Origin of the sequence: Rubrivivax sp. A210, from assembly GCF_904426505.1 — a bacterium.
In the GTDB taxonomy this organism is placed as follows: domain Bacteria; phylum Pseudomonadota; class Gammaproteobacteria; order Burkholderiales; family Burkholderiaceae_C; genus Rubrivivax.
This window is the reverse complement of sequence record NZ_CAJGBN010000023.1, coordinates 1-226,971: the sequence shown is the minus strand read 5'-3', so window position 1 is coordinate 226,971 and position 226,971 is coordinate 1. Positions and strand designations below refer to the sequence as shown.

188 protein-coding genes and 1 pseudogene (1 of these 189 only partly in view) are annotated in these 226,971 nt (G+C 70.8%); 81 read left to right on the top strand and 108 right to left on the bottom strand.

Going from position 1 to position 226,971, the window contains the following annotated elements:
• The 3 genes in view from JMV16_RS14645 to gshA are tightly spaced (at most 37 nt apart) and all read right to left on the bottom strand, a layout consistent with a single transcriptional unit that may run on beyond the window.
• A protein-coding gene (locus JMV16_RS14645) for a GNAT family N-acetyltransferase (RefSeq protein WP_201495023.1) crosses the window boundary here: on the bottom strand, positions 1–182 show its start. Its footprint begins 838 nt before the window's first position; only the first 182 of its 1,020 coding nucleotides appear in the window; it begins with the start codon at positions 180–182; its stop codon lies off the left edge, out of view.
• On the bottom strand, positions 179–991 hold the full coding sequence (locus tag JMV16_RS14640; protein WP_201495022.1) for an N-acetylmuramoyl-L-alanine amidase: 813 nt from the start codon (positions 989–991) through the stop codon (positions 179–181). The genes JMV16_RS14645 and JMV16_RS14640 overlap by 4 nt, the downstream gene beginning before the upstream one ends.
• A gap of 37 nt (positions 992–1,028) precedes the next feature.
• Positions 1,029–2,564, bottom strand: a complete 1,536-nt coding sequence (gene gshA, locus JMV16_RS14635) for a glutamate--cysteine ligase (protein ID WP_201495021.1) — start codon at positions 2,562–2,564, stop codon at positions 1,029–1,031.
• A 157-nt stretch (positions 2,565–2,721) separates the two neighbouring features.
• On the opposite strand from gshA, the gene JMV16_RS14630 reads away from it, so the two are divergent.
• Positions 2,722–5,064 carry a xanthine dehydrogenase family protein molybdopterin-binding subunit gene (locus tag JMV16_RS14630; protein ID WP_201495020.1) on the top strand — a complete coding sequence of 781 codons (2,343 nt, stop codon included), beginning with the start codon at positions 2,722–2,724 and terminating at the stop codon, positions 5,062–5,064.
• 17 nt (positions 5,065–5,081) lie between these two features.
• Entirely contained in the window at positions 5,082–5,729 is a 648-nt protein-coding gene (locus tag JMV16_RS14625; protein WP_201495019.1) for a Crp/Fnr family transcriptional regulator, read from the top strand.
• Positions 5,730–5,734: 5 nt separating this feature from the next.
• On the opposite strand, the gene JMV16_RS14620 is transcribed toward JMV16_RS14625, so the two are convergent.
• The 11 genes from JMV16_RS14620 to JMV16_RS14570 all read right to left on the bottom strand — a co-directional run bounded on the left by JMV16_RS14620 (position 5,735) and on the right by JMV16_RS14570 (position 18,220).
• Entirely contained in the window at positions 5,735–6,406 is a 672-nt protein-coding gene (locus JMV16_RS14620) for a helix-turn-helix transcriptional regulator (protein ID WP_201495018.1), read from the bottom strand.
• Positions 6,407–6,524: 118 nt separating this feature from the next.
• Positions 6,525–8,102: an AmpG family muropeptide MFS transporter gene (locus JMV16_RS14615; RefSeq protein ID WP_201495017.1), complete on the bottom strand. Its 1,578-nt coding sequence runs from the start codon at positions 8,100–8,102 to the stop codon at positions 6,525–6,527.
• Positions 8,103–8,141: 39 nt separating this feature from the next.
• Positions 8,142–8,975, bottom strand: coding sequence for an anti-sigma factor family protein (locus tag JMV16_RS14610; RefSeq protein ID WP_201495016.1), 834 nt, complete (start codon positions 8,973–8,975; stop codon positions 8,142–8,144).
• Position 8,976: 1 nt separating this feature from the next.
• Positions 8,977–9,507 (bottom strand): RNA polymerase sigma factor, encoded by a 531-nt coding sequence (locus JMV16_RS14605; protein ID WP_201495015.1) that lies wholly within the window; start codon positions 9,505–9,507, stop codon positions 8,977–8,979.
• Between the two features lie 81 nt (positions 9,508–9,588).
• The gene (locus JMV16_RS14600) at positions 9,589–11,112 is read right to left on the bottom strand and encodes a caspase domain-containing protein (protein ID WP_201495014.1); all 1,524 of its coding nucleotides are present in this window, start codon (positions 11,110–11,112) and stop codon (positions 9,589–9,591) included.
• A gap of 95 nt (positions 11,113–11,207) precedes the next feature.
• On the bottom strand, positions 11,208–12,734 hold the full coding sequence (locus JMV16_RS14595; RefSeq protein WP_201495013.1) for a caspase family protein: 1,527 nt from the start codon (positions 12,732–12,734) through the stop codon (positions 11,208–11,210).
• Positions 12,731–13,333, bottom strand: a complete 603-nt coding sequence (locus tag JMV16_RS14590; RefSeq protein ID WP_201495012.1) for an OmpA family protein — start codon at positions 13,331–13,333, stop codon at positions 12,731–12,733. The genes JMV16_RS14595 and JMV16_RS14590 overlap by 4 nt, the downstream gene beginning before the upstream one ends.
• A gap of 35 nt (positions 13,334–13,368) precedes the next feature.
• Positions 13,369–14,964, bottom strand: coding sequence for a caspase domain-containing protein (locus JMV16_RS14585; protein WP_201495011.1), 1,596 nt, complete (start codon positions 14,962–14,964; stop codon positions 13,369–13,371).
• 13 nt (positions 14,965–14,977) lie between these two features.
• Complete coding sequence (locus JMV16_RS14580) at positions 14,978–15,481, bottom strand: hypothetical protein (RefSeq protein ID WP_201495010.1); 504 nt, start codon at positions 15,479–15,481, stop codon at positions 14,978–14,980.
• A 133-nt stretch (positions 15,482–15,614) separates the two neighbouring features.
• Positions 15,615–17,480 (bottom strand): ATP-binding protein, encoded by a 1,866-nt coding sequence (locus tag JMV16_RS14575; RefSeq protein WP_201495009.1) that lies wholly within the window; start codon positions 17,478–17,480, stop codon positions 15,615–15,617.
• Positions 17,477–18,220 (bottom strand): response regulator transcription factor, encoded by a 744-nt coding sequence (locus tag JMV16_RS14570; protein ID WP_201495008.1) that lies wholly within the window; start codon positions 18,218–18,220, stop codon positions 17,477–17,479. The genes JMV16_RS14575 and JMV16_RS14570 overlap by 4 nt, the downstream gene beginning before the upstream one ends.
• Before the next feature lie 209 nt (positions 18,221–18,429).
• On the opposite strand from JMV16_RS14570, the gene JMV16_RS14565 reads away from it, so the two are divergent.
• Positions 18,430–19,017: an OmpA family protein gene (locus JMV16_RS14565; RefSeq protein ID WP_201495007.1), complete on the top strand. Its 588-nt coding sequence runs from the start codon at positions 18,430–18,432 to the stop codon at positions 19,015–19,017.
• Between the two features lie 28 nt (positions 19,018–19,045).
• Here JMV16_RS14565 and JMV16_RS14560 read toward each other — a convergent pair whose 3' ends face one another.
• Complete coding sequence (locus JMV16_RS14560) at positions 19,046–20,857, bottom strand: ABC transporter substrate-binding protein (protein WP_201495006.1); 1,812 nt, start codon at positions 20,855–20,857, stop codon at positions 19,046–19,048.
• Entirely contained in the window at positions 20,854–22,692 is a 1,839-nt protein-coding gene (locus JMV16_RS14555; RefSeq protein WP_201495005.1) for an ABC transporter substrate-binding protein, read from the bottom strand. Before JMV16_RS14555 ends, JMV16_RS14560 begins: the two co-directional genes overlap by 4 nt.
• A gap of 190 nt (positions 22,693–22,882) precedes the next feature.
• Here JMV16_RS14555 and JMV16_RS14550 point away from each other — a divergent pair, with 190 nt between their 5' ends.
• From JMV16_RS14550 to JMV16_RS14525, 6 genes are all read left to right on the top strand, one after another.
• Positions 22,883–23,821: an ABC transporter permease gene (locus JMV16_RS14550; protein WP_201495004.1), complete on the top strand. Its 939-nt coding sequence runs from the start codon at positions 22,883–22,885 to the stop codon at positions 23,819–23,821.
• The gene (locus JMV16_RS14545; RefSeq protein WP_236580524.1) at positions 23,818–24,882 is read left to right on the top strand and encodes an ABC transporter permease; all 1,065 of its coding nucleotides are present in this window, start codon (positions 23,818–23,820) and stop codon (positions 24,880–24,882) included. Before JMV16_RS14550 ends, JMV16_RS14545 begins: the two co-directional genes overlap by 4 nt.
• Positions 24,879–26,597 (top strand): ABC transporter ATP-binding protein, encoded by a 1,719-nt coding sequence (locus JMV16_RS14540; protein WP_201495003.1) that lies wholly within the window; start codon positions 24,879–24,881, stop codon positions 26,595–26,597. The genes JMV16_RS14545 and JMV16_RS14540 overlap by 4 nt, the downstream gene beginning before the upstream one ends.
• 143 nt (positions 26,598–26,740) lie before the next feature.
• Positions 26,741–28,042 carry a DNA cytosine methyltransferase gene (locus tag JMV16_RS14535; RefSeq protein ID WP_201495002.1) on the top strand — a complete coding sequence of 434 codons (1,302 nt, stop codon included), beginning with the start codon at positions 26,741–26,743 and terminating at the stop codon, positions 28,040–28,042.
• Positions 28,039–28,851: a hypothetical protein gene (locus JMV16_RS14530; RefSeq protein ID WP_201495001.1), complete on the top strand. Its 813-nt coding sequence runs from the start codon at positions 28,039–28,041 to the stop codon at positions 28,849–28,851. Before JMV16_RS14535 ends, JMV16_RS14530 begins: the two co-directional genes overlap by 4 nt.
• 60 nt (positions 28,852–28,911) lie before the next feature.
• A complete protein-coding gene (locus JMV16_RS14525) occupies positions 28,912–29,220 on the top strand; it encodes a hypothetical protein (protein WP_201495000.1) in 309 nt (102 codons plus the stop codon).
• Between the two features lie 5 nt (positions 29,221–29,225).
• Here JMV16_RS14525 and JMV16_RS14520 read toward each other — a convergent pair whose 3' ends face one another.
• Complete coding sequence (locus tag JMV16_RS14520; protein ID WP_201494999.1) at positions 29,226–32,459, bottom strand: ligand-binding sensor domain-containing diguanylate cyclase; 3,234 nt, start codon at positions 32,457–32,459, stop codon at positions 29,226–29,228.
• A gap of 180 nt (positions 32,460–32,639) precedes the next feature.
• A complete protein-coding gene (locus JMV16_RS14515; RefSeq protein WP_411565033.1) occupies positions 32,640–33,887 on the bottom strand; it encodes an ammonium transporter in 1,248 nt (415 codons plus the stop codon).
• Between the two features lie 228 nt (positions 33,888–34,115).
• Here JMV16_RS14515 and JMV16_RS14510 point away from each other — a divergent pair, with 228 nt between their 5' ends.
• Both JMV16_RS14510 and JMV16_RS14505 read left to right on the top strand, forming a co-directional pair.
• Positions 34,116–34,799: a peptidoglycan-binding protein gene (locus tag JMV16_RS14510; RefSeq protein WP_201494997.1), complete on the top strand. Its 684-nt coding sequence runs from the start codon at positions 34,116–34,118 to the stop codon at positions 34,797–34,799.
• On the top strand, positions 34,796–35,626 hold the full coding sequence (locus tag JMV16_RS14505; protein ID WP_201494996.1) for a hypothetical protein: 831 nt from the start codon (positions 34,796–34,798) through the stop codon (positions 35,624–35,626). Before JMV16_RS14510 ends, JMV16_RS14505 begins: the two co-directional genes overlap by 4 nt.
• Here the strand turns inward: JMV16_RS14505 and JMV16_RS14500 are convergent.
• Positions 35,615–36,697: an RNA methyltransferase gene (locus JMV16_RS14500; protein ID WP_201494995.1), complete on the bottom strand. Its 1,083-nt coding sequence runs from the start codon at positions 36,695–36,697 to the stop codon at positions 35,615–35,617. The genes JMV16_RS14505 and JMV16_RS14500 overlap by 12 nt on opposite strands.
• 85 nt (positions 36,698–36,782) lie before the next feature.
• Between JMV16_RS14500 and JMV16_RS14495 the strand changes: the two genes are divergently transcribed.
• From JMV16_RS14495 to JMV16_RS14485, 3 genes are all read left to right on the top strand, one after another.
• Positions 36,783–39,056 carry a TonB-dependent receptor plug domain-containing protein gene (locus tag JMV16_RS14495; RefSeq protein WP_201494994.1) on the top strand — a complete coding sequence of 758 codons (2,274 nt, stop codon included), beginning with the start codon at positions 36,783–36,785 and terminating at the stop codon, positions 39,054–39,056.
• Positions 39,057–39,163: 107 nt separating this feature from the next.
• Positions 39,164–40,213 carry a hypothetical protein gene (locus tag JMV16_RS14490; RefSeq protein WP_201494993.1) on the top strand — a complete coding sequence of 350 codons (1,050 nt, stop codon included), beginning with the start codon at positions 39,164–39,166 and terminating at the stop codon, positions 40,211–40,213.
• Positions 40,214–40,308: 95 nt separating this feature from the next.
• The gene (locus JMV16_RS14485) at positions 40,309–41,307 is read left to right on the top strand and encodes a tripartite tricarboxylate transporter substrate binding protein (protein ID WP_201494992.1); all 999 of its coding nucleotides are present in this window, start codon (positions 40,309–40,311) and stop codon (positions 41,305–41,307) included.
• Positions 41,308–41,330: 23 nt separating this feature from the next.
• Here the strand turns inward: JMV16_RS14485 and JMV16_RS14480 are convergent, their stop codons facing one another.
• Both JMV16_RS14480 and JMV16_RS14475 read right to left on the bottom strand, forming a co-directional pair.
• Entirely contained in the window at positions 41,331–46,856 is a 5,526-nt protein-coding gene (locus JMV16_RS14480) for a PAS domain S-box protein (RefSeq protein WP_201494991.1), read from the bottom strand.
• Positions 46,857–46,862: 6 nt separating this feature from the next.
• Entirely contained in the window at positions 46,863–47,987 is a 1,125-nt protein-coding gene (locus tag JMV16_RS14475; protein ID WP_236580523.1) for a two-component system response regulator, read from the bottom strand.
• Between the two features lie 240 nt (positions 47,988–48,227).
• On the opposite strand from JMV16_RS14475, the gene JMV16_RS14470 reads away from it, so the two are divergent.
• Genes JMV16_RS14470 through JMV16_RS14460 form a run of 3 tightly spaced genes read left to right on the top strand, consistent with a single transcriptional unit; the run spans position 48,228 to position 52,021 of the window.
• Entirely contained in the window at positions 48,228–48,878 is a 651-nt protein-coding gene (locus tag JMV16_RS14470) for a PEP-CTERM sorting domain-containing protein (protein ID WP_201494989.1), read from the top strand.
• A 50-nt stretch (positions 48,879–48,928) separates the two neighbouring features.
• Positions 48,929–50,434 (top strand): PQQ-dependent sugar dehydrogenase, encoded by a 1,506-nt coding sequence (locus JMV16_RS14465; RefSeq protein WP_201494988.1) that lies wholly within the window; start codon positions 48,929–48,931, stop codon positions 50,432–50,434.
• A gap of 45 nt (positions 50,435–50,479) precedes the next feature.
• A complete protein-coding gene (locus tag JMV16_RS14460) occupies positions 50,480–52,021 on the top strand; it encodes a class I adenylate-forming enzyme family protein (protein ID WP_201494987.1) in 1,542 nt (513 codons plus the stop codon).
• Between the two features lie 10 nt (positions 52,022–52,031).
• Here JMV16_RS14460 and JMV16_RS14455 read toward each other — a convergent pair whose 3' ends face one another.
• Positions 52,032–53,234: a cation:proton antiporter gene (locus JMV16_RS14455; protein WP_201494986.1), complete on the bottom strand. Its 1,203-nt coding sequence runs from the start codon at positions 53,232–53,234 to the stop codon at positions 52,032–52,034.
• Positions 53,235–53,318: 84 nt separating this feature from the next.
• Between JMV16_RS14455 and JMV16_RS14450 the strand changes: the two genes are divergently transcribed.
• Together JMV16_RS14450 and JMV16_RS14445 are read left to right on the top strand one after the other, a co-directional pair.
• Positions 53,319–54,209 carry a DUF3667 domain-containing protein gene (locus JMV16_RS14450; protein ID WP_201494985.1) on the top strand — a complete coding sequence of 297 codons (891 nt, stop codon included), beginning with the start codon at positions 53,319–53,321 and terminating at the stop codon, positions 54,207–54,209.
• Positions 54,206–55,117: a DUF3667 domain-containing protein gene (locus JMV16_RS14445; protein WP_236580522.1), complete on the top strand. Its 912-nt coding sequence runs from the start codon at positions 54,206–54,208 to the stop codon at positions 55,115–55,117. Before JMV16_RS14450 ends, JMV16_RS14445 begins: the two co-directional genes overlap by 4 nt.
• Here the strand turns inward: JMV16_RS14445 and JMV16_RS14440 are convergent.
• Positions 55,114–55,821 carry a haloacid dehalogenase type II gene (locus tag JMV16_RS14440; RefSeq protein ID WP_201494984.1) on the bottom strand — a complete coding sequence of 236 codons (708 nt, stop codon included), beginning with the start codon at positions 55,819–55,821 and terminating at the stop codon, positions 55,114–55,116. The two genes, JMV16_RS14445 and JMV16_RS14440, sit on opposite strands and share 4 nt — an antisense overlap.
• Positions 55,822–56,020: 199 nt before the next feature.
• Here JMV16_RS14440 and purB point away from each other — a divergent pair, with 199 nt between their 5' ends.
• The 3 genes from purB to JMV16_RS14425 are packed head-to-tail and all read left to right on the top strand — an operon-like array spanning position 56,021 to position 61,521.
• Entirely contained in the window at positions 56,021–57,394 is a 1,374-nt protein-coding gene (purB, locus tag JMV16_RS14435; protein WP_201494983.1) for an adenylosuccinate lyase, read from the top strand.
• Positions 57,391–58,266 carry an orotidine-5'-phosphate decarboxylase gene (gene pyrF, locus JMV16_RS14430; protein ID WP_201494982.1) on the top strand — a complete coding sequence of 292 codons (876 nt, stop codon included), beginning with the start codon at positions 57,391–57,393 and terminating at the stop codon, positions 58,264–58,266. Before purB ends, pyrF begins: the two co-directional genes overlap by 4 nt.
• A 6-nt stretch (positions 58,267–58,272) precedes the next feature.
• Positions 58,273–61,521, top strand: coding sequence for a PAS domain S-box protein (locus JMV16_RS14425; protein WP_201494981.1), 3,249 nt, complete (start codon positions 58,273–58,275; stop codon positions 61,519–61,521).
• 9 nt (positions 61,522–61,530) lie between these two features.
• Here JMV16_RS14425 and JMV16_RS14420 read toward each other — a convergent pair whose 3' ends face one another.
• On the bottom strand, positions 61,531–62,634 hold the full coding sequence (locus tag JMV16_RS14420; protein ID WP_236580541.1) for an EAL domain-containing protein: 1,104 nt from the start codon (positions 62,632–62,634) through the stop codon (positions 61,531–61,533).
• 107 nt (positions 62,635–62,741) lie between these two features.
• Between JMV16_RS14420 and JMV16_RS14415 the strand changes: the two genes are divergently transcribed.
• The 3 genes from JMV16_RS14415 (at position 62,742) to JMV16_RS14405 (ending at position 64,297) form a co-directional block, all read left to right on the top strand.
• Positions 62,742–63,023, top strand: coding sequence for a GNAT family N-acetyltransferase (locus JMV16_RS14415; protein WP_201494979.1), 282 nt, complete (start codon positions 62,742–62,744; stop codon positions 63,021–63,023).
• A 145-nt stretch (positions 63,024–63,168) separates the two neighbouring features.
• Entirely contained in the window at positions 63,169–63,717 is a 549-nt protein-coding gene (locus JMV16_RS14410) for a helix-turn-helix transcriptional regulator (protein ID WP_201494978.1), read from the top strand.
• Entirely contained in the window at positions 63,707–64,297 is a 591-nt protein-coding gene (locus JMV16_RS14405; protein ID WP_201494977.1) for a helix-turn-helix transcriptional regulator, read from the top strand. The genes JMV16_RS14410 and JMV16_RS14405 overlap by 11 nt, the downstream gene beginning before the upstream one ends.
• 25 nt (positions 64,298–64,322) lie before the next feature.
• Here the strand turns inward: JMV16_RS14405 and JMV16_RS14400 are convergent, their stop codons facing one another.
• Positions 64,323–65,237, bottom strand: a complete 915-nt coding sequence (locus JMV16_RS14400) for a phosphoribosylaminoimidazolesuccinocarboxamide synthase (protein WP_201494976.1) — start codon at positions 65,235–65,237, stop codon at positions 64,323–64,325.
• A 66-nt stretch (positions 65,238–65,303) separates the two neighbouring features.
• On the opposite strand from JMV16_RS14400, the gene JMV16_RS14395 reads away from it, so the two are divergent.
• Both JMV16_RS14395 and JMV16_RS14390 read left to right on the top strand, forming a co-directional pair.
• Entirely contained in the window at positions 65,304–66,587 is a 1,284-nt protein-coding gene (locus JMV16_RS14395; RefSeq protein WP_201494975.1) for an MFS transporter, read from the top strand.
• A gap of 66 nt (positions 66,588–66,653) precedes the next feature.
• A complete protein-coding gene (locus JMV16_RS14390; protein WP_201494974.1) occupies positions 66,654–67,376 on the top strand; it encodes a hypothetical protein in 723 nt (240 codons plus the stop codon).
• Positions 67,377–67,411: 35 nt separating this feature from the next.
• Here the strand turns inward: JMV16_RS14390 and JMV16_RS14385 are convergent, their stop codons facing one another.
• From JMV16_RS14385 to JMV16_RS14370, 4 genes are all read right to left on the bottom strand, one after another.
• Positions 67,412–67,840, bottom strand: coding sequence for a YidB family protein (locus JMV16_RS14385; RefSeq protein ID WP_201494973.1), 429 nt, complete (start codon positions 67,838–67,840; stop codon positions 67,412–67,414).
• A gap of 69 nt (positions 67,841–67,909) precedes the next feature.
• Entirely contained in the window at positions 67,910–68,653 is a 744-nt protein-coding gene (locus tag JMV16_RS14380; protein ID WP_201494972.1) for a 16S rRNA (uracil(1498)-N(3))-methyltransferase, read from the bottom strand.
• Positions 68,654–68,658: 5 nt separating this feature from the next.
• Complete coding sequence (locus JMV16_RS14375; RefSeq protein ID WP_201494971.1) at positions 68,659–69,999, bottom strand: amidase; 1,341 nt, start codon at positions 69,997–69,999, stop codon at positions 68,659–68,661.
• A 10-nt stretch (positions 70,000–70,009) separates the two neighbouring features.
• Positions 70,010–71,692: an AMP-binding protein gene (locus JMV16_RS14370; protein ID WP_201495217.1), complete on the bottom strand. Its 1,683-nt coding sequence runs from the start codon at positions 71,690–71,692 to the stop codon at positions 70,010–70,012.
• A gap of 233 nt (positions 71,693–71,925) precedes the next feature.
• On the opposite strand from JMV16_RS14370, the gene JMV16_RS14365 reads away from it, so the two are divergent.
• Entirely contained in the window at positions 71,926–72,588 is a 663-nt protein-coding gene (locus JMV16_RS14365) for a PEP-CTERM sorting domain-containing protein (protein ID WP_201494970.1), read from the top strand.
• Between the two features lie 85 nt (positions 72,589–72,673).
• Here the strand turns inward: JMV16_RS14365 and pntB are convergent, their stop codons facing one another.
• Positions 72,674–74,089: a Re/Si-specific NAD(P)(+) transhydrogenase subunit beta gene (gene pntB, locus JMV16_RS14360; RefSeq protein WP_201494969.1), complete on the bottom strand. Its 1,416-nt coding sequence runs from the start codon at positions 74,087–74,089 to the stop codon at positions 72,674–72,676.
• Between the two features lie 10 nt (positions 74,090–74,099).
• Entirely contained in the window at positions 74,100–75,689 is a 1,590-nt protein-coding gene (locus JMV16_RS14355; protein ID WP_201494968.1) for a Re/Si-specific NAD(P)(+) transhydrogenase subunit alpha, read from the bottom strand.
• 126 nt (positions 75,690–75,815) lie between these two features.
• Here JMV16_RS14355 and JMV16_RS14350 point away from each other — a divergent pair, with 126 nt between their 5' ends.
• Positions 75,816–76,325 carry an NUDIX hydrolase gene (locus tag JMV16_RS14350; RefSeq protein ID WP_201494967.1) on the top strand — a complete coding sequence of 170 codons (510 nt, stop codon included), beginning with the start codon at positions 75,816–75,818 and terminating at the stop codon, positions 76,323–76,325.
• Positions 76,325–77,167, top strand: coding sequence for an SDR family oxidoreductase (locus tag JMV16_RS14345; protein WP_201494966.1), 843 nt, complete (start codon positions 76,325–76,327; stop codon positions 77,165–77,167). The genes JMV16_RS14350 and JMV16_RS14345 overlap by 1 nt, the downstream gene beginning before the upstream one ends.
• On the opposite strand, the gene JMV16_RS14340 is transcribed toward JMV16_RS14345, so the two are convergent.
• Positions 77,168–79,042: a DUF4231 domain-containing protein gene (locus JMV16_RS14340; protein WP_201494965.1), complete on the bottom strand. Its 1,875-nt coding sequence runs from the start codon at positions 79,040–79,042 to the stop codon at positions 77,168–77,170.
• Between the two features lie 137 nt (positions 79,043–79,179).
• Entirely contained in the window at positions 79,180–79,680 is a 501-nt protein-coding gene (ssb, locus tag JMV16_RS14335; RefSeq protein ID WP_201494964.1) for a single-stranded DNA-binding protein, read from the bottom strand.
• 149 nt (positions 79,681–79,829) lie between these two features.
• Between ssb and recQ the strand changes: the two genes are divergently transcribed.
• Positions 79,830–81,725 (top strand): DNA helicase RecQ, encoded by a 1,896-nt coding sequence (gene recQ, locus JMV16_RS14330; RefSeq protein ID WP_201494963.1) that lies wholly within the window; start codon positions 79,830–79,832, stop codon positions 81,723–81,725.
• Between the two features lie 60 nt (positions 81,726–81,785).
• On the top strand, positions 81,786–84,713 hold the full coding sequence (uvrA, locus tag JMV16_RS14325; RefSeq protein WP_201494962.1) for an excinuclease ABC subunit UvrA: 2,928 nt from the start codon (positions 81,786–81,788) through the stop codon (positions 84,711–84,713).
• Positions 84,714–84,737: 24 nt separating this feature from the next.
• Here uvrA and JMV16_RS14320 read toward each other — a convergent pair whose 3' ends face one another.
• The 6 genes from JMV16_RS14320 to JMV16_RS14295 form a co-directional block, all read right to left on the bottom strand.
• On the bottom strand, positions 84,738–85,562 hold the full coding sequence (locus JMV16_RS14320; protein WP_201494961.1) for a hypothetical protein: 825 nt from the start codon (positions 85,560–85,562) through the stop codon (positions 84,738–84,740).
• Between the two features lie 225 nt (positions 85,563–85,787).
• A complete protein-coding gene (locus JMV16_RS14315; protein WP_201494960.1) occupies positions 85,788–88,412 on the bottom strand; it encodes a Calx-beta domain-containing protein in 2,625 nt (874 codons plus the stop codon).
• A gap of 882 nt (positions 88,413–89,294) precedes the next feature.
• Positions 89,295–91,466, bottom strand: coding sequence for a type ISP restriction/modification enzyme (locus tag JMV16_RS14310; protein WP_236580521.1), 2,172 nt, complete (start codon positions 91,464–91,466; stop codon positions 89,295–89,297).
• Between the two features lie 59 nt (positions 91,467–91,525).
• On the bottom strand, positions 91,526–92,374 hold the full coding sequence (locus JMV16_RS14305) for a hypothetical protein (RefSeq protein ID WP_201494959.1): 849 nt from the start codon (positions 92,372–92,374) through the stop codon (positions 91,526–91,528).
• Between the two features lie 30 nt (positions 92,375–92,404).
• Entirely contained in the window at positions 92,405–92,797 is a 393-nt protein-coding gene (locus JMV16_RS14300) for a nuclear transport factor 2 family protein (protein ID WP_201494958.1), read from the bottom strand.
• 109 nt (positions 92,798–92,906) lie between these two features.
• On the bottom strand, positions 92,907–93,281 hold the full coding sequence (locus tag JMV16_RS14295) for an SWIB/MDM2 domain-containing protein (RefSeq protein WP_201494957.1): 375 nt from the start codon (positions 93,279–93,281) through the stop codon (positions 92,907–92,909).
• 233 nt (positions 93,282–93,514) lie between these two features.
• On the opposite strand from JMV16_RS14295, the gene JMV16_RS14290 reads away from it, so the two are divergent.
• Complete coding sequence (locus JMV16_RS14290) at positions 93,515–93,874, top strand: phage holin family protein (protein WP_201494956.1); 360 nt, start codon at positions 93,515–93,517, stop codon at positions 93,872–93,874.
• 27 nt (positions 93,875–93,901) lie between these two features.
• Here the strand turns inward: JMV16_RS14290 and JMV16_RS14285 are convergent, their stop codons facing one another.
• A complete protein-coding gene (locus JMV16_RS14285) occupies positions 93,902–95,506 on the bottom strand; it encodes a M48 family metalloprotease (protein ID WP_236580520.1) in 1,605 nt (534 codons plus the stop codon).
• Between the two features lie 124 nt (positions 95,507–95,630).
• Between JMV16_RS14285 and moaC the strand changes: the two genes are divergently transcribed.
• A complete protein-coding gene (gene moaC / locus JMV16_RS14280) occupies positions 95,631–96,110 on the top strand; it encodes a cyclic pyranopterin monophosphate synthase MoaC (RefSeq protein ID WP_201494955.1) in 480 nt (159 codons plus the stop codon).
• Between the two features lie 10 nt (positions 96,111–96,120).
• Here the strand turns inward: moaC and JMV16_RS14275 are convergent, their stop codons facing one another.
• From JMV16_RS14275 to recA, 13 genes and pseudogenes are all read right to left on the bottom strand, one after another.
• Positions 96,121–97,863: a PglL family O-oligosaccharyltransferase gene (locus JMV16_RS14275; protein WP_236580519.1), complete on the bottom strand. Its 1,743-nt coding sequence runs from the start codon at positions 97,861–97,863 to the stop codon at positions 96,121–96,123.
• A 183-nt stretch (positions 97,864–98,046) separates the two neighbouring features.
• The gene (locus tag JMV16_RS14270) at positions 98,047–99,840 is read right to left on the bottom strand and encodes a PglL family O-oligosaccharyltransferase (protein ID WP_201494954.1); all 1,794 of its coding nucleotides are present in this window, start codon (positions 99,838–99,840) and stop codon (positions 98,047–98,049) included.
• Positions 99,841–99,926: 86 nt separating this feature from the next.
• Entirely contained in the window at positions 99,927–100,346 is a 420-nt protein-coding gene (locus JMV16_RS24440; protein WP_201494953.1) for a pilin, read from the bottom strand.
• 192 nt (positions 100,347–100,538) lie between these two features.
• On the bottom strand, positions 100,539–101,318 hold the full coding sequence (locus JMV16_RS14260; protein WP_201494952.1) for an MBL fold metallo-hydrolase: 780 nt from the start codon (positions 101,316–101,318) through the stop codon (positions 100,539–100,541).
• Between the two features lie 169 nt (positions 101,319–101,487).
• A complete protein-coding gene (locus tag JMV16_RS14255) occupies positions 101,488–102,201 on the bottom strand; it encodes an FHA domain-containing protein (RefSeq protein WP_201494951.1) in 714 nt (237 codons plus the stop codon).
• Positions 102,202–102,287: 86 nt separating this feature from the next.
• Positions 102,288–103,073, bottom strand: coding sequence for a Stp1/IreP family PP2C-type Ser/Thr phosphatase (locus JMV16_RS14250; RefSeq protein WP_201495213.1), 786 nt, complete (start codon positions 103,071–103,073; stop codon positions 102,288–102,290).
• Positions 103,074–103,166: 93 nt separating this feature from the next.
• Positions 103,167–104,024: a serine/threonine-protein kinase gene (locus JMV16_RS14245; RefSeq protein ID WP_201494950.1), complete on the bottom strand. Its 858-nt coding sequence runs from the start codon at positions 104,022–104,024 to the stop codon at positions 103,167–103,169.
• A gap of 44 nt (positions 104,025–104,068) precedes the next feature.
• Positions 104,069–104,491 carry a universal stress protein gene (locus JMV16_RS24250; RefSeq protein WP_255511425.1) on the bottom strand — a complete coding sequence of 141 codons (423 nt, stop codon included), beginning with the start codon at positions 104,489–104,491 and terminating at the stop codon, positions 104,069–104,071.
• A gap of 33 nt (positions 104,492–104,524) precedes the next feature.
• Positions 104,525–105,265: pseudogene (locus tag JMV16_RS24245) on the bottom strand (TerC family protein); the annotation flags it as partial.
• A gap of 177 nt (positions 105,266–105,442) precedes the next feature.
• Positions 105,443–106,336, bottom strand: coding sequence for a succinate--CoA ligase subunit alpha (gene sucD / locus JMV16_RS14235; protein ID WP_201494948.1), 894 nt, complete (start codon positions 106,334–106,336; stop codon positions 105,443–105,445).
• A 19-nt stretch (positions 106,337–106,355) separates the two neighbouring features.
• Positions 106,356–107,516, bottom strand: coding sequence for an ADP-forming succinate--CoA ligase subunit beta (gene sucC, locus JMV16_RS14230; RefSeq protein WP_201494947.1), 1,161 nt, complete (start codon positions 107,514–107,516; stop codon positions 106,356–106,358).
• 273 nt (positions 107,517–107,789) lie between these two features.
• Positions 107,790–108,260: a recombination regulator RecX gene (recX, locus tag JMV16_RS14225; RefSeq protein WP_201494946.1), complete on the bottom strand. Its 471-nt coding sequence runs from the start codon at positions 108,258–108,260 to the stop codon at positions 107,790–107,792.
• A gap of 50 nt (positions 108,261–108,310) precedes the next feature.
• Positions 108,311–109,354: a recombinase RecA gene (gene recA, locus JMV16_RS14220; RefSeq protein WP_201494945.1), complete on the bottom strand. Its 1,044-nt coding sequence runs from the start codon at positions 109,352–109,354 to the stop codon at positions 108,311–108,313.
• A 192-nt stretch (positions 109,355–109,546) separates the two neighbouring features.
• On the opposite strand from recA, the gene JMV16_RS14215 reads away from it, so the two are divergent.
• Positions 109,547–110,218, top strand: a complete 672-nt coding sequence (locus tag JMV16_RS14215) for a response regulator transcription factor (RefSeq protein ID WP_201494944.1) — start codon at positions 109,547–109,549, stop codon at positions 110,216–110,218.
• A 33-nt stretch (positions 110,219–110,251) separates the two neighbouring features.
• Positions 110,252–111,760: a sensor histidine kinase N-terminal domain-containing protein gene (locus JMV16_RS14210; protein ID WP_201494943.1), complete on the top strand. Its 1,509-nt coding sequence runs from the start codon at positions 110,252–110,254 to the stop codon at positions 111,758–111,760.
• Here the strand turns inward: JMV16_RS14210 and rodA are convergent, their stop codons facing one another.
• From rodA to JMV16_RS14185, 5 genes are read right to left on the bottom strand one after another with little or no spacing between them, the layout of a single operon-like run.
• Complete coding sequence (gene rodA, locus JMV16_RS14205; RefSeq protein ID WP_201494942.1) at positions 111,761–112,921, bottom strand: rod shape-determining protein RodA; 1,161 nt, start codon at positions 112,919–112,921, stop codon at positions 111,761–111,763. It lies immediately after the preceding gene.
• On the bottom strand, positions 112,918–114,960 hold the full coding sequence (mrdA, locus tag JMV16_RS14200) for a penicillin-binding protein 2 (protein WP_201494941.1): 2,043 nt from the start codon (positions 114,958–114,960) through the stop codon (positions 112,918–112,920). The genes rodA and mrdA overlap by 4 nt, the downstream gene beginning before the upstream one ends.
• Before the next feature lie 16 nt (positions 114,961–114,976).
• Positions 114,977–115,498, bottom strand: coding sequence for a rod shape-determining protein MreD (mreD, locus tag JMV16_RS14195; protein ID WP_201494940.1), 522 nt, complete (start codon positions 115,496–115,498; stop codon positions 114,977–114,979).
• A 25-nt stretch (positions 115,499–115,523) separates the two neighbouring features.
• Positions 115,524–116,459 carry a rod shape-determining protein MreC gene (gene mreC, locus JMV16_RS14190; RefSeq protein ID WP_201494939.1) on the bottom strand — a complete coding sequence of 312 codons (936 nt, stop codon included), beginning with the start codon at positions 116,457–116,459 and terminating at the stop codon, positions 115,524–115,526.
• Positions 116,460–116,475: 16 nt separating this feature from the next.
• Positions 116,476–117,522, bottom strand: a complete 1,047-nt coding sequence (locus tag JMV16_RS14185; RefSeq protein WP_201494938.1) for a rod shape-determining protein — start codon at positions 117,520–117,522, stop codon at positions 116,476–116,478.
• Between the two features lie 329 nt (positions 117,523–117,851).
• Here JMV16_RS14185 and gatC point away from each other — a divergent pair, with 329 nt between their 5' ends.
• The 3 genes from gatC to gatB are packed head-to-tail and all read left to right on the top strand — an operon-like array spanning position 117,852 to position 121,136.
• Complete coding sequence (gene gatC, locus JMV16_RS14180; RefSeq protein WP_201494937.1) at positions 117,852–118,151, top strand: Asp-tRNA(Asn)/Glu-tRNA(Gln) amidotransferase subunit GatC; 300 nt, start codon at positions 117,852–117,854, stop codon at positions 118,149–118,151.
• On the top strand, positions 118,148–119,680 hold the full coding sequence (gatA, locus tag JMV16_RS14175; RefSeq protein ID WP_201494936.1) for an Asp-tRNA(Asn)/Glu-tRNA(Gln) amidotransferase subunit GatA: 1,533 nt from the start codon (positions 118,148–118,150) through the stop codon (positions 119,678–119,680). Before gatC ends, gatA begins: the two co-directional genes overlap by 4 nt.
• Position 119,681: 1 nt before the next feature.
• Positions 119,682–121,136, top strand: coding sequence for an Asp-tRNA(Asn)/Glu-tRNA(Gln) amidotransferase subunit GatB (gatB, locus tag JMV16_RS14170; protein WP_201494935.1), 1,455 nt, complete (start codon positions 119,682–119,684; stop codon positions 121,134–121,136).
• A gap of 4 nt (positions 121,137–121,140) precedes the next feature.
• Here gatB and JMV16_RS14165 read toward each other — a convergent pair whose 3' ends face one another.
• Both JMV16_RS14165 and pyrE read right to left on the bottom strand, forming a co-directional pair.
• Positions 121,141–121,866 carry a hypothetical protein gene (locus tag JMV16_RS14165; protein ID WP_236580518.1) on the bottom strand — a complete coding sequence of 242 codons (726 nt, stop codon included), beginning with the start codon at positions 121,864–121,866 and terminating at the stop codon, positions 121,141–121,143.
• 4 nt (positions 121,867–121,870) lie between these two features.
• Positions 121,871–122,557 carry an orotate phosphoribosyltransferase gene (gene pyrE, locus JMV16_RS14160; RefSeq protein ID WP_201494934.1) on the bottom strand — a complete coding sequence of 229 codons (687 nt, stop codon included), beginning with the start codon at positions 122,555–122,557 and terminating at the stop codon, positions 121,871–121,873.
• Between the two features lie 19 nt (positions 122,558–122,576).
• Here pyrE and JMV16_RS14155 point away from each other — a divergent pair, with 19 nt between their 5' ends.
• From JMV16_RS14155 to JMV16_RS14145, 3 genes are all read left to right on the top strand, one after another.
• Positions 122,577–123,371: an exodeoxyribonuclease III gene (locus JMV16_RS14155; RefSeq protein ID WP_201494933.1), complete on the top strand. Its 795-nt coding sequence runs from the start codon at positions 122,577–122,579 to the stop codon at positions 123,369–123,371.
• Positions 123,372–123,553: 182 nt separating this feature from the next.
• Positions 123,554–124,510, top strand: a complete 957-nt coding sequence (locus tag JMV16_RS14150) for an AHH domain-containing protein (RefSeq protein ID WP_201494932.1) — start codon at positions 123,554–123,556, stop codon at positions 124,508–124,510.
• Between the two features lie 28 nt (positions 124,511–124,538).
• On the top strand, positions 124,539–125,144 hold the full coding sequence (locus tag JMV16_RS14145) for an imm11 family protein (protein WP_201494931.1): 606 nt from the start codon (positions 124,539–124,541) through the stop codon (positions 125,142–125,144).
• A gap of 79 nt (positions 125,145–125,223) precedes the next feature.
• Here the strand turns inward: JMV16_RS14145 and JMV16_RS24535 are convergent, their stop codons facing one another.
• Together JMV16_RS24535 and JMV16_RS14135 are read right to left on the bottom strand one after the other, a co-directional pair.
• On the bottom strand, positions 125,224–126,768 hold the full coding sequence (locus JMV16_RS24535) for a methyl-accepting chemotaxis protein (RefSeq protein ID WP_310737104.1): 1,545 nt from the start codon (positions 126,766–126,768) through the stop codon (positions 125,224–125,226).
• A gap of 56 nt (positions 126,769–126,824) precedes the next feature.
• Positions 126,825–127,229 (bottom strand): hypothetical protein, encoded by a 405-nt coding sequence (locus JMV16_RS14135; protein WP_201494930.1) that lies wholly within the window; start codon positions 127,227–127,229, stop codon positions 126,825–126,827.
• Between the two features lie 112 nt (positions 127,230–127,341).
• Here JMV16_RS14135 and JMV16_RS14130 point away from each other — a divergent pair, with 112 nt between their 5' ends.
• Entirely contained in the window at positions 127,342–127,725 is a 384-nt protein-coding gene (locus JMV16_RS14130; protein ID WP_201494929.1) for a VOC family protein, read from the top strand.
• Between the two features lie 53 nt (positions 127,726–127,778).
• Positions 127,779–129,239: a M20 family metallopeptidase gene (locus JMV16_RS14125; protein ID WP_201494928.1), complete on the top strand. Its 1,461-nt coding sequence runs from the start codon at positions 127,779–127,781 to the stop codon at positions 129,237–129,239.
• On the opposite strand, the gene JMV16_RS14120 is transcribed toward JMV16_RS14125, so the two are convergent.
• On the bottom strand, positions 129,199–129,855 hold the full coding sequence (locus tag JMV16_RS14120) for a DedA family protein (RefSeq protein WP_201494927.1): 657 nt from the start codon (positions 129,853–129,855) through the stop codon (positions 129,199–129,201). The two genes, JMV16_RS14125 and JMV16_RS14120, sit on opposite strands and share 41 nt — an antisense overlap.
• 3 nt (positions 129,856–129,858) lie before the next feature.
• Complete coding sequence (locus JMV16_RS14115) at positions 129,859–130,737, bottom strand: aminoglycoside phosphotransferase family protein (RefSeq protein ID WP_201494926.1); 879 nt, start codon at positions 130,735–130,737, stop codon at positions 129,859–129,861.
• 66 nt (positions 130,738–130,803) lie between these two features.
• Here JMV16_RS14115 and JMV16_RS14110 point away from each other — a divergent pair, with 66 nt between their 5' ends.
• Genes JMV16_RS14110 through rsmA form a run of 3 tightly spaced genes read left to right on the top strand, consistent with a single transcriptional unit; the run spans position 130,804 to position 135,252 of the window.
• Positions 130,804–133,164, top strand: coding sequence for an LPS-assembly protein LptD (locus tag JMV16_RS14110; RefSeq protein ID WP_201494925.1), 2,361 nt, complete (start codon positions 130,804–130,806; stop codon positions 133,162–133,164).
• Positions 133,165–133,193: 29 nt separating this feature from the next.
• Complete coding sequence (locus JMV16_RS14105; protein ID WP_236580517.1) at positions 133,194–134,495, top strand: peptidylprolyl isomerase; 1,302 nt, start codon at positions 133,194–133,196, stop codon at positions 134,493–134,495.
• A 7-nt stretch (positions 134,496–134,502) separates the two neighbouring features.
• Positions 134,503–135,252, top strand: coding sequence for a 16S rRNA (adenine(1518)-N(6)/adenine(1519)-N(6))-dimethyltransferase RsmA (gene rsmA, locus JMV16_RS14100; RefSeq protein ID WP_201494923.1), 750 nt, complete (start codon positions 134,503–134,505; stop codon positions 135,250–135,252).
• Positions 135,253–135,324: 72 nt separating this feature from the next.
• On the opposite strand, the gene JMV16_RS24435 is transcribed toward rsmA, so the two are convergent.
• The 4 genes from JMV16_RS24435 to JMV16_RS14085 all read right to left on the bottom strand — a co-directional run bounded on the left by JMV16_RS24435 (position 135,325) and on the right by JMV16_RS14085 (position 138,951).
• Positions 135,325–135,459 carry a hypothetical protein gene (locus JMV16_RS24435; protein WP_255511422.1) on the bottom strand — a complete coding sequence of 45 codons (135 nt, stop codon included), beginning with the start codon at positions 135,457–135,459 and terminating at the stop codon, positions 135,325–135,327.
• Positions 135,460–135,500: 41 nt separating this feature from the next.
• Complete coding sequence (locus JMV16_RS14095; RefSeq protein ID WP_201494922.1) at positions 135,501–135,896, bottom strand: barstar family protein; 396 nt, start codon at positions 135,894–135,896, stop codon at positions 135,501–135,503.
• A 53-nt stretch (positions 135,897–135,949) separates the two neighbouring features.
• Positions 135,950–136,369, bottom strand: coding sequence for a ribonuclease domain-containing protein (locus JMV16_RS14090; protein ID WP_411565032.1), 420 nt, complete (start codon positions 136,367–136,369; stop codon positions 135,950–135,952).
• 233 nt (positions 136,370–136,602) lie between these two features.
• A complete protein-coding gene (locus tag JMV16_RS14085; protein WP_255511421.1) occupies positions 136,603–138,951 on the bottom strand; it encodes an NADP-dependent malic enzyme in 2,349 nt (782 codons plus the stop codon).
• Between the two features lie 152 nt (positions 138,952–139,103).
• Here JMV16_RS14085 and JMV16_RS14080 point away from each other — a divergent pair, with 152 nt between their 5' ends.
• The 8 genes from JMV16_RS14080 to JMV16_RS14045 all read left to right on the top strand — a co-directional run bounded on the left by JMV16_RS14080 (position 139,104) and on the right by JMV16_RS14045 (position 147,591).
• Positions 139,104–141,179 carry a sensor histidine kinase gene (locus tag JMV16_RS14080; protein ID WP_201494921.1) on the top strand — a complete coding sequence of 692 codons (2,076 nt, stop codon included), beginning with the start codon at positions 139,104–139,106 and terminating at the stop codon, positions 141,177–141,179.
• Between the two features lie 47 nt (positions 141,180–141,226).
• A complete protein-coding gene (locus JMV16_RS14075) occupies positions 141,227–141,889 on the top strand; it encodes a response regulator transcription factor (protein ID WP_201494920.1) in 663 nt (220 codons plus the stop codon).
• The gene (gene thiL / locus JMV16_RS14070) at positions 141,889–142,851 is read left to right on the top strand and encodes a thiamine-phosphate kinase (protein ID WP_201494919.1); all 963 of its coding nucleotides are present in this window, start codon (positions 141,889–141,891) and stop codon (positions 142,849–142,851) included. The genes JMV16_RS14075 and thiL overlap by 1 nt, the downstream gene beginning before the upstream one ends.
• Positions 142,851–143,396, top strand: a complete 546-nt coding sequence (locus tag JMV16_RS14065; protein ID WP_201494918.1) for a phosphatidylglycerophosphatase A — start codon at positions 142,851–142,853, stop codon at positions 143,394–143,396. Before thiL ends, JMV16_RS14065 begins: the two co-directional genes overlap by 1 nt.
• Positions 143,393–143,887, top strand: a complete 495-nt coding sequence (locus JMV16_RS14060) for a CinA family protein (protein WP_201494917.1) — start codon at positions 143,393–143,395, stop codon at positions 143,885–143,887. The genes JMV16_RS14065 and JMV16_RS14060 overlap by 4 nt, the downstream gene beginning before the upstream one ends.
• On the top strand, positions 143,884–144,786 hold the full coding sequence (locus JMV16_RS14055; protein ID WP_201494916.1) for an NAD(P)-dependent oxidoreductase: 903 nt from the start codon (positions 143,884–143,886) through the stop codon (positions 144,784–144,786). Before JMV16_RS14060 ends, JMV16_RS14055 begins: the two co-directional genes overlap by 4 nt.
• Positions 144,787–144,907: 121 nt before the next feature.
• Positions 144,908–145,207, top strand: a complete 300-nt coding sequence (locus JMV16_RS14050; protein ID WP_201494915.1) for a hypothetical protein — start codon at positions 144,908–144,910, stop codon at positions 145,205–145,207.
• Positions 145,208–145,344: 137 nt separating this feature from the next.
• A complete protein-coding gene (locus JMV16_RS14045; RefSeq protein WP_201494914.1) occupies positions 145,345–147,591 on the top strand; it encodes a tetratricopeptide repeat protein in 2,247 nt (748 codons plus the stop codon).
• An 81-nt stretch (positions 147,592–147,672) separates the two neighbouring features.
• Here the strand turns inward: JMV16_RS14045 and holA are convergent, their stop codons facing one another.
• From holA to JMV16_RS14010, 7 genes are all read right to left on the bottom strand, one after another.
• A complete protein-coding gene (gene holA / locus JMV16_RS14040; protein ID WP_201494913.1) occupies positions 147,673–148,761 on the bottom strand; it encodes a DNA polymerase III subunit delta in 1,089 nt (362 codons plus the stop codon).
• Positions 148,762–148,882: 121 nt separating this feature from the next.
• Positions 148,883–149,386 (bottom strand): LPS assembly lipoprotein LptE, encoded by a 504-nt coding sequence (lptE, locus tag JMV16_RS14035; RefSeq protein ID WP_201494912.1) that lies wholly within the window; start codon positions 149,384–149,386, stop codon positions 148,883–148,885.
• Positions 149,373–152,048, bottom strand: coding sequence for a leucine--tRNA ligase (gene leuS, locus JMV16_RS14030; RefSeq protein ID WP_201494911.1), 2,676 nt, complete (start codon positions 152,046–152,048; stop codon positions 149,373–149,375). The genes lptE and leuS overlap by 14 nt, the downstream gene beginning before the upstream one ends.
• Before the next feature lie 28 nt (positions 152,049–152,076).
• Entirely contained in the window at positions 152,077–152,511 is a 435-nt protein-coding gene (locus JMV16_RS14025; RefSeq protein ID WP_201494910.1) for an ExbD/TolR family protein, read from the bottom strand.
• Between the two features lie 8 nt (positions 152,512–152,519).
• A complete protein-coding gene (locus tag JMV16_RS14020) occupies positions 152,520–153,176 on the bottom strand; it encodes a MotA/TolQ/ExbB proton channel family protein (RefSeq protein ID WP_201494909.1) in 657 nt (218 codons plus the stop codon).
• Between the two features lie 18 nt (positions 153,177–153,194).
• The gene (gene dapB, locus JMV16_RS14015; protein ID WP_201494908.1) at positions 153,195–153,995 is read right to left on the bottom strand and encodes a 4-hydroxy-tetrahydrodipicolinate reductase; all 801 of its coding nucleotides are present in this window, start codon (positions 153,993–153,995) and stop codon (positions 153,195–153,197) included.
• Between the two features lie 10 nt (positions 153,996–154,005).
• On the bottom strand, positions 154,006–154,527 hold the full coding sequence (locus JMV16_RS14010) for an outer membrane protein assembly factor BamE (RefSeq protein WP_201494907.1): 522 nt from the start codon (positions 154,525–154,527) through the stop codon (positions 154,006–154,008).
• A gap of 148 nt (positions 154,528–154,675) precedes the next feature.
• Between JMV16_RS14010 and fur the strand changes: the two genes are divergently transcribed.
• Complete coding sequence (fur, locus tag JMV16_RS14005) at positions 154,676–155,107, top strand: ferric iron uptake transcriptional regulator (RefSeq protein ID WP_201494906.1); 432 nt, start codon at positions 154,676–154,678, stop codon at positions 155,105–155,107.
• A 116-nt stretch (positions 155,108–155,223) separates the two neighbouring features.
• On the opposite strand, the gene hprK is transcribed toward fur, so the two are convergent.
• From hprK to hpf, 3 genes are all read right to left on the bottom strand, one after another.
• Positions 155,224–156,183, bottom strand: coding sequence for an HPr(Ser) kinase/phosphatase (gene hprK, locus JMV16_RS14000; protein WP_201494905.1), 960 nt, complete (start codon positions 156,181–156,183; stop codon positions 155,224–155,226).
• A 16-nt stretch (positions 156,184–156,199) separates the two neighbouring features.
• Positions 156,200–156,670 carry a PTS sugar transporter subunit IIA gene (locus JMV16_RS13995; RefSeq protein ID WP_201494904.1) on the bottom strand — a complete coding sequence of 157 codons (471 nt, stop codon included), beginning with the start codon at positions 156,668–156,670 and terminating at the stop codon, positions 156,200–156,202.
• 233 nt (positions 156,671–156,903) lie between these two features.
• A complete protein-coding gene (gene hpf, locus JMV16_RS13990) occupies positions 156,904–157,245 on the bottom strand; it encodes a ribosome hibernation-promoting factor, HPF/YfiA family (RefSeq protein WP_201494903.1) in 342 nt (113 codons plus the stop codon).
• Positions 157,246–157,564: 319 nt separating this feature from the next.
• On the opposite strand from hpf, the gene JMV16_RS13985 reads away from it, so the two are divergent.
• A complete protein-coding gene (locus tag JMV16_RS13985; protein ID WP_201494902.1) occupies positions 157,565–158,182 on the top strand; it encodes a glutathione S-transferase C-terminal domain-containing protein in 618 nt (205 codons plus the stop codon).
• 19 nt (positions 158,183–158,201) lie between these two features.
• On the opposite strand, the gene JMV16_RS13980 is transcribed toward JMV16_RS13985, so the two are convergent.
• Both JMV16_RS13980 and JMV16_RS13975 read right to left on the bottom strand, forming a co-directional pair.
• Positions 158,202–159,269: a calcium:proton antiporter gene (locus JMV16_RS13980; protein ID WP_411565031.1), complete on the bottom strand. Its 1,068-nt coding sequence runs from the start codon at positions 159,267–159,269 to the stop codon at positions 158,202–158,204.
• Positions 159,270–159,304: 35 nt separating this feature from the next.
• On the bottom strand, positions 159,305–160,972 hold the full coding sequence (locus tag JMV16_RS13975; RefSeq protein ID WP_201494901.1) for an FMN-binding glutamate synthase family protein: 1,668 nt from the start codon (positions 160,970–160,972) through the stop codon (positions 159,305–159,307).
• A 285-nt stretch (positions 160,973–161,257) separates the two neighbouring features.
• Here JMV16_RS13975 and metX point away from each other — a divergent pair, with 285 nt between their 5' ends.
• Positions 161,258–162,382, top strand: coding sequence for a homoserine O-succinyltransferase MetX (gene metX / locus JMV16_RS13970; protein WP_201494900.1), 1,125 nt, complete (start codon positions 161,258–161,260; stop codon positions 162,380–162,382).
• A gap of 5 nt (positions 162,383–162,387) precedes the next feature.
• A complete protein-coding gene (metW, locus tag JMV16_RS13965; protein ID WP_201494899.1) occupies positions 162,388–162,984 on the top strand; it encodes a methionine biosynthesis protein MetW in 597 nt (198 codons plus the stop codon).
• Positions 162,985–163,021: 37 nt separating this feature from the next.
• Here the strand turns inward: metW and JMV16_RS13960 are convergent, their stop codons facing one another.
• The 3 genes from JMV16_RS13960 to JMV16_RS13950 all read right to left on the bottom strand — a co-directional run bounded on the left by JMV16_RS13960 (position 163,022) and on the right by JMV16_RS13950 (position 166,846).
• Positions 163,022–164,719: a M14 family metallopeptidase gene (locus JMV16_RS13960; protein ID WP_201494898.1), complete on the bottom strand. Its 1,698-nt coding sequence runs from the start codon at positions 164,717–164,719 to the stop codon at positions 163,022–163,024.
• A 105-nt stretch (positions 164,720–164,824) separates the two neighbouring features.
• Entirely contained in the window at positions 164,825–165,598 is a 774-nt protein-coding gene (locus JMV16_RS13955; protein WP_201494897.1) for a class II glutamine amidotransferase, read from the bottom strand.
• Positions 165,599–165,610: 12 nt separating this feature from the next.
• Complete coding sequence (locus tag JMV16_RS13950) at positions 165,611–166,846, bottom strand: NAD(P)/FAD-dependent oxidoreductase (RefSeq protein ID WP_201494896.1); 1,236 nt, start codon at positions 166,844–166,846, stop codon at positions 165,611–165,613.
• A 100-nt stretch (positions 166,847–166,946) separates the two neighbouring features.
• On the opposite strand from JMV16_RS13950, the gene JMV16_RS13945 reads away from it, so the two are divergent.
• A complete protein-coding gene (locus JMV16_RS13945) occupies positions 166,947–167,321 on the top strand; it encodes a TraR/DksA family transcriptional regulator (protein ID WP_201494895.1) in 375 nt (124 codons plus the stop codon).
• 28 nt (positions 167,322–167,349) lie between these two features.
• Here the strand turns inward: JMV16_RS13945 and JMV16_RS13940 are convergent, their stop codons facing one another.
• Positions 167,350–169,545: a malate synthase G gene (locus tag JMV16_RS13940; protein WP_201494894.1), complete on the bottom strand. Its 2,196-nt coding sequence runs from the start codon at positions 169,543–169,545 to the stop codon at positions 167,350–167,352.
• A 20-nt stretch (positions 169,546–169,565) separates the two neighbouring features.
• Positions 169,566–170,270 (bottom strand): haloacid dehalogenase type II, encoded by a 705-nt coding sequence (locus JMV16_RS13935; protein ID WP_201494893.1) that lies wholly within the window; start codon positions 170,268–170,270, stop codon positions 169,566–169,568.
• Positions 170,271–170,355: 85 nt separating this feature from the next.
• On the opposite strand from JMV16_RS13935, the gene JMV16_RS13930 reads away from it, so the two are divergent.
• Positions 170,356–171,279: a LysR family transcriptional regulator gene (locus JMV16_RS13930; RefSeq protein ID WP_201494892.1), complete on the top strand. Its 924-nt coding sequence runs from the start codon at positions 170,356–170,358 to the stop codon at positions 171,277–171,279.
• Positions 171,280–171,300: 21 nt separating this feature from the next.
• On the opposite strand, the gene JMV16_RS13925 is transcribed toward JMV16_RS13930, so the two are convergent.
• The 4 genes from JMV16_RS13925 to JMV16_RS13910 form a co-directional block, all read right to left on the bottom strand.
• Positions 171,301–171,684, bottom strand: coding sequence for an Hsp20/alpha crystallin family protein (locus JMV16_RS13925; RefSeq protein ID WP_201494891.1), 384 nt, complete (start codon positions 171,682–171,684; stop codon positions 171,301–171,303).
• 40 nt (positions 171,685–171,724) lie between these two features.
• Positions 171,725–172,171 (bottom strand): Hsp20/alpha crystallin family protein, encoded by a 447-nt coding sequence (locus tag JMV16_RS13920; RefSeq protein WP_201494890.1) that lies wholly within the window; start codon positions 172,169–172,171, stop codon positions 171,725–171,727.
• A gap of 164 nt (positions 172,172–172,335) precedes the next feature.
• Positions 172,336–172,626 carry a hypothetical protein gene (locus JMV16_RS13915; RefSeq protein WP_201494889.1) on the bottom strand — a complete coding sequence of 97 codons (291 nt, stop codon included), beginning with the start codon at positions 172,624–172,626 and terminating at the stop codon, positions 172,336–172,338.
• 139 nt (positions 172,627–172,765) lie between these two features.
• A complete protein-coding gene (locus JMV16_RS13910) occupies positions 172,766–174,127 on the bottom strand; it encodes a serine/threonine-protein kinase (RefSeq protein ID WP_201494888.1) in 1,362 nt (453 codons plus the stop codon).
• Positions 174,128–174,228: 101 nt separating this feature from the next.
• Here JMV16_RS13910 and argS point away from each other — a divergent pair, with 101 nt between their 5' ends.
• The 7 genes from argS to JMV16_RS13875 all read left to right on the top strand — a co-directional run bounded on the left by argS (position 174,229) and on the right by JMV16_RS13875 (position 181,604).
• Positions 174,229–175,941, top strand: coding sequence for an arginine--tRNA ligase (gene argS, locus JMV16_RS13905; RefSeq protein WP_201494887.1), 1,713 nt, complete (start codon positions 174,229–174,231; stop codon positions 175,939–175,941).
• On the top strand, positions 175,938–176,621 hold the full coding sequence (locus tag JMV16_RS13900) for an SPOR domain-containing protein (protein ID WP_201494886.1): 684 nt from the start codon (positions 175,938–175,940) through the stop codon (positions 176,619–176,621). The genes argS and JMV16_RS13900 overlap by 4 nt, the downstream gene beginning before the upstream one ends.
• Before the next feature lie 82 nt (positions 176,622–176,703).
• Positions 176,704–177,357, top strand: a complete 654-nt coding sequence (locus tag JMV16_RS13895) for a thiol:disulfide interchange protein DsbA/DsbL (RefSeq protein ID WP_201494885.1) — start codon at positions 176,704–176,706, stop codon at positions 177,355–177,357.
• 78 nt (positions 177,358–177,435) lie between these two features.
• A complete protein-coding gene (lptA, locus tag JMV16_RS13890) occupies positions 177,436–178,053 on the top strand; it encodes a lipopolysaccharide transport periplasmic protein LptA (protein ID WP_201494884.1) in 618 nt (205 codons plus the stop codon).
• The gene (gene lptB, locus JMV16_RS13885) at positions 178,050–178,829 is read left to right on the top strand and encodes an LPS export ABC transporter ATP-binding protein (RefSeq protein ID WP_201494883.1); all 780 of its coding nucleotides are present in this window, start codon (positions 178,050–178,052) and stop codon (positions 178,827–178,829) included. Before lptA ends, lptB begins: the two co-directional genes overlap by 4 nt.
• A 10-nt stretch (positions 178,830–178,839) precedes the next feature.
• Entirely contained in the window at positions 178,840–180,363 is a 1,524-nt protein-coding gene (locus tag JMV16_RS13880; RefSeq protein ID WP_201494882.1) for an RNA polymerase factor sigma-54, read from the top strand.
• Positions 180,363–181,604, top strand: a complete 1,242-nt coding sequence (locus JMV16_RS13875; protein ID WP_201494881.1) for a class I SAM-dependent RNA methyltransferase — start codon at positions 180,363–180,365, stop codon at positions 181,602–181,604. Before JMV16_RS13880 ends, JMV16_RS13875 begins: the two co-directional genes overlap by 1 nt.
• Here JMV16_RS13875 and JMV16_RS13870 read toward each other — a convergent pair.
• On the bottom strand, positions 181,595–182,845 hold the full coding sequence (locus JMV16_RS13870; protein ID WP_201494880.1) for a hypothetical protein: 1,251 nt from the start codon (positions 182,843–182,845) through the stop codon (positions 181,595–181,597). The two genes, JMV16_RS13875 and JMV16_RS13870, sit on opposite strands and share 10 nt — an antisense overlap.
• 238 nt (positions 182,846–183,083) lie before the next feature.
• On the opposite strand from JMV16_RS13870, the gene corA reads away from it, so the two are divergent.
• From corA to JMV16_RS13845, 5 genes are all read left to right on the top strand, one after another.
• Positions 183,084–184,070 (top strand): magnesium/cobalt transporter CorA, encoded by a 987-nt coding sequence (gene corA / locus JMV16_RS13865; RefSeq protein ID WP_201494879.1) that lies wholly within the window; start codon positions 183,084–183,086, stop codon positions 184,068–184,070.
• Positions 184,071–184,215: 145 nt separating this feature from the next.
• The gene (locus JMV16_RS13860) at positions 184,216–184,692 is read left to right on the top strand and encodes a hypothetical protein (RefSeq protein ID WP_201494878.1); all 477 of its coding nucleotides are present in this window, start codon (positions 184,216–184,218) and stop codon (positions 184,690–184,692) included.
• 389 nt (positions 184,693–185,081) lie between these two features.
• Positions 185,082–186,017: a MerR family transcriptional regulator gene (locus JMV16_RS13855; RefSeq protein ID WP_201494877.1), complete on the top strand. Its 936-nt coding sequence runs from the start codon at positions 185,082–185,084 to the stop codon at positions 186,015–186,017.
• Between the two features lie 95 nt (positions 186,018–186,112).
• Positions 186,113–187,786, top strand: coding sequence for a ShlB/FhaC/HecB family hemolysin secretion/activation protein (locus JMV16_RS13850; protein WP_201494876.1), 1,674 nt, complete (start codon positions 186,113–186,115; stop codon positions 187,784–187,786).
• 110 nt (positions 187,787–187,896) lie between these two features.
• The gene (locus JMV16_RS13845) at positions 187,897–195,471 is read left to right on the top strand and encodes a YDG domain-containing protein (protein WP_201494875.1); all 7,575 of its coding nucleotides are present in this window, start codon (positions 187,897–187,899) and stop codon (positions 195,469–195,471) included.
• Here JMV16_RS13845 and rrtA read toward each other — a convergent pair.
• Together rrtA and glnE are read right to left on the bottom strand one after the other, a co-directional pair.
• Complete coding sequence (gene rrtA, locus JMV16_RS13840; RefSeq protein ID WP_201494874.1) at positions 195,423–196,046, bottom strand: rhombosortase; 624 nt, start codon at positions 196,044–196,046, stop codon at positions 195,423–195,425. The genes JMV16_RS13845 and rrtA overlap by 49 nt on opposite strands.
• Entirely contained in the window at positions 196,043–198,787 is a 2,745-nt protein-coding gene (gene glnE, locus JMV16_RS13835; protein ID WP_236580516.1) for a bifunctional [glutamate--ammonia ligase]-adenylyl-L-tyrosine phosphorylase/[glutamate--ammonia-ligase] adenylyltransferase, read from the bottom strand. The genes rrtA and glnE overlap by 4 nt, the downstream gene beginning before the upstream one ends.
• Positions 198,788–198,965: 178 nt before the next feature.
• Here glnE and JMV16_RS13830 point away from each other — a divergent pair, with 178 nt between their 5' ends.
• On the top strand, positions 198,966–199,778 hold the full coding sequence (locus JMV16_RS13830; RefSeq protein ID WP_201494872.1) for a carbon-nitrogen hydrolase family protein: 813 nt from the start codon (positions 198,966–198,968) through the stop codon (positions 199,776–199,778).
• A 4-nt stretch (positions 199,779–199,782) separates the two neighbouring features.
• Here the strand turns inward: JMV16_RS13830 and JMV16_RS13825 are convergent, their stop codons facing one another.
• Genes JMV16_RS13825 through JMV16_RS13815 form a run of 3 tightly spaced genes read right to left on the bottom strand, consistent with a single transcriptional unit; the run spans position 199,783 to position 202,777 of the window.
• Complete coding sequence (locus JMV16_RS13825) at positions 199,783–201,243, bottom strand: LutB/LldF family L-lactate oxidation iron-sulfur protein (RefSeq protein ID WP_201494871.1); 1,461 nt, start codon at positions 201,241–201,243, stop codon at positions 199,783–199,785.
• Positions 201,240–201,953: a lactate utilization protein C gene (locus tag JMV16_RS13820; RefSeq protein WP_201494870.1), complete on the bottom strand. Its 714-nt coding sequence runs from the start codon at positions 201,951–201,953 to the stop codon at positions 201,240–201,242. Before JMV16_RS13820 ends, JMV16_RS13825 begins: the two co-directional genes overlap by 4 nt.
• 11 nt (positions 201,954–201,964) lie before the next feature.
• Positions 201,965–202,777 carry a (Fe-S)-binding protein gene (locus JMV16_RS13815; protein WP_201494869.1) on the bottom strand — a complete coding sequence of 271 codons (813 nt, stop codon included), beginning with the start codon at positions 202,775–202,777 and terminating at the stop codon, positions 201,965–201,967.
• Between the two features lie 104 nt (positions 202,778–202,881).
• Here JMV16_RS13815 and JMV16_RS13810 point away from each other — a divergent pair, with 104 nt between their 5' ends.
• Positions 202,882–203,754, top strand: coding sequence for a LysR substrate-binding domain-containing protein (locus tag JMV16_RS13810; protein ID WP_201494868.1), 873 nt, complete (start codon positions 202,882–202,884; stop codon positions 203,752–203,754).
• 367 nt (positions 203,755–204,121) lie between these two features.
• Here JMV16_RS13810 and JMV16_RS13805 read toward each other — a convergent pair whose 3' ends face one another.
• The 9 genes from JMV16_RS13805 to JMV16_RS13765 all read right to left on the bottom strand — a co-directional run bounded on the left by JMV16_RS13805 (position 204,122) and on the right by JMV16_RS13765 (position 215,930).
• On the bottom strand, positions 204,122–207,943 hold the full coding sequence (locus JMV16_RS13805; RefSeq protein ID WP_201494867.1) for a response regulator: 3,822 nt from the start codon (positions 207,941–207,943) through the stop codon (positions 204,122–204,124).
• Between the two features lie 37 nt (positions 207,944–207,980).
• Positions 207,981–208,862, bottom strand: coding sequence for a phosphate/phosphite/phosphonate ABC transporter substrate-binding protein (locus JMV16_RS13800; protein WP_201494866.1), 882 nt, complete (start codon positions 208,860–208,862; stop codon positions 207,981–207,983).
• 52 nt (positions 208,863–208,914) lie between these two features.
• Positions 208,915–209,997, bottom strand: a complete 1,083-nt coding sequence (locus tag JMV16_RS13795; RefSeq protein ID WP_201494865.1) for an HD domain-containing phosphohydrolase — start codon at positions 209,995–209,997, stop codon at positions 208,915–208,917.
• A gap of 167 nt (positions 209,998–210,164) precedes the next feature.
• A complete protein-coding gene (locus tag JMV16_RS13790) occupies positions 210,165–210,848 on the bottom strand; it encodes an anaerobic ribonucleoside-triphosphate reductase activating protein (protein ID WP_236580515.1) in 684 nt (227 codons plus the stop codon).
• A complete protein-coding gene (gene nrdD, locus JMV16_RS24430) occupies positions 210,826–211,032 on the bottom strand; it encodes an anaerobic ribonucleoside-triphosphate reductase (RefSeq protein WP_201494863.1) in 207 nt (68 codons plus the stop codon). The genes JMV16_RS13790 and nrdD overlap by 23 nt, the downstream gene beginning before the upstream one ends.
• 34 nt (positions 211,033–211,066) lie before the next feature.
• A complete protein-coding gene (locus JMV16_RS13780; protein WP_201494862.1) occupies positions 211,067–213,118 on the bottom strand; it encodes a ribonucleoside triphosphate reductase in 2,052 nt (683 codons plus the stop codon).
• 315 nt (positions 213,119–213,433) lie between these two features.
• Positions 213,434–213,979: an SCP2 domain-containing protein gene (locus JMV16_RS13775; protein ID WP_201494861.1), complete on the bottom strand. Its 546-nt coding sequence runs from the start codon at positions 213,977–213,979 to the stop codon at positions 213,434–213,436.
• Positions 213,976–214,902 (bottom strand): U32 family peptidase, encoded by a 927-nt coding sequence (locus JMV16_RS13770; protein WP_201494860.1) that lies wholly within the window; start codon positions 214,900–214,902, stop codon positions 213,976–213,978. The genes JMV16_RS13775 and JMV16_RS13770 overlap by 4 nt, the downstream gene beginning before the upstream one ends.
• Positions 214,899–215,930 (bottom strand): peptidase U32 family protein, encoded by a 1,032-nt coding sequence (locus JMV16_RS13765; RefSeq protein ID WP_201494859.1) that lies wholly within the window; start codon positions 215,928–215,930, stop codon positions 214,899–214,901. Before JMV16_RS13765 ends, JMV16_RS13770 begins: the two co-directional genes overlap by 4 nt.
• A gap of 142 nt (positions 215,931–216,072) precedes the next feature.
• Between JMV16_RS13765 and JMV16_RS13760 the strand changes: the two genes are divergently transcribed.
• Positions 216,073–216,279, top strand: a complete 207-nt coding sequence (locus tag JMV16_RS13760) for a DUF3079 domain-containing protein (RefSeq protein WP_201494858.1) — start codon at positions 216,073–216,075, stop codon at positions 216,277–216,279.
• Positions 216,280–216,685: 406 nt separating this feature from the next.
• A complete protein-coding gene (locus JMV16_RS13755; protein ID WP_201494857.1) occupies positions 216,686–219,049 on the top strand; it encodes a hypothetical protein in 2,364 nt (787 codons plus the stop codon).
• 271 nt (positions 219,050–219,320) lie between these two features.
• Here JMV16_RS13755 and JMV16_RS13750 read toward each other — a convergent pair whose 3' ends face one another.
• Both JMV16_RS13750 and JMV16_RS13745 read right to left on the bottom strand, forming a co-directional pair.
• Positions 219,321–220,511, bottom strand: coding sequence for an FAD-dependent monooxygenase (locus JMV16_RS13750; protein WP_236580514.1), 1,191 nt, complete (start codon positions 220,509–220,511; stop codon positions 219,321–219,323).
• A gap of 47 nt (positions 220,512–220,558) precedes the next feature.
• A complete protein-coding gene (locus JMV16_RS13745) occupies positions 220,559–221,227 on the bottom strand; it encodes a histidine phosphatase family protein (RefSeq protein WP_201494856.1) in 669 nt (222 codons plus the stop codon).
• Between the two features lie 85 nt (positions 221,228–221,312).
• Between JMV16_RS13745 and JMV16_RS13740 the strand changes: the two genes are divergently transcribed.
• Positions 221,313–222,293, top strand: a complete 981-nt coding sequence (locus JMV16_RS13740) for a potassium channel beta subunit family protein (protein ID WP_201494855.1) — start codon at positions 221,313–221,315, stop codon at positions 222,291–222,293.
• 18 nt (positions 222,294–222,311) lie between these two features.
• Here JMV16_RS13740 and JMV16_RS13735 read toward each other — a convergent pair whose 3' ends face one another.
• Complete coding sequence (locus JMV16_RS13735) at positions 222,312–223,436, bottom strand: NAD(P)/FAD-dependent oxidoreductase (protein ID WP_201494854.1); 1,125 nt, start codon at positions 223,434–223,436, stop codon at positions 222,312–222,314.
• 76 nt (positions 223,437–223,512) lie between these two features.
• Between JMV16_RS13735 and JMV16_RS13730 the strand changes: the two genes are divergently transcribed.
• The 3 genes from JMV16_RS13730 to JMV16_RS13720 all read left to right on the top strand — a co-directional run bounded on the left by JMV16_RS13730 (position 223,513) and on the right by JMV16_RS13720 (position 226,455).
• Entirely contained in the window at positions 223,513–223,956 is a 444-nt protein-coding gene (locus tag JMV16_RS13730) for a disulfide bond formation protein B (protein WP_201494853.1), read from the top strand.
• 4 nt (positions 223,957–223,960) lie between these two features.
• On the top strand, positions 223,961–224,611 hold the full coding sequence (locus tag JMV16_RS13725) for a DsbA family protein (RefSeq protein WP_201494852.1): 651 nt from the start codon (positions 223,961–223,963) through the stop codon (positions 224,609–224,611).
• Between the two features lie 137 nt (positions 224,612–224,748).
• A complete protein-coding gene (locus tag JMV16_RS13720) occupies positions 224,749–226,455 on the top strand; it encodes a PAS domain S-box protein (RefSeq protein ID WP_201494851.1) in 1,707 nt (568 codons plus the stop codon).
• Positions 226,456–226,523: 68 nt separating this feature from the next.
• Here the strand turns inward: JMV16_RS13720 and JMV16_RS13715 are convergent, their stop codons facing one another.
• On the bottom strand, positions 226,524–226,676 hold the full coding sequence (locus JMV16_RS13715; RefSeq protein ID WP_201494850.1) for a hypothetical protein: 153 nt from the start codon (positions 226,674–226,676) through the stop codon (positions 226,524–226,526).
• Between the last annotated feature and the right edge of the window lie 295 nt (positions 226,677–226,971).

Genomic DNA, 226,971 nt, shown 5'->3' with positions numbered 1-226,971 from the left:
GCCATCTCCACCAGGAAGGCCTGCGCCTGGGAGCGCGACAACTCGCGCCAGCCCTGCCAGCCCGAGACATGCGGGTCGCCGCGGTAGGCCTGGTAGCGGTCGAGATCGCCCTCGCGCAACGCACGCAGGCGCAGGCGGGCCAGTTCCAGCGGGATCGGCGATGACGATGGCGGGGTGTTCATGGGCGGGTCAGCACCTGCAGCAAGGCGGCGGTTTCGGCGTCGGGGCGGCCATCGAAGCGGACCGGACGGTAGCGCATCTGGAAATTCATCAGCACGCGGGCGGTCTGGGCGTCGAAGCTGCCGCTTGGCTCGACCGCATAGCCGTGGCGGGCCAGCGCCTGCTGATACCAGGCGGCCTCGGGCGGCGCGGCCTCGAACAGCGCCTGCTGCGCCGTCACTGCGGCGGCGTCGGGCCAGGGCGGGGTGAGGCCGGCCTCGGCCAGGCGGCGCCAGGGGAAGGTGGGCCCCGGGTCTTCCTTGTACGAGGGGCTGACTTCGCCATGGCCCAGGATGCGCTCGGGGCGGATGGCGTGGCGCGCGGCGATGTCGCGCAGCAGCGGAATCAGGGCCTCGATCTGCGCCTCGGGAAACGGGATGTCGACGCGCCGCCCCTCGCCGTCGGTGCGCGGCCCCGGGTGCACGATCTCGATGCCGATGCTGCTGGCGTTGAGCAGCCGGTGGCCCTGCCAGGCGCTGTTGCCGGAGTGCCAGGCGCGCCGCGTCTCGTCGACCAGGCGGTAGATGCGCGGCGGCACCTCGTCGCTCAGCAGGTAGTGGGCCGAGACCTCGCCCTCGGTCAGCACCTGCATGGCGCGGCGGAAGTCACCCACCGTGTAGTGCAGCACGACGAAGAGCACGCGGCTGTCCTGGCCGCGTGCGCGGCGGCTGTCGTCGATGGCCGGGCCGTTGGGCGCCAGGGCGCAGCCGGCCAGCGCCAGGGTCGTCAGCGCAAGCAGGGTGGCTGTCAGCGCATGCAGGGGCGCGTGCATGGCCGCGATTGTGCGGCCGTGCCGCGCCGGCGGGGTCTCAGACGGCGAGCTGGTCGGCGTCGAGATAGGCCAGGCGGAAGGTCTCGAAGTCCACCGTGTCGGCGGCCTCGAGCGCGGCGTGGCGTTGCAGCGATTCGCGCGCCATCACCTCGAAGCCGGCCTGCTGGGCCAGGCTCCAGGGCAGGCCCATCAGGTGGTTGCGCGTCTGCTCGGCCTGGGCGCGGATGAAGCCGGTGTAGGACTTGTCGAAGTCGCGTTCAATGGTGGCCAGCGCGCGTGCCGAGGGCAGGGTGGCAGGCTGGTCCAGCGCGGCGCGGGCGGCGGCCAGCGCCGCGGTGTGCTCGTTGCCGCGGCCGGCGGCGTCCAGCGCGGCGGCGATGGGCACGCATTGCTCCAGCAGTTCGGCCGCCCAATCGAGCAGCGGCACCATGGCGCCGTCGCGTTCGAGCTCCAACCCCGGCTCGCGCCCGAAGGCGGCCGTGCGGTGCTGGTTGCGGCCGAGGGCGGCGATCTCTTCCGGCGTGTCGGGCGGGCTCTCGTGCAGCAGGCAGTGCAACAGGAAGACGTCGATGAAGCGCATGGTCGGCGCCGCGATGCCCACCGGCACGAAGGGATCGAGGTCCATGCAGCGCACCTCGACATACTCGACGCCGCGCTCGCGCAGCGCGTGCAGCGGGCGCTCGCCGCTCTTGATGACGCGCTTGGGGCGGATGGTGCCGTAGAACTCGTTCTCGATCTGCAGCAGCGCTGTCGAGAGCTGGTTGTACTCGCCGCCCAGGTTGCGCACGCCGATCTTCTCGTAGGCAGGGTAGGGCTGCGTCATCGCGTCGTGCAGCGAATCGGCGTAGCCGTCCAGGCTGTTGTAGCTGACGGCCAGCTGCGACTGCGCCTCGCTCTGGTAGCCCAGCCGGCCCATGCGCAGGCTGGTGGCGTGGGGCAGGTAGAGCGTGCTGTCGGACAGGCGCTGCAGGCCGTGGTCGCGCCCGGCGACGAAGCTCGGACACAGCGCGGGGCTGGCGCCAAAGAGCGTGAGCAGCACGAAGGCGTGGCGGCGGAAGTTGCGGATGAGGGCGAAGTACTCGTCGTTGGACAGGCCCGGCAGCGACCAGTTGTAGTGGATGCCGCTGATGGTCTGCATGCGGCGGCCGTAGCGGTGGCCCAGGCCCATGCGGTAGACACTCTTGGCGCGGCCGATGTTGCTGCGGCCGTAGCTGCCGATGGGGATGGTCTCGTCGGGCGGCAGGCCGCAGGGCATGCTGCCCACCCACAGGCGTTCGTCGCCGGCTCCGCAGCAGGGGTCGGCGAGCTCGCGCACGACGAACTGGTGGATCTCGGTCAGCTCGTCCAGGCAGGCCTGCACGCTGCCGTGCACGCCGGTGATCAGCTCGAGCTGGCTCTCGCAGTAGTCGGTGGTGATGCGCGGGTGGGTCAGCGGCGAACCCAGCGCCGCCGGGTGGGGCGTGAGCGCCAGCGCGCCGCTGGGCTTGGCGCGCAGGCTTTCCTTCTCGATGCCGCGGCGCATGCCTTGCAGGCGCTCGGGGCTCAGGCGGCGCAGTCGGTCGGCCAGGCTCATACAGGTTCTCTAGGTTCGAAAAGGATGCGAAGGGTAAGCGTTCGGCCGCCATCCTGCCGGCGCGGCTGCAATAGCTTGACACAAGCCGGTGACGGCCGCGTGCCGGCGTTATGCTGCCGCGGTCGCCGCCGCACCGCCCGCGCCGCCGCGCACCCCCATGAAAAGACGTCATTTCGTGCTGGGCCCGCTGGCCGCCGCCTGCGCCCTGGGCCTGGGCTGGACCCTGCTGCCGCCGCGCCGCCGCCTCGTCGGCAGCCGGCCGCTGCCCGCCGTGGCCGGCCAGCGCGCCTTCAACGGCTGGCTGCGCATCGGCAGCGACGACCGCATCACGGTGGTGGTGGCGCGCAGCGAGATGGGCCAGGGCGTACACACCGGCCTGGCCATGGTGCTGGCCGACGAGCTGGACGCCGACTGGTCCCGCGTGCAGGTGGAGCCGGCGCCGGTGGACGCGATCTACAACAACATCGCCACCGTCGTCGATGCCCTGCCCTTCCACCCCGACGACGCCGGCACGCTGAGGCGCGGCCTGGAATGGGTCACGGCCAAGGCGGCGCGTGAGTTCGGGCTGATGATGACCGGCGGCTCGTCCAGCCTGAAGGACTTGTGGCTGCCCATGCGCGAGGCCGGCGCCTCGGCGCGCGCCATGCTGGTGGCCGCGGCGGCGGCACGCTGGGGCGTGGCCCCGGCCGAGATTGGCGTCAAGGCGGGTGTGCTGAGCCATGCCTCGGGCAAGTCGGCGCGCATGGGCGAGCTGGCCGAAGCGGCGGCGCGGTTGCCCATCCCGCCGCGTCCGCGGCTCAAGACGCCGGCCGAGTTCAGCCTGATCGGCCGCGCCGTGCCGCGCATCGAAGCTGCCTCCAAGACCGACGGCAGCGCGCGCTTCGGCATCGACGTGCGCGAACCCGGCATGGTCTACGCGAGCGTGCAGATGTGTCCCACGCTGGGTGGCCGTGTCGCCCGCTTCGACGCCGCGGCGGCGTCGGGCCGCCCCGGCGTGCTGAAGCTGCTGGCGCTGCCGCCGCAGCAGGCCGGCGCCAGCGGCGGCGTGGCGGTCATCGCAGAGCGGCCCTGGCAGGCGCTGGCCGCGGCCAGGGATGTGGCGGTGCAGTGGGAGCATGGTGCCGTGGCCACGCTGTCCAGCGCGGCGCTGATGGACAGCTTTGCCACCGCGCTGGACCGCGACGAGAGCTTCACCTACTTCAGCCGCGGCGATGTGGATGCCGCGCTGGCCGGCGCCGCGCACACGCTCAAGGCCGAGTACCGCGCGCCCTACCTGGCCCACCTGGCGCTGGAGCCCATCAACTGCACCGTGCTCGTGAAGGACGGCGCGGCCACAGTCTGGGCCTCGACCCAGGTGCCCGACATCGCACGCGCCGTCGCCGCACGCGCGCTCGGGCTGGACGAGAGCAAGGTCGAGATGCGCGTGCAGCTGATTGGCGGCGGCTTCGGGCGCCGGCTCGACACCGACTTCGTCGCCCAGGCCGCCCTCATCGCCCAGGCCCTGCCGGGGCGGCCGGTGCAGCTGATCTGGTCGCGCGAGCAGGACACGACGCACGACTTCTACCGCCCGGGCGCGGTGGCGCGCCTGGCCGCCGGGCTCGATGCGCAAGGCCGGCTCGTCGCCTGGAGCCACCAGTCGGCCAGCCAGGCCATCGTGCCGCAGGCGATGGCGCGCTATGCCGCCGGTGTGGCCGGCCTGCCGCAGCTGGCGCAAGGACAGCTGGCGCTCGGGCGGGCCACGCGCGGCCTGGGCTACCTGCCCGGCATGGGCATGGACAAGACCGCGGCCGAGGGCTCGTTCGACCAGCCCTACGAGTTTGCCGCCGCACGGGTGGGCCACACGCTGGTGGAGGCGGCACTGCCGGTGGGCTTCTGGCGCTCGGTCGGCCATTCGCACCAGGCCTTCTTCAAGGAGAGCTTCCTCGACGAGGTGGCGCACGCGGCCGGCCAGGACCCGGTGGCCTTGCGCGCCGGCCTGCTGGGCAAGCACCCGCGACACCTGCGCGTGCTGCAGCGTGCCGCCGAGTTGGCCGGCTGGGGCAAGCCGTTGCAGCCCGCCGCCGATGGCGCGCCCGTGGCGCGCGGTGTGGCGCTGCACCAGAGCTTCGGCTCGGTGGTGGCCGAGGTGGTGGAGGCCTCGCTGGCCGGCGACAGGTCGATCCGCGTGCACCGCGTCGTCGCCGTCATCGATTGCGGCACGCCGGTCAACCCCGGCCTGATCCGCCAGCAGCTCGAAAGCGCGGTGGTCTTCGGGCTCTCGGCCGCGCTCTTTGGCGAGACCACCATCGTGGCGGGCCGCGTGCAGGAGAGCAATTTCCACGACCAGCCGGTGCTGCGCCTGGCGGCCTGCCCCGAGATCGTCACCGACATCATCGCCAGCGACGCCCACCCCGAGGGCGTGGGCGAGCCCGGCGTGCCGCCGCTGGCGCCGGCGCTGGCCAATGCGCTGTTCGCATTGACCGGCCAGAGGTTGCGCAGCCTGCCGCTGCGCCTGTTTTGAAGTTGCAGTCCAAGCCCATGACCCACCCTGCCGACGAAGATGGCCTTGCCCTGCTCTCACCGGCCATGCGCGGCGTCGCCGAGCGCGGCGCCGAGCGCCGCTACCGCCGCGGCGCGCTGCTGATCCAGGAGGGCGACCCCGGCGGCACGCTCTACTTCATCGTGCGCGGTCGCCTGCGTGCCTATGCCGCCAGCGCCGATGGCCAGGAGTTCACCTACGGCATCTACGGCGCCGGCGAGTACATGGGCGAGCTGAGCCTGGACGGCGGCCCGCGCTCGGCCAATGTCATCGTCGAGCAGGCGGCGGTGTGCCGCATCGTGACGAGGCAGACGCTGGAGCAGTGCATCGCCGAGCGCCCCGAGCTGGCCTTCGAGCTGTTGGCCAAGGTGATCCACCGCGCCCGCAACCTCTCGACGCGGGCGCGCGACCTGGCGCTGGGCGATGCCTACAGCCGCCTGGTGCCGCTGCTGCGCGACGCCGCCCTGCCCCAGCCCGACGGCACGCGCTGGATGCCGGTGGCGCTGACCCAGGAGCAGCTGGCGCAGCAGGTGGGCTGCTCGCGCACCATGGTCACCAAGCTGCTGGGCGACCTGGTGCGCGGCGGCTATCTGCGCCAGGACCAGCGCCGCTGGCGCCTGCTGCGGCCGCTGCCGCCGCGCTGGTAAGACGCTTACTGCACCAGCGCCAGCATCGGCGGCAGCGCGGCGACGCGGGCCAGCAGCTCGCGGATGCTGTGGGCGCCGCACTTCTGGCGCAGCTGGCCGATCTGCGTGCGGATGGTCGAGAGCTGCACGCCCTTGGCCAGCGCGATGTCGGTCGGGCGCTGGCCTTCGAGCAGGCCTTCGAGCACTGCGGTCTCGGCGGCCGTGAAGCCGTGCATGCGGGCGAAGTTGTGTACCGCCAGGTCATGGGTGCGGCGCGACTGCGGCAGCGACACCAGGGCCGCGCCGCTGCTGCCGTCTTCACCTGCGCTGGCCAGCGGCAGCACCGCCAGCGTCGCCGCCTGGCTGCCGCTGCCCAGGCTGATCATGCGGCGCAGGCCGCGCTGGATGGCGGCCTGCAGCGCATCCTGCAGCGCGGCGGTGTCAACGGCGGTGCGCGCCACCAGGCGGCCGCATTCGATGCGCAGCGGCGCCAGCTCGTCCAGCGCGGCGTGGGCCTGGCGGTTGGCGTGCAGCACGCGGGCGCCGGCGCTCACCAGCAGCATGCCGTGGCCGACGTGGTCCAGCGACTGTGCCAGCCAGCGCGTCAGCGTCGATTCCTCGACCGCGTGGGGCCGCAGCGTCTCGGTGCGCGCGACCGGGGTGTGGACGGTGGGCAAGGGGAAGTGGGCGGTGATCATGGCGGGGCTCCTGCGGTGGCGGGCCTTCGTCCGGGCCCAGGCTTGCCACGTTAGGGACCGCACCCCGTCCAAGAAAGTCAGAGCCGCGCAGTCGCGCTGTCAATATTGACCAGGGCCTTCAGTCTTCGGCCGCCGTGCCGGGGGGCGGCAGTTCCAAGGCTTGCACGCTGGCGCGCAGTTGCAGCAGCAGCAGCAACGCCGGCACCGCCAGCACGGTGCTGACGACGAAGAAGGTGGGCCAGCCTATGCTTTCGGCCAGCACACCGGCCAGCGGCCCGACCCAGACCCGGCCCACCGCGGCAAAGGCGCTCAGCAGCGCGTACTGCGTGGCCGTGAAGCGGCGGTCGCACAGGCTCATCAAGAAGGCCACGAAGGCGGCCGTGCCCATGCCGCCGCTGAGGTTCTCGAAGGCCACCACCATCAGCAGGCCGCCGTCCACCGGGGTGGCCGCGGCCAGCTTGACGAAGCCCCAGTCGAAGGGCGGCAGCGTGGCGCCGGGCAGCACGCCCTTGCCGGCCACGGCCAGCCACCAGAAGCCCAGATTGCTGGCCATCTGCAGCAGGCCGAAGAGCATCAGCGAGCGCCACAGGCCCAGGCGCAGCATCAGCGTGCCGCCGAGCAGGGCGCCGCCCAGCGTCATCCACAGCCCCAGCACCTTGTTGACGACGCCGACCTCGGCCGAGGTGTAGGCCATGCTCTTGAGCAGAAAGGGCGTCATCAGCGAGCCGGCGAAGGCATCGCCCAGCTTGTAGAGCACGATGAAGAGCAAAAAGGCGCCGGCGCCGCGCTGGCTGAAATAGCCACGCAGGCCGCCCAGCAGGGTCTCGAAGCCGGCGCGGCGCGCCACCCAGGCCGCCAGCGGCAGCGTGAAGGCAATGCCCAGCAGCAGCGCCGCGAGGTCGATCCAGCGCTGCTGCAGCGCCGCCGGCAGCGAGCCGCCGGCCAGCAGCGGCGCCAGCAGGGCCGAGGCCAGCCCGGGGGCCCAGCGGTCGCTGGCCCAGACCCCGGCCGCCACCGCGGCCAGCATGGCGGCAAAGCCGCGCAGGTCGCCGGCGGCGCTGGCCGGCTTCTCGCGAGAGGGCGGCAACGGTGGCAGGGGCGGCAGGATCAGGGCCGAGAGCACGGCCGCGCAGGCCATCAGCACCCCCATCAAGCGGTAGACCTCGGGCCAGGTCCAGCCGCCGCCCTGGGCCGCGTCGGTCCAGATCAGGGCGATGCCGCCCGAGAGGATCATCGCCAGCCGGTAGCCCATCACGCCCAGCGAGGCGCCCAGGCCGCGCTCGGGCGGCGGCAGCAGGTCGGTGCGGTAGGCGTCGATGACCACGTCCTGCGAGGCCGAGAGAAAGGCCACCGCCAGCGCCAGCAGCGCGAAGGCGCGGATGGCGTCGCGCGGCGCGGTGGCAGCCAGGGCCCACAGCGCGGCGGCCAGGGCCAGCTGGCTCAGCACCAGCCAGCCGCGGCGGCGGCCCAGCCAGGGCAGGTCGAAGCGGTCGAGCAGCGGCGCCCACAAAAACTTGAAGGTGTAGGGCAGGCCGACCAGGCTGAGAAAGCCGATGGTGGCCAGGCTCAGGCCCTCGACCGTGAGCCAGGCCTGCAGGGCCTGGCCGGTGAGGGCCAGCGGCAGGCCCGAGGCAAAGCCGAGCAGGGCGACGACGGCGAAGCGGTGCAGCGCCGCCAGGCGCCGGTTCAGCGGCATGCGGCGGATTCTAGGTAGGCCGCTGCGCCAGGCCCGCCCTTAACTTGTCGGCGCCGAGACGGCGGGCGCCGGCGGCGCCGGGGCCGGCGTCGTCTGCTGCTGGTAGATGGCCTCGGCCAGGGCCAGCAGGGTGGCGCGCGGCAGCTTGCCCACCAGGGCGTAGCCGGCGCCTTCCTCGACCCAGTAGAACAGGCCCAGCTCGCCCTGCTGCTCGTAACGGAAGGCGGTTTCGGCGCCCACCTCGGGCTTGCGCAGATAGACCGTGACGCGCTGGCCCTTGCCGTCCTGGTACATGAGCTGGGCGCTCTTGCCGGGGCCGTCGGGCAGCAGGCGCCCACCCACGAGATCCCAGCCCTGGGCGTGCAGGTCAAACAGCTTCACCGGCACCTCGATGCGCCGCGTGAGCCAGCGCGCCAGATGCTCTTCCTGGGCCTTGACCTCGACCGCGTGGCGCGGCTCGATGGTGTAGACGCTGTGCGCCAGCGCCGCGCGCCGCACCCAGCCCTGTGCGGTGCCGGCGGCCAGCCTTACCTGCAGCGAAGCCATTTCCTGCTGCTGCCAGCGCCAGATGCCGGCGCCACCGGCCAGCGCGCCGGCGACCAGCAGGCCGGCCGCGGCGGCGGCCAGGGCCCAGCGCGGCGTGCGCGCAGGGCGCCAGACGGCGTTGTGCAGGCGCGGCGGCACGGGGTCGACGACCGGCGCCGCGAACAGCTCGCGCAGGGCGTCGCGGTCGGCCTCCCAGCGCCGCACGCGGGCGGCGTCGTCGGGATGGGTTTGCAGCCAGGCGTCGACGCGCTGGCGCGCGCCAGCATCGAGCTCGCCGTCGACCCAGGCGCTCAATTCTTCGTCATTGATACGTTCGGTACTGCTCATTTCAAACCACCCGTCGCAGCGCAGGCGCACCGGGGCGCACCTCGCCTTCCAGAAAACGCCGCAGCGTCGCCCGCGCCCGGCACACCCTGGACATCACCGTGCCCACCGGAATGTTCATCACCTCGGCCACCTCGGCGTAGCTCAGCTGCTCCACGCACACCAGCAGCAGCGGCTGGCGCTGCTCGGGCGAGAGCAGGGCGAGCGCGGCCCGCAGGTCCATGCGCAGGCCGACGTCATGGCCGAGGTCGCCGCCGGCCTCGTCCTGCACGCGCTGCAGGTCTTCGGGGTCGGTCACGGTCATGCGCGATTCGCGCCGCAGCGTGTCCATGTGCGCGTTGTGGGCGATGGACAACAGCCACACGCCCATGTCGCGGCGGGGGTCGAACTGGCGCCAGTGCGACAGCGCGCGCTCCAGCGTCTGCTGGGTCAGGTCGTCGGCGACCGCGCTGTCATAGGCCAGCGAACGCGCATAGCGCCGCAGGCGCGGCAGGGCGTCGAGCAGCTGGCTGCGGAAGGCCGGGGGGGCGTCCATAGTGGGGATACGAGTGGGGGTTCTGGCTTATTCCGCCGCGGGACGGGCGGGCCAGGCCATCGTGACACAGTCACGATGCGATCAGTCGCGCTGGGCGAGCTTGCGTGAGACGAGCTGATCGATCGTGTCTTCCAGCACCGTGGCGCCGTCCAGCGAGGTCTGGCGCACCTCGTGGCGCACCAGGGTCATGGTGGCGGGGTCGAACCAGGTCTTGATCTGCAGGCGGCGGCCACCGCCGCGCGGTCCGATGGCCTCGCCGCTGCATTCGACGCGAAAGGCGCGGAAACGGCCGGCCGGCACCGTGACCGCTTCCAGCGCGGTGACGCGGCACTCGTAATAGCTGCGCCCCGGCGGCCGGCCCGGCTGCTTGTTGGTGAAGGCGGTGCGCCAGCGCTTGCCCACCTGCATGTCGGCCGGCGCCACCAGCAGCGCCGGGTCCTTGGCGCCGAAGCGGTTGAGCAGGATGCCGCCCATCTGGTCGAGCACGATCTCGCCGCCGTTCACGAGCACGCGCCCGCCCTCGATGGCCGTGACCTCGGCATGCGGCCTCGTGGTGCCGCCGCCCTGGCGATCCTGGCGCTCCAGCGTCCAGGCGTCGCCGACGCGGTAACGCGCGACGCCGCTGGCCAAGGCCTTGACCGCCAGCACCGGCTGCACCACGGGCCGCGCCAGCTGGTCGAGCCGGAACTGCGCCTGCTCGGCCAGGCGGCCCCCGGGGTGGCGCTGCAGGAAGTCGTACAGATCGGCGGCGCGGCTGCTGTCCTTGACGCGGTCCCACTCGGCCTTCTCGGCGTCGAAATCGGCATCGCGGCGGGCTTCCGGCGCGGCGTCGGCGCGGCGCCCGGTGGCGAAGACGAAATCGTCCTCCAGGCTGGTGCTCTCCCACGGCACCTGGCGGCCCTGGCTGAACTGGCGCACCTGCAGGCGCACGCGCTTGAAGACGTCCTCGATGCGGGCGTCGGCGCGCTGCATCTCGCGCGCCAGGTGGCGGGTGTAGAGGCCGTTGCCGTCGGTGACGCTGCCGTCCTCGGCCAGGTGGCCGGGCGCCGTGGCGTAGGCCAGAAAGCTGCCCGGCGGCGCGTCCACCGGCGCGAGGCCCCGGCCCGAGGCGCTGGCGCCGAAGGGGTTGTCGCGGCAGGCGTCGAGCACGACGATGTTCATGCGGCAGCCGGCGGCGCGGAAGACATCGAGCCCGGCCTGCACGTCCAGCGCCTGGGCCGCGACCTCGGCCGCGCTGCGCGGGCTGGCGTCCACCGGCAGCATGTAGTTGCGCCAGTCGACCTGCAGGCCGTGGCCGGCGTAGTAGAGCAGGCCTGTGCCCTGGCGGCCGGCGAGGCGGCGCCCGGCCTCGGCCAGCGCCTCGAGCATGCGGGTGCGGCTGGCGTCGCGCGCCTCGACGACCTCGAAACCCATGCCGGCGAGCGTGGCCGTCATCAGGCGGGCGTCGTTCACCGGGTTGGCCAGCGGCGCCCCCGCGTAGGCGGCATTGCCGATGACGACGGCCACGCGTGGCGCCTCGGCCTGGGCCCGTGCCGGGCAGACAAAGCTGCCGGCCGCGGCGGCGAGCAGGTGGCGGCGGGAAAGGGACGATGGCAAGGGATTCAAGTCGGGGCGGCCTGGATGCGGCGGAGCCCTGATGCTAGGCCGGCCGGCATCGGCCCTGACCGCCCGCGCCGGCTACCGGGGCGCAGAGGCGCGCATCAGCGCACGGATTCCACCGTCAGCAGCGCGGCGCCGAAGGCGTCGGAACAGCTGGCCGCGCCGGCCTTGCCGCAGCCGGCGCGCGGCGTGCCGTTGGCCAGCACGCCCTGCAGCCGCGCCCGGCCCTGGTCGTCGAGCAGGGTCTTGACGAAGGGCCCGGCCTTCTCGCGCGCAAGACCGCTGAGGTCGCGCGGCGCGTCGCTCACCAGCACCAGCAGGGTCTCGGTGCCGGGCGGGCCGGCGGCCTGGATCTCCCAGCCCTTGCCCGGCAGGGCCAGGCGCTGGCCAGCACGCACGCGGTTGTCGCTCGCCAAATCGTTGGGGTAAAGCAGGTACAGGCTCTGGCCGTCGCTGGCGGCCAGCGCGACGTAGAGAAATCCGTCGCGCGCCGGCGTCACGTCGAGCTGCAGCGCATCGACGCCGATCTTCAGGCGCGGCTGGCGCAGCGTGGCGACGACGCGGCGCTCGCCGTCGCGCTGGCCGTGCAGCTCGGCCAGGATTTGCGCCGGCGTGGCGCGCCGGGCCGGGGCTGTACTGGGAGCGGCGGCGGGCGCGAAGTCGGCACCCATCCAGGCCGGCACGAAGCCGGCATTGCCGGCGATGGCCAGGTGCTGGCCGCTGATGCCGGGCTGACCGGCCAGCGCCCGCGTCACCCGGGCCTGGGCGCACTGCGTGACCTCGTCGACCGTGATGGCGCCGCTGCCGTCCAGGTCTTGCGCCTGGCCGAGCAGGCAGTCGCGCCACTGGCTGGTGGCAAAGCCGCCGCGCGTGCTGCTGTCGAAGCTCAGCTCGTCGGGCCGGCTGGCGGCGATGTGAACCACGTTCTCGGGCAGGGCCTGCTGCTGGCGCAGCACGGCGGCCAGGCTGCGCGAGCGGTAGTTGCTGGGCTGGGCGCAGGCGTCGGCCGCACCCGCACGCGTGAACTTGGGCGTGAACTTGGGTGTGATGGTGTCGTCGCCGCCGAGCAGGCTGCGCGTGCGCGGCGGCACGCCGGCCAGGCCGCCCGAGAAGCAGGCGTCGTAGAAGACCAGCATCTTGTCGGCGCGGCGCGCCAACGGGGCCAGGCGCTGGCCGATCTCGACATTCGTCAGCGCCTGACCGTCGGCGGCCAGCAAGCCTTCAATGCAGCCCTGGTCGCCGGCCTTGCCGTCGACCTGGGCCTCGGCCCAGCGCGTGCCGTGGCCCGAGTAGTAGACGAAGACGCGGTCGCCGTCGGCGACGCGGGCGTCCAGCGCGGCGATCTCGGCGCGGATGCGCTCGGCGGTGGCGGCGCCGTCGCGCAGCACGGTGGTGTTGGCCTCGGGCACGGCCATCGCCGCGGCCATGCGGCGGGCGCTGGCGATGTCGTGGCGCATGCCGCGCAGCTCAGGCACGTTGGGGTCGGCGTATTCGCCGATGCCGATGATCAGTGCGTGGCGGGTCTGGCGCTCGGCCGGCGGCGTGGTCTGCGCCAGCGCCAGCGCCGGCGCGGCCAGCAGCGCGGCGCAGAGCGCTGCAATCGTCACGAGTCCAGGCTGCGGTTTCATTCCAGCGTCACCACGCGCACGCGGCGGTTCTCGGACGCGGCCGGATCGAAGGGATTGGCCGGCTCGCTGGCGCCCTTGCCGACGGCTCTCAGCCGCGCCGGGTGTACGCCCAGCGCGATGAGGTACAGGCGCACCTCGTCGGCGCGCTGCTGCGACAGTGCCTGGTTGGCCTGGGCACCACCGCGTGCATCGGTGTGGCCCTCGATGGCGAAGCGCACGCCCTTCAACTCGGGCGACTGCATCGCGGCCACCAGGTTGCCGAGCACGCGGCCGCTTTCGGGGCGCACCTGGGCCGAGTTGTTCTCGAACTGGATGGCCAGCGAAAGGCTGGGCGGCGGGCCGGCCGGTGCGGTCAGGGCAGCTGGCGGTGGCGCCGCGTTGGCCGCGGCCTGCATCGGCGCCGCGGCAGGTGCCGAGGCGGCCGAGGCCGACGCCGGCTCGGCCTCGGCCTTCTGTCTTACCACCAGGTTGCGCAGCCCCCGCGTGGCCGCAGGCTTGAGCGCCTCGATCATCGTGGGCGTGTCGGGCGCGGCCGTCTGCGCCGGGGCCGCCAGCGGCGCCAGCGCCAGCATCAGCATGAGGGTTCTGCGGGTCTGCACGTTGTCTCCCTGTGTGCTCTTGTGGCGGCTTGCGGTCAGTAGCGCCGGTAGGCCGGTGCCGCCGGGCGCGACGGCATCGGCTGGCGGGTGAAGCTCAGCAGCCGGCGCGAGGTGTCGGCGCGCAGGGCGCCGTCCTCGTGCCAGCGCAGCTCCTGGCGCAGCACATGCAGCGTCGCGGGGTCCAGCCAGTGCGTCTCTTCGAGCACCAGCTTGCTCGCCGCGCGCACCAGCTCGCCGCGAAACTCGACGCGGAAGGCGCGGTAGCTGCCGGCCGGCACGGCGATGTCTTCCAGCGCCACCGCACGCGCCTCGATGGCGCCCTGCCAGGGCGCGCCACCGTCCAGCGGCAGCCGGGTGGCGCTGCGCCAGCGCTTGCCGACGGCGATGTCGGCCGGGGCCAGCAGCAGCGGCGGGTCGATGCGGCCGTGGGCGTTCTGCAACTGGGCGCCCATGGGGTCACGCACGATGGTGCCGCCATTGATGAGCACGCGCTCGCCGTCGCGGCCGGTGACGCGCTCCTCGATGCGCTCGATGCGCCCGCTGCGGCGGTCCAGCTGTTCCCAGACCAGGGTGTCGCCCAGCGCCCAGCGGTCGGCGCCCGGGCGCGGCGGGGCGGCCAGGCGCGGATCGGCCTGGGCCAGGACCTGGGGCGCCTGCAGGCGGTCGAGCCGGTACTGCGCCGGCTCGGCAAACCAGCCGTCGGGGTAGCGCTGGAGGTAATCAAAAAGCGCGTCGGCCTTCTGGGTCGTGCGCACGGCCTCCCAGTCGGCCAGCTCGCGCCGCATCTGCGCCTCGCGCTCGGCCGGCGGCGGCACGGGCGGCTTGGCGCCACTGGCAAAGACGAAATCATCTTCCAGGCTGGTGCTTTCCCAGGGCACCTGGCGGCCCTGGCTGGCCCGGCGCACCTGCAGGCGCACGCGCTTGAAGACGTCTTCGATGTGCGCCTCGGGCCGGCGCAGCTCTTGCAGCAGGAAGCGGGTGTAGAGGCCGTTGCCATCGGCCGCCGTGCCGTCTTCGGCGACATTGCCGGGTGCCGTGGCATAGGCCAGGAAGCTGCCCGGCGGTGCGTCCAGCGGCGCCAGGCCACGGCCCGTGGCGCTGCGGCCGAAGGGGTTGTCGCGGCAGGCGTCGAGCACGACGATGTTCATGCGGTTGCCGGCCTCGCGGAAGGCGTCGAGCGCCACCTGGATGTCGAAGGCCAGGCGCGGCACCTCGGCGGCGCTGGCCGGCGCGGCATCCACCGGCAGCAGGTAGTTGCGCCAGTCGAGCTGCAGGCCGTGTCCGGCGTAATAGAGCAGGCCCGTGCCGCCGCGGCCGGCCAGCAGCTCGCGCGCCTGCGCCAGCGCCTGCTCCATGCGCGCACGGCCGGCGTCGCGCACCGTGACGACGCGAAAGCCCATCTCGGCCAAGAGCGCGGCCATCGCGCGTGCGTCGTTGGCGGCATTGGGCAGTGGTGCCGCGTCATAGGCGGCGTTGCCGATGACGAGGGCGACACGAGGCCCCTCCGGGGCCGGGCCCGTGCGCTGCCCCTCCGGGGCTTGGGCCACCGCCGGCCAAGCGCGTGCGAACGAGGCCGCCAGGCCCAGGCGCAGCGTGCCGCGGCGCGTCAGGATGGGCAGGTGCGGCGTCATCGGAGGCTGAAGCTCAGGACGCCGCGCCGACGCGCAGCCGCAGTTCCTGCTCGGCCGTGTTGCCCTGGTCGTCGGCCACCTGCAGGATCAGCCGGTGCTGGCCGTCGGGCACCTGGGCCTGCTCGACCACGACGCCGCTTTCGCTGACCGTGGCGTGCTTGCGCAGGCGGTCGGTGAGGTCGATCTTGAGCAAGCCGTAGAGCACGCGAAAGCTGCTGGGCACGATGCGCGCACCCGGCGCCGGCTTGAAGGCGACCTCGATGCGCACCGGCGCGGCCACGCCGCCACCTCCAGCCACCGTGGTGGGCGAGACGACGCGGATCGCGGTGGCGTCGCCGCGCGGCGACGCGGCGGCACGCGGCGCGATCTGCTCGGGCGCGTCGGCCTGGGCGCGCGCCTCGCTCTGCGCCTCGGCCGGCGAGATCAGCTCGAAGCCACGCTGGGCGCGGGCGTCGTTCAGCACCACCATCAGCAGGGCCACGCCCGACAGGGCCAGGCCGCGCATCAACTTGGACATTTCACTTCCTCTTTCGGGTCAACGTGGCGGGAAGAGACTTCTCCGGCAACTTGAAGGCCATTGCAACACCGGATGGACAGACGGCGAATGATCCTGAGGGATACCGCACGGCGTGCCGGCAGTGCGCCGCCGCTCAGGCCGCGGCGCGCGCCGGCGGCGCAATGCGGCGCAGCGTACCCACCAGCACCGCCAGCGGCACCGGCTTGCCCAGCAGGGTGCAGCGCTTGGGCATGGGCACCGTGCCCATCACCGCGATGCGGCCGGTGACGATGACGGCCGGCACCAGCAGCTCCCACTCGTCGCGCAGCTCGGCCACCGCGGCCAGGCCGTCGGGGCGGCCGGGGCCGAGGTCGAGGTCGAAGACGAGGGCGTCGGGGAAGCGCGGCTCCGCGTCGAGCTGGCTCTTGAGCTGATCCAGCGTGGCCGCGGCGACGATGGTGGCGCCCACGCCTTCGAGTGCGGCGCGCAGCGCCACGCGCGGCGCGTCCTCGTCCTCCAGCAGGGCCAGCAGCCAGCCGTCCAGGCGGTCGGCCTGCACGACGGGCGCCACCGGCGCGACGGCGGCTTCCTGCGGCGCGCGGCGCAGCGCTGCCGGCACGACGACGCGAAAACGCGTGCCGCGGCCCAGGCGCGAGACCACCGGCGCCAGCTGCAGCCCGAGCTGGGCCGCCAGGCCACGTACGATGGCCAGGCCCAGGCCGCGACCGCCGCGCGAGGCGCCGCTGCCGGCGCCGCTCAGCTGCACATAGGGCTCGAACACCGCCTCGAGCTTGTCGTGCGGGATGCCGCGGCCGTTGTCGTGTACGTCGATCAGCAACTCCTCGGCGCCGTCGGCGGCCCGCCGCGGGCGCACGGCCAGCACCACGCGCGCCGGCCGTCCCGGCTGCGCGCCCAGGCTGTAGCGCACCGCGTTGCCGGCCAGGTTCTGCACCAGGCGGGCGAGCTGGGTGCGGTCGGTGTAGAGACCGTGGTGGCGGCCGTGTACGCGCAGGCGCAGCAGTTCCGGCGGGTGGGTGGCCTGGAGACTGGCGGCAACGCCGTCGAGCAGATCGCGCAGGTCCACCACCTCGGGGTGGGATTGCAGCGCGCCCTGCTCGATGGCGCTGAACTCGCTGAACTGGTCGAGCATGGCCACGGCGTCGTCGGCGGCGCGCATCTGCTGGCGCAGCAGGTCCTGGCGGCGTGCATCTGCGCCGCCCGGCGCCTGCAGTGCGTTCCCGTCGCCCGGCGCCTGCAGCGCCTCGGCAAACAGGCGCACCGCCTGCAGCGGCTGGCGCAGGTCGTGGCTGATGCTGGCCAGCAGGCGCGTGCGCGCGCCCTGCAGCGCCGTCAACTCCTCGGTGCGCTGGTCGAGCCGGGTGATCAATCGGTCGCGCTCGGCCAGCGCGCTGTAGAGGCGGCGGTCGTTGGCGCGGATGTGCATGCGGTCGATCCAGACGAACATGGCCGACAGCACCGCGGCCGAGCCCCATAGCGTGGCGTAGCTCGACAGCACCGCGTCCCAGCTCGCCATCGCCAGTGCGCAGCCCAGCAGCAGGGCCATGCCGCCCTCGCGGCGCGCATGCCAGCCCAGGCTGGCCACGCCCACCAGCAGCAGCAGGGCCAGCGAGGCCGCGGCGCCGCCGGCGGCGACATGGGCCGAGCCCAGCACCAAGCCGGTGAGGGGCGCCAGCGCCAACGGTGGGCGCCGGCGCCGCGCGAGCAGCGCCAGCAGCGCACCGCAGAGCAGGGCCCAGATCCACACCAGGCGGGCGGCCGAGAGCCGGGGCCAGTCGGTCAGGCGGCGCACGGCTTCCAGCGCCGCCACGTCATAGGGCAGCAGCCATTCGCTGAAGCCCTGCAGCGCCAGCGCCAGCACGCCCAGTCCCATCAGCGACAGTCCCAGGCGGCGGCGCCGCCGCGGCAGCTGGTCGCCGATGGCCGCCGCCGTGCCTTCGGGCCCGCCCTCGCGCCCTGATTCGCGACCCTCTTCGCGCCGGGGCAGCTCGGCCGTGGTCATGGCCCGCCGTCCGCGCCTTCCACGGTGCCGGCGCGCATCGAGGGCACGCGGTAGCCGCGCTGGCTCAGCAGCACCAGCAGCTTGGTGCGGTTGGGTGCGCCCAGGGCCTGCAAGGTGGCGGTGACGTGCTTCTTGACGACCACCTCGCTGCGGTCGAGCAGGCGCGCGATCTCCTTGTTGCGCAGGCCCTGCACCACGTAACCCAGCACCTCGATCTGGCGCTCGGTGAGGCCCAGCGCCGACAGCTCGGCCAGCTCGCGCCCGCCGCCGCCGTCGGCGCCCAGCGCCGGCACGGCGGCCATGCCGCCCGAGACCGATTGCGGCAGGTGGATGCGGTGCTCGACCAGCACGCGCGTCAGTGCCTCCTTCAGCTCGGCCGGCGAGGCCGCCTTGCTGATGAAGCCCATGGCGCCGCCGTCCAGCGCCGCCAGCACGGTGTCGCGGTCGTCCTGGGCACTGAGGATGACCACCGGCACATAGGGGAAGTCTTCGCGCAGCCGGTGCAGGCCGGCCAGGCCGTGGACGTCGGACAGCGTCAGGTCGAGCAGCACCAGATCGAAGCGGCCGGCGCTCTTGAGTGTGGCCACCGTCTCGGCCAGCGAGCCGGCCAGCTGCACGCGCAGCTGGGGCAGCACCTCGGCGATCAGCAGCTGCAGGCCGTGGCGTACCAGGCCGTGGTCATCGGCCAGCAGCAGCGAGCCGCGCGGGTGGGCGCCGGGGTCGGTGGCGGGTGCGTTCATCTGGGCGGGTGTTGCCGGGCAGTTTGGCAGCAGCAAGGTAACACGGGCATGGCCGCAAGCATGAAGCAAACGTGGAGCTATACCAAGGTGTCCTGTGCAGGCGGCCGCGGCCGTGGCGAAATGACAGCCATGCCAGGAAGTGCCCGGCCCGGCCCAGGAAGGGCGTCCGAGCGTTAGCATTCCGGTCAACCCGCACCCGAAGGATCGCCATGAAGCTCCCATCCCAGCTCGCCGTGCTCGCCCTCGCCGCGCTGCTCGCCGCCGGCCCCGCCAGCGCCCAGGAGAAGGTCTTGCGCGAGGGCCAGGTCACCGAGCAGGCGCTGATCGACGCGCTCAAGCCGCCCGCCGCCGCCGCCTCGGCCGCTGATGAGCAGCAGCCGCGCACGCGCGGCTTCAAGCCCGCGGTGCGCCCGGCCGTGGCCGCTGCCGGCACGGCCGCCACCGCGGCGCAGTCGGGCCGCGCCTCCATCCTGGTCACCTTTGTCACCGATTCGGCCGATCTGACGCCGCGCGCCAAGAGCGCCCTCGACGTGCTGGCCGCGGCGATGAAGTCCGAAAAGCTGGAGAAGGTGAAGTTCACCATCGAAGGCCATGCCGACCCGCGCGGCGGCGACGAGCGCAATCTCAAGCTCAGCCAGTCGCGCGCCGAGAGCGTGCGCAACTACCTGATGGCGCAGCACGGCCTGGCGGCCGACCGCATCAACGCCGTCGGCAAGGGCTCGACCGCGCTGATGAACACCGCCGACCCGGCCGCGGCCGAGAACCGCCGCGTCACCATCGTCGCCCAGCCGGGCTGAGGCCCGACAGCCCGACAGCCCGAGCCGCTCAGGCGGCCGGGGGGCCGGGCGGCAGCACGTCCAGCATGTGCCAGCACTCCTGCCAGAACAGTGGCCGGCGCCAGCCGTAGACCTTGGGATGCTGGAGGTCGGCGAGGATGCGGTGGACGTGGACCTTGTAGGGTGCGTAGGCCACCTGCAGGCGCTTGGCCTGCTCGAACAACTGCATGCGCTCGGGGCCGTCGGGCAGCACGGTGAGCTTGTCGAAGACGGCGTCAAAGGCCGGCAGCCGGAAGCGCGCCAGGTTGCCCTGGCCGGCCTGCGGGCCGTACAGGCGGGTCAGCGAGCTCTGGCCGTCGCTGGAATCGGCCAGTGAGCCCAGGCCCCACATCTGCAGCTTGCCGGCACGCGCCGCCTTGAGGTTCTCGGGCCATTTGGCGGCCACGAATTCCATGCGGATGCCGATGGCCAGCATGTTGCGCTGCCACAGCTCGATGAGCTGGCGGCTGTTCTGGTCGGGCTGGGTGGCGTAGCGGATCAGCAGCGGGCTGCCGTCGGGGCGCTCGCGCCAGCCGTCGCCGTCGCGGTCGGTGTAGCCGTAGAGATCGAGCAGGGCCTTGGCGCGTGCCGGGCTGTATTCGCCGTTGCTGCTCTTGAAGCGGGCGTCGTAGCCGCTGGTGTGGGGCACGATGATGGACTGCGCCGGCAGCGCCATGCCGCGCCAGGCCAGGCGCACCTCGCGCTCGATGTCCACGCCCAGGCAGATGGCGCGGCGCAGCGCCACCTGGGCCGGCGCCAGCCCGCCGACCACCGGGTCTTCCATGTTGAAGTAGCTCAGCGTGGCGTCGGAGCGCAGCACATGCTGGCCGCGCACGCCGCGCCGCGCCAGGTGGGGCGCAACCTTGCCGCCGGGCATGGCCGCCGGCACGAACTCGCCCGGCACCGCGACGAGGTCGATCTGCCCGTTCAGGAACGACAGCCAGCGCGGCTGCGCTTCTTCGATGATGGAGACCTCGACGCGGTCGATCAGCGGCAGGCGCTGGCCCTTGAGCCGCGCGGCGATGGCCTGGCCCTCGGCATCGCCGGGTGCCGGTTCGGCGTCCCACCGCACTTCGCGGTAGCCGGGGTTGCGTTCGAGGGCGATGAAGGACGAGCGCCGCCACTGCGCCAGCCGGTAGGGCCCGGTGCCCACCGGGTGTTCGGCGATCCTGTCGCCGTAGTGCTGCACCACCTCGCGCGCCACCGCGCCGTAGAGGTCGCTGGCGGCCAGGGTCTCGGTGAAGCGCGGACGCGGCTTCTCGATGCGGATCTGCAGCGTGTAGCGGTCGAGCGCGCGCAGGCCCTCGACCTCGGCGTCGTAGTCGAAGGGCTGCTTGTTGGCCAGCGCCCGCTGGCGCACTTCGGCCAGGCCGAGGATGCGGAAGTCTTCCACCGTGGCCCAGCCGGGCGACTTGGTGGCCGGGTCGGCAAAGCGCTTGAAGCTGTAGACGTAGTCGGCTGCGGTCAGCTCGCGCGGCTGACCCTGGAAGGCGGCGTCGTCCTGGAACAGGATGCCGCGCTTCAGGCGCACGGTGTAGCTGCGGAATTCGTCGGCGATCTCGGGCAGGGCCTCGGCCGTGAGCGGCTTGATCAGGATGGGCCGCGCCAGATGATCGTAGCGGTAGAGCGCCTCGAAGATGTGCGGCGTGATGGTGCGCGAATAGAGATCGCTGATGCGCGCCGGGTCGAAGCCGGTCTCGGCCACCGGGAAGGCCAGGCGCAGCACCTTGCGCGGGCCGCCGCCATCGGCCGCAGCGGCCCGGACCGCCTGCCCTGGCAGCGCCAGCGCCGCGCCCAACGCGAGGGCCTGGCGCCGCCTCATGGCGCAGCCTCCGCACCGCGCCGCACCAGGGCCGGATCGACATCGATGTACTTCCAGAACTCGCGCACGTAGACGTTGCGGTGGTAGCCCTGCACCCAGGGTTGGGCGAGGTCGGTCTGGATGCGGTGGACGTGGGTCTTGTAGGGCATGTAGGCCACCATCAGCTTGGACGCCTCGGTCATCAGGGCCAGGCGCTCGGGCCCGTCGGGCAGGCTGCGCTGGCGCGCGTACAGCGCGTTGAAGGCCGGCAGGTCGAAGCGCGCGTGGTTGGACTGGCCCTTGTTGGGGCCGTAGCCCAGGCCCAGGAAGGTGTCGCCGTCGGGCTGGGCGGCGCTCCAGCCCACGCCCCACATCATCAGCTTGCCGGCGCGGCTGCTCTTCAGGTTCTCGGGCCACTTGGCGGTCTTGAACTCGATCCTGATGTCCAGTGCCTTCATGTTCTTCTGCCACTGCTCGATGAGCTGGCGGCTCAGCTGGTCGGGCTGGGTGTGGTACTCCAGCAGCAGCGGCTGGCCGTCCGGCAGGTCGCGCCAGCCGTCGCGGTTGCGGTCGACGTAGCCGTGCATGTCGAGCAGGGCCTTGGCGCGCGCCAGGTCGTAATCGCTCATCTCGGTCTTGAAGGCGGGGTCGTAGCCCGTCACCTCGGGGCCTATCGGGCCCTGGGCCGGGATGGCCTGGCCGCGCCGCACCAGGCGAATTTCGCGGTCCAGGTCCACCGCCAGGCTGATGGCGCGGCGCAGCGCCACCTTGTGCGGCTCGTAGCCGCCGACGAGCGGGTTCTCCATGCCGAAGTAGGACACCGAGACCTCGGGGCGCGGATAGCGCACCATCAGCAGGCCCTTCTTGGCCAGGTTGGGCGCGAGGCGGTTGTTGGGGAAGGCCACGCCGGCAAACTCGGGCGGCACCTCGGCCGCCAGGTCCTGCTCCTCATTCAGAAAACTCAGCCAGCGCGGCTGCGTCTCCTCGATGACCGAGACCACCACCTGGTCCAGCAGGGGCAGGCGCCGGCCCTTGAACTGCCTGGCCACGGCCTGCAGCCGCGCATCGCCGGCAGGCGCCTCTTCGTCGTAGAGCACCTCGCGGTAGGCGGGATTGCGGGCCAGCGTGATGCGCGAGCTGCGCTTCCAGGCCGCCAGGCGGAAGGGGCCGGTGCCCACCGGGTGCTCGCCGATCTTGTCGCCGTAGAACTCCACCACCTCGCGCGCCAGCGCGCCGGTGAAGGAGGCGTCGGCGAAGTTGTAGAGAAAGCGCGGCGCCGGCTCGGCCAGGCGGATCTGGAAGCTGTAGCGGTCCAGCGTGCGCAGGCCCTCCACCGGCGCGTCGTAGTCGAAGGGCTTCTTCTCGGCGATGAGCCGCCGGCGCAGCTCGCTCAGGCCCAGGATGCCGGCGTTCTCGAGCAGGTAGAGGTTGCCGCTCTTCCAGCGCGGGTCGTAGTGGCGCTTGAGCGAGTAGACGTAGTCGGCCGCCACCAGCTCGCGCCTGACCTGACGACCGTCGGGGCCCTTGAAGGCCGGGTCGTCGGCGAAATAGATGCCCGGCTTGATGCGGAAGGTGAAGGTCTTGAAGTCGTCGCTGACCTCGGGCAGGGCAGCGGCCGTGTTGGGCCGCATGCGCGTCGGCCTGGCGAGGAAGGCGAATTCCAGCGGCGCCTCGAGGATGCCGGCGACCAGGGTGCGCGAATAGAGGTCGGTGATCTGCGCCGGATCGAAGCTGCTCTCGGCGATGGGGAAGGCATAGCGCAGCACGCGCGGCTCGGCGGCGGCGGCCGGCTGCAGCAGCGTCGTGAAGGCCAGGCCCAGCACGGCGGCCCAGCGGCGATGGCTTGCGATGGTCATGGCGCGAGGCCCAGCATGAAAGGCGCAGAGTCTAGGGCTGCCGCAGCGGCCTTTGGGCCCGTGATCCCCCGCGATCCGGCGGGGAAATCACCGCCGGGCCGGGCCGGGGTCGGCCCCTACACTCGCGCATCTTCGACCTTTGTGCATTGGGTGGCCGGCGTTCGCGCGGCGGCCCGGGAGCTTGTTCGCGATGGCCGCATACCTGATACGGCGCCTGTGGCAGATGGTGCCCACGCTGGCCGGCGTGGTGCTGCTGGTGTTCTTCCTCTTCAAGTACTTCGGCGGCGATCCGGCCGAGGTGCTGGGCGGCCTGAATGCCAGCAAGGAACAGATCGAGGCCATACGCCAGCAGCTGGGCCTGAACGAGCCGGTGTGGGTGCAGCTGTGGATCTTCGTCAAGCAGATCCTCACCTTCGACTGGGGCAAGAGCTGGGCCACCAATGAGGCGGTGAGCAACCTCTTCGCCACCCGGCTGCCGGCCACGCTGACGGTGATGACGCCCATCCTGGTCCTCGACGTGACGCTGGCCCTGCCCATCGCGATGTGGGTGGCCTACCGCCGCGGCAGCCTGACCGACCGCAGCATCATGGTGGCCACCACGGTGGCGCTGTCGATCAGCTTCCTGGTCTACGTCATCATCGGCCAGTACCTCTTCGGCTTTCAGCTCGGCTGGTTTCCGGTGCAGGGCTGGAGCGACAGCCTGGCCACCAACCTGCTCATCTACACGCCGCTGCCGGTGCTGCTGGCGGTGATGGTGGGGCTGGCGCCGCAGACGCGGCTGTACCGCAGCTTCCTGCTCGACGAGCTGGGCCAGGACTACGTGCGCACGGCGCGCGCCAAGGGCATGGGCGAGGGCGTGGTGCTGTTTCGCCATGTGCTGCGCAACGCGATGATCCCCATCCTCACCAACATCGGCCTGCAGCTGCCGGGCATCTTCGTCGGCAGCTTCCTGATCGAGGTCTTCTTCTCCATCCCCGGCCTCGGCCGCGAGGTGCTGCTGGCCGTCAACCGCAGCGATTTCCCGGTCATCCAGGCCGTCACCATCTACCTTGCCGTGCTGACCATGGTGATCAACCTCCTCACCGACCTGGCCTACAAGCTGGTCGATCCGCGCGTCGTCCTCAAATGACCTCCACCCTCATCATGGAGCACGCCGACGAGGCCTACGGCAGTTCGCAACAGCAGAGCGAAGGTGTCTGGCATGCCGCCTGGCGGCGCTTCAAGGCCGACCGCGTGGGCCTTGTCTCGCTGCTGGTCGTGCTGGCCTTTCTGCTGCTGATCGCGTGCTCGGCCCTGGGCCTGGTGGCCAGCGGCTGGCAGGCCGAGGTGGGCGTGCCCAATGCGCCGCCCACGCTGATGGGGCCGGCGCCGTCGCAGGCCGTGGGCGCCATCGAAGCGCCCAAGGGCCCGAATGTCGACCTGTCGGACCTCGACCCGCTGGCGCCGCGCTACAAGGAATGGGAAGAGCGCGCCAAGGCCTTCCAGTCCACCGAATCCGTCAAGGCGCCCACCCTGCCCTTCGGTGGCGACCGCCTGGGCCGCGACGTGCTGGCCAAGGCCGTGAAGGGCACCGAGATCTCGGTTTTCGTGGGCGTGATGGCGGCGCTGGCGGCCACCCTGGTGGGCACGCTGCTGGGCGCCTTCGGCGGCTTCTTCGGCGGCAAGGTGGGTGACCTGCTGGAGTGGGTCTACAACGTCTTCGAGAGCATCCCCAACATCCTGCTCATCTTCGCCTTCGCCGCCGTGGTGGGGCGCGGCGTGGAGAGCGTGGTCATCATCCTGGCCCTCACCGGCTGGACCGGCATGTACCGCCAGGTGCGCGCCGAGTTCATCAAGCACAGCGGGCGCGAATACGTGCGCGCCGCCGAAGCGATCGGCGCCAGCGCGGGCAGCCGCATGTTCCGCCACATCCTGCCCAACGTCAGCCATGTGGTGCTGGTGCGCATGAGCCTGCTCACGGTGGGCTTCATCAAGGCCGAGGTCATCCTCAGCTACCTGGGCCTGGGCGTGCGCGTCGACCAGGTCAGCTGGGGCACCATGCTGGCCGAGGCGCAGAGCGAGCTGATCCTGGGCCATTGGTGGCAACTGGCCACGGCCACGCTCTTCATGGCGGTCTTCGTCACCGCCTTCTCGCTGATGGCCGATGCGCTGCGCGATGCGCTCGACCCCAAGCTGCGGGGGCTGGAATGAGCACGCTGTTGTCGATCCAGGATCTGAAGGTCGGCTTCCGCCTGGGCCGCGGCCAGCGTGCCGAGGCCGTGGGCCGCGGCGATGCGGGCGTGAGCTTCGACATCGCCGAGAACACCACCGTGGCGCTGGTGGGTGAATCGGGCTCGGGCAAGAGCGTCACCGCGATGAGCGTGCTCAACCTGCTGCCCGACAACGCTGAGCGCAGCGGCACCATCCTCTGGAAAGGGCGGGACCTGCTGCAATGCGGCCTGGCCGAGCTGCAGGCGCTGCGCGGCAAGGAGATCGCCTGCGTCTTCCAGGATCCGATGAGTTCGCTCAACCCGGTGTTCAACGTCGGCCAGCAGCTGTGCGAGCCGCTGTCGCGCCACCTGGGTCTGGGGCGTGCCGCGGCATTGAGGCGTGCCGAAGAGCTGCTGGGCGAGGTGGGCATCCCCGAGCCCAAGCGGCGCCTGGCGAGCTATCCGCACGAGATGTCGGGCGGCCAGCAGCAGCGCGTGATGATCGCCATGGCCCTGGCCTGCGAGCCGCGCCTGCTGATCGCCGACGAGCCCACCACCGCGCTGGACGTGACCATCCAGCGCCAGATCCTGGAGTTGCTGGCGCGGCTGAAGAGCGAGCGCCGCATGAGCGTGCTCTTCATCAGCCATGACCTCGGCCTGGTGGGCGAGATCGCCGACCGCGTGGTGGTGATGCGCGGCGGCCTGGTGCGCGAGCAGGGCGAGGTGGCGCGCATCTTCGAGGCACCTGAGGACGATTACACCAAGGCTTTGCTGGCCTGCCGCCCCAGCCTGGAAGGCAATCCGGCGCGGCTGCTGGTCATCAACGAGCACATGGCCGCTGCCGCTGCCGCCGCCGAGGGTGGCGCCAGCGCGCCGCCCCCGCAGGCGCGCGCCAAGGACCCCGAGGCGCCGGTGGTGCTGGAGGTGCGCGATCTGGCCAAGAGCTTCTGGCTGCGCCAGGGCCTGTTCGGCCGGCGCGAGTTCAAGGCCGTGCAAGGCGTCAACTTCAAGCTGCGCCGCGGCCACACGCTGGGCGTGGTGGGTGAATCCGGCTCGGGCAAGACGACCATGGGCCTGGCCCTGCTGCGCCTGCACGAGAAGAACCGCGGCCCCGAGGCCGGCGAGGTGATCTTCGACGGCCACAACCTGCTCAAGCTGGCCGACCGCGAGCGCCAGGCCATGCGCCGGCGCATCCAGATCGTCTTCCAGAACCCCTATGCCAGCCTGAACCCGCGCTTCACCATCGGCCAGACCCTGGTGGAGCCCATGGTCATCCACGGCATAGGCCGCAGCCTGGCCGAGCGCGAGCACCGCGCCCGCGGCCTGCTGGAGAAAGTGGGCCTGGACGGCCGCGCCTTCGGCAAGTACCCGCATGAATTTTCCGGCGGCCAGCGCCAGCGCGTGGCCATCGCGCGCTGCCTCACGCTCAACCCCGAGGTGCTGGTGCTGGACGAGGCAGTGAGCGCGCTCGACGTGAGCGTGCAGGCCCAGGTGCTGAATCTATTGCGCGACTTGCAGGACGAGTTCGGCCTCAGCTACGTCTTCATCAGCCACGACCTCGCCGTGGTGCGCTTCATCAGCGACGAGGTGCTGGTGATGAAGGACGGCGTGGTGGTCGAGCAGGCCAGCGCCGCGCGCATCCTGGCGGCGCCAAGGGAGGAGTACACGAAGCGGCTGCTGGCGGCGATTCCGCGGGGGTATCGGAAGGCGGCGTGATGATTGGCGAATCCTGGGCGCAGCCGCTATCATGCCGACAACTGTATAGGCATCCATATGCGAATTGCCGGGCTGTTCGCCGGAATCGGCGGTTTTGAACTGGGCATGGCCAGGGCCGGGCACTCCGGCGGGCGAGTCGCTTGATGGCACGTCCCATCGGTATTGACCTCTTCGCTGGGGTCGGAGGCCTGAGTCTCGGGTTCGAGCAGGCTGGGTTTGACGTGGTGGCTGCGGTCGATATTGACCCGATTCATTGCGCCGCACACAAGTACAACTTCCCGTGTACGGCAACGATCTGCAGATCCGTGGCCGAGTTGACCGGCACCGAACTGCGCGAGCGTGCAGGCATAGGCCAACGCGAGATCGACGTCGTCATGGGTGGAGCGCCGTGCCAGGGGTTCTCACTGATCGGCAAGCGCGCAATGGACGATCCGCGCAACCAACTTGTCTACCATTTCGTGCGCATGGTGCGCGAGTTGCAGCCGAAGTCCTTTGTGTTCGAGAACGTCAAGGGCCTGACGGTGGGTGCGCACAAGCGCTTTCTGCAGGAAATCATCCAGGCCTTTGAAGACTGTGGCTATGAGCTTCAGCTTCCCTACAAGGTACTCAATGCAGCCGACTACGGCGTCCCTCAGAGCCGCCGCCGCTTGTTCTTGATGGGAACCCGCAAGGGCTCGAGGATCCCAATCTATCCGGAACCCTCTGGCAGCGCCACTGTTCGCCAGGCCATCGGCGATTTGCCCGAAGCAGAGGCGTTTCCCGAGTTGATGCATCGCGACTGGACGAAGACCAGGTTCGGCCGTCCTTCGCCGTACGCTGCTGTCCTGCGAGGCAAGGCCGACGACCCGACCGATTTTGGTCATGGGCGCCAGTTCGATCCGACCTTGCTCACTTCGAGCATGCTTACCGCACATACAGACCTTTCCCGCCAACGCTTCGCCGACACGGCGCATGGAGCCACCGAGCCGGTGAGTCGATTCCTCAAACTCGACCCGGACGGCGTCTGCAACACCCTGCGCGCCGGCACTGCCAGTGATCGCGGCGCATTCACATCGCCGCGGCCGATTCATCCTTTCTCGCCGCGGGTGATTACAGTGCGCGAGGCCGCCAGGCTTCACTCATACCCGGATTGGTTCCGATTTCATGTCACCAAGTGGCACGGCTTCCGCCAGATCGGCAACTCCGTTCCCCCGAAGCTGGGGAGGGCCGTTGGCTCGGAGGTAATGAAAGCCCTTGGCGGCGAGGCTTTCAAACCGGCCGAGGTGATGCAACTCGGTCCGGATTGCTTGCTCTCGATTTCGATGGCGGACGCCGCGCGAATGTTCGGCGTACCGGGCGATGTCATCGCGAAAAGGCAGAAGCCGGCGCAAAAGCAGGGTGATGCCGAAACCGGCAAGCGGCGCAGGCAGGAAGCCCCCCTGTTCGTGGAAGATCTCTTCGCATGAGCCCGCGGGCAATCGTCGCTGCAGTGCCGGTGGCACAGAATCGCTATCACGCACTGATTGAACGCATCTTCTTTGCCCATTTTCATGAGGGCGCAAAGGAGATGGCATTTGTGCGGGAAGAGATCGAACATGCGGCAATTGCGTTGGGCATCAAGTTGCCAAAGAACCAGGGCGACGTGATCTATGCGCTTCGATTTCGGACGCCAATGCCAGCGAAAGTGGTTGCAACCCAGCCCCCAGGTTACGAATGGATCATCGAACTCGCCGGCCGGGCCCGGTATAAATTTGCCCTCACCAAGAGGAGCCGCATAGTTCCCAACGAAGCGCTTGCGCGGATCAAGATACCGGACAGCACCCCAGAAATCATTGCGGGTTACGCGCTGGACGATGAACAGGCCCTCCTCGCGAAGGTACGCTACAACCGATTGATCGACGTCTTTCTCGGATTGACGACCTTTTCGCTGCAGAATCACTTGCGCACCACGGCAAAAGGGGTCGGACAGATCGAGATCGACGAACTCTATGTCGGACTCGACAAGTTCGGCTGCCACTATGTCATCCCGGTCCAGGCCAAAGGTGGCACGGACCAGATTTCCATCGTGCAGACCCGTCAGGACATGACTTGGTGCAAGCAGAGGTTTCCCGAACTGCGTTGCAGACCGATCTCGGCTCAGTTCATTGCGACGGACCAGATTGCGTTGTTCGAGCTGACTATCGATGACGACGAGATCAGGCTCGTCGAAGAGCGTCATTACAAGCTTGTTCCGTCGTTCGAACTGGATCGTGGAGAAATCACTGCTTACAGGTAGGGCCAGTCTCCCTGTACTCTGCTCGGCGCGGGCCCATGAAAGCTCTGGGGACACTAACCGATGGCGCGAGAACTGAAACTTTCCTTGGCCGACCTTCTGGAGGAGGCCGGTTACCGCGTCGAAGGTCCGGGAGGACCGCGCGATGGCGTCCTGGTCGGCCGCTATTGGTGGACCCTCAGCCGCGACGGTTGGAGCGGCATTGAATGCGGCGATGACTTCCCCTCCCGCGCCGAGGCGCAGGCAGACGCCGTCGAGTCATTGCTTGCCGACGACGGTTTGGATTGGGCCGCCTGCGCCGTACACGATTTCGCGGTGGATCAGTTTCCGCCGCAGTTCGCGACGCGCATGGCTGCCGTGAAGACGCAGTAGATCTCCTACCCCAACCCCACCCACCCACTCGCCCCACCCCCGCTGCCCGCCATCTTCAGCCACCCCGAGGTGCGCCAGGCCTCCAGTGGCCCGCCGGCCCAGTCTTGCAGGGCTTCGGGCGATTCGGCTTCGGCCCATTCGGCGCCCAGCCAGCCGTCGCGTCCGCCGCGCTTGACGAGGTAGAGCGACTGGTCGGCCACCTTGACCACGGCCGACCAGTCCAGCGCACGCGGATGGCGGGGTGACAGCGGGAAGCAGGCGTAGCCGATGGAGCAGGTTTTCTGCACCCGCACGCCTTCGCTCAGCACGAAGGGCAGGTTGCCCACGGTCGTGCGCACGCGTTCGGCCAGTTCGGCGGCGCAGGCGCGCGTGGTGCTGCGGGCGACGATGAGGAATTCCTCGCCACCCCAGCGCACCAGGTAGTCGGTCTCGCGGAAGACCAGGCGCAGGCGCTGGTGCATCTCGATCAGCACCTCGTCGCCGGCGGGGTGGCCGTAGTCGTCGTTGACGGCCTTGAAGTGGTCGATGTCGACGAGGAAGAAGACGATGTCGGCGTCCTCGTGCGGCGGTGCGCCGTGCAGCAACACGTCTTCATGGCGCCGCAGCGACAGCGCCACGTCGTGCTCGATGTGCTCGGCCAGGAAGCGGCGGTTGGCCATGCCGGTGAGGGGGTCGGTCTGGCTGGAGCGTTCGAGTTCGGCCGTCTTGGTGCGCAGTTCGTCGGACATCGCCTCCAGCGTGGCCGTGCGCTCCCGCACCTGGGCTTCCAGCGCTTCCTGCCGGCGCCGCAGCACCGCGGTGTGGCGGGCCACGGCGCCGTAGACAGCCAGTCCGGCGGTCAGCAGCACGGTCAGCACCACGGCAGCGCCGAAGCTCTTGGTCTGCCACCAGGCCGGCAGCACCTGCACCTTGATGGCCAGCTCGTTGGGGCTCCACAGCCCGCTGCGGTTGGTGGCGCGCACCTGCAGCACATAGTCGCCCGGCAGCAGGTTGCTGTAGCTGGCCACGCGCAGGTCGGCGCCGGTGGCTATCCATTCGGGGTCGTAGCCCATCAGCCGGTAGGCATAGCGGATGTGGCGCGGGTCGGCGTAGTCCAGCGCGGCGAACTCCAGGCTGAAGGCGCGGTCGGGCGGGGCGATCTGCAGCCTGTCCTGCAGCTCACCGAGCTTGCGCGGCTCGCCGTTGACGCGCAGTTCCGACGCCACCAGCTGCGGCGAGTAGGCCGAGCGGTCGAAGGCCTCGGGCCGCACCACCATCAGGCCCTTGGTGCCGCCGAAGAGCAGGTGGCCGTCGGCGGTCTTGGCATAGGCAAGGAAGCGGCCATTGCCCAGGCGTGCGCCGTCGGCGGGGGTCAGCTCGTGCAGGTGGTCGCGCGCCCGGTCGTAGACGTACATGTGCGTCCAGATGCGGCCACGGCCATCGTCGAGCAGGTTGGAGCCGAAGGGGCGGTTGGTGACCCCGTGGCGGGCGCTGATGCGGTCGAAGCTGGCGTGTTCGCCATCCCAGCCCACGCGCCGGTGCAGGCCGGCCACCGCGGTGTCCACCCACAACACGCCCTGGCGGTCGAAGAGCAGGCCGATGACGACCGGGCTGCCGAGGCCGCGGCCCTGCGGCTCGCCCACCGGCCGGGCCGCGTTGCTTGCCGGGTCGACGGTGTAGAGGCCGCCCGCAGCGCCCACCCAGAGGCTGCCGTCGGGCGCCTCGGCCAGGGCATAGATGTCGCCGGACAGCACCGCGCCGCCGGCCTGGACGATGCGCGCCAGTGCCGCCGTGCCGGGTCGCAGCACATGAAGGCCGTCCTGGGTGCCGACCCACAGGCTGCCATCGCCGCTGGCCAGGATGCGGTGCGCGTTGCCGCCATCGTGGCTCAGCACCCGCAACGGCCGCCGCTCGCGGCTGAACTGGTGCAGGGCGTCGTGGGTACCGAGCCAGACCGTGCCATCCCGGTGCTGGGCCATGGCCTGGATGGCGGGCAGCGGCGGCTCGAAGCGCAGCCGCAGCTTCCATCCGGGATCGAGCACGGCCAGCTCGCCGCCGTTGATGGCCAGCCAGATGTCGCCGTTGTCCAGCGGCAGCACGCCGCGCACATCGACCTCGCGCAGCGGCGCACCGGCTGCGGCGGCAACGCCGAGCACCACGATGCCGCGGTTGCCGGGGTCGTGCCGCTGCAGGCCCACGCCGATGCCGCCCACCCAGATGCTGCCTGAGCTGTCGAGCAGCAGGCTGGTCACTTCATTGGCCGCCAGGCCATCGGGGTTGGAGGGGTCGCGGCTCAGGCGTCGCAGCAGATGGCCTTCGGCGGGGGCTACGAGGTCGATGCCGGTGCCGTGGCCCACCCACAGCGGCCCGCCCGGCGCCAGCACCATGCTGGTGATGCCGCCGCGGCCGGCCGCCGCCGGCGCCGGGTACACGGTCGGGCCGTTGCCGCCGTGGGGGTCGACCCAGGCCAGCTCGCCGTCCTGCATGCCGACCCAGATGCGGCCGTCGGGCGCTTCCAGCAGGCTTTGCACGACGCGGCTGGCGGGCTCGGCCGCTGGGCGCGACAGCACGGTCTCGAAGCGCTCGCTGCCGGCCGCCAGCCGGCTCAGTCCCTGCCAGGTTCCCACCCACAGCGTGCCGGCACGGTCCATCAGCAGGGCCTCGACCCGGTTGCCGGGCAGGCTGCCCGCCTGTTCGCCCTGGCGGTAGTGCGTGCGGGCGCCGGTGCGCGGGTCGTGGCGCACCAGGCCATCGGCAAGGTGGCCGGCCCAGATCGCGCCGTCGGCGCCTTCGGCAAGGGCCAGGATGCGGCTCGTCGCCTCGGGCTTGCCCTCCTGGCCGCCATACAGCGTGACGCTGCCGGTGCGCGGGTCGAAGCTGGCCAGGCCCTGGGTCTCGGTGCCTATCCAGAGCCTGCCGTCGCGTGCCGACAGCATGGCGCTCACCCAGCCCAGGTTGCGGCGGGTGGGATCGAGGGTCTGGCGCTCCTGGGGACGAAACTGGTAGCCGTCGTAGCGCATCAGGCCGTCGCCCGTGCCCACCCACAGGAAGCCGGCGCGGTCTTGTGCGAGGCCGGCGACGACGTCGCGGGCGATGGCCGAGCGGCCTATGGACTCGAACACCGGCTCGGCCAGGGATGCGGGCGCGGTGGCCGCGCTGGCGGCGCTGGCGGGCGCCGTGGCGGCAAGAAACGCGGCGCAGAGGGTGGCCCTTACAAGCGCAAACCCCCGTGCAGTCCCTCGTCGCAGCGGTGCGACCATCCAGGCGCCGTTGTTGAAGGCGAGCCCCTCGCCGGGCTGTGTTGTCGTTGGGCCCCGGCTTTGCGCCGGTCGCAAGCCGCGACCGGCAGTGAGGCGCGAGCATAGCCCGGCCGCTGCGGCCCCGGTTGCGTCACCTCAAGTGCCGGCCGGGCGCGCAGCGCGGTCTCTTCCGGCCGTGACCTACCAGCTCACTTCGCGCTCGGGCGTGGCACCGATGCGGTGGATGGAAATATCGGCGCCGTCGTACTCTTCTTCCTGCGTCAGGCGCAGCCCCAGCGTGGCCTTGAGCACGCCGTAGACGGCAAAGCCGCCGGCCAGGGCCCAGGCCACGCCCAGCAGGGTGCCCAGCAACTGGGCCGCCAGGCTCACCCCGCCCAGGCCGCCCAGGGCCGGCAGGCCGAAGACACCGCAGGCGATGCCGCCCCAGGCGCCGCACAGGCCGTGCAGCGGCCACACGCCCAGCACGTCGTCGATCTTCCAGCGGTTCTGCGTCAGCGTGAACATGACGACGAAGATCGCACCCGCGGCGCCGCCGGTGACGAGCGCGCCCAGCGGGTGCATCACGTCGGAGCCGGCGCACACCGCCACCAGGCCGGCCAGCGGGCCGTTGTAGGCGAAGCCGGGGTCGTTGCGGCCCATCAGCGTGGCCACCAGGGTGCCACCCACCATGGCCATGAGCGAATTCACCGCCACCAGGCCCGAGATCTTGTCGATGGTCTGGGCGCTCATCACATTGAAGCCGAACCAGCCCACGGCCAGGATCCAGGCGCCCAGGGCCAGGAAGGGGATGCTCGACGGCGGGTGGGCGCTGATACCGCCGTCCTTGCGGTAGCGGTTGGCGCGCGGCCCCAGCAGCAGCACCGCGGCCAGGCCGATCCAGCCGCCCACCGCATGCACCACCACGCTGCCGGCGAAGTCATGGAACTCGGCGCCGGTGGCGGCCTTGAGCCATTCCTGGATGCCCAGGCGCTGGTTCCAGGCCACGCCCTCGAACACCGGGTAGACCAGGCCCACCAGGGCCGCGGTGGCGATGAGCTGCGGCCCCATGCGCGCACGCTCGGCGATGCCGCCCGAGACGATGGCCGGTATCGCTGCCGCAAAGGTGAGCAGGAAGAAGAACTTCACCAGCCCGTAGCCGTTGTGCGCCGCCAGCACCTCGGCGCCGGTGAAGAAGCTCACGCCATAGGCGACGGCATAGCCGACGAAGAAATAGGCGATGGTCGAGACCGCGAAGTCGACCAGGATCTTGACCAGGGCATTGACCTGGTTCTTCTTGCGCACCGTGCCCAGCTCCAGAAAGGCGAAGCCGGCGTGCATGGCCAGCACCATGATGGCGCCGAGCAGGATGAAGAGGGCGTCGGTGCCCGGCTTGATCTGATCCACTTGTCTTGTCTCCTGGGGCGGGCCCCGATCGAAGGCGGTGCGCATGCACCACAGGCCGCCGAAGCGCACCATTGATGCAAATTTCAGGCCCGACTTGGGGCGGCGCAGGAGGATGAATCCGTGCGCAGATGGGCGTGGAGCGCATCAATGTGGTGCCGCATGCGCCATGTCGGTGCAATCCCCCGTTTCGATTGAGGTGGGCGCCGGAAGGCGCAGGCCGATGCGGCAAGCCCTTGTGCATACTCGGGCGCCGCAATCCTATGGGAGATCAAGGTGGCTGCATTGACAGGTTCGGTAGGGCAGGGCGGGCGCAATGCGCCGGCCGACGTGACCCAGGTCCAGACACTGCTGGCCGCCAAGGGCGGCGACCCCGGCGCGGCCGACGGGCAGTGCGGTGAGCGCACGATCGCGGCGATCCGCAAGTTCCAGGCGGGGTTCATGGCGCTGCCCGACGGCCTCATCTCGCCCGGTGGCGGCACCTGGCGCAAGCTCACCGACGCCAACACGGCGACGCTGGTGCAGTGGAGTGGCGACAGCGCGCAATGGCCCGAGGACAAGAAGCTGCGCAGCATGCACCCGCAGCTGAGCCAGAAGGTGCAGGCTGTGCTGGTCGCCCTGCGCGACGCCGGCTTCCAGCCCAAGGTCTATTACGGCTGGCGCTCGGTGGAGGTGCAGCAGCGCCTGTTCCTGGCTGGCAACAGCAAGGTGCGCTTCAGCTTCCACAATGTGCAAAAGCCCGATGGCACGCCCTTGTCGCACGCCGCCGACATCATCGACGCCCGCTACGCCTGGAGCCCGCAGGCCGAAAGCTCGGGCTTCTGGCAGGCGCTGGGCGCCGCCGCCAAGAAGGAGGGCCTGATCTGGGGCGGCGACTGGGTTTCGTTCCGTGACTGGGCCCATGTACAGCTGGTCGACAACGGCGAGCTGGCGCGGCTGAAGAGGGAAAGCGGACTGTGAGATCGGCTTTCGGCCTGGCCGCCCGGGTGGCATGCCTGGCCTTGGTGCTGGCCAGCCTGCCAGTGGTGGCGGCGGCCGAGCGGCTGTGGCTGGTGGTGGGCGCCAGTGATACCTCGGCGGCGCGGCTGGCGCGCCAGGCGCAGGCGCTGGCACCGCGGGCCAGCGCGGGCCTGGTGGTGCAGATGCGCGATTGCGGCGCGGCCCGCCAGGCCTATGCCTGGGTGGCTGAGGTCGCCAGCTCGGCCGAGGCGGCCCAGGCCGCGCTGGCGCGGGCGCGCACCTATGCCGCCGACGCCTATGTCAAGCGCTGCGACGCGGTGGCGGGCTCGCTGCTGGCGCGGCGCATCCCGGCCATCGACGCCAGCATCGCCGCCGTGCCCGAGGATGCGGTGAACTGGGGCGACGAAGACCGCGTCTCGGAACTGCGCACGCTGGGCGCAGGGCGCAGCCTGCTCGTCACGCGCCATTTCGACGCCCGGCCCAACGATGAACTGGAAGGCCGCCGCACGCGCCTGAGCCTGATCGGCGCCGATGGCCAGGCGCGCTTGCTGCTGGAACACTGCCTGATCGGCGCCGCGCCGGCCGCGGTGTCGCGCCAGGGTGACGTCGCCCTGCAGTGCGCCAGCGAGCAGGCTGCCGACCACCTCTTGCACCGCGTTCATGCCTACAGCGCGGCCGGTGCCGAGTGGGGCCGTTTCGAGCGCTGCCGCAACCCGCGCTGGGCCGAGGCGGCGCAGCCGGTCCTCAGCTGCGAGGCCGAGAGCGTGGCTGCCGACGGCCGCCTCGAGCTGCGGCGGCAGCGCCAGCCCCTGCCCTCAAGGCCCTGACGGCCCTGACGGCCGCGGCTGCAGCGCCATGTGTACGGGCACGGGCGCCGCGGCGCGCGGGGCCGCCCGCGCCCGCAGTTGGCCGCAGCCGGCATCGACATCCTGGCCGGCCGAGTGGCGCAGCTTGGTCAGCACGCCGCGGCGGTGCAGCCCGCGGGCCAGCTCGCTGGCGCGCTCCCAGCTCGGGCGTCGCCAGGCCAGGCCCTCGACCGCGTTGTAGGGGATGAGGTTCATCAGCGCGTACTTTCCGGCCAGCAGGCGCACGATGCCGTCCATCTCTTGCGGCCCGTCGTTGACACCTTCTATCAGCGTCCACTGGTACTGGATGGGATAGCCGGTGGCGCGGGCATAGCGCTCGCCCACCGCCACCAGTTCTTCCGGCGCCAGGCGCGGGGCGCGCGGCAGCAGTTCGGCGCGGCGTTCGGCCACGGTGCTGTGCAGCGACAGCGCCAGCGCCGGCCGCACCTGGCCCGGCTGCAGCGCCAGCAGGCGCGCAAAGGCGCGCGGGTCGCCCACGGTCGAGAAGACCAGGCTTTTGTGGCCGATGCCGCCCACCGTGCCCAGCAGGGTGATGGCCTCCAGCACCGCGTCGAGGTTGTGGGCCGGCTCGCCCATGCCCATGAAGACCACCTTGCGCAGCGCGCGGGCGGGTTGGCTGGAGCGCGCCAGCACGACCTGGGCGACGATCTCGGCGCTGCCCAGCTGGCGCAGCAGGCCGCCGCGGCCGGTCATGCAGAACAGGCAGCCGACGGCGCAGCCAACCTGGCTGGAGACGCACAGCCCATCGCGCGGCAGGCGCACCGCCTCCACCGTCTGGCCGTCGTGCAGGGCCACGAGCAGGCGCGCCGAGCCGTCCTCGCCGGGGTGTTCGGATTCCAGGCGCGCCAGCCCGGCCAGTTCGGCTTCCAGCCCTGGCAAGGCCTGGCGCAGCGCCAGCGGCATGAAGTCCTGCAGCCGGCGCCGGCCGCCTTCCTGCGGCTGAGCCTGGAGCCAGCGCGTCAGCACATGGCGCTCGTGGTCCGCGTCCGCGCCCAGGGCGCGCAGGCGGGTGCGCAGCTGCTCGATGTCCATGGCCGTGATTGTCGTCGCGCGCAGCGCATGACCTTTTGCGAAAGCCGGCGCCAGCCCGGGTGTGGCCGGCGTCGACAATGCCGCCATGCCTTGCCCATCCTTGCCGCGCCGCGCCCTGACGGCCTTTGTCCTTGCCGCCGCATCCGCCGCCGCCCAGGCCCAGACCGCGGCGCCAGCGCCCGCTCCCGCCGCCTCGGCGCCCGTGGCCGCCGGCCAGGAGGTGCAGATCACCGGCGGCCGCGTCGCCGACACCGATCAGCGCCGCCAGAGCACGGCGGCCAAGATCGTGATCGGCCGCGAGGAGATCGAGAAATTCGGTGACGCCACCGTCGGCGAGGTGCTGCGCCGCCTGCCCGGCGTCAGCACGCCGGGCGCGCCCGGGCGCGGCGGGCCGCCGCGCATGCGCGGGCTGGGCGGCGGCTACACCCAGTTGCTCATCGACGGCCAGCGCGTGCCGCCCGGCTTCAGCCTGGAGTCGCTCACGCCCGAGCAGGTCGAGCGCATCGAGGTGCTGCGCGCGCCCACCGCCGAGACCGGCGCGCGGGCCATCGCCGGCACCATCAACATCATCACGCGCGAAGGCCTGAGGCGGCGCCTGAACGACCTGCGCATGAGCCTGGCCGTGGAAGACGGCGAGCTGACTCCCGGCCTGTTCTGGACCCACAACGACAGCCGCGGGCCGCTCACCTACAACCTCTCGGCCGGTCTGTTCGACAACCGCCGCCACTCCAGCAGCGAGACCGTGGACGAGAGCCAGGATCTGGCCACCGGCGCCACCGTGCTGCACCAGCAGACGCGGCAGGACTCGCAGGAGCGTCGCCAGGGCCTGAACCTGGGCGGGCGGCTGCAATGGCGCCTGTCCGAGAACGGCGACCAGCTGATGCTGATGCCCAACCTCTTCACCAGCAAGAGCACGACGGCGCGCCGCTTCAGCCTCGCGCAGAGCGTGCCGCCGCCGCCGGCGCTGCCGCTGTACGACCTCGGCACCCAGAACAACGAGAACAGCTTCACCAACCTGCGCCTGGGCACGCAGTGGCGCCAGCGCCTGACGCCGGCCACGCGGCTGGAGCTCGACGGTGGCCTGGGCCAGTGGCGTGCCAGCGGCCAGACCGAGCGCAGCGAGTTCCGCGCCGGCCAGGCCCTGGCGCTGCGCCAGGCGCAGGACGACAGCCACTCGCGCGAGCGTTCCGCCAACCTCGCGCTCAAGCTCAGCAGCCTGCTCGGCGGCGACGAGGCCCAGCCGGGCAGCGAGCACAACCTGGTCGGCGGCATCGAGGCCGAGAGCGTGCGCCGCGTCGACGAGCGCGTCTCGCTGCAGGATGGCGCGGATCTGCTCACCGACTTCGGTAGCAACCTGCAGGCCAGCAGCCTGCGTCTGGCGGCCTGGGCCCAGGACGAGTGGAGCCTGACGCCGCAATGGGCGTTGCACGCCGGCCTGCGCTGGGAGGGCATCACGACGCGCGGCGACGCCGGCGACGGCAGGCGGCCGCGCAACGAGAGCAGCGTCTGGACGCCCCTCGTCCACCTGCTGTGGAAGCCCGACCCCAAGGTGCGCGACCAGGTGCGGCTGAGCCTGACGCGCAGCTACCGCGCCCCCGCCGTGAGCCAGCTGATCGCACGCCCGGTGATCAACAACCGCGACCCGGTGAACACGCTCAACAAGCCCGGCAACCCCGACAGCGCCGGCAACCCGACGCTGCGGCCGGAGCTGGCGCGCGGCATCGACCTCGCCTTCGAGCGCTATCTGGAAGGCGGCGGGCTGATCAGCGCCAACCTCTTTTACCGCGAGATCAAGGACTTGATGCGCAGCGTCACCGAACTCGAAACGGTGAGCTGGAGCCCGCAGTCCCAGCGCTATGTGGCGCGGCCGCAGAACATCGGCAAGGCCAGCACCACCGGCATCGAACTGGAGGCCAAGTACCGCCTCGACCAGCTCGTCGCCGCCGCGCCGCGCATCGAGCTGCGCCACAACCTGAGCCTGTACCGCTCGCGCGTGCAGGGCATCCCCGGCCCCGACAACCGGCTCGACAGCCAGGCCCCGGCCAGCGCCAACCTGGGCGCCGACTACCGGCTGCGCGGCGCACCCTTCACGCTGGGCGCCAATGTCAACTGGACGCCCGGCTACCGCACTCAGCAAGCCAGCGACCGCGCCACCTGGGCCAGCATCAAGACCATCTGGGACGCCTTCGTGCTGTGGACCGTCAACCCCGAGACGGGCCTGCGCCTGCTGGCCAACAACCTGGCGCCGCGCGACTACGCCAGCAGCACCGAGTTCGTCACCGCCACCACGCGTGACAGCTCGCGCACGCTGAACCCCAGCTATGCCAACTGGCAGCTGCGGCTGGAGCTGAAGCTCTAGCCGACCGAGGGCCGGGTGTGACTTCGGTCCTCCAATCGCGGCGGCGGGGGCCGATCAAGGATTGAGCCCCTGCCTCCGATGAGCGGATGCGCGGGCCCGCCGCCGCGATGCCTGCCCACTCTGCCCGTTCCAGTTATGTCCAGCGCTGCCCCCAGTGCGGACTCGGCGTGTGGCGCAGCGGTGCCAGGCGGCCGGCCGGGGCCGCGGCCGGCCTGCGCCACTACCACTGCGACGATGCGGCCTGTGGCTGGCAGGGCCTGTTGCCGCGCCTGCCCCGGCTGCAGGCCGGAGCCGGGCGCCGGCGGCGGCGGACCTGGTTCGTGCCGCTGCGCCGCTGGATGGAAGCGCTGCGCCACTGGGCCGGGCCCGGCCTGGCCTTCACGCTGCTGGCCGCCGTGGCCGGCGTCATGCAGCTGGCGCCGCGGCCCGAGCCGGGTCCGCCGCGCCTGGCAGCGGGCGAGACCTTCGAAGGCCTGCCGCTGCCGGCCGTCCATCCGCTCAAGGTGCGCTGGGCCGAACGCCTGAAGGCGCCCGAGGCCGCCAGCGCGCCGCCGCTGGCGCTGCGCCGCCACTGCCTGTGGGGCAAGCCGGGCGGCAATCCCTACCGCGGCACGGTGGAGCAGGCGCTGGAGGCGGCCGCCCTGCCGCCCGAGGTGGTGCGCCTCATCGCCGCCCAGGTGCGCGTCGGCAAGCCGGCCGACCAGCTGGTGATAGACCGCGACGGCATTCGCGCCTTGGGCAGCGGGCGTGTCTTCGACCCCGCCAGCATGGCCATGACCTACGGCCTCACGCTGTGCGTAGGTACGCGCGTCAATTTCACCGACGGCCACACCGAGCCGGCGGCGCTGTACGAGGCGGCCGACGCCGCCGGCCGCGTCTACGCGGTGATGGTGCCCAAGGTCTGCGGCAACGTCACCGTGATTGCCGAGCCGCGCCGGCGCGCCGGCGGAGGCGGTTCGCTGCCGGTGGTGCTGGCGGCAGCCGATCCGCTGGAGCAGGACCACGGCTTCAGAGTCACCAACCTGGTCGCCGACCCGGCGGCTGCGGCCAGCGCGCCGCGGCCGCTGCCCGAGCCCGGCACGCTGACGCTGTCGGGGCTGGCGCTGGCCGGGCTGGTGGCGCTGCGCCTGTTCCGCGGTCGCGGCAAGGGCGACTGAGCCAGCGCCTAAGGGCAGGCCCCGGCTGTGTCGGGCCGGGGTGCGGGGCACACTGGGGCACACCGCTTCCGACTGCCTGCCCAGAGCCCCAGCCCATGACGATATCCCGCCGCCACCTCCTCGCCGCCGCAGCGGCCACGACTGCCCTGCCCCGCGCCACCCGCGCCCAGGGCGCCTGGCCGGCCAAGCCGGTGCGCATCGTCGTGCCCTTCGCCGCCAGCGGCACCACCGACATCCTGGCGCGCGCCATCGCGCCCGAGTTGCAGCGCGCCTTCGGCCAGCCCTTCGTCGTCGACAACAAGCCCGGCGCCGGCGGCAATACCGGCGCCGCCGAGGTGGCCAAGGCGCCGAACGACGGCTACACCTTCCTGATGGGCACGGTGGGCACGCACGCCATCAACCCGTCGCTCTACCCGAAGATGCCGTATGACCATGTGCGCGACTTCGCCCCCGTCACGCTGGTGGCCGGCGTGCCCAATGTGCTGGTGCTGAACCCGGCCACGGCCCGGAAGTACGGCATACGCTCGGTGGCCGATCTGGTGAAGGCGGCGCGCGCCAACCCGGGCCGGCTCAACATGGCCAGCTCGGGCAACGGCACCAGCATCCACCTCGCGGGCGAGCTGTTCAAGAGCCTGACCGGCACCTTCATGCTGCACCTGCCCTACCGCGGCTCGGGGCCGGCGCTGATCGACCTGATGGCCGGCAACGTCGATCTCATGTTCGACAACCTGCCCTCGGCCCTGCCCCACATCAAGAGCGGCCGCCTCGACGCCCTGGCTGTCACCAGCGCCCAGCGTTCGGCAGCCCTGCCCGATCTACCCACGGTGGCCGAGGTCGGCGGCCAGGCGCTGGCCGGCTACGAGGCCAGCTCCTGGTTCGGCCTGCTGGCGCCGGCCGGCACGCCGGCCGAGATCGTGGCCCGCGTGCAGCAGGAAACCGCCAAGGCCCTGGGCACGGCCGCCATCAAGGAGCGCCTGCAGGCCCAGGGCGCCATTCCCAGCGGCATGGTGCCGGCGGAGTTTGCGCGCTTCATCGACGCCGAGACCCGCAAATGGGCCGCGGTGGTCAAGGCCTCGGGGGCCAAGGTGGACTAGCAGGCCTGCGGGCGCTCGGCCGCTCAGGCATCCACGCCCTCGCGCAAGGCGCGCAACTGGGCCTGGGCGCCCTCGTAGTCGAACAGGCGCACGCGGCGTTCCAACTCGGCGGCCTGGGCGCCCCAGCGCCGGCGTATGGCCTCGCCGATCTCGCGGAAGACGGCGCCGGCCTCATAGTCGCCGCTGCCGAGCAGGCGGTCGAGCCGGTCCAGCGCCTCCTGGCCCGCCTCCACCTCATCGAGCGGGGCCGGCCGCGTGTCTGCGCCGGGCAGGGCTGTGGTGATGGCGGCCAGCAGCAGGGCCAGTTCCTGCTGCAGGCGCCGCGCCGCCGCGGCCAAGGCATCGGGCTGGGCGCCGCGATCAGCCAGCGCCGATTCGAGCGCCAGCGTCGCCGCGGGCAGGCTGAGCGCGCCTATCGACGCGGCCACGCCCTTGAGCGCGTGGGTGGCACGGCGCAGGCCTTCGCGGTTGCCGGTGGCCAGCAGTTCGGCCAGCGTCTCGGGTTCGGCGCGGTAGTGCAGTGCAAACTGGCGCAGCACGCGGCGCAGCACCGTGGCGCTGCCGCCGGTGTAGCGCAGGGCCAGGGCGAGGTCGATGCCGGCGATGGGCGGCAGTTCCTCGCCGCTGTCGCTGCTGTCGGCGCTGTTGTTGCCGTTGCCGCGGCCGGTGGCCGGGGCCGCACCGGCTTCGCGCGGCGCCAGCCAGCGCTCCAGCGCGGCGTAGAGCTGGGCCGGGTCCACCGGCTTGGCGACATGGCCGTCCATGCCGGCGGCCAGGCAGGCGGCGCGGTCCTCGCCAAAGGCGTGGGCCGTCATCGCCAGGATGGGCGTGCGGGCGCGCTCGGGCAGGGCGCGGATGCGGCGCGTCGCCTCCAGGCCGTCCATCTCGGGCATCTGCACGTCCATCAGCACCAGTTCATAGGGGTGGCGGCTGAGCATCTCGACCGCTTCGCGGCCGTTGCGCGCCACGGCCACGCGCAGGCCCACCGACTGCAGCAGCTCCACCGCGACTTCCTGGTTGACCGGGTTGTCCTCGGCCAGCAGCAGCTCGGCGCCGCTGTGGTGGATGCGCAGCCGCGCTGCCAGCTCGGCCGCCTCGCGCCGCGGCGCCACCGCCAGCGCCAGGCCCGCTTCGAAACAGGCCGTGAACCAGAACTCGCTGCCGAGGCCGGGCTCGCTGTGTACGCCGACCTCGCCGCCCATCATCGCCGCCAGGCGCTGGGTGATGGCCAGCCCCAGGCCCGAGCCGCCGAAGCGCCGCGTCATCGAGCTGTCGGCCTGGGCGAAGGCGTTGAACAGCCGCCCCTGGTCGGCGGCGGCGATGCCGACGCCGGTGTCGCGCACCGCAAAGCGCAGCCAGTGCGCGCCGTCGTCGCTGTCGAGCCGGCGCACGCTCAGGACGACCTCGCCGCGCTCGGTGAACTTGACGGCGTTGCTGAGCAGGTTCAACAGCGCCTGCGCCAGCCGCGTGGGGTCGCCGCGCAGGTGTTCGGGGGCGTCGCCTTGGTCGATGCGCAGCGCCAGGCCGCGGCTGCGTGCGCGTTCGGCCACCAGCGCCTGGCAGCGCGACAGCACCTCGGGCAGCGAGAAATCGATGCACTCCAGGTCGAGCCGGCCGGCCTCGATCTTGGACAGGTCGAGCACGTCGTTGATGACCTGCAGCAGATGGCCGGCGGCCTCGGTCACCTTGTCCAGGCGCTGGCCGGTGACGGCGTCGACCGCGTCGCGCTGCAGCAGGTGGGCCAGGCCGATGATGGCGTTGAGCGGGGTGCGGATCTCGTGGCTCATATTGGCCAGGAAGGCGCTCTTGGCGCGGCTCGCGTCCTCGGCCTTGTCGCGCGCCAGCACCAGCTCGGTGTTGGCCTGCTGCAGGCGGCGTTCGGTCTGCTTGATCTCGGTGATGTCGGCCACCAGCATCAGGAAGCCCCGCACCTCACCGCCCAGGCGGTCAGGCACGCAGTTGACGCGGCCGTGGACGCTGGCGCCATTGGCGCGGTGGAACAGGTGTTGGAACGGCTGGCCGTGGCCGGCGGGCGCGGCCTGCGCAGCCACGAAGGCGGCTCGGCATTCCTGCGCCAGCGCCGGGCCCAGCAGCGTTTCGGCCACCATGCCCTGCAGCTCGGCCTCGCTGCGGCCATACCAGTCGCGGCAGGCGCGGTTGGCAAAGCGGCAGCGCAGCTCGCAGTCCCAGTAGCTCAGCATGTCCGGCAGGTGGTCGGCCACGGTGTGCAGGAAGCGCTCGCTGTCCACCAGGGCGCGGTTGAGCTGCTGCAGCTGGGCCGTGCGCTCGTCGACCAGCTCCTGCAGGCGGTGGCGGTGCTGCTCGAGCTCGGCGCGCACGCGCTTGTGCTCGGTGATGTCCTCGCTGATGTGCAGGAAGTGGCTGATGCGGCCGTCGGCCTGGCGCATGGGCGCGGCGCGCACGAACTCATCGAAGGCATGGCCGTCGCGGCGGCGACCGGCCAGCTCGCCCGACCAGGCCGCGCCGCGCGCCAGCGCCTCGTCCAGTGGCGTCGACTCGGGCCGCGGCTGCAGCGCCGAGCGGACCTGGCCCACGGCTTCGGCGCGCGTCCAGCCGCTCGTGCGGCAGAAGGATTCGTTGACGTACTCGACGCGACCGCGGATGTCGCTGATGAGGATGCCGATGGGGCTCTGCTCCACCGCCATCGAGAGCTGGCGCAGCGAGTTCTCGGCCGTCTGGCGCGCGGTCACGTCGCTGAAGGTGGCGACGACGCCGCTGATGCGGCGCTTTGGCGCGACCTCGCCCGCGTCATGGTCCGCGCCATCACCCGCGCCATCGCCCGCGCCATCACCTGCCTCATGGCCGGCGTCACCGGCCGCGTCCGCCACGGGCTGCACGTTGACGCGCACCCAGTGGCGCTCGCCGCTGGGCGCATAGGCGGCCAGCAGGTGGTCGCGCACCGGCTCGCCACGGCGCAGTGCGCGCAGCAGCGGATCCTGGTCGCGCGCCAGCGGCAGGCCGTCGTTGCCGCACAGCAGCCAGCCCCAGGGCGGCTCCATCGCCTGCAACTGCGCCAACTGCAGGCCGAAGAGGCGCTCGGCGGCCGGGTTGCAGGCCTGCAGGCGGCCATCGGCGTCGAAGACCAGGATGCCCTCGTCAAGCGCGGCCACCATCGAGCGGAACTCGCCCTCGCTCTTGCGCAGCGCCACCTCGGCCTCGCGCCGCGCCGCCTGGGCCTGCTTGGCCCCGGTGATGTCGCGACAGACGCAGAAGCTGAGCCGGCGCCCGGCGATGAGGGCGGCGTGGGCGCGCACGTCGACGTCGCGCAGCGTGCCGTCGGGGCGGCGGTAGACGGTCTCGGCGCGCAGATCGGCCGGGCCCTGCTCGCCCAGCAGCGCGAGCAAGGCGCTGCGGTCCAGGCTTTGTTCCCAATCCCAGACATGGCAGCCGGCCAGGCCCTCGGGCCGGCCCACCAGCTCGGCGAAGGCGGCATTGGCCTCGACCACGCTGCCGTCGGCGGCCAGCACCGCGATGCCGTCCTGCGAGTGCTCGAAGAGCACGCGGCGGCGCGTCAGTTCCTGTGCATGCTCGGCCTCGGCGCGGCGGCGTTCGGTGATGTCGCGCACCAGCCCCAGCACCGCCGGCGCGCCACGGTAGTCGAAGCGGGTGGCGGTGAGCTCCACCCACAGCCGCTCGCCACTGCCGTGGCGCAGGAACATCACCTCGTACTGTGAAGGCGGGCTGGCGCCGGCAATGCGCTGCTCGTAGCGCCCGGTCCACAGCGCCAGGTGCTCGGGCGCCACCATGGCGTCGAAAGGCAGGTCGTGGAAGTCTTCTTCCGGCCAGCCCAGCAGGCGCGGCAGCACCGCGTTCGCGTAGACGATGCAGTGGTTCTGGGCCACGAACATGCCATCGGCCATGGCCGCCAGCAGGGTGCGCTGGGTGGCCTCGGCATCGCGCAGTGCCGCCTCCGCGCGCTTGCGCTCGGTGATGTCGCGCGAGATGCCGAAGAGGCCGAAGACGCTGCCGTCGCTGTCACGCAGCGGGCCCCTGGTGGCCAGGAAGGTGGCCATGCAGCTGGGGGTGCCGCCGCGCCGCGGCAGTTGCTCCTCGAAGGTGACGATGCTGCCGCTGGCCGCGACGCTGGCATCGTGGTCGCGCAGTTGCGTGGCCAGCTCGGCCGGAAACAGTTCGCCGTCATCGTGGCCGACGATCTCGGCGACGGGCCGCCCGATGACGGCGGCGGACTCCTCGTTGCACAGCAGGTAGCGGCCGTCCAGGCCCTTGGCGAAGATGGCGTCGCTGGAGCCGTTGACGATGGCCTGCATCAGGGCCGCGGCCCGCATCTGTTCGCGCTGCAGGGCCTGCTCGGCGTGGGCCTGGTCGAGCGCGCGGCGGTCGCGCAGGAAGCGCCTGAGCACGGCCAGCGCCAGCAGCAGCAGGGCGGCGGTGGCGCCTATCCACTGCGCATCTTCCAGCGCCTGGGCGCTGATCGCGGCGGCGTCGGCCTCGACCACGAGCAGCCAGTCGGTGCCGGTCACCGGGCGCAGCGCGCGCAGCACCTCGGTGCCGCGGTGGTCCAGGCCCTGATGGGCCTGGCCCCAGGGCGGCTCGCCGCGCAGTGCGCGCGCCAGCGTGCCTTCGGCCGCGCCCACTGGCGCTTCCAGGCCGTCCGAGACGCCGATCAGGCGCTCGCCCTCGCGCCGCAGCAGCCGTGCGCGCGCCGCCGTCGGCGACGGCGTGGACAGCGCCAGCATGGGCATCAGGGTCTGCTGTGGATCGACATGCAGCACCAGCGCCGCCTGGTGGCCGTTGCCGAGCAGGGGCATGGGGGCGACGATCACGAAATCCGTCTGGCCGTCGGCACTGGCGAAGCCGCGGCCAAGCTCGATCCGGCCGCTGGCCAGCGCCAGGTCGATCTGGCGCTGCAGCTCGGGCGATGGCGCCGGGCCAGCGGGCGGCGAGGCCGTCGCGACACCGCGGTCGTCGACGATGGAGATGCCCTTGTTGCCGAAGGCCTCGCGCATCTGCGCCACCCGCTCGGCCAGCCTTGCCAGCGCCGTGGCGTCGCCACCGCCGCGCCAGCGGCGGTAGAGCTCGGGCCAGAAACTGCTGGTCTGCACGAAGCGCAGCTGCCGCACCGACTCCCGCAGCCACTGCTCGACCTGCTGCGTCTTCAGCTCCGACGCCGCCTCGACCTGGGCCACGAAGACGCGTTCGGCCTCGCCGCGGTCGTGGCGCACCGCCGCCAGCGCCAGGGCGACGATGGCGGCCGCGCCCAGCAGCCAGGGCAGCTCGGCGCGCCAGCGCGGCCGTGGCGTCGGTGCATGGGCCAGCGCTGCGGTTTCGTCCCGGCGCGTGCGCTCGAGCACATAGAGCAGCAACGCGGTGACGGCGATGAAGAACCAGCCCTTGAAGGCGCTCAGCCGCACCACCAGGCCGGCATCGTGGACGAGCTTGCCGAGCAGCCAGTCGGAGCCCAGGATCCAGGCCGCGCCGGCCAGCGCGTAGAGCAGGGCCAGGCGCAGCGCACGCGGCGGCGCCGCGGCAGCGTGGCCGGCCACTGGAGGAGCGCCCGCGGCGGCCATGCTCGCTCAGTGCGGCGGCGAGCTTCCGGGCGGCGCCGGCGTGTCGGGGTAGCGGCTCGCGATGGCGCAGAACTCGCCAAAGGCACCGAGGAAGATGTCGAGCAGGTCGGGGTCGAAGTGGCGGCCACGCTGCTCGGCCATCAGGCGGTAAGCCTCGTCGGGCGTAAACGGCGCCTTGTAGACGCGGCGCGAAATGAGGGCGTCGAAGACATCGGCGATGGCCATCAGCCGCGCCGCCAGCGGGATGGCCTCGCCGGCCAGATGATCAGGGTAGCCGCTGCCGTCCCAGCGCTCGTGATGAGACTGCGCGATGTCGATGGCGTAGTCGAGGAACTCGGCCGCTTCCGTGGTGTCGCTGATGGCCTTGCGTATGGCATCGGCGCCACGCTTGGCATGGGTCTGCATCTCGCCCCACTCGTCGGCGTTCAGCTTGCCCGGCTTGTGCAGGATGTGGTCGGGGATGCCTACCTTGCCGATGTCGTGCAGCGGCGCCGACTTGCTGATCAGGACGACCGTGCGCTCGTTGAGCGCGGCGGCAAAGCGCGGGTGGGCGCGCGCCAGCTTGGCCAGCTGCTCCACGTAGTCCTGGGTGCGCACGATGTGGTTGCCGGTTTCCTCGTCGCGCATCTCGGCCAGCCGCGCCAGCGCGTGGATGGTCACGTCCTGCACGACCTGGTTCTCGTGCATGCGGCGGGCGATCTCGACCTCCAGCCTGGCGTTCTGGTGCTGCAGATGGTCGCGCGCCGACTTCAGCTCGAGGTGGGTGTTCACGCGCGCCAGCACGATGGCCGGGTGCAAAGGCTTGGTGACGTAGTCGACCGCGCCCAGTTCCAGCCCGTGCTGCTCGTCCTCGACGCCGCTCATCGCGGTGACGAAGATGACCGGGATGTCGCGCGTCAGCGGGTCGGCGCGCAGGCCTTCGAGCACCTCGTAGCCGCTCATGCCCGGCATCATCACGTCGAGCAGCACCAGGTCGGGCAGCGGCGCCTGGCGCGCCAGGTGCAGCGCGCGCTCGCCCGAGTTGGCGGTGCGTACCTTGTGCTGGGCCAGCAGCAATTCGCCCAGCACGATGAGGTTCTCGGGGTTGTCGTCGACGACCAGAATCGTGCGCCCGGTCAATTGGCTTCCCACGTTGTCCCTCAGTCCCAGCCGTCCACGCCAGATACCCCCGATCCGGCCAGAAATGAATGCTGCGTGCGCGCGGCCTCGCGCCGCTTGCGTTAGCGCAAGCGGCGCCGCTTTTGGCGGCCTTGCACGGACCTTCCCCGACATCCCCCTAGAACCCCTGCGGAATGGCGCACGCCGGGCCAGCGTAAACCGGGGGCATGCAAGCGCCCAGGACTTGCCGCAAACCCGTACGGGGAGACGTCGATGCGAGGACTCTTGCGCCATGGCGCGTTGCTGTTCGGCCTGGCGACCCTGGCCCAGCCGGCCGCCGCCATCACCAGCGGCAACGTGGATGGCTTTGGCGCCGGCAATACCCAGGGCTGGTTCAGCGGCTCGGGCAACCCGACGCCGCCCAGGGCGGTGGCCGACGGCGGCCCGGACGGCGCGGGCGACGCCTACCTGCTGCTGCAGTCCAGCGGCTTTGCCGGCGCGGGGGGGCGGCTGATCGCCATCGCCGGGCCCGCCTGGGCCGGCAACTACACCGCGGCCGGCGTGGGCGGCATCGCGATGGATGTCAACAACCTCGGCAGTACCGATCTGAGCCTGCGCCTGTGGCTGTCGGGTCCGTATTCCACGGTGCCCGTCACGCTGGCGGCGGGCAGCGGCTGGCAGCACGTCTTCTTTCCCGTCGTGCCCGCGGCGCTCACGGGCGCCGGGGCGGTGCTCGATGTGTTCGAGCTCCGGCTCTACCACTCGGCCATAGCCGCCGCGCCCACCGGCAGCGATTTCATTGCCGCCACGCTGGGCGTGGACAACATCGCCGCCGTGCCCGAGCCGGCGGCAGCCGCGCTGCTGCTGGCCGGCCTGGCCGGCCTGGCCGGCCTGGCGCTGCGCCGCCGCCCCGGTTGGCGCTGAACGCGCTGAGCGCCGCCGCGTCCCCCCAACCCTTGCAGGAGAAGCCCGCCATGACGACCCCGTTCAAGCGCCTTGTCCGCCAGGCCGCCTGCGTGCTGGCGCTGGCCGCCGCCAGCGCCGCCCAGGCGCAACCGCGCGACCTGCTGCCTTCCATCCCGCGCGGCGACATCGCGCTCAACCTGCTGCCGGTGGCCACCGGCCTGGCGGCGCCGCTGTACGGCACCGTCGCGCCGGGCGACGCCAGCCGTCTCTATGTGCTGGAGCAGGGTGGCCAGGTGCGCGTGCTGCTGAACGGCGTGATGCAGGCCGGCTCGGTGCTCGACATCAGCACCCGCATGGTCGGCGCCTTCGTACCCACCAGCGCCAATGACGAACGCGGCTTGCTCGGCCTGGCTTTCCACCCCGACTTCGCCAACCCGGCGGCGGCGGGCTTCCGCACCCTCTACACCTACAACAGCGAGCCCATCGGCACCAGCGCGCCCACCTACGCCGTGCCCAATGGCGCCAGCCAGGGCTACAAGAACGTCGTCAACGAGTGGAAGATGGGTGCCGCCGGCGTGGTCGACCCGGCGACGCGGCGCGAGGTCATTTCCTTCGGCAAGAACGCCAACAACCACAACGGCGGCACCATTGCCTTCGGCCACGACGGCTACATGTACCTGGCGCTGGGCGACGGTGGCAACGCCAACGATGCATCGAACCCGCCCCCCGGTGGCCACATCGAGCCTGGCGGTAACGCGCAGAGCCCGAACACGCCGCTGGGCAAGATGCTGCGCTTCGACCCCATCGCCCCGGCGCTCAGCGCGGGCAGCCTGAATGCACCCAGCGCCAACGGCCAGTACCGCGTGCCGGCCGACAACATGGGCGTTGCTGCCGGCTTGGTGCCCGAGCAATACGCGCTGGGCTTCCGCAACCCCTACCGCTTCAGCGTCGACACCGCCAACGGCCGCATCATCATCGCCGACGTCGGCCAGGGCAATATCGAGGAGATCGACCTGCTGGTGCCGGGCGGCAACTATGGCTGGGCCATCAAGGAAGGCGACTTCGCCTTCAACCGCGTTCCCGGCGGCGCCGCCGGCACCGGCGCGCGCAGCCCCGGCAGCCCGGCCGGCCTGATCGACCCCATCTCGGGCCCGCTGGGCACGCTGGAATACGACCACCAGGACGGCATTTCCATCACCGGCGGCTTTGTCTACCGCGGCCAGGACATCCCGGCACTGTTCGGCAAGTACGTCTTCGGCGACTTGGCCCTGCGCGCGGCCCCAACGCGCGTGGACGGCCGCCTGTTCTATGCCGATCTGGAAACCGGCTTGATCCGCGAGTTCCTGCTGCCGTCCTTTGCCAACGGCATCCTGCCCAACGGCCTCACGGTCCACGGCTTCGGCCAGGATGCCGCCGGCGAGCTCTACGCGATGGTCACCAACACGCCGGCCAGCGGCCTGGGCGGCATCGTCTACCGGCTGACGCTGGCCCCGGTGCCCGAGCCTGCCACCTGGGCGATGTGGGCTGCGGGCGGCCTGATGCTGATGGCGCGGCGCCTGCGTCGCCGCGGCTGAAGCGGCTGCCGGGGCGGGCCGGCGCTTGCTAAGCTCGCGCCGGCCATGAACCCGCATGCCACGCCCGCCGCTCCCGAAGCCTTCACCACCCTGCCCGCGCTGATCGGCGGCCACGCGCGCCAGGCGCCGGCGCGCATCGCCCTGCGTTGTGGCGACGCCGCGCTGAGCTATGCCGAACTCGACGCGCGCATGGACCGCGTGGCGGCGGCGCTGCAGCGCGATGGCGTGGCCCGGCGCGAGGCGGTGGCGATCTGCGGCGCGGCCGCCGTCGATTACGTCGTGCTCTTCATGGGCGCGCTGCGCGCCGGCATCGCGGTGGCGCCGCTGGCCCCCGGTGCCACCACGGCGAGCCTGGCCGCGATGGTGGTCGATGCGCAGGCACGCCACTTCTTCGCCGATGGCGAGATCGCGCTTCAACTGGCAGATCAAGCCGGCCTGCCGCCCATCACGCCGCTGGACGGCCCCGGCTTCGAGGCCTGGCTGGCCCCCGCCGGTGCGCGGCCACAGCCGGTGGACATAGCACCCGGCGATCCCTTCAACCTCATCTATTCCAGCGGCACCACCGGCACGCCCAAGGGCATCGCCCAGCCGCATGCGATGCGCTGGGCCCATGTGCAGCGCAGCCGGCCCTATGGCTATGGGCCGGCCAGCGTCACGCTGGCGGCGACGCCGCTCTACTCCAACACCACGCTGGTGGCGCTGATCCCGGCCCTTGCCCACGGCGGCTGCGTCGTGCTGATGCCGCGCTTCGACGCGCTCGCCTATCTGGAGCTGGCGCTGCGCCACCGCGCCACCCATTCGATGCTGGTGCCGGTGCAGTACCAGCGCCTGCTGGCCCATCCGCGCTTCGGCGACTTTGACCTCTCGGCCTTCGTGATGAAGTTCTGCACCAGCGCGCCCTTCTCTGCCGCGCTCAAGGCCGAGGTGCTGGCGCGCTGGCCCGGCGGCCTGGTCGAGTACTACGGCATGACCGAGGGTGGCGGCACCTGCATCCTGGAGGCGCACCAGCAGCGCGACAAGCTGCACACCGTCGGCCGCCCGGGGCCGGGCAGCGAATTCCACCTGATAGCCGAAGACGGCCGCGCCCTGCCCGCCGGCAGCGCCGAGGCGGGCGAGATCGTCGGCCGCTCGCCCGGCATGATGAGCGGCTACCACGGCCAGCCCGAGCTGACGCGCGCCGCCGAGTGGTTCGATGCGGAGGGCCGGCGCTACATCCGCACCGGCGACATCGGCCGCTTCGATGCCGACGGCTTTCTCACGCTGATCGACCGCCGCAAGGACATGATCATCAGCGGCGGCTTCAACATCTACCCCAGCGATCTGGAAGCCCAGCTCGCCGCCCACCCGGCTGTGGCCGAGGCGGCCGTGGTGGGCGTGCCGTCGGAGCGCTGGGGCGAGACCCCGGTGGCGCGCGTCGTGCTGCGCGCAGGCAGCAAGGCCACCGCCGCCGAGTTGCTGCAATGGGCCAACGAGCGCCTGGGCAAGGTGCAGCGCCTGGCCGACCTGCAGCTGTGCGCGGAGCTGCCGCGCAGCGCCATCGGCAAGGTGCTCAAGCGCGAGCTGCGGGCCCAGGTGCTGGGCGGCTGATCCGCGGCCTTCAGCTGCTGCGCCCCAGCAGCCCCTGCAGTCGCGCCAGCATCGGCGTCACCACCGGCACCGTGAGCATGGTGCTGGCCACCGCCATCAGCAGCAGGGCGGTGAAGGTGGACGCGGTGATGATCTGCTTGTCGAGCAGCACATTGGCAAAGATGATCATGATCAGCGCCTTGGTCTGCAGCAGCCAGCCTATCAGGCCGGCCTCGCCTGGGCGCCAGCCCAGCACGCGCCCGGCGAGGTGGATGCCGGCCAGCTTGCCGGCGACGCTGGCCACCAGCAGCAGGGCCGCGGCCAGCAGCACGCTGGCACTGCCCAGGCCCCATTGGGTGCGCAGCCCGGTGCTGAGAAAGAACACCGGCATCACCACCAGCAGCACATGGTGGCGCAGCAGGTCCATCTGCTGGCGGTCGAACCAGTGGCCGTCCAGCACCGCGCCGGCCAGGAAGGCGCCCACCATGAAGTGCAGGCCCGACCAGTCGGCGCCCAGGCCGCAGGCGGCCAGCCAGATGAGGCCGGCATACCAGCGGTCGGGCTCGGGCAGGCGTGGCATCAGCCGCCGCAGCAGCCCGCTCGCCAGCGCAAAGGCGGCCAGGAAGACGGCCTGCCTGCCGACGCGTTGCCAGTCCATCAGGATCAGCGCCAGCACGCCCCAGATCGCGACATCGTCCAGGCTGGCATAGCGCAGGATGCGCTGGCCCAGCGGCAGGCGCAGGATGGCCAGCTTCTCCATCAGCAGGATCAGGATGGGCAGGGCCGTCACTGCGCAGGACATGCCCACGCCCAGCACGAACTGCCAGGGCCGGCCTGCCGGCCCCATCCAGCCGTCCGCCGTCGCCATGAGAAGCAGTGCCGCCGCGCTGCCAAAGGCCAGCGGCACGCCCAGCGCCAGGCCGGCGGTGATGCTGCTCTCGCGCCGGTGGCGCCAGGCGGCGGCCAGATCCAGCTCGATGCCGGCGATCCAGACGAAGAGCATCACCGCCCACCAGGCGATGCCGTTCAGGCCCTGGATCACCGCCGGCGTGAAGACCTCGGCGTGCAGCGCCGGCAGCGCCGCGCCCAGCACGCCGGGGCCGAGCAGGATGCCGGCGACGATCTGCACCACCACCAGCGGCGCCCAGTAGTCGGTGCGCGCCAGCCGCCACAGCAGGTAGGGCAGGCTGAACACCACCAGCATGGCGACGAGAAAGCGTTCGGTGGTGTTCATGGCGGCGCGAATGTACCCCGCACGAACCCTGCAGCGCGTGCCGTGCCGGCGGAGGGTCGCGCGTTTGCGCTACCGTAGCCGGCCATGCCCGCCCCTGCCCCCGCCGACGAGCCGCCGCAATGCCTGAACTGCGGCCAGGCCTTCGGGCCGCCGCGGCCGCGCTTCTGCCCCGCCTGCGGCCAGGAGACGAATGTGCGGCCGCCGCGCCTGGGCGAGTTCATCCAGCAGTTCGGCGGCGCCTACTTCTCCACCGAGGGTGCGCTCTGGCGCACGCTCAAGCTGCTGGTGCTGCAGCCGGGTGAGCTGACGCGGCGCTACTTTGCCGGCCAGCGCAAGCACTATGTGATGCCGCTGCGGCTGTTTCTTTCGGCCAGCGTGGTGATGCTGCTGGCCATGCGCCTGGCCGGCAGCCTGGATTTCGCGGCGCTGGAAGACCCCGAAGTCGCGCAGGCCCTGCCCGAGCGCCCGCGCTCGGTGCAGCTGCAGCTGGGCTTCGGCCAGGCCGGGCTGGACGAGGGCCGCTTCTACTGCGAAGGCCTGCCCGGCTGGGCCTGCCAGCGCCTGCGCAAGCGGCTGGATGTCGACACCCGCACGATGGTGCGCCAGATGCATGTGGTGAGCGACCGCGTGGTCGGCAATGCCGGCACCATGATGCTGTTGCTGCTGCCCCTGTTCGCGCTCGGCCTGGGGCTGCTGTACCGCAACCGCGGCCTGCACTTCACCGAGCACCTGGTGTTTTCGCTGCACCTGCACGCCTTCTGGTCGCTGGTGCTGACGCTGGCCATGCTGGAGATCGAGGCCGTCACGCTGGCCTGCGCGCTGCTGATTCCGGCCTACGGCGCGCTGGCGCTGCGGCGTGTCTACGGCGGGCGCTGGTTTTTCCTGCTGCTGCGCGTGGCCGTGCTGGCGCCGGTACACGCGCTGCTGATCGCCGCCGGCGCGGTGACGGTGACCCTGGTGGCGGTGTTGCTGTGAGGCGCAAGGCCGCCACCCTGCCCGCAGCGCCGCCCGAGGCCTTGCCGCCGGCCTGCCTGAACTGCGGCGAGCCCTATGCCAGCTGGCATCCGCAGCGCCGCCCGCGCTTCTGCCCGGTCTGCGGCCAGGAGACGAGCGTGCGCCCGCCGCGCCTGGGCGAGTTCATCCAGCAGTTCGGTGGCGCCTACTTCTCCACTGAAGGTGCGCTGTGGCGCACGCTGGCGCTGCTGCTGCTCAAGCCCGGCGAGCTGACGCGTCGCTACCTGGCCGGGCGCCGCCGCCACTATGTGCTGCCGCTGCGCCTGTACCTGACCATCAGCGTGCTGGTGCTGCTGGTGATGCGTGGCCTGGCCGGCGTGAGCGAGGTCAAGGCGCTGGATCTTGACCTGGCCAAGACCGACCTCGTCATCGTCGGCTTCGGCCAGGAGCGCGGCATCGGCATCAGGAACGGCGTCTTCTTCTGCACCGACGCGCCCGACTGGCTGTGCAAGCGCCTGCGCCAGCGGCTTGACGTGGACGCCGCCGGCCTGCGCCGCGAGGTGGGACAGTTCGGCGAGCGCCTTCTGGCCAACCTGGGCGCGGCGATGTTCCTGGTGCTGCCGGCCTTTGCGCTGTGGCAGCGCATCGTCTACTGGAACCGCCGCCTGCGCTACACCGAGCACCTGGTCTATGCGCTGCACCTGCACGCCTTCTGGTTCGTGGCCCTGTTGGCGATGCTGAGCCCCTGGAAGCTGCTCAGCGACCTGGCGGCGCTGTCGCTGCCGCTGTACACGCTGTGGGCCATGAAGCGCGTCTATGGCGGCCGCTGGTGGCCGCTGCTGCTGCGCGCCGCCACGGTGTCGCTGCTCTACCTGATGACGCTGGCGCTGGCCCTCATGGTGGTCGCGCTGTGGTCGGTGGTGTTCTAGCAGCCCAGCTGGTCGGCCAGCGCCACCAGGCTGTCGGCAACGAAGTCGAACTCGCCCTCGCGCCAGGCCTCCATCGCGCCGCCGGGGCCGTGCTCCAGTGGCCGCGCCACATAGGCCGTGCGCAGGCCGCAGGCGGCGGCGGCGCGCAGGTCGCCGGGGTGGGCGGCCACCATCAGCAGCTGCTGCGGGTGCAGGTCCAGCAGCCGCGCAGCACCGAGGTAGACCTCGCGGTCGGGCTTGTAGTGGCGGAACAGCTCGGCGCTGAGCACGGCGTCCCAGGGCAGGCCGGCGTGGCGCGCCATCGCCACCAGCAGCGAGAGATTGCCGTTGGACAGCGTGGCCAGGGTGTAGCGCGGCTTCAGCCGCTGCAGGCCGGGCACGCTGTCGGGCCAGGGCGCCAGGCGGTGCCAGACCCGGTTGAAGGCGGCCGCGTCGGGCTCGGCCAGCGTGATGCCGCGCTCGGCCAGCAGGCGGTCGAGGATGCGGCGGTGCAGGGCGTCAATATGGGTCCAGGGCAGGGCGCCGCTGCGCACCTCTTGCATCGCCGGCTGGTAGCCGGCGCGCCAGGCGTCGGCGAAGGCGGCCCAGTCGACGTCCAGGCCCAGGCGCCGGCCCAGGGCGCTGCCCTCGCGGATGAGGGTGCTGCGCCAGTCGACCACGGTGCCGAAAATGTCGAAGCTGAGCGCGCGTATCTCGCTGGCCATGGGGCCTCCGGGTTGGGGTGCCAGCGGCGAACTGCATCGTGATGGCACCGGCAAGGCCCGCTTTATAGCGCGCCCGCGGCTCCTAGAATCCAGGGCTCGCCGCCGTGCCCTGCTGCGCGCTCGCTGTCCCGGCGCCATCACGGACCTCGCACCCACCCCTCCCCCGCCCGTCCCACCTGCCGCCGCCGGAATCCGCCGCATGACCCTGTCCATCCTCTCCGCCCTGTCACCGCTCGATGGCCGTTATGCCGGCCGCATGGCCGCGCTGCGCCCGCTGCTGTCGGAATTCGGCCTCATGCACCGCCGCGTGCAGGTCGAGATCGAATGGCTGATCGCCCTCTCCGACGCCGGGTTCAAGGAGCTGCCGCCGTTCTCCGAGGCCGGGCGCGGCCTGCTGCGCAGCCTGGCCGTGCGCTTCTCCGAGGCCGACGCCGGCGCCATCAAGGACATCGAGAAGACCACCAACCACGACGTCAAGGCGGTGGAGGTCTGGATCAAGTCGCGCCTGCAAGGCCACGCCGAGCTGGAAGCGGCGCGCGAGTTCGTCCACTTCGCGTGTACCAGCGAGGACATCAACAACACCAGCCACGCGCTGATGCTGCAGGCAGCGCGCGAGCAGGTGCTGCTGCCGGCCATCGACCGCCTGGCCGCCAAGCTCGCCCAGATGGCGCGCGCCCTGGCCGAGCTGCCCATGCTCAGCCGCACCCACGGCCAGACCGCCAGCCCCACCACCATGGGCAAGGAAGTGGCCAATGTGGCGGCCCGCCTGAGCACGGCGCGCGCACGCATCGCCGCCGTGCCCCTGCTGGCCAAGATGAATGGTGCGGTGGGCAACTACAACGCCCACCTGGCCGCCTACCCCGAATTCGACTGGGAGGCCTTCAGCCGCAGGCTCATCGAGCAGCGCCTGGGCCTGGTCTTCAACGCCTACACCATCCAGATCGAGCCGCACGACTACATGGCCGAGCTGTTCGACGCCATTGCGCGCGCCAACACCCTGCTCATCGACTGGTCGCGCGACGTCTGGGGCTATATCTCGCTGGGCTATTTCAAGCAGCGCGTGAAGGCCGGTGAGGTGGGTTCGAGCACGATGCCGCACAAGGTCAACCCGATCGACTTCGAGAACGCCGAGGGCAATTTCGGGCTCGCCAACGCCCTGCTGGGCCACATGAGCCACAAGCTGCCGGTGAGCCGCTGGCAGCGCGACCTCACCGACAGCACGGTGCTGCGCAACATGGGCGTGGCCCTGGGCTACACGTTGCTGGCCTGCGACAGCCTGAGCCGCGGCCTGGACAAGCTGGAGATCAACCCGCAGGCCATCGCGGCCGACCTCGAGGACGCCTGGGAGGTGCTGGCCGAGCCGGTGCAGACGGTGATGCGCCGCCACGGCCTGCCCGAACCCTACGACCGCCTCAAGGCCTTCACGCGTGGCCAGCCCATCACGCGCGAGCTGATGCAGGGATTCATCCAGGCGCTCGAACTGCCCGAGGCCGAGAAGCAGCGCCTGCTGGCGCTGACGCCGGCCGGCTATACCGGCATGGCGGCCGAGCTGGCGCGAAGGCTGGGGCAATGAGCCACAACGCCGCCAGCCCCGCCGGCGGTTTCCGCCAGGCCCTGCTCGCCGCCCAGGCGCACCACGCCTCCATGCTGTGCGTCGGCCTCGACCCCGAGCCGGCGCGCTTTCCGCTCGCCTGGCGCGGCGACCCGGCGCGCATCTTCGATTTCTGCGCCGCCATCGTGGACGCCACGCGCGACCAGGTCTGCGCCTTCAAGCCGCAGATCGCCTATTTCGCGGCCCAGCGCGCCGAGGACCAGTTGGAGCGGCTGATCGCCCACATCCACGCCACGGCGCCGGGCGTGCCGGTGATCCTGGACGCCAAGCGCGGCGACATCGGCGCCACCGCCCAGCAGTACGCCCGCGAGGCCTTTGTGCGCTATGGCGCCGACGCGGTGACGCTGTCGCCCTTCATGGGCCTGGATTCCATCGAACCCTACATGGCCTACGACGGCAAGGGCCTGATCCTGCTGTGCCGCACCTCCAACCCCGGTGGCAGCGACCTGCAGGCCCAGGCCCTGGCGGATGTCAACGGCAAGCCGGGCGGCGCGCTCTACGAGCACATCGCCCGCCTCGCCGCCGGGCCCTGGAATCGCGGCGGCCAGATCGGGCTGGTGGTGGGTGCCACCTACCCGGCCGAGGTGGCGCGCGTGCGCGAGCTGGCACCGACGCTGCCGCTCCTGATCCCCGGCATCGGCGCCCAGGGCGGCGACGCCGAGGCCACGGTGCGCGCCGCGGCGCGGCCGGGCGGGCCCATCATCGTCAGCGCCTCGCGCTCGGTGCTCTTTGCCGGCGGCGATGCCGCCGCCATGCCGGCTTTTGCCGAGGCCGCACGCGCCGCCGCCGGGGCCACGCGGCGGCAGTTGCAGGCGGCGTTGCCGCCGGGCTGAACCGCGATGAAGCCAGACCCGCAGGCCGAGTTCGACAGCGCGTCGTCGGCGCCACGGGTTGAGGTGCCGGAGGCGGCCGCACGCGCCGCGCCGCAGATCACGCCGGCGATGGCGCGCGCTCTGCTGGCCATGGTGGCCGCCGCCGCTGCCGTGGGCGGCCTGCTGGTGCAGCTGGTGTGGCGGCAGCCGGGCGATGCCAGCCTGGCCTTCGCGCTGCTGGCGATGGCCACGCTGGCCTGCACCCGCCTGCCCGCGGCACGTCTGGCCACGGCCCTGGTGGGGGTGCTGCTGGCCCTGATGGCGGGCCTGGGCCACGCCGCCATGCACTTCGGCTGGGGCATCGCCTCGCCCGGGCTGTCGCTGTTCGGTCTGCTGGTGTGCCTGGGCTGCGCCGCCGTCGGCCCGCGTGCCGGCATAGTGCTGGCGCTGGTGGGGGCCGCGATCTCGGGTGCCGTGGCCTGGTGGGCCACGCCGTCGGCGGAAATCCAGGCTCTGGAACCCCAGCTTCCGCACATGGCAGCGCGCGTGCTGCTGCAGGGCTTCCACATCGCCGCCGGCCTGGCCGCCGGGCTGATGATTGCGCGCGTGCTGGCACGCCACACCCAGGCGGTGCAGGAGCGCGAAGAGCGCTTCGTGCAACTGCTCGCGCTGGCGGCCGATGTCTACTGGGAACTCGACGCGCAGTACCGCCTGGTCGGCGCCGCCGCCCACAGTGCCGCGCTGCGGCGCCCGCCGCCGCCACTGCGCCCGCCCTGGGAAACGCCGGGCGTGGCCCTGGGCGCCGAGACGCTGGACCTGCTGCAGGCCAGCCTCGATGCGCGCGAGCCCTTCCGCGATCTGCGCCTGGTGTGGACGCCGCCCGACCGCGCCGCCCGCACCTTCCTGGCCAGCGGCAAGCCGCGCTTCAACGCTCGCGGCATCTTCCTCGGCTACTGGGGCGTGGCGCGCGACGTGACCGAGATCGAGGGTGCCCGTGACGCGCTGCGCGCCACCGAGGCGCGCTACCAGGAGCTGTTTTCGCGCATCCCCACGCCGTTGGTGCTGCACCGAGACGGCCGCGTCATCGACGCCAACCCGGCAGCCCAGGCCATGTTTGGCGGCGCCGAGGGCGCCGAGCTGGGCGGCAGCGAGCTGCTGGCCAGCTACGAAGAGGGCGAATCGCGCGAGCGTGAGCGCCGCCGCCTGACCAGCCTGGACCGCCAGCCACTGGGCACGGCGCTGCCGGTGGCCGATTTCAAGCTGCGCCTGCCGCAGCGCCTGGCCTCGGTGCGCGCCACCGCCGTGCGCGTGGAGGCCGCGGGCGGGCCGGCCGTGCTGTCGATCTTTGTCGACGACACGGTGCGCCTGCTGGCCGAGGAGGCGGTGCGCCGCTCCGAGGGCATGCTCGCCCACCTGGTGGCCACCAGCCCCGACATCATCACCCTCACCGAGCTGGCCAGCGGCCGCTATGCCATGGTCAACCAGGCCTTCGAACGCGTCAGCGGCTGGGGCGCCGCCGAGGCCGTGGGCCGCACCGCGCTGGAACTGGGCGTCTGGGGCGACGCCGCGGCGCGCGAGCGCTTTGTCGAGCTGCTGCGCGAGCGCGGCGCGGTGGCCGATCTGCCGGTGGCCTTTCGCACCAAGGCCGGCGCGACCCTGCCCATGCTGGTGTCGGCGGCGCGCTTCGTGATGGACCGGCGCGACTACCTGGTCATCAATGCGCGCGACATGACCGAGCGCGAGCGCGAGCGCCTGCAGCGCGAGGCCATCCTCGACAACGCCTCCATCGGCATCGCGGTCACGCGCGAACGCTGCTTCGTGCTCGTCAACCGCCATTTCGAGCAGCTCTACGGCTGGGCGCCGGGCGAGCTGATCGGGCAGCCGGGCGCGGTGGTGTGGGTCGACGCGGCCGACTATGCCGCCGTGGGCGCCAAGGCCGGGCCGCCGCTGGCGCGCGGCGAGGCGATCGAGTTCGAGCGCACCGTGCGCCGGCGCGACGGCAGCACCTTCGAGGCGCGCGTGCGCGGCCACGCCATCGACCCCGCCCAGCCGCGCAGCAGCGGCACGGTGTGGATCGTCGAGGACGTGAGCGAGCGCCACGCCGTGCAGCTGGCGCTGGCGCGTGCGCGTGACGAGGCCGAGGCCGCCAACCGCGCCAAGAGCGCCTTCCTGGCCAACACCAGCCACGAGCTGCGCACGCCGCTCAACGGCATCATCGGCCTGGCGCGGCTGGCGCGCACCGCCGACGTCGACGACGCGCGCCGCGCCGACTACCTTGATCACATCCTCGACAGCGCCCAGGCCCTGGCGGCCATCATTTCCGACATCCTCGACCTGTCCAAGATCGAGGCCGGCAAGATGCAGATCGAAAGCGCGCGCTTCGATCTGGGCGAGCAGCTGCGCGCTTTGCAGCAGGTCTACACGCCGCTGGCCCAGGCCGGCGGCCTGGCGCTGAAGCTCGAGCTGGCGCCGCAGGTCGAGGGCCACGTCCACGGCGACGCGCTGCGGCTGCGCCAGGTGGTCAGCAACTACCTCAACAACGCCATCAAGTTCACCCCCCAGGGCGGCGTGACGCTGCGTGCGCGGCGCGGCCTGGGTTCGCTGGACCACCGCGTGCGCATCGAGGTCGAGGACAGCGGCCCCGGCTTTGACGAGGCCACACGCGCCCGCCTCTTCATGCCCTTCACCCAGGCCGACCAGAGCATCACGCGGCGCCACGGCGGCACGGGCCTGGGCCTGTCGATCTGCCGCGAGCTGGCGCGGCTGATGGGCGGCGAGGTCGGTGCCGAGGGCCAGCCCGGGCAGGGCGCCCGCTTCTGGGTCGAGCTGCCGCTGCCGCGTGCCGCCGCGGTGGAGCCCGAGGCGCCGCGCAGCACGGTCTCGCCGGCCATGTTGGCGGGCGCACGCGTGCTGATGGTGGAGGACAACCCGGTCAACATGATGATCGGCGTGGCCCAGCTCGAACGCTGGGGCGTCGTCGTCGAGCAGGCCGCCGACGGCCGCGAGGCGGTGGCCGCGGTGCAGCGCGCCCACGCCGCCGGCCATCCTTATGACATCGTGCTGATGGACGTGCAGATGCCGGTGATGAGCGGCTACGAGGCCACGCTGGCGCTGCGCGCGGCCGGCCACACCCTGCCCATCATCGCCCTCACCGCTGCGGCCATGGTGGGCGAGCGCGAACAGGCGCTGGCCGCCGGCATGAACGACTTCCTCACCAAGCCGGTCGACGCCGGCCGGCTGCAGGAGGCGCTGGCGCGCTGGCTCGAAGCGGAATGAGCGCCGGGCTCAGGCGGCGCTGAGCGTCACCGGCCGGCCGGTCAGGTAGCCCTGCACGAGCTGGAAGCCCATGTCGCGGCAGATGGCGGCCTCGGCCTCGGTTTCCACGCCCTCGGCCAGCGCCACCGAGCCCAGCGCCTTCACGGTGCGCACGAGGCCGCGCACCATCTGCTGCTTGACCTCGCCGGCGCGGTCGATGTCGCGGATCAGGCCCATGTCGAACTTGACGAAGTGCGGCGGCACCTCGCTCAGCTCGTTCAGGCGCGACTGCCCGGCGCCGAAGTCGTCATAGGCGAACTCGACGCCGATGGTGGCCAGGCGCGCGGCCAGCTTGCGCATGAGGTCGACTTCCATCACCGCCGTCTCATGCACTTCCACCACCAGGCGCGGCGCCTGAGGCCCGGCGCGCAGCGCGCGCAGGGTCTCGAAGAAGTCGTCCTCGAAGGTTTCGTCGGGGTGGGAGTTGAAGAAGAGCCGCGTGGTGCCGAGGCGGCCTTCGAGCGCACGCAGACCCCAGTCGCGGAAGGCCGCACTCAATTCGACCTCGCGCTTGAGCGTGGCCGCCATCTGGAACAGGTGTACTGGCGAGGCCGGCAGGCCGGGGTGGGTGCAGCGGCCCAGCAGCTCGTAGGCGATGAGCGCGCCGCCGTGGGCGTCGACGATGGGCTGCACCGCGGCCGCCAGGCCGTGGCCGGCCAGCAACTGCAGGAACAGCCCCTCGTTGTTGAGCAGGCGCTGCGACAGCGACTTGCTGATGGGCACGATCATCGTGCGCTCGCTCAGCGACTCGGTCACTTCCTCGGTCTCTGGCGGCGGGGCGTTCCAGCCCAGCCGGTATTCGGCGTGGCCGAAGTGCAGCACGTCGTTTTCCACCAGCAGCCGCTTGCCCTGCACGCGCTCGCGGTTGACGAAGGTGCCATTGGTGCTGCCGAGGTCGGTGACGCACAGCCGCCCGGCGGCGTCGAGGCCGATCTCGGCGTGGCGGCGCGACAGCGAGCCCGCCTCCACCGCGAGGTCGTTGCCGACATCGCGCCCGACGCGGAAGGGAAAGCGGTGCAGCGTGCGCTTCACGCGCGAATCGTCGGCTGCGATGCTTTCGAGGAACCAGCCCATCTCCACGGCAAACCCCTTGCGCCCGACCCGGCCGCGGCCACTGTAATCGCAAAAATGTCGCCGGATGTCACCGGACACCTGTTCGAGTGGCCCGCAGAATGCACGCCATGAACCCCGAGGTCGCACACAACGCCGCCGCGTCACGCTTCGAGTTGCCGCTGGGCGAGGGCCTGGCGCTGTGCTGCTACCGCCGCGACGGCGGCTTGCTGGTGCTGCACCACACCGAGGTGCCGCCGGCCCAGCAGGGCCGGGGCGGCGCGGCGCGCGTGGTCGCTGCGGCGCTGGACTGGGCGCGCGGCGAGGGCCTGCGCGTGCGGCCGGCCTGCAGCTATGTGGCGGTCTATATGCGCCGCCATCCCGAGACGCGCGACCTGCTCGAAGGCGCCTGAGCGGCGCATCACCCCGCAGGGGGATGCGGTGGCGGTGGCGGCCCCCTAACTTCGGTTGATGAGCACCGTAGTAAGCACTGGCAGCGCTGATCTGCCCGACCCGCACGGCGGACCCGATGGACCGGGCGCTGGGGCCCTGGCCGCGATGGCTGACTTGCTGGCCTGGCCGCTGCTGCTGCTGCGCGCCGACGGCCGCCTTCTGCACGCCAACCAGGCCGGCCAGCGCCTGCTGGCCCGGGGCGAGCCGCTGCGGCTTTCCGGCGCCGGCGCCGTCACGGTCGCCAGCGAGCGCGGGGCCTGGGCCGAGGCCCTGGCCGCCGCTGCCGCCGGCCGGCGGCTGTTGCTCAGCACCGGCGGCGCCGCCATGGTGCTGGCGCCGCTGGCCGCGGGCGGGCCGCTGCTGCTGGCGCTGGCGCCGGCTTGCGGCTCGCGTGAGGCCGATGTGCGCGGCTTTGCCCAGGCCCACCAGCTCAGCGCGGCCGAAGGCCGCGTGCTCCTGCGCCTGGCGCTGGGCGACAGCCCGGCCGATACAGCCCAGGTCCTGGGCATCACCGCGGCCACCGTGCGCAGCCAGTTGGTGGCAATCCGGCGCAAGACCGGCCACGCCAGCATCGCCGACCTGGCCGCCGCCGCGGCGTCAGCGGCGGCGGGGCCATCGGCCGATGCGGCACGGGCGGCCTGCCGTGCCTGCTGAGCGCCGTCCCGCCGAGCCCGGCCTGGGCGCCTGGCTGGCGCGCGTGCTCGACGAGGTCGAACAGGCCCTGCTGCTGCTGGGCCCCGATGGCGGGGTGCTGCACCTCAACCGTGCCGCGCGAGAGCAGATCGACGCCCACCACCCGCTGCAACTGCAGGACGGCTGGCTGCGCCTGCGGCGGCCGCAGGACGTGGCGCCGCTGTTCGACGCGCTGGCGGCGGCCCACCGCGGCCAGCGCCAGCAGCTGCAGGTGGGCGCCGGCGAGCGGCGCATCGCGGTCTCGCTGCTGCCCCTGGGCCCGGCGCCTGGCGCGGTGCTGATGCTGCTGCCGCGGCCGGTCGGCAGCGAGCCGCCGGCCCTGGCGGGCTATGCACGCAGCATCGGGCTGACGCCGGCCGAGAGGCGCGTGCTGGCCCATCTCTGCCGCGGCCTGCGCCCGGCGCAGATTGCCGCCGAGCAAGGCGTGTCGCTGTCCACCGTGCGCACGCAGATCGGCCACATCCGCGCCAAGGCCGGCGCCGACAGCGTGCGCGAGCTGATGCGCCGCGTGGCCCTGCTGCCGCCTGTCGCGGCGGGCTGATCAATCGCCGTTGGCCGCGGCTTGATCAACCGCCGCAGAGCAGCCGGTGGGCGCGGGCGTAGCGCTCGTGGATGCCCAGGATCACCTCGTCGGGCAGGTCCAGCGCCGCCTGCTCGGCGCCGCCGGTGACGCCGGTCGAGGCCAGCCAGTCGCGCAGCGGCTGCTTGTCCAGCGCCACGATGCGGCCCTGGGCCAGCTCGTCGGCGAGCCAGAAGCGCGATGAATCGGGCGTCAGCGCCTCGTCCATCAGTGTCAGCCGGCCGGCCTCGTCGAGGCCGAACTCGAACTTGGTGTCGGCGATCACGATGCCGCGCGTGAGGGCGTACTCGCTGGCTGCCTGGTACAGGCGGATGGCGGTGTCGCGCACCTCGGCGGCGCGTGCCGCGCCGATCTTGCCGGCCAGCACCTCGAAGCTGATGTTCTCGTCGTGGTCGCCCACCGCGGCCTTGGTGGCGGGGGTGAAGATGGGCTGGTCCAGCGCTTGGGTGGGCGTGATGCCCGGCGGCAGCGCGATGCCGCAGACGGTGCCGCTCTTGGCATACTCCTTCCAGCCCGAACCGGCCACATAGCCGCGCACCACGGCCTCGCAGGGCAGGGGCGTGAGGCGCTTGACCAGCATCGCGCGGCCGGCGATCTGCGCCGCCTCGGCGGCCGTCACCACGCTCTCGGGCGCGGCGCCGGTGAGGTGGTTGGGCACGATGGCGGCCAGGCGCTCGAACCAGAACAGCGCCATGCCGGTGAGCAGCCGGCCCTTGCCGGGCACGGGCGCCTTCATCACCACGTCGAAGGCCGAGAGGCGGTCGCTGGCCACCATCAGCAGGCGGTCTTCGCCGACGGCGTAGTTGTCGCGCACCTTGCCGCGCGCCAGCAGCGGCAGCGACGTGAGGGTGGTGGCGGGCAGGGCGGGGCCGAGGGCGGCCAGCGGCGAGTTTGCGGTCATGTCAGGCGCTCGAGCAGGGGTGGGCGTATTTTGCGCGCCGTCGCCGTGTGAACATCGCGGCCCACAATGAACCGCATTTCCACCTGGCGCTGGATCCCCACGCTCTACTTCGCCCAGGGCCTGCCCTATGCGGTGGTGATGACGCTGGCCGTGGTGATGTACAAGAACCTCGGCGTCGGCAATGCCGAGATCGCGCTGGCCACCAGCTGGCTCTACCTGCCCTGGGTGATCAAGCCGCTGTGGAGCCCGCTGGTCGATCTGCTGGGCAGCAAGCGCGGCTGGATCGTCGCGCTGCAGTTCCTGATCGGCGCGGCGATGGCGATGGTGGCGCTGTCCCTGCCCGGTCCGCGCTTCCTGCAGGCCACGCTGGCGGTGTTCTGGCTCATGGCCTTTGCCTCGGCCACCCACGACATCGCCGCCGACGGCTTGTACATGCTGGCGCTGCCGCCGCGCAGCCAGGCCGCCTTCGTCGGCGTGCGCAGCTGCTGCTGGCGGCTGGCGCTGATCGCCGGCCAGGGCGGGCTGGTCGTGCTGGCCGGCTGGCTGGCCGAGCGCAACGGCCAGGTGGTGCAGGCCTGGAGGCTGGTCTTTTGGCTGCTGGCGGCGCTCTTCGTCATTGCCGCCCTCTACCACCTGCGCGCGCTGCCGCGACCGGCTGCCGACCGCGCGGCGCCGCGCAGCGCCACCCTGATGGCCGACTTCGGCGCCGTGTTCGCCGCCTTCATGCGCCAGCCCGGCATCGCACGCATCCTGGCCTTCCTGCTGCTCTACCGCTTTGCCGAGGCCCAGCTGCTCAAGCTGGTGACGCCCTTTCTGCTCGATCCGGTGGCCGCCGGCGGGCTGGGCCTGAAGACACAGGAGGTCGGCATCGCCTATGGCACGGTGGGTGTGATGGCCTTGATGGCCGGTGGCCTGCTGGGTGGCTGGGCCATCGCCCGCGGCGGCCTGGCGCGCCTGCTGTGGCCGCTGATGGTGTGCATGCACCTGCCCAACCTGGTGTTCGTGGCGCTGGCGATCTACCAGCCCGGCTCGCTGTGGCTGGTGAGCGCCGCGCTGGCGCTGGAGCAGTTCGGCTACGGCTTTGGCTTCACCGCCTACATGGTGTTCATGCTGCTGGTGGCCGGCGGTGGCGATGGCCGCAACCCGCACCAGACGGCGCACTACGCGCTGTGTACCGGCTTCATGGCCCTGGGCATGATGCTGCCCGGCATGGGGGCCGGCTGGCTGCAGCAGCAGCTGGGCTATCCGCTCTTCTTCGCCTGGGCCTGCCTGGCCACCCTGCCCTCGTTCGCCGCCGCGGCGCTGGTGCGCATCCCCGCCGGCTTCGGGCGCAAGGACGATGCAACGTAGGGGGTGGCGGCGCCCGGGCCTGTCGCTATCCTTTTCGGCTCTGCGTGTACGCCTGGAGGCCCCGCCATGATTCCGGTCCCGACTGACGCCAGCCGCCGCCGTGGCCTGGGATTCATCGCCGGTGCCGCCGCCGGGCTCGGCCTCGCGCGCATGGCCTGGGCGCAGGCCACGCCCGAGGCCCAGGCCGACAAGCTGCTGGACGCCGTGGGCGGCCGTGCCGCCTGGGCGCGTGTGGCCAACCTGCTCAGCGACAGCCAGCAGAACAGCCCCGACGAGCCGCGCATCGTGCGCTCGCTCACCGCGCTCGATTTCCGCGCCCCGCGCATGCGCACCGAGACCACGGCGCCCGGCCTGCACGCGGTGCGCGTGGTCGATGGCGAGCGCCACTGGTGGTACACGCGCGATGGCGCCGTTGAGCCGCTGCCGGCGGCGGTGCTCGAGCACGACCGCCGCGCCTGGGCCGCCCACCCGCTGCGCACGCTGCAGCGCCTGGCGGTGCGCGATCCGGCGCTGACGCTGAAGGCCGGCGCGGCCGGCCGGCTCGAGGTGCACGAGGGCGGTCGCCGCCTGGCCTGGTATGCGCTCGATGCGCGCGGCGAGCCCTATGGCTGGGGCGCCTATGGCGACGAGGCCGGCACCCTCTGCGGCCCCTGGGAGGCCGAGCGCCGCGGCATCCACCACCCGCTGTGGACGGCCAGCGTCGACGGCCGCATGCGCACGTTGCTGAAATCGGTGGACGTCAACATCGAGCTGGGCGCCGGCTTTTTCGAGCGGCCGGTGAGGCGTTGACCCGGGCCGGCGCCTATCGGCGCCGGCGGGCTTGATCAGCCCTTGAGCAGGCCGCTCAGGCCACCCAGCATTCCGGCCAGGTCACCCATGCCGCCGCCCTGGGGCAGCTGGCCATCGGGCGTGAGCTTGTCCACCACCTGGGGCAGCAGCTGGCTCAGCTGGCCCAGCAGCGCGCCCTGGTCGAGGCCGGCCTTCTGCGCCAGGCCGGCGACGGCGTCATTGCCCAGCACGCTGCCCAGTTGGGCCGGCGAGATCGGCAGGTTCTGGCCGGTCGAAACCCAGGAGGCGACGACCTCGCCCAGGCCGCCCTGCTGGAACTTGGCGACGAGACCGGCCAGGCCGCCGAGGCCGCCCTGGCCCTGGCCCAGCAGGCCGGCGACCAGGCCCATCAGATCCGGCTGGCCGCCGTTGCCGCCGCTGGCGGCGGAACCGAGTGCGCCGACGACTGAATCGAACAATCCCATGTGTGACTCCCTGGCTGATTTGGAGCCGGCAGTGTGCACCATGGCTGTGACGGGTCGGCCGTCGCGGTTTCAGCTGCCTTCGGTGTGATGCAGCGCCAGCCAGGCCAGCACGGCCAGGGGCGCCGTCTCGGCGCGCAGCACGCGCGGGCCCAGGCCCACGGCCACGAAGCCGGCGGCCCGCGCCGCGGCCTCTTCGTCGGGCGCCAGGCCGCCCTCGGGGCCGCTGAGCGTGCAGAGCGAGCCGCCGGCGGCCGGCGCCTGCGGTATCAGCCGCGGCAGCGGCGCGGCGCCGGCGGCCAGGCTCAGCAGCAGCCTTGTCGCTGGCGGCTCGTCCTTCAACCCGGCCAGCCAGTCGGCCAGCGTCCGCACCGGCGCGATGACGGGGATGCGGGCGCGGCCGCATTGCTCGCAGGCCGCCTCGGCCACGGCCTGCCAGTGGGCGCGCTTGCGTTCGGCGCGCTCGCCGGCCAGGCGCAGCACCGAGCGCTCGGCCAGCAGCGGCTGCAGCCGCGCCACGCCCAGTTGCGTGGCCTGCTCGACCAGGCTGTCCATGCGCTCGTTGGCCGGCATGGCCAGCGCCAGCGTCACCGCCAACGGCAGTTCGGTGTGGACGGCGTGCGGCTCACCGACGCGCACGCGCACCTCGCTGCGGCCCATGGCCAGCACCTCGGCCGGCCAGTCGCAGCCGCCGCCGTCGAAGAGCAGCAGCGCGTCGCCGGGCTGGACGCGGCGCACCTGGGCGTGGCGGCTGGCGCCGGGTGGCAGGGCGAGATCTGCGCCCGCCACCAGGGGCGCGTCGACAAAGAGCCGCATCGCAGTCAGGCCGGCGTCTGCAGCAGCTTCTGCACCGCCAGCGCGACGGCGGCCAGTTCAGCGTCGTGCCCGCCCGGGGCCGAGAGCATCAGGCCCACCGGCAGCTCGCCCGGCGCGTGGCAGGGCAGGCTGAAGGAGCAGCCGTCGAGGAAGTTGATCGGGAAGGTGTTGCGCAGCATCTGGCCGTTGGCGGCGAAGTACGCCTCGTCGCTGGCCTCCAGCGCGGCGATGGGTGGCGCGACGAGGGGCGTGGTGGGGCAGATCAGTGCATCGAAGCCGGCCAGGCGCTGGTGCATGCGGGCGATCCAGTCGCGCCGGCGCTGCAGCATCAGGATGTAGTCGGCCGCGCTCACGCCCTCGCCGCGCACGATGCGCGTGGCGACGCGGCGGTCGAACTCGGCGCGCCGGGTCTGCATCGCGTGGCGGTGTACGGCCCAGGCCTCCACCGGCGTGAGGCCGGCGGGGGCGTTGATGTCGGCGATCTCGGTCAGCTTGGTCAGGCCGATGTCGACGATGCGCGCGCCGCCCTGCGACAGCCGCGTGAGCGTGCGCGAGAAGGCGCTGGCGACGGTGGCGTCCAGGCTGTCGAGCAGCAGGGTCTGGGGCAGGGCCAGGCGCAGGCTGCTGAGCGGGCGCGACTGCACCGCCAGTGGCGCGCCGGCGAGCACGCCATCGACGAGCAGGCAGTCTTCCACCGTGCGCGCCATGGCGCACACGGTGTCGAGCGTGAACGAGAGCGGAAAGGCGCCCTCGCGCGGTGTGCGCGACTGCGTGCTCTTGAAGCCGACGATGCCGCACAGCGCGGCCGGGACGCGGATGGAGCCGCCGGTGTCGCTGCCCAGCGCCGCCACCGCCAGGCCCAGCGCCACCGAGACCGCGGCGCCGGCCGACGAGCCGCCGGGGATGCGTGCCAGCAGCGGGTCGGCCGGGTTGCGCGGCGTGCCCAGGTGGGGATTGATGCCCAGGCCCGAGAAGGCGAACTCGGTCATGTTGGTGAGGCCGGTGAGGGCCGCACCGGCGCGCCGCAGCCGCGCCACCGCGGGCGCGTCCTCGGCCGCCGCTGTCTCGCCGCGGCGCAGCACCGAGCCGGCCAGCGTGGGGCGGCCGGCGATGTCGTAGAGATCCTTCACCGTCACCGGCAGGCCGGCCAGCGGCGGCAGGGCCTCGCCGCGCAGCAGACGCGCATCGGCCTCGGCGGCGGCGGCGCGTGCCTCGGTGTCGAAGCGGGCGGTGAAGACGTGGCTGGCGGCGGCGCGGTGCGACTCGGCCAGCACGCGCTCGATCAGCGCGCGGTGGCCGCCCGGCGCGGTGATCGTGCGCCGCAGCTCGGCGATGGGAGGCAGCATGCGCGGATTGTCATGCACTCTCGCGCAGTTCGCGGCGCAGCACCTTGCCCAGGCCAGTCTTGGGCAGGCCGGCGCGGAACTCCACCACGCGCGGCCGCTTGTAGCCGCTCAGGTGCATCTCGCAATAGGCGCGGATGTCGGCTTCGCCGGGGCTGGTGGCCTGGGGGTCGCTGCGCACCACGATGAGCTTGACGGCTTCGCCGGCGCGCTCGTCGGGCATGCCGATGGCGGCACACTCGGCCACCCCGGGCATGCGCGCCACCACGTCCTCGACCTCGTTGGGGTAGACATTGAAGCCGCTGACGAGGATGAGATCCTTCTTGCGGTCGACGATGCGGAAGTGGCCGCGCTCGTCCATGGCGCCGATGTCGCCGCTGCGGAAGCAGCCGTCGGCCGTCATCACGCGCGCCGTCTCTTCGGGGCGCTGCCAGTAGCCCGCCATCACCTGCGGGCCGCGGATGGCGATCTCGCCCGGCACGCCGGGCGGCAGTTGCCGGCCTTCGTCATCGAGCACCAGGATCTCGGTGCCGGGCAGGGGCAGGCCTATGCTGCCGCTGAAGGACTCGATGTCGACCGGGTTGCAGCACACCGTGGGCGAGGTTTCTGACAGGCCATAGCCCTCGCAGATGACGGAGCCGGTCATCTCCTGCCACAGCCGCGCCGTGCCGGGCTGCGTGGCCATGCCGCCGGCGATGGTGATGCGCAGGTGGCTCCAATCGACGGCGTCGAAGCGCGGGTGGTGGACGAGGGCATGGAACAGCGTCTCGATGCCGGGGAAGCTGTGGACATGCTCGCGCGCCAGCGTCTCGATCACCGCGCCGGTGTCGCCCGGGTTGGGCACCAGCACATTGCAGAAGCCCAGGCGCAGGCCCAGCATCAGGCAGCTGGTAAAGGCGTAGATGTGGTGCAGCGGCAGGGCGCAGACGTTCACCACCTGCTCGTCGGCCGGCGCCAGCGCCAGCGCCGGGCGGTACCAGGCCTCGCACTGCAGCACATTGGCCGCCAGGTTGCGGTGCAGCAGAACCGCGCCCTTGGCGACGCCCGTGGTGCCGCCGGTGTACTGCAGCAGCGCGATGTCGTCGCGCGCCACCACCACTGGCGCCAGCGTCATGCGCTGGCCCTGGGCCAGGGCCAGGGCAAAGGGCAGGGCCTCGGGGATCTCGTACCTGGGCACCAGCTTGTGGACACGGCGCACCAGGTGGTTGACGTAGCGGCCCTTGAGCGGGCCCAGCAGGTCGCCCATGGCGGCCACCAGCACCGTCTTGGTCGGCACCTGGGCCAGCAGCGGCTGCAGCGTGGCGGCGAAGTGCTCGAGCACGATGATGGCGCGTGCGCCACTGTCGCGCAGCTGGTGGGCAAGATCGCGCCCTTCGAGCTGCGGGTTGACGTTGACCACCACCATGCCGGCGCGCAGCACCGCGGCCACCGCCACCAGGTATTGCGGCAGGTTGGGCATCATCAGCGCGACGCGGTCGCCGCGCGCCAGGCCGCGGCCCTGCAGCCAGGCGGCGAGGGCGCGCGACAACTCGTCGATCTCGCCAAAGCTCAGCGAGCGGCCCATGAAGCGGCAGGCCGGCAGCGCACGGTGGCGGGCAAAGGCGTGGTCCAGCAGCGCCGCCAGCGTGGGCAGGGCGGCGGCGTCGATGTCTTCGGGAACGCCCTGCGGGTACTGCTTGAGCCAGAACTTGGTCATCGCCTGCCGTTTGTTCAATTTGGGCCGATTCTGACGCCCGGCTGACGCAGGGCTATCAGGGGATTCGATAGCGCGGCCCGTGCAGGTCTTCACGCAGCCGTCATCTGGCTGGCGCCAAGGCCCCCGACCCCAGGGGGCAAAGCGCGACTTGCGAGGCCCACGCGCAGGCCGCGCCCGCCCAGAATCCCGCCATCGCGCTGCGCACAGCGCCTGGAACCGTTTCGGAGTACCGCATGAGCAGGCCCTTTTCTTCGCTTTCCACCCTGGCCCTGGCCGCCGCAGTGGCCCTGGCCGCCGCCGCGCCGGCCCAGGCCGCCGGCCCCGGCCTGGCCTTCAACGAGCCCATCGTCTTCTGGGATCCGGGCCTGGTGACGCTGACGCTGGAGTCCAGCAGCGGCGGCTTCGACCATGTGCTGGAGCTGGCAGACGCGACGGGCCCCGTCGGGCCGGTGCCGCTGCTGGCGCTGACCGACCTCGTCGGTGGACAGCCCAGCGCCTCGGTGCTGGGCTGGCTGCCGGCGGCGGTGGGCGCCACCGTCGCGCTGGGCAACGCCGTGATCGGCCAGGAGATCGTCTTGCGCCTCACCAACATCGGTTCGGCACGCTTCGGCGATGTCGGTGTCGTTGACAGCCAGGTCTTCACCGGCAGCGCCAGCATCCTCAACCCGGTGCCGGGCAGCTACTACACCAGTGTCGAATGGATCAGCCCGACCCAGGTGCGGGTGCAGATGGAAGACCTGTTCCCGGTCGACCCGGGAACCAACCCGGCGGCGCTGGACACGCCCGACCTGCAGTTCGTGCTGACCTTGAGCCCGGTGCCCGAGCCCCGCAGCTGGGCGCTGATGCTGGGTGGCCTGGCGGCGTTGGGCTCGCTGGCGCGGCGGCGCCGGGGCTGATCGGGACGACGCTGGTCGCCAAGAAAAAAGGGCCGGCAATGCCGGCCCTTCTGCTTGGTGCGCCCCGCACGGGCGCGGGCCGGGCTCAGCCCTTCAAGGCCGCCAGCACCTCGTCCAGCATCTTCTTCGCGTCGCCGAAGAGCATGCGGTTGTTGTCCTTGTAGAACAGCGGGTTGTCGACCCCGGCGTAGCCGCTGGCCATGCTGCGCTTCATCACGATGCTGGTCTTGGCCTTCCACACCTCGAGCACCGGCATGCCGGCGATGGGGCTGGCGGGGTCGTCCTGCGCCGCCGGGTTGACGATGTCGTTGGCGCCGATGACGATGGAGACATCGGTCTTCGGGAAGTCGTCGTTCAGCTCGTCCATCTCCAGCACGATGTCGTAGGGCACCTTGGCCTCGGCCAGCAGCACGTTCATGTGGCCCGGCATGCGGCCGGCCACCGGGTGGATGCCGAAGCGCACGTTGACGCCCTTTTCGCGCAGCACCTTGGTGATCTCGTAGACCGTGTGCTGGGCCTGCGCTACGGCCATGCCGTAGCCGGGCACGATGATCACGTTCTTGGCCTCGCGCAGCAGCTCGGCGGTCTCGAGCGCCAGGATGGGCGCCACTTCGCCGGCCGGCTGGGCCGCGCCGCCCGCGGCTGCGGGGGCCGGGGCACCGCCGCCGAAGCCGCCGGCGATGACGCTGATGAAGTTGCGGTTCATCGCGCGGCACATGATGTAGCTCAGGATCGCGCCCGAACTGCCCACCAGCGCGCCCACCACGATGAGCAGGTCGTTGCTGAGCATGAAGCCCGTGGCCGCCGCCGCCCAGCCCGAGTAGCTGTTGAGCATGGACACCACCACCGGCATGTCGGCGCCGCCGATGGCCATCACCATGTGGATGCCGAAGAGCAGGGCCACCACGGTCATCACCAGCAGCGGCGTCATGCCTGAGGCGATGTCGTGCGCGTGCAGGAACTCGCGCCCGTACCAGACGGCGATGAGCAGCAGCGCCAGGTTGAGCCAGTGCCGCGCCGGCAGCGTCAGCGGCTTGCCGCCGATCTTGCCGCTCAGCTTGCCGAAGGCAATGATGGAGCCCGAGAAGGTGACGGCGCCGATGAGGATGCCGACGTAGATCTCGACCTCGTGGATAGATTTCTCGGCGCTGGTGGCGAACACCGTGGAGGTGTCGACATAGCTCGCGAAGCCCACCAGGCAGGCCGCCAAGCCCACCAGGCTGTGCATCAGCGCCACGAGCTCGGGCATCTGCGTCATCTGCACCTTCTTGGCGGCGAAGAGGCCGATGCCGCCGCCCACGGCCAGGGCGCCGACGATCCAGGCGTAGCCGGTGGGCGTGACGCGCGGGCCCAGCACGGTGGCGAGCACGGCGATGGCCATGCCGATGATGCCCAGCAGGTTGCCGCGGCGCGCGGTCTCGGGGTTGGCGAGGCCGCCCAGGCTGAGGATGAAGAGGATGGTGGCGGCGATGTAGGAGACGGTGGCCAGGCTGGATGTCATGGTCAGCTCCTTACTTGCGGAACATCGCCAGCATGCGCCGCGTCACCGCGAAGCCGCCGAACATGTTGACGGCGGTGAGCGCGAGCGCAAACACCGCCAGGCCCAGGATCAGCGCATTGGGCCGGTTGGCGGCCCCGGCCGCATCCAGCGGCGGCGCCACCTGCACCAGCGCGCCGATGGCGATGATGGAAGAAATGGCGTTGGTCACGCTCATCAGCGGCGTGTGCAGCGAGGGCGTCACGTTCCACACCACCATGTAGCCGATGAAGCAGGCCAGCACGAAGACGGTGAAGTGCGACAAAAAGCTGGCCGGCGCGTACAGGCCCACCAGTGCAAAGAGCAGCGCGCCGACGCCGAACACCGTGGCCAGCGACTGGCCCGACATCGGCTCGCCGCCCCCGCCGTGGCCATGGCCCTTCTTGGCGGGCGCAGCGGCCGCTGCCGCCGCCGGCTTGGGCGCGGCCACCGGCAGCTTCAGCGGCGGCGGCGGCCAGGTGATGCTGCCTTCCTTGATCACGGTGAGGCCGCGGATGGCGTCGTCGTCCATGTTGACGTTGATGACGCCGTCCTTGGTCTTGCACAGCTCCTCGGTCACGCGCCACAGGTTGGTGGCGTACAGCGTCGAGGCCTGCTTGGCCAGGCGGCTGACGAGATCGGTGTAGCCGATGATGGTGACGCCGTGGCGCACCACGGCCTCGCCGGGCACGGTGAGCTCGCAGTTGCCGCCTTGTTCACCGGCCATGTCGACGATGACGCTGCCCGGCTTCATGCTCTGCACCATCTCGGCGGTGATGAGCTTGGGCGCCGGCTTGCCGGGGATCAGGGCGGTGGTGATGATGATGTCGGCTTCGCGCGCCTGCTTGGCGTACATCTCGCGCTGGGCCTTCTGGAAGCCCTCGCTCATGACCTTGGCGTAGCCGCCGCCGCCCGCGCCTTCTTCCTCGTAGTCGACCTTGACGAACTCGCCGCCCAGCGACACCACCTGGTCGGCCACCTCGGCGCGCGTGTCGTTGGCGCGCACGATGGCGCCCAGGTTGGCAGCCGTGCCGATGGCGGCGAGGCCGGCCACGCCGGCACCGGCGATGAAGACCTTGGCCGGCGGAATCTTGCCGGCGGCGGTGATCTGGCCGTTGAAGAAGCGGCCGAAGGCGTTGGCCGCCTCGATCACGGCGCGGTAGCCGCTGATGCCGGCCATGGACGTGAGCGCGTCCATCTTCTGCGCCCGCGACAGCTGGCGCGGCAGCGAATCAATGGCCAGCACGGTGACCTTGCGCGCCGCCAGCTGCTGCATCAGCTCGGGGTTCTGCGCCGGCCAGATGAAGCCGATCAGCGTGCTGCCGGCACGCAGCTGCGCCACTTCGTCGGCGCCGGGAGCGCGCACCTTGAAGACGATGTCGGCGCGGGCAAAGATGTCGGCGGCCGTGGGCACGACCTCGGCGCCGGCGGCGCGGTAGGTGTCGTCGGCAAAGTTCGCCGCGTCACCCGCGCCGCTCTGCACCGCCACCGAGAAGCCGAGCTTGACGAGCTTCTCCACCACCTCGGGCACGGTTGCGACGCGCTTCTCGCCAGCCGCTGTTTCGAGCGGAACGCCAATGAGCATGAAAGCCTCCTCGCCAGTCACTATTGAATCGGCGCCGAAGCTATCACATTCCATTGCGGCCGCCGTTGCGGCAACTCAGGCAGCTGCCGATACGATGGCCGCCCCTGCCGCTGCCCTTGCCGCCCCATGCTGCACACCTCCCGCTGGAGCCCCAGCGTCACCGTCGCCGCCCTCATCGAGCACGGCGGTCGCTACCTGCTGGTCGAGGAAGAGACGCCCGAGGGCCTGAGGCTCAACAACCCGGCCGGCCACCTCGACCCCGAGGAATCGCCGCTGCAGGGCGTGGTGCGCGAGGCGCTGGAGGAGACGGCGCGCGCCTTCACGCCCATCGCCGTGGTCGGTGTCTACCTGTCGCGTTTCGTGCGTCCGGCCCGCGGTCAGCAGCCGGCCGAGGACGTGAGCTATCTGCGCATCGCCTTCTGCGGCACGGTGGGCGAGCCGCTGCCGGGCCGGGCGCTGGATACCGGCATCGAGCGCACCCTCTGGCTCACGCCCGACGAGATCCGCGCCAGCCGTGCACGCCACCGCAGCCCGCTCGTGCTGCGCTGCATCGAGGACCATCTGGCCGGACGCCGCCATCCGCTGGACCTGATCGTCACCGACCCCAGCGTGTACACGCCCGAGATCAAGGGCTGATGAGCCAGGCCGCCCCCGGCGCACGCCGCGTCGTCATCACCGGCACCACCCACGGCATCGGCCGCGTGACGGCGCGCGAACTGGCGCGTGCCGGCTGCGCGGTGACGATGCTGGTGCGCGACACCGCCGCCGGCGAACGGGTGCGCGACGAGATCAGCGCCCTCGTGCCGGGCGCGGCGGTCGAGGTCGTGCGCTGTGATCTTGCCGAACTGGCCTCGGTGCGCGCCGCAGCGGCCACCGTGCGCGAACGGCTGCCGCGCATCGACCGGCTGATCCACAACGCCGGCATCGTCGCGATGTCGCGCCAGGCCACGGCCGATGGCTTCGAGCGGGTGTTCGCGACCAACCATCTCGGGCCCTTCCTGCTGACCGAGCTGCTGGTCGACCGCCTGGCGCCGGGCAGCCGTGTGATCCTGGTGGCCTCCTGCGCCCACGTTCAGGCCACGCTGGACCTGGGGCAGGTGATCGACACCCGTGCGCGGTACCGGCCGCAGGCGGCCTACGCCCAGTCCAAGCTGGCCAATGTGCTGCACGCCTTTGCGCTGGCGCGGCGCCTGGCCGGCCGTGGCATCACCGCCAATGCGCTGCACCCGGGCGTCGTGACGACGAATCTGCTGCCGCGCTGGCTGCAGGTGCTCAAGCCGCTGCTTCGGCGCGGCATGATCGACGCCGAGGCCGGCGCGCGCTGCACGCTGAAGCTGGCGCTGGACGAGGCGCTGGCCGGCGTCAGCGGCGCCTACTTCGACGAGCACGGCGCCCTCGTGCCGACCTCGGCGCTGGCCCGTGATGTCGCGCTGCAGGAGGCGCTGTGGGTGGCCAGCGCGCGCTGGGTGGGGCTGTGATCAGTCCTTCTTCTCGGCCGCCGCAGCTGCGGCGCGCGCGGCCGCATCGGCGCCCAGGTTGATGGCCGCCGCGGCGGCCGCCTGCTCGGCCAGATCCGCGGCGGTCTTTTCAGCCGCCGCTGCGGCCTCGGCGGCTGCGGCGTCGGCCTTGCTGCGCTCGTCGCGCCGCGCCGCCTCCTTCTGCGTCTGGGTCTCGCGCAGCTTCTCCAGCGCATCGGTCATGCGCTGCGTCCAGCCGGCCAGCTCGTCGGCCAGCACCTGCTCGGTGTGGGTGACGAGGGCGTCGAGGTTGTCGCGCTGGGCCTGCTCCTCGGGCTCGAGCGAGGTCCACCAGGTGAGGATGTTGTCGAGGTCGGTGGCGGTCTGGTTGTAGCTGGTCAACGTGGTCTCGACCTGCTGGTAGCCGAGGTAGGTGACGATGGCCCCGGCCAGCGCGGTGGTGAAGGTGATCCAGATCACCGCCTGTCCGCCCAGCGCCGCCAGCAGGGTGCCGCCGGCACCGGCCACCAGCACGTAGATCTGCAGCCGGCGCAGCTGCTGCTCCAGGCCCACGGTCTTCTTGCGGTAGAAGCCGAGCTGGTCGCGCAGCCGCCACGCGACGTACTGGTCGGTGCTCATCATGCTCATGCCGCGGTCCAGTGGATGGGCGGCGTACTCGGGCGGGATCGCGTCGGTGTAGATCGGCAGCGCCGTCGTGTTGGCCTCGGTGCGCGCCAGCCGGCGCGTGATGTCTTCCACCGCCTCGGCCAGCTTCTTCTCGCGCGCGTCGCCCACGTCGCTGTAGTCGGCGGCGCGCAGGCGGTAGCGGTAGATCTCGCGCTTGATGCTCTCGGCCGCCGAGCGCAGCAGCACCCAGCGCTTGCCCGGCTTGAAGTGGTTGCTGGCGGCGATCAGCACCGAGGTGCCGATGGGCACCAGGATGAGCGCGAAGTTGAGCGCCGACTTGATGCCCGAGGCCCAGCGCTCGCTGAGGCCCAGGCCCGCCAGCAGCGGGTCGGCCGGGCCCGAGTAGACGATGGACAGGTAGACCGCCACCAGGCCCAGCACCAGGATCAGGAACTGCGTCTCCTTGAAGTCCGTCTGCTGCTTCTTGGCCGCCAGGTCGATGGCGCCGAAGCGCCGCCAGGCCTGCAGCAGCACGCTTTCTCCGCCGGTGCCGCGCAGCACCTGGCGCGTCATCGTCTCCACCGCCTCGGCCACCTTGTCGCCCAGCGTGATGCAGGTGAGGTTGCCGTCGGCCAGGATCTCGGCCACCACCGGGTCGTGTTCGTCGGCGATGCCATTGGTCCACTGGCGTTCCAGCGCGTCGGCGGCGTCGCCGCTGCCCTTGACCACCAGCACCGGCCAGTGCAGGCGCACCGCTTCGCGCACCTCCACCATCAGGCCGGCGCCATTGCCCACCACCACCAGCAGGCCGGCGCGGCCGGCGGCCAGTGCGCCCGCCACCTGCACCTTGGTGCGCAGCTCGCTGCCCCAGGGGCCTTCGGGCGTGAGCAGCAGCCGCGTGAGCAGCGGCGCCGGCACCGGGGCATCGGCCGCCGCCGCCTCACCCGGCAGTTGCACCCGGCCGGCCGGCGCCACGCCCAGCAGCAGCAGGCCGCCCTGGCTGTCGGCCAGCACCGGGCCCAGCAGATCGTCGCTGGCGCCGCGCAGCACGCACAAGGCCTGGGCATCGCGGGCCGCACGCAGCAGGCCGCGGCCCAGCAGCTGGGTGACGCGGGCGCGCATCGCGGCGGGCACATCCTGGTGGCCGTCGGCGAGCACGACCACCGACTTGAAGCCGTCCAGCGCCAGCGCCTGGGCCAGGGTGGCCGGCGTGTCGTCGGGGCCTTGCTTCGTCAGGCTGGGCGACGGGCTGTCCTGGGGCGTGGCCATGGCGTTCTCCTGGGCTGGCGCGGCCGGCGCAGTCTAAGCGTCGCTGCCGGAGCGCGGGCCCTGCCGGCCTGGCATCCCCCCAAGAACGAAGCGCGCCCGGGTGGGCGCGCCGTGACGGATGTCGCTTCTGGAGCGCCCTAGAACGGGATGTCGTCGTCCATGTCGTCGAAGCCGGTGGCCGACTTCGTGGCGGCCGGCTTGGGCGCCGGGGCGCTGCGGGCGGGCGGGGCGCTGCGCGGGGCGGCGGTGCGCTGGGGCGGGGCGTCGCCCATGTCGTCGCCGCCGCCCATGCCACCGCCGCCTTCACGGCCGCCCAAGAGCTGCATGTCGGTGGCGACGATGTCGGTGCTGTACTTCTCGACGCCGTCCTTGTCGGTGTACTTGCGCGTCTTCAGCCGGCCTTCCACGTAGACCGGGCGGCCCTTCTTCAGGTACTCGCCGGCGATCTCGGCCATGCGGTCGAAGAAGGTCACGCGGTGCCATTCGGTCTCTTCCTGGCGGTCGCCGCTGGTCTTGTCCTTCCACTGCCGGCTGGTGGCGATGGTGACGTTGCAGATGGCCGAGCCGCTGGGCATGTAGCGCACTTCCGGGTCTTTACCCAGGTTGCCGATGATGATGACTTTGTTGACCGAGGCCATGGGCTGCTCCCGTGGAAGGGGTTGCGGGTGGAATGGGCGGATTATCGCGCCCGCCCCCGGCCGCCGCGTCGCCCGCTCGGGTGCGCCCGCCAGCGGGCCCTCGCAGGTGGGTGGCGCGCCGGGGCCTCGGCTACGATGCTGCTTCAGACATGAACGCCGTCATCGCCACAGCCCCCGCCGCCACGCCCCAGCAGGTGCTGCACGAGGTCTTCGGCTACGGCGCCTTCCGCGGCGCACAGCGCGAGATCGTCGAGCATGTGGTGGCCGGCGGCGACGCCCTGGTGCTGATGCCCACTGGCGGCGGCAAGAGCCTTTGCTACCAGGTGCCGGCCGTTCTGCGCCACCGCGCCGGCCAGGGCGTGGCGGTGGTGGTGAGCCCGCTGATCGCGCTCATGCATGACCAGGTCGGCGCCCTCGATGAACTGGGCGTGGCCGCGGCCTTCCTGAACAGCACGCTCGATGGCGACGAGGCCCGCCGCGTCGAACGCGATCTGCTGTCGGGCCGCCTGGTGCTGCTCTACGCCGCGCCCGAGCGCATCCTCACGCCGCGCTTCATGGCCATGCTGCAAAGCCTGAACGAGCGCGGCAAGCTCAGCCTCTTCGCCATCGACGAGGCGCACTGCGTCAGTCAGTGGGGCCACGATTTTCGCGAGGAGTACCTGGGCCTCTCGGCCCTGCACGAGCAGTTTCCCGGCGTACCGCGGCTGGCGCTCACGGCCACGGCCGACGAGCACACGCGCGCCGACATCGTCGAGCGGCTCAGGCTCGAAGAGGCGCGCCTGTTCGTGGCCAGCTTCGACCGGCCCAACATCCGCTACACCATCGTCGAGAAGGACGAGCCCAAGAAGCAACTGCTGCGCTTTCTGCGCGACGAGCACGAGGGTGACGCCGGCATCGTCTACTGCCAGAGCCGCAAGAAGGTGGAGGAAACTGCCGCCTGGCTTTCCGCCGAGGGCCTGGATGCCCTGCCCTACCACGCCGGGCTGGATGCGGCGGTGCGCCGCCGCCATCAAGACCGCTTCCTGCGCGAGGACGGCGTGGTGATGGTGGCCACCATCGCCTTCGGCATGGGCATCGACAAGCCTGACGTGCGCTTCGTCGCCCACCTCGACCTGCCCAAGAACATCGAAGGCTATTACCAGGAGACCGGCCGCGCCGGCCGCGACGGCCTGGCCGCCGACGCCTGGATGGCCTACGGCCTGGCCGACGTGGTGAACCAGCGCCGCATGATCGACGAAAGCGAGGCCGGCGAGGACTTCAAGCGCCTGCAGCGCGCCAAGCTCGATGCGCTGCTGGCGCTTGCCGAGGCCCACGACTGCCGCCGCGTGCGGCTGCTGGCCTATTTTGGTGAAGCCAGCGAGCCCTGCGGCAATTGCGACAACTGCATCAGCGCGCCCGCCACCTGGGACGCCACCGAGGCGGCGCGCAAGGCCTTGAGCTGCATCTATCGCTTCGGCCAGGCCGACGGCCACCGCGGGTCGGGCAGGTATGGCGCCATGCACCTGATCGACGTGTTGCGCGGCAAGCTCACCGACAAGGTGACGCAGCGCGGCCACGAGCGCCTGTCCACCTTCGGCATCGGCGCCGACGTCTCCGAGGCGCAGTGGCGCCTGGTGCTGCGCCAGCTCATCGCGCTGGGCCATGTGCAGACCGAGGGCGAGTTCAGCACGCTGGCGCTGGCCGAGAGCGCACGCGAGGTGCTGCGCGGCGAGGTGGCGGTGCGCTTGCGCGTGCCCGCCGAAGCCAAGGCCCGTGGCAAGACCGCCCGCGACCGTTCCACCCGCGGCGCCGCCCCCAAGCCGCCGCCGGTGCCGCTGGACGCCGCCGCCACGGCGCGCTTCGAAGCGCTGAAGGCCTGGCGTGCCGAAGTGGCGCGCGAACACAACCTGCCCGCCTATATCGTCTTCCACGACGCCGCCCTGGCCGAGATGGCGCGCGAGCAGCCGGCCACGCTGGACGACCTGGCCGGCATCAGCGGCGTCGGCGCCAGGAAGCTCGAGGCCTACGGGCGCGAGATCCTGCGCGTGCTGGAGTCCGCCGGCTAGGCACAGCCTGCGCCGCAAGAGGCGCACCGCTATCATGGCCGGTTGCCCAGCCGCCGCCCCATGCCTGCTTCCGAACCGTCCCCGCGCCCCATTCTCGAGACCCGCACGCTGCGGGTAAGGGGTGCGCGCACCCACAACCTCAAGAACATCGACCTCGACATCCCCAAGCACGCGCTGGTGGTGATCACCGGGTTGTCGGGCTCGGGCAAGAGCAGCCTGGCCTTCGACACGCTGTATGCCGAGGGCCAGCGCCGCTATGTCGAGAGCCTGTCGGCCTATGCGCGGCAGTTCCTGCAGCTGATGGACAAGCCCGATGTCGATGTCATCGAGGGCTTGAGCCCTGCCATCAGCATCGAGCAGAAGGCCACCAGCCACAACCCGCGCAGCACGGTCGGCACCATCACCGAGATCCACGACTACCTGCGCCTGCTCTATGCCCGCGCCGGCACGCCCTATTGCCCCGACCATGGCCTGCCGCTGCAGGCCCAGAGCGTGGCCCAGATGGTGGACGCCGTGCTGGCCCTGCCCGAGGACACGCGGCTGATGATCCTGGCCCCGGTGGTGCGCGATCGCAAGGGCGAGTTCACCGAGTTGTTCGAGGATATGCAGGCGCGCGGCTATGTGCGCTTTCGCGTGGGCGGCGATGGCCAGCCTGGCGCGGTGGTCGAGGCCGAGGCCCTGCCCAAGCTCAAGAAGAACGAGAAGCACGACATCGACGTCGTGATCGACCGCCTCAAGAGCAAGCCCGACGTGAAGCAGCGCCTGGCCGAAAGCTTCGAGGCCAGCCTGCGCATCGCCGACGGCCGTGCCATCGCGCTGGAAATGGACAGCGGCAAAGAGCACCTGTTCAGCAGCAAGTTCGGCTGCCCCGTTTGCAGCTATTCGCTGGCCGAACTGGAGCCGCGCCTCTTCTCCTTCAACAGCCCGGTGGGCGCCTGCCCGGCCTGCGACGGCCTGGGCCAGGTGACGGTGTTCGACCCCGAGCGCGTGGTCGCCTTCCCCAGCCTGAGCCTGGCCGCCGGCGCGGTGAAGGGCTGGGACCGCCGCAACGCCTACACGCACTCGATGCTGGAAAGCGTGGCACGCCACTACGGCTTCGACATCGAGACCGCCTACGAGGAATTGCCGCCGCAGGCACGCCAGGTGCTGCTCTACGGCAGCGGCGAAGAAGCCGTCGAGTTCGTCTACCAGGCCGAGGGCGCCGGCGCACGCGGCAAGCCGCGCCAGGTGAAGCGCAGCCATCCCTTCGAAGGCATCATCCCCAACTTCACGCGCCGCCTGAAAGAGACCGATTCGGTGGCGGTGCGCGAGGAACTGGTGCGCTACCAGGCCGCCAAGCCCTGCCCGCAATGCGCCGGCGCGCGGCTGCGGCGCGAGGCCCGCCATGTCTTCATGCAGCATGCCGACGGCCACCGCGGCCGGCCCATCTACGAGGTCGAGCACGCCACGCTGGCCGAGGCGCTGGCGTACTTCGAGGGCCTGAAGCTGCAGGGCGCCAAGGCCGAAATCGCGGACAAGATCGTGCGCGAGATCCGCAGCCGGCTGCGCTTTCTGAACGATGTCGGCCTCGACTATCTGAGCCTGGACCGCGGCGCCGACACGCTCAGCGGCGGCGAGGCCCAGCGCATCCGCCTGGCCAGCCAGATCGGCAGCGGATTGAGCGGCGTGATGTACGTGCTGGACGAGCCCAGCATCGGCCTGCACCAGCGCGACAACGAGCGCCTGATCGGCACGCTGCGCCATCTGCGCGATCTGGGCAACAGCGTCATCGTGGTCGAGCACGACGAGGACATGATCCGCAGTGCCGACCATGTCGTCGACATGGGCCCCGGCGCCGGCGTCCATGGCGGGCGCGTGATGGCCGCGGGCACGCCGCAGGAAGTGGCCGACAACCCCGAATCATTGACCGGCCGCTACCTGGCGCAGGCCCTGCGGATCGCCGTGCCCAGGCAGCGCCGTCCGGCCACCGGCTTCGGCGCCGCGCCCTTCCGCCTGGCCATCGTGGGCGCACGCGGCAACAACCTGCACGGCGTGAGCGTCGAGATCCCGGTCGGGCTGCTGACCTGCGTCACCGGCGTCAGCGGCTCGGGCAAGAGCACGCTCATCAACGACACCCTCTACACCGCGGTGGCGCGCAAGCTCTACGGCAGCCATGCCGAGCCGGCGCCTTACGAGCGCATCGACGGGCTGGACCATTTCGACAAGGTCATCAACGTCGACCAGAGCCCCATAGGCCGCACGCCGCGCAGCAACCCGGCCACCTACACGGGCCTGTTCACGCCCATCCGCGAGCTGTTCGCCGAGGTGCCGGCGGCGCGCGAGCGCGGCTATGGCGCCGGGCGTTTCAGCTTCAACGTCAGCGCTTCATCCGGCGGTGGCCGCTGCGAGGCCTGCGAGGGCGACGGCGTGATCAAGGTGGAGATGCACTTCCTGCCCGACATGTACGTGCCCTGCGATGTCTGCCACGGCGCGCGCTACAACCGCGAGACGCTGGAAATCCTCTACAAGGGCCGCAACATCACCCAGGTGCTGGAGCTGACGGTGGAAGACGCCCACGCCTTCTTCGCCGCCGTGCCCAACCTCGCGCGCAAGCTGCAGACGCTGCTGGATGTGGGCCTGGGCTACATCCGCCTGGGCCAGGCCGCCACCACGCTTTCCGGCGGCGAGGCACAGCGCGTCAAGCTGGCGCTGGAGCTGAGCAAGCGCGACACCGGCCGCACGCTCTACATCCTGGACGAGCCCACCACCGGCCTGCATTTCCACGACGTGGGCATGCTGCTCAAGGTGCTGCACCAGCTGCGCGACGCCGGCAACACCATCGTCGTGATCGAGCACAACCTCGACGTCATCAAGACCGCCGACTGGCTCATCGACATGGGCCCCGAAGGCGGCGCCGGCGGCGGCCGCGTGGTGGCGGTGGGCACGCCCGAAGATGTGGCGGCCTGCGCGGCCAGCCATACGGGGCGGTTCTTGAAGGCGATGCTGTAGCCGGCGCTGCTGCCGGCCGCGCGCTCAGTCCCGGCGCCGCGCTGCCCGGCGCCGGGCCAGCAGTGTCATCACGCCCAGGCCGGCGAGCAGCGTGCCGCCAGTGCGCGGCTCGGGCACCGGCGTCGAAGTGAAATCGGCCGTGCGCAGGTAGGAGAACTCGTCGGCCTGGAAGGCCTGGGACGCGCCGCCCAGGCCCACCAGCGTGATGTCGGTGAAGCCGGTGGGCACCTGGATGCCGACGAAGGCATTGCCCAGCGGCAGCGCCTGGTCGATCTGCACCTGCTCGAGCACGCCGTCGCGGTTGAGATCGGTGCTGACGATGAAGCGCAGCGTCTCGATCAGCGCCAGGTCGGGGAAGGCACCATTGACGCTGGCCACGCGCATGCCGAACTGGGCCATGGCCTGGTCGAAGTGAACCTGCACATTGCGCGGGCCGAAATAGCCGGGCTGGCCAACCACGACGGGGCTGAGAAAGTTGACCGCGAAAACCTGGTTGACGGCGCGGGCCAGCGCGGGGTCAGGGATCACCACGTCGGCGAGCGGCACCTCGCGGTCATAGGTGAAGAGCTGGTTGGCGCCGAAGTGCATCGCGCCGCAGTTGATGGGCGAGACGTTCAGGTCACCCGCCACACCGCAGGCCGTGCGCGCGAGCGGCGCCAGGATCTGGTTGAGCGCACTGGTGGCCGTGCCCAGCGTGAACCCTTCCTTGGGCAGGCGGTCCGGGTTGAAGAAGAAGAGCGAGTAGGCCTTGGCGCCATCCTGCATCTGCGAGATCGCCGTCATCTGGGCCTGTGCGGTGGCGGCGCCCAGCGCCAGCGCGGCGCAAAGGAGGGAGGGAAACAACTGCATGGCTGACCGACTTCTCGAAGAACCCACCCCAAGCTGGGGCTTTATGGCTGACAGAGGGTTGATGCCATGCAGAGATACCGCAGGCTCGTGTATCGGGGGGTAAGGGCGCGGCCGTGGCGGGGCCGGCCGCCGGCGTGGCGCGCCGGCCCGCTGCGGCCGTAAAAAGGGGCCCGGCCGCTGCTGCCAGCGGCCGGGCCCTGCGGCCCGAGCGGGCCGGTGGCGTGATCAGCGGCTCAGGTGGCAGCTGTTGCAGCTGACGTTGCTGCGGTTGCGGTGGCGCTCGTGGATGCCCACCAGGCCGTTGTTGGTTTCACCGCTGTGGCAGTTGTTGCACAGGCCGGTGGACGTGGCCGGCTCGCGCAGGTCATAGCCCAGGCCGCCGGCGCCCACCAGCTGCATGCGGGCCGGGCTGCCGGCCATGGGCGCGCCGCGGTCGGTGTGGCAGGCGCCGCACTGGTTGGCGGCGCCCAGCGCATTGGCCGCCACCTCCACGCCGTGGTTGATGGTCTGGAAGGTGTGTACGGGCACCACTTCGGCGCCGGCCGGGGCAGCGGTGTTGAGGCCGTTGCCGCAGGCCGTGTCGGGGTTCTGGCCCAGGCCGCTGGCCACCGAGCGGCAGAAGCTGCCGGTGCGGAAGAACTCCGACACCGAGTGCGGGATCAGCGTGTTGGTGGGCACGCCCGCCGGGTTGCTGGCCGAGCCCGGGGCGGTGGTGCTGCGCGCCAGCTTGCCCCAGTGTTCCTTCATCGGGTAGATCTTCGCGGCGGCCGTGTTCACGGCGCCGTTCGGGTTGCCCAGGATGTAGGCCGTGGCGCCCGTGCTGATGCCCAGCTGCGCCGCCGTGGTGGCATCGACCGTGCGCGTGGGCATGCCGGTGAGCGATTCGCCCAGCACCGCGACGCGGCTGGTGCCGTCGAACCACTTGTAGGTGGGCCGCACATTGGAGGCCTTGATCTCCTTGGGCAGCCAGCCGCCGCGGCCGCTGCAGGCCGTCTGCGAGACCTCGGGCGCCTGCCAGTCGCGTGCCATCTCGGTGGCAAAGCCCACGCCGGCCACCACCTTGGCGAAGCTCGGGATGTGGCAGGTCTGGCAGGCCACCTTGGCGGTGTGGCGGTTGAGCGCCGCGCCATTGGTTACCGCGCCGTGCGGCGTGGCGGTGTGGCAGCCCGAGCTTTCGCAGCTGAAGCGCTGCGGCGTGTCGTTGGCGCGCAGGTCCAGGCCGCGTCCGCGCATGCGGTGGCTGCTGCGGCCATCGGTGCCGTTGACGTTGTGGCAGCTGGCGCAGCTGAGGTTGGCGCCGCCGGCGGCCGCGCTCATGTGCATGTCCAGCGCCAGCGGCGGGTTGATCAGCGCCGTCGACAGGTCACCGCGCTTGGTGCCGTTGCCGCCGCCCGCGGTGGCATGGCAGTTCAGGCAGGACTGGCGCGTGCTGCGGTGTACCGTGCGCGCCGCCTCGTCGCTGGTGATGGGCATGGCCACCATGGGCGCGTCGGCCGGCATCACGAAGCCGCCGCCGGGCGCGCCGGCGGGCCGGAACTCGAAGTCCTTGGTCAGCGGGTGCTCGATGGGCGTGCCCTTGGAGCCGCCGAGCGTGACGCTGTTGCCCGGTGCGGCGACCAGCGTCTTGCCGTCGGCCGCCAGCGTGATGTTGTGCAGCACCATGTCGGCGAAGCCCAGGCCGCCCACCGCCGGCCAGGCCGGGAAGCGCTTGTAGACCTGCTGGTGACAGGTCAGGCAGTCGATGTTGGCCAGCTCGGCCAGTTGCTGCGTCGGGCCCAGCGCATTCAGCTCGGCCGGTGTGCGCGGGTAGCGGCCGTTGCCGACGTGGCAACTCGCGCAGGTGAAGCGTGGCGAACTCTGGTGGGCGCCGCAGTAGGTGTTGATGCCGATCAGCGCATCCACCGGCGTGCCGGTGGGCGACACCGCCAGCGGCCGGCCGGCAGGGCCTTCGCCGGCCTTGCGCGGGCTTGCCGTGCCCACCGGGTTGATGTTGGTGGCGTTGGGGGCAGGCGCGTTCTGCTGGTAGTGCAGCGAGCCGTGCATCTGGCGCGCCTGGGTCTCGTGGCAGGCCACGCAGGTGGCGGGGCCGGCATAGCTGGTGATGCCGGCGTGCGCCGCGGCGGCACCGCCGATGCTGTCGTTGGCCGGGATGGTGCCCAGGCCCGTGCCGTCGGCGAGGGTGGCGTTGACGGCCGCGCTCAGCGTCATGTTGAAGGTCTCGGCGCCTTCGGGCGCGGTGTCGTTCACCGTCGTCACGGCCACCGTCTGGCTCAGCGTGGTGGTGCCGGCGGCAAAGCTCAGGCTGCGGTTGGCCACGGCATTGAAGTCGGCCGGCGAGGCCGCCGTGCCGGCGCTGCTGTTGACCACCACCGTCACCGTGCTGGCCGGCGAGGCCGACAGCGTGACGACGAAGTTGGCCACATTGCCCTCGGTCACCGTCACGTCGTTGATGGACAGGCTGGGCAGGCTGCCGCCGCCCGTTGCGCCGCAGTTGGACGGGCGGTTGGCCACATCGCGCTCGGCGCTGCTGGCGCCTGCCAGCGCGCGCACGCGGCAGGGCACCGGGCTCATGCCGCGCGCACGCAGCCGCCAGCGGCCTTCGCTGTCGGCCGTGGTGGTGGCCAGCAGGGCGGCGTTGGCCGCGTTCTGCACCGACACGCTGGCGCGCGCCGCGGCGCGCCCTTCGACGCGCAGTTCACGGTCTTGCCATTCGGCCCTGGAGATGGACACGGCGGTCTGCGCCACTGCGGACGCCGTCCACAGCAGCAGCATCAGCAACATCACCATCGAGGCGGCCAGGGCCAGCAGGCGATGGGTTCGGGTGTCGGGTGGTGCGGCAATACGGTGCATGGCGGGTTCTCCTGTTCCACGTCGGGTGCAGGCTCCCAAGACATGCCGGTGGGCCTGCGGGCCGCCTTGGCGACGACCCGGACGTACCTTTGCACCGCTGCGGCCGGCAATTTCTGATCCAGAACAAACCCGCGCTTATATACCCCACTGGGTTTCAATGTGTTGCCACATTAAGGGCGGTTAATCTGCGCCGCATGCGCGCCGTTTGATCGCTATTCGCCGGCGCTGCAACAGGTGTGCGCGCCGGTCTCACCCCCGCGGCATGGGTCGGCTGCCTGGGAGTCCCTAACGCCGGTCAACGGGGCACGTCCCTGTCGGTTTCGCGCGGCGCGCACGCGGCGCAGTCTAAGCGCGCGTCGCGTCAGGCGGCAGGCGGCGGCGGCACCTGCTGCGGCGGTCGGCCCCTGGGAGGCCGACTCCACTGCGGTACTCGCCCCGGGGTCGCGTCGCAAAACTCGCTGCGCTCACTGCGTTCGCTTCGCTCAGACAGTTGCGACGAGTCAGTTCACGAAGCGCGCTGCGCGCGCCGACCCCGGGGCTGCGTTCCTCGTCGCCGCAGAAGGCGCCACCGCCGCATGCCGCCTGGCGCTCAACCACCGATACGCGAGCGCCACCACCGGTTCCGCAAAGGCGGGTGCGGGCGGGCCGTGGCGCGCCTGCGGGGCGCCGAGGAGCGCAGGGCGCCTGGCCGCGAGCGCAGCGAGCATCGTGGACTGACTCGCCGCAATTGTTCGAGCGCAGCGAACGCAGTGAGCGCAGCGAGTTTTGCGGCGGGGCCAGGGGCCCGAGCACCGCAGGGAAGTCGGCCCCCCGGGGCCGACCGCCCCGCCGAAGCGCCGCGGCCCGCCCGCACCCGCCTTTGCCGCGCCATTGCAGCCTGACTTATCGCGGCCCGTCCTTCAAAGCCTGCACGATGCGCACCGTCTCCACGCTCACCCTGGCCACGCGCGCCAGCAGATCGACGACGCGCGGCTTGTGGTCTTTAAGCCGGTAGCTGTCGAACTTCTCGCGGATGGTCGGATCCTTGGGCTTGCGTTCCTTGTGCTGGTCCAGCACCCAGTCCAGCGCGCTGCGGTTGCCCAGCCGGTAGCTCCAGGCCGCGGCCGGAATGCCGGCCAGCACGGTTTCGCTGTCCACCACGATGCGGCCCTCGTCGGGCAGGCTTTTCAGGATGCACTTGGGCGCCTGCCCGGCCGCGCGGGCCTTGGTGTCGGGCGTGTCGGTGCGCACCACCGGCCAGGGCGCTACGGCCTCATAGCCGATGTGCAGCGCCATCAACTCGGCGCCCCAGGCCGCCCATTGCTCGAAGTGGGCCGGCGTGCTGCCGTAGAGCGGAATGCGCGGAAAGTCGCGCTTGAGGTTCTGCGCGTATTTCTCGCGGTACACCGGGTCGTGCAGCACGGCGTAGACGTAATGGAAGATCGCCTGCTTGCTGATGGCCGCGGGCTTGCGGCCCTTGCCGGGGGCGTAGTGCTGCTGGAACTGCTTCAGCGCCCAGCCGGTGATGTTGTCGGCGGTTCCGCTCGGCTCGACGCGCTGGAAGGGCAGGCAAATGCCACCGGCGGCTGCGCCGACGAAATGCAAGTCGGGGATATGAGCAACTGCGCAGCTCATCCAAGGCTTCTGCGCGGTGGGGTCCGTAACGACGATGTGGCCAAGGTTCTGCCCTTGGAGTGGGGCAAGGCTCTCGCGAATGCCGGCTTCGTCGATCAGCAGGGGCGAGTCATAGACGTGGGTCTTGCAGTACGGGCGGTAAAGTGCGGGCGCAATTCTTTCGGCGTCGAATGCTTCGGTACGGCGCTGTTCGAGCCTTCGCTTCAGATTGCGTGACCACTTCACCGTCGGGTCAAGGACGCCTTGGTCCATGCTCGCTGAATAGCCCGCGAGCAGAAATTTCACCTTGCGCGCCAACGACTCGGCCGAGTCGTCGTAGACCCATTCGTCGCGATTCGTCGAGACGCCGAAGCCGAAGGCCTTGAAGATCGCCGCCTGTTGGCCTGGTCTGTCGGCAGCCTTGGCGGCCTTGCTCATTAGCGGCATCAAGTCGTCAAAGCCGTTGCTCGCTTCATTGAGCCAGTTCGCCTTTGCATCCGGTCGCACTTCCTCGAACGCCAACATCGACGCCCGCGTGTTGCCCAGCCACGCCAACTTCTCCTCCGCCGTCTCCATCTCCGGCCGCCGCGCATAAAACACCCGGCAACCTCGTCTGCCCGCCACGCCCTGGCGCTTGACGAAGAAGCCGATGGCCACGCCGGTCTGGATGCCGAAGACGTTGTGCCTGGTGCCGCTCAGCTTCGGGTTCGCGCGCACGTCGCCGCCCAGGTCCAGCACCCAGGCCTCGGCGAACTCGCTGCCCACCGTCTTGCGAAAGCCATCGAAGGTGCGGCTGTCGATGAAGCTGCGGTTGGTGACGAAGGCCAGCACGCCGTCGGCGGCCAGGCGGTCACTGGCCCAGCGGAAGAAGCGCGCATACATGTCGTAGAGCTTGGTCTTCTGCGCCGTGCTCTGCGCGATATAGGTCTGCTTGATGCGCGCGTCGATGGCCGGGTACTCCCGGTTCTTGTTGTTGTCGTTCTCGTTGGCCTGGTTGGCGTTGTAGGGCGGGTTGCCGATGATGACGCTGATCTTGCGGCTGTTCTGGCGCTTGATGCGCGCCACGTTTTCTTCGCTCACGCTGCCGAAGAGATCGGCCGTGCTGCCGTGGGCGGCGGTGTGCAGGCCCACGTTGTCCAGCGTGTCGACGAAACACAGGTTGGCGAACTCTTCGTACTGGCCGGTGATGGCGGCGTAGGTCGATTCGATGTTCAGGTTGGCCACGTAATAGGGCAGGATGGCCACTTCGTTGGCGTGCAGCTCCTCGCGGTACTTGCGTTCCAGCTTCTTCGGTTGGCCGCGAAAGTGTTCGAGCAGTTCGCACACAAAAGTGCCGGTGCCGGTGGCGGGGTCGAGGATCTCGACATCGCGGTCTATCAGGTTGCGGCCAAAGTGCTTTTCGCACAGCCAGTCGGCGCCATCGATCATGAAGCGCACGATCTCGTTCGGCGTGTACACCACGCCCAGGCGGTCGGCGGCCTTGGCGTTGTAGACCTTGTAGAAGTTCTCGTAGATGACCTTCAGAAAGGCCTGCTTCTCGCCGTGGCTGCCAATCTGCGCGGCTGCTGCGCGAATGGCGGCGTAGTACGGCTCCAGCCCCTGAGCGTGGCCTTCTTCAGGCCGCCGGTGAAGAAGCTGCCTTCCAGCTCATACAGTTTCTTCGCCACGTTGTTCTGGCGGTGGAAGTCGCTGTCGTCGAAGACCTTGCTGAAGATCTCTTCGGTGAGGATGTGCTGGATCAGCATCTCGCGCACATCGGCGGCGGCCAGGCCGGGATTGATGGCCTCTTGCGCGTGCAGCAAGAAGGCTTCAGACGCGGCGCGGAAGGCGGCATTGCCGGCGTGCTGGGCCTCGATCATTTCGCGCAGGCCCTTCAGCACGGCCGGCAGGTCGGTCTTGAACTGCTCGACGGCGCGGCGAAAGCCGGCGATCTCGGGGCGCTCGAAGCCGAAGAAGAGCTTGAGCAATTGCTCCAGCCGCGCGGTGTCGGTCATGTCGCAGCGCAAGACCTCGGCGCCGGCCTGCCACAGCGAGGCCGTGGCGTCGTCGCTGAAGACGATGTTGTCGCGCGGATAGCCCTTCCTGAACTTGGCGGCGATCTCGGCGTCGAGGTCGTCGTCGGCGTCCTTGGCTTCCCACCAGCCCAGCGGCGTGCGGATGCTGTGCAGCAGCGCGCCATCGAGCGTGATATTGGCCTTGGTGGCGGTCTTGAGCGGGTATTCGGCCAGGAAGACGAGATCCTGCGCGCGGCCCCAGCCCTTGAGCAAATCCTTGAAGGCCTCGCGCACGATGGTCTCGCGGCTGCTGCCGCTGGCTTGGCGCAGCCGGCTCAGCTCGGCCAGGTATTGGTTGATCAGGTACTGGCTCATGAGGGGCCGTGCATCAGGCTCTTGCCGGGCTCAGCGCGGCGCCTGCTGCAGCATCGCGGCCATCTTCTGGTGGATCAGGTTGACGGCCTTCAGCGGACGCAGCATGACCTTGAACTCGGTGATGCGGCCGTCAATGTCCCAGCGCAGCAGGTCGACGCCGTTGATGGCGATGCCGTCGATCTCGAGCATGAATTCGAGCACCGCTTCGCGCTCGCCCTCGATCTGCCGCACATAGCGAAAGCTCTCGTTGCCGAAGACCTGCAGCGCCGCGGCGAGATAGGCGTGGGTGATGGCGCGGCCCTGCTGCGGTGTGTGCACCACGGGCGAATGGAAGACCACGTCGTCGGCCAGCAGCGCGTGCAGCGCGGCCGGGCTGCGGCTGGCTACCACCTCGTGCCAGGCCTGCACGGTGTTCGTCGTCATGAGGGCTTGCTCCCGGCTGTGCTTTGAAAAGCGGATCAAGAAGGGAAACCGGGCCGCACCATGAAGAAGGGCCCCCGCAGGGGCCCGTTCAAGGCTGGCCTGGCAGGGCTCAGCTGAGGTGCTTGCTGATTTCCTTGGTCATGCCGAACATGCTGATCGACGGCACGCCGACCACCGCCTTGAGCTTGGCATCGGCATTGATGATCGTCTTCTTCCCGCTGTCCTGCAGGTTGTGCTTCTTGATGTACTCCCACACCTTCTTGGTGACCTCGGTGCGGGGCATCGGCTTGTCGCCAACGATGGCCGCCAGCGCCGCGCTGGGCGTCATCGGCTTCATGAAGGCGGCGCTGGGTGCGCGCTTCTTGGCCGGAGCCGCCTTCTTGGCGGCAGCCGGCGCCGCCGTCTTGGCGCCAGCCGCCTTCTTCGCCGGAGCCGCTTTTTTTGCCGCGGCTTTCTTTGCAGGGGCCTTCTTCGCAGTTGCCATGTGGATGAACTCCATCGGTTGATGAGGGATGCCGTCGGTGTCGCGAGCCTCGCTGTCGGTGTGACGCGCGGGCCTGTCTTTCCCAGCAGACGAGCGGCAACGATGGTAATGCCTGCAAGGGGTGCTGAGAAGCGGTTTTCATAGGTGAATGCGCCATTCATGCGACCTTATGGCAACACCTTGCAAGCTGCGTGGCCTGCTTTGGGGCCACGAGCTTGGCTTATGCTGGCCACATGAAGATCATCGTGCGTTGGCTTCTGCTCGCCGCGGCCCTGTTGCTGGTGGCCCATCTCGATGCCGGCGTCACGGTGGCGAGCTTCGGCACCGCGCTGTGGGCGGCGTTCGTGATCGGCCTGTTCAACACCCTGGTGCGGCCGCTGCTGGTGCTGCTGACGTTGCCGGTGACGCTGCTGACGCTGGGCCTGTTTCTCTTCGTCATCAATGCGCTGATGTTCTGGGCCGCGGCCTGGGCGCTGGACGGCTTTCACGTCAGCGGCTTCTGGGCCGCGCTGCTGGGTTCGTTGATCTACAGCCTGTGCGGCATGGTCATCGACGCCGCGATGGAGCGCCTGTTCAGCCGCACGCCGGTGTAGCGCGGGCCGGTCGCTTGCTGCGCGGCGCTATTGCGGCGGAGGCTCTTCGCCGCCGCGCCCGCCACGCGCCTCGAGCACCAATTGCCGGCGCTGGGCCGTGAACTGGCGCAGCCGGGCATCGATGACCGAGGCCTCGATGAAATCCTGTCCGGTGGCGCTGCGCGAAACCTGCTGCGCGGCGCGCAGGCGGTCTATGGCGCCACCCAGATCGCCCAGCACAGCGCGGGCCTCGGCGGCGGCACGCATTGATCGCAGGCGCAGGCCCAGGGCCTGGCTGGTCTCTGACAGCAGCTCCCAGGCGGTGGCGTCCTGCGGCTGCTCGGCCACCCAGGTTTGCAGCGCGCCGGTGGCGTCGCGCAGCGCGGCCATCGCGGTGTCGGGCTGGCGGCGCTGCAGTTCCAGCTGGGCGCGGGCGCGCAGCAGCATCGCCGGCCGCGGGTCATCGCCCGGCGCCAGGGTGTCGAGGGCGGCCAGCGCCGCGGGGGCGTCGCCGCGCGCCAGCCTGATCTGCGCCTGCAGCAGCGCCACGCTGCGCTCGGCGGCGGGCTCGCGCGGCTCGGCGGTGGCGAGCAGGCGCGCGGTGGTGGCGGCCAGCGCCTCGGCGCGTGCCGCGTCGCCCAGCTGCGAAGACGCCATCGCGCCGGCATAGGCGGCGGCGGCGCGGTCGGCCAGCGCGGGCGAGGCGGTTTCGCCGTTGTAGCGCTGAAGCGTCTGGGCACCGTCGTCCATCAGCACGCGGGCGCGCATCTGCATCAGCGCGTGCTGCAGCGTGGCGCGCGACGGCGGGCCGCCGGCCAGCAGCGTGCGGTTGCGCGCCTCGCTGATGCGGTCCACCGTCATCGGGTGGCTGCGCAGATAGGGGAAGCCGCCGCTGTCGTTGAGCCTTGTCGCGGCGTCCATGCGCTCGAACATGCCGGCCATGCCGGCCGGGTTGAAGCCGGCCGCGGCCAGCACGCCATAGCCCAGGCGGTCGGCCTCGCGTTCGACATCGCGCGAGAAGTTGAGCTGGCCCTGGGCCGCCACGCCCTGGCCGCCCATGATGGCGGCGTTGGCCATGTCCATATTGCTGCTGCGGCTGGCCGCCAGCACGCCCAGCAGAAAGGCGGCCACGGCCAGCAGCGAGGCGCGCTGCGCCGGCGCGATGCTGCGCGCGATGTGGCGCTGCGTGACGTGGGACAGCTCGTGCGCGATCACCGAGGCCAGCTGGTCGCCGGTGGTGGTGATGGCGATCAGCCCCAGGTGCATGCCGACGAAGCCGCCCGGCAGCGCGAAGGCGTTGACGCTGCGGTCGCGCACGAGAAAGATCTCCCAGGCAAAGGCCTGGTCGGCATCGGCCTCGATGTTGCCCTGGGCGCGTGCCGCCGCCAGCAGCGGCTTCCACAGAGACTGCACATAGGCCAGCAGCACCGGGTCGTCCAGATAGGCGGGGTCGCGCCGGCCCTCGCGCATGATCTGGTCGCCGATGCGGCGTTCGCTGCCTATGCTGAGGTCATCGGACGCCGATTCGCCCAGCGAAGGCAGGCGCACCTGGGCCCCGGCCGGGGACAGCGCACACAGCAGCGCCAGCAGCAGGGCCAGCAGGCGGCGCCAGTGGAGCCAGTGGCGCCAGTGAAAAGAGGCTTGGGTGTTCACGGAGTCCTTGCGAGGGTGCGCCGGAAGCGATGACGGGCGGGCGCCGGATTGGAGCGCCGCTGCGGCGCAACGTTCCTGCTGGCTATGATGACACCGTCATGTTTCCCAACATTTCCGTCCAACCATGAACTCGCCGCTGACGCATTTCGATACCCAGGGGCAGGCGCACATGGTCGACGTGTCGGCCAAGGACGTGACCCACCGCGTCGCACGCGCCGCCGGCTGCATCCGCATGCTGCCGGCCACCTTCGAGCTCATCGCCGGTGGCACCGCGAAGAAGGGCGATGTGCTGGGCGTGGCGCGCATCGCCGCCATTCAGGGCGCCAAGCGCACGGCCGACCTGATCCCGCTGTGCCACCCGCTGCCCATCACGCGCGTGGCGGTGGAGTTCGAGCTCGACCGCGAGCGCGCCGAGGTGCGCTGCATCGCCCAGGTCGAGACCCTGGGCCGCACCGGCGTGGAGATGGAGGCGCTCACCGCCGTGCAGGTGGGCCTGCTCACCGTCTACGACATGTGCAAGGCGGCCGACCGCGGCATGGTCATCGGCGAGGTGCGCGTGCTCGAGAAGATGGGCGGCAAGTCGGGGCACTGGCAGGCGCCCTGACCAACCCGGCTCAGCGCGGCGGCAGGAAGTCGCGCCAGTCCAGCACCCGTTGCGGCTTCTGGCACTGGAAGGGCGTTGCTTCGCTGACAGTGGGCGCCGAAGCGGCGGCAGCGGACGGTGAGGCCGGCGCGTCGCAAACAGCGAAGAACTCCGCCGCATCCGGGTTGCGGAACTCGCGCAGCCGCGCCGCGATGTGGCGTGCCGCATCAAGCTCGCCCCGGGCCGCGAGCGCGCGTGCCCAGGCCATCATCAGCCGTGTGTCGAGCAGGTAGTGGGTGGCGCGGTCGAAGGCGCGCGCCGGGTCGGCCACCGCCACGCCCGAGGTCACGGCCGCGTAGTCGGCATGGTGGGCGAAGAAGACGCTGCGCTGGCCGTCGGCGATGCGCTGCTCCAGCGAGCCGCCGCCCGGCGACGAGCCGAAGATGGCGGCCACGCGCAGGTAGTCGTTGACCGAGAAGGCCGCGCCGGCCATCAGCACCAGGCCGGCCCAGCCCAGGGCCGGCGCCGGTGCGGGCGGGGGCGCAGCAGCGGCGCGCTCGCCCTGCAGCACATAGCCCCAGGCCCAGGCCGCGGGCAGCAGGAAGTAGGAATACCACAGCGGATATTCGAGCAGGCTGTGCAGCCCGATCATCAGCACCATGGCCATGGCGCAGCGCTGCGCCGTGCCGGCGTCGCCGCTGCCGGCCCAGGCCAGGCGCAGGCCGCGCGCCAGTGCCCACAGCAGCAGGGCCAGCACGCAGGCGGCCAGCGGCAGGCCCAGTTCCACCGCGAATTGCAGCACCAGGTTGTGCGTGTGGTCGAAGAAGGCCACCGGGCGGCCCGGAAAGGGGCTCAGCGTCCAGGCGATGTTGAACTCGCCAACGCCGACGCCGAGCCAGGGCTGGGCGCGGATCAGCGCCAGCGTGTTGGCCCAGATGCCGAAGCGCGACGACGAGATGTCGGTCTCGGCCAGGCGCTGGGCGCCGCCGAAGGTGTGTTCAGACGCCGCCGCCCATTGCGCCATGCCCAGCCAGGCCAGCGCATAGACCAGTGGTGCCGCCACCAGCAGGGCTCGCGTGGCGCGCGAGAGGCGGCGGTCGGCCAGGCCCCACACGGCCAGCAGCACGACGCTGACGAGGCCGGTGCGCGAGGCCGTCAGCACCACCGCAAAGACCAGCAGCGCCAGCGCCAAAGCGGCCAGCGGTGCGCGGATGCGGCGCAGCTGCAGCAGCGCCGCGGCGGCGATGCAGGCCCACAGCAGCAGGCTGCTGAGGTGGTTGGGCTGGCGCAGATTGCCCACGGCGCGGCCGACAAAGCCCGAGGCGGCGACCCAGTCGCCGCCGGTGAGATCGGGCACGAAGACCTGCAGCAGCGCGATGGGCAGGTTGGCCAGGCCCGCCACCAGCAGGCCCCAGCAGAAGGCGGCAAAGGCCTCCTGTTCGTCGTCGCGCGCACGCGTGCCGGCGCCGCCGGCCACCAGCAGCGCCGCGGCAGCCAGCGTGAAGACCGTGGACAGCGCCAGGCCGGAAGGCAGGGCGCCGAAGGCCGACGAAACCGCTGCGGCCAGCGCCAGCGCCGCGATGGCCGCCAACAGCGCGGTGACGCCGCGGCCACAGCGCGCCGGCTGGCTGGCGGCGACCATCGCGCCCCAGAGCATGAAGGCCAGGGCCTGGTTGAGGAAGGTGGCCGAGGGCGATAGGCTGTACGCCAGCAGCGAGGGGGCGGTGGCGGCCGCGGCGGCCACGCCCCGGCGTGACAGGAGAAGAGGATTCACGGCGCTTGGTGGAGGCACGGCTCAGGGGCGGCGCGCGGGCAGAGGCTGGAAGGAACGCGATGATGCCTGCTCTGCCTTGCCGGGCCATTGCGAAGCCTGGCGGACATTCTCGAAGCCTGGCGGACATTCTCGAAGCCTGGCGGACCTTCGCGGCGGCGTCGGCTGCCGGGCCGCCGGCCCCGGTCAAGGTCCGGCTTCGGCCCGTGCGCGGGCGTTCATCTCGGCCACACGCGGATCGGCGTCGGCCAGCACGCCCAGGAATTCCAGCGCCTTGTCATGCACCAGCGGGTTGCGGCGGCGCATGGCGGCCATCAGGGCCAGGCCTTCATCGAAGCGGCCGGCCAGCGCGGCGTGGGTGGCAAAGCGGGCCACGGTCTCGCCGCTGGGTACCGAGATCAGCGCGCGCCGCGCCAGTCCCAGGCGGTACTCGGCGAAGTCGCCGTCCAGCGGCAGGGTGCGCACCTGCATGATCTCGGCCTGGACCGGGAACAGGGTGCCCACGGCCACGCGCGCCGCCTCGGGATACGACACATTGGCCACCACATAGCGGCCGGCGCCGATCTGCGCCTTCATGCGCATGGCCATGTCCTGGCTGCGCAGGTAGTCCCAGGCGCCGTAGATGCAGCCTGCCAGCGCCAGGCAGGCGCCTGCGGCCGGCAGCAGCCGGGTCTGGCTGACCTGGCGCCCGGGCGTGGCCCAGGTCGACTGGGCCAGCGCGCCGGCCAGCAGCGCAAAGGGCAGCAGGAAGTTGGCCAGCCACAGCGGAAACTCCACCTGGCTGTAGATCAGCAATGCCAGCACGACCATCGCGAAGAAGCGCTGCTCGGCGCCCGGGCCGCCGCCATGCCGGCGCCGCAGGGCCGAGGCCAGCACCACGGCCAGCGCCGCCAGCACCGGCACCGCGCCCAGCAGGCCCCATTCGGCCAGCACCTGGGCGAACAGGTTGTGCGCGTGGTCGGCGTGGGCCGCGGGCATGGGGCCATCGAGTTCGAACAGCCGCGCCGCGGCGTAATTGCCGTAGCCGACGCCGGCCAGCGGGTGCGCGGTCCACAGCTGCCAGGCATCGGCCAGCATCTCGATGCGACCGGCGCCGCCGCCGCGCAGCGCGGTGACGGCGCCGCCGGAAGCGGCCTGGGCCGCGCCCGGCGCCGGTTCGACGGCGAGCCAGGCCCAGGCCCAGCCCAGCTGGATGGCCGCGAACACCGCCACGGCGCCCAGGCCCCAGGCCCAGCGCCGGGGTGCCGCGGCGGCATCGCTGCGAGTGGTCGCCTGCCAGGCCGCCAGCGCGGCCAGGGCGATGAAGACGACCAGGGGCGTGCGCGAACCCGTGGCAGCGCACACCAGGCTGGCCACCAGGAAGCTGGGCAGCGCAAACCACAGGGGCAGCGCCCGGCTCTGGCGCAGGTAGGCCAGCGCGGCCAGGGCCAGCACCGCCAGCACGCCCAGCTGGTTGGCCTGGCCGATGAAGCCGACGGCGCGCTTCTCCCACACCACGCCCACCACCTCGCCCAGCACCACGCCCCAGCCGGCATAGCCCATGGCCACGCCCACGGCGTTGATCCACAGCGCGGCCACCAGCCCCCAGGCGGCGGCGCGTGCCAGCCACGCGCCATGCCCGCCCTGGTGCAGGCGCTGGCCAAGGTGGCTGGCCAGGGCTGCCAGCAAGAGCATCAGCGCGGCCAGCAGCGATTCGGGGGCGAAGCGGGTGTGCTTGAGCGCCGTCTGGCCCAGCGTCAGCAGGGCCAGCGCGACAAAGGCCGCCGTCACGAGCGTCAAAGGCTGGCGCGGTGCGGCTTCGCTCCGCGCGCCGATCAGCTGCGCCAGCCAGGCCAGGGCGAAGAGCAGCACCGCCGCCCACTCGCCCCAGAAGGCGGGGTTGGGGGGGACGCGCGCCACGCTGCAAAAGGGCAGCGCGAAGAGGGAAAGCAGCAGGGCCGAGGCTGCGCTGCGGCCGGGCGATGTGCTAACGAGGTTCATGCGGGGCCAGGTGCTTGTCGATCGATCAATCGGGCGCCCCAATGAAAAGAGCCCCGGGTGGGGCTCTTTGCGGGCTCAGGCTGTGATTACTTGCAGCTGGCCGGGCGGTACTTGGCGTCGATGGTGCCGGCGCAGGCCCAGTTCACCTGGTTGCCGCTGGCGTTCAGCGTGGCGGTCAGCTCGATGGTGCTGCCGTTGAGCTTCGTTTCGACGGCGGACGCGGTGGCAATGATCTTGCTGTTGGTGCCGTCCCAGACGACGCTGGATACGTACTTCGACTGCTGCGACTCGATCGTGACCGAAGCCGAGCTCGGCAGCGCGCTGTTCAGGTTGACGTATTCGGCGACGGCGTTCTTGGCCGACGAGGCGGCGATGATGACTTCCGAGGCCTTGGCGCGCACGGTGTAGTCCTGGTAGGCCGGCAGGGCCACGGCGGCCAGGATGCCGATGATCGCGACGACGATCATCAGTTCGATCAGTGTGAAACCTTGTTGAACGCGCTTCATGTGGAAGTCTCCTTGCGGGGTGAACGGTGGGGGCGGTACATCCCCCACGAATGCAGGGTACGTGCCAACCGCATTGAGGCCCCTCCGCGTGACTTTCATCACGTCAGGCGACAGTTTTGGTCACTTTTGCAGGCCGCGGGCGGCCTATCGCCGGGTGGGGTGACGGTTTTCGTCACCCGACTGGCGACGCATTCAGTCGGCGATGCTCAGAACCTGACCGGTGGCCAGGGCGCTGATGCGGTGGCGGCTGCCCTGGGCGGCGATCTCCGACATCACGGCGTCAATCTCGCCGGGCTTGATGTGGGTGATGTAGACCTCCGCCGGTGCGGCCAGCTTTGCCAGCTCGCGCTGCAGCTGGGCCGGGCAGAGATGGCGGCTGACAGTGGCCAGCGCGCTCTCGTCGTCGCGGAAGGCGGTTTCTATCACCAGCGCCGCCACCGGCAGCGTGGCCAGGCGTTGCCACAAGGCCGGGTTGGGGCCGGTGTCGCCGGTGAAGACCCAGGCGCCCTGGCCGCCCATCACCGCATAACCGACGGCCGGCACCGTGTGCGAGGCCGGCAGCACCTCGATCTGGCGACGGCCGATCTGCAGCACCTGGCCGATCTCGACGGCGTGGAATTGCAGCACCGGGTGTTCGGCATCGGGCAGGCGAGTGAAGTCGGGCCAGATGACGCCGTTGAAGACATGCAGGCGCAACGCCGCGATGGTGGCGGCCAACGCGTGGACGCGTATGGGCGGGCGGCGTGCGGCGATGCGGCGGCGTGTCACGCTGTCGGCCAGCAGGCCGATGGCCAGGACGTGGTCGAGGTGCGAGTGTGTGATGAGGATGTCGTCGACCTGGCTGAGCTCGTCGAGCGTGAGGTCGCCGACGCCGGTGCCGGCATCCACCAGCAACTGGGCATCAACCAGGAAGGAGGTGGTCCGGCTGCCGGCGGCGATGGAGCCCGAACAACCGAGGACGCGGATCTGCATGGGGTGGCGGGCCCCAGGGGGCGCCAAGTACGGTCAGAAGGCGGATGCTGAACCCGGCGCCGCGCCGGCGCAAGCCGCACTTGCCGCATTTGCCGCCCCTGCTGCGCAGGCGCGCGATTCCATCGTGAAGGCCGTCACGGCGGCCGGCGCGAAGCCGGCCGAGGCGGTATCAGCGCGAGATGAACTGCATCTGCGTGCCGGCGAGCTCGATCACGTCGCCATTGCGCAGCGGCACCGAGTCGCCCACCAGCGGCACGCCGTTGATATTGGGCCGCGAGGCGCCTTCGACGTGGGCGAAGGCGTAGCCGTTGGGCCGCTTGGTGATGGAGGCCACCTGCACGCCCGGCTTGCCGACGGTGGTGACGACCTTGGTGAGCGTGACCTCGCGGCCAGCGGCGGCACCATTGAGCACCTTGATCGAAGCTGGCGGCACCGGCGGGTGCGAGGGCACGCCCAAGGCGCCGAAGCCCGAGGACTGGGCCCCACCCGCCGCGGCGGCGGCCGGGTGGTTGGAGGCCGCCGGATTGCCGGCACCCAGGCCGGGCGGCACGCTGCTGCCCGGGCGCATGATCATGGTCTTCTCGTAGTCGCCCGACTCGTCGACCAGGTACTTGATCTTGTACTTGCCGATCTCGACCGTGTCGTTGTGGCTGAGAAGCTGCTTCTTGATCGCCTTGCCGTTGATGTAGGTGCCGTTGGTGCTGTTGAGGTCTTCGATGAAGACGTCGCCACCCACCATCTGCAACACGGCGTGCTCGCCGCTGACGGCGAGGTTGTCGATCACGATGTCGTTGTAGGGCCGGCGGCCGAGCGTGGTCTTGTCCTTCGTAATCTGGACTTCCTTGATGACCACACCGTCGAGCGAAACCACCAGCTTGCCCATGCCTGCCCTCAATTCAATTCGCGGCTTCGTGCCGCGATCAGCCGCGCATGGTAACTCTGCCCGGCACCGATGCGCTTAATACCGTTTCAACGCCGGAACGGCCACCAGGACCGCGTCGGCGCGCCGCCACTGCCCGAGGCGCGTGCCAGCACGACGGAGATATTATCCTTTCCGCCGGCCTCATTGGCTGCATCGATGAGCGCCTGGGTGCCGCCTGGCAGCGTTTCTTGCGCTTGTAACACCTGTGCAATGGCATCGTCGTCGAGCATGTCCGACAGGCCGTCGGAGCACATCAGGTAGATATCGCCCGGCAGCACCTCGTGCTGGTGGGTCTCGAGCAGCACCGTGTCCTCGACGCCGACGGCGCGCGTGACGAGGTTCTTGTTGGCCGAGAAGGCCGCCTGCTCGGGCGTGATGAGGCCGGCGTCAATCTGCTCCTGCAGCAGCGAGTGGTCGCGCGTAATCTGCTGCAGCCGTCCGCCGCGCAGGCGGTAGCAGCGCGAATCGCCGACGTGGCCGAGCAGCACGCGGTTGTCGCGGAACACCGCCACCACCAGCGTCGTGCCCATGCCGGCGTACTGCGGGTTGGAATTGGCGGCGTTGAAGATCGCGCGGTTGGCGTTGTCGACGCAGATGTCCATCGCGCGCCGCACCTCGGCGTCGCTGGCCTGGCTGCTGGCCTCGCGCAGCCAACGGCCGAGTTCGGCAGCAATGAAGCTGGTGGCCATCTGGCTGGCCACCTCGCCGGCGTTGTAGCCGCCCATGCCGTCGGCCAGCACGGCCAGTGCGACGCCATCGTCGGTGGCGACCGAGTCCTCGTTATTGCTGCGGGCCCTGCCAGGGTCCACGGCGGCATGAAGCTCGATCATCATGGCCTGGGGTTCGGTCAACGCGGGGCTCGGGAGGGTGGGAGTTGAACGATTGTGCATCGGATCGAGGCCGTCGCTGCTGGGTGTGAACCCACATCAGCGCGTCGGCGCGTTGGACAGCAGGGGTTGAATGGCGGCCAGTTCGTCGGCGGCCGTGGCGGCGCTGGCGGGTCGGTCCTGGGGGCGCTTGGCCAGCAGGCGGCCGATCAGGGCTGCCAGGGCCGGTGGCGTGCCGGGTTTCAGCAGGCGCAGGTCGAGCACGGGTTCGCGCGCCACCTGGCGCAGCAGTTCGCCCATGGTGGGCGCCTCGTGCGGCAGGCGGCCGGCGACGAGCTGGTAGAGCAGGGCGCCCAGCGCGTAGAGATCCGTGGCCGGCGTGGGCGGGTTGCCCGCCAGCTGCTCGGGCGCCATGTAGGCCGGCGTGCCCAGCATCAGGCCGGTGGCGGTGGGGGCGGCGTCGTCGCGCCGCGCCAGGCCCAGGTCGGCGAGCTTGAGGGTGTCGCTGGGCCAGTCGACCATCACGTTGGCCGGCTTGAGGTCGCGGTGGACGATGCCATGGCCATGGGCATGGGCCAGGGCACGCGCAATGCGTTCGGCGATGCGGGCCACCAGCGGCAGTGGCAACAGGCGTTGGGCCTTTGCATAGCGCTGCAGTGATGTGCCGGGCACGGCCTCCATCGCCAGCCAGAGGCGGCCTTCGGTCTCTCCGGCGTCCAGTACGGCGACGATGTCCGGGTGCTGCAGCGTGCGTGCCGTCGCGGCCTCTTTCAGGAACAGTTCGCGGGTGGCGTCGCGGGCGGGGCCGTGGCCGCCGCTGTGCGGGGCGAGCACCTTGAGCGCGACCCAGCCCTGGTTGCGCCGGTCCTGAGCCAGGTAGACGATGGCGCTGGCGCCCTCGCCCAGGACGCGCTGCAGGCGGTAATCGCCGAAGTGCTCGGCCAGGGGGGCATGCATGGGCTGGAAGTTAGCACGGCCGCGCTTGCGGCCGGGCCCACGGGCTAGCGTGCCAGCAAGACGGGCAGCGTGGTGTGCTCGATGACGCTCTGCGTGACCGATCCGAGCAGCGCGCCGGCGGCGCCATCAAGGCCGCGGGTGCCCATCACGATGAGGTCGCAGCCCTCGGCCTGGGCCAGCTCGGCGATGGTCGCGCCGGGTGCGCCGACGCGGTGGTGTTCCTGGAAGGCCAGTCCGGCCTGCTGTAGCAGGGCGCGGGCCTGGGCCAGCGCGGGTTCGCTGCGTTCGCGGTAGTACTCGTCCAGCGATTGGCTGGTGACGAACTGGGACACGTCGCCCGACACCGGGCGCTGCACATTGACGACATGCACCGCCAGTGCCTCGGGCTCGCGCAGCTGGGTGCGCAGGCCCAGCACATGCCTGACGGCGGCGGCGGCGCCCGCGGATTCGTCCACCGCCAGCAGCACGCGCCTGAAGCCGGCGGCCACGCCCTCCGCCCCTGCCACAGGGGCGGGCCTGGGGGCCGGTGTGCGGCGCGAGGCCAGCCACTTGCCCAGCAGCAGCACCAGCAGCGCACCGGCCACGCCGGCGCCGTAGCGCAATGCGTCGCCGGGCACGAGCTTGGGCAGTTGCGGCAGCACCTCGGGGTTCACCAGGGCCGGGTCGGAAATGATCATGCCGCCGGCAATCCAGCCCAGCAGCATGCCGCCGGCGGTGATGATGATGGGGAACTTGTCCATCAGCTTGATCACCATCTGGCTGCCCCAGACGATGATGGGGATGCTGACGAGCACGCCGAAGATCACCAGCGCCATGCTGTGCTGGCCGCCGCTGGCGGTTTCGGCGGCGCCGGCGATGGCGATGACGTTGTCCAGGCTCATCACGAAGTCGGCCACGATGACGGTCTTGATGGCGCCCCAGAGCTTGTCGCTGCCGTCGATGTTGCCGTGGCCTTCCTCGTGGTCGGGCAGCAGCAGCTTGACGCCAATCCACAGCAGCAGCAGCGCGCCGACGATCTTGAGGAAGGGGATGGCCAGCAGCGTGAGCGCGAAGAAGATGAGCACGATGCGCAGCACGATGGCGCCGGCCGTGCCCCACAGGATGCCCTTGGTGCGCTGGGCCGGTGGCAGCTTGCGGCAGGCGAGGGCGATGACCACCGCGTTGTCGCCACCCAGCAGGATGTCGATCATGATGATCTGGCCGACGGCGATCCAGAACTCGGGGGTTGAGAGCAGCTCCATGTCTTTCCTGATTCTTGCGGCGGCGCGGGCAGGCGCAGTGTAGGGGCGCGCCGGCGTCGCCCAGTGCGTGGAACCACGGACATCGCGGGCGCGGTCCTGAAAGCACAGACGCCCGGATAGCTTCAGCCATCCGGGCGTCTGGGGTGGCGCGGCCGGGGCCGCGCGACCGAGGCGTGCTTAGAGCAGAGCCTTGAGCATGCGGCCCATCTCGGACGGGTTGCGCGTGACCTTGAAGCCGCACTCTTCCATGATGGCGAGCTTGGCATCGGCGGTGTCGGCGCCGCCGCTGATCAGCGCACCGGCGTGGCCCATGCGCTTGCCGGCCGGCGCGGTGACGCCGGCGATGAAGCCGACGATGGGCTTCTTCATGTTCTGCTGGCACCAGCGCGCCGCCTCGGCTTCATCGGGGCCGCCGATCTCGCCGATCATGATCACCGCGTCGGTGTCCGGATCGTCGTTGAACAGGCGCATCACGTCGATGTGCTTGAGGCCGTTGATGGGGTCGCCGCCGATGCCGACCGCGCTGCTCTGGCCGAGGCCGATCTCGGTGAGCTGGGCCACGGCTTCATAGGTGAGCGTGCCCGAGCGGCTGACCACGCCGATGCGGCCCTTGCGGTGGATGTGGCCGGGCATGATGCCGATCTTGATCTCCTCGGGGGTGATCAGGCCGGGGCAGTTGGGGCCCAGCAGCAGCGTCTTCTTGCCGCCGGCGGCTTCCTTCTTCTTCATGCGGTTGCGCACTTCCAGCATGTCCTTGACCGGAATGCCTTCGGTGATGCAGATGGCCAGGTCCAGCTCGGCCTCGACGGCTTCCCAGATGGCAGCGGCAGCGCCCGCGGGCGGCACGTAGATCACGCTCACGGTGGCGCCAGTGGCGGCGGCGGCTTCCCTGACGCCTGCGAAGATGGGGATGCCCTCGAAGCTTTCGCCCGCCTTCTTGGGGTTGACGCCGGCGACGAAGCAGTTCTTGCCGTTGGCGTAGGCCTGGCAGCCCTTGGTATGGAATTGCCCGGTCTTGCCCGTGATGCCCTGGGTGATGACCTTGGTGTCCTTGTTGATGAGGATGCTCATGTCGTGTGTTCCTTCGGGCTTACTTGACGGCGGCGACGATGCTGGTCGCCGCCTCGGCCATGGTGTCGGCGGCGATGATGGGCAGGCCGGATTCCTTGAGCATCTTCTTGCCCAGGTCTTCGTTGGTGCCCTTCATGCGCACGACCAGCGGCACGGACAGGTTCACCGCCTTGCAGGCCGCGATCACGCCTTCGGCGATGGTGTCGCACTTCATGATGCCGCCGAAGATGTTGACCAGGATGCCCTTGACGTTCTCGTTGGCCAACATGATCTTGAAGGCCTCGGTCACCTTCTCGGCTGTGGCGCCACCGCCGACGTCGAGGAAGTTGGCCGGCTCGCCGCCAAAGAGCTTGATGGTGTCCATCGTGGCCATGGCCAGGCCGGCGCCGTTGACCAGACAGCCGATGTTGCCGTCCAGGCTGATGTAGCTGAGGTCGAACTTGCTCGCCTCGACCTCGGCCGGGTCTTCCTCATCGAGGTCGCGGTAGGCGACGATGTCGGCGTGGCGGAACAGCGCGTTGCTGTCGAAGTTGAACTTGGCGTCCAGCGCCTTGATATTGCCGTTGCCTTCCAGGATCAGCGGGTTGATCTCGGCCAGGCTGGCGTCGGTGTCCATGTAGCAGGTGTAGAGCTTCTTCAGCACGTCCACCGCCTGCGCCTGGCTGGCCGCCGGAACGCCGATGCCGGCGGCCAGCTCGAGCGCCTGCGCGTCGGTGAGGCCGACCAGGGGGTCGACGAAGACCTTGAGGATCTTCTCGGGCGTCTTGTGCGCCACTTCCTCGATGTCCATGCCGCCTTCGCTGCTGGCCATCATCGCCACCGACTGCGTGGCGCGGTCGGTGAGGGCGGCAACGTAGTATTCCTTCTTGATGTCGGCGCCTTCTTCCACGAGCAGGCGGCGCACCTTCTGGCCCTCGGGGCCGGTCTGGTGGGTCTTGAGCTGCATGCCCAGGATCTGGCCCGCCAGCTGTTCGACTTCACCCAGCGAGCGCGCGAGCTTGACGCCACCGCCCTTGCCACGGCCGCCAGCGTGGATCTGGGCCTTGACGACCCAGACAGCGCCGCCGAGCTTCTGCGCCGCCTCTTGTGCCTCGCGCACGGTGAAGGCCGGGTAGCCGCGCGGCACCGGCACGCCATGGGCGCGCAACAGCTCCTTGGCCTGGTATTCGTGGATTTTCATCGGGGGTTCCTCGCTCGCTCGGTCGGTCAATCGGGAAGTGCAGGGGCTGGCGTCTTGTCGTGGCCGACGGCCGGGTTCTCGCCAGCAGGACGATGCCGCGCGCCAGCGCTTGCTGATCGGGCGGGCGACGGTGCTAGTGGCTGGCTTGCGACCGCCGCTTGCAGGGGTGTCGTTGCTGGTAAGTGGCGGCGCTGGCGCAACGCGGCGGCGAATTTAGCATGCTGCTCCGCAGCAGAACCTTACAGCGGGCGGCCTTCTTGCGCGGCCGCAAGATCAGGCTTCGGCCGCGCCTTTGAGGACGCGGCGAATCACCTCGCCGTCGAAGCCGCGTCCGGCCAGAAAGCGCATCTGGCGTGCCGCCTCGGCGGCGTCGGCCGGCGGCGCGCCAAAGCGGCGGCGCCAGACTTCGCTGGCACGCTCGAATTCGGTGGCGCGCGCCTGTTGCAGCGTGGCCGCGACGAGTTCGGCGCTCAGGCCCTTGGCGCGCAGCGTTTGTTCGAGGCGCCGACTGCCGTGGCGTTGGCCGTTGCTGGAAGAAAGCACGGCGGCGGCGGCGCGCGCCTCGCTGAGCAGGCCCTTGGCCGCCAGTTCGTCGAGCGCGGCAGCGATCTGGGCCTCGGCACCGGCCTCGGGGCCGTCTTCGACATGGCGCGCGAGCTTGCGTTCAAGCTCGGCGCGCGAGTGTTCGCGCTGCGCCAGGTAGCGCAGCGCACGGCCCTTGACCGAGAGGGCGCCAAAGGCCACGGCCGCGCCTCGCTGCCTGCCTGAATCGCCCGATGCCGCCCGATTGCGCCTTATTCGGCGGCGGCAGCGTCGGCGGCCAGCAGCGGAATGCCCATCGATTCGCGCACCTTGTTCTCGATCTCGCGTGCGATGTCGGGGTTCTCGCGCAGGAACTCGCGTGCGTTGTCCTTGCCCTGGCCGATCTTCTCGCCGTTGTAGGCGTACCAGGCGCCGCTTTTCTCGAGGATGCGGGCGTTGACGCCCATGTCGATGACCTCGCCCTGGCGGCTGATGCCCTCGCCGTAGAGGATGTCGAACTCGGCGGTCTTGAAGGGCGGGGCGACCTTGTTCTTGACGACCTTGACCTTGGTCTCGCTGCCGATGACCTCTTCGCCCTTCTTGATGTTGCCGGTGCGGCGGATATCGAGCCGCACCGAGGCGTAGAACTTGAGCGCGTTGCCGCCGGTGGTGGTTTCGGGGTTGCCGAACATCACGCCGATCTTCATGCGGATCTGGTTGATGAAGATGACCATGGTGTTGGTCTTCTTGATGGTGGCGGTGAGCTTGCGCAGCGCCTGGCTCATCAGGCGGGCTTGCAGGCCGGGCAGGCTGTCGCCCATCTCGCCTTCGAGTTCGGCCTTGGGCGTGAGCGCGGCCACCGAATCGATGACGATGAGGTCGATGGAGCCCGAGCGCACCAGGGCGTCGACGATCTCGAGCGCCTGCTCGCCGGTGTCGGGCTGGCTGATGAGCAGGTCTTGCAGGTTGACGCCCAGCTTCTGCGCGTACTGGATGTCGAGCGCGTGCTCGGCGTCGATGAAGGCGCAGGTGCCGGCCTGCTTCTGCATCTCGGCAATCACCTGCAGCGTGAGCGTGGTCTTGCCCGAGGATTCGGGGCCGTAGATCTCGACCACGCGACCGCGCGGCAGGCCGCCGACGCCCAGGGCGATGTCCAGGCCCAAGCTGCCGGTGGAGACGACCTGGATGTCCTCGATCACCTCGCCCTCGCCCAGGCGCATGATCGAGCCCTTGCCGAACTGCTTTTCAATTTGTGCCAGCGCGGCCTGCAGGGCCTTGGCCTTTTCGGTGTTGAGTGCTTTGACGGGTGCGTCCATGGTGTTCTCCGGGTTGGCCGGCATTATGGGCCAAAGCCTGGATATTCGTACAGTCCTTTTGGGGTAACTCCTCGGGGGGAATCGTCGCCGCCGGCCGCCGCCGGCGCGCGGGGCACCCAGGCGCTGCCTAGAATCGCCCTGTCACAAAAGAGCCATGGCGGCGCCCCTAACCCGCCCCCCGGAGACGAGCCGATGCGCATCCTCATTGCCGAAGACGACCAGGTGCTGGCCGACGGCCTGTTGCGCTCGCTGCGCGCCTCGGGCTATGCCGTCGATCAGGTCGGCAGCGGGTCCGAGGCCGATGCGGCCCTGGCGGCGCACGAGTTCGACCTGCTGATCCTGGACCTCGGCCTGCCGCGCATGCACGGCTTCGAGGTGCTCAAGAAGATGCGCGGCCGCGGCAGCAGCGTGCCGGTGCTCATCCTCACGGCGGCCGACAGTGTCGAGCAGCGCGTCAAGGGGCTGGACCTCGGTGCCGACGACTACATGGCCAAGCCCTTCTCGCTGCAGGAGCTGGAAGCGCGCGTGCGCGCGCTGACGCGGCGCGGCCTGGGCACGGCCAGCAACCTGCTCAAGCACGGGCCGTTGACCTTCGACGCCACCGGCCGCGTGGCCTATCTCAACGATCAGATGGTCGAGCTGTCGGCGCGCGAGCTGTCGCTGCTGGAGGTGTTGCTGCAGCGCGCCGGCCGCCTGGTCAGCAAGGACCAGCTGGTCGAACGCCTGTGCGAGTGGGGCGAAGAAGTCAGCAACAACGCCATCGAGGTCTACATCCACCGCCTGCGCAAGAAGATCGAGCAGGGCCCGGTGCGCATCGCCACGGTGCGCGGCCTGGGCTACTGCCTGGAAAAGATTGCGTCCTAGGCCTGCCTGCAGCCGCCCGGCAGGGCCTGCCAGATGTTGACGCTGAGCCGCCGCGAGCGGCGTTCGCTGTTCGGCGAGATCCTCGACTGGATGCTCGCGCCGCTGCTGCTGCTGTGGCCGATGAGCCTGGGGCTGACCTGGGTGGTGGCCCAGGCCATCGCCAACCGCCCCTATGACCGCGAGCTGGCCGACGCGGCACGCGCGCTGGCGCGCCAGGTCAGCGTGCAGCTGGCCGACCCGGCGCTCACGCCCTCGGTGGTGCGCGCCGATCTTGAGGCCCTGGCCGCCGGCCTGGTGCGCGGCGATGACGACGACCGCCTGTACTTCCAGGTGCTGGGCCGCCGCGGCGCCCTGCTGGCCGGCGACGCCGCGCTGCCGGTGCCGGCCGAGGAGCCGCCGGCCGAATCGGCGGTGCGCTTCCGCGATGCCGTGCTGGGCGAGGAGCCGGTGCGGGTGGCCTATGTCTGGCTGTCGGGCGCGGCCCAGCCGCAGGGCAACGACGCCCTGGTGCAGGTGGCCGAGACGCTGGGCCGGCGTTCGCAACTGGCCACCGAGATCATCAAGGGCGTGATCCTGCCGCAGTTCGTGATCCTGCCGCTGGCGGTGCTGCTGGTGTGGTTCGCGCTGCTGCGCGGCATCCGCCCGCTGGCCGATCTGCAGCGCCGCATCCGCGGCCGCGAGAGCACCGACCTCAGCCCCATCCCCGAGGCCGACGTGCCCGAGGAGGTGGCGCCGCTGGTGAGCGCGATCAATGATCTGCTGCAGCGCCTGGACAAGACCATCGCGACGCAGCGCCACTTCCTGGCCGACGCGGCCCACCAGCTCAAGACGCCGCTGGCCGGGCTGCGCATGCAGGCCGAACTGGCCGAGCGCGAGGTCGACAGTGGGCGCAGCGACGCCCAGACCATCAAGCACGCGCTGCGCCAGATCGCGATGTCGACCGAGCGCGCCGCCCACATGGTCAACCAGCTGCTGAGCATGGCGCGCGCCGAAGATTCCGGCCAGGCGGCGCGCCACCAGCCCATTGACCTGGCGGCGGTGACGCGCGCCGTGGTGCGCGACTTCGTGCCGCGTGCGATGGAGCGCCGCATCGACCTTGGCTACGAAGGCCCCGACGCCGGCCCGGCCACGCGCCTGGTGGGCGAGCCGGTGCTGGTGAGCGAGATGGTGCGCAATCTCGTCGACAACGCCCTCATCTACACGCCGCCGGGCGGCACGGTGACGGCGCGCGTGATGGCCGACCCCTTTGGCCAGGTGGTGGTGCTGCAGGTGGAGGACACCGGCCCCGGCATCGCCCCGGCCGAGCGCGAGGCGGTGTTCCGCCCCTTCTACCGCGCGCTGGGCACCCAGGTCGACGGCAGCGGCCTCGGCCTGGCCATCGTGCTGGAGGTGGCGCAATGGCACGACGCCGAAGTCACCGTGGTCGACGCGCGGCCGCGCAGCGGGCCTACCGCGGCCCTGCCGGGGGCGCTATTCACGGTGCGCTTCCCGCTCGGGCTCGAGGCGCCCATCGCGCCGACGCCGGGCCCGGCGAAGGCCTGATCAGGATTGCATCAGCCGTCGGCTCCGTGCCACCGACATCAGGATGCCCAGCCCCAGCCCCAGCGTGACCATGGCTGTGCCGCCATAGCTGATGAAAGGAAGGGGCACGCCCACCACCGGCAGGATGCCGCTGACCATGCCCATGTTGACGAAGGCGTAGGTGAAGAAGCTCAGCGTCACGGCGCCGGCCAGCAACCGCGTGAAGACGGTGGGCGCCTCGGCCGCGATCATGAGGCCGCGGAAGATCAGGAAGGTGAAGGCGCCCAGCAGCGTGAGCACGCCGGCAAGGCCGAATTCCTCGCTGAAGGCGGCGAAGATGAAGTCGGTGGTGCGCTCCGGGATGAACTCGAGATGGGTCTGCGTGCCTTGCATGAAGCCCTTGCCGGCGAGGCCGCCCGAGCCGATGGCGATCATGCCCTGGATGATGTGGAAGCCCTTGCCCAGCGGGTCTTTCGTGGGGTCGAGCAGGGTACACACGCGGTGCTGCTGGTACTCGCGCAGCAGCGGCCACTTGACGCCCGGCTCGCAGATGCTGTCCTGTGTCAGCACCAGGGCCAGCACGCCGGCCGCGGCCAGGGCCAGCACCGGCAGCACCAGCTTCCAGCTCAGTCCGGCGAAGAAGATCACGTAGACGCCGGCGGCCAGGATGAGGATGGCGGTGCCGAGGTCGGGCTGCTTGGCCACCAGGCCCACCGGCAGCAGCAGCAGCAGCCCGGCAATGACGAAGTCGAGCGCGCGCAACTGGCCCTCGCGTTTCTGGAACCACCAGGCCAGCATCAGCGGCATGGCGATCTTCAGCACCTCGCTGGGCTGGATGACCAGCGGCCCCAGCGCCAGCCAGCGCGTGGCGCCCTTGCGCGTGATGCCGAACATCGCTGTGGCCACCAGCAGCGCGATGCCGGCCATGTAGAGCGGCACGGCCAGGCGCTGCAGCTTCTGCGGCGGCACCTGGGCGACGCAGAACAGCACCACGAAGGCCAGGCTCATGTTGCGGGCGTGGTCGACGAAGCGCGTGCCGTGGTCGAAGCCGGCCGAGTACATGGCCACCAGGCCCATGGCAGACAGCACCAGCAGCGCCAGCAGCAGCGGCAGGTCGAAGCCGGCGAAGACGCGGCGCAGGCCCGGCCACAGCGGCGCCGGCTGCGAGAAGGCGGTGTTCATCGCGCGTGTACCGGCGCCGTGGCCGCGGCGGCCACGCGCTCGCCGTTGCCGGCTGCGGCCGCTGGCGGCAACGGCGATGCCTGGCCCGGCAGCGCGATGTCATCGGCGCGCCGCGGCGTGCCGATGGGCGTGACGACGCGGCCCTCGCGCAGGCCGGCCAGGTCTTCCTCGGACGGGTATTGGCCCAGCAACAGGTAGTCGAAGACGCGGCGCGCGATGGGCGCGGCCGAGTCGGAGCCGAAGCCGGCGTTCTCGACCACCACCGCCAGCACCACGCTGGGCGCGGCTATGGGCGCAGCGGCGATGTAGAGCGCGTGGTCGCGCTTGTGCTCTTCCAGCTTGGCGGCGTTGTACTTCTCGTTGGCGCGCACGCCCACGGCCTGGGCGGTGCCGGTCTTGCCGCCGCTGTCGTACCTGGCGCCGAGGAAGGAGCGCACCGAGGTGCCTTCCACCGTCACGCCGTGCAGCGCCCTGCGGATGAGTTCGACATGCTCGTCCTTCAGCGCCAGGGGCGGCAGCGCGTCGCTGGCGACGCGCTTGCGCTGGCCGGTGATGACGTCCTCGATCTCGCGCACCAGGCGCGGCTTGTAGCGCTGGCCGCCCGAGACCAGGGTGGCCGTGGCGCTGGCCAGCTGCAGCATGGTGAAGTTGTTGTAGCCCTGGCCTATGCCCAGCGAAATGGTCTCGCCGGCATACCAGCGCTGCAGCTCGGGCTTCTTGTAGTACTTCTTCTTCCACTCGGTGGAGGGCAGCACGCCGGTGACCTCGTTCTCGAGGTCGATGTCGGTCCTGACGCCGAAGCTGAAGGGCGTGAGCTGCTCGTGGATGAGGTCCACACCCATCTCGTTGGCCAGCGAGTAGTAGTAGACGTTGCTGCTCTTGACGATGGATCGCACCATGTCCACCGGCCCCAGGCCCTTGTCGCCGTGGCTGCGGAAGGTGTGGTTGCCGAACTGGAAGGTGCCGCCGTCGTTGATGACGGTGGCCGGGTGGCGCTTGCCGGTGTTGAGCGCGGCCATCGCCATGAAGGGCTTGAAGGTGCTGCCCGGCGGGTAGGTGCCGCGCAGCGCGCGGTTCAGCAGTGGCTTGTCGATGCTCTCGTTGAGTTCGCGCCAGCTCTCGACATCGATGCCGTCGACGAAGAGGTTGGGGTCGAAGGTGGGTTTGCTGACGAAGGCCAGCACCTCGCCGGTGCGCGGGTCCAGCGCCACCAGGGCGCCGCGGCGATTGCCGAACATGTCCTCCACCAGCGCCTGCAGCTTGATGTCGACCGACAGCACCAGCTTGTCGCCCGGGGTCGGCGGGTGGCTCTTCAGGCGCCGGACGGCGCGGCCACCGGCGCTGGTCTCCACTTCCTCGAAGCCGGCCGTGCCGTGCAGCTCGCGCTCGTACTTCTGCTCCAGGCCGAGCTTGCCGATGTACTCGGTGCCCTTGTAATTGCCCAGGTCGGCCTCTTCCCAGTCGTCCATGGCCTTCTTCTCGGCCTGGTTGATGCGGCCGATGTAGCCCAGCAGATGGCTGCCGGTCTCGCCCAGCGGGTAGTTGCGGAACAGCCGTGCCTTCACGTCCACGCCGGGGAAGCGGAAGCGCTGCGCCATGAAGCGCGCCACCTCCTCGTCGCCGAGCTTGGTGCGTATGGGCAGGGATTCGGCGCCCTTCATCTCTTCCTGCAGGCGCTTGAAGCGCTTGCGGTCGCGCGGCTCTATCGTCACCACGGTGGCAAGCTGGTCGATCAGCGTTTCCAGGTCGGTGCCGTCGGCGCGCTGGCGCTGGGGCGAGATCTCCAGCGTGTAGGCCGAGAAGTTGGTGGCCAGCACGACACCGTTGCGGTCGACGATGAGGCCGCGGTTGGGCACGATGGGCACCACCGCGATGCGGTTGGCCTCGGCTTGGGTGGCCAGCTCTTCATGCCGGAAGACTTGCAGGTGTACCAGCCGCGCCGCCAGCAGCGAAAACGCCAGCAGCACGAAGGCAGCTGCCGCCAGCAGCCGGGTGCGGAAGCGCTCGATCTCCTGCTCGACATCGCGCAGCACGGTCATGCAGGGCTCCGGTGGCTCATAGCGGGCGATTCTGATCCGGGTCGGGCGCGCGCCGCTGCGGCGCCAGCAGCACCAGGGTCACCAGCGGCCACATCAGCGCTTCGAATACCGGCGCGGCCAGCAGCCACCAGCCCGGGAACATGCCGCCGGCCAGCATGCGCACCAGCAGCGACACCAGGTGCGCCGCGGCAAACACCGGCAGCACCTGCACGGCCTGCTCGAAGACGCCGAACCACAGCAGCCGCCGGTGTACCGCAATGGCGGCGTAGCCCAGCAGCGTGTAGGCCAGCGCATGCTGGCCCAGCAGCGCGCCCTGGTGTACGTCGATCAGCAGGCCGAACAGGAAGGACACGCCGACGCCGACGCGGCGCGGCTGATGGACGTTCCAGAAGACGAGGGCCACGGCCAGCAGATCGGGCATGGCCGGCTGGCGGCCCAGCGGCATCATCGTGACGGCGCAGGCCAGCGCCAGCGTGAACGCGATGAAGAACGGGTTGACCGGCAGCAGCAGCTGGTCGGAGCCGCGCGGCATGATCATGCCGCCACCTCAGGGATCGGCATGTTCATGGCGCGGAGGCGCCGCGGCGCGGCGGCTTGGCCTTGCCGCGCTCGACGGCCTCGGGCGGCGGCGCCTCACGCGCCGGCAGCTGCGCCGCCAGCGGCTCCAGCACCAGCACATGGCGCACGCCGTCGGCCGGCGCGGTGGGCCGAAGCACGATGCGTGCAAAGCCGCTTTCGACGCGGCGCTCGACACTGGCCACGCGCGCCACCGCCAGGCCGGGCGGGTAGATGCCGTCCAGGCCGCTGGTGTGCAGCAGGTCGTCCACCTGCACATCGGCATTGGCCGAGGTGAAGCGCAGCTCCATGCTGCCGCCGGCCACGCCGCCAAAGGCCGCGCCGCGCTGCTGGGTGCGCAGATTGAGCACCGGAATGGCGGCGTCCTTGTCGGCCAGCAGGGTGACCTCGGCCGTCAGCGCATAGGCATGCGTCACCTGGCCCAGCACGCCGGCTTCGTTGATGACCGGCGAGCCCAGGGCGATGCCGTGGCGGCTGCCGCGGTCGATGAAGACCTTGCGCGAATAGGGGTCGGCGGCCTCGTACAGCAGCTCGGCCGGCTGCGAGCGCACGGCGATGACCGGGCGCAGCTCGAGCAGGTCACGCAGGCGCTTGTTCTCCTGCGCCAGCTGCTCGGTGCGCGCGGCGCGCTCGGCCACGGCCGCCATGCGGGCCTGCGCCGCGCGCTCGCTGGCCAGCGCTTGGTGCAGGCCCTGCAGGTAGTCGCTGCCGCCCTCCCACAGGTCCACCGGCACCGCCAGCGCGCGCTGCAGCGGCAGCAGCACGATGGCCAGGCCCGCGCGCAGCGGCTCCACCATCTTGAAGCGGGCGTCGGCCACCATCAGGAACAGCGCCAGCGCCGAGAAGAAGATCAGCTTGCTGAGCGCCGACGGTCCCTGCCGGAAGAAGGGCGGTGGCGTGCGGTCGAGGGTACCCAAAGGCATTGGGTGGGCCCGCCGGTCATTCCGACGTGAAGATGGACCCCAGGCGTTCCATGCGTTCGAGTGCCATGCCGCAACCGCGCACCACGCAGGTCAGCGGGTCTTCGGCCACCAGCACCGGCAGGCCGGTTTCCTCGGCCAGCAGGCGGTCGAGGTCGCGCAGCAGCGCGCCGCCGCCGGTGAGCATCATGCCGCGCTCGGCGATGTCGGCGCCCAGTTCGGGCGGCGTCTGCTCGAGCGCGTTCTTGACCGCGCTGACCATCTGGTTGAGCGGGTCGGTCAGGGCCTCGAGGATCTCGTTGCTGCTGATCGTGAAGCTGCGCGGCACGCCCTCGCTGAGGTTGCGGCCCTTGACCTCGATTTCCTTGACCTCGCTGCCGGGGAAGGCGCTGCCGATGGTCTTCTTGATCATCTCGGCGGTGGGCTCGCCGATCAGCATGCCGTAGTTGCGGCGGATGTAGTTGATGATGGATTCATCGAACTTGTCGCCGCCGACGCGGATGCTGCCCTTGTAGACCATGCCGCCGAGGCTGATCACGCCCACCTCGGTGGTGCCGCCGCCGATGTCGACGACCATCGAGCCCGAGGCCTCGCTCACCGGCAGGCCGGCACCGATGGCCGCGGCCATCGGTTCCTCGATCAGGTAGACATCGCTGGCACCGGCGCCGAGCGCCGATTCGCGGATGGCGCGGCGCTCGACCTGGGTGCTGCCGCAGGGCACGCAGATGATGATGCGCGGGCTGGGCCGCAGCACCGAGCGCGGGTGCACCATCTTGATGAACTGCTTGAGCATCTGCTCGGTGACGGTGAAGTCGGCGATCACGCCGTCCTTCATCGGGCGAATGGCCTCGATGTTGCCCGGCACCTTGCCGAGCATGGCCTTGGCTTCCTTGCCGACGGCCTGGATGGTTTTCTTGCCTTGCGGCCCGCCTTCATGGCGGATGGCCACCACCGAAGGCTCGTCGAGCACGATGCCTTTGCCGCGCACGTAGATCAGCGTGTTGGCGGTGCCGAGGTCGATGGCCAGGTCGGTGGAGAAATAGCGGCGCAGGGAGGCGGCGAACATGGATGGGCTTGTCGGGCTTGGCGCTCGTGGCGGGGGCTGGGGCGGCGGCGCTGCCGGTGCAGGCTGTGCTGCGCTTGCAGGGGCGACGGCCGGGCCGGGACCGCGGGCGCGGGGTCTGTGGGTGTTCGGGTGCTTGCCTAGGGGGCGGTCTAGGGCCGGGGTAGGGTCGTGCTGCAGCTCTAAGCCTGCAAGGCGGCGAGGATAAGCCCCGCCGCACCACCGGCCCGAGGGCTTGCGGGTAACCAGAGATAATAACGTATCCGTATGAAGCATCCGGGGCGCCCGCGTCCCCGCCGCCGCCAGCCGCGGCGCTCAAAACCCTGCAAAAAATGGCCCTGACCCCCCAGGAAGTGAGCCGCATCGCCCATCTGGCGCGGCTCGAACTCTCGGCCGCTGAAGAAGCGACCATGCTCGACCAGCTCAACGGCTTCTTCGGCATCGTCGAGCAGATGCGCGCCGTCGACACGCGCGGCGTCGAGCCGCTTTACACGCCGCTGTCGGCCCTGCATGCCGTCGGCCTGCGCCTGCGCGACGACGCCGTCACCGAGGCCGACGGCCGTGACGCCAACCAGAAGAGCGCGCCGGCCGTCGAAGAAGGCCTCTTCCTCGTGCCCAAGGTGATCGAATGAGCGGCGCCACCCCCTTCACCACCCTGGGCGTGGCTGCGCTGGCGCGTGCGCTGGCCGCACGCGAGGCCTCCAGCACCGAGGTGACGCAGGATCTGCTGGCGCGCATCGAAAGCCACCGTGGTCTCGGCGCCTTCCTGGCCGTCGGCGCCGAGGCCGCCCTGAGCCAGGCGCAGGCCGCCGATGCGCGCATCGCGCGTGGCGAGGCCGGGCCGCTGACCGGCGTGCCCATCGCGCACAAGGACATCTTCGTCACCGACCACGCGCGCACCGGCCTGGCCTCTACAGCCGGATCGAAGATGCTGGCCGGCTATGCCAGCCCCTTCGACGCCACTGTGGTGGCACGCCTGGGGTCCGGTGAGCCGGGCCGCGGCCCGGGGGCAGGCATGGTGACGCTGGGCAAGCTCAACTGCGACGAGTTCGCGATGGGTTCGTCCAACGAGAACTCGGCCTTCGGCCCGGTGGCCAACCCCTGGGACGCCACGCGCGTGCCCGGCGGCTCGTCGGGCGGCAGCGCCGCCGCGGTGGCGGCGCGCCTGGTGCCGGCCGCCACCGGCACCGACACCGGCGGCTCCATCCGCCAGCCGGCCAGCTTCTGCGGCATCACCGGCATCAAGCCCACTTATGGCGTGTGCTCGCGCTACGGCATGGTCGCCTTCGCCTCCAGCCTGGACCAGGCCGGCCCGATGGCGCGCAGCGCCGAGGACTGCGCCCTGCTGCTGTCGGCGATGGGCGGCTTCGACCCGCGCGACGCCACCAGCGCCGAGCGTCCGCCGCAGGACTACGCGGCGCTGATGCGGGCCCCGCGCGAGGGCGCCAGTGCCGCCCGGCCGCTGGCCGGCCTGCGCATCGGGCTGCCGCGCGAGTTCTTCCCCGCCGGCCTGTCCGGCGAGGTGAACCTGGCCGTGCGCGGCGCGCTGGCCGAACTGGAAAAGCTGGGTGCCACCTTGGTGGACGTGAGCCTGCCGCGCACCGAGCTGTCGATACCGGTCTACTACATCATCGCGCCGGCCGAGGCCAGCTCCAACCTGGGCCGCTTCGACGGCGTCAAGTTCGGCCACCGCGCGGCGCAGTACCGCGATCTGATGGACATGTACAAGAAGACGCGCGCCGAGGGCTTTGGCCCCGAGGTCAAGCGCCGCATCATGATCGGCACCTATGTGCTGAGCCACGGCTACTACGACGCCTACTACCTGCAGGCGCAGAAGCTGCGCCGCATGATCGCCGACGACTTCCAGGCCTGCTTCGCCAGCTGCGACCTCATCGCCGGCCCGGTGGCGCCCTCGGTGGCCTGGAAGATAGGCGAGCAGGGCGACGATCCGCTGCAGGCCTACCTGGCCGACATCTTCACGCTGCCGGCCAGCCTGGCCGGACTGCCCGGCATGAGCGTGCCGGCCGGCTTCGGCGCCCAGGGCCTGCCGGTGGGCCTGCAGCTCATCGGCAATTATTTCGACGAGGGCCGCCTGCTCCATGCGGCGCACGCGCTGCAGCAGGCCACCGATTTCCACACCCGCGCACCGGCGGGCTATTGAGATGAACAGCAGCCCCCTGATCCGCGGTTACGAGGTCGTCATCGGCCTCGAGACCCATGCCCAGCTCAGCACCGCGAGCAAGATCTTCAGCGGCGCCGCCACCGCCTTCGGTGCCGCGCCCAACACCCAGGCCTGCGCGGTGGACCTGGCCCTGCCGGGCACGCTGCCGGTGATGAACCGCGGCGCCGTCGAACGCGCCATCCAGTTCGGCCTGGCGGTGCGAGCCTTGGTGGCGCCGTTGTCGATCTTCGCGCGCAAGAACTACTTCTACCCCGACCTGCCCAAGGGCTACCAGATCAGCCAGTACGAGATCCCGGTGGTGCAGGGCGGGCGCGTCGAATTCGTGCTCGACGGCGAGAAGCGCACGGTGCGGCTCACGCGCGCCCATCTGGAAGAAGACGCGGGCAAGAGCCTGCACGAGGACTTCGCCGGCCAGACCGGCATCGACCTCAACCGAGCCGGCACGCCGCTGCTGGAGATCGTCTCCGAGCCCGACATGCGTTCGGCGGCCGAGGCGGTGGAATACGCCAAGGCGCTGCACGCCCTGGTCGTCTGGCTGGGCATCTGCGACGGCAACATGCAGGAAGGCAGCTTCCGCTGCGACGCCAATGTCAGCGTGCGCCGCCCCGGCGCCGAGCTGGGCACGCGGCGCGAGATCAAGAACCTCAACAGCTTCCGCTTCCTGCAGCAGGCCATCGATTTCGAGGTGCAGTGGCAGATCGACCGCGTCGAGGACGGCCTGCCCATCGAGCAGGCGACGGTGCTCTTCAACCCCGACACCGGCGAGACGCGGGCGATGCGCAGCAAGGAAGACGCGCACGACTACCGCTACTTCCCCGACCCCGACCTGCCGCCGCTGCTGATCGCCCCCGAGTGGGTGGAGCGCGTGCGCGCCGAGCTGCCCGAGCTGCCGGCTGCGATGGCGGCGCGCTTCCAGCGCGACGACGGCCTGCCGGCCTATGACGCGGCGATGATGACGCAGAGCCGGGCCTTCGCGCGCTTCTACGAGGCCGTGCGCGACGGCTGCGCCAACCCCAAGCTGGCCGCCAACTGGCTGATGGGCGAGCTGAGCAAGCGGCTGAACGCCGAGGGCCGCGAGATCGCTGCCGTGGCGCTGGCGCCGGCCACGCTGGCGGCGCTGATCCGCCGCGTCGCCGACGGCACGGTGTCGCACAACGGCGCGCGCCAGGTCTTCGATGCGCTGTGGGCTGGCGACACGGTCGATGTCGATGCCGTCGTCGACAGCCTGGGCCTGCGCCAGATGAACGACGCCGGCGCGCTCGAGACCATCGTCGACGCAGTGCTTGCCGCCAATGCCAAGAGCGTCGAGGAATTCCGCGCCGGCAAGGACAAGGCCTTCAACGCCCTCGTCGGGCAGGTCATGAAGGCCAGCAAGGGCAAGGCCAATCCGGCCCAGGCCGGCGAACTGCTGCGCCGGCGCCTGGGCGGCGGCTGACCGCTCAGCGGCGCGGCGCGCTCGCCGGCGGCCGGCTCGCCGGCACATGCGGCGCCGGCAGCGGGCCCAGCGAGCCGGGTGGCGCTCCGTTCCACAGGCGGCGCAGGCGGTCGAGCTCGGCGTCGTAGATCTTGTTGATGCGGCCCAGCTCGGACTCCTGGTTCGCGGCCGACGAGCGCTGCGCCTCGACCGAGGCGTCGTTGGCGTCCAGCGCCGACTTGAGCTTGGGCGGCAGCGCGCGACCGAGGTAGAACTCGGCCTCGTCGACCAGGGGCTTGCGGTCAAAGGCCAGCTCGCGCAGCCGGATCTCGGTGGCCTTCATCGCGATGCGCACCGTGTCCAGCGCCGCCTCGCGCGCCTTGGCGTGCGCCGCCTCGTTGGGGTAGCGCGCCATCAGGTTGCGGTCGCGCCGCACGGCGTCGGCCTGGGCGGCGCGCGCCTCGGCCGCGGCGCGTTCGCGCGCCTCCTGCTCGGTGCGCTCCTCGGCCGTCAGCGTGGGCGGGATCACCGCGCGCAGTGATCCGTCGCGGTTGAGCAGTTGCTGCTCTTTCGCAGCGCAGGCGGCGATGGGGCGGTCGGCGGTGAGGCGGTGGCCCTTGTCATCGATGCAGGTGTAGATGCCGGTCGCCGGCGGCGCCGCCTGGGCCGCCACCGCACCCGCCAGGGCCAGGCCGCCGGCCAGCATCCTGCTCAGGACGGGCCGGGCGAGCTTGGGACGGGCCTCGGGCATCGCCTCAGACTCCGTAGCGGTCGCGGTAGGCCGCCACCGGGCCGGCGTAAGCGGCCAGGGCCGGGTCGGCGCTGGCGCGCAGATAGGCCAGCAGGTCGGCCAGCGTGGCAATCGCCGAGACGCGCAGCTGCAGCTCGCGCGACACGTACTGCACGGCGCTGAAAGGCGCGTCCTGGCCGTTCTCGGTGGCGCGCTCCTGGCGGTCGAGCGCGATGGCCACGGTGCTGGGTCGGGCACCGGCGGCGGCGATGAGGGCGATCGATTCGCGCACCGAGGTGCCGGCCGAGATCACGTCGTCGATGATCAGCACGCGGCCGGCCAGCGGCGCCCCCACCAGCAGGCCACCCTCGCCGTGGTCTTTCGCTTCCTTGCGGTTGTAGGCGAAGGGCAGGTTGTGGCCGTGCCGTGCCAGCTCTACTGCCACCGCGGCGGCCAGCGTGATGCCCTTGTAGGCGGGGCCGAACAGCATGTCGAAGCCGAGATCGGCGCCGTCGGCCTCGGCGAGCAGGCGCCGTGCATAGAATTCCGCCAGTCGGCCGAGCCGGGCGCCGTCATTGAAGAGGCCGGCATTGAAGAAATAGGGCGACAGCCGCCCGGCCTTGGTCTTGAACTCGCCGAAGCGCAGCACGCCCGCGCACACGGCGAATTCGACGAACGCCTGCGCCAGCCCAGGTCCGGGTGCGGTGCTCATCTCGCTAGAGGGGTCAGTCTTGGCATTCCGGCTCGTCACACTCAACCTCAATGGCATCCGTTCAGCGGCCAGCAAGGGCTGCGCCGAATGGGCGGCCGGTGCGGCAGCGGATTGTATGGGGGTGCAGGAGATCAAGGCCCAGGCCGACGATGTGGCGGGCCGCTTCGACCGCATCGCCGGCATGGCGGGCCATTTCCACTACGCCCAGAAGAAGGGCTACTCGGGCGTCGGCCTCTACACGCGCTCCGAGCCCAGCGAGGTCATCACCGGCATCGCCAGCCCCGAATTCGACGCCGAGGGGCGCTGGGTCGAGTTGCGCTATGACAAACCCGGCCGCAAGCTCAGCATCGTCAGCTGCTACTTTCCCAGCGGCAGCTCGGGCCCCGAGCGCCAGGAGGCCAAGTTCCGCTTCCTCGACCTGATCTACCCCCACCTGCTGGCGCTGAAGGCCGGGCGCGAGTTCATCCTGGTGGGCGACGTCAACATCGCCCACAAGGAAGCCGACCTCAAGAATTGGCGCAGCAACCAGAAGAACTCGGGCTTCCTGCCCGAGGAGCGTGCCTGGATGACCCGGCTGCTCGGCGAAGCGGGGTTGGTGGACGTCTACCGGCGCCTGCACCCCGACACCACCGACGCCTGCTACACATGGTGGAGCAACCGCGGCCAGGCCTATGCCAACAACGTCGGCTGGCGGCTGGACTACCACCTTGCCACGCCGGCGCTGGCCGAGCACGCCCAGGTGGCGGCCATCTACAAGGCGCAGAAGTTCAGCGACCACGCGCCGCTGACCATCGACTACGGCTTCAGCCTTTGAGGGCGGGTGGGTAGGGGCTGCGTCAACCACGGTGACGCTGCTTGTGGCCGTGGCCGCAGGGCGCGCTGACGCAGGCGCAGGAATCGAGCCGACCTCATTGCGGTGGACAAGGCAGGCTCCGCGCCCTGGTGCGGTGGGCCGCTCAGGCTCAGAATGCGGCCTCCTGGTCGAGGGAGCACGCGATGACTCAGTTGGGCGAACTGGCGTTCACTTCCGGCGTGAAAAGCCTTGACGGCAAGTGCCCATTTTGTGCGGCAGATTCGACGGCTGACGAGAAACTCGAGATCGAGAATGATTCTTCCGAGCTGGGTGACCATATCGAGGATCAGTACAAGGAACTGAACTTCCGCATCAGCGCCAACGGATTCGGCGTTGGGCACCGATTCAGGCTTGCCACCGCCACGGTTGAGGAAAGCTACGAGATTTCTGCCGACGCGAGCGCCGCCGAGGTCGTGGGCGAGTACAGCCTGAACGCGCATCACATCATTCCGGGCAATGCGTCCTTCAGGGAGGTGCCCGAACTTCACCAGTACATGGCGGCTACCGTCGAGGTCTACAGCTGTCGCTACCGCAAGCTACGCCACCATGCCAAGGCTGCCAGATTCAAGAAGGTACACACGCATCGCGTCGGCGCGGCGCGGGTGACGGTGACATCCCGTGCGGCGCCGTCGAGGACCGGGCTGGAAAAGCGGGAGAAGCTGGTGACGACGACATGCGCCGGCCGCAAGGGCAAAGTGAACTACGACATCAACGAAGCGGCCAATGGCGTCTGGTTGCCCTCGAACTACGCGATAGCCAACTGGTCGTCGCTGGCTGAAGCCGACCGGCTGGCGTTCGCAAAGATGGCCATGAAGAAATTCAAGGTTCAGTTTCACGATGCGCACCCAAACTACTCGATCAGCGTTGCGGAGGAAATGCGCTTCATCGTCAAGAAAATCGACGATGCGGCCCACCGATGCCAGGACGGCGACTGTGGCGGAAAAGGCGGAAACCATCTCCAGGTGGCCACCTACATTCCGAAGATACTGAGCCGTCTGGCGCGACTCATCAAGACCCACAGGCTGACAGCCCGCAAGTCACGCGCCTTCGACGAAAAGTGGTTGACGTCACGCCTTGCGCAGGGCTTCAGGCTCAAGTAGCCACACGGCGGAATCAGGAGCCTGGAACATGAGGTACTACCAACTCTGGTCAAACCTTGCCGAGGGCGATGCCATACCGGGGCCGGCGCCCGAGGTGCCGGCGGCACTGACCAATTGGGTGGGCGGTGTGCCTTGGGCCATCCCGGTGCCGGCGCCGTTCGAGCTGACGCTGCGCCAACCGGGTCGCCTGCTCGACTTCTACTACGCACCGATTCCGGTGATGCGCACTGATCTGTACCAGGCCTTGCTGGCCGCGGGCATCGACAATCTGGTGGCCTATCCGGCACGGATCACCAATCCCCTGACCGGCGAGGTCTGGATTGATCGCGTGGTCGTCAATGTGGTCGGCCGCGTCGAAGCCGTTGACCGCCAGCGCTCGCGCGGGGAACGGCTGTCGGATGAATTCGACGCTGGCGAGTTCTTCGACGAACTGGTCATCGACGAATCCAGGGCGCGGGGGGTACACATGTTCCGGCTTGCGGAGAACCTGAGCTACTGGGTGGCGAGCGAACGCGTGCGCGAGGTCGTGCTTGCTCATCCCCACCACAGCGGGGCCGCTTTCTCGCCGCTTTTCGCAACGCCGCCTGACGGTGGCGAAGGCGACGACGAGGATTTCGAGCCTTACGACGCCTGACGCAGGGAGTCTGCCGCGCTCGGATGGCTCCCGCTGCGCCGCACCAGAGCCTGGCCGCGCCACGGCCGCCCTGCCCCGCTCACCGCAGCTTGAACACCGCCACCGCGTGTACGAGCTGCTGTGCCTGCTGGCTCAGGCTGTCTGCCGCGGCGGCTGATTGCTCCACCAGGGCCGCGTTCTGCTGTGTGGCCTGGTCCATCTGGCCGACGGCCTGGTTGACCTGCTGCACGCCCTGGCTCTGCTCGCGCGTGGCGTGGTCGATCTCGCCCATCAGGGCCGAGACGCGCTGGATGGCCTGCACCACCTCCTGCATGGTGGTGCCGGCCTCGTCGACCAGGCCCGAGCCGGTCTCGACCTGGGCCACGCTGGCGCCGATCAGCGCCTTGATCTCGCGCGCCGCCTCCGCGCTGCGCTGGGCCAGCGCGCGCACTTCGGCGGCGACGACGGCGAAGCCGCGGCCCTCGGCGCCGGCGCGGGCCGCCTCGACGGCGGCGTTGAGCGCCAGGATATTGGTCTGGAAGGCAATGCCGTCGATGACGCCGATGATGTCGACGATGCGCTTTGAGCTGGCGTCGATGCCCTTCATGGTCTCGATCACGCGCGCCACCACGGCGCCGCCGCGCGCCGCCACCTCGCTGGCGCCGCGGGCCAGTGTGTTGGCCTCGCGGGCATGGTCGGCGTTTTGCGTCACCGCGGCGCCGAGCTGGTCCATCGAGGCCGCGGTTTCCTCCAGCGTCGATGCCTGTATCTCGGTGCGCTGCGACAGGTCGGCGTTGCCGCTGGCAATCTGTTGTGCGCCGGTGGCGATGTTGTCGGCGGCCAGGCGCACATCGGTCACCAGCTTCTCGAGGCTGGTACACATGCGGTTCAGCTCGCGCAGCAGGTCGGCCACTTCGTCGTGGCCGCGCGAATCGGCATGCGTGGTCAGGTCGCCGGCGGCGACGCCGCGGGCGAAGTCCAGCGCCTGGGCCAGAGGCCGCTTGAGCGAAGTGATGAGCCAGCCGCCCGCGGCCAGCGCCAGCAGCGCCGCCGCCAGCCCGGCGCCCAGCGCCAGCCAGCGCGTGGTGGCGATGAGGGCGGTGTTGGCAGCCTCGGCCGCGCGCACGCTCTCGATCTGGTGCGCGTCGAGCTTGGCCAGCGCGCCCAGGAAGGGTGCCAGCATGGGAATCATCTCCTCGTCGGCGGCAAAGGCGGCTTCGGCCTGCTTGCCGGCCTGGACGAGGTCGACGATGTGCTTGACGCCGGCGCGGTAGATCGCCTGGCGCTTGCGGATGTCGGCGATCAGGGTCTTGCCCTCGTCCGAGCCGGTCATCGCCTGTTCCATGGCTGCCAGGCCGGTGTCGATGCGCTGGTCGCGCTCGGCCATCTCCTTGCGCAGCCGCGCCTGCTGCTCGCTTCCGGGCGCCAGCAGCAGCACCATGCTGGCGATGGCGTTGTCCTTGGCCATCAGGTGCAGCGCCGATGACTGGCCCTGCAACTGCACGCCGAGGCCCATGCGGGCGGCGGCGTCGGCGCTGCGCGACAGGCTCACCACCACCACCACCACCAGGGCAGTGATGGTCAGCAGCACCGCGCCGAAGGCGGCGGCGACGCGGGGCCCGATCTTCAGGTCGAGCAGCGACATGCTTGAACTCCTGCGGTTGCCGCGCCGCCGGGCGGGCCGGCGCGAGGGGTCGTGGCTCAGCCGCCCAGCTCACCCACCAGCTGCTGGCACTTGGTGATGCGTTCCTTTTGCACGCCGCCTGCGATCTTGCGCGCCTCCTCGTCCTTGCCGGCCAGGATGGCGGGCACCAGCTCGGTCTCGCGCGTCTTCTTGAAGGCGTTCCAGGTCTCGACCAGCTCCTTGAACTGCGCCTCCTTGCCGGCGGCGGGCTTGAGCTTGGTGAGGGCCGCGCTCACCGCGTCGGCCGTGTCCTTGACCACCTTCTGGTGGTCGGCGCCGCGCTTGTCCTTGTTGACCAGCATCGTCACCAGCGATTCACGGGCGGCGCTGAGCTTGGTGCGCAGGTCGGCAAAGTCCTGCGCCTGGGCGCTGGCGCACAGGCCGGCCAGGGCCACGAATGCAACTGCCAAAAGCTTCTTCATAGCGGTCTTGCTCCTTTGTGCCCTTTATCGGTGCGGCCGGCGCGAAACTTGAGCCCAACGCGCGAACTACACTGCGGCGCGCCGCCAGCGGGGCGGCTTGCAGGAGACAGCCATGATCGGTTACGTGACCTTGGGCACCAATGACCTGCCGCGCGCCGCGGCCTTCTACGACGCCTTGCTTGGCGGCATCGGCGCCAAGCGCCTGTGGGAGTTCGACCGCGGCATCGCCTGGGGCGTGACGATGGAACAGCCCAGCCTGGCCGTGATGACGCCTTTCGACGGCCAGCCGGCCACGCGCGGCAACGGCACCATGGTGGCCCTGGTCGTGCAGACGCGGGCCCAGGTCGACGCGCTGCACAAGAAGGCGCTGGAACTGGGCGCCAACGACGAGGGCGCGGCCGGTCCGCGCGGCGACAGCTTCTACGGCGGCTATTTCCGCGATCTCGACGGCAACAAGCTCAATTTCTTCTGCATGGGCGCCGCCGCCGCCGGCTGATCGATGCCGGCCACCGCGGCCCATTGCGCCACCCCTGTCCGAGGAAAGCCCCGATGAACGCACCCACCCGCACCGCCGAAGCCGCCGCGCTGGCCGCCTATGCCGACGAGGCCTGGGACGAACGCATCGTGCCGGCCCTCACCGATTACATCGCGGTGCCGGCCAAGAGCCCGATGTTCGACGCCGCCTGGGCCGAGCTGGGCCTCATCGACCGCGTCGTGCGCGACGCCGCGGCCTGGGTCGAGGGCCGGCGCGTCGCCGGCCTGAAGCTGGAAGTGCTGCGCCTGCCCGGCCGCACGCCGCTGATCTTCTTCGACATCCCGGCCACCCGGGCCGGCAGCGGCGACACCGTGCTGCTCTACGGCCACCTCGACAAGCAGCCCGAGTTCAACGGCTGGCGCGCCGACCTCGGCCCCTGGACGCCCAAGTACGAGGGCGGCCTGCTCTACGGCCGCGGCGGCGCCGACGACGGCTATGCGGTCTACGCCGCCATCACCGCCATCGAGGCGCTGGATCGCCAGGGCATCGCGCGGCCGCGCTGCGTGGGCCTGATCGAGACCAGCGAGGAAAGCGGCAGCCCCGACCTGCCGGCCTACATCGACGTGCTGCGCCCGCGCCTGGGCCAGGTCGGCCTGGTGGTCTGCCTGGACAGCGGCGCCGGCAACTACGACCAGCTGTGGCTGACGACCAGCCTGCGCGGCATGGTCAGCGGCGTGCTCAAGGTCGAGATCCTCACCGAGGGCGTGCATTCGGGCGATGCCAGCGGCCTGGTGCCGAGCAGCTTCCGCATCCTGCGCCTGGTGCTCGACCGGCTGGAAGACAGCAAGAGCGGCGAGCTGCTGCCCGAAAGCTTCCACTGCGCCATTCCGGCTGCGCGCATCGTGCAGGCGCAGGCCACGGCGGCCATCCTCGGCGACGAGGTCTGGAAGCGCTTTCCCTGGGCCTGCGGCGCCGACGGCGGCCCGGCCCTGCCCACCACCACCGACCCGGTGCAGGCCCTTCTCAACCGCACCTGGCGGCCTACGCTCAGCGTCACCGGCGTCGACGGTTTCCCTGAGCTTTCAAACGCCGGCAATGTGCTGCGGCCCTACACCGCCTTCAAGCTCAGCCTGCGCCTGCCGCCGCTGGTGGATGGCAACGAGGCCAGCCTGCGCCTGAAGACCCTGCTGGAAGACAACGCGCCCTACAACGCCCGCGTCACCTTCCACCCCGACGGCCGCGCCGGTGCCCTGGGTGCCAGCGGCTGGGACGCGCCGGAACTTGCGCCCTGGCTGCACGGCGCGCTCGACGCCGCGTCCAACGCCCACTTCGGCGCCCCCGTGGGCTTCATCGGCCAGGGCGGCACGATCCCGCTGATGAGCATGCTGGCCAAGGGATTTCCGAAGGCGCAGATGATGGTCTGCGGCGTGCTGGGCCCCAAGAGCAATGCCCATGGCCCCAATGAGTTCCTGCATGTGCCCTATGGCAAGCGGCTCACGGCTGCGGTGGCACAGGTGATCGCGGCCTGCCCCTGAGCGCGCCCACGATGACCACCAGCCCCGGCACGGCGATCATCAGCCAGATGATGGTCGACAGGTTCGCCTTCACCCAGGGGATGTTGCCGAACAGGTAACCGGCCAGCGTCAGGCTGCACACCCACAGCGTGCCGCCGCTGACGTCATAGAACGTGAACTTGCGGCGCGTCATCTGCGCCACGCCGGCGACGAAGGGCGCGAAGGTGCGCAGGAAGGGCATGAAGCGCGCCAGCACGATGGTGATGCCGCCGTACTGCTCGTAGAAGGCGTGCATGCGGTCGAAGGCCTCGCGGTTGAACCAGCGCGACTTGGGCCAGGCGAAGACGCGCGGGCCGATGCGCCGGCCTATGGCGTAGTTGGTCTGGTTGCCCAGGATGGCCGCCGCGGTGAGCAGCAGCATCGCCAGCGGCAGGCTCATCAGGCCCAGCCCGCACAGCGCGCCCACCACGAAGAGCAGCGAATCGCCGGGCAGGAAGGGCATCACGACGACGCCGGTCTCGATGAAGATGATGGCGAACAGCAGTGCATAGACCCAGCCGCCATAGGCCTGCACGAAGTCCGACAGGTGGCGGTCGACGTGCAGCACGAAATCGAGCAGGAAGGGCAGGATGTCCATCGTCTAGAAGGTGAAGCCGGCGTCGACCCGCGCGCCCGACATCGGCTCGATCAGGCGCAGCAGCGGCTTGAGTGGCGCATAGCGCAGTGCCACTCGGCTGGCGTGGTTGAAGAGGCCTTGCAGCTCGGCCGCATCGACCCCGCCTGCGGCCTCGCCACCGTGTTTGCGGCGGCACAGCGCGCCTATCAGCCCAAGGTGGCGCAGCAGCCCGGCCCATTCGAAGCCGCGCCAGAACTCGCCGAAGTCGGCGTCCACCGGCAGCCCGGCGCGGCGTGCCTGCTGCCACCAGCGCACGGCCCAGTCCAACTCCTGCTCCTCGGGCCAGGCCAGGCTGCCGTCGCGCAGCAGCGAGACCAGGTCGTAGGCGATGGGGCCGGCCGCAGCCCGATCGAAGCCCAGGACGGTGGGGCCTGGCGTGGTGACGTGCAGCTGGCGCGGCGCAAAGTCGCCGTGCATGGCCACCACCGGCTGGGCCAGGGCGCTGTCGATGAGGCGAGTGCTCACGCGCTGCCAGATGGCCTGCTCGGCCGCGCTCCAGGTCTTGCCGTGTTCGCATTCCACGCACCAGGTGGGGAAGAGCGCCAGTTCGCGCTGCAGCCGCGCCTCGTCGCAGGGTGGCAGCAAGTCCGCCGACACGGTCTGCTGAAGCCGCACCAGCCCAGCCAGGGCTGCGCGCATCAGGCGCTCGACCTCAGGGGCATCGGCTTGTTGCTGGGCCTGTTGCAGCGCTTGCAGATAGCGGGGGCCGGCCGGGGTGTCTGCCGGCACGAAGGCCAGTTCGGTGTCGGCGCCATGCCGCAGCCCGACGTCCGCCAGCCAGCGCTCGAAAGCGGCCTGGCGCGCGGCATCGGCCCAGGTGACGCTGGCGGCTGCAACCCTCATGGATAATCCATTCTACAAAGGGGCTGGCCGCTGCCCGCCCCGTGACAACAAGGGTCCGTCTACCGCATGCGCATCCCCTCGCTGGCCCTGGCCGCCGGCCTGCTGGCGGCCGGTGGCTGGGCCAGCGGCCAGGTCGCCCCACCCTCGCCCAAGTCCGCGCCCAAGTCCATGCCGCTGCAGCCCAGCACCGGCCTGCAATCCCTGCCGCGCGGCGACGCGGCGCGGCAGCTGCCCATCGTGCTGCGCGCGCAGAGCATCGCCAGCCAGCCCGATCTGGAGACCGTCGCCGAAGGCGATGTCGAGTTCCGCCGCGGCACGCTGGACATCCGCGCCGACCGCCTGTCCTACGACATGGCGCGCGACCTGGCGCGCGCCAGCGGCGATGTGCGCGCCCGCCGCGACGGCGCCGTCTATTCCGGCCCCGCGCTTGAGCTGCGCGTGCAGCGCTTCGAGGGCTTCTTCCTCCAGCCCGAGTTCGAGTTCCAGCGCCTGGGGGCCGGTGGCAGCGCGGCGCGCATCGACTTCCTGGAAAGCGGCCGCGCACGCGCCACCGACGCGCAGTACACGAGCTGTCGCCGCGATGGCCCCGACGAGCCCGACTGGGTGCTGCGCGCCAAGAGCGTGACGCTGGATTTCGACGCCAACGAGGGCGTCGCCGAGGGCGCCGTGCTGCGCTTCCTGGGCGCGCCCATCCTGGCGCTGCCGACCTTCAGCTTTCCGCTCGACGACTCGCGCCGCTCGGGTTGGCTGCCGCCGTCGATCAACATCGACAACCGCAGCGGCGTGATGCTTTCGGTGCCCTATTACTGGGACATCGCGCCCAACCGCGACATGACGCTGGCGCCGCGCGTGATGGCCCGGCGCGGCCTCGGGCTTGAGACCGAGCTGCGCTACCTGGAGCCCGCGCTGGAAGGCTCGCTGGCGCTGGACTGGCTGTTTCGTGACCGCCTCACCGGCAGCGCCCGCCACGCACTGCGCTGGCAGCACGAGGGCAGCGCCTGGGACGGCCTGCGCTACAGCGCCGATGTGGCGCGCGTGTCGGACGCCCAGTGGTGGAAGGATTTCCCCAGCGCCAGCCGCAGCTTCACGCCGCGTCTGCTGCCGGCGCGCCTGGGCGTTGAATGGCCCTTCGAGCTGGCGGCCAGCCAGGCCCTGGCCTATGCGCGCAGCCTGCGCTGGCAGCTGGCGCAGGCTGCCGACAGCTTTGTGGCCTCGCCCTACGAGCGCAGCCCTCAGCTGGGCCTGCGCCTGGGCGGCGAGGCCGGCGGCTGGCAGTACAGCGCCGAAACCGAATACAACCGCTTCACCTTGCCCCAGGGCCAGGAATTGAGCACGGCGCGCCCGGCGGGCGAGCGCTGGCATGTGCTCGCCCAGCTGAGCCGGCCGCTGCGCGAGCCGGGCTGGTGGCTGGTGCCGCGGCTGTCGGTCAACGCCGCCCACTACCAGGGCCTGGCGCCGGGCAGCGCCAGCCAGCGTGCCGGCCGCGTCATTCCAACCTTCAGCCTCGACGCAGGCTTCGAGCTGGAGCGCCGCACCGAGCTTTTCGGCCGCGCGCTGCACCAGACGCTGGAGCCGCGCCTGCTGTACGTCGACACGCCCTACCGTGCCCAGAGTCAGCTGCCCAACTACGACTCGGCGGCCAAGGACTTCAACTTCGTCTCGCTCTATTCCGACAACGCCTTCTCGGGCATCGACCGCGTCGCCGATGCCCAGCAGCTCACCGCCGGCTTCACCACCCGCCTGGTCGACGCGGTGAGCGGCGCCGAGGCCTTGCGCCTGGGCCTGGTGCAGCGCTACCTGCTGCGCACCCAGCGCGTCGCCGCTCAGGCCGACGGCACGCCCGACGGCGAACCGCTCAAGCAGCGCCTGTCGGACGCGCTGCTGGTAGGCTCGACCAGCGTGCTGCCCTCGTGGACGCTGGACGCAGCGCTGCAATACAGCCCCGACAGCCAGCGCTCGGTGCGCACCATCGTCGGCGCGCGCTATTCGCCCGGCCCCTTTCGCACCGTCAGCACCACCTACCGGCTGGCGCGCGATCTCTCCGAGCAGCTCGAGCTGGGCTGGCAATGGCCGGTCTTCCGTGGCGGCGGCAAGTCCGGCAGCTGCGGCGGCAACTGGTACTCGGTCGGCCGCATCAACTACAGCCTCAAGGACAGCCGCATGACCGATGCGGTGATCGGCGCCGAATACGATGCCGGCTGCTGGATAGGGCGCATCGTCGCCGAGCAGTTGTCCACCGGGCGCAGCGAGGCGACGACGCGGCTGCTGCTGCAGCTGGAGCTGGTCGGGCTGTCGCGCATCGGGTCCAACCCGCTCAAGGTCTTGAAGGACAATATCCCCGGCTACCGGCTGCTGCGCGAAGAGCGCGGCGCCGAAGCTTCGTCGCCAGGATCGCCTGGCGACCCCACCGTGTCGCCCTCGCCATGACCCCATATTCCCGCCGCCGGCCCCGTCCGGTGGACCTTGCCCTTGCCCTTGCGGTGATGATTGCGGCCGCCGCCGGGCCCGCGGCCGCAGCGCCGGAGCGAGACGTGCGCAATGGCGACTACATCGCCGCGGTCGTCAACCAGGAACTGGTCACCGCGGGCGAGGTGCAGCGCCGCCTCGAGCGCGCCCAGGCTGAGGCCGGGCGCAGCGGCGCACGGCTGCCGCCCGAGAGCGACTTGCGCCGCCAGGCGCTCGATTCGTTGATCGACGAGCGCGCGATGATCAGCTCTGCACGCGACAGCGGCATGAAGGTCGACGACGTCGAACTCGACCGCGCGGTGCAGAACATCGCGCAGCAGAACCAGGTCTCGCTCGAGGTGCTGCGCCAGCGCTTGCGCGACGAGGGCATGGACTACTTGCGCTTCCGCGCCAACCTGCGCGACCAGATCCTGATCGAGCGGCTGCGCGAGCGCGAGGTCTACCAGCGCATCCGCATTGGCGACGAAGAGATCGAGAAGCTGCTGGAAAGCCAGCGCCAGGTGGCGCAGGCCCAGGCCGAGACGAATCTGGCGCAGATTCTCGTGTCCGTGCCCGAGGGCGCCGACGCCGCCGCCGAGGCGGCGCGTCGCGCCGTCGCCGAGGCCGTACTCGCCCGCGTGCTGGGCGGCGAGGCCTTCGATGCCGTGGCCAAGGAGGTCTCGGAAGACGCCAACCGCGCCCGCGGCGGCGAAATCGGCGCGCGTCCGGCCTCGCGCCTGCCCGATGCCTTCGTCGAGTCCACGCGCGGCCTCGAGGTCGGTGCCGTGACGCCCAGGCTGCTGCGCACCGGCGCCGGCTTCCACATCCTCAAGGTGCTGGCGCGCAAGGATGGCGGCGTGGGCCGCATCACGCAGACGCGCGCCCGCCATGTGCTGCTGCGCGTCTCGCCCCAGCTCACGCCCGAGCTGGCCGCGCGCCGGCTTGCCGAGTACAAGCGTCAGATCGAGGACGGCAGCAAGACATTCGAGGACATCGCGCGCCAGTACAGCGAAGACGGCTCGGCCGCCGGCGGCGGTGATCTGGGCTGGGCGTCGCCCGGCATGATGGTGCCGGAGTTCGAGGCGGCGATGAACGAGCTGGCCATCGGCGGCCTCTCGGCGCCGCTGGTCTCGCGCTTCGGCGTCCACCTGATCCAGGTGCTCGAACGCCGCGAGGCCGCGCTCGAACCCAAGCAATTGCGCGAACAGGCGCGCAATGTGCTGCGCGAGCAGAAGTTCGACCAGGCCTATGCCGACTGGGCCAAGGAGCTGCGTTCGCGCGCCTACGTCGAGTTGCGCGAGCCGCCGCAATGAAGGCGGCGTGAAGCACATCGCGCGCAAGCGCTTCGGCCAGCACTTCCTGGCCGACGAGGCGGTGATCGACGGCATCGTGCGCGCCATAGCCCCGCAGCCGGGCCAGGCGCTGGTGGAGATAGGCCCCGGCCTCGGCGCGCTCACCGGCCCGCTGCGCGAGCGCTGCGGCGAGCTCACCGTGATCGAGCTCGACCGCGATCTTGCGGCGCGGCTGCGCCGCCAGCCGGGTCTGACGGTGATCGAGGCCGATGTGCTGAAGGTTGATTTCGTGGCGCTGGCCGCCGGCCGGCCGCTGCGCGTGGTGGGCAACCTGCCCTACAACATCTCCACGCCCATCCTCTTCCACCTGCTGCAGGCCTGCCACACGGTGCAGGACCAGCACTTCATGCTGCAGAAGGAGGTGGTCGAGCGCATGGCCGCGGCGCCGGGCAGCAAGGACTACGGGCGGTTGTCGGTGATGCTGCAGTGGCGCTACCGCATCGAGGACGTGCTCGACGTGCCGCCTGAGGCCTTCGAGCCGCCGCCGCGCGTCGATTCGGCCGTGGTGCGCATGGAGCCGCTGCCGCTTGACGCCACGGTGGACGCAGCCCGGCTGTCGGCGCTGGTTACCGCCGCCTTCTCGCAGCGGCGCAAGATCCTGCGCCACACGCTGGGGCGCTGGATCGCAGACCAGGGCCTCACCACCGACTTCGACCTGCAGCGGCGGGCCGAGGAAGTGCCGGTGAGCGAGTACCTGGCCTTGGCGCGCCTGCGCTGAAGCAACGGATCGGCGCCAGGCAGCAAAAAGGCCCGCGCTAGCGCGGGCCTTTTGCGTGAACTGCCGCCAGCTTTACGCGGCGTTGAGCCAGGCCGCGGTATCGAAGGCGCTGCTCATCATCGGCATGTTCATGCCGAAGTTGGGGTTGGTGCCGTTCTTCGGCACGACCTTGACCGCCGGCTTCGCCGCTGCAGTCGTCTGGGCCACCTCGGTAGCCCGCTCCCATGACCCGATTTCCTGGGAGCGGGCTACTGAAAAGAATAGAAACACCTGAATGGTATTCGTCGTTCGCCCCAGAACTCGGCGGCGTCGCGGAAGACCTCGAGCAACTGCTCACGGGCCTCGCGATCAAAGCGCGGGTTGTCGGGCAGTTGTTCGAGCACGACCACGAAGCCCGGCTGCTGGCCGGCCTTGTTGACGAGGTCGGTCATGCAATCGAAGAGTGCGTCGAGGTTCTTGCCGAAGTGCGCCGGGAACAGGAAGGACTGGGCGATGCCGTCGAGCGCGTCCTGCTTGGTCTGCGCCGCGGAAAGATTGGCGTAGAGAAAATGCTGCCCCGCAGCCTCGGCCGACTGCATCAGGTCATCGACCCGATAGGCCCTGATGGCCTGCACGAGATTGGGGCGGATGGTCTGCAACTCCATGGTCGCGATCCTCCTTGCGTAGCGATGGGATAGTGAGTGATCCGGGGCGACGATCATGGTTCAATGCGGCGGAAGCTCGCGTAGTGGTCGTCGGTGTAAAAGCAGGTTTCCGGGCGGGTCGGAGGAAGCCCGCCGCAGACGATTCGCCGGGCACCCCGGTTGCGAGCCCCGGGCGTGGTGACGGTGTATTCGCGGTACTGCCCGCGAGGCCGCGGCGGCAGCCGACGTTCGAAATTGCCGAAGACGCTGCCGTCCTTGGCGTAGGGGAAAGGCCCGCCGCCGAGTATCAATTGGTGCATGGTCTGCGCCTCGGCCGGCAGGCGTGCCAGGGCGACGGCCTGTTCAACTGCTGCCGGCGGCTTGGCCAGGGCAGGAACGGTCGCCAAGCCGGAGGCCAACGCCGTGGCCAGCCCCAACTTGAACAATGCCCGCCGCAGCTCGCTGCCCGACGGGACCAGACCGGTCCAGAACACGGGAGTACCCTGAAAGATCAAACCGCGATGGTACTGGAACCCCCCTAATAACTCAAGCCTCTGCCCAAAAATGGGGCAGAGTGCGAGGTTGATTAGTGGGCGCTTACATGGGCTTCAGGCGCATGCAAGCAAGCAGGCCGCAGCGGCCTCGGTGCGGTCAGATCGTCGTCCGGCTTCGTCCTGCGGACCGCGTCCGGCATGCAAGACATGCCGGACCCTTCGGCTGGCGCAGGTCAGGACGCAGGTCCTGATCTGCGTCCCGCCTCAGCATCCGCGACGGTGAGGGCGGTCATGTTGACGATGCGGCGCACCGTGGCCGAGGGCGTGAGGATGTGGACCGGCTTGTCGGCGCCCAGCAGCACCGGGCCGATGGCGATGCCGCCACCGGCCGCGGTCTTGAGCAGGTTGTACGAGATGTTGGCGGCGTCGATGTTGGGCAGCACCAGCAGGTTGGCCTCGCCGGTGAGCGTGCTGCCGGGCAGCACCTTGCGCCGCTCGGCGGCGTCGAGCGCGACGTCGCCGTGCATCTCGCCGTCGACCTCGAGCCAGGGCGCCTGCTCGCGCAGCAGGGCCAGGGTGCGGCGCATCTTCACGGCGCTGGGGTGTTCGCTGGTGCCGAAGTTGGAATGCGACAGCAGCGCGGCGCGCGGATGCAGGCCGAAGCGCATCATTTCTTCGGCGGCCATCACCGTGATCTCGCACAGCTCTTCGGCGCTGGGGTCGGCGTTGACGTGCGTGTCCACCAGGAAGACCTGGCGGCCCGGCAGCATGAGGGCGTTCATGCAGGCGTAGACCTGCACGTCCTGCGCCGTGCGCGGGCTGCCGCCCTGGCGCTTGCCGATCACCTGGTCGATGTATTGCAGGTGGCTGGCGGTCGTGCCCCAGGTGCCGCACAGCAGGCCGTCGACCTCGCCCTTGTGCAGCATCATGGCGCCAATCAGCGTGAGGCGGCGGCGCATCTCGATCTTGGCCATCTGCACCGACACGCCCTTGCGCTCGGTCATGCCGTGGTAGGTGGTCCAGAAATCGCGGTAGCGGTGGTCGTTCTCGACGTTGACCACGTCGTAGTCCAGGTCCTGCTTCAGGCGCAGGCCGAATTTCTCGACGCGCTGGGCGATCACCTCGGGCCGGCCGATCAGCGTGGGCCGTGCCAGGCCTTCGTCCACCACCACCTGGGCCGCGCGCAGCACGCGCTCTTCCTCGCCCTCGGCATAGGCCACGCGCTTGTTGAGCGCGCGCTTGGCTTGCGTGAAGATGGGCTTCATCGTCGTGCCCGAGGCGTAGACGAAGTCCTTGAGCTTCTCGCGGTAGGCCTCCAGGTCCTTGATGGGCCGCTGGGCCACGCCGGATTCGGCCGCGGCGCGCGCCACGGCCGGCGCGATCATCATCATCAGCCGGTGGTCGAAGGGCTTGGGGATCAGGTATTCGGGCCCGAAGGACAGCGTCACGCCGGCATAGGCGGCGGCCACCACGTCGCTCTGCTCGGCCTGCGCCAGTTCGGCGATGGCGTGTACCGCGGCGATCTCCATCGCATCGGTCACCGTGGTTGCGCCGCAGTCGAGCGCGCCGCGGAAGATGTAGGGGAAGCACAGGACGTTGTTGACCTGGTTCGGGTAGTCGGTGCGCCCGGTGGCCATGATGCAGTCCGGCCGCGCGGCCTTGGCCAGTTCGGGCGCGATCTCGGGCGTGGGGTTGGCCAGCGCAAACACCAGCGGCTGGGGCGCCATCTCGGCCAGCATCTCGGGCTTGAGCACGCCGGCGGCCGACAGGCCCAGGAAGATGTCGGCGCCCGGCAGCACCTCGGCCAACTTGCGCAAGGGCGTCGGCTGGGCGAAGAAGGCCTTGTCCTCGTCCATCAGCTCGGTGCGGCCCTGGTAGACCACGCCGGCCAGGTCGGTCACCCAGATGTTCTCGCGCCTGAGGCCCAGCTTGACCAGCAGGCCCAGGCAGGCCAGCGCGGCGGCACCGGCGCCGCTGGCCACCAGCTTGACCTTTGCGATGTCCTTGCCCACCACCTTGAGCGCGTTGAGCACCGCGGCGCCGACGACGATGGCCGTGCCGTGCTGGTCGTCGTGGAAGACCGGGATCTTCATGCGCTCACGCAGCTTGCGTTCGACGTAGAAGCAGTCCGGTGCCTTGATGTCCTCGAGGTTGATGCCGCCGAAGGTGGGTTCCATCGCGGCGATCACGTCGCACAGCTTGTCCAGGTTTCGCTCGTTGAGCTCGATGTCGAAGACGTCGATGCCGGCGAATTTCTTGAACAGCACCGCCTTGCCTTCCATCACCGGCTTGGCCGCCAGCGGGCCGATGTCGCCCAGGCCCAGCACCGCGGTGCCGTTGGTGACCACGCCCACGAGGTTGCCGCGTGCGGTGTAGCGGAAGGCGTTGGCCGGGTCGGCCACGATTTCCTCGCAGGCCGCCGCCACGCCGGGCGAGTAGGCCAGCGCCAGGTCGCGCTGGTTGATCATCTGCTTGGTGGCCGTGACCTGCAGCTTGCCCGGCGTCGGGAACTCGTGGTACTCGAGCGCGGCGCGGCGCAATTCATCGATCTTGTTCTGCGCCGGTACAGGGGGGGTGGACATGGTCGAGGTCTCCGTGGGCGCGCCAGCCAGGGCGGGGCGCGGATTGTAGGTGGGCAGTGTGCTCCCGGGCCGCTGCGGCGCCCATGCGCGAAACTGCGTAGCGGCGGCGCGCCGGGCGCGGCCAATACTTGCCGGGCCCTCGAAGCGCCCGCATGACCCACACCGAACCCTCTGCCCTGGCGCGGCCCGGCCGCCTGCGCCGGGCCCTGCTGTGGGGCGCGCTGCTGGCGCTGCTGGCGGTGGCCCAGGCCCTGCTGCTGGCGCTGACCATCAGCTACGAGTCGGCACGCGCCCAGGACGATGCCGATGCGGTGGCGCTGGAGGCGGCGGCCGAGCTGCGTCGCGAACTGCTGCGCCAGATGCAGACGCTGCAGACCCTGGCCATCGCGCCGCAGCCGCGGCTGAGCTGGCGCGCCGCCGCCCAACCCCTGCTCGCCAGCCGCCACGGCCTGGAGCGCGTGGAATGGCGCGACGAGAAGTTTGCCGTGGCCGAGGCCGAGGACACGCCCTATGCGCCGACACTGGCGGCGCTGATGCCGCGCCAGGCCCTGGGGCTGGAGGCCGAGTTGGCCTGCGACCTGTCGCGCCGCGCCGCCTCGCCGATGTTCTCGCACAGCTACTTCGTGCCCCTGCCCGACGGCGCCGGCGTCGAGGTGATCGATCTCTGCCTGCCGGTGCTGGCGGCGGGGCGTGAGTTGGGCTTCCTGGTTGGCACGATGTCGCTGCAGCGCCTGCTCGAAAGCGCCCTGGCGCCGGCCTCGGCGCGGCGCTACGAGATCTCGCTCATCGAGGGCGATGGCGCCCGCCTGGTGCGCGCCGGCGTGCCGCGCGGTGCCGGTGTCTATGTCGCCGAGCACGTCATCAACCTTCCTGGCAGCACGCTGCGGCTGCGCGCCGACAGCGCCGCCGGGCGGCCGGGGCTGATTCCCAACCTGGCGGTTGCGCTGGTCATCGGCCTGTCGCTGGCGCTGTCGGGCGTGGTGCTGCTGCTGGCGCGCGACGTGCGCCGGCGTGCCTTTGCCGAGCGCGCGCTGGCCGAGGCCCTGGCCTTCCGCAAGGCGATGGAGGATTCGCTCTCGACCGGGCTGCGCGCACGCGATCTCGAAGGACGCATCACCTATGCCAACCCGGCCTTCTGCGCGATGGTGGGCTATGCCCAGGACGAGTTGCGCGTGCCGCCCGGTCGGCTGCCGCCCTACTGGCCGCCGGAGTTTGCCCAGACCTACCTCGAACGCCAGCGCCTGCGCCTGGGCGGCAGCCGGCCGGCGCAGGAATCGCGCGAGGGCTTCGAGACCGTCTTCATGCGCAAGAACGGCGAGCGCTTCCCGGTCATGATCTACGAGGCGCCGCTGGTCGACGGCGAGGGCCGGCAGACGGGCTGGATGAGCGCCGTGCTCGACCTCAGCGCGCAGCGCCGCGTGGAGGAGTTGTCGCGCCAGCAGCAGGACCGCCTGCAGGCCACGGCCCGCCTGGCCACGGTGGGCGAGATGGCCTCGCTCTTGAGCCACGAGCTGAACCAGCCGCTGGCGGCCATTGCCAGCTATGCGGCCGGCTCGCTCAACATGCTCGACGAGCCGACGCCGGGGGCGCAGGAGGTCGAAGACCGGGCGCTGCTGCGCCAGGCGCTGGAGCGCATCGCCGAGCAGGCCGAGCGTGCCGGCCGCGTCATCAAGAGCGTGCACGACTTCGTGCGCCGGCGCGAGCAGCACCACGAGACGCTGGGCGTGGACCTGCTGATCGAGGCCGTGCTGCCGCTGGTGCGGCTGCAGGCGCGCAAGAGCGGCACGCGGGTCGAGGTTGACCTGCCGCAGCCGCCGGCGCGCATGCCGCGCGTGCGCTGTGACCGCACCATGGTCGAGCAGGTGCTGCTCAACCTGTCGCGCAACGGCATCCAGGCGATGGAGACGGCCACCGAGCCGGCCGCCCGCGTGCTGGTGTTGCGGGTGCGCCAGACGCATGGTCGCTGGGTCACCTGCAGCGTCATCGATGCCGGCCCGGGCATCGCGCCCGAGGTCGCGGCCAAGCTCTTCAACCCCTTCTTCACGACGCGGGCCGAGGGCATGGGCCTGGGTCTGAGCCTGTGCCGCACGGTGATCGAGCAGCACGGCGGCGCGCTCGACTTCGGCCCCGTGCCGCTGGCGCGCGGCACCGAGTTCCGCTTCACGCTGCCGGCGGCGCGCGAAACCGAACCCGTCGAGGCGCCGACACCCGCCCCCAGCCAGGGCTGATCGCGCCGCCTTCATACTAGCGGCCGTTCATCCGCTGCGGCCCGCCCATGCCCACCGATCCCGCGCTCGGCATTCCGATGGTCTACCTCGTCGACGACGAGGACGTCGTGCGCGACGCGCTGGCCTGGCTGCTGCGCTCGCGCCGCCTGCTGTCCGAGGGCCACGCCAGCGCCGACGCCTTCGAGGCCTGGCTGACGGCGCGCCGCGCACCCGGCCAGCCGGCCTGGCCGCCGGCACCCTGCTGCCTGGTGCTGGACATGCGCATGCCCGGCACCAGCGGCCTCGTGCTCTTCGAGCGCCTGGCCGAGGCCGGACTGCTGGCGCTGATGCCGGTGATCTTTCTCACGGGCCACGGCGACGTGCCCACCGCGGTGGCGGCCGTCAAGCGCGGCGCTTTCGACTTCGTCGAGAAGCCGTTCTCCAACAACGCCCTCGTCGACCGCATCGCGCAGGCGCTGCAGGCCAGCGCCCAGGCCCTGCTGCAGCGCCGCGCCGGTGACGCGGTGGCACGCGCGCTGGCCGAGCTGACCGAGCGCGAGCGCGAGGTGATGGAATTGGTGCTGGACGGCAAGCCCAACAAGCTGATCGCCGACGAGTTGCAAATCAGCGTTCGCACGGTGGAGGTTCACCGGGCGCGCGTCTTCGACAAGATGGGCGCGCGCTCGGCGGTGGAGCTGGCCAATCTGCTGCGCGGCCAGGGGCGCGCCTGATGGCCGGCGAGTTCGAGCTCATCGCCCGCCACTTCACGCGAGCCGGCCGGCCGCTGCGTCAGGCGGCGCTGGGCGTGGGCGACGACTGCGCGCTGTTCGCGCCCTTGCCGGGCATGCAGCTGGCGGTGTCCACCGACATGCTGGTCGAGGGCCGCCATTTTTTGTCCACCGTGGCGCCCGAGCGCCTGGGCCACAAGGCGCTGGCGGTCAACCTCAGCGACCTCGCCGCCTGCGGTGCAGCGCCGCTGGCATGTACGCTGGCGCTGGCGTTGCCGCGCGGTGACGAGGCCTTTGTCGCCGGGCTCGCCAAGGGGCTGTTCGCGCTGGCCGACGAGCAGGGCATCGAGCTGGTGGGCGGCGACACCACGGCCGGCCCGCTCAACCTGTGCATCACCGTCTTCGGCCAGGTGCCGGTGGGCCAGGCCCTGCTGCGCAGCGGTGCGCGCGCCGGCGACGAGCTGTGGGTCAGCGGCAGGCTGGGCGACGCGCGGCTGGCGCTGGAGGTCTTCCGCGGCCGCGTCGCGCTCGCTGGCAACGACTTCGAGACCGTGCGCCGCGCGATGGAGCTGCCGCAGCCGCGCGTGGCCCTGGGCCTGGCGCTGCGTGGCGTGGCCAGCAGCGCCATCGACCTCAGCGACGGCCTGGTGGGCGATCTCGGCCACGTCCTGGCGCGCTCGGGCGTGGCCGCCGAGGTCGAGCTCGAGCGCCTGCCGCGCAGCGCCATCCTGGCGGCCCAGGCGCCGGCGCTGCAGCAGGAGTGTCTGATCGCCGGCGGCGACGACTACGAGCTGCTCTTCACCGCGCCCGAGTCGCAGCACGACGCCGTGCTCGCCGCCGGGCGCACCGCAGGGGTGCCGGTGACGCGTTGCGGCCGCATCCTGGCCGGCAGCGGCCTCACGGTGCTGGACGGCGACGGCCGCGCCCTGGCGCCGTCCTGGCAGGGCTTCGACCACTTCGCCTGATGGCCGGCGTCGCCACCGTCCCCAGCGTGGCCCGCGTCAGCGCCGGCTTCATGCTGCGCCACCCGGCGCGCTGGCTGGCGCTGGGCTTTGGCAGCGGCCTCAGCCCCAAGGCGCCGGGCACGGTGGGCACGCTGTGGGGCTGGGTGTCCTTTCTCGCGCTCGACCGCTGGCTGGGGCCCGGCAGCTGGGGCCTGGTGATTGCGGCGGCCCTGCTTCTGGGTCTGTGGGCCTGTACGCGCACGGCGCAGCACATGGGCATCGCCGACCCGGGTGCCATCGTCTGGGACGAGGTCGTGGCCTTCTGGATCATCCTGTGGCTGCTCACCCCGGCCGGCTTCTGGATGCAGCTGGCCGCCTTCGCGATGTTCCGCTACCTCGACGCCGCCAAGCCGGGGCCGGTGGGCTGGGCCGACCGCCTGTTCAAGCTGCGGCCCGGCGAGGCCATAGGCTGGCGCCAGGGCGTGGGCATCCTGTTCGACGATCTCGTGGCCGCCGCCTGTACGCTGCTTTACATCGCCGTCTTCATCCGCCTGTGGAATTCATGAATACGGGACTCCTGAACTTCGAGCCCGCCGTCGCCCGCCTGGCCGAGGCGCTGCTGGCGCGCGGCTGGCGCATCGCCACCGCCGAGAGCTGCACCGGCGGCCTCATCGCCGCCGCCTGCACCGCCCGCGCCGGCTCCAGCGACTGGTTCGAGCGCGGCTTCGTCACTTACAGCAATGCCGCCAAGACCGAGTTGCTGGGCGTGGACGCGGCTCTCATCGCGGCCCACGGCGCCGTCAGCGAGGAGGTCGCGCAGGCCATGGTGGGCGGCGCGCTGCAGCGCGCGCCGGTGCAACTGGCCGTGGCCGTGACCGGCATTGCCGGCCCCGGCGGCGCCGTGCCGGGCAAGCCGGTGGGCACGGTGTGGCTGGCCTGGGGCGCGGCGAAGGGCATCCAGGCCGAGTGCCTGCACCTGCCCGGCGACCGCGACGCCGTGCGTGCCGCCACCGTGGCCGTGGCGCTGCGGCGGCTGGCCGAGGCGGCGCGCGCATGAAGCTGCTGCTGTGCGGCGACATGGCGGCGGCCGAATGGGCCGTGTGGCGCGCCGCCCTGGCCGCCGCGATGCCCGAGGCCGAGTGGCTGGACCGCGCATCCGCGCTGGCCGCGGCCGATGAAGTGCAGGCCGCCGTGGTGGCCAACCCGCCGCCCGGCAGCCTGCAAGGCCTGCCGCGCCTGCGCCTGGTGCAAAGCCTGTGGGCGGGGGTGGACCGGCTGCTGGCCGACCCCACGTTGCCGCCCGAGGTGCCCGTGGCGCGCATGGTCGACCCGGCCATGACCGCGGCCATGGCCGAGACCGCGCTGTGGGCCACGCTGGCGCTGCACCGCGGCTTCTTCGCCTATGGCCGGCGCCAGGCGCGGGGTGAATGGCGCGTACACGCCCAGCGCCGCGCCGACGAGATCGGTGTGCTGGTGCTGGGCCAGGGCGAGATGGGCCGCGCCGCGGCGGCGCGCATCGCCGCCCAGGGTTATCGGGTACACGGCTGGCGCCGCGACGGCGGTGCGCTGGCGCCGCTGCTGGGGCGGGCGCAGGTGCTGATCAACCTGCTGCCGCTGACACCGGCCACGCGCGGGCTGCTGGATGCGAAGCTGTTTGCCGCGCTGCCGCCCGGTGCCGGCGTGGTCAACCTCGGGCGCGGCGCGCATGTGGTGGATGCCGACCTGCTGGCGGCGCTGGACGCCGGCCACCTCGGCCAGGCCGTGCTCGATGTCTTTCACCAGGAGCCGCTGCCCGCCGACCACGCCTGGTGGCGCCACCCGCGCGTGGCGCTGCTGCCGCACGCCGCGGCGCTGACCGACCCGCGCAGCGCCGCCGCGGTGGCCGTGGCCAACCTGCGCGCGCTGCGCGACGGCGGGGTGCTGGTGCATCGGGTGAGCCGTCAGCGCGGCTACTGATCAGGCCGTTCGGGTCGCATCGACCCAGTAAGATCGCATGCGCTTGGCGTCGACCATGGCCACGCAGCAAGGCCGCAGCCCTGGCCATGAGGGCAGACGAGGCGACCCAGGGGACCTACAGATGATCTTCGGCTGGTTTGACGCGCGTGCGGCACGCTCCTTCGGATCGGAGCTGGCGCTCGCCTTCATGGCCCTGGTACCGGCCGACGCCAAGATGACGGACCGCAAGTTCGAGGCGAAGGCGCGGTCGGCGCTGACGCAGCTCGGGCGGCGCGTCGCCGATTTCACCCGCGAGCACCGCCTGAACGGCTATCAGAAGGCGCGCCTGGGCAACGCGTTCAAGTGGGCGCTCAAAGACGCCGGCTACGACGCGGCCTACATCGACAAGCTCACCGACTGGCTGATTCTTCAGCTCCAGTAGGCCGTGCACAAGCTGCCTCGAGCCAAGGGCCTGCGCGGGCCGACCCGCTTGGCAAGCCGGGCTTGCGCCGGAGTGAACCGTGCGACGAAGCCGCAGGCCGGGGCGCCCGGGCGCGGCCTGGGGCCTGGGAGCGCATGATGTTCGGCTGGTTGACGAAGCGGGCGACCAAGGCTGCTCCGGCCGTCGCACCCACGCCGTCCGCCGCAAAGCCCATCCCCGGGTCCAGCGAGGCCAAGCGGGTCGAAGGCAACGCCCACCTGGATCGCAATGAACTCGATGCCGCAGCTGCCTGTTATCTCGAGGCTGTCCGGCTGGACGAGCGGTCGGTGCCGGCAAGAATCAATCTCGCCTACGTGCTGCTGGAGCTCAAGCGCGAGCAGGAAGCCCAGGACCAGCTGGTGCAGGTCACAGCGGTCGATCCGTCGAATGTGGACGCCCTTTTCATGCTCGGCGGCATTGCGAGAGCACGCGGCGATCTGGCGGGGGCCATCGCGCACTTCGAGAAGGCGGTGAGCGCAGATCCGGGCTTCGAGCCGGGCTACCCGGCGTTCTGCAAGGCCTGCGTCGAGGCCGGCCAGGTCGGCCGCGTCGAAGCGCCGCTCAGGCGCGGACTGGAGGCCTTGCCGAATTCGGCCAGCCTCCACTTCCTGCTTGGCAATGCGCTCCAGGTGGCGGGTCAAGGCGCCGCCGCCTTGGAGTCGTACCAACGGGCGATTGCCATCCGGCCGGATCATGCCGAAGCCCATGCGAACGCCGCGGTGGTGCTGCGTTCGCTCGGGCAACTCGAGCGGGCAGTCGCGCATCTTCAAAGGGTGGCAGCCTTCCGGGCCGCGGACTTCGGCGCGCAGATGCAGTATGGCGTTGCACTGCTGGGGCTCGACCGCGTCGACGCCGCGATCGACAGCCTCCGCCGTGCCGTGGCGATCAGTCCGACGTCTGCCGCCGGCCTGACCAACCTGGGCATCGCCTACGCCGCCAAGGGACGATCGGACGAGGCCATCGCCCAGTACCGGCTCGCCCTGGCTGCCGACAAGTCGCACGCCGCCGCCTACGCCGGCCTGGGCGTCGAGTTGAATGAACAGGGGCGGCCGGCAGAGGCCGTGGCGAGCCTGCGCCAGGCCGTCGAGCTGGACCCGACGGCCATCGAGGCGCACAGCAGCATGCTGTTCCTGTTGAGTTTCCTGGGCAAGCCCACCGAGTACATCGAGGAAGCGCGCCGCTATGGTGCCAAGGTGGAAGCAGGCGTGCGGCCTCTGCCAAGGCAGGGCCTGGCCGGCGAAGCGAACCCGCCCCTGCTGCGGGTCGGGCTGGTCTCCGGCGACCTTCGCGCCCACCCGGTCTCGGAGTTTCTCGAGGGGGTGCTCGAACAGCTCGATCGGGGACGGATCGAGTTGTTCGCCTATGTCACGAATGGGCGCCAGGACGAGATGACGGCACGGCTGCGTCGCCAGTTCGCCGGCTGGGTGTCCATCGTGGGCATGGATGACGAGTCCGCTGCGCGCCGCATCCAGGCCGATGGCATCCATGTCCTGATCGACCTCGCCGGCCACACCGGAAGCAACCGGCTGGCCGTCTTTGCCTGGAGGCCGGCACCCGTCCAGGTCACCTGGCTGGGCTACCTGGCGAGCACCGGGCTGTCGTCGATGGACTACGTACTGGCAGACCGCATTTCGCTGCCCGAGGCCAGCCGGGCCCAGTTTGTCGAACAGGCCTGGTACCTGCCGAACAGCCTGTACTGCTTCACCGTACCGAAGGCAGCTCCCGCGGTCGGGCCCTCTCCGGGGCTGGCATCCGCAAGCGTCACCTTCGGATCGTTCCAGCGGATGAACAAGGTCAGCGACGAAACGCTGTCTGTCTGGAGCCGCGTCTTGCAGGCTGTGCCCGGCGCGCGCCTGCGCCTGCAGAACAAGCAGCTGGGCGATCCGCGGGCGCGGCCACCTATTGCCCAGCGGCTCGCCGCATTCGGCATCTCGGCTGAGCGGGTCATCTTTGCCGGGCCCGTTCCCGACCGGGCGGCCTACCTCGCCTGCCACGACGAGGTCGACATCGTCCTGGACACCTTTCCCTACCCGGGCATCACCACCACTTGCGAAGCGCTGTGGATGGGCGTTCCGACACTCACGCTGGCGGGTGACTCCCTGCTGTCGAGCCAGGGCGCCAGCCTGCTGCACTGCGTCGGTCTGGATGACTGGATCGCGGCCGACGCCGAGGACTATGTCCGCCGGGCCGTGCGCCATGCTGCGAACCGGGAGGCGCTGGCCCAGCTGCGCGCCGGTCTGCGTGACCGGGCGAGGGCATCGCCATTGTTCGACGCGCCGCGCTTCGCCCGCGATCTCGAACTGGCGCTGCACGGGATGTGGCGCCGGGCCCACCCAACCCCATGAAGTGAAAACCGGGGTCGGAATCCGGGGGGCTGGTCTTGCCCGATACCCCGCGGCGGCGCCGCTATTGAAGGCGGGCGTTGTTCAGGCTTGCAACGCCAGCGGCGGACGCGCGCTGGCGCCTCGTGGCGGCGCGGCCTGGGCCTCGACGGCCAGCAGCGCCAGTCGACGCAGCGCGTCCCAGGGCTCGAGCGGCCAGTCGGGGTGTTTCAGGCCCTTGGTGATGCCGTCGCAGATGCTGGCCGCGGCCACCAGGCGGCCCAGCGCCGGGGCTTCCAGCCGGGGCAGCGCGCGCTCGAAGAGCTTTTCCTTGGTGCCCCAGACGCGTGCCTCGCGCAGCGCCAGCGGCAGCGGCCGGCCGTCGTCCAGCGCCGCGCGGGCGCGCTGCAGCGCGCGCATGTCCTCGGCCAGGTTCCACAGCACCGGCACCGCGGCCTCGCCCTCGGCGCGCAGGCCGTCCAGCATGCGCAGCACGCGAGAAAGCTTGCCGCTCCACAGCGCCTCGCCGAGCTGGGTGGTCTCGTAGCGCGCCACGTCCAGCACGGCGGCCTCGATCTGCTCGAAGCTCAGCTCGCCCGCCGGGTGCAGCAGGCCCAGTTTCTGGATCTCTTGATGGGCGGCGAGCAGATTGCCCTCCACCCGGTCGGCGAAATAGGCCAGCGCGCGCTGGCCGTCCTCACCTGCCTGTACGCGCTGGCCCTGGCGCGCCAGGCGCTGGGCCAGCCAGGCCGGCAGCGCGCCCAGCGCGATGGCCTCGACGCGCAGGCTGATGCCGGCGCTGTCGAGCGCGCCGAACCAGGCCGCCTTGGTCTGCTGGCCGTCGAGCCGGGGCAGCTGCACCAGGGTCAGCACGTCCTCGGGCAGGCGTTCGCAATAGCGTTGCAAGGCCTCGGAGCCTTCCTTGCCCGGCTTGCCCGAGGGGATCCGGATCTCGATCAAGCGCCGCTCGGCGAACAGGCTCATGGCCTGGGCCGCGCCGAGCAGGCCGCTCCAGTCGAAATGCGCGCCGCTGACGGTGAAGACCTGGCGCTCGGCAAAGCCGGCGGCGCGCGCCGCGGCGCGGATGGCGTCGGCCGCCTCCTGGGCCAGCAGGGGCTCGTCGCCGTGGAGGGTGTAAAGCGGCTTCAGGCCGCGTGCCAGTTGCGGTTCGAGCTGGTCGAGGCGGATTTGCATCAGGCCTCTCTGGCGCGCGCAACACAGGTGGTCGCGCCATCCCGCGGCCGGCGTGGAACCGGCTCTGCCGGGCCGCTGGCGGCGCCCCGTGGGGGAAGGCGCCGAAGGCGCTGCGGGGGGGTCATACGCTCACCGAGGCCAGGCGGCGCAGCACCTGGCCGACGACGTCGGACTGCATCTCGCGGAAGAGCTCGGCCTCTTCGCTTTCCTTGGCCAGCGCCGCCGTCTCGCTGTAGCTGAGATCGCGCGCCACCAGCAGCTCGGCGCGTGCAATCAGCTCGCGGCCGCCGGGGGTGTCGGCGCGAAAGCTCAGCTTCAGGCGGAGCTGCTGCTCGCGCACCAGGGCCGCCGAGGTCGAGGCGACGATGCTGCGCTCGCGCACATCTTCCAGCGCGCGCAGCACGATCTCGGCGCGCGCAGGGTCGTCCTGCACCTGGACCTGGCGCGCGAGCTGGCGCTTGAGCTCTTCGGCCAGCGGCGAGCGCGGCGCGAAGCCGACCAGCGCGATGCTGGAGAAAGCCAGGCGCGGCGGCTGGCGCAGCTGGAAGCCGCAGCCGGCCAGCAGGGCCGAGATGCCCGCAGCCGAGACGGCCGCCAGCAGCCGGCGCCGCTCAGACGACGACATTGACCAGCCGGCCCGGCACCACGACCACCTTCTTGATCGGCTTGCCTTCGGCAAAGCGCTGCACCTCGGGGCTGGCCAGCGCGGCCGCCTCGATCTCGGCCTTGCTGGCAGCGGCCGGCACGCGGATGGCGCCGCGCAGCTTGCCGCCCACCTGCAGCACCAGTTCGATCTCGGCCTGCACCAGGGCCGCCTCGTCGACCTGGGGCCAGGGCGACCTGAGGATTTCGACGCCGGCTGCGGCAAAGCCCAGCTCGATCCAGAGCGCGTGCGTGATGTGCGGCGCCACCGGGTAGAGCGTGCGCAGCAGGATGCCGAAGACCTCGCGTAGCACCGCGGCGTCGGCCGCGTCGGCCGCATTGGCGGCCGGGTTGCCGAACGAAGTGGCCATGCGCGCGTCGTCGATGGCGTTGAGCATCTTCATCGCGCCCGAGACCACGGTGTTGTATTGCAGGCGGTCGTAATCGTGGCTCACCTGGCGCAGCAGCAGGTGGATCTCGCGCCGCAGCGCGGCGGCCGGCGGGTTGGCGCCGGCCGTCGTGGCGCCGGCCTGGGCGATCTGCGGGGCCAGGCGCAGGCCCGAGGCCCAGAGCCGGCGCAGGAAGCGGTAGCTGCCCTCGGCGCCGGAGTCCGACCAGGCCGCACTCTGGTCGGGCGGGCCGGCGAACATGGTGAACACGCGTGCGGTGTCGGCGCCGAACTTGGCGATGATGTCCTTGGGCTCGACGACGTTGTTCTTGCTCTTGGACATCTTCTCGATGCCGCCCAGCGACACCGGCAGGCCGTCCTCGCGCGCCGTGGCGCCGGTGGGTGCGCCCTTGTCGTCGTAGGCCACCTCGACCTCGGCCGGGTAGAACCAGCGCTTCTTGCCGGTGGCGTCCTCGCGGTAGTAGCTCTCGTTGAGCAGCATGCCCTGGGTGAAGAGCTTCTTGAAGGGCTCTCCGAAGCTCACCAGGCCAAGGTCGCGCATGGCCTTGGTCCAGAAGCGCGCGTACAGCAGGTGCAGCACGGCGTGCTCGATGCCGCCGATGTACTGGTCCATCGGCATCCAGTAGTCGTTGCGCGCGTCGACCATGGCCTCGTCGCTGCCGGGGCAGCAGTAGCGCATGTAGTACCAGGCGCTGTCGACGAAGGTGTCCATGGTGTCGGTCTCGCGCCGCGCCGGCTTGCCGCACTGCGGGCAGGCCACGTTCAGGAAGGACGCGCACTTGTTGAGCGGGTTGCCGCTGCCATCGGGCACCAGGTCTTCGGGCAGCAGCACCGGCAGGTCTTTCTCGGGCACCGGCACGCTGCCGCAGTCTGCACAGTGGACGATGGGTATCGGCGTGCCCCAGTAGCGCTGGCGGCTGATGCCCCAGTCGCGCAGGCGCCAGGTCGTCTTCTTCTCACCCAGGCCCAGGCGCGCCAGTTCGCCGGCGATGGCGTCCACCGCCAGCGTGTAGCTGAGGCCGCTCCAGTTGCCCGAGTTGACGGTGACGCCCGTCTGCTTGTCGGCATACCAATCCTGCCAGCGCTCGTAGTCGAAGTGCTCGCCGTCGACGTGGACGACCTGCAGGATGTCGATGCCGTACTTGCGCGCGAAGGCGAAGTCGCGCTCGTCGTGCGCCGGCACGCCCATCACGGCGCCGTCGCCATAGCTCATCAGCACGTAGTTGCCCACCCACACCGGCACGTCCTCTTCGGTGAGCGGGTGCCGCACCGTCAGGCCGGTGGGCAGGCCGGCCTTCTCCTTGAGCGCCATCTCGGCCTCGGTGGTGCCGCCCTTCTTGCATTCCTCGATGAAGGCGGCGAGTTCTGGGTTGTGGCGCGCGGCGTGGGTGGCCAGCGGGTGCTCGGGCGCGACGGCGCAGAAGGTGACGCCCATCAGGGTGTCGGCGCGCGTCGTGAAGACGTACATGCGGCCGTCCTGGATCAGCGCGCCGTCGTCGCCGCGGATGTCATGCGTGAAGGCGAAGCGCACGCCTTCGCTCTTGCCGATCCAGTGCTCCTGCATCAGGCGCACGCGCTCGGGCCAGCCTTCCAGGTAGTCGGGGTGGGTGGTGTCGGCCACGCCGGCCAGCAGCTCGTCGGCGTACTGCGTGATGGCGAGGTAGTAGCCCGGGATCTCGCGCTTCTCGACGATGGCATTGCTGCGCCAGCCGCGCCCGTCCACCACCTGCTCGTTGGCCAGCACGGTCTGGTCGACCGGGTCCCAGTTGACGACCTGGGTCTTCTTGTAGGCGATGCCCTTCTCGAGCATCTTCAGGAAGAACCACTGGTTCCACTTGTAGTAGCCGGGGTCGCAGGTGGCGAGTTCGCGGCTCCAGTCGAAGGCCAGGCTCAGCGGCCGCATCTGCGCCTTCATGTCGGCGATGTTGGCGCGCGTCCAGGCCGCCGGCGGCACGTTGTTGTCGATGGCGGCGTTCTCGGCCGGCAGGCCGAAGGCGTCCCAGCCCATCGGCATCAGCACGTTCAGGCCCTTCATGCGCAGGTAGCGCGCCATCATGTCGTTGATGGTGTAGTTGCGCACATGGCCCATGTGCAGCTTGCCGCTGGGGTAGGGCAGCATGCTGCAGACGTAGAACTTGGGCCGGCTCGCGTCTTCGGTGACGCGGTAGGCGTCGGTCGCGGCCCAATGGGCCTGCGCGGCGGCTTCGACTTCGGCGGGGACGTATTTGTCGTTCATCCCGCGATTCTACGGAGACCCTACCCGTTCAACGGGGCGGCGGCGCCTCGGTGACCAGGCCGATGCGCGTGAGCCCGGCTTCCTGCACCCAGGCGATCAGCTCGGCGACGCGGCCATAGGGCACGGCGCTGTCGGCACGCAGCTGCACCTCGGCCGTGGCGTCGCGCCGCGCCGCCTCGCGGGCGCGCGCCATCACCTGCTCGCGCGCACTCGCGGCCGGCAGCGGCGTCTCGCCCAGGAAGACCTGGCCGCGGGCGTCGATGGCCAGGGCCAGGAAGGCCGGCGCGTCGCTGGCGGCGCCGGCGGCGGCCTTGGGCAGATCCAGGCGCAGGCTGCTGGCCAGCAGCGGCGCGGTGATGATGAAGATCACCAGCAGCACCAGCATGACGTCGATCAGCGGCGTCATGTTGATCTCGCTCATCGGCTGCGAGGCGGGGCTGCGCTCCAGGCGTCCGAAGGCCATGTCGGTGCTCAGTCGCCGCGCAGCTTGTCGAGCACCATCTGGCGCAGGTCGTGGGCAAAGCCCTCGAGCTCGGCCTCGCAGGCCGCGACCCATTTGCCGAAGACGTTGTAGGCCAGCACCGCGGGCACGGCCACGGCGATGCCGGCGGCGGTCATGATGAGCGCCTCGCCGATGGGGCCGGAGACCTTGTCGATGCTCAGGCTGCCGGCGGCGGCGATGCCGGCCAGCGCGTGGTAGATGCCCCAGACGGTGCCGAAGAGTCCGACGAAGGGCGCCGTGCTGCCGATGGAGGCCAGCAGCACCTGGCCGAACTGCAGATGGGCCAGGCCGTGGTGCAGCGCGTCGCGCAGGCGCCGCGTCAGCTGGGCCTCCTGCTGGCCGGCGGCCTCCAGCGTGCCGCGCGGCGGCTCGGCGGTGGCGGCGGCCAGCAGCGGCAGCAGCACCTGCTCGCGGTCCATCGCGGCGACGCGGGCCTGGCCCTCGGCCAGCGTGGCGGCGTCCCAGAAGGCGGGCACGGCGCGTGCGATGTCGGCGGCGGCGCGCCGCAGCAGCCAGCCCTTCCACAGCACCAGCACCCAGGCCGTCACCGACATCGCCAGCAGCAGCAGCGCAACGCTGCGGCCGACGGCATCGGCCTGGGTCCAGAAGTGCTCCAGGCCTTGCATGGCATCAGCCCGCGGCGGTCATTCCAGGCCCAGCACGTCGCCCATGCCGTAGGCGCCCGGCGCGCGGCCGGCCAGGAAGCGCGCGGCGCGCAGGCTGCCTTCGGCATAGTTGGCGCGGCTGCCGCTCTTGTGCGAGATCTCGATGCGCTCGCCGGTGCCGGCGAACATCACCGTGTGCTCGCCGACGATGTCGCCGCCGCGCAGCGTGGCGAATCCGATGGCGCCGGCCGGGCGCTCGCCGGTGTGGCCGTGGCGGGCGAACACGCCGTGCGTGTCCAGGCTGACACCGCGCGCCCGTGCCACCGCCTCGCCCATCGCCAGCGCCGTGCCGCTGGGCGCATCGACCTTGTGCTTGTGGTGGACCTCGACGACCTCGATGTCATAGCCCTCGCCCAGCGCCCGCGCCGCCTGGTCCAGCAGGCGCAGCATGACGTTGACGCCCACGCTCATGTTCGGCGCCCACACCAGGGCCAGGTGCTGGCCGTGGGCGGCGAGTTCGGCCTTCTGCGCCGGCGTGAAGCCGGTGGTGCCGATGACGGCGCGCACGCCGAGTTCGCGGCACACGGCCAGGTGGGCCAGCGTGCCCTCGGGGCGTGTGAAGTCGATCAGCACGTCGGCGCCGGCCAGCCCCTGGCGCAGGTCGGATGTGATGGTGATGCCGGTGGCACGGCCGGCAAAGGCGCCCGCGTCCTGGCCCAGGGCCGGGCTGCCGGCGATGTCGAGCGCGCCGGCCAGCGTGCAATCACCGCTGGCCAGCACGGCCTCGATCAGCATGTGGCCCATGCGGCCCGAAGCCCCGGCAATCGCAATCTTCAGCATGGCGCGGCCCTCAGCTCTTTTCCAGCGGCGGATAGCTGCGCACCGGGCCCACCGGCTCGGCCGGCGGCGCCGGCGGGCGCACCGGAAGCGGCAGCGCCTTGCGCTCGTCCTCGCTCAGCTCGAGCTTGGGCACGGGGCGGGTCTCGTGGCGGCTGATCGAGGCCACGAAGTCGCGCTCCGACGGCAACTCGGCGGCTTCGATGGACTTCACGGCATCGCCGTCGAACAGCACGACCACGCTGCGCCGCTGAATCGTGGCGCCGGGCCGGCGCAGGCTGAAGAGGTAGTCCCAGCGGTTGGCGTGGAAGGGGTCGGCCAGCAGCGGCGTGCCCAGGATGTCGCGCACCTGCAGTCGCGTCTGCCCCGGTTTGAGCAGGGCCAGCTGCTCGCGCGTGACGACATTGCCCTGCACGATGTCGATGCGGTAGGGCGTGATGAGTCCGAACAGGCTGTCGGTGCGCTGCAGCGATTCGCAGCCGCCGAGCAAGAGGGGTGCTGCTAAAGCGATGAGGACGAGGGGCGATGGGCGCATGGACGGCAACGCGGGTGGGCAGTGGGGGTTCCCGGGGCCGCGGCCACGGCGGCGGCGCGATGGGCACAGGCCGGCCAGGGCGGGCCCGGCTGGCTATGATGGGCGGATTCTAGCGGCCGGTCGTCGGTCCACCGTAGAGGAGTGGCGAGTGAAGAACGCCGACGATCTGAAGAGCAGCGGGCTCAAGGCCACGCTGCCGCGCATCAAGGTGCTGGAGGTCTTCCAGCACACCGAGCGTCGCCACATGAGCGCCGAGGATGTGTTCCGCGCCCTGCTGGCCGAGGGCGCCGACATCGGCCTGGCCACCGTCTACCGCGTGCTGATGCAGTTCGAGCAGGCCGGCCTGCTGACGCGCAGCAACTTCGAGAGCGGCAAGGCGGTGTTCGAGTTGAACGAGGGCCACCACCACGACCACCTGGTGTGCCTGGATTGCGGCCGCGTCGAGGAGTTCTTCGACCCCGAGATCGAGGTGCGCCAGCGCGCCGTGGCGGTGGCACGCGGCTTCGAGTTGCAGGAGCATTCGCTGGCGCTGTATGCGCGCTGCAGCAAGGCGGAGTGCCCGCACCGCCACAGCAAGTAGGCGCTGCCGCGCATACGGGTTCGCATTCGGCCGTAGAACCTGGCGGGGAGCCGAAGACAGTGCTGACGCGCGGCGAGGCGACCCAACGACGATAGACGGTCGAATGCGAACCCGTATCAGCTGTCCCCGCCCTGTTCCATCGCCGCCTGGTGGCGACGGATGAAATCCTGGTAGGTGTCGATGCCGCGCAGCTGCAGCACGGTATTGCGCACCGCGGCCTCGACCAGCACCGCCAGGTTGCGGCCGGCGTCCACCGCGATCACCACCTTGCGCACCGGCAGGCCCAGGATCTCTTCGTGCAGCGGCTCGTAGGGCAGGCGCTCGAACTCGCGCTCCATCGTCTCCTTGCGCACGAGGTGGACGATGAGCTTGAGCCGCATCTTGCGGCGCACCGCGGTCTCGCCGAAGATGGCCTTGATGTCGAGCAGGCCGATGCCGCGCACTTCCAGCAGGTTTTGCAACAGCGCCGGGCAGCGGCCTTCCAGCGCCGTCTGCGAGATGCGGAAGATGTCCACCGCATCGTCGGCCACCAGGCCGTGGCCGCGGCTGATGAGTTCCAGCCCCAGTTCGCTCTTGCCCAGGCCCGATTCGCCAGTGACCAGCACGCCCAGGCCCAGGATGTCCATGAAGACGCCGTGGCGCGTGGTGCGGTCGGCGAAATGCTGGCCCAGGTAGCCGCGCACGACGTCGATCACATGGCCGGCCGAGGCGGTGGTGACGAAGAGCGGGATCTCGGCGCGGTCGCACATCGCCACCAGGCGGTCGGGCGGCGTTTGCTCGTCGGCGACGATGATCACCGGCGGTTCCAGCGTCACGATGCGCGAGATGCGCCGTTCCTGGTCCTCGGGCGCGCTGGTGGCGGTGAGGTAGGCGACCTCGCGGCGGCCGACGATCTGCATCCGGTAGGGGTGGATGTAGTTCAGGTAGCCCACCAGGTCGGCCGCCGAGCGCGCCTCGCGCACTGCGGCGTCGGCGAAACGGCGTTCAGGGTGGGCGTGGCCGGCGATCCACTCCCAGCGCAGCACCTCCTGGTGCGCCTCGAAGAGCGCCTCGGCGCTGATCGAGGTGGGCTTCATGCGCGGGGCAAGGCGCTCAGGCCACCGACTTGAGCGGCTGCCAGTCGGAGATCAGCTTGTGGACGCCCGCGGCGTCGGGCTCGGTCTTGAGGCGCTCGCGCAGTTCGCGGTCGGACAGCATCTCGGCAATCTCGGACAGGATCTCGAGATGGCGCTGCGTGGCAGCCTCGGGCACGAGCAGGAAGATCAGCAACGACACCGGCTCGTCGTCGGGGGCGTCGAAGGGAATGGCCTGCTGCACCCGCACCACGGCGGCGAGCGGGTTCTTCAGCCCCTTGATGCGGCCGTGCGGAATGGCCACCGCGTGGCCCAGGCCGGTGGAACCCAGGCGCTCGCGAGCGAAGAGGTTGTCGGTGACGGTTCCGCGTGCAATGGCGTGCTGGTTCTCGAACAGCAGGCCGGCCTGTTCGAACACACGCTTCTTGCTGGTCGCATCCACGTTCACCAGCACATTGCTGGCGGGCAGGATGGCGGCGAGACGGTTCATCGGAACTTTCCCCTCCGCGGCGTTGATGCCAGGCCGCGACCGAAGGTGTTGATCGAACTGATCATCATAGCAACCGTGTTGCAAAAGCTGCAGCTTGGGTCACATTGATTCGGGTGCCTGATGAACTATTGCTGCAATGCAGCAACATTTCGGAAGATGCCGATTGCCCCAGCGGCGGCGGCGTGCCATGAAAAACGGCCCCGCGGGGCCGTCGTCCGGGACGCGAGCGCGGTTCAGGGCGCGCCGGCGCCCAGGCGCTTGGGCGATTCGTGGTGATGGTCCTGGAGCTTGTCCTTGTAGCGCACGACCTGGCGGTCGAGCTTGTCCATCAGCTGGTCGATGGCGGCATACAAGTCTTCGTGCGACTGCTCGACGAAGATGTCACGGCCCTTCACATGCAGCGTGACCTCGGCCTTCTGCCTTCGTTCCTTTTCCTTCAGCTTTTCCACGGTCAGCAGCACGGTGACGTCCACCACCTGGTCGAAATGCCGCGTCACGCGGTCTAGCTTGGTAAGGACGTACTCCCGGAGGGCAGGAGTGACTTCGAGGTGATGGCCGCTGATCGTCAAGTTCATCAGAACCTCCTTTGCGAGGGGTGGGAAAGCGGCCGGCGGCGCAGCCGTCGGCCCGGGGGAAGGGTGGGGGTAGGGAGGGGGAGAGCGGGCCCGCGGTACGGCATAGGCGGTGGGGAGTCAGACCTAGTGTGCCCCCGTTACATCGGCATGACAAGCGAGCCCCATGAGCCGAAATGTGTCCGAATTGAGATCGGTCAAGGACGGAAGGTCGTCCGGTTGCGGGGTGTGCGGCAGGTCACGGTGGCGCGCCCTGCCACGCCGCGGGCAAAGTGCCGTCGCTAGAATGGAAGTGACCAGGGACGGCATGGCTACGCAAAAAATGAAACTGATCGGATCGTTTACCAGCCCCTACGTGCGCAAGGTGCGCGTGGTGATGGCCGAGAAGAAGCTCGATTTCCAGCTGGTGATCGAGGATCCCTGGAACACCGAAGCGGTGCTCAAGAGCAACCCGCTGGGCAAGGTGCCCTGCCTGGTGATGGAAGGCGGCGAGGCGGTGTTCGACTCGCGCGTGATCGTCGAATACCTCGACACCCTGTCGCCGGTGGGCAAGCTGATCCCGCCCACGGGCCGCGAGCGCATCGCGATTCGCACCTGGGAGGCGCTGGCCGACGGCCTGCTCGATGCCGCCGTGGCCGCGCGCCTGGAGGCCCAGTGGGCCGGCCGTGCCGCGGGCGAGCGCAGCCCGGCCTGGATCGCGCGCCAGATGCGCACCATCCAGAACGCGCTCAAGGCCATGAACCAGGGTCTGGGCGACCAGCCCTTCTGCGCCGGCAACCACTTCACGCTGGCCGACGTGGCCGTGGGCTGCGCCCTCGGCTATCTGGAATTCCGCTTCGCCGATGTCGACTGGCGCGGCGACCATCCCAAGCTGGCCAAGCTCTACGACAAGCTGGCGGCGCGCCAGAGCTTCGTCGACAGCGCGCCGCCGTGCGCCTAGCCGCGGCTGTCCCGGCCCGTCAGGGCACGAAGGCGAGAAAGACAAAAGCCGCGAACACCACCAGGTGAACCGCACCCTGCATCAGATGGGTGCGGCCGGTGCCCAGCGTGATGGCACTGACCAGGAAGGTCATCGCCAGCATCGCCATCTCCTTGGGCGCCAGGCCCAGCACCAGGGGCAGGTCCAGCCAGGTGGCGGCCACCACGACGGCCGGCACCGTGAGGCCAATGCTCGCCAGGGCCGAGCCCAGTGCCAGGTTCATGCTGGTCTGCAGGCGGTTGGCACGCGCGGCGCGAAGCGCGGCCCAGGTCTCGGGCATCAGCACCACCAGCGCGATGACGATGCCGACCACCGCCTTGGGCAGCGAGGCCGCGTTCACCAGGCCCTCGACCAGCGGCGACAGCGCCTTGGCCAGGCCGACCACGGCCACCAGGGCCAGCGGCAGCAGCAGCGCACTCAGGCCGGCCTGCAGCCTTGTGGGCGGTTGAGCGTGTACCGATTCGTCGGCGGCGTCGCTGGCGGGCAGGAAATAGTCGCGGTGGCTCACCGTCTGCACGAAGACGTAGACCGCCCACAGCGCGCTCGACGCCAGGCCGACGAAGACCAGCTGCGCCTCGGTGTAAGTGCCCTCGGGCGAGCTGGTGGTGAAGACTGGCATCACCAGCGCGATGGTGCATAGAACGACAAGCGCCGCCAGCGCCGGCCCGGTGCCCGCCACCTGGAAGCTCTGCTCGCGGTGGCGCAGGCCGCCCACCAGCAGGCAGGCGCCGATGACACCGTTGCAGATGATCATCACCGTGGCGTAGAGGGTGTCGCGCGGCAGGGCCGCGGCGGTGGCGCCGCCGCTGAGCATCAACGAGACGATGAGCGCCACCTCGATCACCGTGATGGCCAGCGCCAGCACCAGCGTGCCCAGCGGCTCGCCGACGCGGTGGGCCACGACCTCGGCATGGTGGACGGCGGCCACCACGGCGCCAACCAGGGCCAGCGCGCCGATCAGTTGCAGCAGGCCCACGCCCGGCTGGCCCAGCATCAGGGCGAGCCACGCCAGCGCGGCGGGTGGGGTCAGCAGGGGCCAGGGTTTCACCTGATCGATTGTCGACGCTGCTCCAAGGGCCGCGCTCAGGCGGGGCCGTTTGCCGGTTCGAGGGCGCTGTAGCGGTCGGCCGCGGCCAGCGGCCAGAACAGCTTGAAGACGCCGTGCGGCCAGTCGGCGCGGCCCTCGATGGCGGCCAGCAGCGCCCCTGGCTTCACGAAGCCCAGCTGGTGGGCGAGCAGGCGCACATCACTGTCGCCGACGCGGCGCACGATGTGGGCGGCGGTGATCTGGTCGGGGTGCGTGAGGCCGGCGGCCTGCACCAGCTCCTTCAGCGCCCGCAGCGTGTTGTCGTGGAAGCGCCAGACGCGCTCGATCTTGTCGGGCACCACCAGGGCGCGCTGGCGCGCCGGATCCTGCGTCGTCACGCCCGTGGGGCAGTGGCCGCTGTGGCAGGTCTGGGCCTGCAGGCAACCCAGCGCGAACATGAAGCCGCGCGCCGCATTGCACCAGTCGGCGCCGAGGGCGCGGGCGCGCACGATGTCGAAGGCGCTCACCACCTTGCCGGCGCAGCCGATGCGGATGCGGGCGCGCAGGTTCAGCCCCACCAGCGTGTTGTGCACCAGCAGCAGGCCCTCCTGCAGTGGCGCGCCGACGTGGTCGGTGAACTCCAGCGGCGCCGCGCCGGTGCCGCCCTCGGCGCCGTCGATGACGATGAAGTCGGGCAGGATGCCGGTCTCCAGCATGGCCTTGCAGATCGCGAACCACTCCCAGGGGTGGCCGATGCAGAGCTTGAAGCCGGTGGGCTTGCCGCCCGAGAGCCGGCGCAGCCGCTCGATGAAGTGCATCAGTTCCAGCGGCGTGGCGAAGGCACTGTGGCTGGCCGGGCTGACGCAGTCCACACCCGGCTCGACGCCACGCGCCGCGGCGATCTCGGCCGTCACCTTGGCCCCCGGCAGCACGCCACCGTGGCCGGGCTTGGCGCCCTGGCTGAGCTTGATCTCGATCATCTTCACCTGCGGGTCCAGCGCATTGGTGACGAAGCGCTCCTCGCTGAAGCGGCCGGCCTCGTCGCGGCAGCCGAAATAGCCGCTGCCGATCTCCCAGATCAGGTCGCCGCCGTGTACGCGGTGGTGCTGGCTGATCGAGCCCTCGCCGGTGTCGTGGGCGAAGTTGCCGCGTTTGGCGCCGCCGTTGAGCGCCAGGATGGCGTTGGCGCTGAGCGCGCCGAAGCTCATCGCCGAGATGTTGAAGACGCTGGCGCTGTAGGGCTGGGTGCAACTCGTGCCGCCCGCGCCGATGAGGATGCGGAAATCGTGGCTGGCGATGTGTACCGGCGCGATGGAGTGGTTGATCCACTCGTAGCCGCCAGCCTGCACATCGAGCTGGGTGCCGAAGGGGCGCTTGTCGGCCGCGCCCTTGGCGCGCTGGTAGACCAGCGAGCGCTGGGTGCGCGAAAAGGGCGTGGTCTCGTTGTCGCTCTCGATGAAGTACTGGCGGATCTCGATGCGCACGAACTCGGCCAGGAAGCGCAGATGGCCGATGACGGGGTAGTTGCGCAGCACCGAGTGCCGCCGCTGGCGCGTGTCGCGCCAGCCTAAAGCGGTGAGAAAGAGGCAGGCCAGCGCAGCCGGCCCGCCGCGGCCGAAGGCAACCCAGGTGAAGCCAAACAGCAGCAGCCCGATGGCGCACAGCAGCCAGGCCGTGTAGCGCACCGGGAAGTGGTGGTCGATTTTCTGCAGCCATTCGTGCATGGGTGGGCCTCCCGGGCAGGTGCTTGCAAGTGCGTGCGGCGGTGCCGGGCGATGGTAGTCGGCCCGCCACCGCGGCTGCGGCCGTGCTCTCTTCGCCCATGCGCGTGGCTATACTTGCCCACGACAGCGCCGATTTGTTCCGAATTGCGGGCGCTTTAACAAATGCCGCTAAAGCGGTATCCCGCTTCAGCGTAGGCTCATGTCGCGCAGCGACGTGATGCCGAAGCTAAAAGGGGACGCCGCCGACCCGGTGCCCGCTTTTGGCGGCGCCGGGTTTTTTCATTGATGGCCTCCCTCGGACACGTCACACCGCAGCAAATGCACTTCGGCGAGCCGTTGCCGCTGAAGAGCGGCGCCGTGCTGGCCGACTACAGCCTGGTCTACGAGACCTACGGCCGGCTCAACGCGGCCAAGAGCAATGCGGTGCTGGTCTGCCATGCGCTCAATGCCAGCCACCATGTGGCCGGGCTCAATGAGGCCGGCGCGGCGGGCTGGTGGGACAACCTGGTCGGTCCCGGCAAGCCGCTGGACACCGACCGCTTCTTCGTCATCGGCGTCAACAACCCGGGCTCCTGCTTCGGCTCCACCGGGCCCATGCATGTGAACCCTGCCACCGGCCGCGTCTACGGCGCCGATTTTCCGGTGGTGACGGTGGAAGACTGGGTCGACGCGCAGGCGCGGCTGATGAGCCGCCTGGGCATAGCTCAGCTTGCCGCCGTGCTGGGCGGCAGCCTGGGCGGCATGCAGGCGCTGGCCTGGGCGCTGCGCCACCCGCAGCGCGTGCGCCACTGCATCGCGGTGGCGACGGCGCCCAATCTCTCGGCGCAGAACATCGCCTTCAACGAGGTGGCGCGGCGCGCCATCGTCACCGACCCCGATTTCCACGGCGGCCACTTCTACGCGCACGGCGTGGTGCCCAAGCGCGGCCTGCGCGTGGCGCGCATGATCGGCCACATCACCTACCTGTCGGACGACTCGATGGAGGCCAAGTTCGGCCGCGGCCTCAAGGCTGCCGAACTGGGCTACAGCACGCTGGACATCGAGTTCCAGATCGAGAGCTACCTGCGCCACCAGGGCGACAAGTTCAGCGAGTACTTCGACGCCAACACCTACCTGCTGATCACGCGTGCGCTCGACTACTTCGATCCGGCGCGTGAGCACGGCGGCGATCTCTCGCGCGCCTTCGCCGCGGCCCGCGACCAGCGCTTCCTGATCGTGAGCTTCACCACCGACTGGCGCTTTTCGCCGGCGCGCAGCCGCGAGATCGTCAAGGCCCTGGTCGACAACCGCATCGCGGTGAGCTATGCCGAGATCGCCGCGCCCCACGGCCACGACGCCTTCCTGCTCGAAGACCCGCGCTACCACGGCGTGATGAAGGCTTACTTCGACAAGGTGGCGGCCGATGTCTGAGCACCATGTCTGAGAAGAGCGAACTTGAACTCATCGCCGCGATGGTGCCGGCCGGCAGCCGCGTGCTCGACCTGGGCTGCAACAGCGGCGAGCTGCTGGCCTGGCTGCAAACGCACAAGGGCTGCAGCGGCTACGGCATCGAGATCGCCGACGCCGACGTGCCGGTGTGCGTGGAGCGCGGCGTCAACGTCATCCAGCTCAACCTGGAGGAAGGCCTGGCGCTCTTCGACGACCAGAGCTTCGACGTCGTGCTGCAGCTCGACACCCTGCAGCACCTGCGCAACACCGAGAAGATGTTGCGCGAGACGGCGCGCGTGGGCCGCATCGGCATCGTCAGTTTCCCGAATTTCGCGCACTGGCCCAACCGCCTGCATGTGCTGGGCGGGCGCATGCCGGTGACGCGGCGCATGCCCTACGAGTGGTACGACACGCCCAATATCCGCGTCGGTACCTTTGCCGATTTCGAGGTGCTGGCCGGCAAATGCGGCCTGGCCGTGACCGATGCCTTCGGCCTGCACCGCGGCCGCGTGGTGAGGCGCTGGCCCAATCTGCTGGCCAGCGTGGCGGTGTTCCGCTTCGAGCACGGCGTGCTGGCCGACTAGCGCTTTCGGCGCCGGCGGCCAGCGCGCCGCTGCTGCATCAATCCAGCGTGACCTCGGTGCGCACGGTGCCGGCGCGGTCGGCGGTGGCGGTGAGCGCCAGCGCCGTGCCGCGGGCGCCGCGCACCACCCACTCCACCACGGCGCGGTCGGCGGTGATCTCGCGGCTGGGCAGAAAGGCCTGCTGCGAGGTCTTGGGCGCATGGCCTTCCAGGTGGGCGCCGATCTCCCGCTCGCGCCCGCTCACCAGGCTCACGCCCGGCGGCAGATGGATCTGGAACACCGTGCCACGCACGGTCTTGCGCTCGAGCGCGCGCTTGGTGACGTAGGACGGCAGCCAGCCGGCGTTGGCCACCGCGAAGCGGATGCGCCAGGTGTCTTCGCCCAGCGCGCGCACCTCGGCGCGCAGCAGTTCCAGCCGCGGCAGCGAGAGCGCGATCTGCTGCAGCCAGGCCGGAAATCGCGCCGCCTCGCGCTCGCGCAGCGCCGGCGGCGGGTTGCGCCAGAAGTTCATCTTGTCCCAGCCACCCAGCTCCACCATGCCCAGCTGCGGGTGGCGGTAGGGATACCAGTTGACATGGGCCTTGCCGCCGCAGTGGTCATCACTCCACTTGAGCAGCTTGAGGTCGTCCTCGACCGGGTGTTCGCGGTACCAGTCGATCCACTTGTAGTCGGTGATGCCGGCTTCCTTGTTGGGCGACCACAGCTCCACCACCCAGAACAGCGCGCCCAGGTGCTCGTAGACCCAATCCTGCGTGCCGGTAATGACCTGCTTGGGGTGGTACTTGAAGTCGTGCCAGATGCTGATGGCCGGGTAGCCGGTGAGCTTGGCGCCCAGCTCGGAAAAGCGCTTGTAGGTCCACAGGTCTTCCGGCGTCATGTCGTCGTCGCTGGCCGTGCCCATGGGCCGCAGGATGACGCCGCTGTGGGTGTGGAAGCTGACCGCGGCGCCGATGTTGGGGTGGCGGCTGATGAAGTCGACCATGGCGCGCACCTCGGGCTCGCTGGTCGGGTAGGGGCCGGCGCCCAGCTGCTCGAATTCCTGCCGCCAGCCCGATGGGAAGTTGCGGTTGAGGTCCAGCCCCTCGCGGTCGGGGTTGGCGTTGAGCATGAGGCCGTCGAAGTTCTTCAGCGTGCCCTCGGGGATGAGGCGGAAGTACTCGCCGCCGAACTCACCCGGCTCGCGCGCCACCATCAGGCGCGGGTCGCCTTCGTGCTTCTTGTAGGGGCCGTGGGGGTCGGGCAGGCGCATCTGCAGCACGCGGCCGTCGCCGTCGACGTCTTCGATGGTGAGGCCGTCGACCGGCTCTTCGTCAAAGGGATAGGGCCGCGTCGACGAGCGGATGTGGCGCGGCCGGTCGGCCAGGGCCAGTTCGGCGCCGTCGGGGTTGAGGCGGGGCACGATGTAGACGGCGCGCGTCTGCAGCAGGTGGCGCACCGCCGCCTCGCCGGCCGTCCAGCCGCTGACGAGCTGGTGCAGCCAGTACAGACAGGTGGTGCTGGCGGTCAGTTCGGCAGCATGGATGTTGCCGTCGATCCAGATCGCCGGCTTGTCGCCGTCGCTGCCGCTGGCGGCGTCGGTCAGCGTGAGCAGCCAGATGTCGCGCCCTTCCCAGCTCTTGCCTATCGATTCCAGCGCCACCAGGCCGGGTGCGGCGGCGGCGTAGTCCTGCAGCAGGCGCGTCAGTTCGGCGTAGCGGTAGAACTGGTCGAAGCGGGGCACGGGTACGGCGGGCATGGTGGCACTGCGGCAGGTGGCGGAGCAGGCATCCTAACTGCGGGCACCGGCACCTTGCCACCGCGCCAGCCCTCTGGACGATGGACGCAGCCTGGCGTGACGGCCTCAGCCGCCGCAGGGCCCGGCGGCCACCGTCTGCCCGCCGACGAAGACGCGCATCTCGCCCGCGGCCAGCTTCTCCCAGGGCTCGCCCTGCGTCAGCGGCTCGGTGGCGATGACGCAGACGCGGTCCTGCGGCGTGGTCAGCGGCGCAAAGTCGACCTGGAGATCCTCATCAGCCAGCTTCACCGCACCAAAGGGGTGGCGGCGCTGCAGCGCGTGCAAATGGGTGGAACAGTGCGCCCACAGCGCCTGGCCGTTGGACAGCAGCACATTGAAGGTGCCGTGGCGGGCCGGCTGCGGCAGCAACTCGCGCAGCGTGCAGCTCAGCTCTTCGACGCTGGGCACGCCGGCATGGGCCTTGGCCAGTTCCTGCATCAGCCAGCAGAAGGCGAGCTCGCTGTCGGTGTCGCCCACCGGGCGGAAGGCGCCATGCAGGCGCGGCGCAAAGCCCTTGAGATCGCCGTTGTGCGCGAACACCCAGTAGCGGCCCCACAGCTCGCGCACATAGGGGTGGGTGTTCTCCAGCGCGATGCGGCCCTGGGTGGCCTTGCGGATGTGGGCGATGACGTTGTCGCTCTTGATCGGGTAGCGCTTCACCAGCTCGGCCACCGGGCTGCTGCGCGCGCCGTGGTGATCGATGAAGTGGCGCAGGCCGCGGTCTTCGAAGAAACCGATGCCGAAGCCGTCCTTGTGCTCGTCGGCGCGCGTGGCCAGGCCGGCAAAGCTGAACATCACGTCGGTCGGCGTGTTGGCGTTCATGCCCAGCAGCTGGCACATGGCTTCAAACCCTCATTCGAAGATGAGCTTGGTCATGCCGCGCCAGCTGAACAGCCGGCCCGGGCTCTGGGTTTCTTCCAGCACGCCCGACAGGCGCCGCAGGATGCGCGGGCTGCGCTGGCCGCGCCAGACGATGAGATCGGCCAGCCAGGGGTGGTAGTTGACGTGGCTGGCCGATTCATACAGATCGAAGCGCGGCTGCAGCGCCTTCAGTGCCGCCTCGTAGCCCTGGCGCATGGCGCCGTCGTCCGTCGCACCGCGGGCCTCGGCCTGCAGCGCGGCGGCGGCCAGAAGACCGGTCTCCATCGCCTTGCCAATGCCTTCGCCGCTGAAGGCGTAGGTGCTGCCTATGGCCTCGCCGGTGGCCAGCAGGCCGGGGCGCGACCAGCGCGCGCCGCGCAGCGAGCAGCGCAGCGGTGCGCCCTTGATCTCGCCCTGCGGCACGCCGCTGGTCATCAGCTCGGCCGCCGGCGCATAGACCTCGCAGAAGGCATCGAAGAAGTCGCGCAGGTTCACGTCCTGCATGCGGCCCTTGCCCTTGGCGCTTTGCACATGGCTGCCGGTGAGGCCGGCGCCGATGTTGAAGACACCGTTCGGTCCCGGGAAGATCCAGCCATAGCCGCCGCGCAGCCGCGGGTGCCAGATGATCTGCAGCTGCTGGATGCGCTCGCGCAGCCCCTCGTGGCGCACATAGCCGCGCAGCGCAATGCCGCTGGGCGTGTGGCGCTCGCACAGGCCGGCGGCCGTGAGCGCCTGCGGCACGGCGCCAGTGGCCAGCACGACGCGGCGTGCCGTGATCTCGTGGCTGGCGCCGGTGCCGCCCGTCTTGAAGCGCGCGCCGACGACGCGCTCGCCATCGAGCAGCGGCGCCTCGAAGCGCAGCGGCGCCAGCAGGCGGGCGCCGGCGCGTTCGGCGGCGCGCACCAGGATGTGGTCGAGCGTGCGGCGCGGCAACACGGAGAGCGAACCGGGCACATCAATATGGCGCCCGCTCGGCCCTATGCAGCGCACATGCTGCACCGGCTGGGCGTGGGCCGCCACTTCGTCGTAGACGCCCAGGCGGCGCAGCGCGGCGTGGGCGTCGGGGATGAGGCCGTCGCCGCAGACCTTGTCGCGCGGAAAGAGGTGCTGGTCGACCAGCAGCACCTCGCGCCCGCCGGCGGCCAGGTGCTGGGCGCAGGCACTGCCGGCGGGGCCTGCACCGATGACGAGCACGTCGCACTGGTGCGGAAGAAGGGCGTCGGACATGAGGCGCGGATTGTAGGCAGGGCCTGGGGTTGACCGGCCTCAACCCCGAGCGCGCCATGGCGCCGCAAGATGAAGAATCCCAACCCCGGAGTCCGCAGCCATGGCCACCCCTCTCACGGCCGGCCAGCGCGCGCAGCTCGAAGCCGAGCTGACGCGCCGCCAGGGCGAGCTAGCCCGTCGCCTGGCCGACCACCGCGGCGGCCTCACGCGCGCCGAGCGCGCCCACGAATTGCTGGAGCAGGAGGCCGACAACGCCCCCGAGCGCGAGAACGAGCTGGGCCTGGACGGCGCCATCATCGAGATCGAGGCCCGCGAACTCGCCGCCGTGCGCCAGGCGCTGGCGCGGCTGCAGGGCGGCGACTACGGCATCTGCGCCGAATGCGACGGCGCCATCCCCTTCGGCCGCCTGCAGGTCGAGCCCTGGGCGCTGCGCTGCGTGAAGTGCGAGGGGGCGAGGGAGGCGGCGGGGCGCTGAGCCGCCGGCCGCCACGCGCGGAGCCGCCTTAGCCGGCCTTCACCCGCTGCCGCCACGCATGCAGCAGCGGCTCGGTATAGCCGCTGGGCTGCTCCTTGCCCTTGAACACCAGTTCCAGCGCCGCCTTGTAGGCCGCGCTGGTGTCCCAGTGGCCGGCCATGTTCTTGTAGAGCGGGTCGCCCTTGTTCTGGCCGTCCACCACTGCAGCCATGCGGCGGAAGGTCTCGTGGACCTGGGCCTCGCTCACCACGCCGTGCTCCAGCCAGTTGGCGATGTGCTGGCTGCTGATGCGCAGCGTGGCGCGGTCTTCCATCAGGGCCACGTTGTGGATGTCAGGCACCTTGGAGCAGCCCACGCCCTGGTCGACCCAGCGCACCACATAGCCCAGGATGCCCTGGGCGTTGTTGTCCAGCTCCTGCTGGCGCTCGGCGGTGCTCCATTTGGCTTCGGCCACCACCGGCACCGTGAGCAAGTCCTTCAGGATGGCGTCGCGCATCGCGTCGGCGTCGATCTTCTCCATCTCCAGCTGCACCGCCGCCACGTCGACCTGGTGGTAGTGCAGCGCGTGCAGCGTGGCCGCGGTGGGGCTGGGCACCCAGGCGGTGTTGGCGCCGGCGCGCGGGTGGGCGATCTTCTGCTCCAGCATGCCGGCCATCAGGTCGGGCATGGCCCACATGCCCTTGCCGATCTGCGCCTTGCCGCGCAGGCCGCAGGCCAGGCCCACGAGCACGTTGTTGCGCTCGTAGGCCTGGATCCATTCGCTGGTCTTCATGTCGCCCTTGCGGCGCATCGGCCCGGCCAGCATGGCGGTGTGCATCTCGTCGCCGGTGCGGTCGAGGAAACCGGTGTTGATGAAGGCCACGCGGCTGGCGGCAGCGGCGATGCAGGCCTTGAGGTTGACGCTGGTGCGGCGCTCCTCGTCCATGATGCCCAGCTTCACCGTGCTCTCGGCCAGGCCCAGCATCTGCTCGACGCGGCCGAACAGCTCGGCCGCAAAGGCCACCTCGGCCGGGCCGTGCATCTTGGGCTTGACGATGTAGACGCTGCCGCTGCGGCTGTTGACGATGCCGTCCTCGCCGTGGCGCTGCAGGTCGTGCAGCGCGATGGTGGTGGTGACGACGGCGTCGAGGATGCCCTCGGGGATCTCGCGGCCGCCGGCCCACAGAACGGCCGGGTTGGTCATCAGGTGGCCCACATTGCGCAGGAACATCAGGCTGCGGCCGTGCAGGATCACATCCTCGCCGCCGGCGCCGAGGTAGCGGCGGTCGGGGTTGAGGCCGCGCGTGAAGTTCTCGCCGCCCTTGCTCACCAGTTCGGTCAGCGTGCCCTTGAGGATGCCCAGCCAGTTGCGGTAGCCCAGCACCTTGTCCTCGGCGTCGACCGCGGCCACCGAGTCTTCGAGGTCGAGGATGGTCGACAGTGCCGCCTCGAGCACGATGTCGCTCACGCCGGCGGCGTCGCCCTTGCCGATGGGCGTGGTGCGGTCGATCAGGATGTCGATGTGCAGGCCGTGGTGGCGCAGCAGCACGGCGGTGGGCGCCGCCGCGTCGCCCTGGAAGCCGACGAACTGCGACGAATCGGCCAGCCCGACCACCCGGCCCGAGGCCAGGGTGACGAGCAGGTGGCCGCCGTCGACGCGGTAGGCGGTGCTGTCGGCGTGGCTGCCGCCTTCACCCTGATTTGCCAGCGGCGCCGCCTGGTCGAGAAAGCGGCGGGCGAAGGCGATCACGCGCTCGCCGCGCACCGCGTTGTAGCCGCGGCCGCGGGCGGCGCCGTCGGCGTCGGGAATGGCGTCGGTGCCGTAGAGCGCGTCGTACAGCGAGCCCCAGCGCGCATTGGCCGCGTTCAGCGCATAGCGGGCGTTGAGGATGGGCACCACCAGCTGCGGGCCGGCCTGCAGCGACAACTCGGCGTCGACATGGGCGGTGGTGGCCTGTACCTGGGCCGGCTGCGGCTGCAGGTAGCCGATGCCCTCGAGAAAGCCGCGGTAGGCCGCCATGTCGGTGATGGGGCCGGGGTGGGCGCGGTGCCAGCCGTCGATCTGGCTTTGCAGCCGGTCGCGCTCGGCCAGCAGGGTGGCGTTCTTGGGCGCCAGGTCGCGCACGATGGCGTCGAAGCCGGCCCAGAACTGCGCCGGCGAGACGCCGGTGCCGGGCAGCACCTCGTCGTCGATGAAGCGGTGCAGGATGGTGTCGACTTGAAGGCTGTGAACGGTGGTGCGCATGGCGTGGGGTCTCCGACGAATCAGGGGGCGGGGGAAAAGTGGGCCAGCACCTCGCGCAGGCTGCGTCCGGTGAAGCTGGGCTGGGTGTCGAGCTGCTCGGGCGCGGCGCCGGCGCGGTTGACCCACAGCGTGGTGTAACCGAACCAGGTGGCACCGATGGCGTCCCAGGCATTGCTGCTGACGAACAGGATCTCGCGCGCCGCCAGGCCCAGCGCGGCCGGGCCCAGGGCGTAGGCGGCGGGGTCGGTCTTGTAGCGGCGCACCGGGTGTACGCTGATGACGTGGTCCAGCAACTCGGCCAGGCCGGCGCTCTTGACGGCCACGCCCAGCATCTCGGGGTCGCCATTGCTCAGGATGCCGGTGGGCACGCCGCGGCGGCGCAACTCGGCCAGCACCTCGCGGTTCTCGGGGAAGGCGCTCAAGTGGCGGTACTGATTCATCAGCCGCTCTTCGGCGGCGCCGTCCAAAGGCAGGTTCAGGCGCGCCGCGGCCTGGCGCAGGCCGGCGCGGGTCAGGTCCCAGAAAGGGCGGTAGCGGTCGGCGCCGGGCTCGCCAATGCGCGGGCTGCTCATGCTGACGAGGCGGGTGTACTCGATCTGCTTGTCGCGCCACAGCTGGGCCAGGCGCTCGCCGTGGCCAGGGAACAGTTGCTCGGCCAGCAGGGCCACGCTGTAGACATCGAAGAGCGTGCCGTAGGCGTCGAACAGAACGGCCTTGAGTTTCATGGCGGCACTGTATTCGATAAGCCTGCCGGCATTAAGTGCTCTTGAATTTAGGTATTCATGCGTTTTATACGCATAATCGGCTGGCATGGACAAGCTCAAGCAGATCGAGTCCTTTGCCGCCGTGGCCACCAAGGGCAGCCTCACGGCCGCCGCGCTGGCCGAGGGCGTGGCGCCCGCGGTCATTGGCCGGCGCATCGACGCGCTGGAGGAGCGCCTGGGCGTCAAGCTGCTGGTGCGCACGACGCGGCGCATCACCCTCACGCACGAGGGCAGCGCCTTTCTCGAAGATTGCCAGCGCCTGCTGGCTGACCTGGCCAATGCCGAGGCCAGCGTCAGCGCCGGCGGCGTCAAGGCCAGCGGCCATCTGCGCGTCACCGCGCCGGCCGGCTTCGGCCGCCGCCATGTGGCGCCACTGGTACCCGGCTTCGTGGCCCAGCATCCCGACGTGAGCGTCTCGCTCAACCTCAGCGACCGCGTCGTCGACATCGTGAATGAAGGCTTCGACTGCGCCGTGCGCGTGGGCGACCTGCCCGATTCCAGCCTGGTGAGCGTGCGCCTGGCCGACAACCGGCGCCTGTGCGTGGCCGCGCCGGCCTATCTGGAGCGGGCCGGCGTGCCGGCGGCGCCGTCCGAGCTGACCCGCCACGCCTGCCTGACGCTGAGCAGCGACGCCAGCCAGACGCGCGGCTGGGCCTTCACGGTGGAGGGCGAGCTCGTACACCTGCGGCCGGGCGGCCCGCTGGATTGCAGCGATGGCCAGGTGCTGCACGAGTGGTGCCTGCGCGGCCTGGGCATCGCCTGGCGCAGCACCTGGGAGGTCGAGCAGGATGTCGCCGCCGGCCGCCTGCGCGTGCTGCTCGAAGACTTCGCGGCGCCGGCCAACGGCATCTACGCGGTGTTTCCGCAGCGCAAGCACCTGCCGCTGCGGGTTCGCCTTTGGATCGATTTCATCAAGCACAGCTTCGGCGACCCGGCCTACTGGACGGGTACGCCGGCCGGCGGCAGCTGAGCCGCCGGCCGGCCGCAGCGATCAGGCGACGTTGACGCTGATGCGCCGCGGCTGGGCGTGGGCCTGCTTGGGGATGCGCAGCGCCAGCACGCCATCTTTCAGATTGGCCTCGATGCGCGCGCTGTCGAGCTCGCGGCTGAGCGTGAAGCTGCGGCGAAAGCGCGGCAGGCGCACCTCGGCGTAGACGGCTTCCAGGCCGGCGGGTGCCAGCGGCCGCATCTCGGCCTCCAGCGTGAGCGCCTCGCCCTCGATCTCGAGCTTCAGTGCCTCACGGCTCACGCCGGGCAGGTCGGCCAGCAGGGTGATGCCGCCTTCGTCCTCGAAGATGTCGACCGCGGGCAGGGCGGCGCGCGGGGCTTCGGTGGCCGCGCTGCGGTCGGGCAGGTTGCGGGTGGTGTCGCTCATGGTGTTCTCCTTGGCGGGTGCGGGTAGGTCACTGCAGGCATCACTGAACGATGACGCGCTTGGGCTGGGCCGATTCGCGGCGCGCGATGCTGACCTGCAGCACGCCGTCGCGGTAGCTGGCGCTGACCTTGGCCGGGTCGACATCGTCGGGCAGGGCCACGGCGCGTGCGAAGCGGCCGGCGCCGCGCTCGCGGGCATAGACCTTGGCACTGCCCTCGGGCACGCCGCTGGCACGCTCGCCGCTGATGTGCAGCACGCCGCGGTCGACGGTGACGTCGATCTTGTCGGCATCGAGCCCGGGTGCGAAGGCGTAGATCTCGACGCTGTTCGCGGTGCGGCCGATGTTGATGGCCGGCAGCGTGCCGGGCGCGACCGAGCGGATGCTGCTCGGTACACCCGGGTTGGCGAAGATCTCGTCGAGCCCGTCGCGCAGGCGTTCGAATTGGCTGAACAGGCTGTTCGGGTAGCTCAGCAGGGAACCGTACATGGACGACCTCCGTGACAGTGGGGTTGGCGCCGGTCGCGGGGCCTGGATGCGGCCGGCATGTCACGAAGGTAGGTGCGGCGGCACCGCTTTCAAGGCCCGGCAGCCCATCGAAGTGGCCATGAAAAAAGGGCGCCGCAGCGCCCTTGTCTTCAGGCCGGGAGGCCTTACTTCTTCGCGCCGGCCTCGTCGGCCATGCACTTCTTGATGTGGCTCTTCTTGGCCGCGCCGGCCAGCTTCTTGTCGGCGGCCGACTTCTCGCAGGCCGGGCTGGCGGCGGGGGCGGCGGCCTTGGCGGCGCCGCCGGCGTCCTTCTCGCACTTCTTGACGAAGCTGTTCTTGGCGGCGCCGGCGAGCTTCTTCTCGGCGGCCTGGGCGGCGCAGTCGGCGGCGGCAAAGGCCTGGCCGGCGAACAGGCCGCAGACGATGAGGGCGATGGTGCTGATGGACTTCTTCATGGGGTCTTCCTCTCGGGGCTTGTGGATGGTTGTATGTATCGCGAACCTGCCGCCGAAAACGAACGGACGGCAGGCGCTCAACGCGCGAGGTGCGGTCTGCGATGACCGCCGAGCATCGCGCCGGGCGCGGTTGCCGACGTTACAGGATGCGCTGCGGGTGGGCCAGGGCCTCGTGGGCAGCATGCAGCCGCCGCACCAGCACGCGGATGAAGGCCTTGTCGAAGAGATGGCGGGTCGACAGCGACAGCTTCTCCATCGCCTCGGGCGTCATCGACACCGTGGTCGCGGCCTGCGACACCAGCACGTCGGCCGCGTGTACGCGCAACTCGGGGTTGGGCGCCAGGTAGGCCAGCTCGCCCACCGAGCTGCCGGTGCCGAGGGAGGCCACCAGGCGGCCTTCGCGGTAGACCTCCAGCTGGCCCTGGGTGACGATGTGGAAGCTGTTGCCCTCCTGCCCCTTGCGGAAGATGGCCTGGCCATAGGTGTGGCGCTGCCAGGTGGCGCGGCGCACCACCTCCCAGAGTTCGATGTCGCCGAAGCCGGCGAAGAAATCGAGCGAGCGCAACAGCGTGAAGCGCTCGGAGTCGACCACCTCCTGCGTGTTGGCGCGGGGCGCATCGCGCGCCGTGGTCAGCGCCGACAGCGCCTGCGCGAATTCGTCCCAGTTGGCCGGGCGCAGCTCGCGCTCCTTGGCCAGGCCGCGCTCGATCAGCGACTGCAGCGCTGGCGGCACGCCCTCGCGCAGGCTGGACAGCGGCGGCGCACTGGCGTGGTAGATCTGGTGCATGATGGCCTGCTGCTGCTGGGCATCGAAGGGCGGCCGGCCGGCAATCAGGTGGTACATCACCGCCGCCAGCGAGTAGATGTCGGCGCGGCAGTCCAGCGTGTCGCCGTCGAGCTGCTCGGGCGACATATAGGCCAGCGAGCCGACGCGGAAGATCTGCGTGTGGTCGGCGCCCTGGTTGAAGACGCTGCCGAAATCGGTGACCTTGACATCGGTGATCTGGTCGCCCTGCACCGTCACCAGCAGGTTGGCCGGCTTCACGTCGCGGTGGATCAGCCCCTGGCGGAAGCAGTAGCCCAGCGCCATCGCGCACTTGAAGCCGATTTCTATGATCTGCGGTATCGCCAGCAGGCTGTTGGCGCGGCAGTAGCGGCGCAGCGTCACGCCGTCGACGTACTCCATCACCAGATAGGGCGACAGCGGATCGTCCACCGCGTCGAGGATTTGCACCACATTCGGGTGGCGCAGCTGGCCCACCAGCGCCGCCTCGGCGGCGAAGAAGCGCCGCTGCAACGCCGATTCGCGCGAATCGGGCACCAGGCTGGCGCGCACGCGCTTGATCGCCACATCGCAGTTGCGAAAGGGGTCGTGGGCGAGGAAGACCTCGCTCGTCGCGCCCTCGCCCAGCTTGGCCCGCACGCGGTACTTGCCGATCTGCGCCGGCACGTTGGGGCCGGGCTCGGGGATGTCGGAGACGACGTAGTGGGTTTCGCTCATGGCGTTCGCGGGCGGTGGCCCAGGGCGTGTCATCGTATCGCCGCGGCCCTGGCGGCGGGCGGTACAGCTTCGCGCCAAAGGTGGAAAAGTAGAATCTGCCGATGATTCAAGTCAAGCAGGCATTGCGCGAGGCGCTGCGCGGCGCCGTCGATGAGCTGGCGCAGGCCGCCGCGGTGGCGCCACCGGCGGCCGACTTCGAGCTGCCCAAGCAGGCCGCCCACGGCGACCTGGCCATCACGGTGGCGATGCAGCTCGCGCGCCCGCTCAAGAAGAACCCGCGCGAAGTGGCCAGCGCACTGCTCCAGGCGCTGCAGCGCCAGCCCGCGGTGAGCCGCTGGGTGCAGACGCTGGAGATCGCCGGCCCCGGCTTCATCAACCTGCGCCTGAGCGCGGCGGCCAAGCAGTCCACCGTGGCTGAGGTGCTGGCCACCGGCGAGGCCTACGGCCGCCAGGCGCCGAGCGGCCGGCGCGTGATGGTCGAGTTCGTCTCGGCCAACCCCACCGGCCCCCTGCACGTCGGCCACGGCCGCAATGCCGCCTTGGGCGACAGCATCTGCAACCTGCTGCAAAGCCAGGGTGCCGAAGTGCTGCGCGAGTTCTATTACAACGATGCCGGCGTGCAGATCAACAACCTGGGCCTGTCGGTGCAGGCGCGGCTGCGCGGCCTGGCGCCCGGCGACGCTGGCTGGCCCGAGCAGGCCTACAACGGCGAGTACATCGCCGATATTGCGGCCGACTACCGCGCCGGCAAGACCGTGCGCGCCGACGACCGCGGCTACACCGCCAGCGGCGACATCGAAAACCTGCAGGACATCACCCAGTTCGCGGTGGCCTTTCTGCGCCACGAACAGGACCTGGATCTGCAGGCCTTCGGCGTGCACTTCGACCACTACTTCCTTGAAAGCAGCCTCTACAGCAGCGGCCGCGTCGAAGACACGGTGCGGCGCCTGGTCGAATCCGGCAAGACCTTCGAGGAGGGCGGTGCGCTGTGGCTGCGCACCACCGACTACGGCGACGACAAGGACCGCGTCATGCGCAAGCAGGACGGCACCTACACCTACTTTGTGCCCGACGTGGCCTACCACCTGGCCAAGTTCGAGCGCGGCTACACCCAGGTCATCAACGTCCAGGGCACCGACCACCACGGCACGGTGGCGCGCGTGCGCGCCGGCCTGCAGGCGGTGGGCCTGGGCATACCGGCCGGTTACCCCGATTACGTGCTGTACAAGATGATCGCGGTGATGAAGGGCGGCCAAGAGGTCAAGATGTCCAAGCGCGCCGGCACTTCGGTGTCGGTGCGCGACCTCATCGACTGGACCAGCCGCGACGCGGTGCGCTTCTTCCTCATCAGCCGCAAGGCCGACACCGAGTTCACCTTTGACGTCGACCTCGCGCTCAAGGCCAACGACGAAAACCCGGTCTTCTACGTGCAGTACGCGCACGCCCGCATCTGCTCGGTGCTGGCGCAGTTCGGGGGCGACAGAGACTGGGCCGGCGCCGATCTTTCCCTGCTCACCGCGCCCTCCGAGGCGGCGCTGATGATGAAGCTGGCCGAGTTCCCCGAGATGCTGACGCGCGCCGCCACCGAACTGGCGCCGCACGACATCGCCTTCTACCTGCGCGACCTGGCAGCGGCCTTCCACGGCTATTACGGCGCTGAGCGCTTCCTCGTCGACGACGCCGCGCTGGCGCGCGCACGCATGGCGCTGCTGGCGGCCACGGCCCAGGTGCTGCGCAATGCGCTGGCGATGCTGGGCGTGGGTGCGCCGCAGCAGATGCAGCGCGAGGCGCCAGCCGCCGAGGCGGTGCAATGAGCGCGGCCAAGAAGCCCGGCGGCGCCGACAAGGCCAGCGGCGCGCGCCCGCGGCGACAGCGTGGCGGCTTCGTCATCGGCCTCGTCGTCGGCCTGCTGGTTGGCCTGGCGCTGGCGCTGGCGGTGGCGCTCTACATCACCAAGGCGCCTGTGCCCTTCGTCAACAAGGTGCCGCAGCGCACCGCCGAGCAGGACAGCGCCGAGGCCCAGCGCAACCGCAACTGGGATCCCAATGCGCCACTGGCCGGCAAGGGGGCGCCCAAGCCAGCCACGACCGCGCCCGATCCGGCCGCGCCGGCCGCATCTGCCGCCGCAGGCGGCGATGCGGTGGCCACCAAGGCCGCCCCGGCCTCGGCACGCGACCCGGCTGCCATCCTGGCCGGCGGCGGCACGCCCGGCACCGTGCGGGTCGGCGCCGCCTCGGCGCCGGCGGCGGCGGGGGCCTTCGATTTCTTCGTCCAGGCCGGCGCCTTCACACGCACCGAGGACGCCGAGCAGCAGCGCGCCAAGCTGGCCCTGCTGGGCCAGACGGCGGCCATCACCGAGCGCGAACAGGCCGGGCGCGTGGTCTATCGCGTGCGCATCGGCCCGTTCCCGACGCGCGAGGATGCCGACTCGCTGCAGGGCAAACTGCAGGAGCAGTCGGTGGAATCGCAGATCGTGCGCGTCGAACGGCGCTGAACGGCGCGGCGCGGCGGCGAGCGCCGGAACTCGCCCGCGCGGCCCGACTCCATCCCCGATCTCTTACAGACCAAGGCACTTCATGCAAAGGCGCGATTTCTCCCTCCAATTGGCCGCGGCCGGCCTCGGCCTGGGCCTGGCTGGCGGTGCCCGCGCCCAGGCCGTGGCGCCGGTCGAGGGCCAGCACTATGTGCGCCTGGCGACGCCGGTGGCGGTGGCCCTGCCGGCGGCCGACAAGAAGATCGAGGTGGTCGAGTTCTTCTGGTATGGCTGCCCGCACTGCTTTGCCTTCGAGCCCGTGCTCGACAACTGGACGCGCAAGCTGCCGGCCGACGTGGCCTTCCGCCGCGTGCCGGTGGGCTTTGCCGTGCCGCATCAGCTGCACCAGCGCGTCTACTACGCCCTTGAGGAGATGGGTGTGCTGGCGGCCCAGCACCGCCGCATCTTCACCGCCATCCACCAGCAGAACGTGCGCCTGAACACCGAGGCCGAAATCGTTGCCTACATGAAGGGCAATGGCGTCGACGCCGCCAGGTTCACCGAGGCCTTGAAGTCATTCGGCGTCAGTGGCAAGGCGGCCAAGGCGCGCGCCTTGTCCGAGGCCTACAAGATCGATGGGGTGCCGGCCCTCGGCATCCACGGCCGGTTCTACACTTCGGCTTCTTTGTCGGGCAGCCACGAGAACACCGTGGCGGTGGCGGACGTTCTGATTCAGCGCGCCCGCAAGCCCACCTGAGCTGGGCCTAAAGTCACGCCGCCGGACGCGGCGGGCATGGAAGTTGTGGCTATACTGCCATGCAATTTCCATGCCGACATGACCTCCTGCCGCCCCCTCATCCGCCTGTCCAGTGCCCTGCTGGCGGCCTCGCTGTATGGCGCGGTGGCGCCGGCCGGGGCCGAGAAGGCCGACCGCAGCAAGCCCATGGTGGTCGAGGCCGATCGCTCCGGCACCGTCGACCTGCAGCGCGCGGTGCTGGTCTATGCCGGCAACGTCGTCATCTCCCAGGGCACGCTGATGCTTCGCGCCGAGCGCATCGAACTGCGCGAGACGCCCGAGGGCTACCGCGCCGCCACCGCCACCGGCGTGCCGGGCAAGCCGGCGTTGTGGCGCCAGCGCCGCGACGGCGTTGACGAGACGGTCGAGGGCTCGGCTGACCGCATCGAGCTCGACGGCCAGGCCGACACGCTGCGCTTCATCGGCAACAGCGCCGTGCGCCGCCTGCGCGGCAGCGTCGTCGCCGACGAGATCAGCGGCGGCACCATCGTCTGGGACAACACTTCCGAGGTTTTCCGCGTCGAGGGCGGCAGCGCCACGCCGGTCAACCCCACCGGCCGCGTGCGCGCCATCCTGAGCCCGCGCGCCGCCAGCGCCCCGCCGGCCGGGTCGCCGGCCACGCTGCAGCCCAGCCGCGGCCTGGAAGAACGCAGGTGAGCGCAGCCGTTGCCGCCGCCACGGAAGTCGTCGCTGCCACCGGCCTGGCCGCCGCCGGCCTGCGCAAGAGCTTCGGCCCGCGCACCGTGGTCAAGGACGTACACCTGGCTGTGGGCTGCGGCGAGGTGGTGGGCCTGCTGGGCCCCAACGGCGCCGGCAAGACCACCACCTTCTACATGGTGGTGGGCCTGGTGCGCGCCGACGCCGGCGTGATCCACATCGACGGCCAGGCGGTACACGGCCTGCCCATCCATCGCCGTGCGCGCCTGGGCCTGTCCTACCTGCCGCAGGAAGCCTCGATCTTCCGCAAGCTCACGGTGGACGAGAACATCCGCGCCGTGCTCGAACTGCAGGTCGACGCCGACGGCCGGCCGCTGAAGGCGGCGCGCATCGAGGAACTGCTGAACACGCTGCTGGCCGACCTGTCGATAGAAAAGCTGCGCGAATCACCTTCGCAGGCGCTGTCGGGCGGCGAGCGCCGCCGCGTCGAGATCGCGCGTGCGCTGGCCACGCAACCCCGATTCATCCTGCTCGATGAGCCCTTTGCCGGCGTCGACCCCATTGCCGTGATCGAGATCCAGCGCATCATCGGGTTCCTGCGCTCGCGCGGGATCGGCGTGCTGATCACCGACCACAACGTGCGCGAGACCCTCGGCATCTGCGACCGCGCCTACATCATCAGCGAAGGCAGCGTGCTGGCCGAAGGCACGCCCCAGGCCATCGTCGACAACGCCGAGGTGCGCAAGGTGTACCTCGGCGAACATTTCCGCATGTGACCCCATGTCGATGAAGCCCTCCCTGCAGGTGCGCATTTCGCAGCACCTGGCGCTGACGCCGCAGCTGCAGCAGTCGATACGCCTGCTGCAGCTGTCCACGCTCGAACTGCACCAGGAAGTCGGGCAGATGCTCGAGCAGAACCCCTTCCTGGAGATGGAAGAGGACGCGCCGGCCAGCCCCTTCGAGACCCCGCCCGAGCGCCAGGTGGCCGACCGCGTGGCCGACCGCGCCGCCGACGCGCCCGATGCGCCCGATGCCGGCGAAGCCGCACCCGAGATCCGCGCCGAGGAGTTCGGCACCACCGAGCGCGAGGACTGGGAAAACGGCACCGAGGGCGACGATTTCGACGGCATCCGCGAGACCCCGGGCAGCTCGTCGGGCGGCAGCGACAACGACGACGGCGAGGCGCCCGAGCGCGGCGGCGGCGAGGGTTCGCTGCAAGACCATCTGCGCCTGCAGATGGTGGGCATGCGCCTGTCCGAGGAAGACCGCGCCGTGCTCGAGGTGCTGATCGAGTCGCTGGACGGCGACGGCTACCTGGCCGACCCGCTGGAGGAAATCGCCGAGCGCCTGGCCGAGATGGTGGGCATGACGGACGAAGAAGGCCGCGCCGAGCTGGCCGAGCGGCTGCAGTGCGGGCTGCGCTGGCTGCACAGCATGGACCCGCCCGGCGTGGGCGCGCGCTCGCTGGGCGAGTGCATCTCGCTGCAGCTCAAGTCCACGCCGCGCTGCGCGGCACGCCAGCTGGCGGTGCGCATCGCCGAGCAGTACCTGGAACTGCTGGCCAAGCGCGACATGCGGCGCCTGACGGCGCTGACCGGCGCCGACGAAGACCTGGTGCGCGAGGCCCAGGCGCTGATCGTGGCCTGCGAGCCCAAGCCGGGCCGGCCCTTTGCCGCCGCCGAGGGGCAGATCGTCGTGCCCGATGTCATCGTGCGCAAGACCGGCCGCGGCCTGGCCGTCGTGCTCAACCCCGACGTGATGCCCAAGCTGCGCATCAACGATCTCTACGCCCAGGCGGCACGCGGCCAGCGCGGCTCGGCCTCGCAGCCGGGCCTGAGCTCGCGGCTGCAGGAGGCGCGCTGGTTCGTCAAGAACATCCAGCAGCGCTTCGACACCATCCTGCGCGTCAGCAAGGCCATCGTCGAGCGCCAGAAGGCCTTCTTCACCCATGGCGCCATCGCGATGAAGCCGCTGGTGCTGCGCGAGATCGCCGACGAGCTGGGCCTGCACGAAAGTACCATCTCGCGCGTCACCACGGCCAAGTACATGGCCACGCCGCAAGGCACTTACGAGCTGAAGTATTTCTTCGGCAGCAGCCTCAACACCGATGCTGGCGGCAATGCCAGCAGCACCGCGGTGCGGGCGCTGATCCGCCAGTTCGTCACCGCCGAAGACCCGGCGCTGCCGCTGTCGGACAACCAGATCAGCGAGATGCTAGAGGAGCAGGGCATCCAGGTCGCGCGGCGCACGGTGGCCAAGTACCGCGAAGCGCTCAAGATCGCCCCCGCCAGCCTGCGCAAGGCGATCTGATGCCGGCCCTGTTCCTCCCCTGTGCCGGCGGCGTCGAGGCCTTGTTGGCCGACGAAGTGCTGCGCATCACCCGCACCGTGGCCGAGGCCACGCGTGGCGGCGTCTGGGTCGAGGGCGACGAACGCACGGCGATGGCACTCAACCTCGAAAGCCGGCTCGCCACGCGCGTGCTGTGGCCGCTGGCCGATGCCGAGTACCGCCACGAGGACGACCTCTACTCGATGGCGCGCAACGTGCCGTGGGAACACTGGATCACGCCCGAGCAGACGCTGCGCGTGGACGTGAGCGCGCAGCGATCGCCGCTCAGGAGCCTGAATTTCGCCGCACTGCGCATCAAGGACGCCGTCTGCGACAGCCTGCGCGAAAGCGCCGGCGCCCGCCCCAGCGTCGACACGCGCCAGCCCGACCTGCCGCTGGCCCTCTTCGTCGGCCCCGAGCACGCCACGCTGTATGTCGACACCTCGGGCGATGCCCTCTTCAAGCGCGGCTGGCGCGAAGACACCGGCGAGGCGCCGCTGAAGGAGACCCTGGCCGCGGCGATGCTGGCCGCCGCCGGCTGGCAGGGCCGCGCCGAGGACGGTCCCCTGCTCGATCCCTGCTGCGGCGCCGGCACCATCGCCATCGAGGCGGCGCAGATGGCGTGCGACATCGCCCCCGGCGCGCTGCGCGACTTCGCCTTCGAACGCCTGCTGCCCTTCAGGCCCCACGCCGCGGCCTGGCGCGAGCTCAAGCGCGCCGCCCAGGCCCGCGTCCACGCCCCCGCGGTGAGGGTGTTTGCCGGCGATGTGAGCTTTCGCATGACCGACTTCGCCACCCGCAATGCCGAGCGTGCCGGCGTGCTGGCCGGCGCCCTGAAGGCCGTCGAGTTCAAGACCGCCGACGCACTGCAGCGCCCGCCGCCGGCCGGGCGCGGCACGCTGATGCTCAACCCACCCTATGGCGAGCGCCTCGCGCCCAAGGGCAGTGGCCAGGCGCCAGCAGCGGCGCGCCAGAGCTTCGAGGGCGGCGGCTCGTCGGCCGAGTTCTTCGGCGGCCTGGCGACGCAGTGGAAGCGTCACTACGCCGGCTGGACCGCCTGGCTGCTGAGCCCCGACATGAAGCTGCCCGGCCTGATGCGGCTGAAGGAAAGCCGGCGCGTGCCGCTGTGGAACGGCCCCATCGAATGCCGGATGTTTCGCTTCGACCTCGTCGCCGGCTCCAACAAGCCGGCCGCCGCCGCAGCGCCCGCTGATCAGCGGTAGATGGTCAGCGCCCCGACGCGGCGGTCGATCTCGGTCAACACCGCCTCGTAGCCGGGCTGGTCGACGCCGCCGAAGCGGCGCCTGAATTCCGCCTCGGGCAGGGCGTCGACGAGGTCGGCGGCGAGGGGCAGGAAGTCACCCTCCGAGGCGCTGGCCAGGAAGCGTGCCTGCAGCTCGTGCGGTGACTGCACCGCCCACTCGCCGAAGCGCGTGCCGGCACGGTCGGCCGCGAGGTCGCTGAAGCTGAAGCCGCTGCCGTGGCGCGCATCGTCGACCTCCTTGTACAGCCCCACCAGCTTCGAGAGCCGCCCGCCGGCCTCGGCCGCCAGCGCCGCCGAGACCAGGAAGTGCTGGGGCACATCGTCGCGGCCGGCGGCCAGCACGCGCCGCGGCTGCGGCCGTGGCCCCGCCGCCGGCAGCAGGCGGTCCAGGGTGCGTCCGTTGACGTACAGCGCCAGCACGAAGAGAGCGGCGCGGTTCTCGGCGGCGGCGTCGCCGCCGGCGGTGCTGCGCGAGCGCGCCAGCTCGAACAGGGGCTGCATCAGCCGCGGCAGCGGCAGCTCCCGGCCCGCCTGCGGCTGGGCCGTGAGCGAGGCCAGCCGCTCGGCATAGGCGCGCAGGCGCTGCTGATCGGCCGGCGTCACGAGGCCGCCGAAAAGGCGCTCGAAGCTGTCCTGCTGCCAGCGGTAGCTCAGGTGCAGTTGCTCGGGCATGAAGCGCACAGCCTGCACCAGCTCGGCGGCAAGCATCAGCTCGCTCCCCAGCCCGGCACGCGTGGCGGCCCATTGCAGCGCCGGCCGCGCCAGCCAGGCGGGCAGCGGCAGGTGGCCGACGCGCAGCGCGGTCAGCCGCGGCAGGCCGGCGGCCTCGCCCAGCTCGATCTCGACATTCAGCCAGCGTCCCAAGGGTGGCGGGGCCGCCAGTGCCGTGGCCAGCTGCAGCCGCGCGCTGCCGCGGCGGATCTGCAGCCGGCCCGCGCCCGCCAGCCAGCGCTGGGTGGCCTGGGCCAGGAGCAGTTGCAGGTCGCGCTCGGCCACCCAGGCGGCGACCAGCGCTCCCGGCCGGTGCAGGCGCGGGTCGTGCTGGCGCAGCAGTTCGATGGTGCGGCCGATGTCGTCGAGGCTGGCCTCGGGCGACGCGGCCACCAGCGGTTGCGCCTGCAGCGCCGTCGCCAGCACCAGGCCGGTGGCCAGCACCAGCGTCAGCAGGGTGGCAAGCAGCAGGCGCCAGACCGTTTTCATGGCCGCAGTCTGCCATCTCTGCATGACGCGGCCCGGCAGGGCCACGAGGCATAATCCCTCATCGCCTTTTCGAAAGACGCGCTTGGACCCGAGTCACCCGCGGTGACCGTCCATTCCGGGGTCGGAGATCGGTGCCCGCGGCACTGATCCGGGTCGCGCGGGATGCGACGGACGCCGCCGCCCCCACCCACCGCCCGCCGTTGCCCGCCGCACGCAGGCTGCGCCCCGGAGAGTCCGCATGCTCAACGTCTTCACGCTGGCCAATGGCCGGCTGATCCAGCAGGAAATCGAAACCCCGCAGGCGCTGGCCTCGCTGCAGCCGGTGTGGGTCGATCTCGAGAATCCGACGCCCGACGAGAAGGGTTGGATACGCGGCCGCTTCGGCCTCGAGATCCCCAGCGACGCGGTCGATGACGACCTCGAGGAATCGGCCCGCTTCTACGAAGAGGACAACGGCGAGCTGCACATCCGCTCCGACTTCCTGATCGATGCCGAAGACTCCAGCAAGGGCCCCGACGCCCAGCCGGCGCGCAATGTGCGCGTGGCCTTCATCCTCCACCGCAACGTGCTGTTCTCGATCCACGCCGAGGACTTGCCGGTGTTTCGCCTGCTGCGCCTGCGCGCACGCCGCATCCCGGCGCTGATCGAGGACGCCAAGGACGTGCTGCTCAAGCTCTACGATGCCGACGCCGAGTACTCGGCCGATGCGCTGGAGGGCATCTACGACAACCTCGAGCGCGTCAGCGCCCAGGTGCTCAAGCAGGACGTCGACGACCGCGCCGCCGGCCAGGCGCTGACGGCCATTGCGCGCGAGGAAGACCTGAACGGCCGCATCCGCCGCAATGTGATGGACACGCGCCGCGCGCTCAGCTTCATGATGCGCAGCCGCATGCTCAATGCCGAGCAGTTCGAGGAGGCGCGCCAGATCCTGCGCGACATCGATTCGCTCGACTCGCACACCGCCTTCCTGTTCGACAAGATCAACTTCCTGATGGACGCGACGGTCGGCTTCGTCAACATCAACCAGAACAAGATCATCAAGATCTTCTCGGTGGCCAGCGTCGGGCTGCTGCCGCCGACCCTGATCGCCAGCATCTACGGCATGAACTTCAAGTTCCTGCCAGAACTGGAATGGCGCTGGGGCTACCCCTTTGCGCTGGCGCTGATGCTGGCTTCGGTGGCGGCCCCCTTCATCTACTTCCGGCGCAAGGGCTGGCTGCGCTAGCGGCGCTTCGTGTGCGGGTTGGGCGGGAGTGTCGATTTCTGCCCAATCGTCATCCGCTGCGTCGACGTAACCGCGGGTGTCGTGGGATACGCTCAAGCCGCCGCTAGTGGGGGCTGCAGCCCCGCGGCGCCCTGCCGGAGAGCCCATGTACACCCTGTCCCAGCCCCTTCGCCATCTTTGCGTCCGCGGCCTCGTGGCCGGCGCCGCCTTGCTGGCCGCGCAGGGGGCGATGGCCCAGTTCAGCATGGTGCCGGCGCCGTTGTGCGCGGCGCCCAATGCCGCCGCCGCCGAAAGTGAAAAGGCCTTCCGCGTCGAGGCGGCGCGCCACCTCTATTCCTGCTACCCGATGCGGGTCTTCCGCGGCAAGCTGCCGCCGCTGCTCTACGGCGTGATGATCGTCGACACCGAGCTTGACGCCGCCGGCAATGTCGTCAACGTCACCGTGGTGCGCAAGCCGGCGGCCGACGAGGTCGGGCCCTGGGTGCAGGCGCTGATCAAGCGCGCTTCGCCGTATCCGGCGCCCACCCGCATGGCCGGCGCCACGGTCACCTTCACCGAGATCTTCATGGTCGACAAGTCGGGCCTGTTCCAGACCGACTCGCTGACCGAAGGCCAGCGCTAGGCGCTGTTTCGCCTGCCCCAACGCAACAAGGGGTGCCGCTTGCGGCACCCCTTGGCTTGTAAAGACCGCCGTGCGGCGCCCCGGAACGAAGGAGGGAGGGAGGGAGGAGGAGGAGAGGCGTTCCGGGATTCCGGCCCGATGCTCGGGCCGTCCGCACGACAGGGAAATCGTCGTCGTCCAGCCGCTTGTGCGCGCTGAACTGTAGGTTCAGAGGCCGCGCACCGCGGAAAGTTCCGCCGCGGCGCGGGCCCCCTTGTAAAGAAATGCGGCTGGCTTGCCGTCCGGGCCGCAGCTTGGCGATGCCGGGCGGGCTCCTTCTCCCTTAAAGTGCGGCGTGAAATAAACGGCTGGTTACATCGCGCGAGCGGGGCCAGAACCCAAGCAGCACCATGACGGACGCCCCTGCCCAACCCCCGATCAGCCTGTCCATTGCCGCCGTCGAGCGCGACACCGGGCTCAGCAAGGACACCCTGCGCGTGTGGGAGCGCCGCTACGGCTTTCCGGCGCCCGAGCGCGACGCCCTCGGCGAGCGCGCCTACCCGGCCGAGCAGGTGGAGAAGCTGCGCCTGGTGCGCCGCCTGCTCGATGGCGGCCACCGCCCCGGTGGCATCGTTCCGCTGACGCTGGCGCAGCTGCGCGAGCTGGCCCGGCAGTCGGCCGAGGAGGCCGTCGACACGAGCGCCGCCGCGCCCGCCTCCGAGGCGGTGCAGGAACTGCTGGCGCTGATCCGCAGCCACGATGCCGCCGGCCTGCGCGGCGCGCTGCGCGGCCAACTGGCGCGGCTGGGCGTGGCGCGCTTCGTCGCCGAAGTCGTCTCGCCGCTGGGCGTGGCGGTCGGCGAGGGCTGGATGCACGGCCAGCTGGAGGTCTTCGAGGAACATCTCTTTACAGAGGCCACCCAGAACGTGCTGCGCCAGGCCCTGGCCGCGCTGCCGGCCGTGCCCGCCGACGCCCGGCCGCGCGTGCTGCTGTCCACGCTGCCGGGCGAGCAGCATCTGCTGGGCCTGCTGATGGCCGAGCTGGTGCTCACGCTGGAGGGCTGCACCTGCATCTCGCTGGGCGTGCAGACGCCGCTGTGGGACATCGTGCGCGCCGCCGCCGCCTGCCGCGCCGACATCGTGGGCCTGAGCTTCAGCGGCTGCATGGGCCCCAACCCCATCTTCGACGGCCTGACGGAACTGCGCGCCAAGCTGCCGCCGCGCGTGCGCCTGTGGGCCGGCGGCACGGCGCCGGTGCTGTTCCGCCGCAGCGTGGCGGGCGTCGATGCCTTCCGCTCGCTCGACGAGGTGCCGCAGGCCTTGCGCCTGTGGCGCGGCCGGGCCTGAGAGCCGTTGCCGCTGCTTGCAGGGTCGTCGCTGCGCGGCCTTGCCAAAAGCGGCGCCACCTGAAACCATCGCCCCGCCAGACCGGGAGGCGCACTTTGCTCAGACTGTCCAAGGCCAGGTTCGATCTGGCCGCTTCAAGCCTGGTCCGCCGGGCTCCTGCACTGGCTTCGGCCGCGTTGATGGCCTTGGCGCCGCTGATGCCGCTGATGACCCCGGTGCCCGCCGCGGCGCAAGCCCAGCCGGCCGCGGCCACGGTCGAGGTGAACGCCTATGAGATCGTCGGCAACACCCTGCTCGCGCCGGCGCTGATCGAGGCGCGGCTGCAGGCCCACAAGGGCGCACGCACCCTGGCCCAGCTCAAGGACGCGGCGGCGGCGGTGCAGGATCTCTACCGTGCCGCCGGCTATGGCGGCGTGGTCGCCTTCCTGCCCGAGCAGGATCCCAAGGCCGGCGTGCTGCGCATCCGCGTCGTCGAGGGCAGGCTGACGCGCATCGATGTCGAGGAAGGCGCGCATTTCAAGCGCGCCAATCTGCTGGCCAGCCTGCCAGCGCTGGCGCTGAACCGCACGCCCGAGGTGCGGCGCATCGACGCCGAGATCCAGATGGCCAACGAGAACCCGGCCAAGACGCTGCAGGTGCTGCTGCAGCCGGGCAGCGAGCCCGGCAGCATCGCGGCCAAGCTGGGCGTGGTGGAGCAGCCGGTGCGCCGCGTCACGGCGCGGCTGGACAACACCGGCGGGCGCCAGGACAGCCGCCTGCGCGCGGCGCTGGGCTGGCAGGACGCCGACCTGCTGGGCGGCGACGAGGTCTTCGGCGTCGAATGGCAGACCGCGCCCGGCGACCCGGCCGCGGTCAACGTGATCAGCGCCAGCTACCGCGTGCCGCTGTACGGCCGCGGCCTGGCCATCGACGCCTATGGCGCCTGGTCGGATGTCGATGCCGGCAAGATAGGCACGCAGGCCGGCGACCTGCAGTTCTCGGGCCGCGGCACCGTGGCCGGGCTGCGCGCCAATGTCTATTTGCCGCGCCAGTCCAACCTCGACCAGCGCCTGGTGCTGGGCGCCGAATGGCGCGAATACCGCAACAGCTGCAGCATCACCGGCCTGCCCGAAGGTGCCTGCGGCGCCGCCGGCGCCAGCGTCTCGCTGCAGCCGCTGTCGCTGACCTACACCGCGCAAACGGTGAGCGAGCAGCGCCTGGGCTTCAGCCTGGGCCTGCACGGCAATCTGGGCAGCGGCGGCTCGCATGGCCGCAGCACCGATTTCGAGGCCGTGCGCCCGGGCAGCCGGCGCCACTATCTGGCCCTGCGCGCCAGCGCCCAGCTTGGCCTGCCCTTCGACAGCGGCGCGCAGTTCGCGCTGCGCGCCAGCGGCCAGGCCAGCGGCCGGCCCCTGGTGCCGGGCGAGATGTTCGGCATCGGCGGCGCCTACTCGGTGCGCGGCTATGAGGAGCGCGAGCTGAGCGGCGATTCCGGCCTGCAGCTCACGGCCGAGGCCCTCAGCCCCGACTACGGCGTCGGCGCCGCCTGGCTGCGCGGCGGCGAGCTGCGCGCGCTGTTCTTCGGCGACGCCGGCTGGGTGGGCAACCGCCAGGACAGCGCCTGCCTGGCCGGCCACACCCGCTGCAACATCGCCGCGGCGGGCCTGGGCCTGCGCCTGGGTTGGCCCGGCCTGCAGCTGCGCGCCGACCTGGCCGTGGCCACGCGCGACGCCGCCATCACGCGCCGTGGCGACCGGCGGCTGCACTTCGCCGTCAACGCCAGCTACTGAACCCGATCTTGAAGGCCGCGCCGCGTTGCGGCCGGCCGGCCCCGGCAGGAGACACCATGCGCCACCCGTCCCAACATTCCGCCTGGCCCCGCGCGCCGCGGCCCCTGCCTTTGGCTCGCGCCGTCGCCGCCGCCTGGCTGCTGGCCGTCGGGCCGGCGTTGCAGGCGCAGACCGCAGTCTTGCCGTCACAGTTGGCGGCTTTGCCGGTGGGCCCCCAGGTCGTGCGGGGCCAGGCCACGGTGGCCACCCAGGGCGCAGCGATGACGGTGCGCAACACGCCGGGCGCCATCCTCAACTGGCAGAGCTTCTCCATCGGCGCCGCCAACAGCGTCTACTTCGACCAGGCCTCGGCGGCGAGCAAGGTGCTCAACCGCGTCACCGGGCAGGATCCCAGCCACATCCTCGGCGCCCTGGGCAGCAACGGTCAGGTCTGGCTGCTCAACCCCAATGGCGTGCTTTTCGGCCGTGAGGCGCGCGTCGATGTCGCGGGCCTGGTGGCCAGCACGCTGCGCCTGGGTGACAACGACTTCCTGGCCGGCCGCTACCGCTTTGCCGGAGCGGCCGGCAGCAGCGCTGGCGTCGTCAACCAGGGCAGCCTGCGCAGTAGCTTCGGCGGCCAGATCGTGCTGCTGGGCAGCCGCGTCGAGAACGCCGGCGAGATCCAGACTCCCGGCGGCCAGGCCACGCTGGCCGCGGCGCGCAGTGTCGAGCTGGTCGATACCGGCCTGCCCCACCTGGTGGTGCGTGCCGAGGTGCCGGCCGGCGAGGTGCTCAACCTCGGCCGCCTGGCCGCGGCCGGCGGCGCGGTCGACATCTATGGCGCCATCGTCAACCAACAAGGCCTGGTGCAGGTCGATTCGCTGACCCAGGACGCCCAGGGCCGCATCCGGCTGCAGGCGGCCGACACCCTGCTGCTGGGCGCGGCCAGCCGCACCTCGGCCGTGGGGATCGAAGGCACCGGCGGCGACATCACCCTGCTGGGCACCCAGGTCGGCCTGCTGGGCCAGGCCGAGGTCGACGCCTCGGGCGCGGCCGGCGGCGGCCGCATTCGCGTCGGCGGCGGCTTCCAGGGCCAGGATGCCAGCCTGCCCAACGCCAGCCGCGCGGGCGTGGCGGCGGGGGCCAGTCTGCGCGCCGATGCGCTGCAGCGCGGTGACGGCGGCGAGGTGGTGGTGTGGTCGGACGACGGCACGCGGTTCCAGGGCCGCATCAGCGCCCGCGGGGGGGCCGCCGGCGGCGACGGCGGCTTTGCCGAGGTCTCGGGCAAGCGGGTGCTGGACTTCTCGGGCAGCGCCGACCTGGGCGCTGCCGCGGGCCGCGCCGGCAGCCTGCTGCTGGACCCCAACTTCATCGTCATCCAGCAGGGCGCGCCCGACATCAGCGGCAACACGCCGGGCGTGGACCTGAGCACGCCCAGCCTGCTCTTTGCCGACTTCCCGACCAGCACCAGCGTCATCACCTCGGGTGCAGTGAACACGCAGTTGGCGGCGGGAAATGTGGTCCTTCAGGCGACGCAGGACATCACCTTGGCCGCCGGCGTGACGCCGATCAACGGCCCCGGCCTCCTGACGATGGAGGCCGGCGGCAGCATCGTGCTCCAAAGCGCCGTCACCGCCACCGGCGGTCTGGTGCTCTCGGCCAACGACCCCGACGCGCTGCCGCCGCCGGCCCAGCCGCTGGGTTTTGTGACGGTGAACGCGCCGCTCAGTGCCGGCAACGCGGCGCTGGTCATCACCAACAACGGGGGCCCCGCCCTGCACCTGGTGTCGGCCAACCTGACGGCCGGCACGCTGGCCATCACCGGCGACGTGCAACTGGGCGCGGGCAGCACCTGGACGCTGAGCGGCGGGCCTTCGACCTTCAGCGGCGCCCTCGTCGGCACCTCGCCGTTCACCAAGGCCGGTGCCGGCCTTCTGCGCCTGACCGGCCCCAACAGCCACGCCAGCACCACGGTGGCCGCCGGCACGCTCAGCGTCTCGGGTGCTGGCGCCACGGCCGGCATCGGCCAGATTGACGTGGGAGCGGGCACGCTGCAGATCGACAACGGCGCGGTCGTCGGCAACACCGTTGTGCTTGCCGGCGGGACGATCGGAAACTCGGCCGGTTTCGGCACTTTGTCTGGCGCGATTGCTCTGGCCGGCAATGCGAATCTCGCCGGCGTCGCTGCCGGGGGGGGCGGCGGGCTGACGGTCACAGGTGTCATTGGCGAGGTCAGTGCGCCGCGAAGCCTGACCACCACCGGCACCGTCACGTTTACCGGCAACAACACTTATACCGGCGGCACCACGGTGGCAGGTGGCACCCTCAGCCTGAGCGGCGTCGGCGCCAGTGCCGGCAGCGGCACGATTGACGTCGGCGCCAGTGCATTGGCCTTGAACAACGGCGCCACTGCCAGCAATGCCGTTACGGTGAGCAATGGCGTCATCGCAAATGTGGCTGGCCCGGGCTTGCTTACCGGGCCCATTGCGGTGGCTGGCCAACTCAACCTCATCGGCCAAGGGGGCGGGCTTACCGTGGCCGGAGTGATCAGTGGCATTGGCGACCTGAACAAGCCATTCACGGGTACCGTCACCCTTGCCGGTGCGAATGCCTACAGCGGTTCGACGACCGTGGGGGATGGCACTCTGGTCACCACGGCCGCGAACCGTCTGCCCGCGACCACCAATGTCACCGTGGCCAGCGGCGCCACGCTGCAGCTGGGCGGCGCCGAGACCGTGGCCAGCCTTGCGCTGGGCGGCACGCTCAACGGCGGCACGCTGACAGCGGCCAGCTATGCCCTGAACGGCGGCACCGCCAATGCCAGCCTGGGCGCCGGCGCGCTTACCTCCACCGGCACCAGCAGCTTGTCGGCTCCCACCGCGGCCGCCACGCTGGATGTCAACGCCGGCACGCTGACGCTGGCCGCCCCCAACCTGCTGGCTGCGGCGCCCGCCGTCACGCTGGCTGCCGGCGCCACGCTGGCCCTGGGCGGTGCCGAGAGCCTGGGCTCGCTGGCCGGCGCGGGCACGCTGGCCCTGGGCGCTGCCACCGTGGCCACCGGCAGCGGTGCCAGCACCACGTTCTCGGGCACCATCAACGGCAGCGGCGGCCTCATCAAGGACGGCGCCACCACCTTCAGCGTCAACGGCACGCTGGCCTACACCGGCGCCACCGTGGTCAACGCCGGCACGCTCAACATCGACAGCGCCGCGCTGCTGGCCGACCTGGCACTCAACGGCGGCCAGCTCGGCGGCGCCGGCAACGTCACCGTCAGTGGCAGCTTTGCCGCTGCCGGCGGCAGCGCCAGCCTGGCCGATGGCGGAACCTTCACCACCCAGGGCAGCAGCCTGGTGGCGATGTCGGCGGCCGGCGGCGTGCTGGGCGTCAACAAGACCTGGATCAACAGCGGCACGCTGACCATCGCCGACGACGACCGCATCGTGCTGGGCCTGCCGGCGGCCGGCGCCAGCACGCTCAACAACGCCGCCAGCGGCACGCTGATCCTGGCCAGCAGCGCCGCCAGCCCGCTGGGCAGCGCCGCCGGCACCACCACCGTCATCAACGCCGGCAACCTGCTGCAGACGGTGGCCGGCACGCACAGCATCGACGCCGGCAGCTTTGCCAACAGCGGCGGCATCCTGGTCACCACGGGCACGCTGGCCATCAATGCGGCCCTCGCGCAGACCGGGCTCATCGACATCGCCGCCGGCAGCACGCTGCAGGTGCCGGGCGATCTCAGCAACAACGGCACCATCAGCGGCGGCGGCACCGTGCTGCTGGGCGCCGGCACCGGCACGCTCACCAACCTGGGCACGCTCAGCCCCGGCGCTGCCGGCGGCGTGGGCACGCTCAGCGTCAGCGGCAATGTCGTGCTGGGCGCCGGCACGCTGCTGACCGACTTGGGCGGCACCACGCCCGGCACCTCCGACCTGCTGGCCGTGGCCGGCAACGTCACGCTGGGCGGCGCGCTCGATGCATCGATCATCGGCACCGGCTATATACCGGCAAACGCCGATTTCATCCCCCTCGTCAGCGCCGCCGGCACGTCCAGCGGCACCTTTGCCTCGCTCACGCTGCCGGCCGGCTTCAGCCCCGGCTACAGCCTGGCCGCCGGCGAGGCGGCACGGCTGATCTTCGCCACCGGGCCAGCGACCAAGGTCTTCAGCAATGCCGCCGGCAATCGGGACTGGGCCACGCCGTCCAACTGGGGTGGCTCGCTGCCGGGCGCGGCCGACACGGCACTCATCAGTGGCGGCTTTGCCGTCGTTCACGCCACCGGCACCGACACCATCGCGGAACTCACCATCGCCAATGCCAATGCGCTGGACGTGAGTGGGGGCTCGCTTGCCGTCACCGGCAACACCACGCTGGACGGCCTGCTCACGGTCTCCAACCGCGGCAGCGCGGTGCTGGGCGGCGCCGTCGGCGGCGCCGGCACGGCCACCGTGACGGGCGGCACGCTGGCGCTCAACGGGCCGGCCACGTTCAATACGCTCAACCTCGTCGGCGGCACCCTGGCCGGCGGCGGCAGCCTGACGGTGACCAACGCCTTCGCGCGCAACCCGGCGGCCTTGCTCGACACCGTCTTCAGCGGCATCGACATCACGCAGACCACCGGCGATCTGGTGCCGGGTGCGCTGGCAGCGGGCTCGGTGAGGCTGGCGGTGCTGGACCCGGTGGCGCGGCTGCTGGTGGACAGCGATGTCTCGTCCAGCACCGGCACGCTCAGTGCCACCTCGGCCGGCGCCATCCAGCTCGTGCCCGGCGGCTCGCTCACCGCCCTGGGCGACCTGGCGCTCACGGCGCGCACGCTGGATCTGGCCGGCCCCCTCAATGGCAGCCGCGTACAGGCCAGCGGCAGCGCTGGCGTGACCTTCGGCGCCGGCGCCACGCTCGTGGCCGGGGCGGCCGGCGACGCCCTCGTCGTCAATGCCGGCAGCGGCCCCTTCGTCAACAACGCCGGCGCCGGCGCGCTGGCCGTCAACGCCGGCGCGCGCTGGCTGGTGTGGTCGGGCGATCCGGCCGCCGACACCGTGGGCGGCCTGGCCGCCGCCTTTCGCCAATACAGCGCCAGCTTTGGCAGCACCGTGCCCGCGGCACCCGGCAACGGCCTGCTCTACAGCCTGGCGCCCACGCTCACGGCCAGCCTGCAGGGCACGGTGAGCAAGGTCTACGACGCCGGTACGGCGGCGACGCTGGCGCCGGCCAATTTCACGGTGGCCGGTGCGCTGGCCGCCGACACCGTGGTGCTCGCGACGCCCAGCGTCGGCAGCTTCGACACCCGGAACGTCGGCGCCGGCAAGACCGTCAGCGCCAGCACCATCGCTGCCACTGCCACCGACAGCGCCAGCGGCATCCCCGTCTTCGGCTACCAGTTCAGCGGCAATGCCAGCGGCGCCATCGGCAGCATCACGGCGGCGCCGCTCACAGTGACCGGGATTGCCGCCGCCGGCAAGGTCTACGACGGCACGGCCGCCGCCACGCTCGCCAGCCCGGGCAGCGTGACGCCGCTCGCCACCGACGCGGTGACGCTGACGGGCGGCACGGCCAGCTTTGCCGACAAGAACGCGGGCGCGGCCAAGCCGGTGACGGTGGCGGGCCTGGCCCTCAGCGGCGCCGACGCCGGCAACTACACGCTGGTGGGCCTGGGGCCGCTGGCGGCCAGCATCACGGCGCTGCCGCTGACCGTGGCCGGGGTCACGGCGGCAAACAAGGTCTACGACGCCGGCACCGCGGCCACCCTGGCCGGCACCGCCGCCGTCGCACCCTTGGCCGGCGACAGCGTCACGCTGGCCGGCGCGGCCAGCGCCAGCTTTGCCGACAAGAACGTGGGCGTGGCCAAGCCGGTGGCGGTGAGCGGCTTCAGCCTGACGGGCGTCGACGCCGGCAACTACAGCCTGCAGCAGCCTGCCGGCCTCGCGGCTGCCATCACCGCCGCGCCACTGGCCGTGAGCGGCCTCAGCGCCGCCAGCCGCGTCTATGACGGCAGTACCGCAGCGGCCTTGGCCGGCAGCGCCACCATCGCGCCGCTGGCCGGCGACACCGTGGCCCTGGCCGGCGCCGCCAGCGGCAGCTTCGCCGATGCCAACGTCGGCGCCGCCAAGCCGGTGACGCTGGCCGGCCTCACGCTGGCCGGTACCGACGCCGCCAACTACACGCTGTCTGCCGCCGGGCCCACGGGCGCCATCACGCCGGCGACGCTGGCCTATGTCGCCGCGCCCGCCAACGCCACCGCCGGCCTGCCGCTCCCGGCGCTCGCTGGCACGGTGAGCGGCTTTGTCGCCGGCGACAGCCTGGCCGCCAGCACCAGCGGCACCCTGGCCTGGACGACGCCGGCAACGCCAGCCAGCCTGCCCGGCAGCTATGCCATTGACGGCGGCGGCCTGGCGGCGCTGAACTACGCCTTCGTGCAGGCGCCAGGCAATGCCAGCGCGCTGACCCTGGCCGCCGCGCCACCCACCACCAGCCAGACCAGCCCCACCGTGGCGACGCTCAATGTGCTGGCCAGCAGCCTGCCCTCGGTGCAGGTGGCGCTGGCCATGTCCAGCCCCACCAGCGGCCGCGTGCTCGATGCCACGCCGGCCTTCCTGGCCGCGGGCGAGTCCGGCAGTGCGGGCGGCGGTGGCGCGGGCGGCGGCAGCGTCTTCGGCGCCATCAATTTCTCGCAGCTGCCACGCGCCGATGTGCAGACCCTGCTGGCGGCGCGCGCCGGCTACAAGAAGAAGGTGCTGGCTGGCGGCGTCTACAAGCTGGAGCAGGACCCGTCCCTGGCCGACGTGCGGCCCTGCCGCAACGAGGCCGAGTTGAGCACGGGCAGTTGCCTCATTACCGAGCAGCTCAAGCAGGAGATCGAAGTCATCGCCGCACGCGCCGCCGCGGCCCGCGCCGCCAACGGGGCCGCGCCGCAGGCCAAGGCGCGCAAGGCCGGCCAGCGCAAGGTCAAGGTGGCGGCACTGCCCCGCATCGAGCGCAAGCTGGCGCTGCTGATCGGCGTCAACCGCTATGCCGACAAGAACGTGCCCCAGCTCGAGGGCGCCGTGCCCGATGTGCGCGCGGTGCGCGAGATGCTGGAGCGCCGCCTGGGCTACGAGACCGTGGTGCTGGAAGACCCCGGCCGCGAAGCCATCGTGCGTGCCTTCAACAAGCTGGCGCTGGAGGCCGACAACGACGACTCGGTCATCGTCTACTACGCCGGCCACGGCGTGGTCGTGCCCATCAATGGCGTCGACACCGGCTTCTGGCTGCCCTCCGACGTCGACGCCGGCCTGCCGCAGACCTGGCTCGCCAACGCCGACATCGCGCGCATGGTGGCGGCCATAGGCTCGCGCCAACTGATGCTGGTGTCCGACAGCTGCTACTCCGGCTCGCTGGCCGGCAACGAGAAGGTGCAGCTCGATGCGCGCACCGATGTCGCCGACTTCCTGCAGCGCCGCGCCGCGGTGGTGATGTCATCGGGCGGCAATGAGCCGGTGGCCGACGAGGGGCGCGACGGCCATTCGGTCTTCGCCTGGCACCTGATGAAGGTGCTCGGCGACCTGGAGAACTGGCAGCCGGGCGTCAACCTCTTCGAACGCGTGCGCGCCGGCGTCGTCAAGGATTTTCCGCAGACGCCGCAGTACGGTGCCTCGCGCGCTGCCGGCCACCAGGGCCAGACCGACTACGTCTTCGAGCGGCGCGAGCTTGACGCCGCATCGCCGGGGCCCTGAGGCCGGCGCCTCAGGATCAGCGCCAGCCCGCCACAGGCCAGCCCCGCCAGCGCCCCGCTGGCGTGGGCCAGCGGCGCCACCGCGATGTCCCAGCCGCCGCCCGTGCGCAGCGGCGGACCCCAGGGCTCTTCGAGCACGATCTTGGCGACCAGACCCAGGGCCACCGCGCCGCCGATGAGGCGAGCGCGCCCCGGTTGCACCAGCAGGCCCAGCGTGGCCACTGCGACACCGGCGTGCAGCACGCCCGAGGCGCCGCCGTAGTGGGCCAGCGCCGGCTGCGCCAGCAGGCCGAGCTGGCTGAGCGGCCAGGCGGCGAGCCAGGCCAGCGCCAGCGCCGCCGGCGTGCGCGCCGCCCGGCCATAGGCCACGACCACGGCGCAGCCCGCGAGATTGGCGCCCAGGTGCAGCGGACTCCAGTGGACAAAGGCGGCGCTGAAGGCGCGCCAGGGTTCGCTGGCGGCCAGGGCCGGCTGCCAGTCGAGTGCGGCGGCCGGCAGCCACAGCGCGAGCAGGCTGCCGGCCATCAGCGCGCCGCCGACGGTGGCCCAGGCCCAGGCCGCTGACCGGCTGCTCAATCGAAGACGGCCTTCCACAGCGCCAGCACGGCGTTGCGTGAGATGCCCAGGCTCTCGGGCTCGAAGTGCGTGGGTTGCTCGTCCAGGCGTGCGTGGTGCTGGGCGCGGCGCAGCTCGCGGTAGGCGTCGGCGGCGGCCGTGCCCACGCCGCTGGGCAGCAGGCCGGCGGCCTCGGCGCGCTGCAGCAGCGCGATATTGCCGGCGTTGTCGAACAGCGCCGGGTGGTCCGCCGCGTGGGCCAGCACCAGGAACTGCACCGCAAACTCCACGTCCATCATGCCGCCGGCGCTGTGCTTCACGTCGAAGCGGCCGGCCGGCACCGGGCGTGCCGCGCGCACCTTCTCGCGCATGGCGCGGATTTCCTCGCGCAGCGCCAGCTGGTCGCGCGCTGTGCCCAGCACGGCGCGGCGCGTGGCCTCGAAGCGCGCCGCCACGCTGGGCGCGCCGGCGGCGAAGCGGGCGCGCGTCAGCGCCTGGTGTTCCCAGGTCCAGGCGGTATTGCCGCCGCGGCCGGCCTGGTAGCGCTCGAAGGAGGCGATGGAGGTGACGAGCAGGCCTGAATTGCCATTCGGGCGCAGCGCGGTGTCGATGTCGAACAGTTCGCCGGCCGAGGTGCGCAGCGTGAGCCAGGTGATGAGCTTGCGCACGAAGGCGGCATAGACCTCCTGCGCCAGCGCCTTGTCGGGCTCGGCGTCGTCGTCGTAGACGAAGACGACGTCGAGATCGCTGCCATAGCCCAGTTCCTTGCCACCCAGCTTGCCGTAGGCGATGACCGCCAGGCTGGGCCGCTCGCGGTGGCGCTGGCGCAGATAGCCCCAGGCCCATTGCACGGCCACGTCGAGCATGGTGTCGGCCAGCAGCGACAGCTCGTCGGCCACCTGCTCGACGCTGAGCTCGCCTTCGAGGTCGCGCACCAGGGTGCGGAAGATCTCGGCATGGTGGGCGTGGCGCAGGGTGTCGAGCAGCTTCTCCTCGTTGGCCTCGCCCTGGCGCTCCCAGGCCTTGTGGCGCTCGTTCAGCTCGTGCGACAGCGCTGCGGCGTCGAAGCGCTGGTGCAGCAGGCGCTCGTCGGCCAGCTCGTCGATGACGCCGGGGTGGCGCATCAGGTATTGCATGGGCCAGCGCGCCAGGCCCAGCAGGCGCAACAGGCGGCGCTGCACCTCGGGGCGCTCGACCAGCAGGGCGAGATAGCTTTCGCGGCGCAGCAGCGGCTCGACCCAGTCGACGAAGCGCAGCGCGCTGGCCTCGGTGCAGGCGCCCTCCTTCATCGCATGGGCGGCGCTCTGCATCAGTCGGCCCAGGCGCAGCCGGCTCTCGTCGCGCAGCGCGCGCACGCGCGGGTGGGCCACCATGGTCTGCAGCCGCGCGCCCAGTGCCGGCGGCATGCGTTCGAGCAAGGCCTCGCTGTCCACCGGCAGCGGGCCCTGGCCGCACTGGCGGCAGCCGTTGCGCGCGCCGCCGGCTTCGGGCGCACGGCCGTCGCGCAGCAGGGCGTCGAACTCGGCGACGACGGCCTCGCGCACGGCGCCCAGGCGCTTGAGCAGTTCGCAGGCCTCGGGCTGGCAGTCCAGGCCCAGGCTGGTGGCAATCCAGTGCAGGTCTTCATCGGCGCCGGGCAGCAAATGGGTCTGCTGGTCGTCGAGGAACTGGATGCGGTGCTCGACGCGGCGCAGGAAGATATAGCCCTCGGCCAGCTTGTCGGCCGCCTCGGGCTTCATCAGCCCGCGCGTCACCAGGCGCTGCAGGCCGCGCAGCGTGCTGCGGGTGCGGATCTCGGGGAACTGGCCGCCGCGCACGACCAGCATCAGCTGGACGATGAACTCGATCTCGCGGATGCCGCCGCGCGAGAGCTTCACATCGTTCGCGCGCTCGGGCCGGCCGGCGGCGCGGCGCTGGGCCTCGTCGCGGATCTTCTGGTGCAGCTGGCGCAGGCCTTCGAAGACGCCGTAGTCGAGGTAGCGCCGGTAGACGAAGGGCGTGACCAGCGAGCGCAGCGCGCGTGCGCGGCCGCTGTCGCGCGCCGCCTTGGGCGCCACCACGCGGCTCTTGAGCCAGGCAAAGCGCTCCCACTCGCGACCCTGCACCTGCAGGTAGTCCTCGAGCATGGCCATGCTCACCACCGGCGGGCCGGAATTGCCGTTGGGCCGCAGCGCCAGGTCGACACGGAAGACGCAGCCGTCGTCGGTGGTCTCGCCGATCAGCGCGTACAGGCGCTTGGCGACGTAGGCAAAGTATTCGTGGAAGCTCACGGCGCCGCGGCCGTTGACGGTGCCGGCGGTCTCGCCGTCGTTGTCGTAGACGTAGATGAGGTCGATGTCGGAGGAGACATTCAGCTCGCGTGCGCCCAGCTTGCCCATGCCGACGATCCACAGCTCGGCGCGCTCGCCATTGGCTTCCAGCGCCGGGCCGTGACGCTCGTCCGCTTCATCCTGGGCCTGGGCCAGGGCCAGTTCCAGCGTGGCCTCGGCGAGGTCGGTCATGGCGCCGGTGATGGTGTCCAGCGGCGCGCCCTGCTCGATGTCGAGCACGGCCAGGCGCTCCAGCACCAGGTGGCGGGCCACGCGCAGCGCCGAGGCGAGGTCGCGTCCGCTGCTGCGCAGCCGCGACACCAGTTCGGTGATGGCCTCGAAGCCGGGCGCGCCGGGCGGCAGCAGGGGCAACTCGGCGGCATAGCGCCGCCGCACGCGCTGCACGAAACGGCTGTGCGACGCGGCCGCGGTGGCGGCGCTGCTGTTCGACATCTCGGAACCCTCGGTGTGCATCTCTTTGGATCACCGTTCCCGCGGCGGGCCCCTTCAGGAGGCCGGCAGCTTGCCCGGGCGGTGTGAGCGCGCGAGGTTAGCGCGAAGATTTGGCCGACTGCGCCGGGTGGATATCGCCGAACGTTTCGCCCTGGCCGTGCCCGCGTAGCATGGCGCGATGAAGATCGCCGCCGTCCAGATGGTGTCCAGCCCCGATTGGGAGAACAACCGCGAGCGTGCCGCGCATTGGGTGGCCGCCGCGGCAGCAGCCGGCGCACGCCTGGTGGCGCTGCCGGAATACTTCTGCCTGATGGGCCAGCGCGACAGCGACAAGCTGGCGCTGGCCGAGCCGGCCGGCGCCGGGCCCATCCAGGACTTTCTCTCGGGCCTGGCGCGAGAGCACGAGCTCTGGCTGGTCGGCGGCACGCTGCCGGTGGCCGGCGGCGAACCGGGCCGCGCACTCAACCGCTGCTGCGTCTTCGCCCCCGACGGCCGCGAGGCGGCGCACTACGACAAGCTGCACCTGTTCGCCTTCGACAACGGGCGCGAGAGCTATGACGAGGGCCGCACGCTGCGCGCCGGCAGCGCGCCGGTGGCGCTGGACCTGCCGTCCGAAGCCGGCGCGCTGCGCCTGGGCCTGAGCATCTGCTACGACCTGCGCTTCCCCGAGCTTTACCGCGCGCTGATGAACCCGCCCTGCGACCTGCTGGTGTTGCCGGCGGCCTTCACCCACACCACGGGCCAGGCGCACTGGGAGCTGCTGCTGCGGGCGCGGGCGGTGGAGAACCAGTGCTATGTGCTGGCCTCGGCCCAGGGCGGCACCCATCCCAATGGCCGCCGTACCTGGGGCCACAGCATGGTCATCGACCCCTGGGGCACGGTGCTCGATGTGCTGCCTGAAGGCGAGGGCTTCGCCATCGCCGACCTCGACCCGGGCCGCATCAAGCAGGTGCGGCTGCAGCTGCCGGCGCTGGCGCACCGGCGGCTGTAGATCTTCAGCCCTTGTCGACCGCGGCCAGGCGGTCGCGCAGGCCGCGCGCCGCCAGGCGCATGGGCGTGCGGTGCGCCGTCCAGCCGCCCTGCCAGGCCGGGGTGACGCCGCGCACATGGCGGCCCAGGCGCATCGCGATGCGGTAGAGCGTGGGGTGGGTGTTGAGCCAGGCCCAGGCCTTCCAGGCCCAGGCCTCGCGCCAGTCGGCGGCGCTGCCCTGGCCCACCAGCGGCGCGTGGCCGGGCAGGGCCTCGTGCTTGGCGGCATGGCGCAGCGTGGTCAGCAGGTCGGTGATGGGAATGCCGACCGGGCAGACCTCGGTGCAGGCGCCGCACAGGCTGCTGGCGGTGGGCAGATCCTGCGTCGGGTCCAGGCCCATCAGGTGGGGCGAGATGATGGAGCCTATGGGCCCCGGGTAGGTCGTGCCGTAGGCCAGGCCGCCGATGCGCGCGTACACCGGGCAGTGGTTCATGCAGGCGCCGCAGCGTATGCATTGCAGCGTGGCGCGCAGCGTGGCATCGCGGTAGGCCTGGCTGCGGCCGTTGTCCAGCAGCACCAGGTGCACCTCCTTGGGGCCATCGAGCTCGCCGGCGCGGCGCGGGCCGGTGATGACGTTGAGGTAGGTGGTGATGGCCTGGCCGGTGGCCGAGCGCGTGAGCAGGCTGTACAGCGGCAGCACATGCTCGAAGCGCTCCACCACCTTCTCGATGCCGGTGATGGCGATGTGGACGCCGGGCACGGTGGTACACATGCGGCCGTTGCCTTCGTTCTCCACCAGCACCAGCGAGCCGGTCTCGGCAACCATGAAGTTGACGCCCGAGACGCCGATGGGCGTGTCGCGGAACTCGGCGCGCAGCACCTTGCGGCCGATCGCGATGAGAGCGTCGACGTCCTCGGTGTAGCCGGTGTCCGCGATGTGCTCGGCAAACAGCTGGCCGATCTGCTGCTTGGTCTTGTGGATGGCCGGCATGATGATGTGGCTGGGCCGCTCGCCGGCGAGCTGCACGATGTACTCGCCCATGTCGGATTCGAGGCAGGCCACGCCGTCTTCGGCCATGCGGTGGTTCAGCTCGATCTCCTCGCTGACCATCGACTTGCCCTTGATCATGGCCTTGGCCTGGTGGGCCTGGGCGATGGCCAGGAAGATGGCGTTGGCCTCGGCCGCGTCGCGCGCCCAGTGCACCTGCACGCCGCGCTCGACCAGGCGGGCCTCCAGCTGCTCCAGCAGGTCGGGCAGGCGCGACAGGCTGTACTTGCGGATGGCCTCGCCCAGGCGGCGCAGCGGCTCGAAGGTGGCGGCCTCGCCGAAGTGGGCGCCGCGCTTGGCCTGCAGGAAATCCATCGCGCTGCGGAAGCTGCGCCGCAGGTGGGGGTCGTCCACCGAGACCTGCGAATTCGCCTTGAAGCGGCGCGGGTCGACGAACTGCAGCGGGGCTTCGTGGACCGCACTCTTGAGGTCACTCATGCACCTTCTCCCCCGTTGAGGTCGTCGACGAGCACGATGACGAGTTCCTTGGGGCCGTGGGCGCCATAGGCCAGCACCTGCTGGATGTCGGCGGTCTTCGACGGGCCGGTGACGAGCAGCAGATTGGTCGGCATGGCGGCCTGCGGAGACAGCGCCTGCATGGCAGCCGGCAGGCCGGCGTAGAGCGTGCTGGCGCGCAGCACGGCCACATGCAGAGGCGGCACCAGCGACAGTGTGCGCGGCTCATGGGCGCCCGGCACCAGCACGAGGGTGCCGGTGTCGGCGATGGCGGCCTCGGTGGCGGTGACGCCGGCGTCCATGGTGTCGAAAAGCTCGGTCTTCCAGGCCTCCAGCGGCTGCTCGAAGCGCTTCACGTCCAGGCCCTGCAGGGCGCCGTCCAGCGCCGGCTGCAAGGGGCTGGCGGCGCCGATGGCAATGCGCCTGCAGCCGCGCACGTCCAGCGCGGCGCGCACCACGGCGGGCCAGGTGCCGGGCGTGGCCGCCACCACCTCGGCACGCCAGCCGCGAGCGGCGGCCTCGAAGATGGGGATCAGCGTGGCCGGGTCGACGCGCAGGCCCTGGCTGCCGCGGCCGAAGGGGCCGGCGCGGTAGGGCGTCAGGTCGGGCGGCGGCAGCGGCGGTGCCTTGTCGCCACCGCGCAGCGAGGCCAGGATGGCGGCACGGGCGCCACGGGTGTCTGGAAGGTTCATGCAGCGCTCCCTCAGTCGGTAACCTGTTGCGCGGCGTCGCTGGCGCCCAGGCGCTCGCGCACGAAGCTGGCCAGGTGCACGAAGCGCGGCGCGGCGCGGCCTTCGGCGCGCTGCTTGTCGGCCGCATGGTGCATGTTGAGCAGGCAGCCGCAGTCGGCGCTGACCAGCACCTCGGCGCCGCTGTCGCGGATGGCGTCGAGCTTGTCGCCCACCATGGCGCCCGAGATCGCCGGATGGCGGGCCGAGAAGGTGCCGCCGAAGCCGCAGCACTCGGCCACGCGCGCCGGCTGCACGATCTCCACGCCGGGCAGGGCGCGCAGCAGGGCCTCGCCCGGCACATGCGTGCCCATCTCGCGCCGCGCATGGCAGGAGGTGTGCAGCGCCACCTTCACCGGCGCCGTGCGCGCCGACGCCGCGGCCGGCGTGGCCGCCAGGCCCAGCACATCGCGTGCGAAGGCGGCGAACTCGACGATGCGCGAGCCCACCGCCTGGGCGCGTGCGCCGAGCGCGGCATCGTCGGCAAACAGGCGCGGCCAGTGGTGGGCCATCATCGCGGCGCACGAGCCCGAGGGCACGACGATGGGCCAGGGCTCGGGGAAGAGATCAAGCTGCGAGCGCGCCACTGCGCGCGCTTCGTCGACGAAGCCGCTGGTGTGGGCCGGCTGGCCACAGCAGGTCTGGGCTTCGGGAAAGTCGACCGCGATGCCGGCGTCGCGGATCAGCGCGATGGCGTCGACGCCGGCCTGCGGTGCCATCAGGTCGACCATGCAGGTGGCGTAGAAGTAGACGCGGGCGGGCCGCGCGATGGGTGTTGACGGCGTCATGCCTGCGTCTCCTGCTTGCTTTGTTTGCGGGGGCGGCCGTAGCCTACCCTCATCCTAGAATTTGCACCCTGAGCGGCGCCTGTCAAGGCCGCATGAAAGGCCGCATGGCCCGACCGCCCCGACTGCCCCCCATCCACGCGCTCAGCGCCTTCGAGAGCGCGGCGCGGCTGGGCGGCTTTGCCCAGGCCGCGGGTGAGCTGTGCATCACGCCCAGCGCGGTAAGCCACCGCATCCGCCTGCTCGAGGCCCAGCTTGGCGAGCAGCTGTTCGAGCGCAGCCACACCGGCGTGCGCCTGAGCGCCGCCGGCCGCCGCTACCTGGCCGGCGTGCGCGAGGCCTTCGACCGCCTGGCCCACCTGTCCTGCGGCGGCGAAACCCGGCCGGTGCGCCTGCGCGTGGGTTCGCCGCCCACCTTTGCGCGCAACTTGCTGATGCCGCGCCTGCCGGAGTTCTACCGCCAGTGGCCCGAGATCGAGATCGAGGTGGCGGTGGCCGCCCCGATGCAGGACAAGCCCGAGCGCCACGATGTCGACATCCGCTTCGGCCGCGCGCCCTTCGACGAGCGGCAGACCACCAGGCTCTTCGACGACCGCGTGCAGGTGCTGGCCGCGCCCGCCAGCGCCGCGCGGCTGGCGCTGCACGAGCCGGCCGACCTGGCGCGCGCCGAGCTGCTGCGCAGCCCGCTCGTGCCCTGGAAGCCCTGGTTCGAGGCCGCCGGCCTGGACTGGCCCGAGCCGGCGCGCGGCCTCGTCTTCACCGACCTGGGCATCCTGCTCGAGGCCGCGGCCAGCGGCCTGGGCCTGGCCATCTGCCCGCTGCGCATTGCCGGCAACTGGACGTCGACGGCGCAGCTGCTGCCGCTGTTCGGCATCTCGGTGGCGGCCGCCAGCACCTACCATGTGCTGGTCGAGCGCGAACTCGCCGAACGGCCCGAGGTGGCGGCCTTCGTCGAATGGCTGGGCGTGACCTTTGCCTGACGAGGCCGGGCCCGCCGGGCGGGCGGGGGTGGCCATCTCAAGGATGAAGGGCGACGAAGAGCCCATCGCTCGCCGCCTGCAGGGCGGTCAACAGCGCCATGCTGCCCCATGGGTCATCGATCTGTTGCCTTGCCATGGCGGCCTCCGGGTGCATCGTCTGAATGGGTGGGCCGCGGGCGCGGACCGTCGCGGCAACCCGCCGGCCGCCGCTGGACGCGCATGCTCGGCGCGCGGGTGGCAGGGCACAAGCGAAACTTGTTCAGGCCGCCGGCGAGGATTGCTCACTGCGGGTTAACCCGCGCCACCCCGAAGCCGGCTTGCGCTGCGCGGTCTGGTTCCACCCGGACCGCCGGGCCCGGCCTGCCTGCTACCAGCGGAAGGCGTCGACCGCGCCCTGCAGCTCGGCGAAGGCGGCTTCCAGTTCCACGACCGCCGCGGCCGTCTCGGCGCCGTCGGGCCGGGCTTCGAGCCGCGCCGCGGCGCGCTGGGTGCGCTCGGCGCCGAAGATGACCACCATGCCCTGGAGCGCGTGGGCGCCGCTGCGCACTTCCTGGGCGTCGCCCGCCTGCAGGCCCTGGCGCACGCGCGCCAGCTGCAGCGGCGCGTCGGCGCGGAACTGCTCGACGATGATCTCGTACAGCTCCTGGCTGTGGTCCATGCGTTCGCGCGTGGCGTCGAAGTCGGCGACGCGCGGTGGCGGCTCTTCGGCCTCCGGGGCCTGGGCGTCGGCCTGCAGCCGGCCGGCGGAAGAGGCCGCCTGGGCGATGGCGTCGAGCTGCTGCCACAGCGCCTCGGTATCGATGGGCTTGGTGAGGTAGCCGTCCATGCCCTGCTGCAGGCATTCCTCGCGCGCCCCCTTCATTGCGTGCGCCGTCATCGCGACGATGGGGATGCGCCGGTCGCTGCCCGCCTCCAGCTCGCGGATCTTCTGCGTGGCCTGGTAGCCGTTCAGCACCGGCATGTCCACGTCCATCAGGATGGCGTCGAAGCGGCCCTGCTGCCAGCACTGCAGCGCCTCGGCGCCGTTGCCGGCCACGGTGACGCTGTGGCCCAGCTTCTCGAGCAGGCGCACGGCCAGCGTCTGGTTGACCTTGTTGTCCTCGGCCAGCAGCAGGGCCAGCCGGTGGCGCGACTCCCTGGGCGCCTGGCGGGCCGCCGCGTTGCCGCGGCCCGCGGGCGGCTCTCCGCGCGCCGTCAGCAGCGCGTCGTGCAGCTCGGACTTGGACGCCGGCTTCATCAGGTGGGCGGCAATGCCCAGTTCGCGGCAGCGCTCGGCGTCGCCGCGGCGGCTTTCGGCGCTCAGCATCAGCAGCGGCAGGCCGGCCAGGCTTGCACTGCTGCGCAGGCGCGCGGCCAGCTCGAAGCCGTCCATGCCGGGCATCTGCAGGTCGATGAGCGCGAGGTCATAGGGCCGGCCCTCGGCCGCGGCGGCCTGCAGCTCTTCGAGTGCGGCGGCGCCGCCGGCCACGGCACGGGCGTGCATGGCAAAGCCCTGCAGCATCTGCGACAGCACGCCGCGGCTGCTGGCGTTGTCGTCAACCACCAGCGCGTGCAGGCCGGCCAGGCGCGCGGGCGCGGTCAGTTGTGTTTCGGGCAGCACCGGCAGCTCTATCGTGAAGTCGAAGGTGCTGCCGCGGCCGGGTTCGCTGGCCAGGCCTATGCGCCCGCCCATCATGGCCACCAGCTGGGCCGAGATGCTGAGGCCCAGCCCGGTGCCGCCATAGTTGCGCGTGGTCGAGGTGTCGGCCTGCGAGAACGACTCGAACACCGTCTTCTGCTTGTCCTCGGGGATGCCGATGCCGGTGTCGCGCACCTCGAAGCACAGCACGGCCAGCGAGCCTGTGCCGGTGTCCACCCGCGACACCGCGAGCTCGACCTCGCCAGTTTCGGTGAACTTGATCGCATTGCCGACCAGGTTGACGATCACCTGGCGCAGCCGGCCGGGGTCGCCGACCAGGCGCTCGGGCACGCCGGGCGCCATGTGCAGCAGCAGCTCGAGCCCCTTCTGGTGGGCGCGCAGCGCCATCGCCTTGAGCGTGGTGCGCAGCAGGGCATCGAGGTCGAAGGCGATGCTCTCCAGCGTCATGCGGCCGGCCTCGATCTTGGAGAAGTCGAGGATGTCGTTGATGATGTCCAGCAGCGCATCGGCCGAGCCCTTGACCAGGTTCAGGTAGCCGCGCTGTTCTTCGCTCAGCTCGGTGTCCAGGGCCAGCTCGGTCATGCCGATGACGCCGTTCATGGGCGTGCGGATCTCGTGGCTCATATTGGCCAGGAAGTCGCTCTTCACGCGGCTGGCGCGCTCGGCCGCTTCCTTGGCCTGCAGCAGGTCGCGCTCGGCCGCCTTGCGCTCGCCGATACCGGCGGCCGTGCCGGTCATGCGCGTGGCGCGACCCTGGGCGTCGCGCTCCACCACCATGCCGTGGCAGCTCACCCAGTTCCAGTCGCCGCTGCCCCGCCGGTACATGCGGAACTCCTCCTTGAAATAGGGTTTGATGCCGGTGATCGCCGCCATCAGAGCCTGGCGCACGGCCTCTGCTTCGTCCGCGTGGATGGCCTCCAGCAGCGCCCGGCTGTCCATCCAGCGCGCCTCGGCCGGTTCGCCGAACAGCTCGGCGCCGCGGTCGCTGACGAACATGCGGTTGTTCGCGATCTCCCAGTCCCACAGCGCCATTGCCGAGCCTTCGAGCGCGAGGTTCAGGCGCTCCTGCGTCAGGCGCAGGGTCAGCTCACTGCGTTGGCGTTCGCTGATGTCCTGAAAGGCTGCCACGGTGCCGTCGGGCCGGCCCGCGGCGTCGTGGACCGCCTTTGAGACCAGCGAGACCGGGAAGGTGCTTCCGTCCTTGCGCGTGAAGACCTGGTCTTCCAGGTGCGCCTCGCCCAGCAACTCGACTGCGCATTTGACAGGGCAGTCTTCGGCGGCCAGCGGGCTGCCGTCGGCCGTCTGATGGTGGATGGTCTCATGCACCTTGCGGCCGACCAACTCTTCGCGCGACCAGCCCAGTAGGCGCTCGGCTTCGGCGTTGACGTAGGTGCAGTAGCCCTCGCTGTCCTGCACATAGACACCCTCGCCCAAGGTCTCGCTGATGCGCTCGAAGAACAGCAAATGGCTCTGCAGCCGAGCCTCGATGGTCTTGCGGTCACTGATGTCGGTGCGGATCGCGATGTACTGATCGGGCCGGCCGTCATCGCCCATCAGCGGCACGATGGTGGCATTGACCCAGTACAGCGCACCACCGCGCTTGCGGTTGCAGATCTCGCCGTGCCAGACGAGGCCGGCGGTGATGGTCTGCCAGAGCTCGACATAGAAGGCCGGCGTGTGCAGGCCCGAGCGCAGCATGCGGTGGTTGCTGCCGAGCAGCTCCTCGCGCGAGTACTCGCTGATGTCGCAGAAGCGGTCGTTGGCGTAGGTGATGTTGCCGGCGCGGTTGGCGATGCTGACGATGGCATGCTGGTCGACCGCGAACTTCTGGTTGTCCAGCGCGCGGCGCCCGGCTTCTCGCTCACGCATCAGCCGTGCCGTCTGATCCAGCATCTCGAGAACGCGGCGTATCTCCAGCGGCTCGCGGCTGGCGTCGATGGCCGACGTGTCCAGGCTGCCGGTGCCGAGGTCGCGCGTGAGCCGGCGCAACCGTTCCAGCCCGCCCAGCCAGCGTTTGAGCGGGATGTGGATCAGCGCGAGGCCACCCAGCAGCCCTGTCACGCCCACCAGCAGTGACGAACGCAGCAGTGCCCAAAGATCGGCGGCCACGGCCTCGGCGTCATAGTGCAGCCGCAGCAGGCCGTAGTCCTTGCCGCCCACGGTGATGACACGGTTGACATCGTCCAGTTCCGAACTCACGCGGGCGACCAGCCAGGCCGGCGCATGGTGCGTCTCTTCGTCGGCGTCCTCGAAATTGATCTGGCCGCCGCTCATGTCGATGAAGGCGGCGCGGCTGAACACCGAGCCCTTGATGCCGCGGTCGAGCACGCGGCGCACGGTGTCGTAGTCGCCGATCACCACGCTGTCCTGGATCGCCTGGACCACCACCTCCAGCAGCATCACCGAGGACTTCTCGGCGTTGGCCATCGAGGCGCGCACCTGCATGTTCAGGAACAGCGCCAGGCCACCGAAGACGAAGCAGAACAGCGTCGCGCCATAGAGCGCGAACACCTGGTTGGTGATGGACCGCGGCGCCAGGTGCCTGAGCATGCGCACGGATCGGCCCCTGGACATCAGGCTCGAGGGCTCAGCGCAGGTTGGGCGGCGCCGACTTGTAGAAGGCGCGGTAGCCGCTGTACTCCGAGCCGTCGGAGGTGACGAAGGCCGTCTTGGCCGGCAGCTTGACCAGCTCGGAGGCGGCGGCCAGGACTTCGCGGCCCTGGGGGTCGGCGGCCATGCCGAAGAAGGCCTGGCTCACGGCCGCCAGATCCTTGTCGTTGACCTTGCGCGAGACCATCAGCGCCAGGTCGTGCAGCGGCGCCGACTGCCACAGCACGCGCACCGTCTTGTTCTCCCGCTTGACCCAGCCTTCGGTGAGCTGCGAATTGGCGCCCACCGCCTTGACCTTGCCGCTCACCAGCTGGGCGTAGGCGCCATCGGCATTGCCGCCGAACACCACCTGCACCGGGATCTTGCGGTTGATCAGCTCGGCATAGGGGAACTTGTAGGCCACCAGGGCCTCGGGGCCGGGGAAGGCCACGGCCTGGTCGGAGAGCTGTTCGAGCTTTTGCACCGGCGAGTCGGCCAGCACCAGGATCTGGGAATGGATGGGCGGTGTCTGGCGGCGGCCGAAGACGCGCCAGCCCAGGCTTTCGCGGTCGGGGCTGAAGAGGTGGTTGGAGAACACGAAGTCCACCTCCTTGGCGATCACGTAGGCGGTGGTGTCGGCCGAGGTGCGGCCGATCTTCAGCTCGAGCTTGATGCCCGACTTGCGCGAGACGTACTCGATGATGGGGTTCCAGTAGCGCGCCGTGAGTTCGAGCCCGTACTGGTTGACGGGCGAGAACTGGTACTTCTGCGCTTCCTCGGCGCGGGCCGTGCCCGCCACGGACAGACCGGCCAGGCCCGCCAGCGCGGCAAGCGAGGGCAGCAGGGCCAGGGCGCGGCGGCGGCGGATGTGGGGGCTCATGGACAACTCCTGGTGGTGGATGCGGGGCTGCCGTGGCGGCAGCTCGCGCGGTTCATCGGATCGACTCGGCCGCTTCGGCGGCGGCCTCGATGGCCGCTTCGTCGGCGAAGCGCTGCTTGATCTCGAGCACTTCGTCCCAGTCGTTGAGGAAGGCGTCGACGCAGGCGGGGTCGAAGTGCTTGCCGCGGCCTTCGTCGAGCAGGGCCAGCGAGCGCTCTATCGTCCACGAGCGCTTGTAGGGCCGTGCCGAGGTCAGCGCGTCGAAGACATCGGCCACCGCGACGATGCGGCCGAAGATCGGAATCCTGTCGCCCACCATGCCGCCGGCCAGGCCGCGCGGATAGCCGCTGCCGTCATAACGCTCGTGGTGGGTGTAGGCGATTTCGGCTGCCTTCTGCAGCAGCGGTGACGTGCTCTCCTTGAGCACTTTCCAGCCGATCACGGTATGCAGCTTCATCACCTCGAACTCTTCGGCGGTGAGTGGACCGGGTTTGAGCAGGATGAGATCGGGCGTGCCAACTTTTCCCACATCGTGCATGGGCGCGGCGGCCAGCAGCAGGTCCTGGTCGGCCTGCGACAGGCCCAGGCAGCGCGCGATGTGGCGCGAGTAGTGCGACATGCGCAGGATGTGGGCGCCGGTCTCGGGGTCGCGGTGCTCGGCCGCCCGCGACAGGCAGAGTATGGTTTCGTGGGCCTGGCGCGCGAGATCCTGCGTCGCCTTGTCCACTTCTTCCTTCAGCCACTGGGCGCGGTCGGCCAGCTTCTTGCGGCTGACCGAGAGCGCCAGCATATTGCGCGCCCGGGCCAGGAACTCGGTGTTGTCCAGCGGCTTGTTGAGGAAGTCGGTGACGCCGGCCTGCAGCGCCTCGTGGCGCAGCTCCTTCTCGTGATTGGCCGTGATCATCAGCGTCGGCACGTCGGGCAGGCGCTCGTGCAGACGCTGCACCAGCTCGATGCCGTTGAGCCCCGGCATCATGTAGTCGGTGACGATGAGGTCGGGTTCGCCGTCCTGGCACCAGGCCAGCGCCTTGTGCGGATCGGTGAAGGAGTGGGCCTCGCAGTCCGCCAGCTTGCGCACCAGGTGCTGCAGCAGCGTGACGTTCATCTGCACGTCGTCGACGATCACGACCTTCATCAAGCGACCCCGTTCGGTGGTGGGCGCGCATCGGGTATGCCATCACCGCCGGCCATGCCCGCGGGCGACAGCAAGGGTGTGCGAGACGAGGCGCGCATGCCACATGCTAGGCGGGGTATGCGCCGCCGGAACGCCGAGGAGGGCGGCTTTATCGTCTCAGTTCGGTGCTATACCGCACGCAGGCTCAGCTCGGGCAGCTCGCGGCGCAGGGCCTGGAGCAAGGCTTCCTTGGGCAGGGGCTTGTCCACGCCTTCGGCCGAGCGGCAGCGCTGGATGACCCAGTCGCGTGCGCCGGCCGACTTGATCAGGCGCGCCAGCGAGCGCAGCGCCTCGTCGCTCACGAGGGCGGGGTCGTAGGTGGTGCGCAGCTCGTGGGCGATGCCGCTGGCCAGCAGCAGCTCGAGCGCGCGCCGCGCCGCCGTGGCGCTGCCGCGGCGGCCGGTGACCTCGTCGTAGTCACCGAATTCGGTCTTGAGGTCCAGGCCCACCCAGTCGATCTGGGGCAGCAGCCTTGCGAGCCGCTCGGGGTAGATGCCGGCGGTATGCAGGCCGATCTGGAAGCCCAGCGTGCGCGTCTGTTCGATGGCGGCGCCCAGGCCCGGGTCCAAGGTCGGCTCGCCGCCGCTGAAGACGACGCCATCGAGCAGGCCGACGCGACGCGTCAGCGTCTCCAGCACCTCGGGCCAGCTCGGGCCGCGCGAGGCGCAGCGGGGCCGCAGCTCGGGGTTGTGGCAATAGCCGCAGGCCCAGGGGCAGCCCTGGACGAAGACCACCGCGGCCAGGCGGCCGGGCCAGTCGGTCGTGCTCAGCGGCGTGAAGCCGCCGACTTCAAGCGTGGGTGAGGGCTTCAATTTCCCGGGTTGCGGTCTGGCGCGGCTCGCAGAAATAGCGGCGTTCGTTGAATTCGCCCTGCTTGCCGACATTGAACGAGGCCATGGGCCGGTGATAGCCCATCACGCGCGTCCACACCTCGCAGCGTTGACGTTCGTGTTCTTCCAATTGCGGGTGGGCGAGGGGGGTCTGGCGCGTGTTCAAGGTGTGTCCTCCTGGTTTGGATGCCGTTATGCCTTCAGGGCCGTGCTGCCTCGAGCGCGGCCTTGGCTGCAACCGACGCCTTGCGCGCCAGTGCCTCCTCGTCGCAATGGGGGCAGTAAGTGTGCTCGCCGGCCAGGTAGCCGTGCTGCGGGCAGATCGAGAAAGTCGGGGTGACCGTGACATAGGGCAGGCGAAAACGCATCAGCGCGCGCCGCACCAGCTCGCGGCAGGCCACGGCCGACGACACGCGCTCGCCCAGGTACAGGTGCAGCACGGTGCCGCCGGTGTACTTGCGCTGCAGCGCCTCCTGCCGCTCCAGCGCCTCGAAGGGGTCGGCCGTGAAGCCCACCGGCAGCTGCGAGGAGTTGGTGTAGTAGGGCTGCTCGGCCGTGCCGGCCTGCAGGATGCCGGGCAGGCGCTTCTTGTCTTCCTTGGCGAAGCGGTAGGTCGTGCCCTCGGCCGGCGTGGCCTCGAGGTTGTAGAGGTGGCCGGTCTGCTCTTGCAGCAGCACGATGCGTTCGCGGATGTGGTCGAGGTAGCGCAGCGCAAAGTCTTCGCCCCAGCGCGTGGTGATGTTCTCGCGGTCGGCCGTGAAGTTGCGGATCATCTCGTTGATGCCGTTCACGCCCAGCGTCGAGAAGTGGTTGCGCAGCGTGCCGAGATAACGCTTGGTGTACGGGAACAGACCGTTGTCCATGTGGGCCTGGATGACCTTGCGCTTGATTTCCAGGCTGGTGCGCGCCAGCTCGATCAGCTCATCGGTGCGGGCCAGCAGTGCTGCCTCGTCGCCGGCATACAGATAGCCCAGGCGCGCGCAGTTGATGGTCACCACGCCCAGCGAGCCGGTCTGCTCGGCCGAGCCGAAGAGGCCGTTGCCGCGCTTGAGCAGCTCGCGCAGGTCCAGCTGCAGCCGGCAGCACATCGAGCGCACCATGTGCGGCTCGAGATCGGAATTGAGGAAGTTCTGGAAGTAGGGCAGGCCGTACTTGGCCGTCATCTCGAACAGGCGCTCGGTGTTCGGGTGTTCCCAGTCGAAATCGCGCGTGATGTTGTAGGTGGGAATGGGGAAGGTGAAGGCCCGGCCCTTGGCATCGCCCTGCATCATCACGGCGATGTAGGCGCGGTTGATCATGTCCATCTCGGCCTGCAACTCGCCGTACATGAAGGGCATTTCAATGCCGCCTATCACCGGCACCTGCTCGCGCAGGTCGGCCGGGCAGGTCCAGTCGAAGGTGAGGTTGGTGAAGGGCGTCTGCGTGCCCCAGCGCGAGGGCACGTTGAGGTTGTAGATCAGCTCCTGCAGGCATTGCTGCACCTGCTCATACGTCAGCGCATCCTTGCGCACATAGGGCGCCAGGTAGGTGTCGAAGCTGCTGAAGGCCTGGGCGCCGGCCCATTCGTTCTGCAGCGTGCCGAGGAAGTTGACGATCTGGCCGACGGCGCTGCTCAGGTGCTTGGGCGGGCCCGACTCCACCTTGCCCGGCACGCCGTTCAGGCCCTCGTGCAGCAGGGTGCGCAGCGACCAGCCGGCGCAGTAGCCGGCCAGCATGTCGAGATCGTGGATGTGGAAATCGGCCTCGCGGTGGGCCACGCCCACCTCGCGCGGGTAGACGTGCTCGAGCCAGTAGTTGGCGATCACCTTGCCAGAGACATTGAGGATCAGCCCGCCCAGCGAATAGCCCTGGTTGGCATTGGCCTGTACGCGCCAGTCCTGGCGGCCCAGGTACTCATTCACCGAGCGACCGACGTCGATGGCCACGGCCTCGTCGATGCGCGCCGTGCGGCGCTGCTCGCGGTAGACGATGTAGGCGCGTGCGGTGTCGTAGTGGCCGGCCTCCTGCAGCACGCGCTCGGCCAGATCCTGGATCTGCTCGATGCCGGTGACGCGGCCGCGCAGGCGGTCGACGACGCAGCGGGTCAGTGCCTGCGCTTGATCGTCGTCGAATTCGCCGGTGGCGACGCCGGCGCGGGCAAGCGCGAAGCGGATCTTGTCGGCGTCGAAGCCGACCGTGCGGCCCTCGCGCTTGATGACGGCCACGGGCCAGCCGGCGGCGGCAAGGTGCTGCGGTTCAGTCGAGTCGGTCATGGCGGCTGGACACTATATGTAGTGTGTTTGTCGAGTTCGGGCACTATATGTGGTGTACCCAAAGCGACAAGAGGCCGCGCCGCGAAACATGATCTGGATCAAGTTTTGCGGCGCCTCGGGTTGCCCGCGCCGTGGCGGCGCGACAGCCGGGGCCAAGAAAAAAGGGGCGCTGCAGCGCCCCTTGGTCAGGTTCAGGCCCAGATCAGGACCACAGCGGCCCGAATGCAGGAGTCAGGCCCAGAGGGGCCAAACGCAGGAGTCAGGCCCAGAGGGGCCAAACGCAGGAGTCAGGCCCAGAGGGGCCAAACGCAGGAGTCAGGCCCAGAGGGGCCCGATGGCATCCAGCGTGTTCTTCAGCACCAGGCCGAGTTCGGTGTCGCCCTCCATCACCAGGGCGCGCTCGAAGAACAGGCGGTCGGCGTCGTCCTTGCCGCTGAGCAGGCGCCAGAAGTCGGGCGTGGCGGCGGCGATGCGCAGCGCCACCGGGGCGCGCTGCGGCGCCGGGGCAAAGCCGCGCGGGCCCAGGCACAGGCGCAGCGTGAGGCCGACATCGGTGACCGCCACCTCGACGCAGCGCTCCGACAGCGCGGCGCGTGCGTCGGCGGGCAGGCGCGGCAGCAGCCAGCGGTCCAGCGCCAGGCTGGCCACCAGGGCCGGCGGCTGCATGGGCAGGCGCTGCACCAGCGGGCGCAGCCGCACTGCCGCGGCCGACAAGGCTTGCGGCGACGGCAGGGTGGGCCGGGGCAGGCCTTTGGGCAGCGGGGGCAGGCTGGCCAGTGACGGCAGCTTCGGCAGGCTGGGCAAGGCCGCGAACGACGGCAGAGACGGGAAGGAAGGGAAGGGCGGCAGGGGCAGCTTCATGCGTGGCTCCAATCGATGCCGGCGCGGCCGTGGGCATAGCCGTCGGCCAGCGGGCCCGCCAGGGCGGGGTCGGCCAGCGCGCGCAGCGCGTCGGCAGGGTCTTGGCCGCGGTTCAGCACGGCGTCGAAGTGGGCGATGGCCAGGGCGAAGCCGCGCGAGGTGGGTGACAGCCGCACCCGGCTCGCGCCGGCAGCCAGCAGCGCCTCGCGCTCGGCCAGCAGGCAGGCCCGCGCCGCCGACTGCGTCTGGATGCCGTTGAGCACCAGGAAGGGCCGGCCGTCGGTGGTCTTGAGCAGCAGGCCGTCGGCGTCGTCGCGGCAGCGGAATTCGCACTGGTCCTTGGTGAGGCCGTGGTGGCGGGCGGTGAAGCAGCGCGCCGAGAAGGCCAGCGGCATGCGGCCGTAGCCGAAGACCTCGGTGGCCAGCGTTGCGCCGCCAGCGTTGATGTGCGCGAGGTCGGCCAGCGACAGCTCCAGCGGCGGCACCCAGCGCGCCGCGCCCAGGCGCCGGTATTCGTCCAGCGTGGCACGGCTGTAGACATTGATGTGCGGCCCCAGCACATAGCGCGCGCCACTGCCCGAGAGCACATTGATGGCCGAGACATCGCCGGCTTCGACCAGGAAGTCGCCCTGCTCGGCAATGCGGCGCAGGCGCTTCAGGTCGGCCTCGGATTCGACCAGGCTCAGCGTCGCCAGCACGACTTCCTTGCCGGCCGCCGCCAGCTCGCGCGCCAGCGCCAGCCAATCGTCGGTCTTGAACTCGCGCCGGCGCGAGCAGACGGTCTCGCCCAGCACCACGCTGTCGGCGGCCGAGTCGGCGACTTCGGCATAGAAGTCGGTCAGCGCCTGGCGGCCCCAGAAATAGGGCACGGGGCCGACGGTGAGGGCGATGCGCGCCGAATCGCCACCTTGTGGGGTGTTCATTGCCACGGCCTTTCGTAGGCGCCCAGGGTGTGCTGCTGGCCCTCGGCCAGATGGCCCAGGGTCGCGGTCCAGGCCGGCTCGACGCGGTAGCGCCCGGGCGCGCCGGCGGCCGCAGCGGTGGCCGCGGCGTCGATGGCCTGGCGCCAAACGCGCGTGATCTGCTCGACATAGGCGGGGCTGCGCTGGCGGCCTTCGAGCTTGATGGCGCGCACGCCGATGGCCATCAGCTCGGGCAGGATGGCCAGGGTGTTGAGGCTGGTCGGCTCCTCGATGGCGTAGTCGCGCCGGCCGCCCACGTCGAAGCGGCCCTTGCACAGCGTGGGGTAGCCGCGCGGCTCGTCGGGCGCGTAGCGGTCGATCAGCAGGCCGCCCAGGCGCGATTCCACGCCCGCGGGCGTGTCGGTCCAGCGCACGGCCGAGGGCGGCGAGCAGACGCCGGCGTTGTTGGGCGACTGGCCGGTGGCGTAGGAGGACAGCGCGCAGCGGCCCTCGACCATCACGCACAGGCTGCCGAAGCCGAAGACCTCGATCTCGACCTCGGCGTTGCGCAGCAGATGGCCCACCTGCGACAGCGTCAGCACGCGCGGCAGCACGGCGCGCTGGATGCCGTAGTGCTGGCGGTAAAAGGCGATGGCCTCGTGGCTGGTGGCCGAGGCCTGCACCGACAGGTGCAGGCGCAGCGCCGGGTGGTGGTCGCGCGCATAGGCCATCACCGCGACATCGGCGCAGATCAGCGCGTCGGCGCCCAGCTCGGCCGCGCAGTCGACGGCCTCATACCAGGGCTTGGGGTCGGCGGCGCGCACAAAGGTGTTGAGCGCCACCAGCACCTTGCGCCCGCGTGCGTGGGCATAGGCCACGCCCTCGCGGATCTGCGGCAGGTCGAAATTGAGGCCGGCGAAATTGCGCGCATTGGTGGCGTTGCGCAGGCCCAGGTAGACCGCGTCGGCGCCGGCATCCACCGCGAGCTTGAGCGCACGCAGCGAGCCGGCCGGGGCGACCAGCTCCGGTCGGGTGTGAGGAATCGTCATCGGCCGGAATTGTCGAGAGGGCGCCGCGCGAAAAATTGACCCGCATCAAGCCCGGTGGCCTTGCCGTGGCGTGGCGGGAACAGGCCGACAGACAGGCGACAGCGGGGCGCGGGACAATCGGCAGCTGTCGCAAACACGCCCCATGGCCAAGAAATTTCCCGTCAACCCGCCCCACCCCGAGCGCCTGTGCTGGGGCTGCGACCGTTACTGCCCGGCCGACGCGCTGATCTGCGGCAACGGCTCCGAGCGCACCCAGCACCCGGTGGAAATGTTCGGTGCCGACTGGCAGGAATGGGGTTGCGACGCCGAGGCGAAAGCCGTCGAAGCCGAAGCCGTTGCGGCGGCCTGAGCGAACGAAGGCGCGGCGGCTTGCCGGCTGGCACGCTGCGCCAGGCTGTTCTGCGATTGGGTGTCGAGACGGTCGGGGGCCTGCTGTCGGGTGGCAGGGCAAGAGGCCCTTCACGACCCCTTCCTGATGTCCGCCGGGCCAGATTGCGCGCCCGAAAGCCGACCCTGAACGGACTGAATAGGCAGCGAGCCTTGGAACGACGCCCGTACAGGGGCGGCGAACGTGCCTCCCTCCTGGACAGAAATCGTTCGTCGTCCTGAACTTCGCTGAACGAAGGGATGGCTGCGCGCTGGGTTCCCGCATCCCCGCAATCGGAGTTCATGAATCCTGGTGATGGCGCGAGTCGTGGAGCTTCCTACAGTCGCCCCGCTGCCCCGATTTCAGGGCCCTACCGTGGAGAAAAGCAATGCAAAGATTCCAACAATCACCTGTGTCTCTGAGCTTGTCGGCCATCGCGCTGGCGGCCCTGGCTGCCTGCGGCGGCGGGGGTGGCAGCAGCAGCACCGAAACTCCGCCCGGGCCGGTGACTGTCAGCACCACCGTCATCGACGGCGCGCTGTCGAACGCGCTGGTCTGCCTGGACGAAAACGGCAGCGGCACCTGCGACTCCGGCGAGATCAGCGGCCGTACCGATGCCGCCGGCAAGGTCTCGCTGTCAGTGCCGGCCGACAAGGCCGGCAAGGTCACGCTGCTGGCCATCGTGGGCACCGACGCGGTAGACGCCGTGCATGGACCCGTGACCACCGCCTACACCCTCAGCGCGCCGGCCGACCAGACTGCCGTGATCAGTCCGCTGACCACGCTGGTGCAGCGCACGGTGGCCGACAGCGGCGCCGGCAGCAGCGACGCCGCCAAGACCGTGCAGGCAGCATTGGGTCTCACGTCGTCGCCATTGGCCGACTACACCCAGGCGGCAGCGCCAACCGACGGCAGCGCCGACCCCACCACGGTGGCCCGCCTCGTCGTCGTCACGGTGCAGGAGCAGCTGAAGGCTCTGGCCGCCGCCGTGGGCACCAACGCCGGCGACGGCAGGCCCATCACGCAAGCCGACGTGGCACTTCTGGTTCAGCGCCGCATCGTCGACGCGCTGCCTGACATCGCCAGCGCACTGGCCAGCCCGGCCGTGCAAGGCGCTGCCGACGCAGCGGCCAAGGCGGCCGCGCTGGCGGTCGCGGCACAGGGCATCGTCGCCGGAGGCGGCCTCACCGCGCAGGGCGTCGCCACCGCCGTGGCTGCCGCACGCGCGCCGGCCGAAGCCGCCACCGTCACGCCGGCCGCCTTCACGCTTTTGAACACGCTGACCTACACCGACGCCGGCAACTGGTTCGTGCGCGTGCTCAGCGGCACCACGGCGCAGAACACACCCGACGCCAGCGGCCAACAGCGCTATGTCGACCGCCGTATGCGCTCCGTCGCCGGCAAGGTGGCGAAGTGGAACAGCGGCGGCGACCCCACACGCCAGGCCGACCTGCACTGGAACGGCGGCACCTGGGTGGCCTGCGGTCTGAACGCCGAGAACAAGAACACCGTGCGCAACGCGCAGGGGGTCAACCGCTACAACTACTGCGACGGGCTGGACACCGGCTCCTCCCAGCGCAGCGCGGTCGACATCTCCGGCCAGGGCATGGCGGCGTTTTACGCGTCCTTGCGCGCAGCTGGCTACACCGGCTTCACCATCGCCAATGCCGACACCGCGCTGGGGAGCGCCTCCTTCCCGGCAGGCAGCACAGCCTTCTACCAAGTAAATACGTCGCAGGCGCAGGCCATCTCTTACCAGCCGGGCGGTGTCGAGGCGCCGGTGGGCAGTTCCACGCGCGTCACGCAGTACATCGCCGAGGTGGCCCAAGGCGGCACCGCATCAGCGCAGGCCCCCGGAACCGGCTGCAACCATCCGACGACCAACAGCAACGGTAGCCTGGCCACCACGCTTGAAGGACTGATCGCTGCCAAGCCTGGCACGCCCTGCACTTTGGGCCAGGGCAGCTTCACGTACGCCGGCTCGGTCCACCGCAGCGACGTGCCCAACGTCTGGTGGGGCAACAGCACCGTGTCCCTGGGCCGCGTGGGAACGGCGGCGCTGAACAGCGGCGCCACCGCACCAGGCTACTACAGCGGCAACACCAACATGCGTGCGAGCTTCGCGACCACCGGCAATGGCACCACGTACTACGCCTGCAAGGAGCGCTTCACCGACGGCTCGCCGCGCAACTGCAGCGCCGTCGGTACGGGTACCTACACCATCGCCACCCTGGGCGACGCGCGCGTGCTCACTTTCAACAACCTGCCGACGCAGACCGGTGCCCTGACCTTCAACCGTGTGCTGGTGGAACGCGGCGGTGCGGTATACAGCGGCTTCCAGACCAAGGTGGGCAGCAACAACCTGGTGCGCCTGAACCGCAAGGGCACCGACGCGTTGCTCACGCAATTGGGTGTGCCGACCGAAGACCCTGACGTACCGATGGCGCTGACGGCGACGAGCTACCAGGGCACCTGGGACCTGCGCGATGCCACCACTGCCGTGGGCGGAGGCAACACTTCGGTGACGCTCAACGCCAACGGCACCACCAGTTGCTTCGACCGCGAACTGAACCGTTCATTCGTCTGCAGCGTCACCGTGACCGACCCGACCATCGGCGCTTTCAGCTTCAGCACGGCCGACGGCAGCACGGCAGCCGGCAACTTCCAGTTCCTGGCCGGCACCGCCAGCGGCACCTACAACGACCCGACGTCTACGCCCACCACCGGCAACTTCGTCGGTGCGCGCCGCTAGTTTTGGAGCATTCACAGCGTCCGGCAGTCGGCGCGCGGGCGCGCAGGTTCAGGCGCCTGAGGATCTTCTCGACCACCGGCTGTTCCCGGATCGCGGCGATGAGCTGCGGAATGCCGGACAGCCGCTGGCCGTGAGCGTCGGCAGATGGCCGACAGCGCGAAACAGCTCGCAGCGAAGCTGCCATCGCCATCCGCCGACAGGCCCAGGAACTTCGTTTGCACCACGCTGGCAAGCGCCCCAGGCCCGGCGGAGCCACAGACCGCTGCGGGGCTTACCTGGACCCAAACATCATCTGCCGCGCCAGGAAGCCGCGTGCCCCCGGCACCGCCTGCAACGCCGCCAGCCCCAGGCCGCGCGCCAGGGCCGCGCCGGGCAGCTTCCAGGTGAAGCTGCGCGCCAGGAAATCGGTGGCGGCGATCATGGTCCAGCGATCGGCGGCGCGCGCCCAGTCGGCGCGGCGCAGCGCGGCGTCGATGTCGTCGCTCCAGCGCAGCAGGCTCACCAGCTCGTACACATCGCGCAGGCCCAGGTTCAGCCCCTGGCCGGCCACCGGGTGCAGGGTCTGGGCCGCATTGCCGATGCGCACCGTGCGGCCGTTGACCAGCGAGCGCTCGGCGTTGAGCCCGAGGGCGAACTCCTTCAGCGGTGTCAGCGCCACAAAGCGGCCGGCCTCGGGCGGAAAGATGCTGGCCAGCACGGCCAGGCGCTGGGCCGCGTTCAGCTCGCGCACCGGGTCGTCGTCGCTCGCCACGCACCACACCAGCGAGGCGCGCGCCGCGCCGTCCGCGCCGTGGGGCAGGGGCAGCAGGGCGGCGGGGCCGTGGCGGGTGAAGCGCTCGAAGGCGCGGCCCGGCGTGGCGCCTTCCAAGGTGACCGTGCCGACCCAGGCGGTCTGGCGGTAGTCGCGCGCCACCGCCTTGCGCGACTGCTCGGCGAAGACGCCGCCCTCGGCCACCACGGCCAGGTCATAGGCCTCGGCGATGCCGGCGTCGATTTCTACGCCGCTGTGCAGGGGCTTGATCGCCGACACCGGCGTGCCGAAGCGGCTGGCCAGGCGGCCGGGCTCATCGGCCACCGCCGCCTCCCAGGCTTGCTGCAGCGGCGCCACCAGCTGGCCGTAGGCGAGCACGGCGCCCAGCTGGGCCTCGCCCAGATCGGCCGCGCGTATGCGCACCTCGGGCTCACCCAGCGGCAGCACGGCCGAGCCCGGGGTCTGCGAGACATGGACCTCGGTGATGGCCTCGGCCAACGCCGCCGGCCACACCCCCAGGCGCTGCAGCAGCTGCACGCTGCCCAGCGACAGCGCCAGCGTGCGCGGGTCGCCCGAGACATCGCGCTCGGCCGGCCGCGCGTCGTACAGCGTGATGGCCGCCTGCGGCAGCAGCCGGCTGGCGTGCAGCGCCAGCGCCAGGCCCACCGGGCCTGCGCCCACCACCGCGATATTCCATGCCGTCACGTTCACGCTGTCTCCTTGGTCGAAAGGCGATTATTGGCCGGCCACCGTCGCGCTCAGCTGTAGGTAAGCCAGGCCCGCCGCTCGGGCGCATCCAGGTGCGGCAGCTGGTTGTAGGCCAGCAGCATGTGGCGCCTGGGCGTGTAGACGAACTCGGTGAGCGCGCTGTTGCGGATGCGCATATTGAGATCGATCATGGTCTCGGGCGCCGTGCCCAGCACCAGGGCCACGGCGGTGGCGATGGGGCCGCCGCTGCTGACCAGCAGCACATCGCCCTGGTGGTGCTGCCGCACATGGTCCAGCGCCGCCTGCACGCCGGCGACGAAGTCCACATGGCTGGGCATGCCCTCGGGCAATAGCAGGCCCGCGATCCAGGCCTCAAGCCCCTGGCGCAGCAGGCGAAAGTGGGCGCGCACGGCCTCGGGCGTGGCCGGCGTTTCCAGCGGGCCGGGGTGGACGGCGCGGATCAGTGCCTCGCTGTCGTACTCATTGAGGCCCGGCCAGGCCAGGGCCGGCGGCAGCGCGCCATGGCCCTGGGCCAGTGCCGCCAGCGATTGCCCGTGGCGGCGCAGCGTGCCGCACAGCACGGCCTCGAAGGCGAGGCCGCGGCCGGCCATCCACTCGCCCAGGGCCTGGCACTGGCGCCGGCCGAGATCGCTGAGCTGGTCGTAGTCGGCGGCGCCGAAGCTGGCCTGGCCGTGGCGCACGAGGTAGAGCGTTCCCATGGCGGCGATTGTCGCGGTGGGCGGCGGGCAGGATCGCTTGCGCTACCCTCACCGGCTTCGCAGCACCGCATCCAGGAGTCCCGCCATGCGCTATCGCCGTCTCGGCCGTGCCGGCCTGCAAGTGAGCCAGCTCTCCTTCGGCTCCTGGGTGACGTACCACAACCAGGTCGATGCTGGCCGCGCGGCCGAGATGATGGCCGCGGCCTATGACGCCGGCGTCAACTTCTTCGACAACGCCGAGGTCTATGCCAGCGGCCGCAGCGAAGAGATCATGGGCGAGGCCTTGCGCCAGCTGGGCTGGCCGCGGCTGAACTACATCGTCAGCACCAAGTTCTTCTGGGGCCTTGACCGCCAGGGCGAGGCCATCAACCGCAAGGACACGCTGAACCGCAAGTACCTGATGCAGGCCATCGACGGCAGCCTGCGCCGCTTCGGCCTGGAGCACATCGACCTTGTCTACTGCCACCGCCCCGACCCGCACACGCCCATCGAGGAAACGGTGCGCGCGATGAGCGACATGATCACCCAGGGCAAGGCGCTGTACTGGGGCACCAGCGAATGGAGCGCGGGCGACATCCGCGCCGCCTGGGAGATTGCCGAGCGCCACCACCTGCACAAGCCGGTGGTGGAGCAGCCGCAGTACCACCTCTTCCACCGCCAGCGCGTCGAGCAGCAGTACGCGCGGCTGTATGAAGACATCGGCCTGGGCCTCACCACCTGGAGCCCGCTGGCCAGCGGGCTGCTCACCGGCAAGTACCGCCAGGGCGTGCCCGAGGGCAGCCGCGGCGCGCTGGAAAGCATGGCCTTCCTGCGCGACGGCTTGGTCGACGCCGCCAAGAACGCAGCCGTCGATCAGCTCGAGCCCATCGCCGCCGAGCTGGGCGGCACGCTGGCCCAGCTGGCCATCGCCTGGGCCGCACACAACCCGCATGTCAGCACCGTGATCACCGGCGCCTCGCAGATGGCGCAGCTGCACGCCAACCTGGGCGCGCTGGACCTCATCGACAAGCTCACGCCCGAGGTGCTGGCGCGCATCGACGCAATCACCGCCCACCTGGCGCAGTAGCGCGCGGGTGACGCCGCCTCAGGGTGGCGGCAAGATCGCCGCTACGTGTTCGGCGATGGCCAGCGAGGCCGTGAGCCCGGGCGACTCGATGCCGAAGAGCTGCACCACGCCTTCGCAGCCGTGCTCGCGCGGGCCGGCAATGTGGAAGTCGCGGGCCGGCTGGCCCGGGCCCGAGAGCTTGGGCCGCACGCCGGAGTAGTCGGGCTGCAAAGCGCCGGCCGGCAGCCCCGGCCAGTAGCGGCGGATGTCGGCCTCGAAGCCGGCCTGGCGCGCGGCATCGACGCGGTAGTCCAGGGTCTCGGGCGTGGCGCCTTCGGGCAGCCATTCGACATCGGGGCCGAAGCGGGCCTGGCCGCCCAGGTCCAGCGTCAGGTGTACGCCCAGGCCACCGTCCACCGGCGTCGGGTAGACCAGGTGGCGGAAGGGTGCGCGCGCCGCGAGCGAGAAATAGTGGCCCTTGGCCAGGTGCAGCGGCGGGATGCGGGCAGCGTCAAAGCCCTCCATCAGCCGCGCCGCGCCCTGGGCGCCGAGGCCGGCGCAGTTGACGATCCAGCCGGTACTCATCTCGAAGGGCTCGGCACCGCCGCTGCGCAGCCGCCAGGCCCTGCCCTCGCTGCGGGCGCCGGCAAAGGGGCTGGCCACGGCCAGGCTGGCGCCGGCGGCCTCGGCATCGGCCAGCAACTGGGTCATCAGGCCGTGGCTGTCGACGATGCCGCTCGAGGGCGACCACAGCGCCGCCACGCAGGCCAGGGCCGGCTCCAGCGCGCGGGCCTCGTCGCCGCTCAGGAATTGCAGGTCGTCCACGCCGCAGGCGGCGGCGCGTGCGGCGATGGCGGCCAGCTTGGGCCGGTCTTCCTCGCGCGTGGCCACCAGCAGCTTGCCGCAGCGGTGGTGGGCGATGGCGCGCGCCTGGCAGTAGGCATAGAGCAGCTCGCGCCCGCGCAGGCACAGGCTCGCCTTCAGCGAGCCCGGCTCGTAGTAGAGGCCGGCGTGGATGACCTCGCTGTTGCGCGCCGAGACGCCGGTGCCGTAGGCGTTGGCAGCCTCCAGCACCACCACCGAGTGTCCGGCCTGGGCCAGGGTGCGCGCCACCGCCAGGCCGACGACGCCGGCGCCGATCACGGCCACGTTGATGTCGGTCAAGGCAGGGCTCCGCGGGGCTGGGCGGGGCAGGATACACGGGCAACCAGGGCTTTCATCTACGGGAGAATCCGCCCCGATGACGACCGCCCGCCCCGCCACCGACACCGCCTGGACCCTGGTCTTCGCGGCCTGGCTGGTGGTGGCCAGCGCGGTGCTGGGGGCGCTGTTCTTCAGCGAGGTGATGCGGCTGCCGCCCTGCGTGCTGTGCTGGTGGCAGCGCATCTGCATGTTTCCGCTGGCGCTGCTGCTGCCGCTGGGGCTGTTTCCGTACGACCGCCAGGTGCTGCGCTACTGCCTGCCTCTGGCCGGCGCGGGCTGGGCGCTGGCGCTGTTTCACCTGCTGGTGGTGGCCGGCGTCGTGCCCGAGCGGCTGCAGCCCTGCACCCAGGGCGTGCCGTGTTCCGAGACCGTCTGGCGCTGGATGGGCTTCGTGACCATCCCGCTGCTGTCCTTCCTGGCCTTCACGGCCCTGTGCGCGCTGCTCCTCGCGGCGCGCCGCCTGACCCCGAAACAAGGTTGACCCCATGAACCGCAAGCTTGTCTTCCTGGGCGCCGCGCTGGCGCTGCTGCTCACCTTTGCCGTCGCCGCCTTCGTCTACAACAGCGGCCAGAAGCAGGCCGCTGCGCGCCAGACCGCGGCCAATCTGCAAAGCCTGTCGCGCAGCCACGCGCCCACGCTGGGCCGGCCCGGCGCCAAGGTTCACATCGTCGAGTTCCTCGACCCTGCCTGCGAGACCTGCCGCGCGTTCTACCCCCACGTCAAGCAGATGCTGGCCGCCGAGCCCGAGCGCCTCCGCCTGAGCCTGCGCCTTGTGCCGCTGCACCGCGGCTCCATCGAGGTGGTGAAGATGCTCGAGGCGGCGCGCAACCAGGACAAGTACTGGCAGGTGCTCGAGGCCCTGCTGGCGGCCCAGTCGCAATGGGTGATCCAGCATGTGGTGCAGCCTGAACAGGCCTGGCGTGTGCTCGCAGGCCTGGGCCTCAACCTCGACCAGCTCAAGTCCGACATGAACGCACCCGAGGTGTTGAAGCGCATCGAACAGGACGGCGCCGACGCACGCGCCCTCAACGTCACCAAGACGCCGGAGTACTTCGTCAACGGCCGGCCGCTGCCCAGCTTCGGGCTCGAAGAGCTGCAGCAGCTGGTGGCGCAGACGCTGCGCGAGGCCTACTGAGGCCGCCGCGCCGGGGCGAGCGTGCGAGGGCACCGTGCGTCGGCAAGGGCTGGCGGCTGTGGCAAAGTCCTTGAATGCCGTACGGGCATCGAGCCGACGATGTGCTGCAGTGTTTCCCCAGATCTTGAGGGCAGGTCATGAGCCACGAGCCTCCGGTCGATCTGCAAGCTCCTGCCGGCGCATTGCTGGCAGGCGACAAGCTCTTTCGCCGCCTCATCGAGCTTGCCAACGACGTGGCCTACGTCATGGATCTGCAGGGCCGGCTGGAGTACGTCTCGCCCAAGTGGCGCGACATCTTCGGCACCGACCCCGGCGAACTCATCGGCAAGGACTACGCGCCGCTCATCCATCCCGATGACCTGGCCCGATGTGTTGCAGCCATCGAAAGGACGGCTCTGCTGCGCGAGCAGCAGTGCAACATCGAGTACCGGATCCGACACGGCGACGGTCCCTGGCATCACCAGTCGTCCAATATCGCGCCATTGCTGGACGATGACGGCCAGTTGATCGGCGTGCTCGGAATCGGCCGCGACATCACGGCCCAGGTGCAGGCGGAAGAAAGGCTGAGGATCAGCGAGGAGCGCTACCGGCTGCTGGCCGATTACGCGAGCGACGTCGTCTGGACCATGGAACTGGACGGTTCCATCAGCTACCTGAGTCCGTCCATCGAAAGAGCGCGCGGACTCACCGTCGAAGAGGCGAAGGCACAGCCCCTGCACGAAGCGCTGGCGCCCGAGTCGGTGGCCCTGGTCGCGGACTATTTTCGCAAGCTGCATCACGCCATCCAGAACAGACTGCCGGTCGAGTCGTTCCGCGGCGACATGCAGTACTTCCACAAGGACGGCTCACCCTACTGGGGCGAGGTGCTGGCGACGCCGGCTTTAGACCGGCACGGCCATTTCAAGCAGATCGTCGGTGTCACCCGCGACATCAATGAGCGGCGGCGGCAGGCGTCCGAACTCGAGCGGGCGCACGACGATCTGGCGGCGGCCAACCAGTTGCTGAAAGCCGCCAACGCCGAACTGGACCGGCACCGCAGGAGCCTGGAAGCCCTCGTCGGCGAGCGGACCCTCAGTCTCGCCACGGCACGCCAGGAAGCGGAAAGCGCCAACGCCGTGAAGACGCGGCTGATCATGAACGCCAGCCACGAGATGCGGACACCGCTCCAAGGCATCCTCGGCTATGCCGAGATCGGGAAGCTGGGGGCTCGCGACGTGCCCCTCGAAGAACTGGAGTCCTACTTCGACACCATTCTGTCGTCCGGCCGGCAGATGCACCGGCTGGTGGAAGACTTGCTGACCTTGGCCGACAACGCGAGGGCCGAGCACGCGGAGTCGAAGGGCGCCGGCGCCCAGGACATCGATGTCGAACATTTCGCCCATGCCATCGGTGCCATGATGGGCCTGAGGGCTGAAAAGTGGGGGCAGCACCTTGCCGTCGATATCCAGACGCACTCCCTGTACCTCCTGGGCGATCCCGCGCGCCTGACCCAGGTCTTCGAGCACCTCCTGGGCAACGCCTTCCGCTATTCCCGGCGCGGGGCGACCACGCTGTGGCGCGTGCGTGAGACCACCTGTCGCCGCGAGAAGTCTGCCGAGAGTTTGCCGGCCGTTTCGTTCGAGATCATTGACCAGGGCTGCGGCATCCCCGAAAGCGAATTGAAGGTGGTGTTCGAGCCGTTCCACGACAGCAGCCGCACCCGCAACGGCGCAGGCGGCACCGGGCTGGGACTGCCGCTGAGCCAGGGCATCGTGGCCCGTCACGGTGGAACGATCACGCTGGAGAACCGGCCCGAGAGCGGCCTGACCTGCCGCGTCGTCCTGCCCGCCAGGGCAAAGCCATGAAGCGCGAGGCCTGAGGCGCCGCGGATTCCCTGCGGGTCGTTTTGCGGGGGGGCGGAGCGCGGCGTCGGCTATGGCGCCCCGGCTCGCTGCTGGTCGCGCGCCGCCCAGGCCGCCAGGGCCGGCGGGTAGGCGCCCCAGGTGGCCACGGCCTGGCGTGCGGTGGCCTGCGCCGCCTCGCCGCGGCCCAGGGCCTGCAGGGCCACCGCCTGTTCGCCCAGCACCTGCGCCTGCAGCCAGCGCCGCGCGGCGTTGTCGTCGCCGGGCCGATCGGGGCCCAGCCAGGCGCCGGCCTGCTCGGCCAGGCCCAGCGCACGTGCCGCGTCGCCGCCCTGCCAGGCGCGGGCGGCCCACAGCAGATCGGAAGAGCGTCGTGTAGAGAAAGAGTGTAGATCTCGGTGGTCGCCGTATCATTAAAAAAAAAAAGCAAGAGAGGAAGAGTAGGACGCGGGGGTGGAAGAGGGAGAGGAGAAGGAAGAGAGAGGGGGAAGTAGGGAGGGGAGATGGGGTAGAGGAGGG

Bases quoted from the DNA above. Each gene is read 5' to 3' on its own strand.
- moaC (WP_201494955.1), top strand. From the start codon at position 95,631: ATGAACTCGCCGCTGACGCATTTCGATACCCAGGGGCAGGCGCACATG.
- JMV16_RS14095 (WP_201494922.1), bottom strand. From the start codon at position 135,896: ATGGAGTTGCAGACCATCCGCCCCAATCTCGTGCAGGCCATCAGGGCC.
- JMV16_RS14260 (WP_201494952.1), bottom strand. From the start codon at position 101,318: ATGCAGATCCGCGTCCTCGGTTGTTCGGGCTCCATCGCCGCCGGCAGC.
- JMV16_RS14410 (WP_201494978.1), top strand. From the start codon at position 63,169: ATGGCTGACTTGCTGGCCTGGCCGCTGCTGCTGCTGCGCGCCGACGGC.
- recA (WP_201494945.1), bottom strand. From the start codon at position 109,354: ATGGACGCACCCGTCAAAGCACTCAACACCGAAAAGGCCAAGGCCCTG.
- JMV16_RS14270 (WP_201494954.1), bottom strand. From the start codon at position 99,840: ATGAACCTCGTTAGCACATCGCCCGGCCGCAGCGCAGCCTCGGCCCTG.
- JMV16_RS14565 (WP_201495007.1), top strand. From the start codon at position 18,430: ATGAAGCTCCCATCCCAGCTCGCCGTGCTCGCCCTCGCCGCGCTGCTC.
- JMV16_RS14495 (WP_201494994.1), top strand. From the start codon at position 36,783: ATGCCTTGCCCATCCTTGCCGCGCCGCGCCCTGACGGCCTTTGTCCTT.
- JMV16_RS13915 (WP_201494889.1), bottom strand. From the start codon at position 172,626: ATGAAGAAGTCCATCAGCACCATCGCCCTCATCGTCTGCGGCCTGTTC.
- JMV16_RS14135 (WP_201494930.1), bottom strand. From the start codon at position 127,229: ATGAAGAAGCTTTTGGCAGTTGCATTCGTGGCCCTGGCCGGCCTGTGC.
- JMV16_RS13985 (WP_201494902.1), top strand. From the start codon at position 157,565: ATGAAACTGATCGGATCGTTTACCAGCCCCTACGTGCGCAAGGTGCGC.
- sucD (WP_201494948.1), bottom strand. From the start codon at position 106,336: ATGAGCATCCTCATCAACAAGGACACCAAGGTCATCACCCAGGGCATC.
- JMV16_RS14595 (WP_201495013.1), bottom strand. From the start codon at position 12,734: ATGAAACCGCAGCCTGGACTCGTGACGATTGCAGCGCTCTGCGCCGCG.
- JMV16_RS13950 (WP_201494896.1), bottom strand. From the start codon at position 166,846: ATGTCCGACGCCCTTCTTCCGCACCAGTGCGACGTGCTCGTCATCGGT.
- JMV16_RS14570 (WP_201495008.1), bottom strand. From the start codon at position 18,220: ATGAACGCACCCGCCACCGACCCCGGCGCCCACCCGCGCGGCTCGCTG.
- JMV16_RS14020 (WP_201494909.1), bottom strand. From the start codon at position 153,176: ATGCAAGGCCTGGAGCACTTCTGGACCCAGGCCGATGCCGTCGGCCGC.
- JMV16_RS14045 (WP_201494914.1), top strand. From the start codon at position 145,345: ATGTTCGGCTGGTTGACGAAGCGGGCGACCAAGGCTGCTCCGGCCGTC.
- JMV16_RS14630 (WP_201495020.1), top strand. From the start codon at position 2,722: ATGAAAAGACGTCATTTCGTGCTGGGCCCGCTGGCCGCCGCCTGCGCC.
- hpf (WP_201494903.1), bottom strand. From the start codon at position 157,245: ATGAACTTGACGATCAGCGGCCATCACCTCGAAGTCACTCCTGCCCTC.
- JMV16_RS13730 (WP_201494853.1), top strand. From the start codon at position 223,513: ATGACGACCGCCCGCCCCGCCACCGACACCGCCTGGACCCTGGTCTTC.
- JMV16_RS13800 (WP_201494866.1), bottom strand. From the start codon at position 208,862: ATGAGCCCCCACATCCGCCGCCGCCGCGCCCTGGCCCTGCTGCCCTCG.
- JMV16_RS14375 (WP_201494971.1), bottom strand. From the start codon at position 69,999: ATGCTGCCTCCCATCGCCGAGCTGCGGCGCACGATCACCGCGCCGGGC.
- JMV16_RS14065 (WP_201494918.1), top strand. From the start codon at position 142,851: ATGGCCGGCGTCGCCACCGTCCCCAGCGTGGCCCGCGTCAGCGCCGGC.
- mreC (WP_201494939.1), bottom strand. From the start codon at position 116,459: ATGCCTTTGGGTACCCTCGACCGCACGCCACCGCCCTTCTTCCGGCAG.
- JMV16_RS14640 (WP_201495022.1), bottom strand. From the start codon at position 991: ATGCACGCGCCCCTGCATGCGCTGACAGCCACCCTGCTTGCGCTGACG.
- JMV16_RS13760 (WP_201494858.1), top strand. From the start codon at position 216,073: ATGGCCAAGAAATTTCCCGTCAACCCGCCCCACCCCGAGCGCCTGTGC.
- JMV16_RS13825 (WP_201494871.1), bottom strand. From the start codon at position 201,243: ATGAGTGACCTCAAGAGTGCGGTCCACGAAGCCCCGCTGCAGTTCGTC.
- JMV16_RS14060 (WP_201494917.1), top strand. From the start codon at position 143,393: ATGAATACGGGACTCCTGAACTTCGAGCCCGCCGTCGCCCGCCTGGCC.
- JMV16_RS14390 (WP_201494974.1), top strand. From the start codon at position 66,654: ATGATTCCGGTCCCGACTGACGCCAGCCGCCGCCGTGGCCTGGGATTC.
- JMV16_RS13780 (WP_201494862.1), bottom strand. From the start codon at position 213,118: ATGACCGACTCGACTGAACCGCAGCACCTTGCCGCCGCCGGCTGGCCC.
- JMV16_RS14575 (WP_201495009.1), bottom strand. From the start codon at position 17,480: ATGACCACGGCCGAGCTGCCCCGGCGCGAAGAGGGTCGCGAATCAGGG.
- JMV16_RS14540 (WP_201495003.1), top strand. From the start codon at position 24,879: ATGAGCACGCTGTTGTCGATCCAGGATCTGAAGGTCGGCTTCCGCCTG.
- JMV16_RS14345 (WP_201494966.1), top strand. From the start codon at position 76,325: ATGAGCCAGGCCGCCCCCGGCGCACGCCGCGTCGTCATCACCGGCACC.
- JMV16_RS14080 (WP_201494921.1), top strand. From the start codon at position 139,104: ATGACCCACACCGAACCCTCTGCCCTGGCGCGGCCCGGCCGCCTGCGC.
- JMV16_RS13740 (WP_201494855.1), top strand. From the start codon at position 221,313: ATGCGCTATCGCCGTCTCGGCCGTGCCGGCCTGCAAGTGAGCCAGCTC.
- JMV16_RS14610 (WP_201495016.1), bottom strand. From the start codon at position 8,975: ATGAGCAGTACCGAACGTATCAATGACGAAGAATTGAGCGCCTGGGTC.
- JMV16_RS14355 (WP_201494968.1), bottom strand. From the start codon at position 75,689: ATGCTCATTGGCGTTCCGCTCGAAACAGCGGCTGGCGAGAAGCGCGTC.
- JMV16_RS13935 (WP_201494893.1), bottom strand. From the start codon at position 170,270: ATGAAACTCAAGGCCGTTCTGTTCGACGCCTACGGCACGCTCTTCGAT.
- JMV16_RS14500 (WP_201494995.1), bottom strand. From the start codon at position 36,697: ATGGACATCGAGCAGCTGCGCACCCGCCTGCGCGCCCTGGGCGCGGAC.
- JMV16_RS13930 (WP_201494892.1), top strand. From the start codon at position 170,356: ATGGACAAGCTCAAGCAGATCGAGTCCTTTGCCGCCGTGGCCACCAAG.
- JMV16_RS14470 (WP_201494989.1), top strand. From the start codon at position 48,228: ATGCGAGGACTCTTGCGCCATGGCGCGTTGCTGTTCGGCCTGGCGACC.
- JMV16_RS13925 (WP_201494891.1), bottom strand. From the start codon at position 171,684: ATGAGCGACACCACCCGCAACCTGCCCGACCGCAGCGCGGCCACCGAA.
- JMV16_RS13745 (WP_201494856.1), bottom strand. From the start codon at position 221,227: ATGGGAACGCTCTACCTCGTGCGCCACGGCCAGGCCAGCTTCGGCGCC.
- JMV16_RS13755 (WP_201494857.1), top strand. From the start codon at position 216,686: ATGCAAAGATTCCAACAATCACCTGTGTCTCTGAGCTTGTCGGCCATC.
- JMV16_RS14585 (WP_201495011.1), bottom strand. From the start codon at position 14,964: ATGACGCCGCACCTGCCCATCCTGACGCGCCGCGGCACGCTGCGCCTG.
- JMV16_RS14250 (WP_201495213.1), bottom strand. From the start codon at position 103,073: ATGATGATCGAGCTTCATGCCGCCGTGGACCCTGGCAGGGCCCGCAGC.
- gatC (WP_201494937.1), top strand. From the start codon at position 117,852: ATGGCCCTGACCCCCCAGGAAGTGAGCCGCATCGCCCATCTGGCGCGG.
- JMV16_RS13880 (WP_201494882.1), top strand. From the start codon at position 178,840: ATGAAGCCCTCCCTGCAGGTGCGCATTTCGCAGCACCTGGCGCTGACG.
- JMV16_RS13720 (WP_201494851.1), top strand. From the start codon at position 224,749: ATGAGCCACGAGCCTCCGGTCGATCTGCAAGCTCCTGCCGGCGCATTG.
- JMV16_RS13725 (WP_201494852.1), top strand. From the start codon at position 223,961: ATGAACCGCAAGCTTGTCTTCCTGGGCGCCGCGCTGGCGCTGCTGCTC.
- JMV16_RS14340 (WP_201494965.1), bottom strand. From the start codon at position 79,042: ATGGCCACGCCCCAGGACAGCCCGTCGCCCAGCCTGACGAAGCAAGGC.
- JMV16_RS14460 (WP_201494987.1), top strand. From the start codon at position 50,480: ATGAACCCGCATGCCACGCCCGCCGCTCCCGAAGCCTTCACCACCCTG.
- JMV16_RS24535 (WP_310737104.1), bottom strand. From the start codon at position 126,768: ATGTCGCTGCTCGACCTGAAGATCGGGCCCCGCGTCGCCGCCGCCTTC.
- JMV16_RS13955 (WP_201494897.1), bottom strand. From the start codon at position 165,598: ATGTGCCAGCTGCTGGGCATGAACGCCAACACGCCGACCGACGTGATG.
- JMV16_RS14055 (WP_201494916.1), top strand. From the start codon at position 143,884: ATGAAGCTGCTGCTGTGCGGCGACATGGCGGCGGCCGAATGGGCCGTG.
- JMV16_RS14560 (WP_201495006.1), bottom strand. From the start codon at position 20,857: ATGAGGCGGCGCCAGGCCCTCGCGTTGGGCGCGGCGCTGGCGCTGCCA.
- JMV16_RS13940 (WP_201494894.1), bottom strand. From the start codon at position 169,545: ATGCGCACCACCGTTCACAGCCTTCAAGTCGACACCATCCTGCACCGC.
- JMV16_RS13895 (WP_201494885.1), top strand. From the start codon at position 176,704: ATGCAAAGGCGCGATTTCTCCCTCCAATTGGCCGCGGCCGGCCTCGGC.
- rodA (WP_201494942.1), bottom strand. From the start codon at position 112,921: ATGAACACCGCCTTCTCGCAGCCGGCGCCGCTGTGGCCGGGCCTGCGC.
- JMV16_RS14315 (WP_201494960.1), bottom strand. From the start codon at position 88,412: ATGCACCGTATTGCCGCACCACCCGACACCCGAACCCATCGCCTGCTG.
- JMV16_RS14555 (WP_201495005.1), bottom strand. From the start codon at position 22,692: ATGACCATCGCAAGCCATCGCCGCTGGGCCGCCGTGCTGGGCCTGGCC.
- JMV16_RS14485 (WP_201494992.1), top strand. From the start codon at position 40,309: ATGACGATATCCCGCCGCCACCTCCTCGCCGCCGCAGCGGCCACGACT.
- sucC (WP_201494947.1), bottom strand. From the start codon at position 107,516: ATGAAAATCCACGAATACCAGGCCAAGGAGCTGTTGCGCGCCCATGGC.
- JMV16_RS13815 (WP_201494869.1), bottom strand. From the start codon at position 202,777: ATGACGCCGTCAACACCCATCGCGCGGCCCGCCCGCGTCTACTTCTAC.
- JMV16_RS13770 (WP_201494860.1), bottom strand. From the start codon at position 214,902: ATGAACACCCCACAAGGTGGCGATTCGGCGCGCATCGCCCTCACCGTC.
- gshA (WP_201495021.1), bottom strand. From the start codon at position 2,564: ATGAGCCTGGCCGACCGACTGCGCCGCCTGAGCCCCGAGCGCCTGCAA.
- JMV16_RS14255 (WP_201494951.1), bottom strand. From the start codon at position 102,201: ATGGGCAAGCTGGTGGTTTCGCTCGACGGTGTGGTCATCAAGGAAGTC.
- JMV16_RS14150 (WP_201494932.1), top strand. From the start codon at position 123,554: ATGACTCAGTTGGGCGAACTGGCGTTCACTTCCGGCGTGAAAAGCCTT.
- JMV16_RS14245 (WP_201494950.1), bottom strand. From the start codon at position 104,024: ATGCATGCCCCCCTGGCCGAGCACTTCGGCGATTACCGCCTGCAGCGC.
- JMV16_RS14420 (WP_236580541.1), bottom strand. From the start codon at position 62,634: ATGGGCTGGTTCCTCGAAAGCATCGCAGCCGACGATTCGCGCGTGAAG.
- JMV16_RS14545 (WP_236580524.1), top strand. From the start codon at position 23,818: ATGACCTCCACCCTCATCATGGAGCACGCCGACGAGGCCTACGGCAGT.
- mrdA (WP_201494941.1), bottom strand. From the start codon at position 114,960: ATGACCGTGCTGCGCGATGTCGAGCAGGAGATCGAGCGCTTCCGCACC.
- JMV16_RS14515 (WP_411565033.1), bottom strand. From the start codon at position 33,887: ATGCGCACCGCCTTCGATCGGGGCCCGCCCCAGGAGACAAGACAAGTG.
- metX (WP_201494900.1), top strand. From the start codon at position 161,258: ATGGCCTCCCTCGGACACGTCACACCGCAGCAAATGCACTTCGGCGAG.
- pyrE (WP_201494934.1), bottom strand. From the start codon at position 122,557: ATGAGCACCGCACCCGGACCTGGGCTGGCGCAGGCGTTCGTCGAATTC.
- JMV16_RS14605 (WP_201495015.1), bottom strand. From the start codon at position 9,507: ATGGACGCCCCCCCGGCCTTCCGCAGCCAGCTGCTCGACGCCCTGCCG.
- pntB (WP_201494969.1), bottom strand. From the start codon at position 74,089: ATGACATCCAGCCTGGCCACCGTCTCCTACATCGCCGCCACCATCCTC.
- uvrA (WP_201494962.1), top strand. From the start codon at position 81,786: ATGCCTGCTTCCGAACCGTCCCCGCGCCCCATTCTCGAGACCCGCACG.
- JMV16_RS14320 (WP_201494961.1), bottom strand. From the start codon at position 85,562: ATGCAGTTGTTTCCCTCCCTCCTTTGCGCCGCGCTGGCGCTGGGCGCC.
- JMV16_RS14520 (WP_201494999.1), bottom strand. From the start codon at position 32,459: ATGGTCGCACCGCTGCGACGAGGGACTGCACGGGGGTTTGCGCTTGTA.
- JMV16_RS14290 (WP_201494956.1), top strand. From the start codon at position 93,515: ATGAAGATCATCGTGCGTTGGCTTCTGCTCGCCGCGGCCCTGTTGCTG.
- JMV16_RS14120 (WP_201494927.1), bottom strand. From the start codon at position 129,855: ATGGACATCCTGCCCTTCCTGCTCGATTTCGTGCTGCACGTCGACCGC.
- JMV16_RS14165 (WP_236580518.1), bottom strand. From the start codon at position 121,866: ATGCCCGAGGCCCGTCCCAAGCTCGCCCGGCCCGTCCTGAGCAGGATG.
- JMV16_RS14075 (WP_201494920.1), top strand. From the start codon at position 141,227: ATGCCCACCGATCCCGCGCTCGGCATTCCGATGGTCTACCTCGTCGAC.
- JMV16_RS14365 (WP_201494970.1), top strand. From the start codon at position 71,926: ATGAGCAGGCCCTTTTCTTCGCTTTCCACCCTGGCCCTGGCCGCCGCA.
- JMV16_RS14550 (WP_201495004.1), top strand. From the start codon at position 22,883: ATGGCCGCATACCTGATACGGCGCCTGTGGCAGATGGTGCCCACGCTG.
- JMV16_RS14130 (WP_201494929.1), top strand. From the start codon at position 127,342: ATGATCGGTTACGTGACCTTGGGCACCAATGACCTGCCGCGCGCCGCG.
- JMV16_RS14440 (WP_201494984.1), bottom strand. From the start codon at position 55,821: ATGGCCAGCGAGATACGCGCGCTCAGCTTCGACATTTTCGGCACCGTG.
- JMV16_RS13855 (WP_201494877.1), top strand. From the start codon at position 185,082: ATGACGGACGCCCCTGCCCAACCCCCGATCAGCCTGTCCATTGCCGCC.
- JMV16_RS13810 (WP_201494868.1), top strand. From the start codon at position 202,882: ATGGCCCGACCGCCCCGACTGCCCCCCATCCACGCGCTCAGCGCCTTC.
- JMV16_RS14615 (WP_201495017.1), bottom strand. From the start codon at position 8,102: ATGCCGCTGAACCGGCGCCTGGCGGCGCTGCACCGCTTCGCCGTCGTC.
- JMV16_RS14305 (WP_201494959.1), bottom strand. From the start codon at position 92,374: ATGAGCCAGTACCTGATCAACCAATACCTGGCCGAGCTGAGCCGGCTG.
- JMV16_RS14535 (WP_201495002.1), top strand. From the start codon at position 26,741: ATGGCACGTCCCATCGGTATTGACCTCTTCGCTGGGGTCGGAGGCCTG.
- JMV16_RS13995 (WP_201494904.1), bottom strand. From the start codon at position 156,670: ATGAACCGTCTCGCCGCCATCCTGCCCGCCAGCAATGTGCTGGTGAAC.
- JMV16_RS14385 (WP_201494973.1), bottom strand. From the start codon at position 67,840: ATGGGATTGTTCGATTCAGTCGTCGGCGCACTCGGTTCCGCCGCCAGC.
- JMV16_RS13795 (WP_201494865.1), bottom strand. From the start codon at position 209,997: ATGAAGGTCGTGATCGTCGACGACGTGCAGATGAACGTCACGCTGCTG.
- gatB (WP_201494935.1), top strand. From the start codon at position 119,682: ATGAACAGCAGCCCCCTGATCCGCGGTTACGAGGTCGTCATCGGCCTC.
- JMV16_RS14625 (WP_201495019.1), top strand. From the start codon at position 5,082: ATGACCCACCCTGCCGACGAAGATGGCCTTGCCCTGCTCTCACCGGCC.
- recQ (WP_201494963.1), top strand. From the start codon at position 79,830: ATGAACGCCGTCATCGCCACAGCCCCCGCCGCCACGCCCCAGCAGGTG.
- JMV16_RS14455 (WP_201494986.1), bottom strand. From the start codon at position 53,234: ATGAACACCACCGAACGCTTTCTCGTCGCCATGCTGGTGGTGTTCAGC.
- JMV16_RS14300 (WP_201494958.1), bottom strand. From the start codon at position 92,797: ATGACGACGAACACCGTGCAGGCCTGGCACGAGGTGGTAGCCAGCCGC.
- JMV16_RS14530 (WP_201495001.1), top strand. From the start codon at position 28,039: ATGAGCCCGCGGGCAATCGTCGCTGCAGTGCCGGTGGCACAGAATCGC.
- JMV16_RS13820 (WP_201494870.1), bottom strand. From the start codon at position 201,953: ATGAACCTTCCAGACACCCGTGGCGCCCGTGCCGCCATCCTGGCCTCG.
- gatA (WP_201494936.1), top strand. From the start codon at position 118,148: ATGAGCGGCGCCACCCCCTTCACCACCCTGGGCGTGGCTGCGCTGGCG.
- JMV16_RS14115 (WP_201494926.1), bottom strand. From the start codon at position 130,737: ATGAGGGTTGCAGCCGCCAGCGTCACCTGGGCCGATGCCGCGCGCCAG.
- JMV16_RS14380 (WP_201494972.1), bottom strand. From the start codon at position 68,653: ATGCGGCTCTTTGTCGACGCGCCCCTGGTGGCGGGCGCAGATCTCGCC.
- holA (WP_201494913.1), bottom strand. From the start codon at position 148,761: ATGCAAATCCGCCTCGACCAGCTCGAACCGCAACTGGCACGCGGCCTG.
- JMV16_RS14450 (WP_201494985.1), top strand. From the start codon at position 53,319: ATGCCCGCCCCTGCCCCCGCCGACGAGCCGCCGCAATGCCTGAACTGC.
- lptA (WP_201494884.1), top strand. From the start codon at position 177,436: ATGACCTCCTGCCGCCCCCTCATCCGCCTGTCCAGTGCCCTGCTGGCG.
- JMV16_RS14010 (WP_201494907.1), bottom strand. From the start codon at position 154,527: ATGCGCCCATCGCCCCTCGTCCTCATCGCTTTAGCAGCACCCCTCTTG.
- JMV16_RS14110 (WP_201494925.1), top strand. From the start codon at position 130,804: ATGCGCATCCCCTCGCTGGCCCTGGCCGCCGGCCTGCTGGCGGCCGGT.
- argS (WP_201494887.1), top strand. From the start codon at position 174,229: ATGATTCAAGTCAAGCAGGCATTGCGCGAGGCGCTGCGCGGCGCCGTC.
- JMV16_RS14085 (WP_255511421.1), bottom strand. From the start codon at position 138,951: ATGTCCACCCCCCCTGTACCGGCGCAGAACAAGATCGATGAATTGCGC.
- JMV16_RS14145 (WP_201494931.1), top strand. From the start codon at position 124,539: ATGAGGTACTACCAACTCTGGTCAAACCTTGCCGAGGGCGATGCCATA.
- JMV16_RS14415 (WP_201494979.1), top strand. From the start codon at position 62,742: ATGAACCCCGAGGTCGCACACAACGCCGCCGCGTCACGCTTCGAGTTG.
- JMV16_RS14395 (WP_201494975.1), top strand. From the start codon at position 65,304: ATGAACCGCATTTCCACCTGGCGCTGGATCCCCACGCTCTACTTCGCC.
- JMV16_RS24440 (WP_201494953.1), bottom strand. From the start codon at position 100,346: ATGAAGCGCGTTCAACAAGGTTTCACACTGATCGAACTGATGATCGTC.
- JMV16_RS13875 (WP_201494881.1), top strand. From the start codon at position 180,363: ATGCCGGCCCTGTTCCTCCCCTGTGCCGGCGGCGTCGAGGCCTTGTTG.
- JMV16_RS14525 (WP_201495000.1), top strand. From the start codon at position 28,912: ATGGCGCGAGAACTGAAACTTTCCTTGGCCGACCTTCTGGAGGAGGCC.
- JMV16_RS14465 (WP_201494988.1), top strand. From the start codon at position 48,929: ATGACGACCCCGTTCAAGCGCCTTGTCCGCCAGGCCGCCTGCGTGCTG.
- JMV16_RS14370 (WP_201495217.1), bottom strand. From the start codon at position 71,692: ATGACCAAGTTCTGGCTCAAGCAGTACCCGCAGGGCGTTCCCGAAGAC.
- JMV16_RS14580 (WP_201495010.1), bottom strand. From the start codon at position 15,481: ATGTCCAAGTTGATGCGCGGCCTGGCCCTGTCGGGCGTGGCCCTGCTG.
- thiL (WP_201494919.1), top strand. From the start codon at position 141,889: ATGGCCGGCGAGTTCGAGCTCATCGCCCGCCACTTCACGCGAGCCGGC.
- JMV16_RS13910 (WP_201494888.1), bottom strand. From the start codon at position 174,127: ATGAGCGAAACCCACTACGTCGTCTCCGACATCCCCGAGCCCGGCCCC.
- JMV16_RS14350 (WP_201494967.1), top strand. From the start codon at position 75,816: ATGCTGCACACCTCCCGCTGGAGCCCCAGCGTCACCGTCGCCGCCCTC.
- purB (WP_201494983.1), top strand. From the start codon at position 56,021: ATGACCCTGTCCATCCTCTCCGCCCTGTCACCGCTCGATGGCCGTTAT.
- JMV16_RS14050 (WP_201494915.1), top strand. From the start codon at position 144,908: ATGATCTTCGGCTGGTTTGACGCGCGTGCGGCACGCTCCTTCGGATCG.
- JMV16_RS14425 (WP_201494981.1), top strand. From the start codon at position 58,273: ATGAAGCCAGACCCGCAGGCCGAGTTCGACAGCGCGTCGTCGGCGCCA.
- dapB (WP_201494908.1), bottom strand. From the start codon at position 153,995: ATGCTGAAGATTGCGATTGCCGGGGCTTCGGGCCGCATGGGCCACATG.
- JMV16_RS13830 (WP_201494872.1), top strand. From the start codon at position 198,966: ATGAAGATCGCCGCCGTCCAGATGGTGTCCAGCCCCGATTGGGAGAAC.
- JMV16_RS14025 (WP_201494910.1), bottom strand. From the start codon at position 152,511: ATGGCCTTCGGACGCCTGGAGCGCAGCCCCGCCTCGCAGCCGATGAGC.
- JMV16_RS13860 (WP_201494878.1), top strand. From the start codon at position 184,216: ATGTACACCCTGTCCCAGCCCCTTCGCCATCTTTGCGTCCGCGGCCTC.
- metW (WP_201494899.1), top strand. From the start codon at position 162,388: ATGTCTGAGAAGAGCGAACTTGAACTCATCGCCGCGATGGTGCCGGCC.
- JMV16_RS13920 (WP_201494890.1), bottom strand. From the start codon at position 172,171: ATGTACGGTTCCCTGCTGAGCTACCCGAACAGCCTGTTCAGCCAATTC.
- JMV16_RS13775 (WP_201494861.1), bottom strand. From the start codon at position 213,979: ATGAAGCTGCCCCTGCCGCCCTTCCCTTCCTTCCCGTCTCTGCCGTCG.
- JMV16_RS14480 (WP_201494991.1), bottom strand. From the start codon at position 46,856: ATGGCCGCCGCGGGCGCTCCTCCAGTGGCCGGCCACGCTGCCGCGGCG.
- JMV16_RS14185 (WP_201494938.1), bottom strand. From the start codon at position 117,522: ATGTTCGCCGCCTCCCTGCGCCGCTATTTCTCCACCGACCTGGCCATC.
- JMV16_RS14295 (WP_201494957.1), bottom strand. From the start codon at position 93,281: ATGGCAACTGCGAAGAAGGCCCCTGCAAAGAAAGCCGCGGCAAAAAAA.
- glnE (WP_236580516.1), bottom strand. From the start codon at position 198,787: ATGTCGAACAGCAGCGCCGCCACCGCGGCCGCGTCGCACAGCCGTTTC.
- pyrF (WP_201494982.1), top strand. From the start codon at position 57,391: ATGAGCCACAACGCCGCCAGCCCCGCCGGCGGTTTCCGCCAGGCCCTG.
- JMV16_RS13975 (WP_201494901.1), bottom strand. From the start codon at position 160,972: ATGCACGAATGGCTGCAGAAAATCGACCACCACTTCCCGGTGCGCTAC.
- ssb (WP_201494964.1), bottom strand. From the start codon at position 79,680: ATGGCCTCGGTCAACAAAGTCATCATCATCGGCAACCTGGGTAAAGAC.
- JMV16_RS14210 (WP_201494943.1), top strand. From the start codon at position 110,252: ATGTTGACGCTGAGCCGCCGCGAGCGGCGTTCGCTGTTCGGCGAGATC.
- JMV16_RS14620 (WP_201495018.1), bottom strand. From the start codon at position 6,406: ATGATCACCGCCCACTTCCCCTTGCCCACCGTCCACACCCCGGTCGCG.
- JMV16_RS13870 (WP_201494880.1), bottom strand. From the start codon at position 182,845: ATGAAAACGGTCTGGCGCCTGCTGCTTGCCACCCTGCTGACGCTGGTG.
- JMV16_RS13765 (WP_201494859.1), bottom strand. From the start codon at position 215,930: ATGACGATTCCTCACACCCGACCGGAGCTGGTCGCCCCGGCCGGCTCG.
- lptE (WP_201494912.1), bottom strand. From the start codon at position 149,386: ATGTCGTCGTCTGAGCGGCGCCGGCTGCTGGCGGCCGTCTCGGCTGCG.
- JMV16_RS13960 (WP_201494898.1), bottom strand. From the start codon at position 164,719: ATGCCCGCCGTACCCGTGCCCCGCTTCGACCAGTTCTACCGCTACGCC.
- JMV16_RS14125 (WP_201494928.1), top strand. From the start codon at position 127,779: ATGAACGCACCCACCCGCACCGCCGAAGCCGCCGCGCTGGCCGCCTAT.
- JMV16_RS14400 (WP_201494976.1), bottom strand. From the start codon at position 65,237: ATGACCGCAAACTCGCCGCTGGCCGCCCTCGGCCCCGCCCTGCCCGCC.
- JMV16_RS13805 (WP_201494867.1), bottom strand. From the start codon at position 207,943: ATGCTCAGGCACCTGGCGCCGCGGTCCATCACCAACCAGGTGTTCGCG.
- mreD (WP_201494940.1), bottom strand. From the start codon at position 115,498: ATGATCATGCCGCGCGGCTCCGACCAGCTGCTGCTGCCGGTCAACCCG.
- JMV16_RS14490 (WP_201494993.1), top strand. From the start codon at position 39,164: ATGCCTGCCCACTCTGCCCGTTCCAGTTATGTCCAGCGCTGCCCCCAG.
- corA (WP_201494879.1), top strand. From the start codon at position 183,084: ATGCTCAACGTCTTCACGCTGGCCAATGGCCGGCTGATCCAGCAGGAA.
- JMV16_RS14215 (WP_201494944.1), top strand. From the start codon at position 109,547: ATGCGCATCCTCATTGCCGAAGACGACCAGGTGCTGGCCGACGGCCTG.
- JMV16_RS13900 (WP_201494886.1), top strand. From the start codon at position 175,938: ATGAGCGCGGCCAAGAAGCCCGGCGGCGCCGACAAGGCCAGCGGCGCG.
- leuS (WP_201494911.1), bottom strand. From the start codon at position 152,048: ATGAACGACAAATACGTCCCCGCCGAAGTCGAAGCCGCCGCGCAGGCC.
- JMV16_RS13945 (WP_201494895.1), top strand. From the start codon at position 166,947: ATGGCCACCCCTCTCACGGCCGGCCAGCGCGCGCAGCTCGAAGCCGAG.
- hprK (WP_201494905.1), bottom strand. From the start codon at position 156,183: ATGAAGCCCACCTCGATCAGCGCCGAGGCGCTCTTCGAGGCGCACCAG.